Here is a 223,763-nt window from a genome sequence, read left to right on the forward strand (position 1 = left end):
CTTTTCGCGCGCAGAGTGATACTCGGCGTTTTCCGACAGGTCGCCGTGTTCCCGAGCCTCGGCGATGGCCCTGATGATAGCGGGACGCTCGACTGATTTGAGCTGTTTGAGCTCTACGTTAAGCGCCACGAACCCCTTGGGGGTCATTGGGAATTTTTCCATGAAACGTCTCCTACCCGGCCGACCTGACCAGGACTTCACGTTAACTGTATGATTGCGCCGTGCGCGTTGCAACGCCCGCTGGGGCGCAGCACGCATCAGTTGGTCGAAACGACCGTTTTTTCGCCACCGGAGGGCGGTTTGGGGGCGCCATCCACGCCGCAAGCGGCGAGGATGACCATGCATAGGATCAGTGCGGCGGGCTTCATGCGTAGATCCCCTGCCAGCGTTTGACCTGCGCGCGCACGTTGACGGGTGCGGTGCCGCCATAGGCCGTGCGGCTGGCCACAGAATTGTGGACACCCAAAACGGTGAACACATCCGTGGTGATTGCGCCGTGTACGGCCTGCATATCCTCAAGCGTAAGGTCGGGCAGATCGCAGCCTTTGTCCTCGGCCATCTTAACGAGTGTGCCTGTGACGTGGTGCGCCTCCCGGAAGGGCATGTCGAGGGCCCGCACCAGCCAATCCGCCAGATCGGTCGCGGTTGAAAACCCGCTGGACGCGGCGGCCTCAAGGCTGGGAACATTAGCCTGCATGTCCGACACCATGCCGGTCATTGCCGCAAGCGACAGCATCAGGTTATCGGCGGCGTCGAACACCTGCTCTTTGTCCTCTTGCATGTCCTTGGAATAGGTCAGCGGCAGTCCCTTCATCACCATAGTGAGGGCGACTTGAGCCCCGAAGATCCGCCCGATTTTGGCGCGCATCAGCTCTGCGGCATCGGGGTTTTTCTTTTGGGGCATGATGCTGGAACCCGTCGTCCACTTGTCCGACAGTTGCACAAAGCGGAATTGCGCTGAGGACCAGATGACCAGTTCCTCTGACAGGCGGCTCAGGTGCATCGCGGTAATTGACGCACAGCTCAGGAATTCGAGCGCGAAATCGCGGTCAGAGACCGCATCGAGCGAGTTGGCGGCAGGTCGATCAAAGCCCAGCTCATTGGCGGTCATTTCGCGGTCAATTGGGAATGATGTGCCCGCAAGAGCGGCAGCCCCCAAGGGGCATTCATTCATTCGCTCGCGGGCGTCCGCAAAACGGGTCAAATCGCGTGAGAACATCTCAACATAGGCCAGCATGTGATGGCCCCACGTCACAGGCTGTGCCGTTTGTAGGTGGGTAAAGCCGGGCATGACCCATTCGGCCCCCGCCTCGGCCTGCGCCACAAGTGCTTTACACAGCGCGCTTAGTGCGTCGATTGCGGCGTCGGCTTGGTCGCGGACCCACATGCGAAAATCGAGCGCGACCTGATCGTTGCGCGACCGTGCGGTGTGCAGCCGCCCCGCTGGTGCGCCGATCAATGCGGTCAGACGCGCCTCCACGTTCATGTGGATGTCTTCTAATTTGGTTGAGAATTCGAACGTCCCGGTCTCAATCTCTGACAAAACCGTGAGGAGGCCTTCCCGGATCGCTTCTGCATCGGTATCTGAGATGATGCCTTGGGCGGCTAGCATGGCAGCGTGTGCGCGGCTCCCGGTGATGTCCTGGCGCGCCATGCGCTTGTCAAACCCGATGGAGGCGTTGATGGCCTCCATGATTGCGTCGGGGCCTTCTGCAAAACGCCCGCCCCACATCGCGTTGGAGCTGGCGGCATCGTTGGATTGGGTCATGGAAGTGGTCCAGAAATGGGAGTGAAACATGCGGGCAATTTGCGCCGGACTGCTATACGGTGCCTTGGCCTTGGGTGCAAACAGCGCGCTGGCCGGCGGCTTCGAAAAGCTACAGGTCCATGCCGCGCCCAAAGCGCCCGCTGTGACGTCGTTCGTGACAATTGATGGGGTGCCAATGGACCTCAGCGTCTATGCGGGTGACGTGGTTGTCCTTAATTTCTGGGCGACTTGGTGCGCCCCGTGCAAGCGAGAAATGCCCGGCTTGGATCGTTTGCAGGCCATGATGGGCCATGAGGGCATTGAGGTCGTTACGATGGCCTTTGGGCGGCACAACCCGATGGCGATGGAGAAATTCTGGGACCGTGCCAACATTGAGAATCTGCCCCTGCACCGTGATCCCACCACTGAGTTGGCGCAGGCTTTCGGGGTGAAGGGGCTGCCACACACGGTGATTCTGGATGCCGAGGGCAACGAAATCGCCTCGCTTCCGGGTGAGGCTGAATGGGACAGTGCCGAGGCGATTGCGCTTTTGGAGGGGTTTCTTACGGATTAGGCCAGCGCGGGCCAGAGTGTCGCCATTAGCAGCGTGGCCATCGTCCAATTGAAGGCGCGCAACCGGCTTGGGTTGGTCAGGACGCGCTTCATTTGTTGGCCGAGCACCGTCCACGTCGAAACCGATGGCAGGTTCACCGCGCCAAACGCGAGGGCCACGGCCCCGATCGCCCAAACGGACCTATCTGGCGCATAGATCGTGATCGCTGTCAGGGCCATGGTCCACGCCTTTGGGTTGACCCACTGAAAAGCCGCCGCCTGCAAAAAGGTCAAGGGTTTAGGGCCCGCGCCTTGTTCCTTTGGGGTGCCGGAATGGGCGATTTTCCATGCGAGCCAGCATAGGTATGCTACGCTCGCGATCTTGAGGATGGTGTGCAGGACCGGAAACGCGTCAAACACCTGCGCCAAGCCCATCCCCACCAGAAATATCATCAGCGTAAAGCCGATCCCGATGCCCAGCATATGCGGCACCGTACGGCGAAACCCAAAGTTTGCGCCGGAGGCCATAAGCATCAGGTTATTGGGCCCCGGGGTGATGGAGCTGACAAAGGCAAACCCGGTCAGGGCGAGGAGGATTTCATAACTCATGGCGCAATAAAGAACGTAAACACTGTGCATGTGCTTGCGTTTTCACGGGTTTATCCGCTAATTTTGCAATAAATGATGAAGATTGATGCTATAAATACGCATATATTGCGCGTACTTTCCGATGATGGGCGCGTGTCCAACATTGATCTGGCCGAACGCGTAGGATTGTCGCCTTCCGCGTGCCTGCGCCGCGTTCAGGAATTGGAGCGGAGCGGTGTTATCACTGGCTACCGTGCGGTCGTAAATCCGCTCAAAATCGGGCGGGGATTTACGGCCTATATTACCGTCGGTTTGAACGATCACACAAAGGCCAGCCAAGAGGCTTTTGAGCGCGCGATTTCCCGAAGTCCCGAGGTGCGGGAGTGCCACAACATCACTGGCTCGGTTGAATATCTGCTACGTGTCGAGGTTGAGGATTTGGCGGCCTACAAAGTGTTCCACACCGAAATTTTGGGAACACTGCCACAGGTCCACGCCATTACCAGCTATGTTGTGATGGGCTCGCCCAAGGATGAGCGCGCCTAGGCTATGTCTATGAGGTCGGCTGCATGGCGGCGACCTCAGCATGGCGGGGACAGCCGACCAAATGATCGTTCACCATGCCGGTTGCTTGCATGAACGCATAAACAATCGTGGGGCCACAGAATCGAAATCCGGCCTTCTTGAGGTCCTTGCTGATCTGAGTCGAAAGCGGGGTATGGGCTGGAACATCGGCCAAACTCGCCCAAGAATTTTGTAACGGTTTGTTCTCCATATAGCCCCAAAGGAACGTATCGAACCCTTCGCGCTGCTCGATTTTCTGCCACGCGCGGGCGTTGCCGATGGCCGCTTCAATCTTGCCTCGATGCCGAATAATTCCTGCGTTCTGAACAAGAATTTCAACCTCTTTTTCACCCCAGGTTGCGATCTCATTGGGATCGAAGTTTGCAAAAGCAGATCTAAAATTATTCCGCTTTTTCAAGATGGTTATCCAGCTAAGGCCTGCTTGAAACCCATCTAAAATCAACTTCTCCCATAGGGCGCGACTATCCCATTCGGGAACGCCCCATTCAGTGTCGTGATAGTCCACGTAAACGGGGTCAACTCCGCACCATCCGCAGCGATCCATAGAGGTCTCCTTCATTTTAGGGAAAGGTGAAGTAAAAAGAACAAAAATAAAACATTTAATAATTCAGAAAGGGTTTCGGAGCCATGATTGCTGTGAATTTGGTGAGAGGGATAGCACATTATGGCACAAGAAATTATGAAACCCGATCAGGAACAATCCGCCAGTACGGACGCTGTTCAGAGAGATCAGGCCATATTGTCTATGGTGGCTTCCGCGCTCGAACGAGGCGATTGCATGTTGGCGTTCCAGCCTATCGTTCAGTCGCAGAAGCCCTATCACCCGGCGTTTTATGAGGGGTTAATTCGTGTTTTGGATAGTGCTGGCCGGATTATTCCGGCGGCTGAGTTCATGCCGCTGGTCGAGCATCATGATATCGGGCGCGACATCGACTGCGCCGCGCTTCGCTGTGGCATTGATGCGCTGCGCCGCAAGCCCGATTTGCGCTTGGCCATCAACATGTCCACCCGCTCAATTGGTCATCCGCAATGGACGCGCATACTGGAGCGTGCTTTGTGCAATGACCCTACTTTGGGTGAGCGTTTGATCCTTGAGATTACTGAGAGTTCAGCCATGCGAATGCCTGAGGCGGTGATGGCCTTCATGCAGCGGTTTCAGGCGCAGGGCGTGACCTTTGCATTGGATGATTTTGGGGCGGGTCATACCTCGTTTCGGTACCTCAAAGACTTCTATTTCGACATTCTCAAGATTGATGGGCAATTCACGCGCGGTGTTCATCATGATGCGAACAATCAGGTGCTGACCGAAGCCCTTATCAAGATCGGGCGACAGTTCGATATGTTCACCGTGGCCGAGGCCGTTGAGACGCAGGAAGAGGCTGATTTTTTGGCGAAGGCGGGCATCGATTGCATGCAGGGCTATTACTACGGCCGCCCGGAAACGAACCCTTTGTGGTTACAGCAACCTGTGCAAAAGCATAGCCAGATGTCAGCTTAGCTATGCGCTGGGCGCATGGGACCTATCGGCAGGTATGCGCCGGGTGAGACACCGTGTCCGCTTACTCCGTTCAAAGACTCGCGTTAACCAAACCCTAGGACATGCGCGAGGGCTTGGCCCACTAAGGGGTTGGGGTGGTCGCGCCCTCAGAAGGGTAAGATGAATGACGAATGTAGTGATTGCTTCAGCTGCGCGGACCGCGGTTGGCAGCTTTGGGGGGTCGTTTGCCAACACCCCCGCCCATGATCTTGGTGCTGCTGTTATCGAAGCTGTGGTTGAGCGGGCCGGCGTGGATAAAGCCGAAGTTTCCGAAACAATTCTGGGCCAAGTGCTCACCGCCGCCCAAGGCCAAAACCCTGCACGTCAGGCGCATATCAATGCAGGCCTCGCGCAGGAGGCTGCTGCTTGGAGCATTAACCAAGTATGTGGTTCCGGTCTGCGCGCAGTCGCGTTGGGCGCGCAGCACATTATGCTCGGCGATGCTGAAATGGTTGTCGCTGGCGGTCAGGAAAACATGACGCTTTCACCCCATGCCGCTGCAATGCGTGCCGGTCAAAAAATGGGTGACATGAAGTTCATCGACACGATGATCCGCGATGGCCTGTGGGATGCTTTCAACGGCTACCACATGGGGCAAACCGCCGAAAACGTCGCTGAGAAATGGCAGATTTCGCGTGATCAGCAGGACGAATTCGCGGTCGCTTCGCAGAACAAGGCAGAAGCGGCGCAAAAAGCTGGCAAATTTGATGATGAAATCGCGGCCTTTACCGTGAAAACCCGCAAGGGTGACATCATCGTTGATAAAGATGAGTATATCCGTCACGGTGCCACGCTGGAAGCGATGCAAAAAATGCGCCCCGCTTTCACCAAAGATGGCACAGTGACTGCGGCAAATGCTTCTGGCCTGAACGACGGTGCTGCCGCGACATTGCTGATGTCTGCCGATGCCGCCGAAAAGCGTGGCATTCAGCCGTTGGCGCGCATCGTATCCTACGCAACTGCTGGTCTTGACCCGTCGATCATGGGCGTCGGCCCGATCTACGCGTCGCGCAAGGCGCTCGATAAAGCCGGTTGGTCGGTTGGTGATCTTGATCTTGTCGAAGCCAATGAGGCCTTTGCGGCGCAAGCATGTGCTGTGAACAAAGACATGGGCTGGGACCCGGAGATCGTAAACGTTAATGGCGGCGCCATCGCGATTGGTCACCCCATTGGTGCCTCGGGTTGTCGTGTTCTCAATACCTTGCTGTTCGAAATGCAACGTCGTGATGCCAAAAAAGGCCTCGCCACGCTTTGCATCGGTGGCGGCATGGGCGTCGCTCTGTGTGTTGAGCGTCCCTAATCATCAAAAACGGGCGGGCTAAAACCCGCCCTTATTTCTAGACTTCTGAGGAGAAAATCCATGGCACGAGTTGCACTGGTCACCGGCGGATCGCGCGGTATTGGCGAAGCGATTTCCAAAAAACTAAAGGCTGACGGCTACGAAGTTGCGGCAACCTACGCTGGTAACGATGAAAAAGCGGCTGCCTTCACTGCCGCAACTGGCATCAAAACCTACAAGTGGGACGTGGCGGATTACGCAGCGTCTGAAGCTGGCATCGCGCAAGTCGAAGCCGACCTTGGCCCTGTTGATGTCGTGGTGGCAAACGCCGGCATCACTTGGGATGGCTTCTTTCACAAAATGAAGCCCGAGCAGTGGCAAAAAGTCATCGATACGAACCTGACAGGTGTGTTTAACACTGTGCGCCCCGTGTGGCCCGGCATGCGTGAGCGTGGCTTTGGACGTGTGATCGTGATCTCTTCGATCAATGGTCAAAAAGGCCAAGCCGGTCAGGTTAACTACGCCGCGACCAAGGCGGGCGATCTGGGTATCGTTAAATCGCTGGCTCAAGAGGGTGCCGCCAAAGGCATCACAGCCAACGCTGTTTGCCCCGGATACATCGGTACCGAAATGGTGCGCGCAATCCCTGAGGAAGTGTTGAACGCCAAGATTATCCCGCAAATCCCAGCGGGCCGTCTGGGTGAGCCAGAAGAGATCGCACGTTGTGTAGCGTTCCTTGCGTCGGATGATGCGGGCTTCATCAACGGTTCGACGATTTCTGCCAACGGTGGCCAGTTCTTCGTCTAAGGGTTGCGAGGATAAGAAATTCAAAAGGACCGGCCATGTAGTGCCGGTCCTTTTTGCGTTAAAGCTGTGCTTAAGTCGCTTGCATAACGGCTAGCGGGGCGAATGCTGCGCGAAGCCCGAACCAATTTTTCCAAAGTGAAGTAAAGGCAGCGGCCCGTTCTTTGTGGGCGTTTTCAATCGCTTGTTGCAGCGGTATTGTGTGCAATTGATGTTCCATGTCAGTGTTCCTTAGCATGTTGCAATTTCTATGGCTCAACATGCGCCTCCGCGTTCTTTTTCACAAACGAGACTTTCAAACGCGTCAGATAAGTTATACTTAACTGATATGATTGATCGTCTTCCTCCCCTTACCGCTTTGCGGGCCTTTGAAGCTGCTGCGCGGCACATGTCATTCGCACGGGCTGCGGATGAATTGAACGTCACCCCAGCGGCGCTGAGCTTTCAGATCAAATCACTGGAAGAACACTTCGGCGCGCCCTTGTTTCGGCGGCTCAACCGCGCGGTTGAGTTGACGGAGGCTGGCAAGGCTCTGGCACCGGGCACTACGGACGCCTTTCAGATGCTGCAAGCTGCGTGGCGGGCGGCGGGGAGAACGGTGGATACAGGCGTGCTTACGGTCACGGCTGGCCCAGCTTTTACGGCCAAATGGTTGGCACCGCGGCTTTTTGATTTCGCTCAGAGCCACCCAGAGATCGAATTGCGGTTCGCGGCCAGCCTCCGGCTGATGGATTTTGAGCGGGATGACATCGATATCGCCATCCGGTTTGGCTTCGGTGGGGATGATGGTCCGAATCTTTACAGTGAAAAAATCGTGGGTGAATGGCTCACCCCAATGATGCACCCTGACCTTGCTGCGCGCTTTCCGACGCCAGAATCCTTATTGAACGCACCGTTGCTACACCAAGATGATATCGCGTGGCTGCGTCCGGCCTGTGACTGGACCGCTTGGTTTCGGGCAAATGGCCTAGAGTTGGGCGAAATCCATGGCGCACGTTTCAGCCAAGCGGATCACGCCATCGATGCCGCCCAAGCCGGGGCAGGTGTTGTTTTGGGGCGGATTACTTTGACGGATCGGGCGTTGCGTGATCGACGCCTGGTTGCACCATTCAAGACAGCGATCTCAACGGATGCACATTTTCGGGTGCTGTGTCCAAAAGGGTCCGAGGAAAAGCCGCAATTCAAAGCGTTTCTCGAATGGTTGCGGGTTGAAACGTGCAAAATGCGGGACCACGGCCAAGGTCGGCACATGGTCCGCGCAGATGATATTGGGGGTTAGGCGGAGAGGCGCTCAATTTCTTGTTTGAGCTGTAGCTTCTGCTTTTTCAAAGAGACGACTTCAAGTCCGTCCGTTCCGGGACTTCGTTGGGCTTCTTCCACTTGTTTTGAGAGATGCTCGTGCTTTTTGCGTAGGCTCTGCAGATGCGACGTCAGCGACATGTATATCTCCTCTCTAGTGATGAATATTAAAAGCTCACCACAAGAACTGAGTCCTGTCACGTAATTTTGTTCGGCATCCGGGCGACGAATATAACAAGTTTTATCTATTTCAAGTGAATTGCCGCGCCGCCGCGTAAAACGTCTGAGGCGATTTTGGTAAAATCATCCCCATCTTCAAAATGTTGTGGCCCTTCATGCAACACCATCGGGGGGCACATTTGCAGGCCAGCGCGTCCGCCTTTGCGGCTGCAGAATATTACACGCTGCGCCGGTTTTTGGGCCCGAGATGTTAACGGAAGCACGATGTGACTGCCCATCCGTGCGTCGATGGCTTGGAAATAGCTATCCAACCGGTCCGCGCGTAGGATCATGGTTAACGTGCCCCTGGGTCGCAGGCGACGGGTCGCCACGTCGATCCATTTGGCCAGTGACACATCCTCACGCAATGCGGTTTCGCGCGACGCGTTGGTCGATGCGGTCCCGGCCTTGGGGGCGAAATAGGGCGGGTTACAGATGACATGATCAAAGTTGAGTGCGGACAATTCCGCAGGCGGGGCCGCCACGTCGCCTACAATGACTTCAAACGGCAGGCCTTGGGCGTTGCTTCTGGCCAAGGCCGCGTAGTCCGGTTGCAGTTCCAAGCCCGTTACCTGCGCTTGGGGTACCCGCGCCAAAAGGCACAAGCTGGCGACACCAACGCCGCAGCCAAGCTCCAACACGCTTTCGCCAGCGGCGGCGGGGCATGCGGCGGCCATCAACACCGGGTCCGTCCCGGCCCGGTAGCCGTCGCGCGGTTGATGCACCTGCACCTTGCCGCCCAAAAAACTATCAAATGTTGTCTCGATCACCCGGTTACCGTGATGCCGTTGTCGCGCAATGTCGCGCTTGCCATGAAATAATCGCGCTCCGCCACCAAAAGCCGCCGCGGCAATACGCCAATGCTTCCTTCTAGGACGCTCATATGGACGTCCATTTCAAACCACTCTATATCCTCCCCCTGTAAGAGGGCCTTGGCAAAGGCAATGGCGGTTGGTTCATTGGTGCGAAGGATTTCTTTCATACCCATCAGTTAGGCGCCGGTTAGGGCGCTGTCGAGCCAAAGGTCGCAAAGATGAGTTTGGATACCGCTGTCCAAAAGCCCCACGAACTTCTGGCGACTACGCTCGCCGCTGATCTGGAGGCTGTTAACCACCTGATCCGTGCGCGTATGGCGTCTGAACATGCCCCGCGCATTCCGGAGGTCACGGCCCATCTGGTCGAGGCTGGCGGCAAACGTGTGCGCCCTATGCTAACGCTCGCCTGCGCGCGGATGTTCGGCTATGAGGGTGAGCATCACCAAAAGCTCGCTGCAACCGTTGAATTTATTCACACTGCGACCCTGCTGCACGATGATGTGGTGGACGAAAGCGGTCAGCGTCGGGGCCGTCCAACGGCGAACCTGTTGTGGGACAACAAATCCTCAATCCTAGTTGGTGACTATCTGTTCGCGCGTGCGTTCCAGTTGATGGTCGAAACCGATAGTCTGCGCGTGCTGGATATCCTGGCCAACGCATCTGCAACTATTGCTGAGGGCGAGGTACTGCAACTGACGGCTGCCTCCAATCTGGCGACGACTGAGGCGATCTATCTGCAAGTGATCCGCGGCAAAACAGCGGCTTTGTTCCAAGCCGCGTCCGAGGTTGGCGGTGTGATCGCAGGCCAAGACGACGCGACCGTTGCCGCCCTGCGCATCTTTGGTGACGCGCTCGGCGTGAGCTTTCAGATTGTGGATGACTATCTGGACTATGGCGGCGCGGGCACGACCCTCGACAAAAATGTTGGCGATGATTTCCGGGAGCGTAAACTGACCCTGCCGGTCATCCGCGCCGTGGCGCAGGCCACCGATGAAGAACGCGCGTTCTGGGTCAAGACGATCGAAAAAGGGCGTCAGGATGAAGGCGATCTTGAACACGCCATGGCGCTGATCGAGAAATACGGCACGCTTGAGCAGACCCGCCAAGAGGCGCTGCGTTGGGCCGAGGTTGCGAAATCCGCGATGGCGTCCATGCCAGAGCATCCCTTGCGCGACATGTTGATTGATCTTGCGGACTACGTGGTCGCGCGCGTCCGCTAAAGCACCTTTGCGGCACGGGTCCACCAGTTGGACCTGCTCAATTGCGCGGCGGCTGTGTTTGCAGCAGCCTCTGATGTGTATAGCCCAAAGCAAGTAGCGCCTGAGCCGGACATCCGCGCAAGCCCCGCATCAGTGGCTGTGATCGCAGCAAGAACCTCAGCTATTTCTGGGCACAACGTTCGGGCCGGGGGTTCTAGGTCGTTACGCTGTTCTCTGAGCCAAGCCAGTTGATCGTGCAGCGATGCAAAGTGGGGTACCGGCCCCATGGGCGGATTGTTTTTGGTCGGTAGGGCGTTGAAAATTGGCCCCGTCGGCGTGGGAACGCCGGGATTAACCAGCACCACCCACATGGGATGCAAAGCCTCGACTGGGGCGACGTCTTCACCAATCGAAGTCATTCGTTGCGGCCGCGGTGATAGGCACACGGGCATATCCGCACCCAATGGCAACAGCGCCTGTGGTGGGGGCAGGGATTGGCCCGTTAGGTGACATAAGGCGCGTACTGCGGCTGCGGCATCTGCGGACCCACCTCCGATCCCGGCAGGGTGGGGCAGGTTTTTTGTCAAGTGAAACTGACCGTCGACCCCAAGCAGTGCTGCGGCCTTAAGTATTGAGTTTTCTGGCCCCGTCGGCACGCCCTGCGCAAACGGCCCCGTTACAGAAAGGGATAGGCCACCCAACTGAGCCGCCAGCCCATCGCCCACATCCGCAAAAACCACGAGGCTGTCGAGCAGATGGTATCCATCGCTTCGCTGTCCCGTGACATGGAGCGTGAGGTTAATCTTCGCAGGCGCGAACTCTTGGGTCGTGGCTGTCACGAAAAAGGCTCAGTCCTGCGCGGCTTTGCGCGTCGCTTCCGCCGCCGCGGCCTTTTCGGCCAATGACGGCGCACCTTCTTCCTTCAGGACGCGGTCTAGGCCGATCTCTAACTTCCGGCGCATTCGATCCGGATCAGCCTCGCTGTCTGTGTCGTCGGGGTCCACGTTGGACAAGGCACGACGCCATTGAAACTCCGCCTCGCGCTTGCGCCCAACAGCCCAGAATACATCGCCGAGGTGATCGTTGATAACCGGATCAAGCGGCTCTAGGGCGACGGCACGTTCCATGGGGGCAACGGCCTCATCGAACCGCCCAAGGCGGTAAAACACCCAGCCAAGACTGTCGGTGATGTAGCCATCATCGGGGCGCGCAGCCACGGCCTTTTCGATCATATCAAGCGCTTCGACCAGATCGCCCTGCTTTTCGATCATCGAATACCCAAGATAGTTCAGCACATGCGGCTGCTCTGGGTTCAATTCGAGTGCTTTGCGGAAATCCGCCTCGGCCAGTGGCCAACGGTCTGTGCGTTCATAGGCGATGCCGCGCACATAATAGAGGAACCAATCGCGGGGTGTCGGCTCTTGGACCAAGGCAACAGCGGCCTCATAAGCGTCTGCGGCCTCACGGTGACGTTCCAGCCGGCGCAGAGTGTCGCCAAGGGCGGTGTGAACCTGTTGGATATCGCCATGCGTCCGCGCGAGCGACTTGAGAACCTCAGCCGCCGTATCTCCCCGGTCGTCACTGTATAGCAGGCCCGCGCGTGAAATCTCGGCGAGGTAGAATGACGGATGATCAATCGGAACGGCGTCCAAAACCGCCCCGGCAAGGGCGTATTGTTCCTGTTCCTCTAGCAGATCCGCGGTCAAAAGGATCGCATCCACATTGGTGGGGTTCAGCACAAGCGCCGCACGGCTGTGCAGCAGCGTATACGTGTGCGAGGCCTCACCGTTGACGACGGCCGCGAGTGTGGCAAACGCCTCAGACATGCCCTCAAGCGGGGTGCGAATAATGTCGTAGCTGACCGCGTCACCGTTTTCGATCTGGGTGAGCAGCGCCTCTAGCTCCGGGGAGGAGCCGCGTTGTAACGTTTGGGCCAGAAAGGCGGCCGCATCGTCTGGACGGTCCAGCTGCACAAGGATTTGCGCATAGGCCTCAAAGGCTGTGATGTTCAGGCTCAACTCGCCGTAGGTTTCACCGCTCAGGATGGCTTCCGCGCTTTCGAAATCACCGACCATCGCGAGGGCGAGGGCCTTGTGAATATAGGCAAATGAGCGGAACGCGCGGTTTTCCGAAAGGGCCTCAAACGCGGTGACGGCTTCGGACATATTGCCCTCGGCCAGTTCCACCCAGCCCAGCAGCAGCCCGTCTAGGAGGGGGCCGCCGACCACACCCTGCATCAGGGCATCCTTTGCCGCAGCCGTGTTGCCCTGCGATACGTCGCGCACCAAGCGCACCATCTGCGCGATCTGCATGTCCGGCTCAAGGCTAATGACCCGCGCTGCGGCATCGCCCGCGCGCTCAAAATCACCGAGCATGGCAAAGCTGATCATGGCCGCATCAAGGATTTCAACTTGGCCAGGATCGCGCTGCAACAATTGGCCGTAATATTCTGCGGCGGCGGCGTAATCGCTGGCAAAGCCCGCAAGCCGCGCGGCCAAATAGGGGCCTGCAATACCGTCTTGGGCAAAGCTCGGGGCGGGCGTCGCAAATGCAAAGGTGCTGGCAAGTAGGGCGCTTTTGAGGATGTGCAGGCGCATTGGCTCTCCGGTCTGGTTTCGTCAAAGGTAGTTTGCCCCAGCCCCAAGAGCAATGGGGCGCCCCGCAGGACGCCCCATCAAGTTGATCACATGTTCGGGTAGTTCGGCCCGTCACCGCCCTGCGGTGTGACCCAAGTGATGTTCTGGCTTGGGTCTTTGATATCGCATGTTTTGCAGTGCACGCAGTTTTGGAAGTTGATCACAAAGCGCGGGTCTTTGTCCGGCTCGCTCACCACTTCGTAGACGCCTGCGGGGCAGTATCGCTGCGCGGGTTCCGCGTATTTGGGCAGGTTGACGCCCACCGGGATCGACGGGTCGGTCAGGCGCAGGTGTGCGGGCTGGCTTTCTTCGTGGTTTGTCATCGAAAAGCTGACATTGGTCAGGCGATCAAACGACAGCACACCATCGGGTTTGGGGTAATCGATGGGTGCAAACTTGGCGGCCTCACCAGTGGCCTCGGCGTCGTTTTTACCATGACCCAAAGTGCCCAGAATGTTGAAGCCGGTCAGGTTGGCCGCCCACATATCGGCGCCACCGCCCATGAGTGAGGCAACAAGCCCATACTTCGACCACAGCGGTTTGACGTTGCGCACGCGCTTGAGGTCTTTGGCGATGGGGCCGGACCGAACGTCGGCCTCGTATGTGGCCAGTTCATCGCCTGCGCGGCCTGCACCGATCGCCTCAAACGCGGCCTCAGCGGCGGCTTTGCCGGACAGCATCGCGTTGTGATTGCCCTTAATGCGCGGCACGTTGACCATCCCTGCGGAACAACCAAGCAGCGCCACGCCGGGGGCCACAAGTTTCGGCATGGATTGCCAGCCGCCCTCAGTGATGGCCCGCGCGCCATAGGCCACGCGTTTGCCGCCCTTCAACAGGTCCGCAACCATTGGGTGATGCTTGAACCGCTGAAATTCCATGTAAGGGAACATGTGCGGGTTTTCGTAGTTTAGATGGACCACAAAGCCCACGTAGACCTGATTGTTATCAAGGTGGTAAATGAACGAGCCACCGCCCGCGTTCTTGCCCAAGGGCCAGCCCATCGTGTGGGTCACGGTGCCTTCTTTGTGCTTTTCTGGGTCAATCTCCCAGATTTCCTTCATGCCAAGACCGTATTTCTGCGGCTCGGCATCCTTGGCGAGGTCGTATTTCGCGATCACCTCCTTCGAGAGGCTGCCCCGCACACCTTCGCTCAGGAACACATATTTGCCGTGCAGTTCCATGCCGACTTCGGTGTTTTCACCGATAGAGCCGTCTTGTTCTAACCCGAACACACCGGCCACAACGCCCTTCACTTCGCCGCTATCGCCGAACACTAGCTCGGAACACGCCATGCCGGGGAAAATTTCAACGCCCAGCTCTTCGGCTTGTTCGGCCATCCAGCGGCATACGTTGCCCATCGACACGATGTAGGTGCCGTGGTTGCTCATCAATGGGGGCATGATCGACGTGGGGATGCGCAGCGAACCGGCCTCACCCAACATGTAAAAGTTATCCGACGTCACGGGCACATTGATCGGCGCGCCCTTTTCTTTCCAATCGGGGATCAGAGCATCCAGACCGGTCGGGTCCAAAACGGCGCCAGACAGAATGTGCGCACCGACTTCGGACCCTTTTTCCAGAACGACCACGTTCAGATCTGCGTCCAACTGCTTGAGCCGGATCGCAGCCGACAGGCCCGCAGGACCCGCCCCGACGATTACGACATCGTATTCCATGGCTTCGCGTTCTATTGCAGACATATCGGTCACCCCGTTGGCTTTGCTCGATTCCAAACTCAAAAAGGTTATGGGGACAGAAGCCGGAGGCGTCAATTCCGACGCCACATCATTTCGCCGCACTGCCGCAATTCCGTAATATTATGTCGCGGCGGGCACATTTTTCATTCAATCAGCCGCAATAACGGCACACGGTTGGCCTTTGGGCTTTTCCCACTACGTCTCGGCCAAAGGAGATTTCCATGATGACCTTCGTCTATATCGCCCTCGTGATCCTCGGCACGATCCTGCCGTGGCGCCATTTCTATGCGTGGTTCCAAGAACATGGGTGGGAACTCGGCCCCCTGATCGATGCTTGGTACGTCAACGAAAGCACGACGGGCCTGACCTGGGACCTGACGATTGCCGCTGTGACGCTGACGCTCTGGATTCTCCATGAGACGATCTCACGCCGCAATTGGCTGGGACTTCTGGCGATCCCTGCGACCTATGGCATCGGCATCTCTGCGGGCTTGCCTCTTTACCTTTTGCTCCGGGCGCGGCAAAGCCGCTGACATGGACCATTTTCTCTACAAAGACGGCGCGCTGCACGCCGAAGATGTCTCCCTTGCGCAGATCGCAGCGCAGGTGGGCACGCCCTTCTATGTCTACTCCAGCGCCACGCTGACGCGACATTTCAAGCTGTTCAACGAAGCCCTTGAGGGGCTGCCGCATCTTGTGTGCTTTGCGATGAAGTCGAATTCTAACCAAGCGGTGATCAAGCTGCTGGGGGATTTGGGCGCAGGCATGGATGTTGTGTCGGGCGGTGAATACGCGCGCGCCAAGGCGGCGGGCATTCCTGGTGAGCGGATCGTGTTTTCGGGCGTGGGCAAAACCCGGGCTGAGATGCGGATGGTTCTTGAGGGCGGTGTGCGGCAGTTCAACGTCGAAAGCGAACCAGAGATGGAGGCGCTGAGCGCCGTGGCCAGCGAACTGGGTGTTGAGGCGCCGATCACGATCCGGATTAACCCGGACGTAGACGCCAAAACCCATGAGAAAATTTCCACCGGCAAATACGACGATAAATTCGGCATCCCGATTTCGCGGGCGCGCGAAGTTTATGCGATGGCGGCTAAGCTGCCGGGCCTCAAGGTCATTGGCATTGATGTGCACATCGGCTCTCAGCTGACCGAGCTTGCGCCATTTGAGTTGGCCTACAACAAGGTGGTCGAACTGACCCATCAGTTGCGCGCTGATGGTCACACGATTGAGCGGCTCGATCTGGGGGGCGGTCTTGGCATCCCCTATGAGCGTTCCAATACCGCGCCGCCTTTGCCCATGGAATACGGCGCGCTGATCAAGAAGTGTGTCGGTGATCTGGATGTTGAGGTCGAGATTGAGCCGGGTCGTCTGATTTCTGGCAACGCAGGTCTGCTCGTGACCGAGGTAATCTACCTCAAGAACGGAGAAAACCGCGATTTCCTAATCGTCGACGCGGCGATGAATGACCTTATCCGCCCGGCAATGTACGGGGCACATCACGATATTGTGCCCGTCGTCGAGCCCGCGCCCGGTGTCGAAACATCCACCTATGATATCGTTGGCCCCGTTTGCGAAAGCGGCGACACCTTTGCCAAACAACGCACGCTGCCGCCCTTTAAATCAGGCGATCTCATGGCGTTCCGTAGTGCGGGTGCCTACGGCGCGGTTATGTCGAGCGAGTATAATTCGCGCCCCCTCATCCCAGAAGTTTTGGTGCAGGGCGATCAATACGCGGTGATCCGTGCACGTCCCACCTTTGACGAGATGATAAATCGAGATACCATTCCAGAGTGGCTCTAAGCGGAAACCCCGCGGAAGGGCGCATCCATTGTGAACCTTCCGGGGGTTGAATGACCTTACCAAAAACCCTGCGCTGGCCCTATTCGCTCACGTATTTGGGGCTTGTGGCTGAGCGGATCACCCAAGCGGCTTGGCCGCTTTGGAGCGTTCTGTTCGCGGCCTTGGCGCTGTGGGGTTTGGGCGTTTTGGCGGCTTTGCCGACGCAGGCTCTGTGGCTTGCGGTTGTAGTGCTGCTTGCGGGGGGCGCATATGGCGTCTGGTACGCGCGACGGTTGCGTTGGCCCACCCGGGCCGAAGCGTTAGAGCGTCTTGATGCGGCCTTGCCGGGACGCCCTATTCAAGCCCTATCAGACACGCAAACGATCGGCGGCACGGACGCGGCATCTGTTGCGGTGTGGCGTGCACACCTTGCCCGGATGGAGCAGAAATTGCGCGCCGCCAAAGCGGTTGAGCCTGACCTGCGTGTCGCAGGTGCCGACCCTTATGCTCTGCGGTACATGGCTGTTCTTGGGCTTGCGCTGGCGCTTTTGTTTGGGGGCGCGTGGCGCGGTTCTGACCTCGCGGCGGGCTTGGGCGCTGGGGCCGCTGATGCGCTGCCCGCAGGTCCCGCGTGGGAAGCATGGCTTGAGCCGCCGCGCTACACCGGCAAGCCAACTCTTTATTTGCCCGACATCGCGCCGGGCACTTTGGAAATCCCTCAAGGGTCGCGCGTGACATTGCGGCTTTATGGGCAAGTTGGCGCATTGGCCGTCACCCAAACCCTATCGGCGACGCCCCTGCCGGACCCATCCGCCGTCGCACAGGATTTTGAGGTCACGCGCTCAGGCAGTTTGACCATCGCGGGTGGGGAGGATGACCAAACATGGGACATCGTGATGTTGGCCGATACCGTGCCCAGCATCACCATTGATGAGGCTCCCACCGCACAGCCTCCATCACAAATGGAGATGGCGTTCACCGTGGTCGATGACTACGGCATGGAGATCGGCCGCGCCGTCATTACCCGCGATCTGGCCAGCACGGACCGTCGTCATGGCCTCGCTGTTGATCCCGATCCGCGGGCCCCCCTTTCGCTGACACTGCCCTTGCCGATTTCGGGTGATCGCGCCGATTTTTCCGAAGTTCTGATTGAGGACGTCTCAAAGCACCCCTTCGCGGAGTTGCCCGTCGCCCTGACGCTAGAGGCGGAGGATGCGCTGGGCCAAATCGGGCGCTCGGATACGATGCAGGTGGTATTGCCGGGGCAGGGCTTTTTCGACCCGCTGGCTCATGCGCTGATCGAACAGCGGCGCGATCTGTTGTGGGCCCGTGCAAATGGCCCGCGGGTGGCACAAATTCTGCGTACGCTGACTCATCGCGCCGATGATACCTTTGCCGATCCGTCTGCCTTTATCCTTGTGCGAATGGCCATTCGTCGGCTTGAGGCCAACGCCGATCTGACGTCTGAGGTCCAAGAAGACGTTGCCGAAATTCTGTGGCAAGCGGCTCTCAAGATTGAGGAAGGGACACTTGAAAACGCCCTTGAGGAACTGCGCCGCGCCCAAGAGCGTTTGTCGGAGGCGATCCGCCAAGGCGCGGATCAGGCTGAGATTGATCAGCTGATGCAAGAGCTGCGCGAAGCGATGAACAACTACATGCAGCAACTGGCCCAAGAGGCCATGCGCAACCCCGATAGCCAGCAAAGCCAGAACCAACAGGGCCAGCAGGGTGAGAGCGAGCAGGTCACCCAAGACCAGCTTGATCAGCTGCTCGAACGGATTGAGGAGTTGATGCGCGAGGGCCGCACGGCGGAGGCCCAGCAATTGTTGCAAGAGCTCCAGCAGATGATGGAGAACATGCAGGTCACCCAAGGTGAGGGCGGCCAGGGCCAGCAAGGCGAAGGTCAGCAAGCTATGGAAGACCTGCGCGAAACCCTCCGCGAACAGCAAGGTCTGAGCGATGAGGCTTTCCGCGATTTGCAGGAGCAATTCAATCAGCCCGGACAGCAGGGTCAACAAGGCCAACAGGGCCAGCAGCCGGGCCAACAACCCGGACAGCAGCCGGGACAAGGACAAGGACAGGGTCAAGGTCAGGCAGAGGGTCAACAACCCGGCCAAGGCCAACAACCCGGAGAGGGGCAAGGTCAAGCACAGGGCGGCCAGCAGCCCGGCGGCGCGCCCACTGCCGAAAGCCTCGCACAACGCCAAGAGGCCCTGCGCGACCAGCTTGGCCGATTGGAACGCAACCTCCCCGGTCAGGGTACCGAAGCGGGCGACGCCGCGCGTGACGCATTGGGCCGCGCAGGCCGCGCGATGGACAACGCCGCCGACGCGCTCGAACAAGGTGATCTGCCCGGTGCGATTGACGATCAGGCGCAGGCAATGGATGCCTTGCGTGAGGGGATGCAAAACCTAGGCGAGGCGCTCGCGCAGGAACAGCAAAACGGACAGGGGCAGCAAGGCTCCGAGTTCGGGCAAAACGGTCAGCCGCAACAGCAAGACCCGCTTGGTCGTAGTCAAGGCACCACGGGCAGGCTTGGTACGGATGAGAACATGCTTGGGGCAAACGATCCGCGCCAACGCTCCCGCGAGTTGCTGGATGAAATCCGCCGCCGCTCCGCTGAGCAGGAACGTCCCGAGCAAGAACGCGACTACCTTAACCGCCTGCTGGATCGTTTCTAAACCGCGCGGTTACGCGCTGTGCCCGACGGTTAACGCCAGCACACCTACCAAAACGAGGCTCAGCGCCCAGGCGACATCAAGGTTAAACCAGCCCTTGGATAAAAACCGCAGCCCGAGCCAGCGGTATACTCCAATGGCGATCAAACCACCCGACAGCATCATCGCGCCCGTGTGCACGAACGCCACGATCAGCGCGATCTCTACGTCGCCCGTGATCAACCGCGCCGCGGCGGCGTGGCCCGCATTTGTGTCGATTGTTTTGCAGATGCCCAGATAGATCGGCACCAACATCAACCCTGCGCCATGGGCCATCGCCGCCAAAAAAGACCACAACGCCAACCGCGTCGGCGGTACGCGGGCCAAAAAACGGGGGTGACGTCGGTTGATCAACAAATAGACCCCCAACGCGATCACCAAGACGGCCGCGGCCACTTGAATCTCATGCTGCCATTGCACCAGCACCAACAGCGCGGAAAACGGCAGCAAGATCGTGATCATTGCCAGCAAATGCCCCACCGCTAGCGCCACAAGCGCGCGCAACAATGACCCGCCCGTTTTCGTCATCAACGCCGAAGATACCGCCAAGGGCCAGCCCATGCCGGGGTTCACACCGTGATAAATGCCTGATGCAACGACAGCCCACCAAAGGGCCGTCGTCGTGTCAAAATCCAGCACCGATCAGGTGTTCGGATAGCAGAAGCTATCGGTCGAGCAATCGCCGCCCTCTAGCCGGATTTGGTGGCTGCGGTAGCCTTTGGGGAACTCCACATAGAAATCAGGGTCTAGCGTGAGCCCGCCATTTTCGCCCACATGAGCCATGACCATCTGGCCACCGTCTTCGCCCGGATAGAATTGATCATCCCACGTGGAATAGAGCGAGTTGGTCCAATAGACGCGCTTTCCGTCGCGGCTGATCTCAACCATCTGCGGGCCATAGACAAAGGGCTTGCCGTTGGGATGTGCTGCACCGCGTGCAATGCCGCCCAACTCAACCTTGCCCGCCAACGCCGGTTTCATCGGGTCCGTCACATCGTATTGATGCATCTCGCCCAAGCCCCAGCAGGCCACATACAGGTATTTGTCATCAAGGCTGAGGTCGATGTCTGTGACCAATGGGGGCACGGCGCCAAAACCCTGCAAAAGGGGCGGCAGGTTGGCAGGGTCCTCGGGGCGCGGATCAATGGTCAGGACCTTCTTGGCGTCAAATGTGCCATCCTCCTTCTGCCACCAAGTGAAAATCGCGCCCTGAAGGTTGGTGGTGTCTACGACCACCCCGCAAAACCCATAATCCTTGGCCGGGTCATGTGCAGGGCGGATTTCCAACGCCATCTGATGGTTCGCGCCCAGATCAATGGTTTGGACATTCTTGCGCGCCCGCAGGTTCCAGAAATGGATCGAATGGCCGTATTTGTTGGCCAGAAGGTCCTCAGCCACGATCCCGTTTTCGAATTGCGGCGGCAGGCCCCATTCTGAACTGACCATGTAGTCACGCGGCAGGTTCCACCAAAAATCGTAATGCTTGTCTTGCGCCCCGCGGTCCATTTCGTAGCGGCCCAAGATTTCAAAGGTCTCACAATCCATGATGAAGATGCCGGGGGGGCCGTCGGTGCCATCCTCGCCGCCGCCACCAAGGGTCGAGACATAAATCCCCTCCGGGCCGCAATGGATGGTGTGAGGGCGCGAATAACCGGTTTTGTCAAAGACCTCCTCGGGCTCAATGATTTTGTGGATCTTGGCCTTGAGCGGTTCTTTGACGTCGATGACATAAATCCGTGAGGACCGGATGCCGGGAATGATCAGATAGCGGCGTTCAAGAAACGCATGACCTGATAGGGGCGACAAAGAGGACGAACATGCATTCCAGCCAAAGTGGTGAAATTCATCGCCTGTATTGGGCATGATCACTTGATGGACGATCTGACCAAAGGTCGGGGACTTTGGGTCCACATCAACCACCGCAAGCCCGTCAGGCTGGGCGCCATCGGGACTGAGCATCAGGGTAAAGGCAAGGGTTTCGGCAGGGGCCTCCATCGCCATGCGAGGAGATGGGTAAAACGTTGGATCAGGTCTTAAATTCATGAATGGGTCCTCCCTTGGAAAAAGAGGTGCCGGTCAGTTGCTGATCTCTGACACCCCGAAGGGAAGCCTCGCACGACTCATGACGCTGCGTAAACTTATTTGATTTACCGGCTGTTTCTTGGGCGCTCCGGCGATTTTTTCGGGTTCTATTCACGCTGTTTACGCCGGAATGATCTGCCGCAGTCTTTGCTTTGAACGGCTGAGTAAGGTTCAATGAACCTGCCTGGACCCCACACATGAGTACACTCCCATGCCCGCACAATCCGAAACACCGCCCATCCAAACCGCCCATGACGACCCGCATTTGATCCACCGTCAGGGGTGGCTCAGGGCGTCGATGATGGGGGCGAATGACGGAATACTATCGACGGCTGCGTTGATCATTGGTGTCGGCACTGGAGGGCTGGGTGCGGACGGCGTTGTGATCGCCGGCATCGCGTCAGCCGTGGCAGGGGCCATGTCTATGGCGGCGGGGGAATACGTTTCAGTGGCCAGCCAGTCCGATCTGGAAAAAGCTGATATCGACCGAGAGCGAGAGGCCTTACGCACCAATCCCAAAGGCGAATTGGTCGAGTTACAAAGCATCTATGAGGCCCGTGGGCTAGAGCCTGATCTGGCACATGAAGTGGCGCAGGCCCTGACCAAGAAGGACGCCCTTGGCAGCCATATCCGGGATGAGTTGGGACTGGATGAGACACTGCGCGCCCACCCAGTTCAGGCGGCGGGGGCCTCGGCAAGCGCGTTCGCTCTGGGCTCATTGCCGCCGATATTGGTGGCGGCTTTCGTGCCTTATGACTACTTGCTGCTGGCGGTTGGGTTGGTCACGATTATCGCGCTGGCCACGCTCGGGGCGCTGGGCGCGCACGCGGGCCGGGCCGCGCGGGGCAAAGCAGCGGGCCGTGTCGTGCTGTGGGGTGTGCTGGCCATGGGCGTGTCGGCGGCGGTTGGGGCCTTAGTGGGGGCGGTTCTTTAGCGGATTGCGCCCACCTGATCCCACTTGATCCCTGTTGGCACCTTCGGTAACAGAGCGCGTTGCTGCCCGTTCTGGGGCGACCATGTCTCCGACTACCATGTGAAAAACGGATCATATCTATGACAAGACTTCTTCCTGGCGTTCTCGCCATGGCGGCTATCGTCGTCGCCTCAAACATCGGCGTTCAGTACATCATCGCGGATGGTTGGCTGACCTATGGTGCCTTTACCTATCCGCTCGCGTTCCTCGTCAATGACGTGATGAACCGCGTCTACGGGACCGATGCGGCCCGCAAAGTCGTGTTTGCAGGCTTTGTGACCGGCGTGATTTGTTCGCTGATCGGCAGCCAAATCATGGGTGAGTTTGGCCCGCTTGTGACATTGCGCATCGCGATTGCGTCGGGTTCGGCGTTCTTGATCGCGCACTTGATCGATCTGGTGATCTTTAACCGCCTGAGGGATCAGGCATGGTGGCGGGCGCCACTGGCCTCAACCCTTGTGGGTTCGACCATCGATACGGCGATCTTCTTTTCGCTCGCGTTTGCAGCGGCGTTTACGTTCATTGAACCAGCCAATGATGTGAGCTGGGCGAATGAGGCGTTGCCCCTGTTCGGGTTCGGACCTGAACTGCCCTATTGGGTCGGTCTCGCGATTGCTGATTATGGCGTCAAACTGATGATTGGATTGGCAGCTTTGGTGCCATTCCGGGTGCTCGTTCACAAAACGATTACCAAATCGGCCTAAAAAGTTTTTGACTTCCACAAAATATATGGCACGGTCACCATATCGGCAATTTATCGAAAGGAGGTGATCCAGTGTCTAAGAAGGTGTTGGAGAATGCGGTCGGGACAACTTTGGAGGGTCTCATCTAAGGCAGTCCTTGGATGACTGAAACTCCGAGGTGGAGCCTGCTCTAACCGGCCCCCTCCTGAACTTCACGGAAACGCCGCACCCATTGCCGGGGGCGGCGTTTCTTATTTCTAAATGTGCGCCGTGCGCGTTACATGTTTTAGGGGGCGCTGCCCCCGTCCTTCGGACTCCCCCGGAGGTATTTGGGGAACAAAGGAATGCTGCGGGTCTCAGAGGATGTCAGTCTTGAAGAGTGGGAGTTGACGGAGAGTTTTACCCGCGCCTCGGGGCCGGGGGGGCAGAACGTCAACAAAGTCGCTACGGCTGTGGAGTTGCGGTTTGAGGCGGCGCGGTCGCCTAATTTGGCCGGGTCGGTTAAGGCGCGGTTGAAGCGCTTGGCAGGCCGGCGCTGGACTGCGGATGGGGCGATTGTGTTGCGTGTTGAGGATACGCGGCATCAGGCGCGCAACCGTGAAATCGCCCGCGATCGGTTGGTAGATTTGATCGCCAAGGCGTTGGTCGTACCCAAGCGCAGGGTCGCAACAAAGCCGACAAAGGGGTCCGTCCGGCGAAGGTTGGCCGGAAAGGCGCAGCGCGGTGCATTGAAAGCCTCGCGTGGGCGGGTTACCGATGATGAATGACGTCTGATTTGCTTTCTCGACGTGCGGCGGCCCTTGGGGGGCATGTGCCGACGTTTTACCGCCAGCCGCTAGAGATTGTGCGCGGTGCGGGTGTGCATGTGTGGGATGCGCAGCGGCGGCAATATCTGGATTGTTACAACAACGTACCGCACGTTGGGCATTGTCATCCGCGTGTGGTGGAGGCGATTGCCCAGCAGGCCGCGACGTTGAACACGCACACACGGTATTTGCATCCGATGGTCGTGGAATACGTTGAGCGGCTATGCGCCAAGTTTGATCACGGTTTGACGCAGGCCATCATGGTGTGCACGGGATCTGAGGCCAACGACGTCGCGTTGCGCATGGCGCAGGCGGTAACGGGTGCGCGGGGCGTGATTGCGACCGATGCGACCTATCACGGCAACACGTCAGCGGTTTCCGCTCTGAGTACTCGGCGGCCGCCAATTGGGGGGTATCCGCCCCATGTGCGGTTGGTGCCCGCCCCCGAGGCAGGCATGACCGACGCAGAATTTGCAGCCAACGTGGCCGACGCCATCGCAGAGCTTGAAGCCGCTGGTGAAGGGTTTTCGGGGCTAATGCTGTGCCCTTTCTTTGCCAATGAAGCGTTTCCGACCGTTGCGCCGGGGTTTCTATGCGCGACGGAACAGGTTGTGCGGGATGCGGGCGGCTTAATCATGGCTGATGAGGTGCAGCCGGGCTTTGGCCGGTTGGGCAGTCATTGGTGGGGGCATGATTGGATCGGGTTGGTGCCGGACATTGTCACGCTCGGCAAGCCCATGGCCAACGGACATCCGGTGGCGGCCGTTGTGACGCGGCCTGATATTATGGAGGCGTTCCGCAGTGCTTTTGGGTATTTCAACACCTTTGGCGGCAACCCCGTGAGCAGTGCCGCCGCCCTTGCGACCCTTGATGTGATTGAGGAGGAGGCGCTGGTCCAAAACGCCGCCACCGTCGGCCCGCACGTGACAGAGATGTTGCGCGGGTTGGATCATCCATTCCTGCATGAGGTGCGCGGCGCGGGTCTTTTCTTTGGCATGGAGTTCCGCAAAGACGGGGCCCCCGCCACGGATTTTGTCGCCGAACTGGTCGAGCAAGTCGTGGCGCGGGGGGTCTTGCTCAACAAGATTGGGCGGCATGGAGAGGTGCTCAAGATGCGGCCACCCATGCCGTTTTCACACCAGAACGCCGAGCATTTGGTGCAGGTGCTGGACGATGCGCTAAAGGCGACACCGCTCGATGCATGATGTGATGACCCCCGAATCCGCAGCCGCCGATTGGGGCGCACATTCGCCGGTTCTGCTGAGCCATCGCGAGAATGCCGTTTATGCGGTTGAACGTGGCGGGCAACGCGCGGCGCTGCGGCTTCACCGACCGGGGTATATGTCCCGCCGGGCGATTTCGTCGGAACTGTGGTGGATGCAGTCGCTGGTTTCCCAGGGTTTTCCGTGTCCTGCGCCCGTGCCGCTGCCCGATGGGTCATTGGTGCGCAAAGTCGGGGACCGGATGGCCACGATGGTCACATGGGTCGAGGGCACCGCCATCGGTGAGGGTGGGGCGCCGTTGCCGGGCACTCTGGCCGATCAATCCAAACTGATGACGCAGATCGGCGGGCTGATGGCACAGATGCACAGCCTGAGCGATGGCATGGTGCTGCCCGAAGGGTTTGAGCGGCCCGCGTGGGACATGGACGGGTTTTTGAGCCACCATCCAACTTGGGGTCGGTTTTGGGAAAACCCCTGCCTGACGGATCGGGATCGCGCCCTTGTGAACGAAGGGCGCATCATTGCGCGCCATGCGCTGAGCCGTGATGTGCCAGACATCGGGCTGATCCACGCGGACCTTTTGCGGGAGAATGTCTTTACCGGGCCGCAAGGCCTGACATTCATCGATTTTGATGACGCAGGCATTGGCTACCGGCTGTATGATATCACGACGACCCTCACCCAAAGCCTTGAGGATCCCGAGCTGCCGGACCTCGCGCAGGCGTTGCTGCGGGGCTACGATGATGTGCGGCGGTTGTCGGATCTAGATCTATCGCTGATGCCTGTTGCGTCGCTTTTGCGATCTATGGCTGCGCTGGGGTGGGTAATGTCGCGGTACCCGGCCAACCATCCCAAAATGCCGATTTACATCGCGCGGGCCACGCGCTCGGTTGAGGCGCTGCAACAGGGGCGGAACTTCTTTCTTGAGGGGTTTGGGTGACCGCCTAAACGATCACGTCCATTGGCTCTTGGGCGTCTAGGTCGAACACGCGCTTGTAGCGTTCCACCTCGGCCTTGGGACCCATCGCTTTGTTGGGGTTGTCCGACAGCTTGACCGTAGGCTGCCCATTGGCGGCCACCGCTTTGCACACCAGAGAAAACGGCGCGAGACCCTCGTTCGGCACCAATCCGCGAAAATCGTTTGTCAGTAATGTGCCCCAACCGAACGACACGCGCACGCGGCCTTGGAACTGTCTTTGCAGCTCTAGGATTTTGTCCACATCCAACCCGTCCGAGAAAATCACCAGCTTTTGAGTGGGGTCCTCGCCACGCGCCTTCCACCATGCAATCGCGCGCTCTGCGCCGGTGGCGGGGTCACCGCTGTCGATGCGCATGCCAGTCCAGCCAGCCAGCCAATCGGGCGCGCCTTGCAGGAACCCTTGGGTGCCGTAGGTGTCGGGCAGGATGATCCGCAGATTGCCTTCGTGTTCGTCCTGCCAATCGGCCAGCACTTTGTAGGGGGCGTCGCGCAGGGCTGCGTCATCCTCTGCCAGTGCGCTATAGACCATCGGCAGTTCGTGCGCGTTGGTGCCGATGGCCTCCATCTCACGGCGCATGGCGATCAAACAGTTGGAGGTGCCGACAAAATGCTCGCCCAATCCCTCGCGCATGGCCTGCACGCACCAGTCTTGCCACAGAAAGCTGTGGCGCCGCCGGGTGCCAAAATCCGCCAACCTCAGGGTGGGCAGATCGCGCAGTGTTTCGACCTTTTCCCAAACCTTTGTCATCGCGCGCGCATACAACACTTGCAGCTCGAACCGGCCCATATCGCTCAGCACAGCGCGGGACCTGAGCTCCATCAAAATCGCGAGCGCGGGGATTTCCCAGAGCATAACCTCATGCCACTTGCCCTCGAACGTCAGCTCATATTGCCCGTCCCGTTTTTCGAGATGATAGGGGGGCAGGCGCATGCCTTCGAACCATTCCATGAAATCGGAGCGGAACATCTGGCGCTTGCCGTAAAAGGTGTTGCCGCGCAGCCAAGTGCTTTCACCTCGGCTTAGGGAGAGGGACCGCATGTGATCAAGTTGTTCGCGTAGCGCACCCTCATCAATGATATCGGCAAGCCGGATCGATTTGCTCCGGTTGATCAGCGAAAAAGTCACGTTTGTGTCGGGTTTATTGCGAAAAACCGATTGGCACATCAGGAGCTTATAGAAGTCCGTATCGATCAACGATCGCACGATCGGATCGATCTTCCACTTGTGATTGTAGACCCGCGTGGCGATATCAACCATGGTGCGCTCCTTTGGTTAATGGCTTTAGACCAAACGCCACGCGGGAAAGCAATCAGGCCGGGCGCAGGTGTGGCTCTCACACCATTGTGTCTGGCAATTCGGGCCTATGCCCCTTTTCATAAGGCCTCAAAATCGGCACATCAGAAACATCGCCCAAGGAGAGACCCGTGACCAAACCTGTTTTTTCCCGTCGCTCGCTGCTGTTGACCGCTGGTGCCAGTGTTCTGGCCGCTCCTGCCATCGCGCAGGACCTCGATTTTGAGGTGCAGGACCGGTCCATCACGGCCGTGACGCGCCGCAACACATCCAGCTTCCGGCAGCAGTCTTGGCAGGATCACTTCGACACACTGGGTGTCGCGACGATCGTGTGTGATACCGGGTCCCGGGCGCTGCATTACTGGAACGCGGACGACACGGATTACCGGATTTATCCGACGTCCGTCCCCATGAGCGAAGAACTTACCCGCCGCGGCTACACCACGATTGTACGCAAGAAAGAGGGCCCAACATGGACGCCCACGGCCAATATGCGCCGCCGCGACCCATCCCTGCCTGAGTTCATGGAGGCAGGCCCCGGCAACCCGCTGGGCACGCATGCCATGTACCTCGGCTGGCCCGCCTACCTGATCCACGGGACCCACGACACGCGCAAAATCGGGCGTCAGTCGTCATCGGGCTGCATTGGCCTGTATAACGAAAAGATCGAAGAGCTGTTCGCGCTCGCCCCAATTGGGACGCAAGTGCGCGTCATCTGATCATGGCCGCTTAGCCCGCCAGAACAACACCCGCCGCCGCCATCCCGTCCCGCGCGGCGGCCAATGAACCGTCGAAATCAATCGCGCGGCATAGGTCCATGCGGACTGCGACCTCAAATCCCAACTTAGCTGCATCCACGGCTGAATAATTGACGCAAAAATCTGTGGCCAACCCCACAAGCGTCACTTGGGTGATCCCGCGCGTGCGCAAATACCCCTCCAGCCCCGTGGGCGTTGTGTGGTCATTCTCAAAAAACGCAGAATAGCTGTCGATAGCGGGGTTAAACCCTTTGCGGATGATCATATCGGCACGATCTGTGCGCAGATCAGAGTGAAAATTCGCGCCACGACTGCCTTGGATACAATGATCGGGCCACAAAACCTGGGGGCCGTAGGGCATCTGGGTCAGGCTCATGGGGGCCGCGTCATGGCTGCTGGCAAAGCTGGAATGCCCGGCGGGGTGCCAATCTTGGGTCAGGATCACGGCGTCGAAATCAGCCATCAATGCGTTGATGCCGGGAACAATCGCATCGCCGTCCGGTACCGCAAGCGCACCACCGGGGCAGAAATCGTTCTGGACGTCGATCACAAGCAGGGCGTGGGTCATGGGGGCCTCCGGGCATGGGTCTGCGACCAGCTTACGCCTTGAGCGGTGCCGCGCAACCGCGTATGCGATAGCCCATGTATACAGTAGCTGCACTCTATCACTTTACCCCGTTTGCGGATGTCGCCGCCCTTCAGGATCCGCTGCGGGACGCCTGTGAGGCGGGCGGCGTTGTCGGTACGCTCTTGCTCGCGCCCGAGGGGATCAACGGGACCATCGCCGGTCCACGCGCCGGGATTGACGCTGCCTTGGCCCATATCCGCGCCCTTCCGGGGTGCAGCGACTTGGAGTGGAAAGAAAGCACCGCCGCCGAGCGTCCCTTCAAAAAGCTCAAGGTGCGCCTCAAGCGAGAGATCGTCACCATGGGCCAGCCCCATGTGGACCCCCGCGCAAGCGTGGGTCACTATGTGACGCCCGCCGACTGGAATGACCTGATCTCTCAACCCGATGTCGCCGTGATCGACACGCGCAACGATTACGAGGTGGCCATCGGCACGTTTGAAGGCGCCGTTGACCCCGAAACCAAAAGCTTTGGTGAGTTCCCCGCATGGTGGGAGGCCAACAAGGCCCGCTTTCACAACAAGCGGATTGCGATGTTCTGTACGGGGGGGATTCGCTGCGAAAAGTCTACGAATTACCTGCTGGGCGAAGGCGTCGAGGAGGTGTTCCACCTCAAGGGTGGCATCCTGAAATACCTCGAAGAAGTTCCCGAGACGGACAGCAAATGGGACGGATCGTGCTTTGTTTTTGATCGGCGCGTCAGCGTGGAACACGGCCTGCGCGAAGGGCCCCATGTTCTGTGCCACGCCTGCCGCCGCCCCCTAGACCCCGCCGATACTCAGCGTCCTGAGTATGAGGCCGGGGTACAGTGCCACCAATGCGTGGACGACTATTCCGAGGCCGACCGCGTCCGTTTCCGCGAACGCCAGCGCCAGTTAGAACAGGCCAAGTCATGACCCAAGATGAACGCGGCGAACTGCTTTTGCGGACCATGGCCATGCCCGCCGACACCAACGCCTCGGGCGATATTTTTGGTGGCTGGCTACTGAGCCAAATGGATATCGCGGCGGGTATCATTGCCAGCCAGAGGGCACAGGGCAGGGTGGCAACCATCGCGATTGAGGCGATGAAATTCATTCGTCCCGTCCACGTGGGCGATGTGCTGTGCATCTACGGTCAGGTCACACGCGAAGGCCGCAGTTCCATGGGGATCACCCTAGAGGCATGGGTCCTACGGGACCGCATCGGCGCGCGTGAAAAGGTAACCGAGGGCCTGTTTACCTTTGTGGCCATTGATGACGAAGGCCGCAAACGGGCGTTGCCCTAACACGCCCCATGGCTAGTGTGGTCCCCAAAGGGGAGGGGCCTCATGCAGCTTGAATTTCATCACATCAACGTTGTGGGCGACGATATCGATCGCTTGCACAATTTCTACACCAACGTCCTTGGGCTGGCGGATATGCCGGTCGAAATGTTTCCCCGTACCGAGGCGCGGGCGGGGGCCGGCTACGATGGCGATATCAAATTCGCAACGGACGGCGGCATGCAAATGCATCTGGCCCAACGCGACCTAACCGTCGCCTTTCGCAACGGCCAATCACTTAATCCCGTCGCTCGCGGGCACATCGCGTTTCGCACGGATGATTTGGCGCAGGTTTTGGCGGAGCTAGACGCGGCGGGTGTGCCCTACGCCGACTACGGCACCGCGTTCTCGGCAGAGTGGCACCAAGTCTTTTTCCAAGACCCCGAGGGCAATGTCATTGAGGTCCATCAGCAGGTCGCGAAGGCATAACCTGCGTGGGTAGTCGTAGGGCGCGCCGCGGCGCACCCTACGGTTTTGTATCTGTCTAGCGCGTGAATTTCTTGTATTTCACGCGTGTCGGTTCCAGTGCATCTGGGCCGAGGCGACGCTCTTTGTCTTCCTCATAGGCTTGGAAGTTGCCCTCAAACCACTCCACATGCGCCTCACCTTCAAACGCAAGGATGTGCGTGCACAGCCGATCGAGGAAGAACCGATCGTGCGAGATGATGACCGCGCAACCCGCGAAATCGTCCAGCGCATCTTCGAGCGCGCGCAGCGTTTCAACATCCAAGTCGTTGGTCGGCTCATCGAGCAGCAGCACGTTGCCACCGGATTTGAGCAGCTTGGCCATGTGCACGCGGTTACGTTCACCACCCGACAACAGGCCGACCTTTTTCTGCTGATCGCCGCCCTTAAAGTTGAACGAGGAACAATAGGCCCGGGAATTCACCTCCGCGTCGCCGAGTTTGATCAACTCCGCCCCGCCCGAAATTTCTTCCCACACGGTGGCATCGGGGCTGAGCGTATCGCGCGACTGATCCACGAAGGACAACTTGACCGTATCACCAAATTCAACCGTGCCCTCATCGGGCTTTTCGACGCCCGTCAGCATATTGAACAGCGTCGATTTACCCGCGCCGTTAGGCCCGATCACGCCGACAATCCCACCCGGAGGCAGCGAGAACGACAGGTCTTCAATCAACAAGCGGTCGCCAAAACCCTTCTTCAGGTTTTCGACCTCAATCACCTTGTTGCCCAGACGCGGGCCGTTGGGGATGACGATCTGGGCGCGGCTGATTTTCTCACGCTCGGACTGGCCTGCCATTTCTTCGTAGGCGGCAATCCGGGCCTTGGATTTGGCTTGGCGGGCCTTGGCACCGGCGCGAATCCACTCCAGCTCCTTCTCCAAGGCTTTGGTCTTGGATTTGTCGTCCTTGGCCTCACGCTCCAGCCGTTTGGCTTTTTGCTCCAGCCAAGCAGAGTAGTTGCCTTCGTAGGGAATGCCCCGGCCCCGGTCCAACTCAAGGATCCAGCCGGTGATGTCATCAAGAAAATAGCGGTCGTGGGTCACGATCAGGATCGTGCCTTTGTAGTCGATTAGGTGGCGTTGCAGCCACGCGATAGTTTCCGCGTCCAAGTGGTTGGTCGGTTCATCGAGCAGCAGCATGTCAGGCGCTTCGAGCAGCAGTTTGCACAGCGCCACACGGCGCCGCTCGCCGCCCGACAGGTTTGCGGGCATCGCGTCATCGGGGGGGCAGCGCAGCGCCTCCAGCGAGACGTCGATCTGCGCGTCCAGATCCCAAAGGTTCTGCGCGTCGATCTCGTCTTGGAGCTGCGCCATCTCATCGGCGGTCTCATCCGAGTAGTTCATCGCCAACTCGTTGTAGCGATCCAGAATGTCTTTCTTGGCCTTCACACCCAGCATCACGTTTTCACGCACGTTGAGGGATTCGTCCAAGTGGGGTTCCTGCGGCAGGTAGCCAACTTTGGCGCCCTCGGCGGACCACGCCTCACCGGTGAAATCCTTGTCCATCCCGGCCATGATTTTCATCAGGGTGGATTTACCTGCGCCGTTTACGCCAACGACGCCAATCTTCACGCCGGGCAAAAAGCTCAGGCGGATGTTCTCAAAGCACTTCTTGCCACCGGGATAGGTCTTGGACACGCCGTCCATGTGGTAGACATATTGATAAGCCGCCATTGGGGTCCTCCAAACGTTTCACAGGGATGTAGCCGGGGCGCGCCCAGAGGGCAACAGCCGCCGCATGCGCCTTTGCCATTGCATGCGCCCCCCGGTCCGGGGCAAAAGGCGCATAGCGGTCCCTTAGCTCAACTGGATAGAGCAGCTGACTTCTAATCAGCAGGTTTGGGGTTCGAGTCCTCAAGGGATCGCCACATCACATCCAATTCACGCGGGCGGCTCGGCGCTTTGTGGCCAAGTATCGGCGGCAGACCGCGCGCCATAAGCGGTGGGCCGCGCAGGATTATTCCCGTGGGCGTAGCCCTTGCAACGTAACGGCCGCCGGGCGACGACACCCTCAGAAGGGTGTGTTTTCCAACGGGGGACGGACGATGGATACGACCAAACGCCCAACGCTCAAGACCATTGCCGGGATCACCGGATTGGCTGTGCCAACAGTCTCTAGGGCACTGAAAGGGGCGCGGGATATCAGTCAGGCGACCAAGGATCGGGTGCGCCAAGTGGCCGATGAAATCGGCTATGTGCCCAATCACGCGGGTATTCGACTGCGCACGGGGCGTAGCCATGTCGTCACGATGCTGATGTCCACGGAACCTGAACTGATGACCCAAACCGCCCTCTTTGTGCGGGCGGCGGCGGCGGGCTTGCGGGCCTCTGACTATGCTTTGTCCATTGCCCCTAGTCTGCCCGACGGTGATCCGCTGGCGCAGCTGAAATACGTCGTGTCCACGCAGATGGCAGACGCGCTGATCCTTGATCGCGTAACTCTTGATGACCCGCGTGTGCGGCACCTGATGGATATTGGCCACCCGTTCGTGACCCACGGGCGCAGTCGCTGGTCCGCGGACCACGCCTTTTTCGATGTGGATTACGCGCAACTGGGGGCCGAAGCAGTCGCGCGGCTGGTGTGGAAAGGCCGTCAATCGCTTCGGCTGGTGGCCCCATCCGCTGATCAATACGCCGCCGCCCATCTGTTAGAGGGCGCCCGCCTTGCCGCTGACACCTATGATGTCGAACTTGAGCTCGTCTCAGGCTTCGACGCAGACAGCCCCGGAGGTCACATTCGGGCCCTTGTTCAAGAAATCGCAGTTGGCGGCGGCGCAGGGGATGGGTGGATTTTCGCGTCAGCGGCGTCGTGCTTGGCCGCGCTCAGCGGGTTCGCGGCCGCAGGCATAGAAGCGGGTTCCGATTTCGACGTGGTTGTCCATGATGCGCCGTCCTTCGTGGGTTGGGCGCAGCCAATGGTGCACACCGTTCCCAGCCGGGCCGAGGCGGCGGGCGCATTCTTGGCCCGCGCAGCCATCGCCCGGATTACGAACCCAACTGCTGCGCCGCTGCAACACATCGACCGTCTGCCCAACCTTGATGACCCTTTCACACAAACGTGAGCCACGGATTCCGCTTCGAAGCCCTAAAATCACACCCACATGCGGTGGGGCGCGTGATCGGAGGGATAGATGGACCGCAGAACTTTTTTGATGTCAGCCGCAGGACTTGGTGGCGCATTCGCCACTGGCCAAGCAGCGGCATATGAACCCGCCGCGAACTTGCGCCCAACGCTGGTGCAGGTCCGCGCGGATTTTGCCCCCGGCAGCATCGTTGTCGTGCCCAAGGCGCACTACCTGTACTGGATCCAAGAAGGCGGCACCGCCATGCGCTACGGCGTAGGGGTGGGGCGCGCGGGCCTCGAATTTCAGGGCGACGCGGTGATCGCGCGCAAAGCCAAATGGCCCAACTGGCGCCCCACGGATGAGATGATCGAACGCGATCCCCAAACCTATGCCCGCTTTGCAGAGGGTGTGCCCGGCGGACCCGAAAATCCCCTCGGGTCGCGCGCGCTGTATCTGTATCAGGGCGGGGTCGATACGTATTATCGCATTCATGGTACGACGCAGCCGCGTTCCATCGGGCAGTCGGTGTCGAACGGCTGTATTCGGATGATCAACGCACATGTTGAGGACCTGTATGACCGGGTGCCGGTGGGTACGCGTGTCACGGTCCTTTAGGGGCGGGTCTAAGCCCTACTTACCCTTGCCCTTAAACGGCGCCATGCCAGCGCGCGCCAGTTCATCGGCGCGTTCATTCTCGGGGTGCCCCGCGTGGCCCTTGACCCATTCCCACGTCACGTCATGACGGGCCTGCGCGGTATCTAGACGCTGCCACAGGTCCACGTTTTTGACGGGCTTTTTGGTCGACGTCTTCCAGCCATTCCTTTTCCAACCGAACAGCCACGCGGTGATCCCGCCCTTCACATAGGCGCTGTCGGTCACGACCGTGATCACGCTGGGCCGCTCTAGGGCTTCTAGGGCATTGATCGCAGCCAAAAGCTCCATCCGGTTGTTGGTCGTGTCGGCCTCACCGCCCTGCAAGGACCGCTCCTTGACGACATCTGCGCCGTCCTTGGCCTGCAACAATGCACCCCAACCGCCGGGCCCGGGGTTCCCGCTGCACGCGCCATCGGTATAGGCATAGAGCTTATTCATGGATGGCCACCATCATCGCAACGGGGTCTATCGTTCCGGCAAAGCCGCGCTCTCGTCCGGTTTCTTGCCAGATCACTTTCATGCCCACGTCTCCCAAGGCTTTGTGCAGTTCCTCAACCGTGTGAAAGCCATAAAGCCGACCCATCGCGTCGCGGAAATCCTCTGTGCCCAGCTTCATGCTTATATACAAGCGGCCATCGGGGCGCAGGGCGCGGACGGCGCGGGCCAAGACATCGGGAAATTCTGCACGCGAGGCGTGTAGCAATGAAAACGAGGCCCAAACCCCATCATAAGCGGCATAATCATCCAGCTCGAAAAAACTGCCCAAACGCGCGCTCAGGCCCCGCTCGGTCGCGGCGGTGACAAAGGCAACCGAGGCATCCAGCCCGGAAACCTCAAACCCTTGGCTCAGGAACGCGGCCCCATGCAGGCCCGGCCCACAGCCCAAATCAAGGATATGCGCGCCTGAGGGCAGCCCCTCGACAAACGCCGCCATAGAGCGGATTTCACTGTCCGGCAGCTCAAGCGCGGTATATTCGGCCGCGCGCGCATTATAGCAGTCGATTGTTTCACGGTCGCTCATAGAAACACCCCAACGCTTAGGCAGATCACAACGATAGCGGTTAGCAATACGCGCAAGTGCATCCACCACGGCGGCGCTAACTCTTGTTTCCAAAATAGCCAATCAATGCCCAACAGCCCGATGAACCCCGCCATCAGGGCCATGCCCGCACTAACCGGGCCGCCCCCCGTCATGAAAAACGCCCACAGCGCAGGCAGCACCGATAACGCGTAGCCGGTTGTGGCCACGGGGCCGGTGGTTTTGGTGGCAAAGCCCCATAATACGCCGGACATGAACGACAAAATGACCGAGCCATAGAACAATTGTATATAAGGCCCCACAAATCGCGGCCCCAAGGCATGCACGCCCCACAGTTGTAGGTCGGTGTTCAACGTGGTCATGGCGCCCCACACAAAAGGGATCAGCCCGGCAAGGCCGAGCAAAAGGGCACTGCGGGGTATCTGTGTCATGCGCGCTCCGTCGCGAGGCGGGCGGCGAGCAGGGCAAACACCCCCGCAAACCCGCGGTTCAACCAGCGCATGACCCGCGCGCTAGACAGCAGCCACACCCGGGCGGCCGCTGCGAACACGCCGTAGGCCACAAAGACCGCGAATGTCATCGCCATGAAAATCGCGCCCATACCCACCATTTCCGCTGTGGCGGTTGCGGGGTTTCCACTTAGGAACGGTGGCAAAAGCGCGAGGAAAAAGATCGACAGCTTCGGGTTCAGGATGTTGATCAACGCACCGCGTTGGGCGATCCGCAGGCCCGGCTCTGCGGTGCGCGTGGCCGATACCGCCAGCGCGCCGTCACTGCGCAGCGCGCCCCACGCAAGCCACAACAAATACGCAACGCCTGCGAACTTGACGATGTTGAACAAAACGGCCGAGGTGTGCAGCACAGCCGCTACGCCCAGCGTTGCGGCCAATAGGTGCGGTACGATCCCAAAGGTGCATCCCAACGCGGCCCAAATCGCTGCGCGCCACCCCTGACCCAAGCCAATAGCCAGCGTGTAAATCACCCCGGTTCCGGGGGCGACAACAACCACCAAAGCGGTGACAAGGAATTGGACTGAGATCATGGCGTCCTCATGTTAACCTTAGTTTACGGCCATTGCCCGAATGCGAAAAGCCTCTTTTGGAGCCGATTTAGGGCCGCGGTGCCCCCGTGGTAGGCACATCGGAGACCGCATAAATCGTGTCGATCGGGCGGATGCATTTGGGCACGCGCCCAAAAGGTTCGGGGCTGGGCCTAGGCGGGTTCGCGCAACACGCGGGGGACTTTGAATTCGACGTTCTCAACGGCCGTTTCCACCATTTCGACGGTCACGTCATAGCGGTCCTTGAAGGCGTCAACGACTTCATTGATCAACACCTCAGGCGCGGAGGCACCCGCCGTGATCCCCATTGATGAAATCCCCTCTAGCGCGCGCCAATCAATGTCTGTCGCACGTTGCACCAATTGCGCATATTTGCAGCCAGCGCGCGCGCCAACCTCGACCAAGCGCTTGGAGTTGCTTGAGTTTGGCGCACCAACCACCAACATCGCATCGGCCAAAGGTGCCATGGCCTTGACCGCCTCTTGGCGGTTCGTCGTCGCGTAACAGATGTCTTCCTTGTGGGGGCCAACGATAGCGGGGAAGCGCGCGTTCAAGGCCGCGACAACCTCGGCGGTGTCATCCACGCTCAGCGTTGTTTGCGTGATATAGGCCAGTTTTTCTGGGTCGCGCACGTCTAGGCCCGCTACATCGTCTGGCGTTTCTACCAGCAAAACCTCACCCTCGGGCAATTGCCCCATCGTGCCCACAGTTTCGGGGTGACCCGCGTGCCCGATCATCACCATCTGAAGCCCGGCATCCGCATGACGCGCGGCCTCAATATGGACCTTGCTGACCAGCGGGCAGGTGGCATCCACATAGACCATTTCGCGGGCCTTTGCCGCGGCGGGCACGGATTTCGGCACACCATGGGCCGAAAAAATAACGGGTCGGTCGTCGGGGCATTGGTCCAATTCCTCAACAAAAACAGCACCCTTGGCCTTTAGGTCATCAACGACGTATTTGTTGTGCACGATCTCGTGGCGGACATAGACGGGCGCGCCCCATTTCGCCAAAGCCATCTCAACAATCTTGATCGCGCGGTCGACACCGGCGCAAAATCCGCGCGGCGCGGCCATATACAGCGTAAGAGGGGGCTTGGTCATGTGGGGTCTCCTTCTTCCAAAGGGGTAAACCGCCCCTCGCGCGGGGTCAAACACTAGCCGTCAGCCGCGCCAACGAAAAAGACCCGCCACTGGGGGCGGGTCCTTCGCAAGCATGACGTATGATTTAGGCGGTTTGACGCCGCCGCGCCGCATATCCCAACCCACCAAGGCCCAGCAGAACCAAGGGCAGGCTCGCAGGCAGGGGCACGGCGGCCAGCGTGATGTTGATGTCGCCACCATAGCTGGGCTGACAATTGCCGGTACAAGCCAGATCGGTAAAGTTGATCCACGTCGACAGACCAAGCAGATCCCAGTTCTTGTCGTTGGCTCCCACCCCGACTTGAACCGCTTTGGTCATGTCCATTTCCGTCAGCTTAAAGCTCGCCAAACTGCCCGCGCCCAAATAGGTCAGCGTGCTGTCGATGGATGTGCTGATGGAATAAAACGTCCACGCGCTGGTATCGATGCTCTGACCGGCGGGAACAGGCGGCAGCTTCAGGCTCGCGGGGGTGCCGGTGGCCTCCATAAACAGGCTCAGCGCATATTCATCGCCACCTGCGTTTTTGACATTGCCCGTCAGCGTCGCGGTCCCGTCGTCAAACTGCGTGAACACACCGTTACCGGGCATCGCGTTCTCAAACAGGAAGTGGTTGTTTTTCGGCCCGCTAGAGCCCGCCGGATTGTGCCCACCCGCAAAATACACCGAATGCTCGGGCGTCGCCTGCGCCCCAACGGTATGGCTAAAGGCTTTGTATTGTTGCGTAATTGTGGCCGCATGGGCGGCGCCAGCAATGCACGTTGCGGCCAACATGGCCGCCGCAAACCGAATTGCTTTCATGACTGTCCCCTAAGTAAATAGATATATAAAATCTCTTTAGTTGATGCTTAATATCTATCGTATTGTTAACACATTTGCAATCCATCCTAAAAAATCGACCTAAATCGATAAAAATTATTAAAAATGGCTGGTTTAGAGGCGAATGGCCAATCGGCCCGATGTCAAAGAGAGATCAATATCCCCCGCGCATCCCTACTTTCGCCACCGTGTCGGCACAATTGCAAGCGCCCCGATTGAGCTGGCGATGGCGTTAAATCCGGGCTGGCGAAAGCCGATGCCGAACATGATCTGTACAAAGTAAAAACACAGCGCCCCACCAACACAAATGATGACCGAAGGGATGATACCGTTGGTCGTAAATCCCGTGCGCTCGCTTGCGTAGCTGATGATGCCCGCGATGATGATGGTGCCGATCATTGTGGGAAACATTAGCCTAATCCCCCAGTCGCGCGCCGGATTTCAGGCCTGCGCCATTGACCCAAGATGCCGCATCCATCCGGCCTTTGCCGGCGGGCTGGACCTCTAGCAATTCAATCGCTCCGGTGCTGCAGGCCACGGTCGTCCCTTGCAGCAGGGTGCCGGGTTCGGCCGCACCTGCATCGTCCAACGCGCGCGCCCGCAACAGCTTGAGCCGCGTTTCACCCCGCATCACGAATGCACCCGGAAACGGTGACAACCCATTGATATGGCGTGCAACCTCCGCCGCAGGCCGGGTCCAATCCACTGCGGCTTCGGCCTTGTCGATTTTGTGGGCATAGGTCACGCCCGCGTCGGGCTGAACCTGCGGTTCTAGCTCTGGCAGTCGCTCCAAGGCCTCGATGATCAGCCGCGCGCCCATCGCGCTCAGCCTGTCGTGCAGCGCGCCGGTGGTTTCCCTGTCACCAATGTCTAATGCCTCACGCAGCAGGACCGGCCCAGTATCCAGCCCGGCCTCCATCTGCATGATGCAAACGCCGGTTTGCGCATCCCCCGCCATAATGCTGCGATGGATCGGCGCCGCCCCCCGCCACCGCGGCAAAAGCGAGGCGTGGATGTTCAAACACCCCCGCGCAGGCGCATCCAAAACGGCCTGTGGCAGGATCAAACCATAGGCCACAACGACCGCCACATCCGCGTTTAACGCCGCAAAAGCCGCCTGTTCTTCGCTTGATTTCAACGACGTAGGGTGGCGAACCTCAATCCCCAAGGCCTCTGCCCGCGCCTGTACCGGCGATGGGCGCAGCTTTTTGCCCCGGCCCGCTGGGCGCGGCGGCTGGGAATAGGCACACACGACCTCATGCTCAGCCGCCAAGGCTTCAAGCACCGGAACCGAAAACTCCGGCGTGCCCATGAAAACGACCCTCATTTGCGGGCCTTCTTGATCAGCATATCCCGCTTCAACTTGGACAGGTGATCGAAATACATCTTACCGTTCAGGTGGTCGATCTGGTGCTGCACGCTGGTCGCCCAAAGCCCGACAAAGTCTTGCTCCTTGCGCGCACCCGTTTCGTCCAAAAAGGCAACGGTCACGGCGCGGGGCCGCGTGATCCAAGCAAACGCACCGGGCAAATTGGGTGACGCTTCTTGGTGATCGTTGGTCTTGATGCTGGCGTGCAGAACCTCGGGGTTGGCCATGCGTATGGGGGCCGTTTGGTCGCCCGCATCCACCACCGCTAGCCGCAGCGAGATACCCAGTTGCGGTGCCGCAAGGCCCACACCAGGCATCGCATACATCGCCTCAAGCATTTCGTCCCAGATCGCGCGCGTCTCGTCGGTCACGGCCTCAACAGGGGCCGCAGGCGTGCGCAAAACCTTCGCAGGCCAAGGGACAAAGGGGCGATGCGCCATGGGGTGTTCTCCAAATAGTCCAGTCTGATCAGCCGCCGCTCGGGGCCGCAATACACGCGCCTAAGGCCGCGCCAATTCCCGTTTCAGCTTTTGCATCTTGCGGGTGATCATCTGACGCTTGAGCGGTTTGAGGTAATCGATGAACAGCTTGCCGTCCAAATGGTCGATCTCATGCTGCACACAGGTCGCCCAAAGCCCGGTAAACACCTCGCTCTTGGCGGAACCATCCACGTCCATCCACGCGACTTCCACCTCGGCAGGGCGCGTGACATCCGCATATTGATCCGGGATCGAAAGGCAGCCTTCCTCGTAAACGCTCGTCTCATCGGAGGCGGCAATCACCCGTGGGTTCAGCATCGCCAAAGGTCGGGGCGCCTCGCCCTCTTCCTTCACGCAATCCATCACGATCAGCCGCTGGCCAATCCCGATCTGCGGCGCAGCCAGGCCAATGCCTGGCGCATGATACATCGTCTCCAGCATGTCCTCGGCCAACGCGCGCAGGTCATCACCAGAATCCTCAACAGCCGCAGCAATCGCCTTCAATCGCGGGTCCGGATGGATAAGAATGGTCCGTTTTGTCATACCCTTCACGTAATCCAGACGCCCGCAAATCGCAATGCGCCGCCCCCTCCTTTGTTCCCAAAATACTCCCGCCGGAGGCGTCCCAGCGCCGCACCCCTTGCGTCCGCCCCGCATTTCTCTAGCTTCCCCGCCAAAGGAGACCTGCCCATGACCGCCCATTCCGATCTCGATCCAAGGTTCGATCCCATCATCAATCGCGTGGGCACAAGCTGCTCTAAGTGGGATGCGATGGAGAGCCTTTATGGCGTCTCCCCGCAGGATGGTCTGGCGATGTGGGTCGCGGATATGGACTTCAAACCACCCGCATGCGTCGCGGACGCGCTGGCGGCGATGCATGACCACGGCGTCTACGGCTACTACGGCGATCAAACCGCCTACAAAGAGGCGATCTGCTGGTGGATGCAAACCCGCCACAACTGGCACGTTGATCCGGCCTCCATTTTTACCACCCATGGCCTCGTGAATGGGACGGGCCTGTGCGTGGATGCTTTCACCAAACCCGGTGACGGCGTTGTCCTGATGACCCCAGTCTACCACGCCTTCGCCCGCGTGATTGAGGCCGCGGACCGCCGCGTTGTCGAATGCGAACTGGCCAATACCGATGGGCACTACAGCCTCGATATCGCCGCGTGGGATGCCCAACTCGATGGGTCCGAGACGATGCTCGTCTTCTGCTCGCCCCACAATCCTAATGGTCGCGTCTGGTCCCGGGCCGAACTGCAAGAGGTCGCCGATTTCGCCAAGCGTCACGACCTGATCCTTGTATCCGATGAAATCCATCACGACCTGATCTATCCCGGCTTCACCCACACGCCGATGTCCGCGCTGGACGGGATCTCGGACCGGTTGGTGATGATGACCGCAAGCACCAAAACCTTTAACATTGCGGGCGCGCATATTGGCAACGTCATCATCGCCGATGAAGGTCTGCGCGCACGGTTTGCAAAGCGGATGGGGGCACTGGGCCTTTCGCCAAACTCCTTCGGGATCGTCATGGCGCAGGCGGCCTACAGCCCTACAGGTGCGGCTTGGGTGGACGATCTGATGGTCTATCTTGATGGCAACCGCCAGATTTTCGATGCCGGGATCAACGCGATCCCGGGCCTGAAATCCTCCCGGCTGGAGGCGACGTACCTTTCATGGGTCGATTTCGCGGACACAGGCATGGACCGTGATGAATTCACCCGCCGCGTGCAACAGGACGCGAAAATCGCGGCCAACCACGGGCCGACATTTGGCAAGGGCGGAGAGAGTTTCTTGCGCTTCAACATCGCAACGTCCCGCGCCGTGATTGAAGACGCGGTTGAGCGGATGCAAAAGGCCTTTGCCGACCTTCAGTAGTAGGCCTTAGCGCGCGTTAAGGGTGTTCACCAGCGTCGTAAGCTGCGTGAACACCTCATTAAGCTGCACGCGCAAATCATTTACCCACGAGACATACACGGTCAGAACCGGGGCTGCATCTGGCACGGCTTGGGCCAATGATCCGGCGGTCACGTATGCGATGGCCGCGATCACGACTGCCGCCATCACAAACCCAAACCCGAACCGACGCCCGGCGCGCTGTGGCGATGCGGGCCGCCGCGTTTCGACGACAGCTGCGATGTCCTGCTCGCGTGCAACGTCATCGGGACGCAGGGTTGAGTTGATCTCTTCGATATCCGGCAACAAATCGCGCCGCTGAGCGGTGGGGTCAGCCTCTGCTTCGGCGGGCTTGCCCGGTGCAATCGTGGGGGGCTGTGGGGCCGGTGCTAAATCGGGTGCCGCATCCACTTCTGGTTCCGGCGCCCCCTCTGGGGCCAGATCAGCCTCAACCTTGGCCATGGGGGTCTCAGCCTCGGGGCGGGTCAGCCCGGCAATCTGCGCGCGTGCTTGACGACCCCGCTCAGCGGTGTCGGCGGGCATGTCCAGCGGCATTTCTTCTTGGGTCTCAAGCGCCTCAGCGGCGCGCATCCGCGCTTCGCGGGCGGCCTCTTGGCGGATGATCTCAAGCGCGCCAGCCGATGTGCCCTGACGGCGCGGTTGTGGCGGCTCGGTTGGGGCAGGGATGGGCGCAGGCACGTCCTCGGGCACTGCATCAACGGGCACCCGCGCTGCCGCAGGGGCCTGATCAACGTCATGTTTTCCGGGCTGAAACCACGTGGTCACACAGTTCGAACACTGCACGTCCCTGCCGTCCGCCGGGATCATGGCAGCGTCTACTTCGTACTGCGCCCCACAATTCGGGCAGATCAAACGCATGTGCCACTGCTCTCCAGGCGAAATGTCCTTGAACCTTATGTCTATCAACGCCTTGTCGCTTTTCCAAGCGCCTTGTCCACAGGTCCCTGCATCGCCCAAAATTCGGGAACCGGCCAAACCCGGCCCCGCGCGGGACAGGCGCATTGCGCCGCTGGCGACCCTAGGGCAGAAAGACCCCAACACGGGCGGGAGCATATCGTGATTGAGTTGCACAAGGCGGGCTATTCCTACGGTCAGGACGCGATCTTGCGGGACGTGTCGTTGCAGCTTGCGCCCGGGTCGTTCCACTTTTTGACGGGGCCAAGCGGGGCGGGCAAATCCACCCTGCTCAAGCTGTGCTACGGCGATCTTTTGGCCAATACGGGCACGGTTAAATTGCTGGGCCAAGACGCCCGCGATCTGAGCCGTGATGCGCTGGCCAAAGTGCGCCAACGCATTGGTGTGGTGCACCAAGATTGCCAGTTTTTGGATCACCTCAGCATCACGCAGAACGTGGCGCTGCCGCTTGCGGTCTCGGGCCGCGATGTTGAGGCTGAGGCCGAGAACCTTGCGCAACTTCTGGCGTGGGTCGGGCTAAGCCCGCGCGCCCATGCCCTGCCGCCCGAACTCTCGGGAGGGGAACGTCAGCGTGCCGCCTTGGCCCGCGCGATCATCATGGGGCCTGATGTGATCTTGGCGGATGAACCCACCGGCAACGTCGATTGGGAGATGTCGCAGCGCCTTCTGTCGCTATTGGTTGAGCTGAATAAGATGGGCAAAACGGTTCTCATCGCGACCCATGATTTGGGCCTGATCCGCGCGGCCAAGGCGCAAGTGTCGGCCCGGGTGTTGCGGCTTGCGGGTGGGTCGGTTCAACTGGCGGGGGCGGATCTGTGAAACAAATCTGGGCCATTTTGTCCGGTGCGCCGGATGCGGACCGTGTTGTCCCGCCCACCGGATTTACCGTTTGGTTGACGGTGTTTAGCGCGGCTGCGATGGCGTTTTTGGCGGTGTTCGCCTTGGCCTTGTCGCTGGCAGCAGAACGGCTAAGCGTGCGGTGGGGCCAAGAGTTGGCACGCACCTCAACGGTGCGCATTTCCGCCCCCTCCGCGCAGGAGGCGCTGCAAACCGCGGCCGCCCTCACCGTGCTGGAAACAACCCCCGGCGTGGCCCGCGCCCGCGCCCTGAGCGATGCCGAGCAAGAAGCGCTTTTGGCCCCATGGTTTGGGGCTGACCTGCCGCTGGATGCCCTCCCGATCCCGCGTCTGATTGAGGTGGTTGAGGCCGGCGCTGGCTATGACGCCGAAGGCTTGCGCGCGCGCCTCGCGGCAGAGGCCCCAGGCGCAATCTTGGATGATCACACCCGCTGGCGTCGCCCCTTGATCGAGGCGGCCAATCGGTTGCGCACAATCGGCTGGGTCTCGCTGCTCCTGATTATGCTGAGCATGGCGGCGATGATCACGCTTGCAGCGCAATCGGCGTTGGCAGCGAATGCGGGGGTGATCCGAACGCTGCGCCTGGTCGGGGCGCGTGACAGCTATATCGCGCGGGCATTTGTGCACCGATTCACGATGCGCGCGGCCTTGGGCGCAGGCCTCGGGACCGTGTTGGCCATGGGGGCCGTCGCGGCCTTACCAACGGCGGATGTGGCGGGCGGGTTTCTGACTGGGTTGGGGTTTTGGGGGGCAAGTTGGCTGTTGCCGCTGCTGATCCCGCCGCTCGCGGGGGGCGTAGGCTTTGCCGCCACTCGCGCCGCCGCCTTGCGCGCCCTGCGCAAAATGCCATAAGGGACGCCATGCAATTCCTTCGTTCCCTCTTGTTTAACATCCAAATGTATCTGGCGATGCCGGTCGTTGGGATCCTGTTTTTGCCATGGGCGCTGGTGTCGCGCCGGGGCGCGCACGCGGGCTGTCACGCCTATGCGGGCTACGTGATCTGGTCGGCGCGCTGGATGGTTGGCCTGCGGTGCGAGGTGCGGGGCACCCCGCCGACCCAAGGCCCCGTGATCGTGGCAGCCAAGCACCAAAGCTTTCTCGATATTCTCATGATTTATCACGCCATTCCGCGCGGTATTTTCATCATGAAGAACATCCTGAAATACGCCCCCGTCATTGGCCAGTATGGGCTACGGCTGGGCTGTATTCCGGTGAAGCGTGGGCAGCGTGGCGTGGCGATCAAAAAGATGCTGGATGACGTGGCGAGTGGCCGTCAGAGGGGCGGTCAGTTGATTATCTACCCACAAGGCACGCGGGTCGCACCGGGTGTAGTCAAGCCGTACAAAATCGGCACTGCCGCGATTTATGACCAAATGGCTCAGCCGGTGTATCCGGTTGCGGCGAATGTCGGGGTGTTCTGGCCCAAGCGCGGCGTGACCCGCAAACCGGGTGTAGCGGTCATCGACTTCCTGCCGCCGATTGAGCCGGGGCTGAGCAAACAAGATTTCATAAAACGCCTTGAGCATGATATTGAAACCGCATCGGATGCTCTTTTGGACGAGGCGGGATTTCAGCGTGACACGGGTCAACTCGATCGCAGCGCTTGAGGCGCTATACAGCCAACCGCCGGGGGCCGCATCCTTGGCAAAGGTCGCGCGGCGGCTGACACCTCTCTATCGCAAATGGATCATGGCATCGCGCTTTTGCGTGCTGACGACCGTTGGTGCGGAGGGCACGGACGGAAGCCCCCGTGGCGACGACGGCCCCGTGGTCGCCGAGCTGGACCCCGGGACGCTGTTGATGCCCGATTGGCGCGGCAACAACCGGTTGGACAGCCTGCGCAACATTGTCAGTGATGGGCGGGTGTCCTTGATGTTCATGGTGCCGGGATCGGCGACTGTTGTGCGCGTCAATGGGCGTGCGCACCTCAGCACGGATGCCGCTTTGCGCGAACGGTTTATGCAAAAAGAGCGGCAGCCCACGACGGTTATCGTGTTTGAAATAGCTGAGATTTATACCCAATGCGCTCGGGCGATTATGCGGGCGGGATTGTGGACGCAGGGCGATCAAAGTGCGGGGTTGCCGTCAGCGGGTGAGGTCCTGCATGAGATGACCGAGGGTGAGATTGACGGCGCCGCTTATGACGCGGCTTGGCCCGCGCGCGCCAAGGCGAGCATGTGGTAGACGGCCGGTTATTAGGTCAGCCTTACTGCTGTTTTGTTGCGCGTGCGCAACAATGGGTCAGTCTACGTGACTGATAATAAAGATTAATCCTGCTAATTGGCGCTTGCGCGATGGGGCCGCTCTGTGATCGATTCGTGCGCTTTTGGGTTGGGGTGGCCTAAGCGGCCAGCCCCTTGGACCCGATATCGAGGAACTTCTGCCGCCGCATCGCCACCAGTTTTTTGGGTGAAAAGCCGGAAAGCTCATCGATCATGGTGTCGATGTTTTTACCAACGGTTTCCATCATTTGCGTCCGGTTGCGTTGCGCGCCGCCTTGCAGTTCGGGGATAATCCGGTCGATGACGCCCAGCTTGTGCAGGTCTTGGGCCGTGAGGCGCAGGGCCTCGGCGGCGTCGCGCATTTTCTCGGCGTCTTTCCATAGGATCGATGCGCAGCCCTCAGGCGAGATCACGGAATAGACCGAGTGTTCCAGCATTGCGACGCGGTTGGCCGTAGCAAAGGCCACCGCTCCGCCGGAGCCGCCTTCGCCGATGACGACGGACACCAAAGGCACGCCGATTTGCAGGCATTTCTCGGTCGAGCGGGCGATGGCCTCGGACTGGCCGCGCTCCTCTGCGCCCTTGCCGGGGTATGCGCCGGGGGTGTCGATCAGGGTCACGACCGGCAGGCCAAAGCGGTCGGCCATGTCCATGAGGCGGATCGCTTTGCGGTAGCCTTCGGGGCGGGCCATGCCAAAGTTGTGGTGCAGGCGGGATTTGGTGTCAGCGCCTTTTTCGTGGCCGATCACGACGACTGCGCGATCTCCGAGCCGGGCGAGGCCGCCCATGACAGCGTCGTCTTCGGCAAAGTTCCGGTCACCTGCAAGCGGCGTGTATTCGGAGAACAGCGCCTCGATGTAGTCTTTGCAGTGGGGGCGGTTTGGGTGCCGGGCCACCTGACATTTGCGCCACGGTGTGAGGTCCTTGTAGAGGTCCTGCAACATCTGGGCTGCTTTTTTGTCGAGGGCGACGGCCTCTTTTTCGAGATCGACGTCCTCATTGGTGCGTGCCATGGCGCGCAGCTCTTCGGCTTTGCCTTCGATCTCGGCGAGAGGTTTTTCAAACTCGAGGTAGTGGTTCATGCGGCTGCCCTTTTGCTTCGCCCACATATGGGACAAGGCCGCGCGGGATGCAACGGGGGGCTGTGCTGGGAACCTGGGTGCGTGGTTGGACGCGAGGGGTCACCGGAGCGCGGGCCAGAGCCCTGTGGGCTCCGGTCCGCGCTCCGGTGCTGTGGCGGGTTAGCCCGCAATCATTTCGGATTGCTTGACGATCACTTCGGCCTGTTTGATCGAGGCGATGTCCACGAGGCGACCTTTGTAGACGGTTGCGCCTTCGCCGTTCGCCTTGGCCTGTTCCATGGCCGCGAGGATTTCACGAGCTTCGGTCACAGCGGCCTCGGAGGGGGTGAAGACCTCATTCGCGAGGGCGATTTGTTTGGGGTGGATCGCCCATTTGCCCACCATGCCCAGCGTCGCCGAGCGGCGCGCCTGTGCGCGGTAGCCATCGTCGTCTGAGAAATCGCCAAACGGGCCGTCTACGGGCAACACGCCGTTGGTGCGGCAGGCCGCGACGATGGCCGCCTGTGCCCAGTGCCATGGGTCTGACCAGTGCTGTGCACCATCCCGCAGCATGTAGTAGTTTTCTTGCGTGCCGCCGATACCGGTGGTTTGCATCCCCATGGAGGCCGCGAAATCGGCGGCGCCAAGGCTCATGGCTTGGAGGCGGGGCGAGGCGGCTGCGATGGCGTCAACGTTTGCGATGCCTGCGGCGGATTCGATAATGACCTCAAGCGCGACTTTCTTGGTGCGGCCCATCGCGGCTTCGATCGCGGTGATCAGGGCGTCGACGGCATAGATGTCTTCGGCGCAGCCCACTTTGGGGATCATGATCATGTCCAAACGCTCGGACGCCTGTTCCAGCAGGTCCACCACGTCGCGGTACCAATAGGGAGTGTCGAGCGAGTTGATCCGGACCGACACGGTTTTGGTGCCCCAATCGATTGTGTTGATCGCCTCGATGATGTTGGCGCGGGCCGTGGCCTTGTCGGAGGGTGCGACGCTGTCCTCAAGGTCCATGTTGATGACGTCTGCCGCCGATGCCGCCATTTTCGCGAACAGTTTGGTGTTGGAGCCGGGTCCGAACAGCTGGCAGCGGTTTGGACGGGCGGCGGGCGTGGGTTGCAGGCGGAAGCTCATGGCGATTCTCTTTGGGTTAGAAAGTTTCGTCTTGTTCGGTTTGAGTGTTAGGATATTGCGCGAGCGGGCGCAAGCGCTGCATTGCAGCGAAAGTGGCGCGGCGGCTAGAGCGGTTTTGAAAACACAATCTTGTCGTCGCCCTTGGCCCAATAGTCCGGAATACAAGCGACTTGGTTGTAGCCGATATGGCAATAAAACCCTCGCGTTTGGGCAAAGTCATCCGTGCCGGAGGTGTCCACGATGATCAGGCGTTGGCCCTCAGCGCGGAGCTGATCCTCCAGTGCGCGGGTGAGCGCGGCGCCGAGGCCTTGGCCCTGATACTGCGGGTGCAGCGCGAGGGCGCGCATGTTCCATGTGCCGTCCGTCAGCTCCTCAGGTTCTGCAAAGCACAGGCCGATGGCCTCGCCGTCCCGCTGACATGTCAGCCACCGCGCGGGGCTGTCGCCTGCAAGCATCGGGGCGAGCATGTCGGGCAGGATCTCACTGGGGAACAGGTGTGTTTCGTCCAGCACGCGTTGGAGCGCGGGAATATCGGCGGGCGTGGTCATTTCAAAGGTTACGGTGGTCATGGGGTTTGCCTTGAATATCCAATGAAAAACCCGCCCGGCGGTGTGCCGAGCGGGTCGCAATGTGTAGGCATAAGCGGGCGGTGCGCGCCGCAAAGCGCCCCTAGACCCCCGCCGCGATGATCGCGTCCGCAAGGATTGGCACGGTCTGGGCGTTGAGGCCCGCGATGTTCAGGCGGCTGTCGCCGACCATGTAGATCGCGTTATGCTCCCGCATGGCTTCGACCTGTTCGGGGCTCGCGCCGAGGCGTGAGAACATGCCGCGGTGCTCGGCGATAAAGCCAAACCGGTCCGAGCCAGAGCGCTCACGCAGGGCATCTGCCAGTTGTTGGCGCAGGTCCAGCATGCCAAGGCGCACGTCTTCGAGTTCCTGCATCCAGTCCGTCTTGAGCGCGTCATCGTTCAGGATGATCGACACCAGCCGCGCGCCGTGATCGGGCGGGAAGCTGAAGTTCTGACGGTTCAGGAATTGCAGGTTGGTCTGGGTGAGGCTTTGCTCGGCCGAGGACGGCGAAAGCGCCATCAGAACGCCCGTCCGCTCGCGGTAGATGCCGAAGTTCTTGGAGCAAGACGCCGCGATCAGCATTTCGGGCACTTTGGAGGCGATGAGGCGCACGCCAGCTGCATCCTGTTCCAGCCCGTCGCCAAAGCCTTGATAGGCGATGTCGATGAAGGGGATCGCGCCGCGCGCGTTCAGGAAATCGGCCACTTCGCCCCACTGCGTGAGGTTCAGGTTTGCGCCTGTTGGGTTGTGGCAGCAGCCGTGCAGCAGGACCAGATCGCCTGCCTTTACGCCCTCAAGATCAGCCATCATGCCCGCGAAATCGACTGCGCGCGTGGCGTTGTCGAAGTAGCGGTATTCGCCCATCGGCACGCCGAGGTATTTCATGATCGAGGGGTGGTTTGGCCACGTAGGGTTGGACAGCCAGACGGTCGCATCGGGCGAGGCCATTTGGATCAGCTCAAGCGCCTGACGGATCGCGCCGGTCCCGCCGGGGGTGGCGACGGCGGCGAACCGCTCGCGCGGGTAGTCCGTGCCGAGGATCAGGCCGGCCATCGCCTCAGAGAATGCGGGATCACCGGCAAGCCCGGTGTAGGCTTTGGTCTGTTCTTCATCGACGATACGCTGTTCGGCCACCTTGATGGCGCGCATCACGGGTGTCAGGCCTTGGGCGTTTTTGTAAACGCCAACGCCCAGATCCACCTTGGTGTCGCGCGGGTCGGCGCGATAGGCGGCGGCGAGGCCGAGGATCTTGTCGACGGGTTGGGCCTTTAGGTTGCTCAGCATGGGCTATTCTCCCGTTTCGATTTTCAGGTCAGGGTACATGCCCCACTCGGCCCAAGAGCCATCGTAGAGCGCATGTGCGTCATGGCCGATCTGGGCCAGCGCGAGGTTAATGACAGCCGCCGTTACGCCGGAGCCGCATGTGGTGATCACGGGTTTGGACAGGTCCACGGAAGCATCGGTAAACACCTGACGCAGGGCGGGTGTGGGCAGCATTGTGCCGTCCTCAGCCAGGAGCGAGGTGTAGGGGATGTTGCGCGATCCGGGGATGTGGCCTGCGCGCAGACCGGCGCGCGGCTCAGGCGCTTCGCCCCGGAAACGTGCGGGCGCGCGGGCGTCCAGAATTTCGTGTGTGCCCAGTTTGGAGGCTTGGGCGACTTGGGTGACATCCTTCAACAGATGCGCCTGACGGGACACGGTCATGTGTCGGTCGCGCATCATGGGGGGCATGTCCTCGGTGGGGCGGCCCTCGGCCTGCCATTTGGCAAAGCCACCGTCCAGCACGGCCACGTCCTGCTTGCCCATCAGTTTGAACAGCCACCACAGGCGTGCGGCGGAAAACAGGCCCGCGCCGTCATAAACGACGACTTGGTGTCCATCTCCCACGCCCCATTTGCGCATGCGAGACATGAACTTTTCAACCGGTGGGGCGGTGTGTGGGATTGCGCTGCGCAGGTCCGAGACTTCGTCAATCGGGACAAACCGTGCGCCGGGAATGTGGGCGGCGTCGTATTCCGCCTTTGGGTCGCGGCCTGCGTCGGGCAGGTACCAGCTCATGTCCAGAACACGCAGGTCCGGGTCGTTGAGATGGGCCTCAAGCCAGTCGGTGGATACGAGGATGCGGGGATCGTCAGCCATTGCCATCGCCTCTTTACGTCGGGGACCTTCCTACGCCGGGCTTGGCCCCCGTGCAAGGGCTCTGCAAGGGCCGTTCAAAAGCGGTGCGGACTAGCCGCGTTCGCGCAACAGGCGGGCTTTTTGACGGTTCCAATCGCGCTTGGCAGAGGTCTCACGCTTGTCGTGATTTTTCTTACCCTTTGCGATGCCGATTTTGAGTTTCACCCGACCCGTGTGGTTGAAATACATAACCAGCGGCACGAGGGTATAGCCCTCTCGCTGGGTGGCGTTCCACAGTTTGGCCAGTTCCTTGCGCGACACCAGAAGTTTGCGGCGGCGGCGTTCTTCGTGGGGGAACATGCGGGCCTGCGGGTAGGGTGCGATATAGCTGTTCACAAGCCACAACTCGCCCTCATCCACCGAGGCATAGCTTTCGGCGACATTTGCCCCGCCTTCGCGTAGCGATTTGACCTCAGACCCCTGAAGGACGATGCCGCATTCGATGTCGTCCTCGATGGCATAGTCGTAGCGCGCGCGCCGGTTCTCGGCGACGACTTTGTAGTTCTTTTCCTCGGGGGTCTTGGGTTTGGCCATAACGGGGATGTATGCGCGCGGCTCTGGGATGTCTAGCCAGAGAGCCTGCGTGACAGCGTGATATGTGCGATTGCCAGTGTCGCCGCGAGGCCGCTGGCCAGCCCCAGCGCCTCAATCCCGAAGCGAGCGATGACCACGCCGCCCATGCCCGAGCCGATGGCGGCACCAGCATAGACTGCGGCGGCATTGAGCGACAAAAGCACCGGGGCCGTTTCAGGGGATAGCGTCACAAGGCGGGTTTGTTGCGGCGCCATAAAGGACCAGCCACAGACCGACCAAAGTGCGACCAGCACCACAAACACCGGAAGCGGCAGGGGCAGCAGGCTGAACGGGACCATCAGCGCGGCCTGCGCACAGGACAAGACCAGCAAGGTGCGGGCGGGTCCAAGCCGCATGCTCATCCGGCCGCCCATCCAGTTGCCAACAACAGCGCCGACGCCAAAGACGATCAACGATGCGGTTACCATGTTCCGCTCAAAGCCCATTTTGGCCTCTAGGAGGGGGGTGAAATAGGTATAAAGCGTATAGATCGCGCCAAGGAACGTCGCCGTGAATAGCACCGCAATCATAGCACGGGTGTCGCGCAGGGTTCGGCCCAGATCGCCAAGGCGCACGGGTTGGAACGACAGGCCAGCGGGGACGCGGAGCCACAAAAGCGCGAGCATCGGCAGGCCTAATGCCGTGACTGTCCAGAACGCCGCGCGCCAGCCGAACGTATAGGCGATGAAGCTGCCTGCCGGTACGCCGATGACCTGCGCCATGGTCATGCCAAAGAACACGCCGGCCAAGGCTTTGGCGCGGGCTTGGGGCGGGGCAAGGGCCGCCACGACTGCCGCTGTGATGGGCGTTGTGATGCCTGCCCCAGCTGCGGCCATCACACGGCTGGCCAGCAACAGTGTTTCATTTGGGGCGAGGGCGGCGATCAGGTTCGACAGTGTGAACAGGGCAAGCCCCGCAACCAATACGCGCCGCCGCCCGATCCCGCCTGTTAACGTCACCAACAGGGGCGACAGAACCGCATAAGATATCGCGTAGACGGTCAGCAGGAGGCCCGCCTCACCGGGGGTGAGGCCTAGGTCACTGGCCAATGGCATCAGCCCGCCGATCACGACAAAGGCGCCCATGCCGATGATGAAATTGGTGGCTGACAACAGCGGGATCAGCCCCTTGGGAATACCCGCTGCTGTGCCTGTCATGGAGGGCTGGCTCAGTTCAGCAGTCCCGCGTGACGCAGGCCCGCGCGCAGTTTTTCGCGGGTGGGTTCGGTCACGGGCAGAAGGGGCAGGCGCAGTTCGCCGTCGATCAGGCCCAACTCTTCGAGCGCGGCCTTGGCACCGGCCAGACCCGGCTCGGTGAAGATCGCGTCATGCAGGGGCATCAGCCGGTCCTGAAGCGTGAGCGCGGTTGCGTAATCACCCTTGAGGCAGGCCTCTTGCAGTTGGCTGCACAGTTTGGGTGCGACGTTCGCGGTGACCGAGATACAGCCCGTGCCGCCTTGGGCGTTAAAGCCGTGTGCGGTTGCGTCCTCGCCCGACAGCTGGATGAAATCCGGGCCGCAGGTCTGGCGCTGGGCGCAAACACGGGCCAGATCGCCGGTCGCGTCCTTGACCCCGATGATGTTGGGGTTCTTGGCCAAGTGGCCCATGGTTTCGGGCGTCATATCCACGACGGAACGGCCGGGGATGTTGTAGATGATGATCGGAATGCCGATTGCGGCCAGCGCCTCGAAGTGGGCGATCAGACCGGCTTGGGTCGGCTTGTTGTAGTAGGGTGTCACCACAAGGGCGGCGGTCGCGCCGACGTCATGGGCGTGGCGGACCATCTCATAGGCTTCGGCCGTGTTGTTGGAACCTGCGCCCGCGACAACTGGAATGCGCCCTGCGGCGGCGGTGACCACAGCCTCTACCACTGCGTAGTGCTCTTCGTGGCTGAGCGTAGGGCTTTCGCCAGTGGTGCCAACGGGGACGAGCCCGTGCGAGCCTTCGGCGATGTGCCATTCGACCAGCTTCTTGAGCGTATCGAAGTCCACTGCGCCGTCTTTAAACGGCGTGATCAGGGCAGGCATGGAACCTTTGAGCATGATACGCTTCCTTTGATGAGGTGTGGTCGTGTGTGAATCGCGCGGAAACTAGCCGCGATGTGGGTCTTTAACAAGTTCGCTATTTGGCTTCCGGTGCGCGGGGCCTTAGCTATGTCGAAACAAGCGCGAATGCGGAGTGGTACAGGCGATGATTTTACGGGCTTTTCTGGGCGCAGTGATGGTTTGCGCGTCTGTTGCCGGGGCTGCGGCGGACGCAAATTTGCGCGTGGCGATGGATGCGGTGCGCGCACAGGATTGGGATGCGGCGCGGGCGGCACAGTCGCGGATCACTGACCCCGCGGGGCGTGACGTCGTGAGCTGGTCGCTTCTGCGGGCGCGGCAGGGCAGCTTTGCGCAGGCGCAGGATTTTTTGGCGCGCAACGGTGATTGGCCGGGCCTGCCGTTGCTGCGCGCGCGGGTCGAGGCCGCGATTGCCCCCGACGCAAACCCTGATCGGGTGTTGCGATATTTTGCGCCCCGACCGCCCAGCACCGCCCAAGGTGCGCTGCGGTTTTCCGAGGCTTTGACGCGGCTCGGGGAGCGTGACGCCGCGCGGGCCGTGTTGATCCGGTATTGGCGCAATGAACCCATGGGGCCAGAGGACCACGCCCTGTTCATCATGGAGCACGGCGCAACGCTGGCCGCCCACCATCAGGTGCGGTTGGACAATCTGGCATGGGCCGGTGCGCAAGAGGCAGGCGCGTTGATGCTGCCGCTGGTGCCGGACGCGCAGGCCGCGTTGGCGCGCGCGCGGTTGGCTTTGCGCGCGGATCAAAACGGTGTGGATGCGTTGATCAATGCGGTGCCTGCGTCGCTGCGTGATGATCCCGGGCTTGCCTATGAACGGTTCCGTTGGCGTCTACGCAAGGGCCGTTTGGATGCCGCGATGGACCTGTTGTTTGGGGCCAGCCGTAGCGCAAAAACCTTGGGGCGCCCTGAGGTATGGGCCCAGCACCGAGAGCGCCTTGCGCGGCGATTGATGCAGGACGGGCGTGACCGCGATGCCTACCGCGTGGCGTCCGAGCATCGGATGACGGATGTGTCTGAGGTGGCGATGGCCGAATGGCTTGCGGGCTATATCGCCCTGCGCAAGCTGAACGACGCCCCCCGCGCCGTGCAACATTTTGAGCGGTTCACGGCCGCCGTGGGCACCCCCATCAGTTTTGGCCGCGGTGGCTATTGGCTGGGTCGCGCGCAGGAGGCTGCGGGCAACCCAGAAGCCGCAGCGCAGGCCTATGCCTTTGGTGCACGGTTCCAAACCAGTTTCTATGGCCAGTTGGCGGCGGAACGCGCGGGGCTGGCCCCCGACCCGCTGCTAACGGGGCAAGAGGCGTTTGAGGATTACCGCACCGCGTCTTTTGCTGACAGCTCCGTCCTGCGCGCGGCACTGGTGTTGCGCGATGCGGGTCAAGATGTCCTTGCAGAGCGGTTTTTCACCCACCTCACCGAAAGCCTGCCGCGCCGCGAAGTGGGCCAGTTGATTGAGCTGGTCCTAGAGCTGGAGGAGCCGCATATCGCGATCATGATCGGCAAACGCGCGGCCCAAGCAGGTGTGGAATTGCACCGGGGCTACTATGCCGTGTTGCCAAAGTTGGTGGCCATGGATGGCCCTGTTGCGCCCGAATTGTCCCTGTCGATTGCGCGCCGCGAAAGCGAATTTGACCCCGTCGTGGTGTCGCCCGCAGGGGCACGTGGGTTGATGCAATTGATGCCCGGCACCGCAAAAGAAATGGCGCAAGACTTGGGAGAGGCCCATTCGCTGAGCCGTTTGCTGAGCGATCCAGTCTATAACGCGCGCCTCGGCACCGCCTATCTGGCGGAGCTTCAGCGCGAGTTTGGCGCGAATGTTGTGCTGGTGTCCGCGGCGTATAACGCAGGGCCCACACGGGCGCGCCGCTGGGTCAAGGAGTTGGGGCACCCCGGTGATCCTTCGGTTGATGTGGTCGATTGGATCGAGCACGTGCCGTTTACCGAGACGCGTAACTACATCATGCGCGTCTCCGAAAGCCTTGCGATTTATCGCGCGCGGCTGTCGGGGCAAACCGCGCCGCTGGGGTTGGGGGCTGCGCTTACGGCGCGCTGACCCGTTCGCGCCACAGGGTGAACAGGCCCGCGCCAATCACCACTGCGGCACCGATGACCAGCGGCCACGATAGGCTTTCGCCAAAGATCGTAAGTGCGATTGCTGAGGCAAAAACCAGTTGCAGATAGGCAAAGGGTTGCACGGCGCTTGCCTCGGCAAAGGCGTAGGTTTTGATCAGCGTGTAGTGGCCTATGGCGGCGGTGACGCACAGGATGCACATCCAGACCCAGTCCGAGCTGCTTATCGGTTCCCAGAACCAGATGCCGATGGTGGTGGTAAAGACCGCGCCCACCGTGCCGGTCCAAAAGAACGAGGTGGCCGCACTGTCTTTGCGGGCGGCCAACCGGGTCAGCAGGTTATAGAGCGCGAACATCAGGGCTGCGAGCAGTGGGATCAGAGCGAGTGGTGAGAACACTTTTACCCCCGGTTGCAAGATGATGACCACGCCGACAAAGCCGATCCCGATCGCGGCCCAGCGGCGCCAGCCGACGGCCTCGCCCAAGACGGGGCCAGAAAGGGCCGCAACCAGCAGCGGATAGGCCGTGAAAATCACGTGGCTTTCCACAAGGCCCAAAAGGGTGAACGCGGTAATCATCACACAAATCTCAGAAGCGAGCAAAAAGCCCCGCACGGTTTGTAGCACCGGCTGTTGGGTGGCTGCGGCGGCGCGGATGCTGCCTGCCTGACGCTTGGCGATAGAGATCACAAAGGCCGCAAAGAACCAGTAGCGGATCATCACAATCATCAGAACGTTGTATTCGCCCGCAAGGTACCGGGAAATCCCGTCTTGAGCGGCAAAGATGATGGTCGTGATGACCATCAGTCCGATGCCTTTTTGGGTGTCGGTCATGGTTTGGTTCCGCGGGTCATGTGGCGTTTGCGGCCAAAGCCCTCGGTGCGGGTGATGTCAAAGCCTGCCGCCTCTAGGGATTGGCGCACGTGACCTGCGGCGGTGTAGGTCGCACATGTGCCTTGTGGCGCGGTATGTGCGCCGACTTGGGCCATGAGGTCCGGTTCCCACAGCTCGGGATTTTTGGCGGGGGAAAACCCATCCAAAAACCATGCGTCCGCCGCGCCTGACCATAGGGGCAGCATGGTGCGCGCGTCGCCCTTCCACAGGGTCAGGGTGATGGGGCCGAAATTGGCGCGGCTCAGGGGCCACGCTTTGACCAATTGCTCGGCCAAGGGGGCCAGTTCTGGAAACGCCAAAAGCGCTTGGGCCATGTCGCGGGTATCCAGCGGAAAGGCCTCAAAGCTGGTGAAATGGATCTGCCCGCCGTTGGTTTTGTAGTTGTCTGAGGTGATCCAAGCCTGCCACAGCGTTAGAAACGATAACCCGGTGCCAAAGCCCAGCTCGGCCACTTGGAACCCGTCGCGCAGGCGCGCGGGCAGACCGTTGCCGTCCAAGAACACATGCCGGGTCTCGGCCAAGCCCCCTTCGAGCGAAAAGTAAGGGTCATCAAAGCGATCGGACACTGGGGTTCCGTTTTCGCGCCAGCTGAGGGGGTTTTCGTTGGTCATATCGTCCTGTAGGCCCATCTGAACAATGCGGCAAGAGGTGTGGCGATGGTCGATGTAACAGTGCGTGGCGCAGGAATTTTTGGGCTGTCGGTGGCATGGGCCTGCGCGCGGCGGGGTGCGCGGGTGCAGGTGGTTGATCCTCATGGCGTGGGGGCAGGGTCCTCGGGTGGGATCGTCGGGGCATTGGCGCCGCATACGCCCGAAAACTGGAACCCGAAAAAGGCGTTTCAATTCGACAGTCTGATGATGGCGCAGGCGTGGTGGGATGAGATCGCAGATGTCAGCGGCCTGCCCACCGGTTACGCGCGCAGCGGCCGCGTTCAGCCTGTGTTGGATGCGCGCGGGCTGGAACTGGCGCAGGCCCGGGCTGAAGGCGCCAAGACGCTGTGGCAGGGTAAGGCGGTGTGGTCCGTTGAGGCCGCCTCGGGTGAATGGTGCCCGCAATCGCCCACGGGCATGGTTATCCGCGATACGCTGTCGGGGCGGTTGCATCCGCGTATGGCGTCGCGGGCGTTGGCGGGGTGTTTGCCGCCCGTCGTGGCCGAGGCTCCGGACCAAGGTGCGGTCGTTTGGGCCACGGGGTGGCGCGGGTTGTTGGACCTGTCAGACCGGTTTGGTCGGATGATGGGTGCAGGCGTCAAAGGGCAATCCGCGCTCTTGCGTTATGATGCCCGCGATGCGCCGCAGTTGTTTGCCGATGCGCTGCACATTGTGCCGCATGCGGATGGCACGGTGGCGATTGGCTCAACATCCGAGCGAGAGTTCGACGCGCCCGATACCTGTGACGATCAGCTGGATGATGTGATTGCGCGCGCGCTGTCCGCGTTTCCGGTGCTGGAGGGGGCTGAGGTGATTGAGCGATGGGCTGGTGTACGCCCGCGTGCCCGCAGCCGCGCCCCGATGTTGGGCGCATGGCCCGACCGGCCCGGGCACTTTATCGCCAACGGTGGTTTCAAAATCGGCTTTGGCATGGCCCCCAAGGTGGCAGAGGTCATGGCCGATTTGGTGCTTGAGGGTCGCGATACGATCCCCCAAGGCTTTCGGGTTGAGGATAATTTGCCCGCTTAGGTGGCTGCTGCCTTAAGCGCGTCCATCAACCGCTTGAGCCCGTCCAGCCCGCGCCCTTCTTTGAGGCGTCCATCCTCGGTGAACTCATTGAAGTTGCTGCCGATCAAGACCTCGGGCCCCGGCAGAACATGCGCCTGAAAAGGCATCAGGCACAGGCGCGTGGCGTATTGCGCGCGTTCTCCGCCGGAGCGGCCCGCCGTCGCCGACAGGATCGCGACGGGCTTGCCTGCCCAAGGGGCATCTTTGGTCCGGCTCACCCAGTCGAGCGCGTTTTTGAGCACGCCAGACAGGGACTTGTTGTATTCTGGGGTCACGACCAGCACCGCGCTGGCGGTTTTGATCTGGTCGGCAAGGGTCTGGACATCCGCCGGGATGCCCTCGGCCTCTTCTAGGTCGCCGTCATACAGCGGCAGGCGCAAATTGCCCTCAACAAAGGGGCCGCCGTACTGCAACGCGGCCTCGCGCATCAGTTTGAGGTTAAAGCTGTCGCGGCGCAGTGATCCGCAAAGTCCCAGAAGATGTGACATGGTGTTTTCCTTACCCGTTGGCTGTGTCACAGATAAGCCAAATGACGGGGAGACAAGGTTCATGCGCCACGGTGGAAAAATCCTAAGCGATCAATTGGCGATACAGGGCGTCACGCGCGTGTTTTCTGTGCCGGGTGAGAGTTTCTTAGCCGCTTTGGACGGTTTGTATGACAGCGGCATTGCCAACGTTGTGTGCCGCCAAGAGGGCGGGGCCGCTATGATGGCCGAGGCCCATGGCAAGCTGACGGGTCAGCCCGGCGTGCTGTTTGTGACGCGCGGACCGGGGGCGACCAACGCCAGTGCGGGTCTGCACGTGGCGATGCAAGATAGCACCCCGATGGTGGTGTTTGTGGGTCAAATCGCCCGTGATCACCGCGACCGAGAGGCCTTTCAGGAGGTTGATTACCGGGGGCTCTTTGGCGGCTTGGTGAAATGGGTGGCTGAGGTCGATCAGGTTGAACGCCTGCCCGAATACATCGCGCGGGCGTTTTCGGTGGCGCAAGCGGGGCGACCGGGGCCGGTGGTTTTGGCCCTGCCGGAGGACATGTTGTCCAGCGCGGCTGAGGTTGCGGACCGCGCGCGCGTTGTGGTGCCGCGCGCCGCGACACCCGATGTTGCCCCGATCCTTGAGGCTTTGCGCGGGGCGTCGCGCCCGATGATCATCGCGGGTGGCCCGGGGTGGAGCGCGCAGGCCGCGCGGGACCTTGAGACCTTTGCGCAGGCCGCGCAAATCCCCGTGGCAGTGGCCTTCCGGCGGCAGGATTACATGGACAACCGCGCGCCGACCTATGCCGGGGACCTGAACGTGGGGCCGAACCCTGCGTTGATGGCGCGGTTGCGCGCGGCGGATGCGTTGTTGGTGTTGGGTTGTCGTCTGGGTGATATCGCAACGCAGGGCTACACTGCGCTAGACCCTGCGGACCCGGGCAAAACGATCGTGCATGTCCACCCCGATCCCGACCAGATCAATACGACATATCAGGCTGAGGTGCCTGTGGTCGCAGACGCAGGCGCGGTGGTGGCCGCCTTGGCCCCGCGCGGTGGCGAATTGCCCGGCTGGCCCGCTGAGGTCGCAGGCGCGCGCGCCTCCTATGAGGCGTGGATCACGCCCAAGCCCACCCCCGGTGCCGTCCGCCTAGAAGAGGTCATCGCGCACCTTGATGCGGTGTTGCCCGAGGATGCCATTCTGACCAACGGAGCCGGAAATTATGCCGCCTTCCTGCACCGCTATTACCGCTGGCGGCAGTATGGCACGCAGTTGGCGCCCACCTCTGGGTCGATGGGCTATGGCTTTCCGGCGGCGGTGTCGGCGGCCTTGCATGCGCCGGACCGTACCGTGGTTTGTCTTGCGGGGGACGGGTGTTTTCAGATGACCCTCAATGAGATGTCCACCGCGATCCAACATGGTGCCGCACCCATCGTGATCGTGGCCAACAATGGCCGCTACGGGACGATCCGCATGCATCAGGAGAAAACATATCCCGGGCGTGTGTCTGGCACCGCTCTGGCCAATCCTGACTTTGCCGCGTTGGCCCAAGCCTATGGCGGCAAGGGATGGGTCGTGACGGAACAGGCGCAGTTTGCACCCGCCTTCGATGCTGCGCGCGCCTGTGGAACCCTTGCGGTGATTGAGCTGAAGCTGGACCCAGATATGCTGAGCACCGGCCAATCGCTCAGCGATTTGGCGGGGTCCTGAGGACCGGGGTGAAGGCCCTCAGGGGCGTTGAAACTAGGCCTGTTTAGGCCTGTTTCGGCAAGAACGCCTCAACCGCGGCGGTGGCGATGGTTGTGACATTGCCGCTGTCGGGGTTGGTGATCGACAGCCCGCCTTGCACGGCGGTCACAGTGGCGCGGCCACGTGGCAGGTTGGCCTTTAGTGCCTCTGTGTCGGTGGCCGCTGGATCCGGCACGCCCACGGTGACCTGAACACGCATCTCATCGTGTGAGATATTGAGCGCCTCGAACATCGGGATTGAGGAATGGCGGATCGCATCCTCAATCGCGCTGGCGGCGGCCTTGGTCATGTCTTGGCCATAGAGGTCGTTGCCCATGCCCATCTCAATGATAAAACGTTGATCTGTCATGGCTTATACCTCTAGTGCGACGGAAATTGCAGCGTTCGCGATGACGGTCGGGTTGCCATCGGGCCGGGGCACATCCAACCCGCCAAGAACGACGCGCACGGTCACATCGCCATAGGGAAAGACGGCCTTACACGCCTCGGCATCGACAGCATCGGGTTGCTGCACACCAATTTCGGCGGTGATCTGCATGGCGGATTTCGGCTTGTCGAACAGCTCCGCTAGGTTGATCGAATTGTGCCACAGCGCGTCCTTTAGAGCGCGGGTCGCGGCCTCGGTGTAGTCTTGGCGGCGCAGGGACGTGCCCATGCCGAATTCTGTCAAAAGACGTGGCATCAGATGCCCTTTCTATAGCCATTTATGATAGCGGAAAAATACGAAGAGTGCTGCGGCAATGGCCACGCAGGCGGCGCATAGCGCGGCAAAGGCCCAAGGTGCGGTCAGCCCCGGCATGCCCGCGATATTGACCCCAAACAGCCCCGAGAGGAACCCTAGCGGCAGGAACACAGCCGCGACCACGGACAGGATATAGCCGTGTCGTGACACGATGGCGCTTTGCTGGGCGTCCAACTGGTTTTGCAGCACCGCAAGGCGGTCGCGGTTGGCCTCTAGCTCCTCGACGGAGCGGGCAGCAGCGTTGGCCCATTCGCGCAAGGCCGCGCGGGCGGAGGCATCCAGCCATGGGGTGTCGGCTTGTGCCAGCCGGGCCAGTGCTTCTCGCTGGGGGCCAACGTATCGGCGCAATTTGATGATGCGGCGTTGCAATTGGGCAAGGTTTGCAGCCGTTGAGCCACCGTCGAGCGAGACGTCCTCTAGGGTGTCCACCTGATCCTCGAGCGCGAGCGAGACAGTCTCAATCCGGGTGATCAGGCCTGCGATGATCATCGTCAACGCAGCGGCGGGTGTGGCGGGTACGGGGGCGGCAGGATCGGCAAGCGCATCTTGCAATTCCTGCACGGCCATCAGTCGCCGCAACCGGACCGTGACCAACCCGTCGGGGCTCAGCCAGCACCGCAGCGACACCATATCATCGACCTGCGCGCCGGGGTTCATGTTGACCCCGCGCAGCACAATGATGGACCCTTCGGCCATATGATCAGCCCTTGGACGCGTTTCCTCAGCCATCAGGGCCTTGGCCGCGATGGCAGGCAAATGCGCCGCCACCCAGTCGCGAGTGCCCGGTGCGTTCAGGTCTAGATGCAGCCACCGGTAGCCCTGCGGTGATTGGGGGGCGGGCCATGGGTCATCCACGGGCCGCGCCGCCCCGTCCACCACGTCAAAGGCAGCCAGCGGCATGAGCGCCTGCGCCATGACTTAGTATTCCACGCCGATCTGCGCCTTGATGCCCGCGCGGAAGGGGTGTTTGACCAGCTCCATTTCGGTGACCAGATCGGCCAGTTCGATCAGCTCATCCTTGGCGTTGCGCCCGGTCAAAACCACATGGGTCATCTCGGGCTTTTCATCGCGGAGGAACGCCACGACTTCGTTCACGTCGATGTAATCATACCGCATGGCGATGTTGATCTCATCCAGCAGGACCATTTTGTGGCTGGGGTCGCGGATCAGGTCCTTGGCCTTGGACCACGCGGCCTGCGCCATTTCGATGTCGCGGTCTTTGTCCTGGGTTTCCCATGTAAAGCCCTCACCCATGGTGTGGAATTCACAGATATCGCCAAACTTAGCGAGGATCAGGTCGCGTTCGCCGGTGGACATGCCGCCCTTGATGAACTGCACCACGGCGCATTTCATGTCATGCGCGATACAGCGGAAAATCATCCCAAACGCGGCAGAGCTTTTGCCCTTCCCCTTGCCGGTGTGCACGATCACCAAGCCCTTTTTGTCGGTCTTGGTGGCCATGATCTTATCGCGGGCGGCCTTTTTCTTGGCCATCTTGGCATTGTGGCGCTCTGTGTCTGCTGCGTCGGTCATCGCGGGCTCCCTTTTCATTTGGTGCCCAGAGTGCCTGCGAGAGCGGCAGATGAAAAGGGGGTGTAGTTGTTAACCAAGGCTTAACTAAGTTTGGTGCAAACTAGGACATGAAGGCCGTAATTCTTATCCCCCTTGCGGCTTTGGCCGCCTGCGCTTCACCGCATCCTCTATCCGGGCTGCGAGATCAGGTCACCGTGGAGGCAGGCGGCTACTCCTTCGCAATAAACTACTCACAAGATCGAGCCGAGGTGACCCGGCTCACCCGCGTGTGGCGTCCTGATTATGCGGACGTACAGGCCGCAGCGGTGGCCGCCGTGATCAAGGGGACCGGTTGCGCGCCGGACCTTGGGTCGGTGTCCGGCGACGTGGCTTTGTTGCGGATGAAGATCGACTGCACCGAGGGCGCAGAGCTGAAATTGCCCCCGCCTCGGAATGGTCCCAAAACATCCTGCGTGGGTAATTTGATCCCGTTTGACCTGTCGACCGGGGTGTTCGATCTGGCCATCGACTGCGACTAGGCGTTGTTCGCGGGTTGACCCCTGCCCAATTGCTCCAGCAATGCGCGGGCTGAGTTGGACCGTGGCGTCCATAGCCCGCGGTCAATCGCCTCTTGTAGGCGGTCCGCGATGTCGGCGAGGGCTGGCGCGTTGTGTTCGGCGATAAAGTCGCGGGTGTCGGTATCCTCCAGCATCGCGGCGTGGACCATGTCAAAATGGTGGTCCCGCACGGCGCCTGTCGTGGCGGCAAACGCAAACAAGTAGTCCACCGTGGCCGCGATCTCAAACGCGCCCTTGTAGCCGTGGCGTTTGACGCCCTCGATCCATTTTGGGTTCACCACGCGGGATCGTACGACGCGCCCAATCTCATCCTCTAGTGTGCGAATAACAGGCCGTTCGGGCCGAGAGTGGTCGTTGTGATAGACAGGACGGTCGCGCCCTTGCAGGGTGCTGATCGCGGCGGCGGCACCGCCTTCGAATTGGTAATAATCATCGCTGTCGAGCAGGTCGTGTTCGCGATTGTCTTGGTTTTGCACCACGGCCTCAGCTTGGCTTAGCCGTTGTTCCAACCCGGCGCGGTCGCGCGTGCCTTCGGCGTCAGCACCATAGGCGTAGCCACCCCATTCGAGGTAGGCCTCCGCGAGGTCTGATTTGTCGGCCCAAAGGCGTTCGTCGATCATGGCCTGAAGGCCTGCGCCATAGGCCCCCGGCTTTGATCCATAAACACGGGCCGTGCTTTCGCCTGCGCGGGCGCGGGCGGCGGCGGGGTTGTCCGCGTCCGGTTCATCAAGCGCTTGGATCGCGCGGGCGGCTGAATCGATCAGTGCGATTTGCTGCGGGAAGGCGTCGCGGAAAAAGCCCGAAACCCGCAGCGTGACGTCTACGCGCGGGCGGCCCAAGACGCCTTGGGGCAGGATTTCAAACCCCGTGACCCGGCGGTTTGCGGCGTCCCACTTTGGCTTGACGCCCATCAGCGCGAGGGCCTGCGCGATGTCATCGCCGCCCGTGCGCATGTTGGCCGTGCCCCATGCCGTTAACAGCAGGGCACGGGGCCAGTCGCCGTGGTCCTGCAGGTGCCGCTCGATCAACAGGTTGGCGGATTTCCAGCCCAGCTTCCATGCGGTGGGGGTGGGAACAGCGCGGCTATCGACCGAAAAGAAATTGCGCCCTGTGGGCAGGACGTCCAGCCGTCCGCGCGTTGGTGCGCCTGATGCACCCGGGGCGACGAAGTGCCCTGACAGGGCGGTGAGAAGACCCGCCCGTTCCGCCGGTCCGCAGGCGCGCACGGTGGGGGTGATATGATCGCGGATTGCGTCCAGCACAGGGGCGGATGCGGTGAAGTCTGCCGGTGCTTCGGTCCAGCCGAGGGCGGTTTGCGCCAATAGTTCCAACCGCTCCACGGTGTCGCCATTGCTCCGCCACGTATCCGCGCTTACATCCGCGAGGATCGCGGGACGTTGGCCTGCGTATGTCGCCGCCATGTCGCAATCCAGCGGATCAAACCCAGCACCGCAGTCCTGTGCCAACGCGCGCAAAAGGGATGCGTCCGCGTCTTTGCCCTCACCACGTGGAATGCGGGCCAATGCGATGACCAGATCTCGCTCTAGCGTGCCCTCGGGCGAGGCCCCAAAGATATGCAGGCCGTCGCGAATTTGGGCTTCTTTCAACTCGCACAAGTATGCGTCCAGTTTGGCCAGATCGCCGGCCTCATCGCCGTCAAAACCTGCGTCTTGGTCCAACCCGGTTGCTGCCGTCAGGCTCAGGATTTCGCGGCGCAGATGTTCGATCCGGCGCGGGTCAACGCCCGCAGCTTCATAGTATTCATCGACCAACGCCTCTAGGTCGCGCAGCGGCCCGTAGGTTTCGGCGCGGGTCAACGGTGGCGTCAGGTGGTCAAGGATCACCGCCTGCGCGCGGCGCTTGGCTTGGGTCCCTTCGCCGGGGTCGTTCACGATGAACGGATAGATGTGGGGCGTTGTGCCCATCACGATCTCGGGCCAGCAGGTATCCGACAGTGCGACGGCCTTGCCGGGCAGCCATTCGAGGTTGCCGTGCTTGCCCATATGCACGATTGCGTCTGTGTCCCAGTGGTGGCGCAGCCAAAAGTAGAACGCTAGGTAGTTGTGCGGCGGAACCAGATCGGGGGAGTGATAGGTCTCGGTCGGGTCAATGTTGTAGCCGCGCGCGGGCTGTAGGCCGACGACGACATTGCCAAAGGTGTGGATGCCAAGCGCAAAGCCGTCCGCGTCGCAAAACGGGTCCGTTTCGGGTGTGCCCCAGCGGTCCTCCATCTGGCGGCGGACCTCCCACGGGAGGGCGTCGTAGTGGCGGCGATAGTCGGCCATGGTCAAACGCTCACCGCCCGTCCGCTCAACCCGGTCCGTCAACCAGTTAGTGGGGCCTGCCATAAGCCGCTGCATCAGGGCATCGCTGTCTGCGGGAGTGTTTTCAACGGAATACCCGTCGGCGTCCAAAGTCTGGAGGGCAGCTACAGTGGCCGCAGGCGTGTCAAGGCCCACACCATTGGCGAGCCGTCCGTCGCGGTTGGGGTAATTCGCCAGAACCAGTGCGACCTTGCGATCCGCCGTCTTGGCCCGACGCAGGCGTGCCCATGCGAGGGCCAGTTCCGCCACATAGGCGATCCGGTCGCCGCGCGCCTTGTAGGTGGCGATGGCGCATTCGGTTGCTTCATCGAAATAGGCCTCGCCCTTGAAGCTGATGGCGCGGGTCAGGACACGGCCATCCACCTCTGGCAGGGCCACGTTCATGGCGATGTCTCGCGCGCTTAGGCCGGTGAGGCCTTCTTCCCACGCTTGTTCGCCTGAGCCTGCGAGGACGACCTGAAACACTGGGGCTGCGTTGCACCATTCGGCGGCCAGCGGGTTTTCGGCCCCGTCCCCATGGGGGCTGCCGACGGCAAAGGAGGTCGCGTTGAGGATGACCTCGGGCGGCGCTTGGGTGAATAGCGTCTGAAGCGTTGCGACCGAGACCGGATCTTTGAGCGAGGCAACAAAGACCGGCAGTGGGTTCATGCCCGCGCGCAGGAGCGCTTTGACCATGCGGTTGATCGGATTCAGGCCCGCGCCTTGGACCAGTGCGCGGTAAAAGATCAGCGGCACGACGGGCGCACCTTGGGTCCAGTTGGCTGTCGCCGCACTTAGGTCCGCGATACCCGCACCGGGCCAGTAGACGCCCGCGCGCAAAAGGGGTGTCGCGGCTTGGGGGCGCTCAGATTTATCAAGAAAGGCACGGGTGTAGGCAAGGAAGTTGGCGGCATTCTGGGGCCCGCCTTCGACTAGATAGGTCCAGAGGGCGTCGTAATCCTCAGCCGGGATCGTCGAAAGCTCCCGCAGTTCGGGGTCGGGTTTGTCATCACCGGGCAGGAAGGCCACGGGGATGTTTGCGGCACCCAACCGGGCCGCGTATTGTTCCACGCCGTAGCGCCAATAGCCCATGCCCCCAAGAACGCGCGCAATGACCAGCCGGGATTTAGTAGCGCAGGCTTCTAGGTGGAGGTCCACCGACATTGGGTGGCGCAGATGCATCATGTTGGCCAGCCGCAGTGTGCCGTGAGGCGCGTCGGCATGGGCCGCAGACAGGGCGGCGAGTTCCGTATCAGCGGCGGAAATGATGACCACGTCGGCGGGCGTTTGGCCGAGGTCAACGGGTTCTTGGCCGTCGTCGATTTGTCCGGGTGTTGCTGCGAGCAGATGCATGGGCGCTCCTGTTACGGTTTTTCTGGCGAAAAACCGGGCCTCCGGCGGGAGTATTGGGGGAACAAAGGACTAGAGCCGTTTTTCCATGAAAGTTGACGTGGGTACATCGGGGTAGTCTGCGAAGGGGCCGCGACGGCGGTATCCCATACGTTCATACAGGGTGCAGGCTGCGACAAGAAGATCACCTGTTTCGAGCCGCATGAGAGTATGACCGGCCGCGCGCGCGTCGTTTTCTAGGTGGGCCATTAGGGCGCGTCCCAGTCCGGTGCCTTGGGCGGGTGGCGTGACGAACAGGCGTTTGATTTCGACGTAGTCGCCCATATCAACAGAGGCAACGCAGCCTAGTGGGGTGTCTTGGGCATCGCGTGCGATGTAGAAAATGACGCCCGGCGCCGTGAGTTCCTCTGGCGAATAGGCAAAGCTTTCTTCGGCCGTGTAGAATTCACGCAACGCCTGTTCAGACCCTTCGATCAGGGCGAGGCCCTCGGGGCTGAGCGGATCGCCGGGCGCGATGATCATGCGACGAGGGCGGCCGTGATGGCGGCGCGGTCGAGCCCTGCCTCACCGATGACAACCAAGCGTGTTTCGCGTGGGTCACTGCCCAAGGGGCGATCGAAGTAGGTGTCGACGCGCGGGCCAACGGCTTGGAGCGTGAGCCGCATGGGTTTGTTCGCGACGGCGGCAAAGCCCTTGAGCCGAAGGATACCATGGGCGCGGATCACATCGGCGACCTGTTCGGCGAAGGCTGCGGGGTCAGCGATTTCGGAGCGCGTGACGATGAAGCTCTCGAATTCGTCGTGGCCGTGTTCATGGGCGTGATGGTGGTGGTGATCGTGATCATGATGATGGTCGTCATCGTGGTGATCGCCCTCATGATGGGCATGGTCATCGTCGTGGTGGTGGTGATGCACTTCATGGCGGGCGTCTAGATCGGCTTCGGCGCCGACGCCTTGGCCCAGAAGGACCGAAACGGGGAGCGCGCCCATGGATGCTTTGACCACCTGCACGCCGCCCCGCGCCTCATCCTTGAGGCGGGCAACAAGGCCGTCGGCCTCGGCGGTGTCGAGGAGGTCTGCTTTGTTCACGACAATCATGTCAGCGCAGGCCACTTGGTCTTCAAACAGCTCGGACAGGGGTGTTTCGTGATCAAGGTTTTCGTCCAGCTTGCGCTGTGCGTCCACGGCTGCGACGGAATGCGCGAACTGCCCATCGGTCACGGCGCGGCCATCCACGACCGTGACAACGCCGTCCACGGTGACACGGGTCGAAATGCCGGGCCAGTTAAAGGCGCGCACAAGGGGTTGGGGCAGGGCAAGGCCAGACGTTTCGATCACAATGTGATCAGGGGGCGTGTCACGATCCAGCAGTTTTTCCATCGTTGGGATGAAGTCATCTGCCACGGTGCAACAAATGCAGCCGTTCGACAGTTCCATTACGTCGTCCTCGGTGCAGGTCTCGATGCCGCAGCCCTTGAGGATATCGCCATCGACGCCCAGATCACCAAACTCATTGATGATCAGCGCGATGCGTTTGCCCTCGGCGTTTTGCAACATGTGACGGATGAGCGTGGTTTTGCCCGCGCCCAAAAATCCAGTGACAACGGTTGCTGGAACTTTGCCTGCCATACTCGTCTTTCCTTTTTGCGTCTGAACGCGGTGCGCCAAGCCTGCCTGGTGGCGAAAGGGGCGCGCCGAATGATCAAGGGCCAGCGCCGATTGAGCGCTGACCCAAATGGTTGGTTTAGGCGGCCTCACGCGTATAGAAATACGCCGCAAAGAACCCGAGGGCAGCCCATCCGGCGGCCGCATATCCCAGCGACATCGCTGAGAATTGTGCCGCAAGTTCCGCCGGTGTCACCCCAAAGTAGGTGTCGAGCGTTGGCGCACCTACAAGCTGGGGAGCCAGCAAAAGAGGCACTGCCAACAGGGGCAGCAAGCCACGGCCAAACGCCAGGAGCCACATGGCCAACCCTGCGGTGAGCAGCGTTGCCATCCACCATGCTTGACGCGGACCAATGTCGGCGCCAATGGAGCCGGGCAGGACCGGTGGTTGCCCGATCGCGGGGGCCAGTTGGATCGCGATGAACCCGGCAATGCCCCAGATCAACCCTTGGCGTGGGGTGATTTTGGTCAGGCCGCGTGCCTCAGCCAGCGCCATCAGCGCCACCAAAAGGAACCCGAACCCTACGTAGGTCACCACGTTGAACGCCATGGTCATGACGTAGCGCATCGGCTCTGCGGCAAAGTCGATCTCTGCGCCGCCACGAGGGCTTTGTGGCGAGCCATCGACGGCGAAGTGAACCTTGGCACCGGCTTCGTAAAGCTCGCCCTCAAGCAATGAGGACGTGACAAATGTAAATTGCAGCAAAGCGGCAATCAGCCCTGCAGCAACACCAGCGAACACCGCGCTGGTCAGCAATTTCATCGGCATGGAGCTAAGCGCTGCCTAGTGGCAGGGGAATGCCATAGCGTGACGCTGATCGTGGGCGGCGTCATGCAGGATTGTGGCTTGTGCGTAGCCCGAGAAGAACAGCAGCATCATGCCAGCGGCTGCGGCAAAAACGATGGAAGCTGTGGAAGTGTTGGTCGTTGCGACTGTTTGGGTCGTCATGGGTCTTTCTCCTATGTCCGTCCACCCGACGGCAGGGGTTATCAAAATCGCTTGGCCGGTCTCCTGGCTTGCGGGTCGATGCGCGGACCGCCTTCCCGGGGGAACCCCAGTGGCATGTGGCCTTTGCTCACCGCTTACAGTCGCGGGGGCGGCTGTGGCATCTGGCCCCGACTTGGGTCACCGTCACCACATTCCCGTTTCAGACCCCGTCGCGCTTTGCGCATGGGGCCACCAAACTGCACCTGTTGTGCGTGTTCGGTGCGGGTGGGTCAACAATGAAAGCGTCATCTGGGGGCGGCATAACGGCATCTGTTCTCCGCGAGGGCCTATATATTGTGGATAACCTGACCCGAGTCGCGAAATATGCGATGCCTCGCCTTGACACAAGGCGCGCGCCTTTCCGAGACTGCCATTGGTATTGCGTTATTTCTTGAAGTGAGTCGCCCTTGCGTTTCGCCCGTCTTCGTCTGAATGGCTTTAAAAGCTTTGTTGATCCCACCGATTTGGTCATTGCGGATGGGCTGACGGGGGTGGTGGGCCCCAACGGATGTGGCAAGTCAAACCTGCTTGAGGCTCTGCGCTGGGTAATGGGCGAAAACCGCCCCACGGCGATGCGTGGCGGCGGCATGGAGGACGTGATCTTTGCGGGGGCCGCCACACGTTCGGCCCGCAATTTCGCCGAAGTAACGCTGGGCATGGACAACAGTGAGCGCCTTGCGCCGGCTGCGTTTAATGGTGAGGAAAGCCTCGACATTATCCGCCGGGTCACGCGGGATGTTGGCTCCGCCTATAAGGTGAACGGCAAGGATGTGCGCGCGCGCGATGTGCAGATGCTCTTTGCCGATGCCTCGACCGGGGCGCATTCGCCCGCGTTGGTCCGGCAGGGGCAGATCAGTGAGTTGATCAACGCCAAACCCCAGAAACGTCGCCGCGTGCTAGAGGAAGCGGCTGGCATCTCGGGCCTGTACCAGCGGCGTCATGAGGCTGAGCTAAAGCTGAAGGGTGCTGAGACGAACCTGACGCGGGTGGACGACGTGTTAGAGCAATTGGCCGCACAGTTGCAGACCCTTGCGCGGCAGGCCCGTCAGGCTGCGCGCTATCGCGAAATTGGGACCAGCCTGCGGTTGGCCGAGGGGCAATTGTTATACCGTCGCTGGCGCGAAGCAGAAGAGGCCCGCGCAAATGCGGAGGCGCAGGTGCGTACTTTGTTGACCGAGGCCGCGCAGGCAGAGGGGGCTGTGACACGCGCCGCCAGCGCCCGCACGCAGGCCGAGGACAAGCTGCCCCCTCTGCGCGAAGAAGAGGCCGTGTCAGCGGCTGTTCTACAGCGCGTCTTGGTGGCCCGCGACACGCTTGAGGCAGAAGAGACCCGCGCGCTGGAGCGGATCGAAACGCTGACCGGGCGGATTGAGCAACTGGCCCATGACCAAGCCCGCGAAGAGACGCTTAACACCGATGCGGGCCAGACGATTGAGCGTTTGGATTGGGAAAAGACGGAGCTGGAAAAGGCGGACGCTGGCCACGCCGAGGCGCTGGCCACTGCGCAAGCCGCCGCCCATGAGGCTGCCGAAGTCCTTGCGGAACGTGAAAGCGACTTATCGCGGCTGACCGAGGATATGGCGCGGCTGGCGGCGCGACACCAATCGGCAACACGCCTGATCAGTGACAGCCAGTCGCGGGTCGAACGTCTGGAGGCTGAAGCCGCGAAGGCACAGGTAGCCGTGACCGAGGCGCAAGCCACTTTGGACGGCGCGCAGGCGGCCTTGGCGCAGGCGCAAACCGCACAACAGGCCGCGACCCTCTTGGCGCAACAGGCGGATGAAGCGCTCTCGGCTGCGGAGGCTGCACGCGCCGAAACGCAGGAGCGCGAAAGCCGCGCCCGCGCTGCACGATCCGAAGCTGAGGGGGAAGCCACGACCTTGCGCGCTGAGGTCACTGCCCTGACCAAGCTGATTGCGCGCGACAGTTCTGAGGATGAGCCACTTCTGGATCGGTTGACCGTTGAGCCGGGGTTTGAGGCCGCATTGGGAGCGGCCCTTGCGGATGATCTGCGCAGTTCGGAGACGGAAGGCGACACCGGCTGGGCGCGGTTGCCGGATTACGACGCCCCGCAAAAACTGCCTGCGCAAATCCGCTCTATCGCGGAGCATGTAAAGGCGCCGGCGGTTCTGACGCGGCGGCTGGAACAGATCGGTGTCGTGGATGCGGATGAGGCGCCCAAGCTGCAACACATGCTGTTGCCCGGGCAGCGGCTGGTCAGCCAAGACGGGGATCTGTGGCGCTGGGACGGGTTCCGGGCCGCATCTGAAACCGCGCCGTCCTCGGCCGCGTTGCGTTTGCAACAGATCAACCGACTTCAGGCGCTCAAGCGTGACCTTGAGGAGGTCGAGGCCCGTGCTGATGGCACCCGTGCCGCGCATGAGGCGCTGACGGAGCGGCTTAAGGAATTGACGACGGCTGACATAGCGGCCCGGGATGCCCGCCGTGCTGCGGACCGGGCTGTGGCCGATGCATCCCGCGATGTGTCCCGCGCCGAAAGCGCGCAAAGCATCGCAGAGAGCAAGCTGGAAACCGGGCGTTTGGGTGTTGCACGGTTCGCCGATGAAGGGGCCGAGGCGCGGATCGCTTTGACTGAGGCGCAGGCCGCACAAACCGCCCTGGAGCCGTTGGACGCGGCGCGCGGCGCGGTTGAGGACATTAAACTGACGGTTGAGGCTGCGCGTCTGACCATGTTGCAACGGCGCGCTGCCTCTGACGAATTGAAGCGCGAAGGCGATGCGCGCACCCGGCGTCGGCAAGAGGTTACCAAAGAGCTGAGCGGTTGGCGCCACCGCTTGGAAACCGCCACGACCCGCATCACGGACCTGACGGAGCGGCGCCACAAGGCTGAGGCGGAGTTGGGTGAGGCGCAGGCCGTGCCGGAGGCATTGGCGGCGCAACGCGCAGAGCTGTCGACACAGATCACCGCCGCGGAAACCCGCAAAGTTGCATCCGCCGAAGCGCTTTCGTTGGGAGAGGCCGGACTTCGCACAGCCGCCGAAGCTGAGCGCACCGCAGAGCGCGCCGCTTCAGAGGCCCGAGAGGCCCGCGCCGCAGGGCAAGCCCGCCTTGAGGCTGCCGCTGAGGCCGTTGAGGCCGCCGCGAACCGGATCAACGAGGACCTCGAAACCACGCCTAAAGCGCTTTTGGCGCAACTGGAGGTGGACCCCGTGAACATGCCAACTGCGGCGGCCCTAGAGGCGGATGTGAACCGCCTGCGCCGTCAGCGCGATGCGCTGGGCGCGGTCAATCTGCGTGCCGAAGAAGACGCCCGTGAGGTCCAGACCGAGCATGACGAGTTGCTTGCCGAAAAGACCGACCTTGAGGAGGCGATCAAGGCCCTGCGTGCCGGGATCGCGGGTCTGAACAAAGAGGGCCGCGAGCGGCTTTTGACCGCGTTTGAAACGGTGAACAGTAATTTCTCGATGCTGTTTACGCACCTGTTTGGTGGGGGTGAGGCCCGACTGGCCCTCGTCGAAAGCGATGACCCGTTGGAGGCAGGCCTTGAGATCATGTGCCAGCCGCCGGGCAAGAAACTGTCCACGCTGTCGCTGTTGTCGGGGGGCGAGCAGACGCTGACCGCGCTGGCTTTGATTTTTGCGGTGTTCCTTGCGAACCCCGCGCCGATCTGTGTGTTGGATGAGGTCGATGCGCCCTTGGATGATGCAAACGTCACACGGTTCTGCGACATGCTCGATGAAATGACCCGCCGCACAAACACGCGGTTCCTCATCATCACGCACCACGCGGTGACGATGGCGCGGATGGACCGCTTGTTCGGGGTGACGATGGCCGAACAGGGCGTCAGCCAGCTGGTGTCCGTTGACCTGAAAAAAGCCGAAAGTCTGGTGGCTTAGAGGCCTTCAGAGCGCGTCCAATAAATCTGTCGTGGGCCAAGCGTCCGCCGGAAGGCCAAGGCGCTGCTGCTCAGACTGCACAGCGGCGCGGGTGCGCGCGCCCAAGATGCCGTCGATTTTGCCAACATCATACCCGCGTGCGGCCAGCTTTTGTTGCAGGTGTTTCATCTGGTTGTCCTCCAATCCAGGCTCAGCCGCGCGGGCATCAAATACGGGCGCCCCGCTGAGCCGCGTGGCAAAGTAAGCAGCGGTCGTCACATAGGTAAAACTCTGGTTCCAATCGAAAAATACGCGGTAGTTGTCAAAAGCCAAAAACGCAGGCCCTTTGTGGCCTTGGGGCAATAGCAGCGAGGCTTGCAGCCTCCGCGGCAGGTCTGTGCCCCGCGGTATGACGCCCAATCGTGCCCATTCCGCGACGCTCTTTTGGGTTTCAAGCCCAGAGACGCTCCAATCCATTTCGGCGGGCGCGACAACCTCTGCCAGCCACGGTTCATCGCGCTGCCAGCCGAAATCGGCCAACATACGCGCGCCTGACAACAACGCATCCGCGACAGATGTTTTGAGGGTGACGTGGCCATCGCCGTCGCCATCTACGCCGCGCTCTAGGATATCGCCGGGCAGCATTTGGACCATGCCGATTTCGCCAGCCCATGCGCCGGTCGTGCGGGCCGGATCGAAATCGCCCGCCTCAAACAGTTCCAGCGCGGCGAATACCTGCGGACGGAACAATTCCGGGCGGCGGCAATCGTGGCTCAGTGTCACGAGGGAGTTGAGCGTGTTGAAGTCGCCCTGCACCGCGCCAAAGTCAGTCTCAAGCGCCCAAAATGCCAACAGGACCCCGCGCGGGACGCCGTACTCGGCCTCAGCCCGGTCAAAGATTGCATCGTAGCGATCTGCGTTGCGTCGCCCGTTGGTCAGGCGGCTTTGGCTGATGACCCGGCGGGTGAAGTCGGTGAAGGGGATGCGGAACACCCCTTGGGATCGATCGGCGCGCAGGGTGCGGTCGTCTTGGGTGACGGAGGCAAAGAATTCTGACACCGAGGCACGGCTGTGGCCGCGGGTGATGGCTTCGGCCTTTAGGTCTTCGACAAAGCCCGAAAAGCTGCCCCCGCATGTGGCGAAGGCCGCGCTGGGCAGGTACAGTGCCATGCTGATGGCGAATGAAAGTCGGCGCATGGTGCTGTTCCTAGCTATCCCCTTGCGGCCACCTCACATCATCAGCGCGCCAATGGCAACCGCGCCGAACAGGCCTGCCCAGACGCGCCAAAGCACATTGCACGCAGCGTCGATGTCGCTTGGGCCGATGTCGCGGCGCCCTGCGGGGTGGACGAAGGGGAAGTCCTCCATCCGACCATCATAGCTGCGCGGCCCAGCAAGCGCGACGTCTAGCACCGGCGCAATTGCGGCTTCTGGCCAACCGGCATTGGGGGAGCGGTGTAGCCGCGCCTCAGCCATCACGCGGCCCCACGCGGCGCGATCCAGTGCGCGGCCCGAGACCACCATAATTGCAAGTGCGGTCAGGCGCGCGGGCACCCAGTTCATGACATCGTCTAGCCGCGCGGCAGCCCAGCCAAAGTCGCGGTATCGCTCCGTGCGGTAGCCTATCATGCTGTCGGCTGTGTTCACGATTTTGTAGATCAGGATGCCCGGCAGCCCGCCCACAAAGAACCAAAACGCAGGGGCCATGACGCCGTCGCTAAAGTTTTCGGCCGCGCTTTCGATGGCGGCGCGGGTGACGGCGGGTGCGTCCATCGCGGTTACATCGCGCCCGACGATCATGGCGACAGCGCTGCGCCCCTCGGCCAGCCCCGTGCGGAGCCCGTCTGCCACTGCGCGCACATGCTCGATGAGCGAGCGATGGGCCAGCAGGATCGCGGCGCCGATGATTTCGAACACCCAGCCGAGGGGAAGGGCGGCCAGCGCCATCCCCAAAGCGCCCGCGCCAATCACAAGGATTGCCACGGCCAACACACCGGCGCGGCGTTGCGTGGGGGGATGGTTGAGCCGTTGATCAAGCGCGCCGACCGCGCGGCCCATCACGACAGCGGGATGCGGGGCGCGGTTCCACAGCCACCTGGGTTCGCCCAATGCAGCGTCCAGTGCAAGGGCTAGGGCGAGCAGTCCGCTCATGCGTGGGCGTCCGATCCGGGGGCGGCTAGGGCGCGTTCCAAGTGATCCCATTGGGCGGACGTGCCGGGCAGGCCGAGGCGCACCCAACGGCTGGAATAGGGAAAGATCCGGCTCCAGACATGATGCATGGCCAGTCGGTCCTGCCATGCCTTTGCATCGCCCACATCGTACAGGCGAAACAGGGACGTGCCGCCGACAACGGGCGCGTCAATTAGCGCGTCCAGCCGTGCGGCGTCTTGGGCGAGCCTGTCCCGGGTGGCTGCGGCCCAATCGTGATCCTCAAGCGCGACGGCCCCGATGCGCAGGGCTGGCCCCGATACAGCCCACGGTCCGATCATGTCGCGCAGGCGTGCGATGGTCGCGGGCTGTGCAATCGCAAAGCCCAGCCGCATCCCTGCGAGGCCCCAAAATTTGCCAAAACTCTTGAGGACGACAACCCCATCGCGCGTGGCAAGCCCAATCATCGATGCCTCGGGCGTGACGTCGCAAAAGCTTTCATCGATGATGGTGAGCGGGGCGGTGATATCCTCAGCGGACCAGAGCCGCCCGTCGGGATTATTGGGATGCACCAACACGCGGGCCGACGGGGCCTGATCCGTGATCTGCCAGCCATGAGCGCGGAAGGCTGCCGCATGTTCGTTGTAGGTGGGGGCAGGGATGTCGACACGTCCAACCGGGGCCAAGACCGGCATTTGGGCAATAAGCGCAGAGGCGCCGGGGGCTGCCAAAACCTCGGCTGAGGCTGGGACATTCCAGAATGTCCGCGCGGCTTGCGTGAGCCTGTCTTGTGCCGCTGCATCGGGCAGGCAGGCCCAGTCAGCGTATGTTAACTTTTGTATCGGAAACGTTACCGGGTTTATGCCGGTAGAAAGATCCAGCCATGCGTCGCGTGCCCCGCCCCAGCGGGCAACAGCGGCATCAAGACCACCGCCATGATCGCGGGGCGCTTTTGGGCAAGCCGAGGGGGCAGGCGCGAGAGTCATTTTGCGCTCAGGCGTTGGGCAGTGGTGGGATGCGGGTGATGAAGTGGCCCTTTATCGCTTGGGGCCACTGCTTGAACGGGACTTGTCCGCTTTGGCTTTCGGCGTGCAGGGCGGCGTAGGCAACAATCCCCTCGGCAGCTTCCGCCGTGGTTTCGAATTTTCCCAACGTATAGGTCAGCTTACCCGCGGCTTGGAGCGATACGTTGCACCCGTGGCTGCACCCCATAAGGCAGGAATGACGCCGTGTTTCGACACCAGCAACGCCTTCGGCGGCGGCTTCGACAAGTGTGGCCAAAGCCTCACCATCGGTCAGTTCAACCCCATCATTGGCCGCGCGTTCGGCCCAGTCATCGCGTTTGCAAGTGTCGCAAATGGTGATCACGCTCGTCATCAGGCGCTCCCCTTTTCGTGCAGATGTGTGCGTCAATATAGGGCACGCAAGCTGGCGCATGCCCCTTTTGCGACCCTTCAACAGCAATTCGGAACGCTCTGCAAGAAACCGCGCATCGGGGGCTGCGACGTGGCGTTGTTAATCCTCTGTTAGGGTTCGTGGACTAGCCATAAGGCACAGTCACTCAGAACGAGTTCATTAGGTCGATACACCGCAGAAGGGGTAAACGGGCATGCAGGTTCTTATTGTCGAGAGTAACGCGAATTTGGCCGCACTTTGGCAAAGACCGCTGTCGGCTTGGGGGCATGGCGTGACCATCGCGACGGGGCAGTTGGATGCCGTGCGGCACCTGTCCACCCACGATTTTGACGCGATCATTCTAGACCTAAAATTGACCGAAGGCAGCGCCATGGCGGTGGCGGATTTTGCAAATTACCGCCAGCCACAGGCCCATATTATCGCGGTCACCTCGGACCGGTGTTTTTCCGATGGGTCAATCTTTGCCCACCTTGGCAACGCGCGTGTGTTGTTGCCAAGGGCCACCTCGCCCGATGATCTGAGCAAGATGGTCGAATATTACGCGGCCTGAAGCCCGTCACGCCCATGGGGTTCCATCCAGTCGATCTGTGCATTGATCGGAAGGATGCGGTTTGGGTTAATCGTGTCGTGACTATAGTGGTAGTGGCGTACGATATGCTCCATTCCGACGGTCTCTGCGACGCCGGGCACTTGGTACAATTCCCGCGTATAGGCCCACAGGTTGGGGTAATCGACCAGCCGCTTGTGATTGCATTTGAAATGCAGGTGATAGACCGGATCAAACCGTACAAGGGTGGTGAACAGGCGCCAGTCTGCCTCAGTGATTTGATCGCCCGCAAGATAGCGGCGGGTGCCGAGCAGGGCCTCCATCTCATCGAGAGCGGCGAACAAGGTCGTGACGGCATTGTCGTAGGCCCCTTGGGTCGTGGCAAAACCTGATTTGTAGACGCCGTTGTTGATCGGCTCATAGACGCGCTCATTGATCTGATCGATCTCGGAGCGCAGGGCCATCGGATAGAAATCGAGCGTGTTACCCGTGATTTCGTTAAACGCCGTGTTGAACATGCGAATGATCTCAGAGGATTCGTTGCTCACGATGGTTTGGCGCTGTTTGTCCCATAGGATCGGTACGGTTACGCGGCCCGACACGCCGGGGTCCGCGCGGGTATAGATGTCACGCGCAAAGGGCAGCCCATACAGCGTGTCGCCGGTTGCACCATCATCGTCAGTTTCAAACGTCCAACCGTCGGACAACATGTCGGGATGCACCACTGAAATGTCGATGAGATCAGTCAAACCCTTGAGTTTGCGAAAGATCAGCGTGCGGTGCGCCCATGGGCACGCAAGGGAGACATAGAGGTGATAGCGGCCCGCTTCGGCTTTAAATCCGCCTTCACCCGTCGGGCCCGCGCTGCCATCTGCGGTGATCCAATTGCGGAACCCGGCCGTTGAGCGGACGAACTTTCCGCCCGTGGATTTCGTGTCGTACCAAGTGTCATGCCAGACGCCGTCAACCAATTGGCCCATCGTTCATCTCCTTTTGTTGTGTTCCGAATAGACCGCTTGCATTCGCGCATCTAGGTCGCGTTCAGCGCAGGGCCTGCGCGCATACGCACAAACTGGGGGAAAATGAGGCCAAAACCGGCTTTGAATCCCCTTGCGCCCTTGTCACCCGCAGGCTAGGCAGTGGCAGACGACGCCTCGTTTCGGGGCCGGACAGGTGGATCACGGGCCCCGCCGACCCAGACAGGGGGCGGACCGCGACATCGTCATCCCGGCCACGGCAGCGGGGCATGCGAATGATGGAGCGTGCCTTGAGACCTGTTCTTTTCCTTATCCTCTCTGCTTTTGCGGGACCGGCTGCGGCGCACCCTGGTCATATCGCGGACCTTGCTGGCCATGACCATTGGGTTGCGGGTGCTGCGATTGGTGCGGCGATCGGTGCTGCGATCTGGGGGCACCTAAAGGGCAAAAAGGCCGAGGCCAAAGACGAAGAGCCCGAAGATACCGCCGAGGAGGCCACCGCATGAGCACCACTTCTCCCCAGAAAACCGGCGTCATGATTTGTGGGCACGGTTCGCGCTCGCAGTCGGCGGTGGATGAATTCGCGACACTGGCCGAAAAGCTGCCCGCCCACCTGCCCGCTGAGTGGGAGGTTGACTATGGCTATCTTGAGTTCGCCAACCCCGTCATTCGTGACGGTCTTGATGCTCTGCGGGCCAAAGGCTGCACGCGGATTTTGGCGGTGCCGGGTATGTTGTTCGCAGCGATGCATGCCAAAAATGACATCCCCACTGTTCTGAACACATATGCCCAGAAAAACGGGCTACAGGTCAGCTATGGCCGTGAGCTGGGCGTAGACCCCAAGATGGTGTCCGCGGCGGCCGCCCGCATTCGCGAAGTCGCGGGTGATGGTCCTTATCATGACACCTGTCTGGTGGTTATTGGCCGCGGCGCAAGCGATCCTGACGCCAATGGCAACGTCGCCAAAATCGCCCGGCTTTTGCACGAAGGCCTTGGCTTTGGCTGGTGTGAGGTTGGCTATTCCGGCGTGACGTTCCCGCTGGTGGAACCTTGCCTGCAACACGCGGCCAAGCTGGGTTACAAGCGGATCGTCGTGTTCCCGTACTTCCTGTTCTCGGGCATTTTGATCGACCGGATCTATGGCTTCACCGATCAAGTCGCGGCACAGCACCCCGAGATTGAATTCCTCAAGGCCGGTTATTTGGGCGATCACGTGGACGTTCTGCGCACCTTTGCTGAGCGTGTGATTGAACAAGATAGCGCGACCCCACCCCCTAACTGTGGGCTTTGCGCCTACCGTGAGCAGGTGCTTGCGTTGGAGGATGGCCGCCACCACCACATCAAGGCCGAAGACCGCCAGCACCCCGCGTTTGGTGCGGTCCCGCCGTCCACTTGTGTGATGTGCAAATACCGCACCGCCGTGCTGGGTTTTGAGGCTGAGGTGGGGGCTGTCCAAGAAAGCCATCACCACCATGTTGAAGGTCAGGGGGCCAATGCGCCCGGTTCAAACGTGGCGGATTGCAAGCTGTGCGATACGTTCTGCACGGGCATGTGCCGGTTGGAAATGCAGGATGCGCACGCGCATCACCACCATCATGACCACGGACATGGACATGCTCATAACCATGACCACGGGCATCACCATCACGCGGAATACCCGCACGCCAAGCACCCTCATGGGCCCGAAAGCGCGCGCAAACGGGTTAAGTCCTAACTCCGAACACGCGCCTGATTATCTGCGTCCCGTCCGGCTCAACCGCTCCGAGAGGATTTCGCCCTGCGTCCCTACGAAAAAGACCCGAAGGCCATCTATGCGGCCAGCTTTGCCACCGTTCAGGCCGAGGCCAATCTGGACCGGTTCGATAGTGGTATGCAGGCGCTGGTCACGCGGCTGATCCATGCGTGTGGCATGGTTGAGGTTGCCGACCGCATCGCGCATTCCCCAGGTGCCTATTTGGCCGGGCACCGTGCTTTGGCGAATGGCGCGCCGGTTCTGTGCGATTGTGAAATGGTCGGTGCAGGCATTATCCGCCGGTATCTGCCCGCGCAGAATGAGGTCATCGTGACGCTGAATGATCCTAGCGTGCCGGACCGAGCGGCCGCGATCGGCAACACGCGATCTGCTGCCGCGGTTGAGTTGTGGGCCGACCATCTGGAGGGCGCTGTTGTCGCAATCGGCAATGCGCCCACGGCTCTGTTTCACTTGCTTGAACTGTTGGATCAAGGCGCGCCCAAGCCTGCCGTGATCCTCGGGTTTCCGGTGGGGTTTGTCGGCGCGGCGGAATCCAAGGCCGAATTGGCGGAACGGCCCCGGGGCTGTGACTTTGTGGCTCTGCGTGGGCGGCGGGGTGGTTCGGCGACTGCCAGCGCGGCCGTGAATGCCTTGGCCGCTGGGCTGCCGGAACTCAACGCATGAGCGGGCACGTCGAAACGTCCGCACCTTGGTTGCATATCGTTGGCATCGGTGAGGACGGTCTGGACGGGCTGACCCCCGCCACACGCGCCGTGGTTGAGGCCGCAGAAATCCTGATCGGCGGGGATCGTCACCACGCCCTCGCACAGACGACTACGGCCAAGCGCTATGCATGGCCCAGCCCGTTTGATGCCCTGATTGATCTGTTAAAACAGCACGCAAACCAGCGTGTTGTTGTTCTTGCGACAGGAGATCCGCTGTGGTTTTCGGTCGGGGCGCGGATTGGCCGCTCAATCCCTGCAGAGCAGATCACGTACCACCCGCAACTGTCCGCGTTTCAGCTAGCAAGTGCGCGCATGGGCTGGTCGATGGCCGATGTAGAGACGTTGACCGTTCATGGCCGCCCTGTTGAGCAGATGATCGCGTTTATTCAACCCGATCAGCGGCTGATCATTCTGACCACCGGGGCCGCGACGCCGGGCCAGATCGCGCAGTTCCTGACGGAACGCGGATTTGGCGACAGCCCGATGACTGTTTTGGCCAATATGGGCGGCGAAAAAGAGCAGCGTTTTGACGGGATTGCGCGGGAATGGTCCCATGAAGTGCCGCCGTTCAACACCCTCTGTGTCGATTGCCGCGCGGCCCCTGATGCTGCCCTTTTGCCGCGTGTGCCGGGCCTGTCGGACGACATGTTCCAGCACGACGGCACCATGACAAAACAAGAAGTGCGCGCCATTACACTGGCTAAGCTGATGCCGATGCGCGGCGCGCTGTTGTGGGATGTCGGGACGGGCTGCGGGTCCGTCGCGGTGGAATGGATGCGGGCGGCGCGCTACGCCCGCGCTATCGGGATTGAGCCACGTGCGGACCGCCGCGCCATGGCTGCTGCGAATGCATTATCGCTTGGGGTGCCCAAGTTGGAGCTGATTGATGGACAGGTTCCCGAGGCGCTGAATGGGTTGGAAAAACCTGATGCCGTGTTCATCGGTGGGGGCCTGTCGCCCGAGACATTCGCTGCTGCCTTCGCCGCGCTGCGGCCCTTGGGTCGGTTGGTCGCGAACGCCGTGACGCTGGAATCTGAGGCGACGCTGGTCGATCTGCACAAAACCCACGGGGGGCAATTGGTTAAGCTCTCCGTTAACCGCGCTGAACCCGTGGGCCGCCTGACAGGCTGGCGCCCACTGATGCCGGTCACGCAATGGAGCTTGGTAAAGAGATGACGGGACGATTTATTGGTGTGGGCCTGGGTCCGGGTGACCCCGGGCTCATCACGCGCAAGGCTGCGCAATTGATTGAATCGGCTCACGTGATTGCCTACCCAACGCTCGCAGGGGGCGACAGTTTTGCGCGCAGCATTGCTGCCGATTTTATCCGTGCAGAGGCCCGCGAAATCCGTATGGATGTGCCGATGACCCCGGCCCGTGCCCCGGCTCAAGCAGCCTATGACCAAGGAGCCGCCGAAATCGCGGCCGCCCTTGATGCGGGTCAGGATGTCGTATGCCTGTGTGAGGGGGATCCGTTCTTTTACGGTTCTTTCATGTATCTGTATGCGCGGCTCAGTATTAAGTATGACACCGAAATTGTCCCCGGTGTGACCTCGGTCACGGCCTGTGCAGCCCGCGCGGCGATGCCGCTGGTGGCGCGCAACGAAGTGATGACTGTCCTGCCCGGCCCCCTGCCAGAGGCAGAGTTGCGCGCCCATCTTGAGGCCGCAGACACGCTGGTCATCATGAAGGTCGGCCGCCACCTGCCCAAGCTACGCGCGCTGCTGGACGAGGCGGGCCTGACGGACAACGCCACCTATGTGGAACGCGCGACGCTTGGGGCTGAGGTTATCCTGCCCCTTGCGCAAGCGCCGGAAACTGCACCCTATTTCTCCATGATCCTGATCGCGAAAGGCGCCGACCCATGGCTCTAGATCCCATTGTCCTGTGCCTGAACCGGGCCGGCGAACCCACGGCACATCTTATTGCGCAGGCGCTTGGCGCGCCAGTGCATGGCCGCGAAACCCGCGTCGATCAAGCCGACGTGTTTTTTGCGAACGCGTTGGATCATATCCGCACGTTGTTTGCAGCAGGCACGCCCGTGATTGGCGTATGTGCCAGCGGCATTTTGATCCGCGCTGTGGCGCCCTTGTTGGTCGATAAATCTATTGATCCGCCGCTCCTGAGCGTATCGGACGATGGGGCAATCGTGATCCCTCTGCTTGGGGGGCACCGGGGTGCGAACCGCCTTGCCGCAACCATTGGGGATGCCATAGGCGCCACCGCAGCCGTCACAACAGCTGGTGATGTCGCCCTTGGGGTGGCTCTTGATGCGCCGCCCGTGGGCTATTGCCTCGCCAACCCCGAGGACGCCAAAACCGCCATGGCCGCGTTGTTGTCTGGTGATGGAGCAACCTGCCTTGGCGCGCCGTTGTTCGATTTGCCAAAGGGCACTGCGGCCACCATCGAAGTCACCGAAAAGCCCGCCGAAACTGGGCCAGAGCGGTTGGTTTACCACCCGCAGACTTTTGCATTGGGTGTGGGCTGTGCCCGTGATGCGGACCCAGCCGAATTGTGGGACAACGTTCAAGCCGCGATGGCCGAGGCGGACATTGCGCCGGGTGCAATCGCTTCGGTCAACACACTTGACCTAAAGGCTGATGAGCCGGCAATGAACCAGCTTGCCGAGCGTTTGGGTGTCCCGCTTCGGGTTTATTCTGCCGCTGAGTTGGAGGCTGAGGCCCCCCGTCTGGCCAACCCTTCGGACGTCGTATTCGCCGAAGTGGGCTGCCACGGCGTGTCCGAGGGCGCGGCCCTCGCAGCGGCCCCCGATGGCGCGCTTGCGGTTGCCAAGCGCAAGACCGCCAACACGACCTGCGCACTGGTCCGTAACCCTGTGCCCATCACTGAACACGCAGGCCGCTCGCGTGGGCGGCTGTCGATCGTAGGGATCGGTCCGGGGCAAGCCACATGGCGCACGCCCGAGGTATCAAAACTAGTGGCCGACGCCGAAGAACTGGTGGGCTACGGCCTTTATATCGATCTTCTGGGTCCGCTCGGCTATGGCAAGGCTCGCAGTGATTTCCCGCTCGGCGGTGAAGAAGCGCGTTGCCGTTATGCTCTGGAAAAGGCCGCCGAGGGGCGCAACGTGGCACTGGTGTGTTCGGGGGATGCGGGCATCTATGCCATGGGCGCGCTGGTGTTTGAATTGCTCGACCGGGGTGCAGATGAACTGGGCGTAAGCGACGCGGCCAAGCGGGTGGATATCGTCTGCTCACCCGGTGTGTCGGCCCTGCAAGGGGCTGCGGCCCGTGCCGGTGCCCCGCTGGGGCATGATTTCTGCGCGATTTCGCTCAGCGATCTGCTGACCCCGCGTGAAGACATTATCAAACGTCTGCACGCAGCGGCTGAGGGCGATTTTGTCATCGCCTTTTACAACCCCGTGTCGCAACGCCGTCGGACTCTGTTGGCCGAGGCGCGCGATATCCTGTTGCAGCACCGCCCACCGGAAACGCCCGTTATGCTGGCCAGTTCACTTGGTCGTCCCGAGGAATACATCCGCTACCGCCGCCTTGATGCCCTTGAGGTAGACGAGGTCGATATGTTGACTGTTGTTCTCATCGGCTCCAGCCACTCAAAGCTGGCGCATTTGGGCGAGGGGCCGCGCATGTACACGCCACGTGGCTATGCGCGTAAAATCGATGGCGATTTGGCGCAGGCGGCCAAAGAGGGTCAGGGGTGAGCGCGCGCGCTCTCCCATACCGGTACGAAACTGTTTGGGCCGCGCTTTGTCGTGCCGCCTTTCCTTCGCAAGGAACACTACTATGACTGTCTATTTCATTGGCGCAGGCCCTGGCGACCCCGAGCTGCTAACGCTCAAGGCGCAACGTTTGATCCGGGCCTGTCCGGTCTGCCTCTACGCGGGTTCACTTGTGCCTGAGCAGGTCGTGGCAGAGGCGCCAGAGGGCGCGCGGGTGTTGGACACCGCCTCGATGACGCTGGACGAAACCCACGCAGAGATTGTTGCGGCCCATGGCCAAGGCCAAGACGTGGCGCGTGTGCACTCCGGTGATCCATCGCTTTATGGTGCGATCGCAGAGCAAATTCGTCGCCTAAAGGCTGATGGCATTGACTACCAAGTGGTGCCCGGTGTGCCCGCCTACGCCGCGGCCGCGGCCGCCTTGGGACAAGAGCTGACAATCCCTGAGGTTGCTCAGTCGATCATCCTGACGCGGGTGAGCATGAAGTCCACCTCTATGCCGCCCAACGAGACGTTGGAAAACTTTGCGCGCACGGGGGCGACGCTGGCGATCCATCTAGGCATCCGGAACCTGCGGGAGATTGAGCGCGTTTTGACCCCGCATTACGGCGCAGATTGTCCCGTGGTTGTGGCATACCGTGTTGGCTGGCCAGATCAGATGTTTGTAAAGGGCACGATCTCGGACATTCAGCCCAAGATACGCGCCGCCAAGATAACGCGCACCGCACTGATTCTGGTCGGTCCAGCCCTGCGGGAGGTCCAAGATTTCCGCGATAGCGCGCTTTATGACCCGGCGATGCCCCATGTTCTCAGGCCAAAAGCGCGCGCCTGAGGTTTTTCTGCGGGTATTAAACCCGCCCTTAACGAATGGCGTGCCACGGTGGTGTTCATAAGAGAGGACCAACCATGAGCACGCTTATTCAAGACCATTCAAATGTTCACGTCCGTGTGGGGGATGCGTCCCTGCCGGTTTATGCGCTTACTGAAAACGGTCTGGATATGGATATAAAGGACGCCCCGCTTTTGCGGGGTTTTGTTTTGGTTTTCGACGGTGAGCAGTTGTTGTCAGAGGCCTATATCGATGCGGTCGATGAAGCGCGCGGCTTTCTGAGATACGTTTTTGGGCGTGATACCGCCCGCACCTAAATCGGCGCTGGCCCGTAATAGGCGGCCTCCGCACCGGTAATGCGGGCCCACATTTGATCACCCAGAGAAAAGTGCCACCACTCCGTCGGGTTGTTGGCAAAACCCGCCGCATCCATCACCCAAAAGAGCATGCGCCGGTTGTCTCGCGCCTCAATCGCCGAGAAAGACATGACGTCTGAGGCGGTTTCCAAATGTGCGGTGTTCGATATTTCTGTCACATCGTCAAAGACTGAGCCCATGAACAACGCGTCCCCTCCGATCCTGCGCAGCGTCAGGTCCACGGCGGCCCCTGTGGCGTGGGGCGGCGGTGAGGTTGGATCAATCATGCCGCCGGGCGCGCCGCGCGCCCAGTATTTCTCCACTTCCGCCTGAAGGGCGGCACCCTCAAGGCTTGGATCGTGGCGGCGCAGATGGGTAGGCATCCAGTGGTCATGAAAATAGTTTTGCACGGCGATGGGTCGCCACGCATCAAACACCCACAGCTCTAGCCCGTATGGGGCGAGGACCGTGTTGACGGTTTGTAGGCGTTCCGCGAGCGGGGCACGCAGCAACAGATCAGGCACCGAGCCGTCGATTTTGGTGTGATACGGCGGGTTGTGCAGACTGTGGTAGTAGTTCTCGCCCGCGATCCCTGATGCGCGCAAATCCACCATAGCGTCGCGTTGCGCCGGGGCGCTGACGTCCATCGGATGGTCGCGGTAGCCGGGGCGGAGCGCTTCGGCGCGGGCCACGCGCTCCGCAATGGATTGAGTGCGATAGGTGCCAAGAACACCTTGGGTAACAGATTGGATCATGGCGCCTTTTTGCGGCCTTATGACCCTTTCGGCAAGGCTGGACTTGACGGTCTGACGCGGGCGGGCACATAACCGTGCGACCCAATCAGGAGGCTTCCCCATGTCCAGAACCGTCTATGTGAACGGGGCCTATGTGCCCGAAGAAGACGCCAAAATTTCCGTGTTCGACCGGGGGTTTTTGTTCGCGGACGGGGTGTATGAGGTCACGAGTGTACTGGGCGGCAAGCTGATCGACTTTGAGGGGCACGCCAAACGGCTCGAGCGCTCATTGTCTGAGTTGGATATGCCCGCACCCTGCACGATGGACGAATTGTTGGAAATTCACCGCGAATTGGTGCGGGCGAATGGGATCGATGAAGGCTTGGTTTATTTGCAGGTCACGCGCGGGGCAGCAGATCGTGATTTTGCCTATCCGGTAGATGCCGCGCCGTCGTTGGTTTTGTTTACACAGTCCAAGCCCGGATTGGCGGCGAACCCTGTGGCGGAAAAGGGGATCTCGGTCATTTCGATCGAAGATCAACGCTGGGGTCGGCGGGACATTAAGACCGTGCAGCTATTGTACCCGTCGATGGGCAAGATGATGGCCAAGGCTGCGGGTGCAGACGATGCGTGGATGGTCGAGGATGGCGCCGTCACAGAGGGCACGTCTAACAATGCATACATTGTTAAGGGCAACACGATCGTGACCCGCCATTTGGGCAACGAAATTTTGCACGGGATTACCCGCGCCGCTGTACTGCGCATGGCGCAAGAGGCGCAGATGCAGGTAGAGGAGCGGTCCTTTACACTCGAAGAAGCGGCGACTGCGGATGAGGCGTTTGTGACCTCGGCCTCGACGTTTGTGATGCCGGTGGTGTCATTGGATGGGGCGCAAATCGGAACCGGGAAGCCTGGGCCTGTGGCTGCGCGTTTGCGTGAGATCTATCTTGAGGAGAGCCTTGCAAAGGCCATCTAGTGCTGCGCTGGAGGAAGCCTCCGGCGGGAGTATTTTGTGAACAAAGGAGGGGGGCGTCGCGGCCCCCCTTCTTGTTTGCTCAGCCGTCTTTGTTGGTGACGTTTTCTTTGAAGGATGTGTCGAACGCGGCTTGCTGTTCGGCGGTGGCCTCGGTCTGGTGCTTGGCCTTCCATTCGGACATGGGCATGCCGTAGTAGGTTTCGCGCGCGGCGTCTTTGGTCATCTCGATCCCATGTTCTGCGGCGGCCTCTTGGTACCAGCGCGACAGGCAGTTGCGGCAAAAACCTGCGAGGTTCATCATGTCGATGTTTTGTGCGTCTGGACGATCTTCGATCAGGTGCTTGCGGAGCCGGCGGAAGGCGGCGGCTTCGATTTCGATGCGGGTTTGGTCATCCATGGATAGGCTCCTTTAGGGTGGCGCGCGCGTGTTCGAGTAGCGGGGCGAGCCGTATGGCCCATGCCTTTTGTTGCGCGGCTGTTTCGATCAGATCGTTGCGGATTTCGATGAGTGTATGCAGGCGCCCGGTACGCAAACCATGCCGGTGCAATGCATCCTCGGGTAGGTGCCCATGATAGGGTTCATTCACGCCGACGCAAAGGTTTTCCTCGGCGTTTAGGGCAGTGATCAGCGCGCGAGACAGCCTGTCGTCTGTATCGGAAAACAGGACGCTGATTTCCCATGGTCGGGGCGCGCGGCCTTTGAGCTGAGGCGTGAAGGAGTGAATGGCAACGATCGCCGCGTCGGGCGTGGCGTTGATCGTTTGTGCCAGCGTGTCGTGATAGGGGCGGTGATAGAGGGCGAGCCTCCGCTCACGTTCTGCTTCGGTGGCGTGGCGGTTGGCGGGTATGATCGAGCCGTCGTAGAGGCGCATCATAAGCGTTGGGTCGTCCTCCCCTCGGTTGGGATCAATCACCAAGCGCGAATAGGTCGACAACACGGCAGGCGCGTTTAGATGCACAGCCAAGTGGCGGGTAACACCGGCGGCCCCCACATCGTAGGCGATATGCCGCCCCATGTCTGTTTCGGGCAGGCCGAGGCAGCCGATTTCTTCGGGGATACGGTTGCTTGCATGGTCACACGTGATAACCCACCGGGCAGTCGCCGGACCGGGAAGCGTTTCGTAAGGCGGGGAGAGGGCTCTTGTCATAGGGCTGATATAAAGGTCTTCTATGGCGGTGACCAGTTGTGCCTGACCCAGACTTCGGGCATTAAAGCGGTAATGTTTGCGCTAACATTTTGATGTGTTGGCCGTGGATGAGACGAAATTAGAAGGAACGAGCAGAATGCGCCGGCATCGGAATGTGAAAATCGTGGCTACTTTGGGGCCCGCATCCAACGACTATCAGACGATTAAGGCGTTGTTTGAGGCGGGCGCGGATGTGTTCCGCCTGAACATGAGCCATGGTGATCATTCTGAGATCCGGGCGCGCCACGCGATGATCCGAGATCTGGAGCGTGATACCGGCCGGCCCATCGCGATCCTTGCGGATTTGCAGGGGCCAAAGCTGCGGTGCGGTGTGTTTGCAGGCGATAGCGCCGAGATTGAAGCCGGTGCGCCGTTTCGATTTGATCTGAGCGATGCGCCCGGCGATGCGACCCGTGTTCAGCTGCCCCACCCCGAGATTTTTGAAGCCCTTCGTCCTGGTGCCACGTTGCTGGTGAACGACGGCAAACTGCGGCTTACGGTTGATGATTGCGGGCCCGATTTCGCACAATGCACTGTTGTGATCGGCGGTACGATTTCGAACCGCAAGGGTGTGAACGTGCCTGATGTGGTACTGCCCTTGGCTGCGTTGTCCGAAAAAGACCGCAGCGATCTTGAGTTCGTATGTGAGTTGGGCGTCGATTGGTTGGCGCTGTCGTTCGTGCAACGCGCGGCCGACGTGGATGAAGCGCGCGACTTGGCGAAAGGCCGGGCCGCACTGCTGTCGAAGATCGAAAAGCCCGCCGCCGTAGAAGCATTTGAAGAAATCCTTGCCGCGTCTGACGGCATCATGGTGGCGCGCGGTGATCTTGGCGTTGAACTGCCGGTGCAGGCCGTGCCCCCGATTCAAAAACGCCTTGTGCGTCGCTGTCGGAGCGCGGCAAAGCCCGTGATCGTTGCGACCCAGATGCTGGAGAGTATGATCGACAGCCCCATGCCCACGCGGGCCGAGGTGTCGGATGTGGCGCAGGCCATCTATGAGGGCGCGGACGCCATTATGCTGAGCGCGGAATCTGCCGCAGGATCGTACCCGCTAGAGGCAGTCAGCACGATGAACAACGTGGCTGTTGAGGTTGAAAGCGACCCAACCTACCGCGAGATTATTGAGGCGAGCCGCACCGCCACGCGCACCACAACGGCCGACGGGATCGTGGCCGCGGCGCGTGAAATCGCGGAAACCACCGACATCAAGGCGATCTGTTGCTTCACGCACTCGGGTACGACGGCGGTTAAGGTGGCTCGTGAACGGCCGCGCGTGCCGATCATCGCGTTGACCCCATTCGCCAACAGCGCCCGGCGCATTTGCCTGACGTGGGGCGTGCACACCGTCATCAGCCATGAGGTCGAGCGGTTCAAGCTGGCGGTTGTATCAGCGGTGCGGGCCGCAAAAACGGCGGGCTTTGCAGAGGAGCAGGATCAGGTCGTCGTGACCGCCGGGATCCCGTTCAACCAAGTCGGTTCGACCAACATTCTGCGCGTCGCGCCTTGTGACGAAAAGCTGATCTACGCAGGCGAGGGTGACTGAGCTACCGCCCATCGGTGACCCGGGACTGTTCATCGTTTTGATGACGGTGCTGATGGCGCTGGGGGCATCAAGCGTCATGTCCGGCTGGGCCGAGCGTCGGTTTCCGTGGCTTGGCGTGTTGGTCACGATCGTCGCCTCATGCGGGTTTGCATGGGTCGGATCGCAAGAGGGAATCGCGCTGGACACGATCCCGGTGGCCTTTGTGGAAATCCTTGCGCGATTGATCCGGTAGGATCGTGCGCATTGGGCTTGCCAAACCTTCTGTGTCTCCGTAAAGGAGGCGTTCTAATCCGCGAGACCGGCGCAAGTGGCATGCCGAGTCGCGCGGCAACACGTATCCGATAGGAGACCGAAATGCCCAAGATGAAGACGAAATCGAGCGCCAAAAAGCGCTTCAAGATGACCGCCTCCGGGAAGGTCAAAGCTGGTCAGGCAGGCAAACGCCACGGCATGATCAAGCGCACCACCAAATTCATCCGTGACGCCCGTGGCACCACGACCCTGTCCGCTCCTGACGCACGTATCGTCAAGAGCTACATGCCCTACGACCGCTAAGCAGGAGTTCGAGATATGAGCCGCGTTACATCTGGTAAAGTCACCCACGCCCGTCACAAGAAGGTCATCAAGGCCGCCAAAGGTTATTACGGTCGCCGTAAGAACGCCTTTCGGACTGCTACGCAGGCGGTCGACAAAGCGAACCAATACGCCACACGCGACCGTAAGAATCGCAAGCGCAATTTCCGCGCGCTGTGGATCCAGCGGATCAACGCCGCTGTTCGTTCGCACGACGAGAGCCTGACATACTCCAAGTTCATCAACGGTCTGGCGAAAGCTGGCATCGAAGTTGACCGGAAAGTACTGGCCGACCTCGCCGTTCACGAGCCCGACGCGTTCGGTGCGGTTGTGGACCAAGCGAAAGCTGCATTGGCCTAAGCCGATCTAGTAATAGTTTTTAAAAGGCCCCCGCGGAAACGTGGGGGCCTTTTTGTTTTGTCCAGTTTGAGCAAGACATACGGACAGGACGAGCGTAGGTGTGATACACGGGGCGTCGATCATAACTGATACTCAGTTCTAGGTTCGGGACGCGCCGATCTGAAAGGAGTGACGATCATCACCGATCTCTCTCAAATAATTTATGTATCTCAGCCCTTCGGATATGATGCAGCCATTCTCAGCAATATTCTGCTCGATGCCCGCCGCTGTAACGAACGCGATGGTGTCACGGGCGCTTTGGTCTGCCGTCATGATATTTTCTTACAGCTGCTTGAAGGTCCCACCGCAGAGGTTGAGGCAACCTATGCCCGCATCCTCCGTGATGATCGGCATGTGAGCCCCCGCAAACTGGTCTCTCGGTCGATTTCACGCAGGATGTTTGCGGATTGGGCGATGCTGCATGATCCGGCCAAATCCCTCATTTGGTCCCGACAAGAGATAGCTGATGGAGCGCTGGATAGGGCGACGCCATCCGATGTCATCAAAGTGTTCGAAGCTTTGGCGGAGAATGTGGAGCGGGCAGCAGACACTTAGAAAGCCCTTCAAGCTCTTGTTTCAGGCGACTTTGGCTGGGGCATACGGAATCCACATTCGACTAGCTTCAAAAAAAGCTCCCGCACGGATGCAGGCGCTTTCTCGGTGATCAAGCGCGCTGATGCGGTGACTAAAAGTCGAAAATCTCGCTCAAGAAGCTGTCGCGTTTTTTCTTTCTGGGGCGCTCTTCATAGCCTTGGTTGTAGCCACGTGGTGGCCGAGGGCTGGCGGTGGCTGCGGCGGGGATGCTGCGTTCGATGATTTTGTCTAACTCGCCGCCATCAAGCCACACGCCACGACACTGCGGGCAATAGTCAATTTCGACCCCATTGCGATCTGACATCATGAGTCGAGTACCGTCTACTGGGCATTGCATAGCGTCTAAGTCTTTTCCAGATTTAGGGTTTGGAGTGGCCTGCAGAATGGCATCAGCGAAACCAATATGCGTGCGATAGGGTGGCTAAATCCCTGTGAGTGTTAGGTGCATGTGCAGCTCAGTGGTGGGAGCATTCTGAACGCGGCGCGTCCCCGACCCTTGCGCCTAACCTTCATCCCCGGTAGCACGCTCATCAGCCAATCCGGAGACGTCTGATGCAAGAGTTGCGCGACACATACCTGACCCAAATCGCGGCCGCCGCCGATGAAGCCGCGCTGGAGGCCATCCGCCTCGCCGCTGTCGGCAAAAAGGGCGAGATCGCTCTGAAAATGCGCGAACTGGGTAAGATGACAGCTGAGGAACGGCAAGTTGCCGGGCCCGCGCTCAACGCTCTCAAGAATGAGGTCAACTCGGCCATCGCTGCCAAGAAGGCCGCTTTGGCGGATGCCGCGCTCGATGAGCGTTTGCGCAGCGAATGGCTGGATGTGACGTTGCCGGCGCGCCACGCACGTCAGGGTTCGATCCACCCGATCAGCCAAGTGACCGAAGAGGTCACCGCGATTTTTGCTGACATGGGGTTCTCTGTGGCCGAAGGGCCGCAGGTCGAGACCGATTGGTATAACTTTGACGCCCTGAATATTCCCGGCCACCACCCTGCGCGCGCCGAGATGGACACGTTCTACATGGCGCGTGCGGAGGGTGATGACCGCCCACCCCATGTGCTGCGCACCCACACCAGCCCCGTACAAATCCGCTCGATGGAGAAACAGGGCGCGCCCATTCGGGTGATTTGCCCCGGTCGCGTGTATCGCGCCGACTACGACCAAACCCACACGCCGATGTTCCATCAGGTTGAGGGTTTGGCGATTGATACCGACATCTCGATGGCGAACCTAAAATGGTGCCTTGAAGAGTTCGTGAAGGCCTTCTTTGAGGTGGATGATGTTGAGCTGCGCTTCCGCGCCTCGCATTTCCCCTTCACCGAACCGTCGGCTGAGGTGGATATCCGGTGTTCATGGGAAGGTGGCCAGTTGAAGGTGGGTGAGGGCGATGATTGGCTCGAAATCCTCGGCTCTGGCATGGTCCACCCCAAGGTGCTGCAGGCCGGTGGGATCGACCCGAGCGTCTATCAGGGTTTTGCATTTGGTGTCGGCATTGACCGGATTGCGATGTTGAAATACGGCATTCCCGACCTGCGCGCGTTCTTTGATAGCGACCTGCGGTGGTTGCGGAACTATGGGTTTGCATCGCTGGATGCGCCCAGTCTGCACGCGGGCCTTAGCCGCTAAGGTGACACGCGCCGCCTGACGCCTATGTCTATGGGCATCAGGACAAGGGGTGGGAAATGAAGCTGCGCGGATGGTTGGTCACTGGGTTGGTCGTTTGCATCGTGTTAGCGCACGTGGCTTTGTGGCGCTCTGGGATGGACACCTCGACCAAGCTGGCCTTCACCGTTTTGAACACCATCGGTTGGACCATCGTCCTTGCGCCTATCTTGCTGGTGGACAAATGGCTCGATGCCAAGCGTGGACATAACCAAGACCGTGATTGATGGCCAGCAAGGGGCGGTCAATCAGACAATTTCCACCGCCCAAGCGGCGCGTTTGTGCAGCAGGTCTTTCCCCTGTGCGGCCAATGGGCTAAGCACGCCGCGACTTGGCTTAAATTCATAAGGCACGCCCCATGAAATTCACGCTCTCGTGGCTTAAAAGCCACCTCGACACCAATGCCACTCTGGATGAGATCGTTTACGCGCTCACGGACCTTGGGCTTGAAGTGGAGGGCGTTGAGGATCGCGGCGCCAAGCTGGCTGATTTTACCATCGGCAAAGTGATTTCAGCCGAAAAGCATCCCGATGCGGATCGCCTGCGCGTGTGTCAGGTCGAAACGGACGAAGGTCTAAAGCAGATCATCTGCGGCGCGCCCAACGCGCGTGAGGGCATCACGGTCGTGGTCGCCAAGCCCGGGGTTTATGTGCCCGGCATTGATATCACGATCGGCGTGGGCAAAATCCGCGGGATCGAGAGCTTTGGCATGATGGCCTCCGAGCGGGAGATGGAGCTGAGCGATGAGCACGATGGCATCATCGAGCTGCCCTCCGGTGACGTGGGTGATCGGTTTGTTGATTGGCTCGCAGCGAATGATCCGGCCAAAGTTGATCCCGTCATTGAGATTGCAATCACGCCGAACCGCCCAGATGCACTGGGTGTGCGCGGGATTGCCCGTGACCTTGCGGCCCGTGGTCTTGGTACGATGATCGCACGCGATGTGACGCCTGTGGCTGCGACGTTTGCTGCTGACATGGCCGTTAGCATTGATGACGATACGCTCGATGGCTGTCCGCTGTTTACGGGCCGTCTGATCCGGGGCGTGAAAAATGGCCCTTCGCCGGAGTGGTTGCAGGATATGCTGCGCGCCATCGGCCTACGCCCGATTAACTTCCTCGTCGATGTGACGAACTTTTTCACCTACGATCTGAACCGCCCACTGCACGTGTTCGATGCAGATAAAGTCGCGGGCAACCTGCGGGTGCATCGCGCTGCGGGCGGCGAAGAGATCGTTGCGCTGGACGACAAAACCTACACGCTGCAATCTGGCCAAATGGTCATCTCGGATGACAACGCGGCCGAAAGCATTGCCGGCGTTATGGGCGGCGCAGCCACCGGTTGCTCGGACGAAACGGTTAACGTGTTCGTCGAAAGCGCCTATTGGGATCCGGTGCAAATCGCCTACACGGGGCGCGCGCTCAAGATCAATTCGGATGCACGCTATCGGTTTGAGCGTGGGATTGACCCGGCCTTTACGGCTGAGGGTCTTGAGCATGCGGTGCGGATGATTGTGGATCACGCGGGTGGTGAAGTGTCTGAGGTGATCAGCGCGGGCGCGGTGCCGGATGTGGCGCGCGCCTACAAGCTGGATACCGATCGTGTGCAAAGCCTCGTGGGGATGGAAATCCCCGCTGAAACGCAGCGCGCGACATTGGAAGCCCTTGGCTTTGTGCTGGAAGGTGACATGGCCCATGTCCCATCGTGGCGGCCTGATGTTCGGGGCGAAGCGGACCTTGTGGAAGAGGTGGCGCGGATCGCGTCGCTTACGAAACTTGTGGGCAAGCCGATGTCGCGGGTGGCGGGTGTGCCCAAGCCGGTCCTGACGCCAATGCAGCTGCGCGAGCGCGCGGCGCGGCGGACGATCGCGGCGCTTGGGTATAACGAATGTGTCACCTACAGCTTTATCGACGCGGATGCGGCCAAGGTGTTTGAGGGCGGCACAGACGCGACGAAGCTAGAAAATCCGATCAGTTCTGAGATGAGCCATCTACGCCCTGCGCTGTTGCCCGGGCTGTTGCAGGCTGCGGCGCGCAACCAAGCACGCGGCTATATGGATTTGGCTTTGTTCGAAGTGGGCGCTGCGTTCCAAGGTGGTGAGCCCGGTGAGCAGCACGTATTGGCAACCGGGCTTTTGGTTGGCCATTCCGGCCCCAAAGACCTGCGTGGAGAGCGGCGCGGCGTTGATGTGTTTGACGCGAAAGCGGACGCCGAAGCTGTTCTAAGTGCGATTGGTGCCCCTGCCAAAGTGCAAATCCTGCGCGGTGCGCCCTCGTGGTGGCATCCGGGACGCTCGGGTAAGATGTGTCTTGGCCCGAAAAAGGTCATGGCGGAGTTCGGTGAAATCCACCCCAAAGTGCTAGATGCGCTGGATGTGAAGGGGCCTGCGGTCGGCTTTACCGTATACCTCGCAGAGCCGCCTTTCCCTAAAGCGAAATCCACGACGCGTCCTGCGTTGAAGCTGCGTGACTTGCAGGCGGTGGAGCGTGATTTCGCGTTCGTGGTAGATGCTGAGGTTGAGGCGCTGACGCTCGTGAATGCGGCTGCTGGTGCTGATAAGGCTCTGATCGAAGACGTTCGCGTGTTCGATGAATTCATCGGTGGCGCGTTGGGTGAGGGTAAGAAATCCCTTGCAGTAACTGTGCGCTTGCAGCCCACAGATGCGACCTTGACGGAAAAAGATATCGAGGCCGTGTCGGAGAGGGTGATCGCAAAGGTATCCAAGGCGACTGGAGGCGTGCTGCGCGGCTGATGTCTGGTTCTGGCTGATGGGGGAGGTGCCTCCGGCGGGGATATTTGTGAACCAAAGAAGCGGAGGAAGTTTAAGATGACGTTGAAGGTTTATTTGTCGGGCGAAATTCATACCGATTGGCGCGAGCAGATCACGGAAGGGGCTGCTGCGTTGGATGTGACGTTTGAGAGCCCGGTGACGGATCACGATGCAAGCGACGATTGCGGTGTCGCGGTTTTGGGTGCGGAGCCGAACAAGTATTGGCACGATCATAAGGGCGCGATGGTTAATGCGATCCGGACCCGCAAGGGTATTTCGGATGCCGATGTCGTCGTTGTGCGGTTTGGTGAGAAATACAAGCAGTGGAACGCCGCGTTTGATGCAGGGTATGCCGCAGCGTTGGGGAAATCACTGATCATTCTGCACGGGGCGGAACATCAGCACCCTCTGAAAGAGGTGGATGCCGCGGCGCTTGCGGTGTGTGAAGAGCCGCGGCAAGTGGTCGAAATCTTGAACTACGTGTTAACTGGAAAGTTGCCCGGTTAACGTGGCTTAGCCGTCGCGGTCGGGCACGTTGAGCCCGACTTGCACGGCGGGACGGGCAAGAAATCGCTCAAGATATGCGATAAGGGCTGGGTGGTTCTCCCACCCGAGAGTGTCCTTTACGCCATAGAAATCGAGCGCGCGTAGCCAAGGCGCGATTGCCATATCAGCGATGGAATACTCCCCTGCAATCCAGTCGCGTGTGCTTAGCTCAGCCTCTAACACTGCTAAAAGCCGCTTACCTTCGTCGACGTAGCGCTGCCGGGGGCGGGGGTCTTCTATCTGCGCGCCTGCGAATTTGCTGAAGTAACCAAGCTGACCAAACATGGGACCAAGACCACCCATCTGGAACATGAGCCACTGTGTGATGAGGGCCTTTTCAGGAGGTGTGTTTCCGCCGAACTTTTCCGACTTTTCAGAAAGGTACAGGAGGATTGCGCCGCTTTCGAATAGTGCGGTTTCGGTTTCGGGATCAATGATCGCTGGGATTTTGTTGTTGGGATTGAGCGCGAGGAACTCGGGGCTTTTGACATCGCTGTCGGAAAGAGTGACGAGATGCGGTTCGTAAGGGATGCCCATTTCTTCGAGTGCGATGGATACTTTGACCCCGTTGGGTGTGGGAAAAGAATAGAGTTGCAATTTAGACGGATCAGATGCGGGCCAGCGTTTGTTAATGGGGTGGTTTGTAATGAACGACATGAGTGTCTCCTTGGGTTGGAACTACACCTAGCCTCTTTTTCTTGGGACAAAAGGCGTGACACCTGTGCGTTTTTGGACAGAGTAGTATGCGGTGGTGTTTGGGGAACACGAACAGCGCCGTTGCATTGTGAGCAAAAGGGATAGGGAAAAGATGCTTAACGAATTCAAAGAATTCATTGCCAAAGGCAACGTCATGGACATGGCGGTGGGGATTATCATTGGTGCCGCGTTTACTGCGATTGTGACCTCATTGGTCGGGGATTTGATTAATCCTCTGATTGCGCTCTTTACTGGGGGGATCGATTTCTCGGGTTGGTTCTACTCGCTCGATGGGGAGACATATGCATCCTTGAGCACCGCGCAGGAAGCAGGCGCACCGGTCTTTGCTATCGGGAATTTCATCATGGCGGTGATCAATTTCCTGATCGTGGCTTTTGTTGTGTTCATGTTGGTTAAGACTGTGAACCGCGTGAAAGCTGCTGCGGAAAAAGAGCCTGAGGTCAAAGAAGAGGCGCCTAAGGGGCCTTCTGAAATCGATGTTCTTTTGGAAATTCGGGACGCCTTGGCTAAACAAAAGGCCAGTTGAGCCAAAAGCCAATTAAGCAAAAGGCCCGCCAATCCGGCGGGCCTTTTCTATTTCAACTATGATGTTTTGCAATTAAGCGGCCAAGATCGAGCTTGGATCGACGCTTGCGAGGTTCAGCGCCTCGCCCACTGCGGCATAGGTTAGTTTGCCGGCATGTACGTTCAGTCCGTTGCGCAGGTGCGGATCTGCGAGGCAGGCCTCGCGCCAGCCTTTGTTGGCCAAGGCGATCATGAACGGCATCGTGGCATTGCCGAGAGCGATGGTCGATGTACGGGCAACCGCGCCAGGCATGTTGGCCACGCAGTAGTGCATGATCCCGTCCACGTCATAGATTGGGTCGGCGTGGGTCGTCGCGCGGGATGTTTCAAAGCAACCGCCTTGGTCGATTGCGACGTCCACGATGGCCGCACCCGGCTTCATGGTGGATAGTTGTGCCCGCGATACCAGTTTGGGGGCCGCAGCGCCGGGCACGAGAACCGCTCCGATAACCAGGTCAGCCTCTGCGACCAGCTCGGCGGTGTTCCCGGAGGATGCGTAGCGCGTGCGGAACACAGAGCCGAACGCATCATCAAGATACCGCATCCGGTCAAGCGACATGTCCAGCACGGTCACATCCGCGCCCATACCGGCCGCGATGCGGGCCGCGTGGGTGCCCACAACGCCGCCACCGATCACGGCTACCTTTGCAGGGCCCACGCCGGGTACGCCGCCTAGCAGAACGCCGCGGCCACCGTTGGCCTTTTGCAGTGTGTAGGCGCCGACTTGTGGGGCCAAACGTCCCGCCACTTCGGACATGGGCGCCAGCAGGGGCAGGCCGCCGCGTGCGTCGGTGACGGTTTCATAGGCGATGCAGGTCGCGCCGGATTTCAGCAGGTCGTGGGTCTGCTCGGGGTCGGGTGCGAGGTGCAGGTAGGTGAACAGAAGTTGGTCCTCGCGCAACATCGCGCGCTCAACCGCTTGGGGTTCTTTGACCTTTACGATCATGTCGGCTGTCGAAAAGATTTCTTCTGCGGTGTCAGCCATGCGTGCGCCAGCGGCCACATAGTCGGCATCTGCAAAACCTGCGCCTGTACCGGCACCGGTTTGGATCACGACTTCGTGCCCATGACGGACGGCTTCCATGGCCGCAGCGGGCGTCATGCCGACGCGGAATTCTTGGGGTTTGATCTCTGTGGGGCAGCCGATGAGCATTGTGATGTTCTCCCTAAACGCATCGTTGGATCTCGTTGCTCGCACAATAGGAGAGGCCGAAGGCAATTGCTTTGAATTGATCGGCGTGTCAGGATAGTTAAACGCAATATTTTTGCGTTATACGTTATTTAATCGGGATCAAATGTTGTGAATGAAGAAATGGACGCAATTGATCGTCGTCTGCTGACATGTTTGCAGCGGGATGGACGAATCTCCATGCAGGCATTGTCCGAGATCGTGCATTTATCCCCCTCCGCGTGCCATCGGCGTATTCAGCGGTTGGAAAAGGCGGGGGTAATCCGAGACTATGTTGCTCTCACGAATGCGCGAAGACTTGGGCGCTCAACCACGGTGTTTGTAGAGATCAGCCTTAGCGGGCAGGCGGATGAGTTGTTGGATCGGTTCGAGAAAGAGGTCGCGTTGATCCCCGATGTGCTGGAATGCCACCTGATGACCGGGCGCTATGATTACTTGCTCAAGGTCGTCGCCAAAGACACCGAGGATTTCGCGCGCATTCACCGGCAATCGCTTGCGCGGCTGCCCGGGGTTGCGCAGTTGCAGTCCAGCTTTGCCCTCAAGACGGTATTCAAAACCACCGCCATCCCTGTGGATTGAGCCCTCAGTCCTAGACCTCCTCAACCATCGACACACCGGGCAGCGATTTTAGCGCGCCTTTGATTTGGGGCGACACGGGGAAGGGTTCAGGCAGGATCACCTCAACCTCGCCGGGCAGATCAGGAGCCATCAGGCACAGGTGCACTGGCGCACGCCCTTTGGTTTTGCTCTCAGTTTTCATCCGCTCCAACAGGTTCGCGACAGAGCTAACCGCCTCAGTCTGATCGACGAATACACGCAGCCCCATGGGGCCTTGGCCCATTTCGACCACGTCATCCACGGGTGTCACACCGCGCGCGAGCAGCTTGAGCTGGTCGGCCTCCAACGTGGCCTCAACCTGTACGGTGATACGATTGCCCGTCTCAAGGTGGTCGCGTGATGCCTCAAGTGTGTCTGAGAACATCGTCGCCTCAAACTGACCGGTCAGGTCGCTGAGTTGGATAAACGCAAAGCGGTTGCCCTTGGCGGATTTGCGTTCCTGCCGTCCGGCCACAACACCGGCCATTCGTGCCACCAACGGGCCGCCACGGGTCAAATCCATGATCTCGGCCAAGGTTTTGACGTCCTTGCGGCGCAGCGCGGGCATGTAGTCATCCAGAGGGTGCCCGGACAGATAGAAGCCGATAGCTTTGAATTCCTCTGCCAAACGCTCTGCGGGCAGCCAATCGTTCAGCTCACGCATACGCGGTTCGGGCAGGTCGTCGCCCGCTTCCCCAAAGAGCGAGACTTGGTTCGACGCGCGCTGCTCATGGATCGCGGCGGAATACCCGACCAACCCGTCCAGATTGGCCAGTACGCGGGCGCGGTTGGCATCGATTTCATCAAACGCCCCAGCCCGCGCGAGCATTTCAAGCGGGCGTTTGCCGACCCGCTTGAGGTCCACACGGCGGGAAAAGTCGTACAGTGTGGCAAAGGGTTTGCCATCGCGCCCCTTAACGACAAGCTCCATCGCATCCACGCCGACGTTCTTCAGCGCGCCCAGCCCATAGATCAGGTGCCCCTCCCGGGAGGAAAACCGCGCATCCGAGCGGTTCACGCATGGCGGCACAATCGTCAGGCCAAGCCCGCCCCGTTCGCTGGGCTTGCGGACCTCTTCGGCATAAACCGACAGCTTATCCGTCAGGTGGATATCGCAGTTCATCACACCGGCCATGAACTCAACCGGGTGGTTCGCCTTAAGCCATGCCGTCTGATAGCTGACCACCGCGTAGGCGGCGGCGTGCGATTTGTTAAAGCCGTAGTTGGCGAACTTATCGAGCAGGTGCCACACCTCAAGGGCCTTGGCCTTGTCGACGCCATTCTTGGCCGAGCCTTCGAGGAACTTGGGGCGCTCGGCGTCCATCGCCTCTTGGATCTTTTTACCCATAGCGCGGCGCAACAGGTCGGCGCCGCCAAGGCTGTAGCCGGCCATTTCCTGCGCGATCTGCATCACCTGTTCCTGATAAACGATGATGCCCTGCGTCTCATCTAGGATGTGGTCGATTGACGGGTGTAGCTTGTCGCGTTCGCTCTTGCCGTTCTTGACCTCACAGAACTTGGGGATGTTCTCCATCGGGCCGGGCCGGTACAGCGCAACAAGCGCGATGATATCCTCGATGCAGTCGGGTTTCATGCGCCGCAGCGCGTCCATCATGCCGCTCGATTCCACCTGAAACACGGCAACAGTGCGCGCGTCGGAATACAGCTTGTAGCTGGCTTCATCATCCAAGGGGATCGCGTTGATGTCGCCCTCAGTGCCGGGCGCGGGCACGTATAGCTCGGTCCCATCCGCGCCAAGGTGGATCTCGCGTCCCTGCGCATGGATGATCTCAATCGCGTTTTCGATAACGGTCAGGGTCTTTAGACCCAGAAAGTCGAACTTCACCAACCCGGCCTGCTCAACCCATTTCATGTTGAACTGGGTGGCGGGCATGTCCGAGCGGGGGTCTTTATAGAGCGGTACAAGCGCGTCCAGCGGACGGTCCCCGATCACAACACCGGCGGCGTGGGTCGACGCGTTCCGCAACAGCCCCTCAACCTGCTGGCCGTAGTTCAGCAAGCGTGCCACGACTTCCTCGTCACGGGCGGCCTCGCGCAGGCGCGGCTCATCGGCCAGCGCCTTTTCGATGGACACAGGCTTCACGCCCTCCACCGGGATCATCTTGGACAGACGATCCACCTGACCATAAGGCATCTGAAGCACCCGGCCCACATCACGCACCGCAGCCTTGGACAGAAGCGCACCAAAGGTGATGATCTGGCCCACTTTGTCCCGGCCATATTTCTCCTGCACGTATTGGATCACCTCCTCGCGGCGATCCATGCAAAAGTCGATGTCGAAGTCGGGCATCGATACCCGCTCAGGGTTCAGGAACCGCTCAAACAGTAGCGAATACCGCAGCGGATCAAGGTCAGTAATCGTTAGCGCATAAGCCACGAGCGACCCCGCGCCCGACCCCCGGCCCGGCCCCACGGCGATGCCCTGATCTTTGCCCCACTGGATAAAGTCGGCAACGATCAGGAAATAGCCCGGAAAGCCCATGCCCTCGATGATGCCCAACTCAAAGTCGAGCCGCGCTTGGTATTCCTCAAGCGTGGCGGCATGGGGGATCACCGCGAGCCGCTTTTGCAGGCCCTCATTGGCCATCCGGCGCAGTTCGGCGACCTCATCATCGGCAAATTTGGGCAGGATCGGGTCACGCTTGTAGGATTTGAAGGCACACCGCTTGGCGATCTCCAGAGTGTTTTCGATCGCCTCAGGCAGGTCCGCAAACAGGGTGACCATCTCGGACTGCGATTTGAAGTAATGCTCCGCGGTTAGCCTGCGGCGGTTAGCCTGCTGATCGACATATGCCCCCTCCGAGATACAGATCAGCGCGTCATGCGCCTCGTACATCTCGGTTTTGGGGAAATAGACATCGTTGGTCGCGACCAGCGGCAGGTCGTGGGCATAGGCCAGCTCGACCGTCTCTGCCTCGGTCGGGTGAACACCACCGTGGCGTTGCAATTCAACATACAAACGGGTGCCAAAAGCGGCCTTGAGGCGTGTCAGCAGCGCCTCGGCCTTGGGCATTTGCCCCCCGTCAATCAGCCGTCCCAAGGCCCCATCCGGCCCACCGGTTAGGCAAATCACCCCAGCGGCGTATTTTTCCAACTCATCCACCGTCACCTGCGGCAGCATCTCGGGCCGCTCAAGGTACAGGCATGAGTTCAGCTTCATCAGGTTTTCATAGCCCAGCTCGGATTGGGCCAGCAAAACCATCGGCGCAGGGTTACGCGGCTTCTGGCCGGGCTCGGCGGGATCATACATCACATCGAACTGACAGCCGATAATCGGCTGCACGCCCGCCTTGCTCAAGCCCTCTGAGGCCTCAAGTGCAGCGAACATGTTGTTCGTATCGGTGATCGCCACGGCAGGCATCTCAGCCATCTCACACAGACCCGGCAGCTTCTTTAGCCGCACAGCTCCTTCCAAAAGTGAGTATTCCGTGTGCAAACGTAGGTGAATGAATCGCGGTTTTTGTGCCATGCCGCCACCATATGTAGGGTGCGCCCCTTGGAAAAGCGTGAAAGCACTTGCAAGAAGCCCAAACGCCCGCTTTCCTGTGGGCAGTTCCTCCCGCGCTCTCTACGCCGCATCGACAGCGCACAACCGGAGGTCATTAACCGAGTAACGCGGCGGGCATATAATATGGAGATCACGTTTCTTCTGAACGGAGAAACCACCCGGGTTTCGGTAAGCGACCCGACGGTTACACTGCTTGATTGGCTCCGCGAGGACCGCGGCCTGACCGGCACCAAAGAGGGTTGCAACGAAGGCGATTGCGGCGCCTGTACGGTCATGGTGGCAGACCCCCAAGGCGCACGCGCATTAAACGCCTGCATCCTGTTTTTACCACAGATCGATGGCAAAGCCGTCACAACAGTCGAGGGCCTCGCCGCCCCAGATGGCACACCCCACCCGGCTCAAAACGCTCTCGTCACCCATCACGGCAGTCAATGCGGCTTTTGCACACCCGGTTTTGCGGTCTCGATGGCCACAACTCATGCCAACGGCGCGACGGATCACGACGACCAACTCGCTGGTAACCTCTGCCGCTGTACCGGGTACGTGCCGATCCTGCGCGCCGCCAAATCCATCGAAAACGCCCCCGTTCCCCCCCACATCAAACCTCTCTTTGGTTCCGAAATATCCCGGGGGGAGGCGGATAGCCGGGGGGCAGAGCCCCCATATGCTCACCCCGAAACAATCGATGCGTTGGCCGAGTGGTACGCCGCTCACCCCAAAGGCACTCTGATCGCGGGTGCCACCGACGTCGGGCTGTGGGTGACCAAACAACATCGCTCATTAGGGCCTGTGGCCTTTTTGAACCGCTGCGCAGACCTCCAAGAAATCTCCATTAATGATAGCGAAATCCGGATCGGTGCGGGCGTAACCCTGCGCGATTTACGGCCCGTGATGGCGCGCTACCATCCCGCCTTCGCGGAGATGATCCGCCGCTACGGCTCTGAGCAAGTGCGGGGTGCTGCAACCATCGGCGGCAATATCGCGAACGGCTCGCCTATCGGCGATAGCCCGCCCGCGCTTATCGCGCTTGGGGCCACGTTGCATTTGCGGCACGAAAACACCCGCCGCAGCCTCCCGCTTGAGGATTTCTTCATCGAATACGGTAAACAAGACCGCGCACCCGGTGAATTCGTTGAGGCTGTCAGCATTCCGCGCCAACCCGATACCCTGCATGTCTACAAACTGTCTAAGCGGTTTGACCAAGACATTTCAGCAGTGTGCGGTGCGTTCAATTTGGTGATCGAAAATGGCCGTGTTGCCTCTGCACGGATCGCGTTTGGGGGCATGGCAGGTACTCCAAAACGGGCCTCGCAGGTGGAGGCTGCTCTCACGGGACAGCCTTGGACCGAGGCAACTGTTGATGCCGCGATCGATGCCTTCGCGCGTGACTTTGATCCGCTATCGGATATGCGAGCCAGTGCGCAGTACAGGCTGAAATCCGCACAAAACATGCTTCGGCGGATCATGGCGGAACATTTAGGTCACCGAACCAACGTGTTGGAGGTCCGACCATGAGCGTTGCCAAACCTCTCCCTCACGATGCAGCCGCGCTTCATGTAACGGGTGCTGCGCGCTACGTAGATGACATCCCCACACCCAAGGGCACGTTGCACATCGCTTTTGCCTTGTCGGACGTGGCTCACGGCAGGTTAAACGGCCTGGACCTAACAGCTGCACGCGCCGCGCAGGGTGTTCACGGCGTTTGGTCAGGCGATGATATTTCGCCCATGCCAGACTGCTCGCCTTCCGTCCATGATGAGCCGCTTTTGTGTACGGGCGAAGTCCAGTTCTTAGGAATGCCGCTGTGTATGATTGTGGCCGATAGCCACCTGAATGCGCGCAGAGCGGCGGCCTTGGTCCGCGCGGATATCACTCCCGCCCAGGCGATCCTCAGTATTGAGGACGCAATGGCTGCCAAAAGCTGGTTTGACGGCGGTCCACGCGTTTATGCCCGGGGTGATCCGGATCCGGCCCTTAAGGCCGCCCCCCACCGGCTGACCGGCGCGATTGAGATGGGCGCGCAGGAGCATTTTTACCTTGAGGGCCAAGCCGCCCTCGCGTTGCCGCAAGAGGGCGGCGATATGGTTGTACACAGTTCAACCCAGCACCCTACGGAAGTGCAGCACAAAGTGGCCCATGCTTTGGGCGTGCCTATGCATGCTGTCCGGGTCGAGGTTCGCCGCATGGGTGGTGGATTTGGCGGTAAAGAGAGCCAAGCTAATGCGCTGGCCATTGCCTGTGCTATTGCCGCGGCCCGCACGGGGCGCCCCTGCAAAATGCGTTATGATCGCGATGACGACTTCATGGTCACGGGCAAACGGCACGATGCGCGGGTCGCTTACGAGGTGGGGTTTGACGATGACGGCCGGTTGCTGGGCGTGCGGTTCACGCATTTCGTCCGCTGCGGCTGGGCCCAGGACCTGAGCCTGCCGGTTGCGGACCGGGCCATGTTGCATGCTGACAATGCCTATTTTCTGCCTGCGGTCGAGATCACGAGTTACCGTCTGCGCACGCATACCCAGAGCGCGACCGCCTTTCGCGGGTTCGGTGGCCCTCAGGGGATGCTTGGGATTGAGCGCGTGATCGAGCATGTCGCCCATCATTTGGCACGCGATCCCTTAGCCGTACGGCGCGTTAATTTTTATGACGAGGCCGGAGGGGCCAGCCCCCCCGGACCCCCCCGGGATATTTCGGAACCAAAGAGAAATACCACGCATTATGGGCAGGAGGTGTCTGATTTCTGTCTAGGTGGGTTGGTTGCTGACCTTGAGGACCGAGCTGGATACGGAGCGCGCCGCGAGGCGGTGGATGCGTGGAATGCGCGTGAGCCGATCTTGAAGCGTGGTCTTGGTTTGACGCCGGTGAAGTTTGGAATTTCGTTTACTTTGACGCATCTCAATCAGGCGGGTGCCTTGGTGCATGTGTATCAAGATGGTTCGGTGCATTTGAACCATGGTGGAACGGAGATGGGGCAGGGATTGTTCCAAAAGGTGGCTCAGGTCGCTGCGCATCGATTTGGTGTTGGTCTAGAGGCAATCAAGATTACCGCCACCGATACCGGCAAGGTGCCAAATACTTCGGCAACTGCGGCCTCTAGCGGGTCTGACCTGAATGGGATGGCGGTGCAGGTGGCGTGTGACAAGATCAAGGCTGCGATTGTAGATTGGTTGGGTGATCCGCAGGCGCGGTTTGTGGATGGTATGGTTATCGCTAAGGGCGAGGCGCGGCCTTTTGCGGAAGTGGTGAATGCGGCCTATCAAGCGCGTGTGCCGCTGTCGGCGACTGGGTTTTACAAGACGCCTGATATCGCCTGGGACCGGGACAAGGGGCAGGGGCGGCCGTTCTATTACTTTGCCTATGGGGCGGCTTTGACGGAGGTCGTTGTTGATACGCTGACCGGTGAGAACCGCATTTTGCGCACGGATATTGTGCATGATGTCGGGGCGTCTTTGAACCCTGCGCTGGATGTGGGGCAGATTGAGGGTGGGTTTGTGCAAGGCGCAGGTTGGCTCACGATGGAAGAGTTGGTCTGGGATGATGCGGGGCGGCTGCGCACCCATGCGCCCTCAACCTACAAAATCCCTGCTGCCAGCGACCGGCCCGCTGAGTTTAACGTGCATCTGTGGGATGGGGCCAACCGTGAGGACACGGTGTATCGATCAAAGGCCGTGGGGGAGCCGCCTTTTATGCTTGGCATGTCCGCGTTGATGGCGCTGTCGGATGCGGTGGCCGCCTGTGGCGATCGTTTTCCTGCGTTGGACGCGCCTGCCACGCCGGAGCGGTTGTTGGCCGCGATTGAGGCTGTCCGGGCATGAGTTTCGACCTTGAGGCGTTGCAAGCCGCACTAGCCCATGCGGGCCGGGTCGTGCGGGTGGTTGTTGCGGATGTGCGCGGCTCGGCGCCGCGTGAGGTAGGGGCGTCGATGCTGATCTGGTCGGATGGGCAGTCCGGCACGATTGGCGGTGGGCAGTTGGAATGGGACGCGACAGAGATTGCGGTGCAAACCCTGCGCGATGGGGCGCCTCGGGTGCGGCGCTTTGCGCTGGGTCCGGAGCTAGGACAATGTTGTGGTGGGGCGGTTCAGATCGCTGCGGTGCTTTATACGCCCGAGAGTGTGCCTGCCCCGGGGATTGTTGCCCAGCCGCTGGAGACAGGCGTTGTGCGTCCGGCCGCGCCACTTGCTCTGCCCGGCATCAAAGGGGGCTGGTTTTTCGAGAGCACGGATGCCCCCGTGACGCCTGTTTGGATTTATGGCGCGGGTCACGTGGGGCGGGCGATTGTTGATGTGCTGAGCCTACAGCCGGGATTCGGTGTGACGTGGGTTGATACTGGGGTTGATCGCTTTCCCGAGGCGCCCAAGGTTCGCTGTTTGCCAGCGCAGGACCCGGCGCGAGCGTTGGGGTTGGCGCCCAAAAACGCCCATCACCTGATCTTGACGTATAGTCATGCGATGGACCTCGCACTGTGTCATGCGGCGCTGGGCCACGGGTTTGCGAGTGCGGGGCTTATCGGATCGCAAACAAAATGGGCGCGCTTTCGCAAACGTTTGCGCGAATTGGGGCATGCTGAGGATGCGATTGCTCGAATTACTTGCCCGATTGGGGATCCAAAGCTTGGACGGCACCCGGAGGCCATTGCGCTTGGCGTTGTCGCTGGCCTAATCTATGCCGCGGCGGCGCACCCGGTCGCAGCAGAGGAATTCACATGAGCCAAACGCCCCTTCTTGACCTGAGCGGTCTGCGCAAGGCCTATCCCGGCGTTGTGGCCAACGACGACGTGACCTTTGCGATCCAGCCCGGTGAGGTCCACGCGCTTTTGGGCGAAAACGGTGCGGGCAAGTCCACGCTGGTCAAGATGATATACGGACTTGTGCGCCCTGACGCGGGCACGATGATGCTGAACGGCACGCCCTTTGCCCCGCCCGAACCGCGTGCCGCACGGGCGGCTGGTGTGGCGATGGTGTTCCAGCATTTTTCGCTGTTTGAGGCGCTGAGCGTGGCGGAGAACGTAGCGCTCGGGATGGAGAACCCGCCCAAGCCAAGCGCACTTGCGGCGCGGATCACGGAAGTGTCGAACACCTATGGTCTGCCACTGGATCCGAACCGTCGGGTTGGTGACCTGAGCGCGGGGGAGCGTCAGCGGGTCGAGATCATCCGTTGCCTTCTGCAAGACCCGCGTCTGTTGATTATGGATGAGCCTACCTCGGTTTTGACCCCGCAGGAGGTAGATATCCTGTTCGCGACCTTGCGCAAGCTGCGTGCGGAGGGGACGGCGATCCTGTATATTTCTCACAAGTTGGAGGAAATCCGCAGCCTGTGTGATGCGGCGACGATCCTGCGGTTGGGCAAGGTCGTGGCCCGGTGCAATCCACGCGAAAAGACGGCCTCGGAGCTGGCTGAGTTGATGGTGGGCACCTCGCTTAAGCCGCCCAAGAGCGGTGGCGCTGCGCCCGGGGATATCATCCTGAAGGCCCAAGACCTGTCGATGCCAAGTGCAAGTGCGTTTGGAACACCGCTGCGCAACATCTCATTTGAGTTGCGGCGCGGAGAGGTGCTGGGCATTGGCGGTGTGGCGGGCAACGGGCAGGATGAATTGCTGATGGCCCTATCGGGGGAGCGGAAGCTGCCCCAAGGGTCGCTCTATTTCGAGGGCGAAGACATCGGGACGCGGCCCGCTGATATGCGCCGCCGGATCGGCGTGCTGAGCGCGCCGGAGGAACGGCTGGGCCACGCGGCAGCCCCGAACATGAGCCTTACGGAAAACGCAGCCCTAACGGCGGCGCGGCGGCAGGGCATGCTGTCACGCGGGTTTGTGAACTGGGGCGCTGCAAAGGGATTTGCCGAAAAGGTTATTGGTGCCTTTGACGTGCGCACGCCGGGGCCAGGTGTGGCTGCACGTGCCCTTTCGGGCGGAAATTTGCAGAAATTCGTGATTGGCCGCGAGGTTATGCAAGCGCCTGAGGTTTTGATCGTGAACCAGCCCACTTGGGGCGTGGATGCTGCGGCTGCGGCCTTTATCCGGCAATCAATGCTCGACTTGGCTGCGAAGGGAACGGGTGTGGTGGTGATCAGTCAGGACCTTGATGAATTGATGGAAATATCCGACCGGTTCGCCGCCCTCAATGAAGGCCGCCTGAGCGCGGAGGTGCCCACGGGTGACCTGACCATGGAGAAGATCGGATTGATGCTAGGTGGCGCGCAGACCACCGCGATGGAACAGGCGTGAGGCTGGGAATTTGAGTATTTTTGGAACAAAGGAGCGGCCGGGTCGTTTTGTGTTGGAGTGCTGGGCTTGATTTGGCTTGAGAAGCGCCCCGCGCCGAGCCGCACTTGGTCGGCGGCCAGCCCGATCGTGGCCGTTTTCCTGACGCTGATTGCGGGCGGCATCATGTTCGCCATTTTGGGCAAGAACCCGTTTGAGGCGCTGCGCACGATCTTTTGGGACCCGCTGTTTCATGAGCAATTCGCGTCGTTTTCGCGGCCGCAATTGTTGGTGAAAGCGGGGCCGTTGATCTTGATCGCGATCGGGCTTTCGTTCGGATTTCGTGCTGGAATTTGGAACATCGGCGCCGAGGGTCAGTACATCATGGGTGCCATCGTAGGCGCGGCCGTTGGGCTGGCGCTGTACCCTTCGGAATCGGTCCTGATCTTTCCGTTGATGGTGGTGGCTGGCGCGCTGGGAGGCTGGGCTTGGGCGATGATCCCGGGGCTTTTGAAGGTGCGCTTTGGGACCAATGAAATCCTTGTGTCGTTGATGTTGGTCTATGTGGCCGAGAACATCCTAGCCTCCGCCGCAGTTGGTTGGTTGAAAAACCCCGATGGTGCGGGATTTCCCGGCTCTCGGAACCTGAGCCAGTGGGAGGCCTCTGCCAACCCTGAGTTGATCGCAGGCACAGGCGCGCATTGGGGTGTCATGGCGGCGGTAATCGCGGTGGTTTTCGCCTATGTCGTTTTTACCAAGCACATCCTTGGGTTCCATATCCGGCTGTCAGGCGAGGCGCCGCGCGCGGCCCGGTTCGCGGGCGTAAACCCGAACTTGTTAGTTCTGGTGTGCCTTGGGTTATCGGGGGCGCTTGCGGGGCTTGCGGGGTTGTTTGAGGTCACGGGGCCTGCGGGGCAGATCGGCATCGATTTTAACGTGGGCTACGGGTTTACCGCGATTATTGTTGCGTTCCTTGGGCGACTTCACCCGATTGGGATTTTGCTTGCGGGGCTGTTGATGGCGCTCACGTACATCGGTGGCGAGCTTGCATCCTTTATGCTGTCGATCCCGGGGGCGGCTATTCAGGCGTTTCAGGGGATGTTGTTGTTCTTCCTTTTGGGGGTGGATGTGGCCACGCATTACCGTGTGCGGTTTGGCCGGAAAGGTGTCGCGTAATGGACCTGTCTTCCATCAATTGGCTTCTTTTGCTGGCCTCTCTCATGGTGGCGGCGACGCCAATTTTGTTGGCGGCCATTGGGGAACTGGTCGTCGAAAAGGCTGGTGTGCTGAACCTTGGGGTTGAGGGCATGATGATCATGGGCGCGGTCTGCGGCTTTATCATCGCGGTCGAAACCGGCTCTGCGCCGCTGGGCTTTGTGGCGGCGGCTGCGGGGGGCGCGCTTTTGTCGATGCTGTTTGGGGTGCTGACACAGTTCTTGATGTCGAACCAAGTGGCGACGGGCCTTGCCCTGACGTTGTTTGGTCTGGGGCTGTCGGCGTTGATGGGCCAAGGCTACATCGGGATCAAGGCGCCGGGCATTGGCAAGCTGGACCTTGGGCCGCTGTCGGACCTGCCGGTGCTGGGCACCATCCTGTTCCGCCACGACGCGATGGTCTATGTGTCCATCGCTATCGTCATCGCGGTGTGGGCGTTTTTGAAATTCACGCGCGGAGGCCTGATCCTGCGCGCGGTCGGCGAGAGCCATGATGCGGCACACGCACTGGGTTACAACGTGATCCGCGTACGGCTGATGGCGATTGCCTTTGGCGGCGGCTGTGCGGGTCTTGGCGGCGCTTACCTGAGCCTTGTGCGCGTGCCCTCATGGACCGAAGGCATGACAGCGGGTGCGGGGTGGATCGCGCTGGCAATTGTGGTATTTGCCAGCTGGAAGGCGGGTCGGATTATCGTGGGTGCCTATCTTTTTGGCGGAATCACGGTTTTGCAGCTCAACCTTCAGGCCGCAGGGGCCAAGATTCCTGTAGAGGTCTTGTCCATGTCGCCTTACCTCATAACTATCATCGTGCTGGTCGTGATCTCGGCGGACCGAAAACGCGCGGCGCACAACGCACCAGCCGATCTTGGCAAATCATTCCATGCCTCTCACTAGGGGCACATCCAACAGGGGGATACCCATGAAACTCACGAAACTTTTGGCCTCGGCCGCACTGGCGGTTGGCCTTGCAACGACCGCATTCGCGGACGGCCACGAGAAAACCAAAGTCGGCTTTGTGTACGTCGGACCCATCGGTGACGGCGGCTGGACCTATCAGCACGATCAGGGCCGTCTTGCTGTCGAAGCTGAGTTCGGCGATGCGGTTGAAACCGTGTTCCAAGAAAGCGTCCCCGAAGGCCCCGACGCCGAGCGTGTGATGACGCAAATGGCGCTGTCTGGTGCGGACATCATCTTTACGACGTCTTTCGGTTACATGGACGCCACCAACAACGTGGCCGCCAAATTCCCAGACATCAAGTTTGAGCACGCGACAGGCTACAAGCGCCTGCACGACAACGTTTCGACCTATGATGCGCGCTTCTACGAAGGCCGCGCCGTTCTGGGCCACATCGCAGGTAACATGACCGAAACCAACAAAATCGGTTACATCGCGTCGTTCCCCATTCCCGAAGTGATCCAAGGCATCAACTCGGCCTATCTGCACGCGTCCAAGGTAAATCCTGACGTCGAGATGGTCGTGATCTGGGCCTACACATGGTTCGATCCCGCCAAAGAAGCCGACGCCGCAAAAGCGATGATCGAGCAAGGCGTTGACGTGATCATGCAGCACACCGATTCCACTGCACCACAGGCCGCCGCACAGGAAGCCAACGCAAACGGTGGCCGCGTGTTCACCTTTGGTCAGGCCTCTGACATGGCTGCATTCGGTCCCAAGCCGCGCATCGCGTCGATCATCGACGATTGGTCGCCCTACTACATCAAGCGCGTTGGCCAGCTGATGGACGGCACGTATGAGCAGACCGCAAGCTGGGGCGGCATGCCCGAAGGCGAAGTGGTCATCGGTGAGATCACAGATGAAGTCCCCGCCTCGGTCAAAGCCGAAGCACTGGCGATGGTTGAGGCCATTTCCAACGGCACATACCACCCCTTCACGGGCCCTATCACCAAGCAAGACGGCACAGTGTTCCTTGCAGAAGGTGAAGTCGCCACGGACGTGCAGCTTGTGACGATGGATTTCTACGTCGAAGGCATCACAGGTGACATCCCGAACTGAGTCGGGTCATGATCTAGCCGCTGAAAATGCGGCGCAATGGGGCGTGTCAGTGAAAACTGGCGCGCCCTTTTGTTTTCGCCAAGCATACAAAAGTATCTAAATCTTCATGTTGTTTCGCGAAACCGGCCCCAACTGAGATATAACTTTTGGATAGGTTGGATCACCTCTTGTTTTGTGTACTGTCCTGGGCGGAATGGATATCGATTTTTTGATTATAGGCGGCGGCATTGCCGGAACCTCCGCAGGCGCCGCGCTGTCTGCGCTCGGCTCCGTTCATCTGTGGGAGGGTGAGACCGCGCTTGGCTATCACGCCTCGGGTCGGTCTGCCGCGCTGTTTGAGGAATCCTATGGCCGTGCGGAGGTGATCGCGCTCAACAAAGCCAGCGGCCCGATCCATCATGCCAATGGCTATACCGCGCCGCGGGGCTTGCTGTTTTTGGGGACGCCCGCGCAATCGGATGATCTGGCGCGGGATATTGCTGCTTATGGTTTGACCCCGCTTAGTCCGTCTGAGGCGACGGATATGATCCCGATCCTTAGTGCGGACGCGCTGGCGGGGGCAGGGTACCATGCAGAGGCCTATGATCTGGACACCGACCGTATGGTCCAAGACGGCGCGCGTGCTATCCGCGCCGCTGGCGGGGCGACGGAGACAGGCCGAACCGTTACGGCGATTGAGAAGCTCAAGGGCGGATGGCGTGTTAGTGCCGGTGCCATCACAGTGACCGCGCGGCATGTGGTTAACGCGGCGGGCGCATGGGCGGACGGTGTTGCGGGAATGGTCGGTGTGGCCCCCGTGGGCCTGACGCCGATGCGGCGGTCTATGGCGCGGCTTGCGGCCCCGGGTGGGCTGCCCACGGCGGATTATCCCATGATGATCGGCGCAAATGAAACGTGGTACGCCAAGCCCGACGCTGGCGCGCTGCTGGTGTCTCCGGCTGAAGAAGAACCAAGCGCCCCCATGGACGCTTTCGCCGATGACATGGTGCTGGCCGAAGGGCTGGCCCGCTACCAAGAGGCCGTCACCCCCGAGGTCACGCGCCCGATGTCCACATGGGCCGGGTTGCGGACCTTTGCCCCAGACCGCCGTCTTGTGCTGGGCCGGGACCCCGCTGAGCCTTCGTTCATATGGTGCGCGGGGCAGGGCGGCTACGGCTTCCAAACGGCTCCTGCGGCGTCTCGCCTTTTGGCGGATATAGTCGGTGCCCGTCCGTCGGAATTAGATGCCACCACAGTTAACGCCTTTGCTCCGGAGCGATTTGCATGACACCAAAACCCTCCGACCGGGCGCCAAACACGGCCGCTGACCCAGACGACATCATCGCTCAGAAGTTTTCTGTCGCAGCGGAACGGAACATCAAACCAATCCAAGACGTGCTGGCCAAATACCTGCCTACCAGTGGCCGGGTGCTGGAAATCGCGTCAGGCACGGGGCAGCACATCGTAGCGCACGGCGCGGCTTTCCCCGAGCTGATGTGGCAGCCCACGGACATCAGCGCCATGCGTCGTGCGTCCATTGAGGCGTATCGCAAGGTTATGGGCCTCGAAAACGTCCTGCCGTCTGTGCATATGGATGCCTGTGCCCAAGGGTGGGCGCAGCAGCGCGGCCCGGTGGATGTGGTGATCGTGGTCAACCTTTTGCACTTGATCACAGATGCCGACATGGCCGTTTTGCTGGATGAGGCAAGCCAGAGCCTGTCGTCCAGCGGAATGCTTGCGATTTATGGGCCGTTCCTGCGTGAAGGAATGACGACGTCGCAGGGCGATGCCGATTTTCACTCTGAACTTCTCGCGCGGCATGAGGGGCTTGAGTACAAAGACCTTGGCGCCGTGGCGTCGGTGCTAGAGGCACTGCAACTGCGCGTCTCAACCTATCCGATGCCGGCCAACAATGTGATGCTGATTGCCCGTAAGGCCGACTAATCGACGAGGGCGTCCGGGGACGGCATCGCCGCCCCACGGGTCTTTGTGTCAGATGCCGCCCTAGCCGTCCTTACGGATGGTGGCGTTCGTCGGGTCATAGGGGCTGTCGACGGTCACCTCGACAGGCCACAGCTTGTCTTGGATTTTGACCATCAGCTTGGTGCCCGGCTCTGCCAGATCAGGCCGCACATAGCCCATCCCGATGGAACGCCCAAACGCCGGTGAATACCCGCCTGAGGTCAAGCGCCCGACCTTGGTATCCCCTGCATACAGCGCCTCACGGCCCCACGGGTCAGCATCCGCAGGCCCATCCACCAAAAGCGTGACGCACTTGGACCGGATGCCAATGGCCTCCATCGCGGCTTTGCCGTGGAAGTCCTTGTTCAGGTCGACAAAGCGGTCCAGCCCGGCCTCTAGCGGCGTCGCATCCCGGCCCAATTCGGTGCCAAACGCGCGATAGGATTTCTCCTGCCGGAGCCAGTTTTGCGCCCGTGCGCCCACCAGTTTCAGCCCATGGGGTTCACCGGCCTGCATCAGTTGGTCGAACAGGTAGTTCTGCATTTCAATCGGGTGGTGCAGTTCCCATCCCAGCTCACCGGTGTAGGCCACGCGGATCGCCATCGTGGGGCACATCTTCAACTCGATGTCCTGCGATGAGAGCCACGGGAACCGCTTGTTGGACAACGCGGTCTCGGGGTTGGCATCACTGATCAAGGCACCCAACACATCACGGGATTTTGGCCCCGCAATCGCAAAAACCCCGTATTGCGATGTCACGTCCTGCAAGGTCATCGCGCCGAATTCAGCGGTCTTGTCCGCAATCGCGGCCCGCAGGAAATCAGCGTCATAGGACTGCCACGCACCAGCGGACACAAGGTAATAGCTGTCCTCGCCCCGGCGCACGATGGTGTATTCCGTGCGCGTGGTGCCAGCTGCCGTCAAGGCATAGGTCAGGTTGATACGGCCCACGCGGGGCAGCTTGTTCGTCGTGAACCAATCCAGGAATTGCGTGGCACCCGGGCCGGAGAGAACGTGCTTGGTAAAGGCAGTCGCATCGATCAGGCCAACGCCCTCGCGGATCGCGTGGGCCTCGTCCTTGGCATAGTCCCACCACGCTCCGCGCCGAAAGGACCGCGCGTCGTGGTCAAAGCTATCGGGCGCATCAAGCGGGCCAAAATAGTTGGGCCGTTCCCAACCGTTGACGCAGCCAAACTGTGCCCCCAGCGCCTTTTGCCGATCATAGGCGGGCGCAGTTTTTAGCGGACGACAGGCGGGGCGTTCTTCATCCGGATGGTGCAGGATGAAAACGTGGTCGTATGATTCCTCGTTCTTGCGCGCGGCATATTCCGTCGTCACCCAAGAGCCAAAGCGTTTCGGGTCGAGCGACGCCATGTCGATCTCAGCCTCACCCTCAACCATCATCTGCGCGAGGTAATAGCCCGTGCCACCCGCAGCCGTGATCCCAAAGCTAAAGCCCTCAGCCAGCCACATGTTGCGCAGTCCCGGCGCGGGGCCAACCAACGGGTTGCCATCGGGGGTATAGCAGATCGGGCCGTTGAAATCGTCCTTGAGGCCGACTTCCTCAGACGAGGGGATGCGGTGGATGAAGGACATGTATTCTTCTTCGATCCGCTCCAGATCCAGCGGGAACAGGTCCGCGCGGAAACTGTCCGGCACGCCGTATTCAAAACACGCGGGGGCGTTTTTCTCATAGGGGCCAAGGATCCAGCCGCCGCGTTCTTCACGCACGTACCACTTGGCGTCCGCATCGCGCAGCACAGGGTGCTCACCGTGGGTTTTACGGTATTCTTGCAGCATCGGGTCGGGTTCGGTCACGATGAACTGGTGTTCCACCGGGATCGCAGGGGATTTGATGCCCAAGAGCTTCGCGGTGCGCTGGGCGTGATTGCCCGTGGCGGTGACCACATGCTCTGCCTTGACGACCACCTGTTCCTCGGTCGCGACCAAGTTGCCGCCCTTGTCGGCCATCTTGGTGCAGGTGACCTCCCAGTGATCACCCTTCCATTCATAGCCATCGACCTGCCACTTACGCTCAATCGTGACGCCGCGCTGGCGGGCGCCCTTGGCCATGGCCATCGTCACATCGGCGGGGTTGATATAACCGTCGGTGGGGTGGAAAATCGCGCCCTCAAGGTCCTCGGTGCGCACCAATGGCCACCGCTCCTTGATCTGCGCGGGCGTCATCCACTCGTAGGGTACGCCCACGGTTTCTGCCGTGGATGCGTACAGCATATATTCATCCATACGCGCTTGGGTCTGCGCCATGCGCAAGTTGCCCACCACGGAAAAGCCCGCGTTTAGGCCGGTCTCTTCTTCCAGCGATTTGTAGAACTTCACGGAATAGTCGTGAATATGGCTTGTGGCATAGCTCATGTTGAACAGGGGCAGCAGGCCGGCGGCGTGCCAAGTCGAGCCCGAGGTCAGCTCATCGCGCTCCAGCAACATCACGTCGGACCAGCCGGCTTTTGCCAAATGATAGGCTATGCCGTTGCCCACGGCGCCACCGCCAACAACGAGGGCTTTTACTTCCGTTTTCATTGCAACACTCCCGGAGATCTAGTTGCGCCTACATTGTCCAAAAAAGCGCGCCGCCCACAATCCCACCCGACGCAAACCCATCCGAAAACGACCTGTTGTCAAAGTTGCGCCCTTCATGCCGCATTGATGCAGGCAACCGGGCCGGATAAGCGACGCGCATGAAAGTCGTTCACACCAAATCCGACCTGCGCGCCGCCCGCGCATTACTGCCCGCCAACACCGGGTTTGTGCCCACGATGGGTGCTCTTCATGCGGGCCATATGGCTTTGGTGCAGGCCGCGCGCGCCGCATCCGATGCCGTGGTCGTATCGATCTTTGTAAACCCCACACAGTTCGGCAATCCCGAAGATCTGGCCAAATACCCCGACACTCTCGCAGAGGATCTCGCCCAGCTAGAGGCCGCAGGCGTCGACCTCGTGTTCTGCCCCACAGCCGCGCAGATGTATCCCGAAGGCGCGGATACAATTGTTGAGACCCCCAAACTTGCAGGTATGCTAATGGGCGCACTTCGTCCTGGCCACTTCCGAGGGGTCGCAACCGTGGTCACCAAATTGTTCAACCTGGTTCAACCTGCCCGCGCGTGGTTTGGGCAAAAGGACTACCAACAGGTGCTCGTGATCCGGCAGATGGTTCGCGATCTCGAAATTCCGGTCGAAATCGTGGCTCACGCAACCGTCCGTGAACCCGACGGCCTCGCGATGTCCTCGCGCAACCTGCGCCTCACCGCAGAGGATCGCGCCGCCAGTACGATCCTGTCACAGGCGCTCAATGCTGCACAATCCATGGCCACACAAGGGGCCACACCCGATCAAATCGTCGAAAAAGTCTCCGCTCAAATCACGGCAGAACCCCGCGCCACCCTACAGTCCGTAGATATCCGCGGCGCCGCAGATCTCTGCGAACTGCCTGACGCCCCACTCGCGTCTCATGCGGTCTTGTTGCTCGCGGCAGATTTCGGGCCGGTCCTGCTGATCGACAACGCGATCCTCACCCCCTGATCCCCAACTCTTTGGTTTCCAAATATCCCGGGGGAAGGCCGCAGGCCGGGGGCAGAGCCCCCTACAGCATGTTCCCTACAACATACTGGGCACAACCAAATCTGGGGGACGGTGTCCATCATCAAACGTCTTGATATTGATCAAGACCTTCTCACCCATTTCAACGCGCCCCTCGTGGGTCGCCGATCCCATATGCGGCAACAGCACGACGTTGTTCAGCTCACGCAGACGTGGGTTCACGGTGCGGCCATGTTCATACACATCCAGCCCCGCACCCGCGATTTCATTGGCGCGCAGCATCCGGGTCAGCGCATTTTCATCCACGACTTCTCCGCGCGATGTGTTCACAATCACGGCTGTGGGTTTCATCAACTTCAGCCGCCGGGCGTTCATCAAGTGAAACGTCGAAGGCGTGTGGGGGCAGTTGATCGACAACACATCCATACGCGCAATCATCTGGTCAAGGCTCTCCCAGTAGGTGGCCTCCAAGGGCTCCTCTAGGCCCGCGTGTAGGCGGCGGCGGTTGTGATAATGCACCTGCATCCCAAAGGCCGCGGCGCGTCGCGCGACTGCCTGCCCAATTCGTCCCATTCCCAAAATACCAAGGCGCCGCCCGGCCAAGCGGCCGCCCAGCAGGGCCGTGGGGGACCATCCGTCCCAATTGTCTTTCTGCATGACGGCCATGCCCTCAGGAATGCGCCGTGTGACAGACAGCATCAGGGCCATGGTCATGTCAGCCGTGTCTTCGGTCAGAACGCCGGGCGTGTTGCTGACCAAAATACCCCGCTGCCGCGCAGTGGACACATCAATGTTGTCGACACCCGCACCGTAGTTCGCGATCAGCTTCAGCCTGTCGCCTGCTTGGCCCAAAAGGCCCGCGTCAATTGTATCGGTGATCGTCGGGACCAAAACATCGGCGCGCCCCATCGCGGCGACCAGTTCCGCGCGGGACATCGGCGTGTCATCTTCGCGCAGCTCGACGTCAAAAAGCTCCATCATGCGGGTCTCGACCGCCTCAGGCAGTCTCCGGGTGACCACAACTGTCAGCTTTTTGCCTGCCATTTGACCGCTCTCCGTTGGATTTGTCACGCCACTGGCGCGCTGGGCTCTAGATTTATACCCCCCATAGTGACAAACTGACAGCCACGCGCAAGGCGTGAAACGCAGCCCGAAACGGGCGCAGATCAGACGATACAGGACCTCTCACATGATGCGCAGGCTTGCGTTCGCACTACTGATCGGGCTGATGGCTTACGCGCCCGCGGCGCAGGCCACCGAAGAGCCGGCCCAGCCCGCAGCCGAACGCGGCCCCGTGACCAATCTGCCCTTGCCGCGCTTCGTCTCGCTCAAGGCGGCCGAGGGCAATGTGCGGCGCGGCCCTTCGCGCACACACCGGGTGGATTGGGTGTTCAAACGGCGCAATATGCCCCTGCAAGTCGTCAGCGAATATGGCCATTGGCGGCGCGTGGTGGACCGCGATGGCGCGGGCGGCTGGATGCATTATTCGCTGCTGTCCGGGGCCCGCACCGCGCTTGTTACGCTTGATAAACTGCCCCTACACGCACGTCCCGACGCCAGTACGCGCGTCATAGCCTATGCCCAAGAGGGCGTAGTGGCGCGCTTGGGCGAATGCGCCGATGGCTGGTGTGAGGTCCGCATCAGCGGCATTGAGGGCTGGTCGCCCATGGCGCATTTGTGGGGGGCAGGCGCACCCGCCCCCTAACGCATCAAGCGGTCAATAATCCGCGTCCCTTGAGCAAAGCCTCAACCCCCGGCATCCGGCCTCGGAACTTGGTATACAGCACATCCGCCTCTTCCGAGCCGCCTGCCGACAGGATGAATTCTTCCAACTTTGCCGCGATTTCGGGGTCAAACGGACCGCCTGCTTCGCCAAAAGCGTCGAACGCGTCGGCGTCCATCACTTCGGACCACATATAGCTGTAGTACCCGGCGGAATATCCGTCGCCCGCGAATACATGGGCGAAGTGCGGCGTTGCATGGCGCATCGGGATCGCGCGGGGCATGCCGATCGCCTCTAGGACTTCGGCCTGTTTTTGCATCGGGTCGGCAGGGGCGTCCGCGGCTTCGTGGAACGCCAGATCGACCAGCGCCGAGGCGACATATTCCACCGTCGAAAAGCCCATGTCATAGGTCGCCGCACCCAACAGGCGGTCCAACAGGTCGCGCGGCATTGGCGCGCCGGTGTCGGCGTGGGTGGCGAATTCTTCCAGCACTTCGGGCACCTCTAGCCAGTGCTCATAAAGCTGGCTGGGCAGTTCTACGAAATCGCGCGCCACGGATGTGCCTGAGATCAGCCCATAGGTGACGTTCGACAGCATCTGGTGCAACGCGTGGCCAAATTCGTGGAACAGGGTGCGCGCATCGTCGTAGGACAACAGGGCGGGCTCTGATTTGGCAAAGTTGCACACGTTCACGACGATGGGTGTCACGGCCCCGTCTAGCTTGGATTGTGACCGCATGGCCGAACACCACGCCCCCGACCGTTTGGACCCACGGGCAAAGTAATCGCCGATAAAAATGGCCACAGGCGCGCCATTGCGGGTGACCTCCCAGGCGCGGGCATCGGGATGATACAGCGGGACGTCCAGTGGCGCAAACTCCAGCCCAAACAACCGGTTGGCGCAGGCGAATGAAGCTTCAATCATCCGGTCCAGCTGCAAATATGGCTTCAGCTCGGCCTCATCCAAATCATGCTCGGCCTTGCGCCGGATGGCCGCGTAATAACGCCAATCCCAGGGTTCTAGCGGACCTTCGTAGCCGTCCTTGTGCAGCATCGCTTCTAGGATTTGCGCGTCCTTGTCGGCGGCGGCTTTCGCGGGCTCCCAGACTTGCATCAACAAGCCGCGCACGGCGTCCGGCGTGCGGGCCATTTCGGTCTCAAGCTTATAGTCGGCAAAATTGGCATAGCCGAGCAGCTTGGCCCGCTCCGCGCGCAAGGCCAAAATCTCGGTGCAGATGGCGCGGTTGTCTGTGTCGCCGCCGTTCGCGCCCCGCGCGATCCATGCGGCAAAGGCCTTGGCCCGCAGGTCGCGCCGCGGCGAGAATTGCAAGAACGGTGTGATCAACGACCGCGACAGCGTCACAATCGGACCACCTGCATCCTTTTCCTCACCCGCCGCGCGGGCCGAGGCCACCACAAAATCCGGCAGGCCTTCTAGGTCGTCCTCGGACAAGGGCATGAACCATGACCGTTCATCGGCCAGCAGGTTTTGGGTGAAGGTCGTGCCCAAGGTTGCGAGCCGTGATTTGACCTCTGTCAGTCGATCCCGCGCCGCGCCTTCTAGGGCCGCGCCCGAGCGGACAAAGCTGCGGTGATACAGCATCAAAACCCGTTCCTGTTCCGGGCTCAGATCTAGGTCATCACGCGCATCCCACAGCGTTTGGATGCGGGCAAACAGGGCTGCGTTGTTGGTGATTTCGCTGGCATAGGCCGACATGCGGGGCGCCAAGTCACGCATCAGCGCCTCGCGCTCGGGGTTACTGTCCGAACCCGCGATGTTGTAGAATACGCCTGCCACCCGGTCGAGCAGCTTGTCCGCACGCTCCAACGCTTCGATCGTGTTGGCGAACGTCGGCGGCTCGGTGGCCTCGGCGATCGCGGCAATCGCCGCGCGCCCTTCGGCTTCGGCGGCGTCAAACGCGGGGCCGAAATGCGCGTCCATCAGCGCGTCAAACGGGGGCAGGGCGTGCGGGGCGGTCCACTCGGCAAGCAACGGGTTGGTCATGGGAAATCTCCTTTGACCTCAAGCTAGGGGCGCGGCCCGTCCTCCGCCAGCCCTATGGCGCAAAAAGGTCCCGACCGGAGCCGTGCGAATGGGGACTGGATTATAGCCGGCAGACGGCGCACTCTGCGCGCAACAACAGGCAAAACAGGGGGCGCGCGCCATGGCTTGGTCCATTCATCACGTCAATCTAGAGGCACGCAACGTGGCTCAAACCGCTCGGTTCTATACCGAAATTCTGGGCATGACGCTGGGCGCATGGGCCTTTCCCGAAACGCGCGGCTACCTTCCGGGTGATCCAGAAAAGTTGGCGCTTTTGGGTGATGGGCGTGAGAGTCACACCGGCCTGCACCTCATCGCACCGGACCCTGAGTTCGCGGCCAAAAACAACATGGCCCACAACCCCAGCATTGGCGGTCACGTGGCGCTTCAGGTTGATGATCTGGACGGCGTGATTGCGCGGCTAACAGCGGCAGGCGTGCCCCATTCCGTCACCGGAGAGTTCGCAATTCCCGGCCTGCGCCACGTCTATGTCGAGGACCCAGAGGGCAACCTGCTAGAGATCAATGGCCGTCTGCGCCCAGTCCCGGCGCCTGTGCGCCACATCGTACTTTGCCAGATCAAACCGACCATTTCGCAGGCTGATATTGACGCACTTTGGGCAAAGCTAGAGGCGCTGCGCAGCGCCGTGCCGGGCATGGGCCCGGTGCGTGCAGGCCCCAACACCAGCCCCGAGGGGGCCGCGCGCGGCTATACCCACGCCGTCACCATCGATTTCGAGGCCTCGGCGGCCCGTGACGCATACCTATCCCATCCCGATCATATTGCCGCTGGCGCGGAATTGGTCGCGATATGTGCGGGCGGCGCGGATGGGATCTGCGTGTTGGATATCTAACAGCACCCTTTCGCCGACCTAGCCCAGGGCGCTGGTCGCGCCCGTTTGGATATGGTTAATACGTATGAAGACCAAAGGAGAACGCGGCATGACCCGTATTTGTGTGATGGTGGCAATGTTGGTGGCGCTGACCGCCTGCGGAACAATCCAAGGCGTGGGCCGTGACATCACGAGTGCCGGACAGGCCATCGAACGCGCGGTCCAATAGCGACCCGTCCCCGTGTTACCGCGCGCAGTTTCGACACAGCGACGCGGTGGGCACGGCCTGCAGACGCGCGACTGAAATAGCCTCACCGCACTTTTGACAGATGCCGTAGTCCCCGGTCTCGATCCGCGCGAGGGCGGCATCAATCGCGCGAACCTCTTGGGCGTCGTGGACGCCAAGCGCCTCCATCACCTCATCCCCCTGCCGCTCAGTGGCGGCATCCTCCACGTCTCGGGGGGCGGGTTTGTCTAGGTCCCGCTCAATGATCTGCATCTGACGGGTCAGCTGAGCGCGCCGGTCCAGCAGGCGAGCTTTTATTTCGGCATAGGTTGGGCTTGCGGCCATGGGTTCATCCTCCGTTATGCGGATGAACTATGCGCCCGGCCTCAGACGCTCGCGTTGATATGGGTCAACTGGATCGGTGGCTGCGCGTCCCACAGGGCCCGCACAGCCGCCAAAACGGACAGCCTTAGCTGTCCATTTTCAGTGCATTAATAAACGCCTGCTGCGGGATTTCGACCTTGCCGAACTGACGCATCTTTTTCTTACCGGCTTTCTGCTTTTCAAGCAGCTTCTTCTTCCGGGTGGCGTCACCGCCATAACACTTGGCGGTCACGTCCTTGCGCATGGCCGACAGGGTTTCGCGCGCGATCACCTTGCCGCCGATGGCCGCTTGGATCGGAATTTTGAACATGTGGCGCGGGATCAGCTCCTTGAGCTTTTCGACCATCGCACGGCCACGTGTTTCGGCACGTTCGCGGTGCACCATCATCGACAACGCGTCCACTGGCTCATCGTTTACCAGCACCGACATCTTAACCAAATTGTCTTCGCGGTAACCAATCATTTGGTAGTCGAACGAGGCATAGCCCTTCGTTACCGACTTCAGGCGGTCGTAGAAATCAAACACCACCTCGTTCAGCGGCAGGTCATAAACCACCATCGCCCGGGAACCCGCGTAGGTCAGGTCCAGCTGCAGGCCGCGCCGATCTTGGCACAGTTTCAGAACGTCGCCCAAATACTCATCAGGTACGAGGATCGTGGCCTTAATCCGCGGCTCTTCGATGTGATCCACAAGGGTCAGGTCGGGCATGTCCGCAGGGTTATGCAGCTGCTCAACCGTGCCATCCTTCATGTGAATATCATAAATCACGCTTGGCGCGGTGGTGATCAGGTCGATGTCATATTCGCGCTCAATCCGGTCACGGATGACCTCAAGATGCAGCAACCCTAGGAAACCACAGCGAAAACCGAACCCAAGAGCCGCGGATGTTTCCATCTCAAAGCTGAAAGACGCATCGTTCAGCGCAAGCTTATCGATGCTGTCGCGCATGTCCTCAAACTGGGCGGCGTCCACGGGGAACAGCCCACAAAACACAACCGGTTGCGCGGGCTTAAAGCCGGGCAGTGCCTCAACTTCGGACTTTTGGTGCGTGATCGTATCACCCACACGCGTATCGCGAACCTGCTTGATCGAGGCCGTTAGGAACCCGATTTCACCGGGGCCGAGGCTGTCGATTTCGGCCATCGCAGGCCGGAACACGCCGATCCGATCCACATGGTGAACGGTCCCGTTCGACAAAAACTTAACGCGTTCACCCTTTTTCAGGCGACCATCGATAACGCGAACCAAAACGATCACGCCCAGATACGAATCGTACCAGCTGTCCACCAGCATCGCCTTTAGCGGCGCATCCGGGTCGCCCTTGGGCGCGGGCAGATGTTTGACAATGGACTCAAGTGTTTCGCGGATGCCAACACCGGTCTTGGCCGAAACCTGAATGGCCTCCGAGGCATCAATCCCGATCACATCTTCAATCTGTTCCGCCACGCGTTCACAATCGGACGCAGGCAGGTCGATTTTGTTCAAAACCGGCACGATTTCGTGGTCCGCGTCTAGCGCGTGGTACACGTTGGCCAGCGTCTGCGCCTCAACCCCTTGCGTGCTGTCGACCACCAGCAATGATCCCTCAACCGCACGCATCGAGCGGGAGACCTCATAGGCAAAGTCGACGTGGCCGGGGGTGTCGATCAGGTTCAGCACATAGTCCTGACCATCATCGGCGGTGTAGTCGATCCGCACGGTGTTGGCCTTGATCGTGATGCCGCGCTCACGCTCAATGTCCATGGAATCAAGCAGTTGCTCTTTCATGTCCCGAACGGCGACGGTGTTCGTCTCCTGGATCAGGCGATCAGCGAGCGTGGATTTCCCGTGGTCGATGTGCGCGACGATGGAAAAATTGCGGATTTTATCGAGGTCGGTCATGATGGGGATATGATGCGGTTTTCGGGCTTGGTCAATGGTGGAGATGCGGGACGGTAAAGGCGTCTGCTAACGGCTGTGAAAATAGGGGTCTGGTGGTCTGGTTCGCGCAGGGCCTAAGCGCCCGCTGATCAGCCATTTAATACACATTAACGCAATGACCAGATGGGTGTTGCAGCAAGACACCCGTGTGCCGCCAAATAAAGGGATGCCCCTCTACATTTTGTGGTTAACGCGATATAGTACGAAATTAATTTTAGTTAATTATCAGTAAGATACCCTGACCCTTTGTTGCGCGCGCACAACAATAGGGCATAAGGCGTGACCTATCGGGTCAGAGGCCCAGAATACCCTCAAGCCGCTTCAACTCGGCTCGGTCTTCGGTTGTCCAATCTGCGCTACGCGCGCGGAAAAGCGTCGCTTGGCTTTGGTGGATCGGCTCGCCACCCAATACCTTCAGGTGGTTCGCGCGCAGCGTTTCCCCGGTCGATGTGATGTCCGCGATCGCCTCTGCCGTCTCATTCTTGACGGTGCCCTCCGTCGCGCCTTGGCTGTCGACCAGCTGATAGTCGGCCACGCCCGCGTCGCGCAGATAGTCGCGCACCAGACGGTGGTATTTCGTGGCAATCCGCAGGCGGTGACCATGCTGCGCGCGAAACGCGGCGGCAACCGCGTCCAGATCATCCAGCGTGTCCACATCCGCCCAAGCGACTGGCACCGCAAGGATCAGGTCCGCATGACCAAAACCCATCAACGCAAGCTCTTCGACGCGCTGGTCCCATAGGCTCAACTTTTCGCGCACAAGGTCCGATCCCGTGACGCCCAAATGAATGCGCCCAGCGGACAATTCGCGCGGAATTTCACCGGCCGAGAGCAACACCAACTCTATGTCCGCGCCCTCAACCGCGCCGGCATATTCCCGCTCGGACCCGGTGCGCGACAGCGTCAGTCCACGTTTGCCAAACCATTGAAATGTCTTTTCCATCAGCCGCCCCTTGGACGGCACCCCCAGCTTCAGCGTCATGTGAGGTTCTCCCGCATTTGGCGGACAAGGGCGGGGCGGATGACGCCGCCCACAGCAGGGATTGCGCGGCCTTGGCCCAGCACCGAGGTCAGCGCGTCATAGCGCCCGCCAGTGGCGACAGGCGGCAGGTGCGGCGCGCCGGTAAAGCCGAACACGAAGCCGTCGTAATACTCCATCGAGGTGCGCCCATAGGTGGCCTCAAACGGGATGTCGGCGATGGTGATACCTGCCGCATCCAGTGCTTCGAGCCGGGCCTCAAACATGTCGGTTGCATCCGAAATGGCGGGCAGGTCGATGGCGATATCGCGCAGAATTTGCAGTGCGCCGGACAGTGGCGCTTTTAGGTCCAAAACCGCGTCAATCACATCTGCCTCGGCCTCACCGATGGGCGGGGTGGCGGCGTCGATCCGCAGGGCCTCGATCCGGTCCGCGACCTCCTGCGGGCCGCGCTTGCCGACCTGTACGGCATCGCTCGCCACGGCCAAGGCCGCGCGCGGGTCCGCGATCAGGGCGGCGCGGTGCGCGGGCACGGACGTGCGGCCCGTAAAGCGGTCCAGCAGCGTGCGGAACCGGCGCGGACGCCAGATGTGGCGGCGCAGTGCGGCGCGGCGACGTTCCGATGTGGACAGCCCATTTACGACCGCGATCAGGATACCAATGTCCCCGGTCACAGCTCGCAGGTTGAGCGGCGAAAGCACCTCTGAAAACAGAGAAAACACCTCAGCGTCGGCGCGAGCGGGATCGGTGCGATCAAACAGCTCAAAGCCAACCTGAAGGTATTCACGCGCGCGGGTTGCGTCGCTTTCTTGCTTGCGAAACACCTCACCCATATAGGCGTAGCGCGCGGGTTCGGGGCCTCCGGCCTCGATGTTGTCCATGTGCATCTGCACGACTGGCACTGTAAAATCCGGTCGCAGCATCATCTCACCCTGATCGGGGTCTTGGGTGATAAAGGCGCGGCCGCGAATGTCTTCGCCGTAGAGGTCCAACAGCGTTTCGGCAGGTTGTAAAAGGTCCGTTTCCACCGGCGTGGCACCGGCGTGTTTGAACGCCTCTAGCACCCGTGCGGCTTCGGCCCGGTCTGCGGTTTTGTCTATTGCTCCAGGCACTTGCGAACCTCTTCCACCAGATCGTCGCGCGAAATCTCGCGTTGGGCGGGCTGGGCTTTCCATTCCTCAAGGCTCGCGCTTTGGGCGATTTTGGCCCCAAGGATCAGGTCCTTGATTTGCACGACGCCGCGCTCGGCCTCGTCCGAGCCTTGGATGATCGCCACAGGGCTGAGCCGCTTGTCCGCATATTTCAGCTGGTTGCCAAAGTTCTTGGGGTTGCCCAAGTACACCTCGGCGCGGATGCCGGCGGCGCGCAGCTCAGACACCATCTGTTGGTAGTCCGACATGCGGGCCTTATCCATGACCGTCACGACCACGGGGCCGGGCGGAGTTGCGGCGGTGCGACCCTTCATGCGCAGGGCGGCCAGCAAGCGATCAACGCCGATGGAGACGCCAGTTGCGGGAACCTCTTGGCCAGTGAACCGTTGCACGAGGCCGTTGTAGCGACCGCCCCCTGCGACCGAGCCGAACTGCCGCGGACGGCCCTTTTCGTCTTTGATCTCAAAGGTGAGTTCGGCTTCATAGACCGGACCTGTGTAGTAGCCGAGGCCGCGCACGACGGAGGGGTCGATCACGATTCTGTCGGCGGCGTAGCCTTGGGCTTCGAGCAGGGTCGCGATTGTTTGCAGCTCTTCTACGCCCTCGGTGCCCACGGCGCTGTCGCCGATGGCGGCGCGTAGGTTGGCGAGTGTGTCGGCCGAGGTCGCGCCCTTGGATGTCAGGAACGCGAGGACCGGTTCGGCCTGTGCGTCGGTCAAACCAACGCCGTCGATGTAGGCACCGGAAGCGTCCAAGCGCCCTTTGCCCAGCAGTTCGCGCACGCCGGCCTCACCGACTTTGTCGAACTTGTCGATGGTACGCAAAACGTCGGCCTGTTGGGCGTCATCCGTGACGCCTGTGGCCTCGAGCACGCCGTTGAGGACTTTGCGGTTGTTGATCCGGATCAGATAGTCGCCGCGCGGGATGCCCACGGCCTCTAGCGTGTCCGAGAGCATCGCGCAGATTTCGGCGTCTGCGGCGACCGAAGGCGCGCCGACGGTATCGGCATCGCACTGATAAAACTGACGGAACCGACCGGGACCGGGTTTTTCGTTGCGCCAAACGGGACCCATCGCAAAGCGACGGTAGGGCATCGGCAGATCATTGCGGTGTTGCGCATAGACGCGGGCCAGAGGCGCGGTCAGGTCATAGCGCAGGGCCATCCAGTCACCCTTGTCGTTCTCATCGGCTTCTTGCCACGCAAAGACGCCCTCATTCGGGCGATCCACATCGGGGAGGAATTTGCCCAAGGCTTCGACCGTTTCCACGGCAGAAGATTCGAGCGCCTCAAACCCATACAGGTGGTAGACAGCGGCGATCTGATCCAACATAGCCTTGCGCTCGGACACCTCGGTGCCGAAATAGTCGCGAAAGCCCTTGGGCGGTTCGGCCTTGGGGCGCGGGGATTTCTTGGGTTTGGCCATGGGTCGGTCCGATGTTTGATCAGGTGCCCCGCCTTTACCCGCCCCGGTACGTGGGGGCAAGCAATGGGACAATTGGACGAGGTGAGAGATGAGTGATGTAGAAATGATTGCGTTGCAGGAAAAGGTGGCGCACCTGACCCGCGTGGTCGAGGATTTGTCAGATGTTGTGGCCGGGCACGCCAAAACATTGGACATCGCCGAGCGTCGGATTGAGGCGTTGATGCGCCGCGCCGCCGAGAGCGAATTGGATGCGGGGGGCACCGTGCCCCTAGCTGATCAACGCCCACCGCATTGGTAGGTCGCCCGGTTATTGCGGGCTGAGCGTGTCGGGATCTGGGGCGAGGCCCCAGATGGCCGCTGGCGCGGCGTTTGAGTATTTTTGGAACAAAGGAAGCGAGGCGGCGTTAGAGCAGCCCGATGTCTGCCAGCTCGCGGGCGAGTGTGTCGGGGAGGGGGTCGTCAGCCTCACGGCCTTCGCGCAGGTCTAGGGGGGCGTCGGCAGCTTGGAGGTAGCGCCAGCCTTGGAACGGGCGTTTGGGAGCGGGCGTGACGCGGGTGATCGTGGGGTCCAGCACGATGCCGCAGCGGCGGATACCGTCGTGGCCGATTACCTCATCGAAGCGAACGATAGGTTGGCGGCAGAGCACCAAGCCTTTGAATACCCAGTAGAGTGAGCCTTGGCCCACGATCTCGGCTTCGCGTTTGGGCCACATGCGCGTGACATGGCGCGGCTGGCCATCGGGGCCTTTGGCGCGGGGGTGGTTTTGCCACGCCAGAAGGTCCTCAACCGCTTCTGCTCCAACGCAGAGTTTGATAAGATGCACAGGCTTATCCACAGAGTCGTCCCCATAATTCACAACATATGGTAGTGGATTTTGAGGGGTCTTCAAGCTATTGTGTATACCCGCTGTTATTGAAAACAAGGATCACTGCCATGACCCGTTTTACCGCTCCGATTGCTGAACAGATTTGGGATATGAAGTATCGGTTCAAGGAGGCGGATGGGACGCCGCTGGATCATTCGGTGGAGGACACGTGGCGGCGGATTGCCCGGGCTTTGGCAGCGGTTGAGGCGGAGCCGGAGGTTTGGGAGCCTCGGTTTTATGCCGCGTTGGAGGATTTCAAGTATTTGCCCGCGGGCCGCATTACGGCGGGGGCAGGGACTGCGCGGTCGGTGACGTTGTTCAATTGTTTCGTCATGGGCACGGTTCCCGACAGCATGGGCGGAATTTTCGATATGCTGAAGGAGGCCGCGCTGACGATGCAGCAGGGTGGCGGGATCGGCTACGATTTTTCGACCATCCGGCCCAAGGGCGCGAGCGTGACGGGTGTGGCGGCGGATGCCAGTGGGCCTTTGTCGTTTATGGATGTGTGGGATTCGATGTGCCGCACGATTATGTCGGCGGGGTCCCGGCGGGGGGCGATGATGGCCACGATGCGGTGCGACCACCCCGACATTATTGATTTTATCGAAGCCAAGTCGGACCCGGCGCGGCTGCGCATGTTCAACGTGAGCGTGTTGGTCACGGACGCCTTTATGGAGGCGGTGAAGGCCGATGCTCCGTGGGATTTGGTGTTTGACGGGCGGGTGTACCGCACGTTGGACGCGCGTGATCTGTGGAACCGGATCATGCAGGCGACGTTCGAATACGCCGAGCCGGGGGTGATTTTCATTGACCGGATCAACGCGGCCAACAACCTGAATTATTGCGAGACGATTGCGGCAACGAACCCCTGTGGGGAGCAGCCCTTGCCGCCCTATGGGGCCTGTTTGCTGGGTTCGGTGAATATGGCGCGGCTGGTGGATCGGCCGTTTGAGGACGGGGCGGATTTGGATGAGGAGGCTTTGGTTTCCTTGGTCGGGACCGCCGTGCGGATGATGGACAACGTGGTTGATGCCTCACGCTTTCCGCTAGAGGCGCAGGCCGCTGAGGCGCGGGCCAAGCGGCGTATTGGACTGGGCGTGACCGGGTTGGCGGATGCGTTGTTGATGGTCGGTGCGCGCTATGGCTCGGAGGAGGCGGCGCGTCTGACGGACCGCTGGTTGCACCGGATCGCGCGCGCCGCATACCTTGCGTCGGTGCAATTGGCGCAGGAAAAGGGGCCGTTTCCGTTGTTTGACGCGGAGGCCTATTTGGCCAGCGGCACGATGGAGGCGATGGATGACGACGTGCGCGATGCCATCCGCATCCATGGGATTCGCAACGCGCTGCTGACCTCGATCGCGCCGACGGGGACCATTTCGCTCTATGCGGGGAATGTGAGTTCGGGCATCGAGCCGGTGTTCGCCTATGCTTATACGCGCAAAGTGTTGCAAAAGGACGGGTCGCGGACCGAAGAAGAGGTCGTGGATTACGCCGTCCAGATGTGGCGCGAAAAGTTTGGCGACCGGGAGCTGCCCGATTACTTCGTGAATGCCCAAACGCTTGCGCCACAAGACCACGTGCGGATGCAGGCGGCGGCGCAAAAATGGATCGATTCGAGTATCTCAAAGACGATCAACTGCCCCGAAGACATCAGCTTTGAGGATTTTAAGGACGTCTACATGGCTGCTTGGGATCAGGGCTGTAAGGGCTGCACGACCTATCGGCCCAATGCGGTGACCGGGTCGGTGTTGAGCGTGTCGGAGGATAAGCAGGACCTGAGCGCGGCGCCTGAGGCTCGTAGTGACACGTCTGAGGGCGCAGAAGTTGTTCACCTCTCGGAGCCGTTGCGGCGGCCCGCATCGTTGGAGGGGCAGACCTATAAGGTGAAGTGGCCCAACACCGAGCATGCTATTTACATCACGATCAATGACGTGATCCTGAACGGGCATCGGCGTCCGTTTGAGGTGTTCATCAACTCCAAGAACATGGAGCATTTTGCGTGGACGGTTGCGTTGACGCGGATGATCTCGGCCGTGTTCCGGCGAGGCGGTGATGTGTCGTTCGTGGTTGAGGAATTGAAGGCGGTGTTTGATCCGCGCGGGGGCGCTTGGGTTGAGGGCAAGTATATCCCGTCGATCCTTGCGGCGATTGGCGGGGTGATTGAGCAGCATCTGATCTCAATCGGATTTATTGAGGGTGAGGGTATGGGCCTAAAGGCTGATCCTAAGGCCGAGGTCGTTAACCTGCCCGGACAAGGCGCGGGGCCTGCCTGTCCGAGTTGTGGGCAATACGGGATGCAGATGATCGAAGGCTGCATGACGTGCCGGGATTGCGGCCATTCAAAGTGCGGCTGAGGGCGTGGTGCGCGGCCCCGATGGGCCAAAAGAAGGGTGCCGCAAACTGGCCTTTTGGTGTCTGAAATAGGCTGACCTCAAAATGGTTGCTCGCTAGGCTGCTCCCAAAACAGGGGGTGACCATGCACTTTGGGTTGAGCGATGAGCAGCAGATGATCGTGGATACGGTCCGGTCGTTTGTAGAGGCCGAGATCTATCCGCATGAGGCGGAGGTCGAGCGGACCGGCGAAGTGCCGCCCGCCGTCGCCGAAGCGATCAAGGCCAAGACGCTTGAGTTGGGCTTTTACGCCTGTAATTTCCCGCAAGAGGTTGGCGGCGCTGGGCTAAACCACGTGGATTTCGCGCTTGTGGAGCGTGAGTTGGGCCGTGGGTCCATGGCGTTGACGCATTTCTTTGGGCGGCCGCAAAACATCCTGATGGCCTGCGAGGGTGAACAGCGTGAGCGGTACCTGCTGCCAGCGGTGCGTGGGGAGCGGATGGACGCGCTTGCGATGACAGAACCCGGCGCGGGTTCGGACGTGCGGGGCATGACTTGCGCCGCGGTGCGCGACGGTGGCGACTGGGTCTTGAACGGGACCAAGCATTTTATCTCGGGCGCGGAACACGCGGATTTCGTGATTGTGTTTGTCGCGACCGGTGAGGATCAAACCCCCAAGGGCCCCAAAAAGCGGATCACGACGTTTTTGGTGGATCGGGGCACGCCGGGGTTCACGATCCGGGATGGATACAAGAGCGTCAGCCATCGCGGCTATAAGAACATGATCCTAGAGTTCGACAATTGCCGCCTGCCGGATGCCCAAGTCTTGGGCGAGGTGGATGGCGGTTTTGCGGTGATGAACGAGTGGCTTTATGCGACGCGGATCACGGTGGCCGCGATGGCGGTGGGCCGGGCGCGGCGTTGTTTTGATCTGGGGCTGAATTATGCGGCTGAGCGTCGGCAGTTCGGGCAGGCGATTGGCAAGTTTCAGGGGGTGAGTTTTCAGCTAGCGGACATGGTCACGGAGATTGACGCCGCCGATTACCTGACGCTTGCGAGCGCGTGGCGATTGGATGAGGGGCTGCCCGCGAACCGTGAAATTGCGAGTGCGAAGCTCTATGCCTCGGAGATGCTGGCGCGGGTTACGGATGCTGTGTTGCAGATCCATGGGGGGATGGGATTGATGGATGATTACCCCATTGAGCGGTTCTGGCGCGATGCGCGGGTGGAGCGTATTTGGGATGGGACGAGCGAAATTCAGCGCCACATTATCTCGCGCGAGTTGTTGCGGCCCTTGGAGGACTGAGGGCGTGGGAGCCTCCGGCGGGAGTATTTTGGGAACAAAGGATGGGTTGGGGCGGCTTTTGCGGCCTCGGTCCATCGCGGTGGTGGGCGGCGGCGCGTGGTGTGCGTCGGTCCTTGCGAATTGTCGGGACTTTGACGGGCCTGTGTGGTGGGTGCATCCCATTCGCGGGGATGTCGCACGGGTCGAGGATTTGCCGGGCGTGCCGGATGCGGTGTTTTTGGGCGTGAACCGTGAGGCGACCGTCGAAGCGGTGAATGTGTTGTCTGCGATGGGGGCTGGGGGGGCTGTGTGCTTTGCCTCCGGCTTTTCGGAGGCGGTGGCGGAGTTAGCGGACGGCGGCGATATGCAGGCCGCGCTTTTGGCCGCAGCCGGAGAGATGCCGATATTGGGGCCTAATTGCTATGGTCTTTTGAACTATCTTGATGGGGTTGGATTGTGGCCCGATCAGCATGGTGGTGTGCCTGTGGAGCGAGGGGTTGCGATTGTGGCGCAAAGTTCCAACATCGCGCTGAACATCACGATGCAGGCGCGGGGATTGCCGATTGCCTATGTCGTGACGCTTGGAAATCAGGCGAGCCGGGGTGTGAGTGATGTGATTGCGGAACTGGCGGCGGACCCTCGGGTGAGTGCGATTGGGCTGTACCTTGAGGGGATCGATGATCTGGAGCGGTTCGTGTCGGTTGCGCGAGCCGTTGAGGTGCCGATCGTTGCGTTGAAGGTGGGGCGGTCGGCGCAGGCGCAGGCCGGGGCGGTATCGCACACGGCCTCTTTGGTTGGGTCAAGCGCCGGGGCGTCCGCGTTGTTTGCCCGCCTTGGGATCGGAGAGGTTGAGAGCCTGCCGGTTCTGTTAGAAACGTTGAAACTGTTGCATTGCACGGGCGGTTTGGCGGGCTCGCGGGTTGTGTCGGCGTCATGCTCGGGCGGTGAGGCGAGCCTGATGGCGGATTTGGGCGCGCGATTGGGCGTGACGTTTCCGGCGCTGGAACAAGGGCAATCGGATGGGCTGCGCGCGGCGCTCGGCCCCAAGGTCGCGCTGGCCAACCCGTTGGATTACCACACCTATATCTGGGCCGATGTGCAGGCGATGACTGCGACTTATTCGGCCATGATGGCGGGTGACGTGGATATGGGGCTGTTGGTGTTGGATTTTCCGCGGGGAGATCGGTGCGACGTGGAGGCGTGGACGCCTGCGATTGAGGCGCTTGAGGCGGCGGTAGTGGCAAGTGATGCGCCCATGGGGTTGGTGTCGAGTTTGCCAGAGGCCTTGCCAGAGGACGTGGCGCATCGGTTGATTGCGCAGGGCATTGTGCCGTTTTCGGGTATGGCGGAGGCCTTGGCCGCGATTGCAGTGGTCGGCACGATGGCGCGGGATGACAGTGCGCGGCCCTTGGTGCCCGGCTCGTATAGTGGTGTGCCCGTTGTGTGGGGCGAGGGGCGATCCAAGGCGGCCTTGGCGGCCTATGGTGTGGCTGTTCCGCCTGGGGATGGAGCCGGGCCGTTTGTGGTGAAGGCCACGGGGCTTGCTCACAAGACCGAGGCCGGGGGTGTGATGTTGAACGTCGCCGCGTGTGATTTGGCGCAGGCCAAGGTGGCGCTGGGCGGCGCGGTTTTGGTGGAGGAAATGATCACCGACGCCGTGGTTGAAGTTTTGGTCGCTGTCGTGCGGGACCCCGCCCACGGGTTTGTCCTGACGCTCGGCGCTGGCGGAGTTGATACGGAGTTGTGGCGTGACACGGTGCAGCTGTTGGTGCCCAGCACTGCCGCCGAGATTGACGCGGCCCTCAGCCGCTTAGCTATTGCGCCGAAATTGGTGGGCTGGCGCGGGGCGCCGGGTGTGAACCGGGAGGGTCTTGTGGCTTTGGTGCAATCCGTGCAGGACTTCGCGCAGGCCCATGCGGATGCGTTGTGGGAAGTTGAGATTAACCCGGTGCTGTGTACGCCCACCCGCGCGGTGGCAGTGGACGCATTGGTGCGCATGGCGGAGGACTAAATGGACACCCCTTTTCACATCGAGCGTCGCGGTGGCGTGTTTGAATTCACGCTTAACCGGCCCAAAGCCAATGCGATTGATCTGGAAACCAGCCGGGCCATGGGCGAGGCATTTACCGCGTTTCGGGACGACCCGGAGATGCGGGTGGCCTTGGTCACCGGTGCGGGCGAGAAGTTTTTCTGCCCCGGCTGGGATTTGAAAGCTGCGGCCGATGGTGATGCCGTAGATGGGGATTACGGCAAGGGCGGTTTTGGTGGTTTGCAGGAGCTACGCGGGCTCAACAAGCCGGTGATCATGGCGGTGAACGGGATTTGCTGTGGTGGCGGGTTGGAGCTGGCCTTGTCGGGCGACATTATCTTGGCCTCTGAGGGCGCGTCATTTGCATTGCCCGAGATACGCTCGGGCACTGTTGCGGATGCGGCGTCTATCAAGTTGCCCAAGCGTATTCCGTATCACATCGCGATGGAGATGTTGTTGACGGGACGTTGGCTAGAAGCGGAAGAAGCCGCGCGTTGGGGGTTGGTGAACCGAGTTGTGTCCGCTGAGAATTTGATGGCCGAGGCGCGGGCTTTGGCGGATAGTCTTGCGAGCGGGCCGCCGTTGGTGTTTGCCGCGATCAAAGAGGTTGTGCGCGAGGCGGAAGATATGAAATTCCAAGACGCGTTGCTGCGGATTAAATCCAGCCAGTTTGAGAGTGTGGAGCGATTGTATCGATCCGAGGATCAGTTGGAAGGTGCGCGCGCTTTTGCTGAAAAGCGCGATCCCGTATGGACGGGGCGCTAGGGTGGCCACAGATTTTTCGGGAAAAAATCTGGCCTCCGGCGGGGATATTTTGAAACCAAAGATGACGAGGAAGTAAGACATGCCACTGACGATGAACCGGGAGGTGTTTGTCACCTGTGCTGTCACAGGGTCCGGCGGAACGCAGGATCGCAGTCCCCATGTGCCGCGCTCGCCTACGCAGATTGCCGAAAGTGCGATTGACGCGGCGAAGGCCGGTGCAGCCGTTGTGCATTGCCATGTGCGGGACCCTGAGACTGGTGCGCCTTCGCGGGATTTGGGTTTGTACCGCGAAGTGACCGACCGGATCAGGGATGCGGATGTTGATGTGGTGTTGAACCTGACCGCCGGTATGGGGGGTGACATTGTGTTTGGCGGCGTTGAGGCGCCTTTGCCCGTGGTCGCCGGGACCGACATGGTGGGTGCGACCGAGCGAGTTGCGCATATCGCCGAGTGCCTGCCGGAAATTTGTACCCTGGATTGCGGCACGATGAACTTTGCCGAAGCTGACTACGTGATGACCAACACGCCCGGGATGTTGCGGGCGATGGGGCAGGCGATGACGGATTTGGGTGTGAAGCCCGAGATTGAGGCGTTTGACACCGGGCATCTTTGGTTTGCCAAGCAGTTGGTGGCGGAGGGTATTTTGACCTCTGACGCGTTGGTTCAATTGTGTATGGGCGTGCCTTGGGGCGCGCCGGATGACCTGAACACCTTTATGGCGATGGTGAATAACGTGCCATCGGATTGGACGTTCAGTGCATTTGGGTTGGGGCGCAATCAGATGGCCTATGTTGCGGCAAGTGTTCTTGCGGGCGGCAACGTGCGGGTCGGTCTTGAGGACAACCTATGGCTTGAGAAGGGTGTTTTGGCCACGAATGCGCAGCTTGTTGAGCGTGCGGTTGGTGTCATTGAGGGTATGGGCGCGCGGGTGATTGGCCCCGCTGAGGTGCGTGAAAAGCTGGGGCTTGTGAAGCGCGCGCCGCGTGATGACCTGCGTGATGCGCGCAGTCTCGCGGCACCTGTGCCTGCGGCGGATGCGTCGGGGCGCAAGACCTGTCCCGAGTGTGGTCATCTGTTCCGTGGCAAGGGCTGGGATGGCATCGATACGCATTGGCATCTGAAGCACGAGGGCATCATGCCATTTGATCAGGCTTGGCCTGCGATTGAGGCTGGCACGTATAAGTCGTCCTCATGACGCACGAAGGCGCGCGGGTTGTTATCACCGCTGGAGGCGCCGGGATCGGGGCCTGCTTGGCACGGCGATTTGCTGAGCAGGGGGCGCAGGTCGCCTATTGTGACGTTGATCCCGGTGAGGTGCCTGAGGGCATGTTGGGTGTCGCTGCTGACGTCACGGATGAAGCGCAGATGGCTGCGTTTTTTGCCCGCGTCGAGGAGACGATGGGCGGTGTCGACGTGCTGTGCGCCAACGCGGGCATTGGTGGCCCTGCGGCGGGCATTGCGGACATGAGCCTTGGGGATTGGCGCGCCACTTTGTCTGCCAATCTGGACGGCGCGTTTCTGGCTACGCGCTGGGCTGCGCCGTTGATGGCCGCGCAGGGGGCGGGATCGATCATGCTGACGTCCTCGACATCTGGGCTATGGGGTGTGCCGACGCGCGCGCCCTATGTCGTTGCGAAATGGGGCGTGATTGGCTTGATGAAGACCCTCGCGATGGAGCTTGGCCCCTCTGGCGTGCGCGTCAATGCGGTGGCACCGGGTGCGGTTGAAGGCCCTCGCATGGAGCGGGTTCTTGCCAAGGAAGCCGCTGCAAAGGGCTGCTCCGTTGAGGACATGCGCGCGCTTTATGCTGAGGGCACCTCCCTGCGGACATGGGTCACCGCAGAGGACATCGCGGATATGGTTTTGTTCGTCACATCAGATGCGGGCAAGCGGATTTCAGGACAAACACTGGCCGTGGACGGCCATACGGAGCGGATGACATGAAGGCAGCGATTATTGGCGGCGGCGTAATTGGCGGCGGTTGGGCGGCACGGTTCTTGTTGAACGGATGGGATGTGGCTGTGGCCGATCCCGACCCAGAAGCAGAGCGCAAGATCAACGAAGTGTTGGCGGGCGCGCGGCGGTCCTTGCCTGCGGTATATGACCGGGCGTTGCCAGCCGAGGGCACGCTAAGCTTTTGCGCGTTGGAGGACGCCTGTGCGGGCGCCGATTGGGTGCAGGAAAGCGTGCCAGAGCGGTTGGATATCAAACACACCGTGCTGGACCGCGTGAATGCAGCGGCCCCGGATAGTGCCGTGATCGCGTCCTCGACCAGCGGGTTCAAGCCCTCTGAGCTGACGGCGCAGGGTGCGCGCTGCATCGTGGCGCATCCGTTTAACCCTGTGTATCTGCTGCCGCTGATTGAGCTGGTGGGCGACGTGCCTGCGGGTGCAGCCGATATGCTGCGCAGTGTCGGCTTTTCACCCCTGCATGTGCGCAAAGAGATCGACGCGCATATTGCGGACCGTTTCCTTGAGGCCGTTTGGCGTGAGGCGCTTTGGCTGGTTAAGGACGGTATCGCGACCACGGAAGAGATTGATGAAGCGATCCGCATGGGCTTTGGCTTGCGGTGGGCGCAAATGGGGCTGTTTGAAACCTACCGCGTGGCGGGCGGTGAGGCCGGGATGAAGCACTTTATGGCGCAGTTCGGTCCCGCGTTGCAGTGGCCGTGGACCAAGCTGATGGATGTGCCCGAGTTTACGGATGAGCTGGTTGATCTAATCGCGGGGCAATCCGACGCGCAATCTGGGCATTTGAGCATTCGTGAGTTGGAACGTTTGCGCGACGACAACCTTGTGGGCATTCTGCGCAGCCTCAAGCGGACGAATGCTGCGGCGGGTGGTGTGATCGCCGCCCATGAGGCCAGCCTTCCGCAGCCAAGCGCATCCCCTGAGGCTTTGCCCATCACCCAAGACCGCGTGATCCCGCAGACATGGACCGATTACAACGGGCACATGAATGAGGCGCACTACCTTGAGCTGGGCGCGGCGGCGACCGACCGCTTCATGGAGATGATCGGTGCTGATGCGGCCTACATCGCCGAAGGGCTGAGCTATTTTACCACAGAAAACCACTTGCAGTATCTGGATGAGATGCACGCTGGTGATCGCGTCCGGGTGAGCACTCAAGTGCTAGAGGGTGGCCCGAAAAAGATGCATTTGTTCCACCGGATGATGAACCCTGCGGGTGAGGTTGCGGCGACCATGGAGACGTTCCTTTTGCATGTTGATCTGGGCACGCGGCGTAGTGCGCCTGCGCGTGCGGATGTGGCCGAGGCGTTGGCCGCGTTTGGACAAGCGCATGCAGGGATGCCCCGGCCCGAGGGCGCAGGGCGCTACGTGGGGCAGCGGGGCTAACCAGCCCCTTTGATCACGCAAAATAGGGACGCGCGTGTTGCCCAAGAGCTGGGCTGCACGGGCGTTGGTCTGCGGTTTTCGCTAAAGCGGAACGAGCGTTCTGTTTTGGTAGCGGGTATGGAATTTATTCCCGCGCAAATGCTTTGTATTCTGCTTTGTGAGAACGCATATGGGGCAGACGCAAAGAAATAGGTGCGCCCATGCTGCTGGATTACATCCCCTCTGACCTGAATGTTCAACTTCTGTTTGGATTGGCGCTTGGCGTGCTGTTCGGCATTGCGGCGCAGATCACTCGGTTTTGTTTGCGGCGCTCGGTCGCTGGCGAAGAGGGCGTGGATCGGGCGGGCCTGTCCGTTTGGCTGCTCGCACTTGCGGCGGCGATCGCGGCGGTGCAGTTCGCGGTGGGCGCGGGCTACGCCGTTTTGGACGAAAGCCGCTACCTTAACCCTGATATTCCGGCACTTGCGATTGTGCTGGGTGGGCTCGCTTTTGGGGTAGGGATGGTGCTGACGCGCGGTTGCGTGACGCGCCTGACGGTGTTGTCGGCGACCGGCAACATGCGTGCGCTTACGGTTTTGGTGGTGTTTGCCATCACGGCCCACGCGATGATGAAGGGCATTCTTGCGCCGCTGCGCACGACCCTTGGCGAAATCTCATTTGAGCTGCCGTTTGCTACAATCGCTGCGGTCCCGGGCATCAGTGTTGTGCTGCCGATTGGTCTGATCGCGGGCAGCGTATGGCTGGCAAAACGGGGCGGCGCATCCGTGACGCATTTAGGCTTGGGGGTGTTTATCGGCCTTCTGGTGGCTGCGGGCTGGATCGGGACATCAACCCTGTTGATGGATGAGTTCGATCCGTCCCCTGTGCAATCCATCGCGTTTACCCTGCCTTGGACGGATAGTTTGTTTTGGGTCATCGCCTCAACGGCCATTCCCGCCGGGTTCGGCACGGGTCTGATCGGCGGCGTGATGGTTGGGGCGTTCTTAAGCGCACTTGTGCGGTCTGAGTTGGCCTTGGTCAGCTTCGCTGAGCCTCAGCAGACCGTGCGCTACGGCGCAGGCGGTGTGTTGATGGGTATTGGTGGGGTCTTGGCGGGCGGCTGCACGATTGGTGCGGGCCTGAGCGGCGTCGCCACCCTTAGCCTGTCGGCCATGCTGGCGCTGGTCGCGATTGTTACGGGCGCAGTTGTTGCACGCTATGTGCTGGGTGCGCGATCCGCGGGCGCGGTGCTGGCATAGCGCGATCTGGGCAGTTATCCACAATCTGCCCACAAAAAATCAACATATTTATCCACAGTAACGAATCACCCCCTTCCCAGGGTGATTCGGCTGTGTTAGCCTTATGGGAAGTTCTTTGAGCAGCCAGAAATAAGAACAAATACCGTAGGCAGGTGATAACAGGCCATGAGCATTCGCGGCGCAAGCCCGATGCTCAACACATTAGCGAACTCCCGGGGAGATGGTGGAACACCGCACCCGGGACGGACCTGTGAGAGACGCACCAATACGGTGTTGACCGGGCGCTTTGGGTTCCATGAGGGGAACCGGGCGCCTTTTGCTTTTCCCCCTATATACTGTGCAGTTGTCGGCTTTGTGGCGCCCGCGCCAAGGGTTAAAGCCTGTGCCAAGGCTATCGCGCTTGACTCCCCCCACATGGCCCCGTAAAGCCCGCCCATTCATTGGTGTTGGTGGCCCCTGCAAGGGGATGCCTGTCGGGGTTCGCCCAAAGGACAACGCCCTTCTTGATGGTTCTGATGCGCCTCACCGCGTGCCCTAACCATCCTACATAACGAAGGAGAACAGCCGTGACCAAACGCACGTCTGCCAAGTACAAAATTGACCGCCGCATGGGCGAAAACATCTGGGGCCGCGCTAAATCCCCAGTGAACCGCCGCGAATACGGTCCCGGCCAGCACGGTCAGCGCCGCAAGGGCAAACTGTCCGACTTTGGTCTGCAGTTGCGCGCCAAGCAAAAACTGAAGGGTTACTACGGCGACCTGACAGAGAAACAATTCAAGCGCATCTTTGGTGAAGCTGCTCGTGTCAAAGGCGACACCGGTGAGAACCTGATCGGTCTGCTGGAGCGTCGTCTGGACGCTGTTGTGTACCGCGCCAAGTTCGTTGCAACCATCTTTGCTGCACGCCAATTCGTGAACCACGGCCACGTGACCGTGAACGGTAAGAAAGTGAACATCGCTTCCTACCGTGTGAACGAAGGCGACGTGATCGAAGTTCGTGAGAAGTCCAAGCAGATCGCAGTCGTGATCGAGGCTACTCAGCTGGCTGAGCGCGATGTTCCTGACTACATCGAAGCCGACCACAACAAAATGAAGGCGACGTTCGTGCGCACTCCCGGCTTGGGCGACGTGCCCTACGCGGTGCAAATGGAACCAAACCTCGTCATCGAATACTACGCTCAGAACTAATCTGACGCTGGTTGATGGATTTAAAGGCCGCTCCTTTGGGGGCGGCCTTTTGCGTTGGGGCTGTGTATGCGGTGCCTGCTGGGCGATATTTCGGCAAATACGTCGCGTTCCATGGCTATCCTCTGTGGTTGGTTTCAGCCTATGAAGCCCGCACTGGCTGGCGCGTCCGTCTGTGACATTGCCCTAAGCCATTTTCTTTCGGCCAAGCGCGGTTTATCTCGAACCGCACCAAGCAAGGAGCAGCGCGATGTCTCACCCAGTTTATGCCCGTATTGATGGCCCCATTGTGATGATCGGTTTTGGGTCGATTGGTCGGGGGACGTTGCCCTTGATTGAGCGCCACTTTGACTATGACCACGCGGCGTTTTCGGTGATTGAGCCGGGTGAGGCGGGGCAAAAGGAATTGGCGGCGCGGGGCATTACCTGTCATCCCGTGGCGCTGACGCCTGAGAATTACCGTGAGGTGCTGGGCAAGGTTTTGGAACCGGGCAAAGGGTTTTGCGTGAACCTAAGCGTCGATACCTCTTCGCTTGATTTGATGAAGTTCTGCCGCGAAATCGGCGTGCCCTATATCGACACCGTGGTTGAGCCATGGGCGGGCTTCTATTTTGACACCGAAGACAACGCCGCCCGCACCAATTACGCGCTGCGCCAAGCGGTGCGCGATGAGAAGGCCGCAAACCCCGGCGGAAGCACCGCCGTGTCGTGCTGTGGCGCGAACCCCGGGATGGTGTCGTGGTTTGTGAAAGCCGGCTTGATGACCTTGGCCCGGGATACGGGCCGCGAGATCACCGCACCTACGGACCGCGCTGGCTGGGCCGGGTTGATGCAGTCGCTTGGCGTTAAGGGCGTGCACATAGCAGAGCGTGACACTCAGGCCCGCGAAACGCCGCGCCCCCGCGGTGTTTTTGTGAACACTTGGTCGGTCGAGGGTTTTATCGCCGAAGGGTTCCAGCCCGCTGAGTTGGGGTGGGGCACGCATGAGACATGGTTCCCGGAAAACGGCTATCGCCACAGTGAGGGATGTCAGTCGTCTATCTGGCTGGACCGGCCGGGTGCGATTACGCGGGTGCACACCTGGTGCCCCACGCCGGGGCCTCAGTTTGGGTTTTTGGTGACGCACAATGAGGCGATCTCGATCTCGGATTACTACACTGTAGGTGCTGCGGATGCGCCGGAGTTTCGGCCAACGTGCCACTATGCCTATCACCCGGCAGATGATGCTGTTTTGTCCCTGCATGAGATGTTTGGATCGGGACGTCAGCAGACCGAGCATGTGATCTTGGAGGTCGATGAGATCGTCGAGGGGATCGATGAGTTGGGTGTGCTGCTTTATGGGCATGAGAAGAATGCCCTGTGGTACGGATCGCGGCTGTCGAACGAAGAGACCAAAGCGTTGGCGCCCGATCAGAATGCGACCGGGTTGCAGGTGACCTCTGCGGTTTTGGCCGGGATGGTCTGGGCGTTGGAAAACCCCAATGCGGGTATCGTTGAGACCGACGAAATGGATCACGCTCGCTGTTTGGAGGTGCAAGTGCCCTACCTCGGCCCGGTCGAGGCGCATTATACCGATTGGACGCCATTGCAGGATCGCTGGCAGCATTTTCCCGAGGATATTGACGAAGCCGATCCTTGGTTGTTCCGCAACGTGCTTGCCAGTTAGATTTTTTGCCTCCGGCGGGGATATTTCGAAACCAAAGAAACGCAGGGGCAGGTGTGCGCGGGCGCGGGATTGCTCTGAGCGGGGCAGTGGTGTAGCGCGAGTGGGTGAAAACTGTACACCTCTCTGAGACGCGCGACTGGCCTTTGTGGCGGCGCCCTGTGGCTTTGCTGGCTTTGATGGCCGCGGCTATGCCGATTGCTTTTGCGACTTGGTCGGCGCTGTTGAACAACTTTGTCATTGAGATGGCCGGCTTTGATGGTGCCGACATCGGGTGGCTGCATACGGTGCGTGAAATCCCAGGCTTTTTGGCCATTGGGGTGATTTTCATTATCATCTTTATGCGCGAGCAAGTGTTGGCGTTGGTGTCGCTGGTTTTGTTGGGGTTTGCGACGGTGATTACTGCGCAGTTTCCATCGTTGGGTGGGTTGTTGTTTGTGACGCTCTTGTCGTCCATCGGGTTTCATTACTACGAGACCGCCAACCAATCGTTGCAGTTGCAATGGATCGAAAAGGCGCGCGCGCCGCAAGTGTTGGGCATTTTGATGGCTGTGGGGTCGGGTGCGACGTTGCTGGCGTATGGCGCGATTGTGCTGACGTGGCGGGCGTTCGATCTGAGCTATGATCTGGTGTATTGGGTTGCGGGGTCGATCACTGTGGCCATGGCGCTGTTTGCGTTTTGGGCGTTTCCGCAGTTTGAGAGCCCCAACCCGCAGACCAAGAAGATGGTCCTGCGTAAGCGCTATTGGCTGTATTACCTGTTGCAGTTCATGTCCGGTGCGCGGCGGCAGATTTTCGTAGTCTTTGCGGGCTTTATGATGGTCGAGAAGTTCGGCTTTTCGGTGAGCGATATTACGTCCCTGTTCATGGCCACGCTCGTGGTGAACATGATCGTGGCGCCCCAGTTGGGCCGGGCTGTCGCGTATTTTGGCGAACGAGCCGCTTTGATCGTCGAATATGCCGGGTTGTTCGGGATTTTTGCTTTCTACATTGGGCTATATTTGTTCGATTGGTCGGCCACGGTAGCGGCGGCCCTGTACATCTTGAACAACATCTTTTTCAGCCTCGCGCTGGCGATTAAGACATACTTTCAAAAGATCGCCGACCCCGGGGACATCGCGCCCACGGCGGCAGTGGCCTTTACGATCAACCATATTGCGGCGGTGTTTTTGCCTGCATCGCTTGGCTACCTTTGGTTGGTGTCGCCGATTTCGGTATTTGTCGCGGCGGCGTGTATGGCGTTGGTGTCGCTTGGGCTGTCGTGTTTGATCCCGCGCCACCCTGAACCTGGGAATGAGACCGTGATCACGCGGCCTGTCCCTAGTCCTGCGGAGTAAAGCGCCCTATATCAAGCGAAAGCCAGATGGAGGTGCTGCATGTTTCTGTTCCAACGTAAGAAAGCCGAGATGGTTGCGCGCAGTGCAGCCTTACCCGGTCGTCAGACCGCCATTCCTACGGCGCAGACTCACTTTGTGAACGGTAATCCGCTGTTGGGCCCTGTGCCTGATGGCATGGAAGAGGCCATGTTTGGCATGGGCTGCTTCTGGGGCGTTGAGCGGATGTTTTGGCAGCTGGATGGCGTCTATGTCACGCTGGTGGGTTATGCGGGTGGCTACACCCCGAATGCCACATACGATGAGGTGTGTTCGGGCCAGACGGGCCACAATGAGGTGGTGCGCGTGATCTATGACCCTGCGGTCATCAGCTATGAAGATCTGCTGCGCGTCTTTTGGGAAGGGCATGACCCGACGCAGGGGATGCGGCAGGGCAACGATATGGGCACGCAGTACCGCAGCGGTATCTATGCTTATTCCGAGGTGCAAAAGACAGCGGCTGAGGCATCAAAGCTCGCGTTCGCGCCACGGCTTTTGTCTGCGGGCTATGGTGCCATCACCACTGAGATCATCGATGCGCCTGCGTTCTACCACGCTGAGGACTATCACCAGCAGTACCTTGCCAAGAACCCGGACGGCTATTGCGGGATTGGCGGGACGGGCGTGACCTGTCCCATTGGTGTGGGCGTCTAGACAGCCGCCGCTGGGCCGGGTAGGCGGGGTGCAAAGGAGCCCCCGCTATGACCGAAACGACCTTTACTGCCTTTACGACACTTTCTGGCAAAGCGCCCGCCGAAGCTTTGGGTGAAGCGTTGGAGGATATCGATCCGACGCCCTACGGCGTGGGCGTGTTTGAGGTCGAGGACGGCTCGGGCACGTGGGAGGTCGGGTCCTATTTCCTTGAGCGTCCGGATGCGGTGGCCTTGGCGCTATTGGCTGCAGCGCATGGCGCGGCGGATTTCGTAGTGTCTGAGTTGCCGGATACGGATTGGGTCGCGCATGTACGCCGCGAATTGCACCCAGTTGAGGCGGGTCGATTTTTTGTACACGGCGGACATGACACCGAGGCATTGCCTGAGGATCGCATTGGCTTGCTGATTGAGGCCGCGATGGCCTTTGGCACCGGACACCATGGCACAACGCACGGCTGTCTTCTGGCGTTTGAGCGTCTGTTGCAAGCGGGCTTTGGCCCTGGAAAAGTAGCGGACATTGGGTGCGGTACAGCGGTTCTGGCGATGGCTGCGGCCAAGGTTTGGTCCGCCGATGAGGCCGGCACGGTCTATGCTAGCGATATGGACCCAACGGCCGTGGATGTGGCGCGTGTGAATGCGGACGTCAACGGGTTGGGCGACCGGATCGAATGCCTAGAGGCTGCGGGCTTTGATCACCCGACGCTGGCCGAGGTGGGTCCCTTTGATCTGGTCTTTGCCAATATCCTGATGGGACCCCTGCTGGAATTAGCCCCTGATATGGCAACAAACGTCTCTTTTGGTGGCTACGCTCTTTTGTCTGGTATCCTGAACGAACAGGCCGCAGACGTAATTAAAGCTTATGAAACAGTGGGTTTCACGCTTGAGCATCATCACAAGACGCCCGAGTGGTCGACCCTATCGTTGAAGAGAAGCTAAAAATCGCGCCTTATTGGTGCCCCATTTCGGCTGTATTTTATCAGTGTTGGGGGTGCCAATTCATTTTGAGGTGCCGATGTATAGTCAAAATAAATCGTTTCAGCACCGTATGGCGGAGGTGGAAACGCGCAAGCGCGAAGCCGCGTCGAAACACGCTAAGGTGCTTTATAAAAAGCGGCCCGATGGGTTGCTGGTTCCTGTTGTTCTAAAAGAAGCCCGCCGTATTCCGTGGCTGCATTTGGCTTTTGTGATTGTGTGCTTGATCGGCTTGAAGGGGTTTATTTATGCCTACTTCGGGACCGATGTTTTAAATGTTCGGGTCACGGGATTGTCTCAGGGCAATTGGTCGGATCAGGTATTCGCTTTTGTGCTACAACCGGATGCCATCTCGCTGCGGGTCGCGGAATGGATGTCGGCGGTTTTGCCTTCTGGGGCTGCCGCCTCGGTCGCTGGATAAACAGCGTTCTAAAAATGCAGAACGCCGCACGAGGGTGCGGCGTTTACACGTTACAAAGGTGGGTAAACGCCTTTGCTATAGCCTTAGATCAAGGCTTCGATGTCGGCGCGTTTAAGCCCGATATCATTCAGCTCCCGGTCCGACAGACGCTCAAGAGCATCACGCGTTACGCGGCGATCATTCCAAGCCGCAATGGCCGCAATGAGAGAGATAAAGAACGTCCGAGGGCCATTTTCGGTGGCGATCGGACGGATGGTGTCGAGGGTTGCCATAAGTGCGTCCTTTCCGATCTTTCAAGTTTTTAGGTTTAAGCGAAAGCGCAGCAATTGCTTTCCATGAGCGGCAGGTATTCCGGAATTCTGATCTCAACAATTAGCAAGAATGCATGTCTCATATGCGATTTGTGCATAGGATCGTGGGGTGGTTAACGGATTTAATTGACTGCGATTTTTGGCCCAAAAAGCGTCGTTTGCGAATTGTGTTGCGTCGGTTTTGGTTCGCAATGTCGCGTTTGGCGTGGCGCGGGATTAACCTTTGTTTTTCTGGCTGCCGTCCGATCTTCGTGATAGTCCTGTAACAAACACAAAAGGCGAGAGCAGAATGCGCGTTCTAGGGGTCGATCCCGGGCTGAGGAACATGGGGTGGGGCGTGATTGAGTCGCGCGGCAGCCACTTGCGCCACATCGCCAATGGGACATGCAAAACGGATGCAAAGGATACGTTGGCCGCACGGTTGCTGAGCCTGCATGCGCAGCTGACCGATGTGATCGCGGCCTATGAGCCCGACACCGCCGCCGTGGAACAGACATTTGTGAACAAAGACGGGGCAGCGACGCTCAAGCTGGGGCAGGCGCGCGGCGTTGCGTTGTTGGTGCCGGCGCAGGCGGGCTTGGCGATTGGGGAATACTCGCCCAACGCGATCAAAAAGACGGTCGTGGGCGTGGGACACGCGGACAAAGGGCAGGTGCAGGCAATGGTGCGCGTGCAATTGCCGGGTGTGACGTTCGACAGCCCCGACGCGGCAGACGCGTTGGCCATTGCGATTTGCCACTCGTTTCACGCGCAATCCTCAGGTCGACTGGAGGCCGCAATGCGGGCAGCACAATGATTGGCAAACTTACGGGTCGGGTGGACTACAAAGGCACGGATCACGTCCTGCTGGATGTGTCGGGCGTTGGATATACCGTTCATTGCTCGGATCGGACGCTGGCGAACCTGCCAGCGAAGGGCGAGGCCGCTGCACTCTATACTGAGCTGTTGGTCCGCGAAGATCTGCTGCAATTGTTCGGCTTTACGACTGTGTATGAGCGAGAGTGGCACCGGCTGTTGATCTCGGTCCAAGGGATTGGGGCCAAGGCGTCGATGGCGATACTGGGCACGCTTGGGGCCGATGGTGTGGCCCGCGCGATTGCCTTGGGTGACGCAGGCGCGATCAAGGCTGCGCCTGGCGTGGGCCCCAAGATTGCTGCGCGCGTTGTGAATGAGCTTAAGGATAAGGCCCCCGGCCTGATGGCGACCGGGGCGGATACGCTAGTTGAGGCGGTGGGCGATGTCCCCGCGGCGGCGTCTGTGGCTAAGCCGCAAGCCGCACCGTCCGCCCCCGGTGGTCAGGCCGAGGCATTGTCCGCGCTGACCAACCTTGGCTATGCGCCCGTTGATGCCGCCCGCGCCGTGGCGGAAGCCGCCGATGCAGGCGACACCGGCGCAATCATCAAGGCCGCGCTGCAACTGCTCGCGCCGAAGGGCTAAGCCATGACTGACCCGCTTTTGGATCCAAACCCCGCCCCCGAGGACAACGACCGCGCCTTGCGTCCGCAAGCGCTTGAGGAATTCATCGGTCAGGCCGAGGCACGCAGCAATCTGCGTATTTTCATCGAAAGCGCGCGGCGGCGTGGTGAGGCGATGGACCATGTGCTGTTCCACGGCCCTCCCGGCTTGGGCAAGACGACGCTGGCGCAGATTATGGCCCGTGAGCTGGGGGTGAACTTTCGCATGACCTCTGGCCCGGTACTGGCCAAGGCGGGCGATCTGGCCGCCATCCTGACCAACCTTGAGGCGCGCGATGTGCTGTTCATCGACGAAATTCATCGTCTGAACCCGGTGGTCGAAGAAGTGCTGTACCCCGCGATGGAGGATCATGCGCTGGACCTTGTGATCGGGGAAGGGCCGTCGGCCCGAACCGTGCGCATCGATCTGCAACCTTTCACGCTTGTCGGCGCGACGACGCGGCTTGGCTTGCTGCAAACCCCGCTGCGGGACCGGTTCGGAATCCCGACGCGGTTGCAGTTCTATACCGAGGATGAATTGCATCAGATCGTTCTGCGCGGGGCACGCCTTTTGGGCTGCCCTGCTGATGATGCTGGTGCGCGCGAAATCGCAAAACGCGCTCGCGGCACCCCGCGCGTTGCGGGCCGATTGCTGCGCCGGGTCGTGGATTTTGCGGTTGTTGAGGGAGATGGCCGCGTTACCCAAGCGCTTGCGGACAACGCGTTGACCCGCTTGGGCGTGGACAACGTGGGGCTGGACGGGGCGGACCGTCGGTACCTAACCCTGATTGCAGAGCATTACATGGGCGGTCCTGTGGGCGTGGAGACAATCGCCGCTGCCCTGTCAGAAAGCCGCGACGCCCTAGAAGAGGTGGTTGAGCCATATTTGCTGCAACAAGGCATGTTGCAGCGCACCCCGCGCGGCCGGATGCTTGGCCCCCGTGCCTGGACCCATCTGGGCCTGACACCACCACGCCCCGAACCCCAAGGGGACTTGTTCTAGGGGCGAAAAATCTTCATGTAGACCCCTCGAACGGGAGGACGCAGAGGCGTCTTTCCCCCTATGCTCAAGGGGCCGAGATGACACCAGACGAGACAACCGCCTATTTCACCCGTGCCGATGGCAGCTATTTGTTTGCCCGCTGGGGCCGGCCCATTGTGCCGATCACATTCGGCGTTTTGGATGAAACGATCGCAGTCCTAAAGGGCGCGATTGAGGCTCTGTGCGTTCTGACCGGCCACAAAATGGCCGAGACCGACCCAGAGCTGGGCGCCAATCTGATGGTGTTCTTTATCCAAAGCTGGGACGAACTGACCGAGACCCCCAATATGGACCGGCTGTTACCGGACCTAGAGCCGCTGGTCGCGCGGCTTAAGGCAGCTGACGCAAACCAATACCGCGCCTTTCGGTTTGACGAGGACGGGGGCATCAAGGCCTGTTTTTCGTTCATCTGCATGGATGATGCGTTGCGCGATGTGCCCGCCGAAACGCTCGCGCTTAACCAAATGGTGCAGGCCATGGTGTTGTGGTCCGACACGGCGTTTCTGGGGGCCTCGCCTATTGGGTTGGTCGACGGTACGGCGGTTCTGCGGCCTGATGTGTCCAGCTTGTTGCGCGCGGCCTATGACCCGGTGATGCCAGTGATGGCGCAGGATCCGTCCCACGCGCTGCGCCTTAGTGCGCGGATGGCGGCGGAGAAAGTCCAGTGAGCCTGCCGGGCCCGCATCGCTGGCCCATTCGTGTCTATTACGAGGACACCGATCTGGCCGGGATCGTGTACTACGCCAACTATCTCAAGTTCATCGAGCGCGCCCGGTCCGAGATGGTGCGCGCAGCGGGTATCGACCAAACTGCGATGAAGGCTGCGGGCCAAGTGTTCGCGGTCGCTCGGCTTGAGGCCGACTACCGCGCCCCGGCCAAATTCGATGATGAGTTGATCGTTGAAACATCTGTCACAAAGACGACCCCGGCGCGGCTCACCTTGCAGCAGGTCGTAACCCGCAAAAGCACCCTGATTTTCGAGGCAAAAGTCGTGCTTGTCTGTCTGGGCCCGGACGGACGTCCCACCCGCCTGCCGCCCCAGATCACAAAACTGGCAACCGCTCGCTGATTTGTGCCAAAACCTTGGCCTTTGCGCTGAAATTCTGTTACCTAATTTCTATATAAGCCGATAACGGCATCACTAGACAGGACCGAGCAGTCCATGGAAACCGAAGTTCTCGCAGCCGCGCAGGAGATTGATTTCTCTATGTGGGCGCTGTTTCTCCGCGCCACGTTTATCGTGAAGGTCGTCATGATCATGCTGATCGTGGCCTCCGTCTGGGTTTGGGCGGTTTATATTCAAAAGCTTATGCAGTTCCGCCAAGCGCGGGCTGAGACCTCCGTCTTTGATGAGGCGTTTTGGTCCGGCGAGCCGCTGGATGAGTTGTATGCCAAGATCAACGGCGCACCAAAAACCGCGAATGAGCGGATTTTCGTCTCGGCCATGACCGAGTGGGAACGCAGTCACCGCAACGATGGCGGATTGATCGCAGGCGCGCAGGCGCGGATTGACCGGGCCATGGACGTGGCCATCGCCAAGGAACGCGGCGCGCTGACCTCGGGGTTGACGTTCCTTGCGACAACCGGATCCACGGGGCCGTTCATCGGCCTGTTCGGTACGGTCTGGGGCATCAAACACGCATTTGAAGAAATCGCCATTCAGCAAAACACCAACCTTGCTGTTGTGGCACCGGGCATCGCTGAGGCGTTGTTGGCCACGGGGCTGGGCCTATTGGCCGCGATCCCCGCGGTGGTGTTCTTTAACCAGCTTACCCGCGATGCGGACAAGATCACGGGCGAGTATGAGGCTTTTGCCGATGAGTTCGCCACGATCCTGTCGCGCCAGTTGGACGCGGCCTAGGTCATGGGCGGCGGGGTCATGCAATCGGGTGGCGGCGGGCGGCGCGGACGGCGTCGGCGCGGCGGTGGCAGTCAGCCGATGTCCGAAATCAACGTCACACCCTTTGTGGATGTGATGTTGGTGCTGCTGATCATCTTTATGGTCGCGGCACCTTTGTTGACCGCTGGTGTGCCCATCGAATTGCCCGAAACGGCGGCAGGGCCGCTGCCGGATGAACAAGAAGAACCGCTGGCCGTGACAATCGCCGCTGACGGCACCGTATTGATCCAATCCACTGAAGTGGCACGCGAAGAACTGGTCACCCGGTTACAGGCCATTGCCGCAGAGCGCACCACCGACAAAGTGTTTCTGCGCGCCGACGGCATCGTGCCATATGCGCAGGTGATGGAGGTCATGGGCGCGCTCAACGCGGGCGGTTTCCGCAATTTGGGGCTGGTGACGGACGCGGGCGGGCCAACGCTCGACGCGGACGGACAGTGATCGCCCATGCAGATGCGCGAGGGCCTCATTGTCTCCGGGACGGTCCATGGGTTGATTTTCCTTTGGGCGCTGTTGGGAGCGTGGTTGCAACCGACCCCGCCGGAAGAGCCGTTTGCCGTGACCGAAGTGAGCGTGATGACTAACGCGGAGTTTGACGCCTTGGTGTCCGACGCCCCTGCGGCCGAGGTGCCGATGCCCTCCGCCCCGATTGCGCCCCCGCCTGAGACATCTGACATCGCGACACCACAGGTTGAAACCACCCCCCGGCCCGAGGCTCCGACGCCGCAACCTGCGCCCGAGGCACCTTCTCCGCCTCAGGTCGCGATCCTGACACCGCCGCCGCGCACCGAAGTGCAGCCAGAGGCGCCCCAAGCGCCCGAGCCACCCGTACCTCCGCCGTCGGATCCGGATGCGCCGATTTCTGATGCGCCGCCAACGCCGCGGGCGGCCCCGCGTGTGGCACCCACACCTGCGCCACCCTCGCTGGCGGAAACCGCCCCTGTGGTTGAAGCTGCCCCCACACCATCAGAGGCCGCCGATGCCCCCGCGGAGGAGGCCGCGCCAGACCCCGTCGCCCCACCAGAGGCCACCACACGGATTGTCACCGAAGCGGATATTCCATCGCGCGCACCGGAGGTTTCCTTGCGCCCGCAGCGCAAACCAAGCCGACCCGTCGCTGTGGCCGAGGCCCCAGTTGTGGAGGAGCCCGTGGTTGAGCCGACCCCTGATCCCGCGCCAGAGTCTGAGGCCGACACGTCCTCTGGGATCGCGGGCGCGATTTCTGAGTTGCAACAAACGGTGGCTGCCGCACCATCTGGCCCGCCGCTTAGCAGTGGCGAACGGGATGGTTTCCGCGTCGCTGTGCAGTCATGCTGGAACGTCGACCCCGGCGCTGTTTGGGCGCAAACGGCTGTGACGATTGCCTTTGCCCTCAACCCCGATGGCACGCCTGTTGCAAGTTCTTTGCGCATGGCTGGGTTCCAGGGTGGCTCGGAAGCGACCGCCCGACAGGCCTATGAGGCAGGTCGCCGCGCAATCCTACGCTGTGGCGCGCGGGGGTTTGACCTGCCCCAAGAGAAATATGACCATTGGCAAGAGGTCGAGATGACCTTTGACCCTTCATCGATGAGGATCCGTTAATATGCTGTCCCTTCTGAGCCGTATCCTTCTAGCGCTGGCGATTTTGACTGGCCCCGCCGTGGCGCAAAGCCCCGGGCCGCTGCGGATCACCATTACCGAAGGCGTGATTGAGCCGATCCCTGTCGCGATCCCGGATTTTGTGCCGCAAAACCGGGCGTCGAACGATATGGCCCAAGATATCAGCCGAGTTATTGCGGCCAACCTGACGAACACGGGCCTATTTCGGGAAATCCCGGCTTCGGCGCATATTTCTCGGGTGACCAGTTTTGACAGCACGGTCCCCTATAGCGACTGGAAAGCGATCAATGCACAGGCGCTGATCACGGGGGCTGTGACCGTTCAGGGTAATCGTTTGACCGTACAGTTCCGCTTGTTTGATGTGTTTTCAGATGCCCCCCTTGGGGATGGGTTGCAGTTCGTGGGCACCACAGACGGGTGGCGGCGGATGGCGCACAAAGTCTCGGATGCGGTCTATGCCCGGATCACCGGTGAGGCGGGCTATTTCGATAGCCGCGTTGTTTTCGTGTCCGAGACCGGGCCAAAGAATGACCGCCGCAAGCGTCTTGGAATTATGGATTACGACGGGGCGAATGTTTCGTTTCTGACCAGCTCAGACACTATCGTTCTGGCCCCCCGCTTTTCGCCTGACGGCGAGCAGATCCTTTACACCAGCTATGAGACCGGCTTTCCGCAGGTCTATGTGATGGATGTAGCCACCCTGCGCCGTCGTGTGATCGGTGACCAAGGCGGCGACATGAGCTTTGCGCCCCGCTTTTCACCTGATGGTCGGACGGTGGTCTACAGCCTTTCGGCGCGTGGGAACTCGGATATCTATACGCTTGATCTGCGCTCGGGGCAGTCGCGGCGGCTGACCTCTGGCCCGTCGATTGAGACGGCGCCTAGCTTCTCTCCCGATGGTCGTCAGATCGTGTTTGAGAGCGACCGCTCTGGCAGCCCGCAAATCTATATCATGTCCGCCACTGGCGGCAGCGCGCAGCGGGTCAGCCAAGGTCGTGGGCGCTATGGCACGCCCGTGTGGTCCCCGCGCGGTGACTTGATCGCCTTTACCAAGCAAAATGCTGGCCGGTTCCATATTGGAGTGATGCGAACCAATGGGACTGAGGAACGGCTTCTCACGGGGGCGTTCCTTGACGAAGGCCCCACGTGGTCGCCCAATGGGCGCGTCATCATGTTCACCCGCGAAAGCAGTGGCGCGCAGGGGGCGCCTGCTTTGTACTCCGTCGATATTTCGGGGCGTAACCTGCAACGCGTCCCGACCCCCAATGCTGCAAGCGACCCCGCATGGGGTCCGCTTTTGCCCTAAGCCATGTTATACTCATCACTGCGGGGACGAGCTGCCCGCATGTGCCCACAAGAAGGACGTTTGAAATGACCCTCCGCACTCCCATTATGTTGCTGGCCGCCCTCGCGCTGTCGGCGTGTACCAGCAATCCGTTCCTTGGTGACGGCGGCGGCTTTGGCGGCTCCGGCAGCGATGGCGCGCTGGGCAGCAATGGCCAAATTGTGCCCGGCTCGGTGGATGATCCGACCTCGCCTGCGTATTTTCAACAAGCTATCGGTGACCGTGTGCTGTTTGCCGTGGATCAAAGCGCCATTGATGAGGCTGCCCGCGCCACGCTGACCGGCCAAGCTGATTTCTTGGCCCGCAACCCGGAATACACTGCCCTGATCGAAGGCCACGCCGATGAACAGGGAACGCGGGAATACAACCTTGCGCTGGGCGCGCGCCGGGCTGCATCGGTACGTGATTATCTGGTGAGCCAAGGCATCGCGGATGCCCGCCTGCGCACCGTTACTTATGGTAAGGAACGCCCGATTGAGCTGTGCTCAACCGAAGCCTGCTATAGCCAAAACCGCCGGTCGGTCACGGTCTTGGGTGCCGCCGGTCTGGGGAGCTAACTTATGAAACTGCCTGCACTTTTACTGTGGTCGCCAGTGGCCTTTGTTCTCGCCTTTGCCGCGCCGCTGTCTGCGCAGCAAACGCAGGAGCAGACCCTGGCGGATATCCGGCAGGAACTGACGGTTCTGTTCGTAGAAGTGCAGCGGTTGCGCACACAGCTTTCGACCACAAGTGCGCCGGGGGCGGTTGTCTCTGGCGACACGGTTCTTGAGCGGCTCGATGCGATTGAACAGGAAATGCGCCGCCTGACGGCCATTACCGAAAACCTTGAGCTGCGCGTGCAGCGGGTGGTTGCAGATGGCACAAACAAGGTCGGTGATCTTGAGTTCCGCCTGTGTGAGCTGGAAGCGGCCTGCGATATCGGCTCACTCGGTGAAACGCCGAAACTGGGTGGTGATCTGACAGATGCGGTGGCGACAGGCCCCGCGATCAATCCGGCACCTGCACCTGGCCCCGAGGTTGATGGTGAGCAATTTGCCGTGGGTGAGCAAGGCGATTTCGCCCGTGCGCGTGATGCATTTGAGGCGGGGGACTATGCTTCCGCCGCGGACCAGCTACAGGCGTTTTCTCAGACGTATCCCGGTGGCCCGCTGACGTTGGATGCGTTCTTGTTGCGCGGCGACGCGCTGAGCCAAATGGGAGAGTGGCAGCCCGCCGCCCGCGCCTATTTGGACAGTTTTAACCTAGAGCCTAACGGCCCCGAAGCGCCTGGTGCTTTGCTGAAACTTGGTCGCGCGTTGGATATGATCGGCCAACCGGGTGAGGCGTGCTTGATGTTGGCCGAGGTCGGTATCCGCTTTCCGGGGGCGGCCGAGGTGGCTGAGGCTGAGGCCGCACTGGCGACGCTTGGCTGCTCGTGACGCTAGAGGCCCGCGCCGCTGAGGCGATCAGAACGCTTTGCCCCGAGGATGCGGTCGCCGTGGCGTGTTCCGGCGGGGGGGATTCGATTGCAACGCTGCATTTGGCCGTGCGTGCCTTGGGGGCCGCGCGCGTCACAGCGTTAAGTGTTAACCATAATTTGCGCCCCGAAGCGGCTGATGAAATTACGCTGGTCGCTCGGCATTGCGCGGCTCTCGGGGTCGAACATCAGGTGTTGGAGTGGCATTGGTCGGGTGTTGGCAATGTCCAAGCCGCTGCGCGTGGGGGGCGCCACAGCGTCCTGCTGGCGGCCACCTCGGGCACGATCCTGATGGGGCACACTGCGGATGATCAGGCCGAAACGGTGCTGCTGCGGCTTGCGCGCGGCTCTGGCGTGGATGGCTTGGCGGGGATTAGGCCTGTGTCTGGCCGCGTGATCCGACCGCTGCTTGGTGAAACTCGGGCGGATTTGCGCGATTGGTTGCGTGCTGAGGGCTTGGATTGGGTGGATGATCCATCGAATGAGGACCCCCGGTTTGATCGCATTCGCGCGCGCAAAATGGCAGATGCGCTGGCGGACTTGGGCCTTAGCCGGGCGCGGCTTTTGCAAACTGCCGAACTGATGCAAGATGAGGCTGACGTTTTGGCCTATGCGGCGCTCAACTGGGCCAAGACCCACGTGCGGGCCGAGGCGGGCGACCTGTTGATCGATGCATCGGCTGTGCGCGCGGCCCCCTCCGCGCTGGTCTCACGCATTTTGGCGGCTGCGGTGCAATGGATGTCAGCGAGCCCCTATAAACCCCGCAGGCAGGCCACGCAAAACTGGTTGGATCAGGCCACGTCGCAGGGCAGCGCACCGTTGGGGGGCGTTGCGATGACCGTCCAAGGCGAAACGTTGCGGTTAAGCCGAGAGCTGCACGCGGCAAATAGGTGTGAGAAGTCATCTTTGAGCGGATTGTGGGACCACCGCTGGCAAATCATCGGTCCCGCCGAGGCAGGCGCGCTGCGGATTGTGGCCTTGGGGGATTATCTGCGCGATTGCCCAGCGTGGCGCACAACCGGATTGCCACGCCGATCCCTCGTGTCCACGCCTGCAATTTTCGTCGATGACGCCCTCGTGGCGGCGCCTTTGGCAGGACTGACAGGCGATTGGGACGCTTTTATCCCCATCTCATTCATCACATTCCTCGAATCCCGTTGAAGTTCGCCCCATCACGTTTATCTTTAGGGCAACTGGTGTGATCCTCCCGTCGCGCCACACTTGAAGGAGTATCCCCTTGGGTAACGCGAGAAATATCGCCTTTTGGGTCGTTCTGTTCGTCCTGATCCTGTCTTTGTTCAACCTGTTCTCGGGTGGTCAGTCGTCGTCCAATGCCCGCGCAGCAGCCTATTCGGACTTTATCGCGCAGGTCGAAGGCGGCGGAGTGAACTCCGTGACGTTGGACGGCGAGCGTATTTTGTTCCGCGGCGCGGATGGCCAACAGCAAGTGACCATCAAGCCCGCTGATGTGGACGTGACCCAAACGCTTTTGGATAACGAAGTCATCATCCGCGCAGAGCCGCAGGAACAGTCCGGATTTATGTCCGCGATCTCCCTCTGGTTGCCGTTCCTCGTGCTGATCGGCATCTGGATTTTCTTCATGAACCGGATGCAGGGCGGCGGCAAAGGTGGGGCAATGGGCTTTGGTAAGTCCAAGGCCAAACTGCTCACCGAAAAACAGGGACGTGTGACGTTTGACGATGTGGCGGGCATTGATGAGGCCAAAGATGATCTCGAAGAGATCGTTGAATTCCTCAGAAATCCTCAGAAATTCAGCCGCTTGGGTGGTAAGATCCCGAAGGGTGCGCTGCTTGTGGGCCCTCCCGGTACGGGTAAGACGCTACTCGCACGGGCCGTGGCCGGTGAGGCGGGTGTGCCGTTCTTCACCATCTCGGGTTCCGACTTTGTTGAGATGTTTGTGGGTGTGGGTGCCTCCCGTGTGCGCGACATGTTTGAGCAGGCGAAGAAGAACGCGCCTTGCATCGTGTTCATCGATGAGATTGACGCCGTGGGCCGGTCCCGTGGCGCAGGCTACGGCGGTGGCAACGATGAGCGGGAGCAAACGCTGAACCAGCTTCTGGTTGAGATGGACGGTTTTGAGGCCAACGAAGGCATCATTATCGTGGCCGCGACCAACCGCCCCGACGTTCTGGACCCCGCGCTGTTGCGGCCGGGTCGGTTTGACCGTCAGGTGCAAGTGCCCAATCCCGACATCAAAGGCCGTGAGAAAATTCTTGGTGTCCACGCGCGCAAAGTGCCGCTTGGCCCCGACGTTGACCTGCGCATCATTGCACGCGGCACGCCCGGGTTTTCGGGTGCTGATCTGGCCAACCTCGTGAACGAATCAGCTCTGATGGCCGCACGTGTTGGTCGTCGCTTTGTAACAATGGAGGATTTCGAATCCGCCAAGGACAAAGTGATGATGGGTGCAGAGCGGCGCTCGATGGTCATGACCGAGGATGAAAAGGCGCTGACCGCGTACCACGAAGCGGGCCACGCGGTGGTTGGCCTTTATGTGCCCGATCACGACCCGATCCACAAAGCGACGATCATCCCGCGCGGTCGTGCGCTGGGTCTGGTGCTGTCATTGCCTGAGCGTGATCAGCTGTCGGTGAGCAAGCAAAAGTATACCTCCAAGATTGCGATGGCGATGGGGGGTAAGGTTGCAGAAGAACTGAAGTTCGGCCCCGAGAATGTGACCTCGGGTGCGACCTCGGACATTCAGCAATCGTCCAAAATTGCCCGCGCGATGGTCACCCAGTTCGGTTTTGCCGAAGAGTTGGGCCATGTGGATTATGCGAATGAGCAGCAGTCCTATCTGGGTAACTACGGCGGTGGCACGAACCACAGCCAAGCGACCCAACAGATCATCGACAAGAAGGTCAAAGAGATCATCGACACCGGCTATGAGACCGCCAAGCGCATCCTCACGGAAAAGCGGGATGAGTGGGAAAACCTCGCTCAGGGCTTGCTGGAGTATGAAACGCTGACGGGGCCTGAGATCAAAAAGGTCATGCGCGGCGAGCCTCTGAACCGGGGCGACGATGATGAGGATCATAACACGGGCGGGACCAGCGTTACGGCGATCCCCAAGACAAAGCCTAAGTCCAAGCCTTCGGGCGGCGACATGGAGCCTGAGCCCTCGGCCTAAAACGGTCCACTCCGTTTCTTGCACAAAACCCCCTGCGCGTTGGCGTGGGGGGTTTTTCTTTGTCTGCACGCAGGGCTAGATGGGCCGCAGCAACAGGAGACGACGATGCCCGCACTGAAACCGCTGAACCTAACCGGCCAGATTGTATGGCTTGGCCACGTCCCGGACCGGGAGGCTGCCTTGGCTTCAACTGCGCAGGGCGAAATGGCCCTGTCTTTTGCTGGCCCCGCGGGAGAGGACCATGGTGGGCTGACGCGTCCTTCGTGCAGTCGGGTGATCTCTCAGTATCCCAGAGGCACCGAGATCAAGAATACGCGGCAGCTGTCTGTCGTCTCAGCCGAGGAATTGGCGCAAATCGCAGAGGCAATGGGCGTAGATACCTTGGACCCTTGGTTGGTTGGGGCGACAATGGTCGTATCTGGTATCCCGGATTTTAGTCACCTGCCGCCATCAAGCCGCTTGCAAATCGCCAACGGCGCGACCCTGACTGTGGACATGCAAAACCGTCCCTGCCACCTACCAGCGGCTGAGATCGACGTGCCCCACCCAGACAAGGGCCGCGCGTTCAAGGCGGCCGCGCGGGGCCTGCGCGGCGTAACCGCGTGGGTCGAGCGTGAGGGCACGGCCCGTGTCGGCGATAGTGTGACTGTCCACGTGCCTGATCAGCGTGCATGGGCCTATACGGGCGAATAGCCTTAGGCGGTTGATGTCATAAGGCTAATCATGACGCTACACGCCAATAGCAAAAATCCGGAATGCAGATAGAGGGTTTCAATGTTCATGGGGGGCTCTCCGCTTAATGAGCCTGAAAATTCCTCTGAGCGGTTAACAAAGCGTTTATCGCGATACACCGTGCGCTGGGTTTCCGATCTGAAACGTCTGTTTCCTCGGTGGACGATTCCGATGCGCGTTTTGTCGGAAATGCACCACGGTGGGCACTGACGCGTCTCTATATGCCAAAGTATACATGAAGACTGTGGCGGATTTTCACGTCCACGGGTGCATGCAGGGAGAGCAGCATGAGCTATAAGACCGATATCGAGATTGCCCGCGAGGCGTCGAAGCAGCCCATCCAAGAGATCGGCGCGAAGCTGGGCATCGACACGGCGGATTTGCTGCCCTACGGCCACGACAAAGCCAAAGTGAGCCAAGCCTTCATCGAAAGCGTCAAGGACAAGCCCAACGGCAAACTGATCCTCGTGACCGCGATCAACCCCACCCCCGCGGGTGAGGGCAAGACGACCACAACCGTGGGTCTGGGCGATGGTCTGAACCGCATCGGCAAAAAAGCCGCTGTTTGTATCCGCGAAGCCTCGCTTGGGCCAAACTTTGGGATGAAGGGCGGCGCTGCTGGCGGTGGTTATGCGCAGATCGTCCCGATGGAGGACATGAACCTCCACTTCACGGGTGATTTCCACGCGATCACCTCGGCGCACTCGCTGCTAAGCGCGATGATCGACAACCACATCTACTGGGGTAATGAGCTCGAAATCGACATCCGCCGCGTTGTTTGGAAGCGCGTTGTGGACATGAACGACCGTGCGCTGCGTCAAATCACGGCGTCGCTGGGTGGTGTGGCCAACGGTTTCCCCCGCGAAGCTGGCTTTGATATCACTGTGGCCTCTGAGGTTATGGCGATCCTGTGCCTTGCAACCGATCTTGCGGATCTCGAGAAGCGCTTGGGTGATATGATCGTGGCTTACCGCCGTGACCGTACGCCCGTGTTCTGTCGCGATATCAAAGCGCAAGGCGCGATGAGCGTGCTGTTGAAGGACGCGATGCAGCCCAACTTGGTGCAAACGCTCGAAAATAACCCGGCTTTTGTGCACGGCGGCCCATTCGCCAATATCGCTCATGGCTGTAACTCGGTGATTGCAACGACCACGGCGCTCAAGACGGCGGATTACGTTGTGACTGAGGCAGGCTTTGGGGCCGACCTTGGTGCTGAGAAGTTCATGAACATTAAGTGCCGCAAAGCGGGTCTCGCGCCCGATTGTGTGGTCCTCGTTGCGACAGTGCGCGCGATGAAAATGAACGGCGGTGTGGCCAAGGCTGATCTGGGCGCCGAAAACGTCGATGCCGTGAAAGCCGGTTGTGCCAACCTTGGGCGCCACATCGGCAACCTCAAAAGCTTTGGCGTACCGGTAGTTGTCGCGATCAACCACTTTGTCACGGACACGGACGCCGAAGTGCAGGCCGTCAAAGATTATGTGGTCAGCCAAGGGTCTGAGGCGATCTTGTCGCGTCACTGGGAATTGGGCTCGGAAGGGTCCGCTGAACTGGCGACACGCGTGGCGGAAATCGCGGACAGCGGCGTTAGCCAATTCGCGCCGCTGTATGCGGACGAGTTGAGCCTGTTTGAAAAGATCGAGCGTATCGCTAAAGGCATCTACCGCGCGGACGATGTGATTGCGGACAAGAAAATCCGTGACCAACTGCGTCTTTGGGAAGAGCAGGGCTATGGCCATCTGCCGATCTGTATGGCCAAAACGCAATACAGCTTCTCAACCGATCCGACCCAACGCGGCGCGCCTACAGGCCACTCTGTGCCCGTGCGCGAAGTCCGTCTGAGCGCGGGTGCCGGGTTCGTGGTTGTTGTCTGCGGTGAGATCATGACCATGCCGGGTCTGCCCCGTGTGCCCTCCGCTGAGGCCATTCACCTGAACGACGCAGGCCAAATCGAAGGCCTGTTCTAGGGTCATAGACCATCCAAAGACCAACACCGGGCGGGTAACAAGATTACTCAGTACTCAACACATCCGCCCGGTTTCTTGGTCCATGGCGTCATATGACACATGGCTGCGATGCGCAGCGCGCCCTATGGGTTTCCACAAAATCCGCCGCACCCCAGTGTTGGCCAACAATATGTTAAGGAGGCGTTAACATGGCGCAGATCATCGACGGAAAAGCGTTTGCCGCCAAAGTGCGCGGGCAAGTGGCCGATCACGTGGCGCAATTGCGTGCAGATCACGGGATCAAGCCGGGCCTTGCCGTAGTTTTGGTGGGCGAAGATCCCGCAAGCCAAGTTTACGTCAAGTCCAAGGGCAAGATGACGGTTGAGGTCGGCATGACCTCGGTTGAGCATCGCCTGCCCGCAGACACCCCCGAAGACACATTGCTTAGCCTCATTGCTGAGCTGAACGCCGATGCCGACATTCATGGCATCCTCGTGCAATTACCGCTGCCGGATCACCTCGATTCTGATCTGGTGATCAATTCGATCGACCCTGCCAAGGATGTCGATGGGTTCCATATCTCCAATGTCGGTTTGCTGGGCACAGGTCAGGACGCGATGGTGCCCTGCACGCCGCTAGGATGCCTGATGATGCTGCGTGACTATCACGGCTCGCTTAGCGGGATGGACGCCGTCGTGGTGGGCCGCTCCAACATCGTGGGCAAGCCGATGGCGCAGCTGCTGCTGGGCGATAGCTGCACAGTGACGATCGCGCACTCGCGGACCAAGGATTTGGCGGCGGTGGTCAAGCGCGCCGATATCGTGGTCGCGGCCGTTGGCCGTGCCGAAATGGTCCCCGGCGATTGGATCAAGCCCGGCGCGACGGTCATCGACGTGGGCATCAACCGTATCCCGGCCCCCGAAAAGGGCGAAGGCAAAACGCGCCTTGTGGGGGACGTGCATTACGAAAGCTGCGCCGAAGTGGCCGGCGCGATCACGCCTGTTCCCGGCGGTGTAGGTCCGATGACCATCGCATGCCTGCTGGCCAACACGTTGACGGCGTGCTGCCGTGCCAACGGCCTGCCAGCGCCCGAAGGCTTAACCGCCTAGCGCGGTTGCGCCAAGGAGGGTCGCTGAGGCGCTGTAGGTGCTGCGCCCCGCGGCATCGGGATTTCGACCATCGGCGTGCCGGTCAGGATGGCGGTGGCTCGTGGTTCCATCATCGTAGTCAACGCAGCATCGCTGGACCGGAGCCCGCCCGTGTACGTGCCATAAGCCGGCAGTATCAGGCGCATTTCATCCCTTAGAAAGCATGGCCGCGATAAGCTGCGACCTTGTAGGGCCACGCGCGCCTTGGGGTGGTAATGCCCCGACACTTCGCCCCGCGCGCTGCCCGTCGCAATATGGCGAAAGATCAGGGGCGGCTCATAAAAGGCATCTAGATGCGTGCCGCCAAGCTCAAGCGGGGCAGGATCGTGGTTGCCCGCGATCCAGACCCAGCGCCGCCCGGCCATCAGCCGCTCAATCCAGGTGCGATGTTCCTCGGACAGGGCCTGCTCTGAGTCCATGTCGTCAAAGGTATCACCCAGACACACCACAATGCGTGCGCCGGTGGTCATGATGTCATGATCGAGCCGGGTAAGGGTGTCTGTTGTTTCATAGGGCGGCAACAAGCTGCCGCCGCGCCGTGCAATACGTTCGGACTTGCCCAAATGCAGATCCGAGACAATTAAACATTGGCGACCGTGCCACCAAAGTGCGCCTGACGGCAGGGCCGTCAGCTGCGCCTGTGCAAATTCAAAAGCGTAACCTTCCATAACGTCAACAGATACCACTTCTTGCGGAAATGGAAGAGCCGACCGCTACTACTTGTTGTTATCGCTTTCCAAAGCCTCAAGGCGCGCCAAGAGTGCGGCGTTCTCTTCGCGGGCTTTCTGCGCCATTGTGCGCACGGCATCGAATTCTTCGCGTGTGACGAAATCGCGGTCGGCCAGCCAGCGGTCCATCAAGGATTTCATTGCCGTTTCGGCCTCATCCTTGGCGCCCTGAGCCACGCCCATGGCGTTCGTCATCAATTGGCCTAGGTCGTCAAAGATTTTGTTGCGCGTCTGCATGGTGGCCCCTTTTGGCTATGTGCTGGCCCTTATATGGGCCGCGCGAGGCTGGCTCGCAACCTTGTTGCTGTCGCACCCGTTGACATCCGGCGGCGGGCGGCTGATCCATCGACTATGTTAGCTGCTATTCCCTTCCCGAACCTTTCGCCCGAGATTTTCACGCTGTCGCTGGGGTCATTCGAATTTTCGCTGCGGTGGTATGCGTTGGCCTATATCGCGGGGCTGGGCTTTGCGTGGGCATTTGCGCGGTGGCTGGTGCAGCGGCCCGGGCTGTGGCCTGCGGGTCAAGCGCCTATGACTGCCGCCCAGGTTGAGGATTTCATGACGTGGGCAGTTTTGGGCGTCGTTCTTGGGGGGCGGCTCGGATTTGTGCTGTTCTATCAACCGGCCTACTACCTCGCGCATCCGGCGGAAATCCTGATGGTTTGGCAAGGGGGCATGGCGTTTCATGGCGGCTTCCTTGGGGTGGTTGTGGCGGCTGTCATTTTCGTGCGCCGCAATGGTTTGCCGTGGCTCAGCACAGGTGATCTGATCGCGATTTCCGTGCCGATCGGGCTGATGCTGGGGCGGCTTGCGAACTTCATCAACGCAGAACTTTGGGGCCGACCGACAGACGTGCCATGGGGTGTGATTTTTCCCGGCGCTGCGGCCCAAGCCTGTGGCGATCCATGTGTGCGCCACCCGTCGCAATTGTACCAAGCGGGGCTTGAGGGGTTCGCCCTGTTCGCCGTGCTGGTCTTTGTTGCGCTCAGGCTGCGAGGTTTTCTCAAACCCGGCCTGATTATGGGACTGTTCGTTGCTGGATACGGTGCCGCTCGGGTTATTGTCGAAGGGTTCCGCCAGCCTGATGCGCAGTTCATCACGCCGGATAATCCACTCGGGCAGGTGTTTTTGGGGCTGACGATGGGGCAGCTGCTGTCGGTTCCGATGCTATTGATCGGGGTGTCCCTTGCGAAGTGGGCAGCGCGGCGATGACCACGCCCTTGACCGATATCCTTGTCGCTCGCATCCGCGCAGACGGCCCGATTTCGATGTCGAGCTACATGGCTGAATGCCTGCTGCACCCGACCCACGGCTACTACACAACGCGCGACCCCTTTGGCGCAGCAGGTGATTTTACAACCGCGCCCGAAATCAGCCAGATGTTTGGCGAAATGCTGGGCCTGTGCATGGCGCAAGCTTGGATGGAACAGGGGCGACCGTCTCGGTTCATCCTTGCGGAGCTTGGCCCCGGACGTGGCACCTTGATGGCCGATGTGTTGCGCGTGGGCCGAGCCGTGCCCGGCTTCGTTGAGGCCGCACGGGTTGTGTTTGTTGAGGCATCTGAGGTGCTGCGCCGTGCACAGGCGACCCGCGTGCCGGACGCAAAATGGGTCGACAGTGTTGATCAAATCCCTGCGGATGTGCCGCTGTTCTTATTGGCGAATGAATTCTTTGATGCGCTACCGATCCGCCAGTTCCAACGACAAAAGGTCGATTGGGCCGAGGTGTGTGTGGGGTTGGATGCAGATGGGACCTTGCAACTGACGCTGCGCCCCGCGCCCGGTGCCGTGCCGGGTCGCCACAGCGATACCCAGCCGGGAGACATCGTTGAAATGTGTCCTGCGTTGCCTAGCATCGTGGCAGAGGTTGCGGCCCGTGTGGCTGATGGTGGCTGTGCGATCATTGTGGATTATGGCGATTGGCGGTCGCTGGGTGATACGGTCCAAGCCCTGCGTGCCCACACGCCTGAACCGATCCTTGCGGCCCCCGGTGCCGCCGATCTGACGGCGCATGTAGATTTTGAAGCGATTGCGCAGGCAGCCAACGGGCAGGCTAGCGCGATGATCCCTCAGGGTGTTCTGTTAGAACGTCTGGGCATCACGACCCGCGCCCAAACGCTGGCCAAAGGCCTGACAGGGGCTGCACTGGACGCGCATATTGCGGCGCACCGGCGCTTGACCCATCCGGATGAAATGGGTCACCTGTTCAAAGCGATTGCCCTTGGACCAAAGGGCGGTCAGTTTCCTCCGGGGTTTGTATAGTGGGCGGGGTCGTTTGATGGGGCTCGAAATCCTCAAATCTGAAGTGCTGGGCACTGTTCCGCACGGGTTTTTCACGCGCAAGGGCGGGGCTTCGTCGGGCGTGTTTCAGGGGCTGAACTGCGGCAGCGGATCATCGGACATGTCTGACGCGGTCAAGCTGAACCGCGCGCGGGTTGCGGCGGCGATGGATGTGCCGGAATTGGCGAGTGTGTATCAGGTTCACTCCGGTGATGCGGTCGCGGTCACTGGATCAGGTCGCGCGGCGGGCGAGGCGGACGGGATCGTCACCGCGACACCGGGTGTTGCCCTGTCGATCCTAACGGCCGACTGCCAGCCCGTGTTGTTCCACGACCCAAAGGCCCGCGTGATCGGCGCAGCCCACGCCGGGTGGAAAGGCGCCATCGGCGGGGTGCTGGAGGCGACTGTGGCACAAATGGAGGCTCTGGGCGCGACGGTTGGCAATATCCGCGCGGCCATTGGCCCCTCAATCAGCCAGCCCGCCTATGAAGTCGGTCCCGAGTTTCTTGACCGCTTCATGGAACAGGCTCCTGAGGCTGCAACATTCTTTACCAAGGGCGTGGGGGAGAAGTACCTCTTTGACCTGCCGGGGTACGGGCTATCGCGGTTAAATGCGCTTGGTGTGGCGGCTGCGGAATGGACCCAGCATTGCACGTATTCGGATCCCTCGCGGTTCTTTTCCTATCGGCGCGCCACCCATGAGGGTGAGGCGGATTATGGGCGATTGATCTCAGTGATTCGGCTGTAGCGGCGCGATTTTTCTCCAGTATTGACACAAAACCGTCGTTAACGTTTGTTAATGCTGACGGCGAAACAGTGGACCGCTTATGCAGCGCATTCTCGGGAAAAGTGTTGCGAGACGGTCCAATGCGCATGATTTTAAAGCTACAAGGCCCTCCCCTGTAGGGAGAGCGTTTCGGGCGGTGGGGATCGCCCGGGGCACACCGAGGCCCAGACATGGAAGCGAAATCCAAGGGCTTGGGGGATTTAGCGAGGGGCGTCGTGCCGTTGCGCGGCTGCTCGTAAAAAGTAATTTTTATGAAGTAACACGGGCACGTCCTTTGCGGGGCGTGCCCTTTTTATTTTAGCCCAAAACGCGGTTCACATGGCCCATTTTGCGGCCGGGCTTGGCTTCTGCCTTGCCGTATAGGTGAACCTGCGTGCGTGTGGCGCGCATCTGCGTGTTTAGGTCGGCGACATCGTCCCCGATTAGGTTAAGCATCTCAACATCTGCGTGACGCTGACCATCGCCCAAGGGCAGGCCGACGACTGCACGAATGTGCTGCTCAAACTGATCTACGGCGCAACCCGCTTGGGTCCAGTGGCCTGAGTTGTGGACGCGTGGGGCGATCTCATTGACGATTAGGCCGCCGGGGGTCACGAACAGCTCAACCCCCATCACGCCAACATAATCGAGCGAGGTCAGAATCTTGCCCGCAAGAAGTGCAGCGTCCATTCGTTGGCTGCCACTGAGGCGGGCAGGCACGGTTGTTGTGTGCAAGATGCCATCCCGGTGGACGTTTTCGCCGGGATCATAACAAACGACCTCACCGGTGAGGCCTCGCGCCGCGATGACCGAAACCTCGTGGCTGAAATCAACAAACCCCTCAAGGATCGCGGGCGCACCTGCCATCGATGCCAGCGCCTCAGCCGCGTCATCGGCTGTTTTGAGGCGGGCTTGGCCCTTGCCATCATAGCCCAAGGTGCGGGTTTTGAGGATCGCGGGTGCCCCGATTGCAGCAATCGCGGCATCCAAGCTGGCAGCATCGCTGACGTCCGCAAACGGGGCGGTTTGCAGGCCCAATTCCTGAAGGAACGTCTTTTCTGTCAAACGGTCCTGAGACGCGGCAAGCGCGGCGCGGCCGGGCCGGATGGGTTTGAGCGTTTCCAGCAGGTCCAGCGCGGCCGTTGGGATATTCTCGAATTCATAGGTGATGACATCCACCGCGTCGGCAAATGCGCGCAGGGCGGCGTGGTCATCGTAGGAGGCGGTCGTGACCTGCTCAGCCACATGGCCCGCAGGGGGCTGCGCGCCGGGTTCAAAAATGTGGCACCGATAGCCCAGTCGTGACGCCGCAACCGACAGCATGCGCCCCAGCTGTCCACCGCCTAAAATACCAATCACGCTGCCTGCTGGGAGGGCATCACTCATCGGTCGGCTCCTGCGGGATAGAGGCGGAAAGGGCCGCGCGCCACGCATCCAAACGCTCTGCCAATGCAGGGTCTTGAAGCGCCAGAATTCCCGCCGCCATCAGGCCCGCGTTGGCGGCACCTGCCGCGCCAATGGCCATGGTCGCAACCGGATAGCCCTTGGGCATCTGTACGATGGAATAAAGACTATCCACCCCGGACAGTGCCTTGGTCTGGACCGGCACACCGATCACAGGGACCCGCGTCTTGGACGCCATCATGCCGGGCAAATGTGCAGCACCACCAGCCCCCGCGATAATCACCTGAAGGCCGCGGCTAACAGCCTCCCGGCCGTAGTCCCACAAACGATCCGGCGTGCGATGCGCCGACACAATGCGAGCCTCATAAGCGATGCCAAGATCATCCAAAACAGAAGCGGCTTCCTTCATCGTGGGCCAATCCGATTGGCTGCCCATGATGATACCGACAGGCGGTGTTGTCATTTTCGCCGTCCTTTTTATGCGATAATATCGGGGGTAAGCTCGTCCTCGACCCGTGCGATCTGGTCTTTTAGGTGAAGCTTTTGTTTCTTGAGCCGGCGCAGCGTCAGCTGGTCAGCGGTGGCCTGACCACCCAGCGCATCAATAGCCACATCAAGGTCGCGGTGCTCTCGGCGCAAAACTTCTAGTTTTACACGGAGGACCTCTTCGTGGGTCATCTTGTCAGGCTGTGGCGTCATGGGTGGCAGCTATCGGCATCAAGGTCACGTGACGTGAAAGCTTTTCTTAGCGTCATTTTAGGTCTCAAGCAAAGGGGCATTGCATCAAAGACGATGCAATCCCATATTATTTCCATGCGCAGGGTGCCGCGTGCCGGGCCTTTGTGTGCGTTAATCGCTTTTCGAAGGGTTACCTGATGACGAAACTTACCTTGGCTACCCATCCGTTTTTGCTCGGCTTTGATGAGCTGGAGCGGCTGGTTGAGCGGACTGCGAAATCCGGAAACGACGGATATCCGCCCTATAATATCGAACAAACGTCTGAGAATGCATTCCGGATCACGCTGGCTGTGGCTGGCTTTGCCGAAGAGGATCTGTCGATCACTCTTGAAGACAAGCAACTGGTGATCCGTGGGCGGTCTACGGACGACAGCGAGGGGCGCGTGTTTTTGCACCGTGGCATCGCCGCGCGGCAATTCCAGCGGTCATTTGTGTTGGCGGATGGCGTCGAAGTGGCGGGTGCCGCGATGGAGAACGGATTGCTGCACGTGGATATGAAACGCTCAGTGCCAGAGACCGTTGTTCAAACGATCAAGATCAAGAAAGGGTAAGCACATGACAGAGAATTTTGACATCAAAGCCCCTGAGGGCGACACGCCACTGGTCTACGTGCGCCCGGTTGAGGTGGCGGATTTACCCGAAGCCGTGCGCGCGGAAGCGGGCGACGTGGGAACCCTTTACGCCTTGCACCGGCCCAACGGTCAGCAGTTGGCGCTGGTCCGGGACCGCAAGCTGGCATTTGTGCTGGCCCGCCAGAATGACCTCACGCCGGTGAGCGTCCACTAAAACGACGTATGGCGGGGTCATCCCCGCCATAGCCTGTCATTTGGGCTTAGGGCCCGGAGCCTATTTGGCCTAAATCAGCCCCATGCTTTCAAGTTTAAGCAGAACCTGCTGGGCGCAATTGTCCACCTCATACCCTTCGGTATCGACCACCAGCTCGGCTGCGGTGGGGGCCTCATAGGGATCGGAAATCCCGGTGAATTCTTTGATCTTACCCTCGCGCGCCAGCTTATAGAGGCCCTTGCGATCCCGCCGTTCACATTCCTCTAGGGCAGTGGCGACGTGGACTTCAACAAAGGCACCAAACTGCTCAATGTCTTCGCGCACGGCTCGGCGGGTGGCGGTGTAGGGCGCGATGGGCGCACAGATCGCGATCCCGCCGTTTTTGGTGATCTCGCTGGCAACATAACCAATGCGGCGGATGTTCAGGTCACGGTGCTCTTTGCTGAAACCCAGCTCCGAGGACAGGTTTTTGCGTACGATATCCCCATCAAGCAGCGTCACAGGACGCCCACCCATTTCCATCAGCTTGACCATCATGGCGTTCGCGATGGTGGATTTGCCCGAGCCTGAAAGCCCGGTGAAGAACACGGTGAAACCCTGCTGAGACCGGGGCGGCGAGGTGCGGCGCAATTCATTCACGACCTCAGGGAATGAGAACCACTCAGGGATCTCTAGGCCTTCACGCAGGCGGCGGCGCAATTCCGTGCCCGAGATGTTGAGGATGGTCACATCATCCTTATCGGTGATCTCATCGCTGGGTTCGTACTGGGCGCGCTCCTGCACATAGACCATGTGCTTAAAGTCGACCATTTCGATGCCCATTTCTTCCTGATGGGTGCGGAATAGGTCTTGCGCGTCATAGGGGCCGTAGAAATCTTCGCCGGCTGAGTTCTTGCCGGGGCCCGCGTGATCGCGGCCGACGATAAAGTGCGTGCAGCCGTGGTTGGCACGGATCAGCCCGTGCCAAACCGCCTCGCGTGGGCCGGCCATGCGCATCGCAAGGTTCAAAAGGCTCATGGAGGTGGTCGCTTGGGGGTATTTGTCGAGCACCGCCTCATAGCAGCGTACGCGTGTGAAGTGATCCACGTCGCCGGGTTTGGTCATGCCCACAACCGGGTGCAATAGTAGGTTCGCTTGCGCCTCACGGGCCGCGCGGAACGTCAGTTCTTGGTGGGCACGGTGCAGCGGGTTGCGCGTTTGGAACGCAACGATGCGGCGCCAGCCCAGTTTGCGGAAGTATGCGCGCATTTCATTGGGCGTGTCGCGACGGGCACGGAAATCATAGTGAGTGGGGGGCTGGATGCCCGTGATCGCGCCGCCCAAATATACGGGTCCGGCCGTGTTGTGCAGATAGTTGACCGCTGGGTGCGCCAGATCGTCTGCGCCGAAGACCATCTCCGCCTCGCGGGCTTTGTTGGGGCGGTACGCGTCCGAAATCGAGAGGATCGCAAGGATCACGCCCTCTTGGTCGCGCAGCGCGATATCTTGGCCCGCCTCGATGCCCTCGGCAAATGCCTCTGATACATCCAGCGTGATGGGCATGGGCCAGAGCGTGCCGTCCGCAAGACGCATGTTTTCCACGACTGAGGTGTAATCCTCTTGGCCCAGAAATCCTTTGAGCGGGCTAAAGCCGCCGTTCATCAGGAGTTCAAGATCGCAAATCTGGCGTGGGGTCAGGTCCCAGCTGGGCAGGTCGCCAGCGTCAATCTTCAGCTTCTGAGCGCTGTCTTGGCTGACATAGAGTTCTTGAATTGGGGTCAGATTGGAATTCATCGGAAGCGTCCTATTGAGAGGAGGAAGAAAGCTGCTGCCAGAGCCGGAGAGTTCGGCATGCAGAGCGTGATACTCGGCGCGTTTGCGCGCTAGAAATTGATCCGCAAGGCGGGCCTTGGTCGCTGCGCCTTTGGTCGTGAGTGTGTAGTTGAACCGCGCCCGTTTGTCGGGGCCGGGCCGATCGGAAATGGCGATCAGGCCTTCCGCGCTTAGCGCGCGGAGCAAAGTGTTGAGCCGCCCAAGTGAGATGCCCAATGCCACTGCAGTCGCGCGCTGCGACTGGCCGGGTGCTACGTCGAGTTGCCGCAGAAGGCGAAATCGCAGGTCGTCGTTGGGTTCGGTGTCGTGGTTTGGGGTGGTCACGGGCGTACATTCACAATGTGTTCAGTGGTGAACACATTGCATGGATTTTTAGTCTTGAAAAGAAAAAACCTGCGAAACGGTGTGTTTCGCAGGTTTGATCCTGAAATGGAGCGGAATTTTGTCTGTCCGCCGAGGATAAGGAAACGGTCGAGGTTTGCGCTAGGTCAAAGCCCGCGGCCCTAGCTCTCATCCTCGGCCAAGAACTTCTCAGCCTCAAGTGCAGCCATGCAGCCCATGCCCGCGCTGGTGACGGCTTGGCGGTAAATGTGGTCGGTCAGATCGCCTGCCGCAAAAACCCCCGGGATCGAGGTTGCCGTGCTGTCGGGTTTTGTGACGACGTAGCCGCCCATGTGTGTCTCGAGTTGATCCTTGACCAGCTCAGATGCAGGCGCATGGCCGATGGCGACGAAAAAGCCTTTGCAGGGGACTTCGGTCACTTCACCAGTATCCACATGGCGGGCCTTTACGCCCTCAACGCCAAGCGGCGCCTCGGAGCCGACGACTTCATCAACCGAGTGGTTCCAAAGGATCTCGACCTTGGGGTTCTTGAACAGTCGGTCTTGCAAGATCTTCTCGGAACGGAGCGTGTCGCGGCGGTGGATAAGCGTGACCTTGGACGCAAAGTTCGTAAGAAACAGCGCCTCTTCCACAGCAGTGTTCCCGCCGCCGATAACGACAACCTCTTGGCCCCGATAGAAAAATCCATCGCACGTGGCGCAGGCGGAAACGCCAAAGCCCTTGAATTTCTCTTCGGAAGGTAGGCCCAGCCACTTGGCTTGCGCGCCCGTGCACAGGATCACAGCATCGGCCGTGTAGACCATGCCGCTGTCGGATTGGGCGGTAAAGGGCCGCTTGGACAGGTCGATGCTCGCGATATAATCAGCGATGATTTCGGTGCCGACAGCGCGGGCGTGCGCCTCCATGTTCACCATCAAATCGGGGCCTTGAATTTCGGTTTCACCAGGCCAATTTTCCACCTCGGTCGTGATGGTCAGCTGTCCGCCGGGCTGGATGCCTTGTATCAGCACAGGCTCTAGCATCGCGCGCGAGGCATAGACGGCCGCCGTGTAGCCTGCGGGGCCGGAGCCGATGATCAAAACGCGGGTGTGGCGGGTTTGGGGCGAGGTGTCGGACATCGGCGCGCGGCCTCCTGAAAATACGCTGGCAGCCCGATATAAGCGGCGCAGGCGAGGGATGGAAGGGCTCGATTAGAGCTTCGCATTTCTTGCGTTGGGGTGAAACATTGTTGCGCATGTTTGGTGTGCAGTGTAAGATATGAAAATTGAGGCGTGGAGGAAATCGGACCGTGGCGATATCAAAATTAGATCCAATCGATAGAATGATTCTAGCAGAGCTACAGGCCGATGGGCGCATGACCAACGTTGAGTTGGCCAAGCGGGTGGGCATCAGCGCACCGCCCTGTTTGCGCCGTGTCCGCAGCCTTGAAGAAGCCGGATATATCCGTGGATTTCATGCCGATGTAGACGCCCGCGCGCTGGGTTTTGAAGTGCAAGTGTTCGCTATGGTTGGTCTGCATTCGCAAGCCGAAACCGACCTTAGTGCGTTTGAAGCCAAATGTGCTGAGTGGCCATTGGTGCGTGAGTGTCACATGCTGAACGGCGAAATTGATTTCATTCTGAAATGTGTGGCGCCGGATTTGTCGAGCTTTCAAAGCTTTTTGACCGGGCAGCTTACATCTGCGGAAAACGTGGCGAGCGTCAAAACCTCATTGGTAATTCGCGGTGCCAAAGACGAGCCGGGCGTTCCATTTGACGTTCTGGAACAGCGGCTTGAGCAAATCGCCTAAGTGCGCGCCACGCTAGAATAGTCCAAGACTGCGGGTCTCTGACAAAGACAGATGTGCCACACGCTGCGGTCCAAACCCGTTGCGCGCACTGAGGTGTGGGAACAATCGTGCCAGTTCGCGCAGGCCGTCTTGGTTCAACAGGTGGTTCGCGTTTCGGCAGGGGTGAAAACTCTCAACTGGGAGGCCGTTTGCAATGATTGCCTCATGGTTTCGTAGGGCGATATTGTACACGGTCATCTCACCAGCGGGCAGGATGCGGGTGACGTTATAGCTGTCTTCAAAGGCAGTGATTGGCGCAAAGCCCATGTCCTGACCAATCAGCTTGCGACATGCGGGAGTGCGCAGCAGAACGGCTGCAGAATGGGCCAGAACCAAATCGTGGGCCGGTGCGTTATGGCCAAACGTCCCGGCGCAGACCCGGTACAGCGGCGCGCGCTTTTCGGTGCTCGGGGCGGTACCTTCGGGATAGCAGCGAGAGCCGATCCACTGCACCTGCGCCGGTGGGCCAATGGCCGTGTTAACCATCACGCCGGGGTTCAAATCTTCAACTGCGATCTGTCCGTCAGGCGTGCTGAGCAGGGTGCCCCGAGCAAGGCTAGAGACTGCCGCGTCTATCACATCTGATACAGGCAAAACCCGAGTGTCCCATTCCGGGTGCCCTTGTGTGTTGAGCCATGCCAGGTCGAATGAGCCGTGGGGCCGGAGTGCGGCTGTCTGTTGTGAAGGGCGCGTATGGGGGGGCGACCTGAAGGCGGAATTCATGGCAGACTTTCAGCATGACGGCCCCCACCGTGATGGCTCTAGTGTTGCCTGATGCCTGCCGTCAACTCAAGTTCTGTAAAAGAAACAATAGGTTTCGGCGACAGTGCATGCCTTGGGCGGCCACTGTAGCGCCGCCTGCGCCCAATCGGCCACCTGCCTGCAACAGTTTGAACGCATCCAAGGCGTAAGCGTGGAAACCGGGGCAGGTAGGCGGCGAATCTACGTCAGAGGTCTGTTCTGTCCACAACGTATAGGAACGGCTCGCCGCGCTCACATCGCGCGATATTGGCTGCGATCTGCTCGGAAGCAGTATCAGATCGAGTCTCGCTTGCGATGTGCGGGGTGACGGTTACGCGCGGATGGGACCAATATGCGTGCTCTGGCGGTAAAGGCTCGACCCGGAATGTATCAAGCGTGGCGTGCGCAATTGCGCCACTGTCCAGCGCTGCCAAAAGAGCCGCATCATCCACCAATCCCCCGCGCCCGGGGTTGAGCACAAAGGCCCCTTTGGGCATTCGGCTGAGCCGCTCGGCGTTTAACAGGTTTTCAGTCTTGGAGGTTAGAGGCGTCAGGAGAATGAGGATCTCAGCGTTGCTCAAGACTTCGTTCAAGCCGTCCTCACCGGTGTAGTTGGTGACGCCGGGCACGTTCTTGGGTGACCGGCTCCAGCCCATAACCTGAAAGCCGAGCCCGGCGAGGGCCGCGCCGCAGGCCCCGCCCAATTCGCCCAAGCCCAAAATGCCGACCTTGCGCCGAGACATAAGGGGGGTCATCGCCCGCCCAGATCGCCACTCACCGTCTTGGCCGTGGATATGGGTGTCGATGTCCATGTGGTGCCGCAGCGTGTGTGCCAGCACCCATTGCACCATGCCATCGGTTAACCCCGGATCGACCATGCGCATTAAAGGCGCGGTCAGTGTCTCATTCCCGATGACATCCTCGACGCCGGCCCAGAGGTTCATAACCCCTTTTAGCCGCGCATAGGGCCGGAAATCTTGGACAAAGCTGGAGGGAGCGTAAACGATATAGTCCACGTCCTGCGGCTCCATCTCGGGTGCGATGACCGCATGTGTCAGGCCCTCAGCATCGAGTGCACGGCGCAAATGGGGGGCGTAGTCCGACCACATTTCGGGGCGGTCGGCAAAAAGGATATTAACCATTACGGGTCCTTGGTCGGTGGATATGTGCGGATTGGACGACCCCAAAGCCGACCATGAGAACCAACATGGCAGAGCCGCCATAACTGACAAGGGGCAAGGGCACGCCGACAACCGGGGCCAAGCCCATTACCATCGACATGTTCACGGCAAAGAACAAAAAGAACGTTACCGCGATGCCCAGTGTGACGAGGGATGAAAAACGGTCCCGGTTGCGCAACGCCGAGATGACGCAAAACACGATGATCAGCGTGTAAAGCGTCAGCAATGACAGCGCGCCGATAAACCCAAATTCCTCAGCCAGCGTGGTAAAGATGAAATCCGTGTGCTTTTCCGGCAAAAAGTTCAGCCGCGATTGCGTGCCCTGCATATAGCCGCGCCCGGTCCAACCACCTGATCCAAGCGCGATCTTGGATTGGGTAATGTGGTAGCCCGCGCCCAAGGGGTCGGTTTCGGGGTCAAGAAAGGTGTCGATGCGGCGGTATTGGTAGTCTTTCAGGATCTGCCAACTGGTGCCCTTGGATTGCAAAACCGCTGTCACCAGCCCCACACCTGCCGCGATCACGGTCGCAAAATAGGCCCAGTGGACGCCCGCGAAAAACATCATCGCGCCGCCGCCCGTCAGTAACAAAATCGCGGTGCCAAGGTCGGGCTGCATGAGCGTCAACATCACCGGCAGCAGGATCAGAGCCACGGGGATGATCACCCAAATCGGCCGCGAAGCTTTCTCAGCCGGGAGCCAGTCGTAATAGGCCGCCAGCATCATAACCAACGTGATTTTTGTAAGCTCGGAGGGTTGCAAGCGCATGAAACCAAGGTCGATCCACCGCTGTGCGCCCATGCCGACAACGCCCACGAACTCCACTGCCAAAAGCAGCGCAATAGAGATGGCGAATAGCAATGCGGATAGGTTGCGCCAAAGCCAGATGGGGATCATCGCGACCACAAACATCGCGGCCAACCCGAGGCCAAACCGCTTCAACTGTGGCTCAGCCCATGGTCTCCAGGAGCCACCTGCAACTGAGTACAACTGCATGACACCTATGGCGACAACAGCCGCGATTAGAACGATCAGCGCCCAGTTCAGGTGCAGCACTTTGCGCAGACCCGATGGGACCTGCGCAACATTGTACTCCAGATAACTCATGCCCGGGTTCGCCCCGATGAACTTGGGCCTGGCGGACGTAGCGGCAGGGCGTTTTGCATTTCTTCAATCTCGCGCCGCTGATCCGATGGATAGGCATCCAAGGGCGGCAGCCCGCCGTGCAGCGCCTGCAACATGATGTCCCGCGCGACGGGCGCTGCCGCAGATGACCCGCCGCCGCCATGCTCAACCACCACCGAAATCGCGTATTTTGGGGCGTCAAAGGGGGCAAAGCCCACGTACAAGGCGTGGTCGCGCCGGTTCCATGGCAGATCGGCGTTGCGAAACACCCCGCGCGCGCGTTCGGCAGGGGTAATGTTGCGCACTTGGCTGGTACCTGTTTTGCCGGCCCACTTGTGTTCCTCGGTCATGATGCGGCTGGCCCGCGCGGTCCCGCGTCGCCCGTTATTGACGTCATACATCGCCTCACGGACCCATTGCAGGTGGAGCGGGTTCAGCCCCATGTCCGGGCCGTTTTCAATCGGTTGCTCAACCCCATCAACGGATTTCACCATGCGGGGCATGATCGTGCGCCCCGTGGCCAGCCGCGCGGTCATAACGGCCAGTTGCAGCGGGGATGACAGCACAAAACCCTGCCCGATTGAGGCGTTGACCGTGTCGCCGATCACCCATTCCTCACCGCGGTTTGCAAATTTCCAATCCTTGTTCGGGATCAGCCCGCTGGAGATTGAGGTCATGTCCACGTCATGGGCCACGCCTAGGCCCAGCTTGTGGGCCATTTCGGCGATTTTCTCAATCCCGACCCGCATGGAGATGTCGTAGTAATAGACGTCACAACTCTCCACGAGGGATTTTTTCAGGTCCACGGGCCCATGTCCGGCACGTTTCCAACAGTGTGCGCGCCGGCCGCCCACGCGCAGGACGCCGTTGCATTGGATACGTTCCTCGGGCGTGATCAAACCGGCCTCAAGAGCTGCCAAAAGCGTGACCATTTTGAAGGTCGAACCCGGGGGATAGAGGCCTTGTGCGATCTTATTGTGCAGGGGGCGATGATCGTTGTCGCGCAACAGATCAAAATCGCTTTGGCTGATGCCATCGACGAATTTGTTGGGGTCATAACTGGGCGAGGATACGGCCGCGACCAGATCGCCGGTTTCGACATCCATCACCACGGCGCTGGCGCTTTCGTCGCCAAGTCGGGCTTGGACGTAGTTTTGTAGGTTGGCGTCCATGGTCATCTGCACGCTCGCGCCGCGCTGGCCTTCTTCACGGCCCAGCTCGCGCATCACGCGCCCCAACGCGTTAACCTCAATGCGGCGCGACCCGGCTTTGCCGCGCAAAATATCCTCCAGCTTGGCCTCTGCCCCGAACTTACCGATCTTGAACTGGGGCATTTGCAGCAGCGGGTCGCGGTCTTCTTGGTTGGCCAAATCCCGTTCCGTCACACGGCCCACGTAGCCGATGGTATGGGCAAAATCCGCACCCAGCGGATAGCGGCGCAGCAGCCCCACTTCAGGGTAAAGGCCCGGCAACGCAGGGGCATTCACAGCAACGATTGAGAATTCTTTCCACGTCAGGCCATCCGCCAGCGTCACGGGCACAAAGGGCGACCGGCGCCGCATCTCTCGCAACGCCCGCTGTAATTGCGCCTCATCTAGTGGGATTAGGGCGCGCAATTGCTCAATCGTGGCCTCAACATCATCGGTGTCTTCGCGCACAATTGTCACGGAATAGTTCTGCGCATTGTCCGCCAAAAGGGTGCCGTTGCGATCAAACATCAGCCCTCGAGCGGGCGCCAGCAGGCGCACGTTGATGCGGTTTTCCTCGGCTAGAAGGCGGTATTGATCCGCGTCCTCCACCTGTAGCTGGCGCATGCGCCCCGCGAGCAAACCAATAAACGCCAGCTTCAACCCACCCACGATTGCAGCGCGGCGAGTGATGCGCCGCAGGCTGTCTTCGCTGTCTTTGATATTGCGCTTCATGCGCGCCCTCCCAAAGTGTCAACTTCGCCGGGTTGCAGGCGTCGCACGCCTAGCACGCTGTGGGTGAACAGAACGATAATCGGGTAAAACACGAGTGTCATCCCAACGTGGATGACTTGGCTGAAAAAAACGGGCGGCTCGGCCAGTAGGGCCAATAGTATAAGGCGTTCGGCGATAAAGCACGCTAGCATGACCGGCAGGATTTGGCCGAATTCCTCTGCGGGGGTGAGGGCTTCTGTCTGGACCACGCTGCGGCGCAGGAATTCTGTCGCGACCAGCATGATCAGGGTCCATAGCCCAAGGGGGCGCATCAATAACGCGTCCGCCGCGAACACCATCACCAAGACCAGCCCAAGGGGCACATAATCGGGGCGGCGCAGCACAAACGCGAACAACAAACACATGGCCAAGTCCGGGCCTGGAATGCCGCCGAACATCGGGCCAAGCGGCAGAAGGCTGGTAAAAATGATCAGGCTCAGAAGGCCCGCAAGCAAAGCGCGTTGTTTCCAGACGGCATAGGGGGCCATGCTCAGCCCTCCGGGTCCGGGGGCAATTGCGGCCCTTGGATTGGGGGGCGCACGGGTGCGATCAACCCGCCCATCGTATCAAGCGCAGGCACCGGCCGCGCGCGCAAGACCCGCAAAAACTCCAGTCGCTCCGCATCCGCAGACAACTGAACGCGCCAGCGTTGGTCCGGGCCTTGGGCCATTTGACCAACCAACAAATCGGCGGGAAATACGCCGCCATCCCCCGATGTCACGACCCTATCACCGGGGCGCACCTCGGTCGTGCGTTCCAAAAACTCGATCAGTGGTGCGGCGGTGGTGTCACCTGTCAAAATCGCTTGCTTGCCAGAGGGTTGGATCGTCACGGGAATGCGGCTGACCGGGTCGGTCACAAGGATCACACGCGCGGTGCTGTCACCCACGCCTGCGATCCGGCCTACTACGCCCAGCCCGTCCACGGCCGCCCATCCATCGCGAATACCGTCATTCGCCCCGATGTTCAGCAGCACGGACCGGCGAAAGGGGCTGCCGCTGTCGGTCAAAACGACCCCAGTGACAAACGTCAATTCCGGCGACAACCTCACCTTGTTGAGGTCCAAAAGCCGCGCATTTTCCTGCTCCAGCTGAAGGGCAGCCTCACGCCAGGCCTTCATCTGTTGTAACTCACGGCGCAGGTCTTGGTTCTGCTCATAGACGCGGGTGTAGCCCTCAAAATCCTGCACCAAACGGCCCAGCTTGGTCACAGGCACCATGGCCCATTCAACGTTCGGAACTATGGCATCCACAAGCATGGAGCGAATACGCTCCGCGCGTGGATTATCGATCCGCCACAGCAGGACAATCGCCACCAACACAAAGATCATCAGCCCCAGAATGAGGCGACGCACAGGGCGCTGGTAAAACTCTGTGTCAGAGTTGCGGGCCATCGGGTCTCCGCTTGGGCGAGGTTAACGTTGCAGCCGGGTTTAGCTGTCGTAGTCGATAACGTGGCGCAGGAGCTTTTCGTATTCAAGCGCCTTGCCGGTGCCCAAAGCCACACAATTGAGCGACTCGTCGGCCACCGAAATGGCCAGCCCGGTCTGCTCACGCAGTGCCAAATCCAGATCACCCAAGAGCGCGCCGCCACCCGTCAACATTACACCGCGGTCCACAATGTCCGCAGCCAAATCGGGCGGTGTGCTCTCAAGCGCTTGCATCACCGCTTCGCAGATTTGCTGCACGGGTTCGGCCAGCGCCTCACACACTTGTGCTTGCGTGATCTCTGTTTCCTTGGGGACACCATTCAAAAGGTCCCGACCACGGATGGTCATGGATGCGCCGCGCCCGTCGTCAGGCATCCGTGCGGTCCCGATGGATGTTTTGATCCGCTCAGCGGTGGCCTCACCAACCAAAAGGTTCTGGTGACGCCGCAAATACGCAATCACCGCTTCGTCCATCCGGTCACCGCCCACGCGTACGGAGCGCGCATAAACGATATCGCCCAGCGACAGGACCGCGACCTCGGTCGTCCCGCCACCGATGTCCACAACCATGGATCCGGTGGGGTCTGTGATGGGCATGCCCGCACCAATCGCGGCGGCAATGGGTTCGGCGATCAAGCCAGCTTTGCGCGCGCCAGCCCCCAGAACGGACTGACGAATGGCGCGTTTTTCAACCGGGGTGGCCCCATGGGGCACACAGACGATGATCTTGGGCTTGGTAAAGGTCGTGCGTTTGTGAACTTTGCGGATGAAATGCTTGATCATTTCCTCGGCGGTATCGAAGTCCGCGATGACACCGTCGCGCATGGGGCGGATCGCCTCAACCGAGCCGGGCGTTCGGCCCAGCATCAGCTTGGCGTCTTCGCCCACTGCCAGCACCTCTTTGCGGCCACCTTTGGTATGGTAGGCGACGACCGAAGGCTCGCTCAACACCACGCCCTTACCCTTGACGTAGACCAACGTGTTGGCCGTCCCAAGGTCGATTGCCATGTCTGAGGAGAACAAACCCCCGAACCCGAATGCCATTTTTTGTTATCCTCGGTGAAATCGCCAACGCAGACAGACATGCCCGCCTCTGGTTACAGTTAATGGCTTCGCGCGAAGAAAGGGTAAAGGCCGATCCTTAAATTGTCGGCCATATTTCGCTGTTGTGATGCCTTCATGCGGCGTTGGGCGGTGAATTTGGCCAATTGGCGGCAATCTTGGGGCAGGGGCGCGCGTGATTGGCGGGTCAGCCCCGACCATCAATTCAAGGCGACATTAATCCCTGCGCATGAAAGCACCCTGCCGCGAGGGTGTCTCGCGACAGGGTGCATATCTTGGGCAGCGCAACGCGGGGACCGCATTGCTATGGGCTCAGCCTACCTAGCCAGCGGCGTCCGTATAGCGGATTTCCCGCGCATCAGAGCCGGACTTTTCGCGGCGCACCATCAGTCGGTTGAGCGCGTTGACGTAGGCCCGGACCGAAGCCACGACCGTGTCCGTATCCGCCGATTGGCCCGAAACGATCCGGCCGTCTTCTTCCATCCGCACGGTCACGGTGGCCTGCGCATCGGTCCCTTCGGTCACGGCGGACACTTGATACAATTGCAGGCGGGCCGAGTGCGCGACCAAGGCTTTGACCGCGTTGAATGCCGCATCCACGGGGCCGTCGCCGGTCGCGTCTGCGGAAACGCTTTCGCCGTCGATGGCCAGACGCAAGGTCGCCTCTTGCGGACCTTCGGTGCCGCACACCACACGCAGGTATTCCACCTTGATGCGGTCCTCGCCAGAGCGTTCCTCATCCTGCATCAGCGCGATCAGGTCGTCGTCATAGATTTCCTTCTTGCGGTCCGCCAGCGCCTTGAACCGCACAAACACGTCGGCCAGTTGGTTGTCGGCCAGCTCATAGCCCAACTCACCCAACTTGGATCGCAGCGCGGCCCGGCCGGAGTGTTTGCCCATCACAAGGTTCGTCTCGGACAGGCCCACGTCCTCGGGGCGCATAATCTCAAACGTCTCTGCATTCTTGAGCATCCCGTCTTGGTGGATACCGCTTTCGTGCGCAAAGGCGTTCTTGCCGACGATCGCTTTGTTGAACTGCACCGGGAACCCCGAAACAGAGGCCACGCGACGCGAAATCGCCATCAGCTTGGTCGTCTCAATCCCGGTGGTGTAGGGCATGATATCGCCGCGCACCTTCAGGGCCATCACAACCTCTTCGAGGGCGGTGTTGCCCGCGCGCTCACCCAAGCCGTTGATCGTACACTCAATCTGTCGCGCGCCGCCCTCAACTGCGGCCAGCGCGTTTGCGGTCGCCATGCCAAGGTCGTTATGACAATGCGTAGCGAAAATCACAGCATCAGCCCCGGGCACTTCGGCGATCAGACGCCGGATCAGGTCCGCACTTTCGCGCGGCGCGGTGTAGCCCACGGTGTCGGGGATGTTGATCGTGGTTGCGCCGGCCTTAATCGCAATCTCAACAACGCGCGCCAGATAATCCCACTCGGTCCGGGTCGCATCCATCGGCGACCACTGCACGTTGTCACACAGGTTGCGGGCATGTGTGACCGTTTCGTGGATCTTGTCGGCCATCTCATCCATGGTGAGGTTCGGGATGGCGCGGTGCAGCGGCGAGGTGCCGATAAACGTGTGAATGCGTGGCTTGGCGGCGTGTTTCACGGCCTCAAAGCAACGGTCGATGTCTTTGAAGTTGGCGCGTGCCAGCCCGCAGATCACCGAATTCTTCGACCGGCGCGCAATCTCGGAAACGGCTTCAAAATCACCGTCCGAAGCGATCGGAAAGCCCGCTTCGATAATATCCACACCCATTTCGTCGAGCATCTCGGCGATTTCGACCTTTTCGTCGTGGGTCATAGTGGCGCCGGGGCTTTGCTCACCGTCGCGCAATGTGGTGTCGAAAATTACGACTTTGTCTTTGTTTGCCTCTGGCGAAACGCGGTTCTGTGTCATGGTATTTGTCTCTATGCTTCTGTGCGTTTTTTGGTGACTGGCGCTGATCCTCCCCTGAGCGGTCGCGCCAAAAGGCACGCTCAGAGGCGGCTAAGAAGCAGGCTTGCGTCTAGGAGAGCGTAGGCTCTGCCGGTGGGGATATGTGGACGCTGTGTCATTGCGCAACATCATACGTCTGCGTCGCGGTTTGAAAAGAGGTTAAATCAAATTGTCTTGATAAACCCCCGCGCTAGGTGCGGGTCATGGAAAAAGCACTGGTGATAGGAGCGTCCGGCGGGATCGGACAGGCGTTAGTGGCCGAATTGGCACAGCGCTATGATGTAACGGCCCTTTCGCGCCGCGCCGACGGGCTGGACGTGACCGATGAGGCCAGCGTCGCGGCCACTTTGGGCGCGCTAGAAGAGCCGTTTGCCCGGATTATCGTGGCCACCGGTGCGCTGGAAATTGACGGCCATCAACCAGAGCGGACGATCAAGGCGCTGGAGCCGGAGGCGATGATGGCCCAGTTTCGCCTCAACACGCTGGGGCCTGCCCTCGTGCTCAAACATGTGTGGCGGTTGATCCCGCGCAAATCCCCCAGCGTGGTCGCGGTTTTGTCGGCGCGGGTGGGCAGCATCGGTGACAATAAAATCGGCGGCTGGGTCAGTTACCGCACGGCCAAGGCGGGGGTGAACCAAGTCGTCCATACCGCCGCGATTGAGCTTGCGCGCACCCACAAACAGGCCTGCCTGATTGCGCTGCACCCCGGCACTGTCGCCACGCCGTTCACCCAAAAATATCTGGGCCGCTACCCCTCCGTCCCGCCCCAAGAGGCAGCAGCCAATCTGGCGGGCGTGCTGGATGCGCGCCGCCCCGAAGACACAGGCCAATTCTATGATTGGGCCAACACACAGGTGCCATGGTGAAACTTGTCTTAGTACTGGGCGACCAGCTTTCCCCCGAACTCAGCGCCCTGCGCGAGGCTGACAAAACCCGCGATGTGGTGGTCATGGCAGAGGTCATGGAAGAGGCCTCTTACGTTCCGCATCACCCCAAAAAGATCGCGTTCCTGTTCGCCGCCATGCGCAAATTCGCCGCTGAACTGCGGGCTGATGGCTGGGATGTGCGCTATTTCACGCTGGATGAGGGCCACACCAGCATCGTGTCGGCCCTGTTGGCGGTCGCAGGGGACACCGGTGCCGCTGAGGTGTTGGCCACGGAACCCGGTGAATGGCGCGTGATCTCCGCGCTCGAGGACAGCCCCGTACCGGTTCACCAGTTCCCTGATGACCGTTTCTTGTGCAGCCATACCGAATTCGACGCATGGGCCGAGGGGCGCAAACAGCTTCGGATGGAGTATTTCTACCGTGATATGCGGCGCAAAACCGGGCTGTTGATGGATGGCGACCAGCCCGAGGGCGGCAAGTGGAATTACGACCACGACAACCGCAAACCCGCCCCCGATGAGGTCACGCACGAAGGCCCGCTTCAGTTTCAAGCCGATGAGACCACCGGAGAGGTCCTAGATCTGGTTGAGGCGCGGTTTGCCGACAACTTCGGCACCCTGCGGCCATTTTCCTTTGCCACGGACCGGGCGGGCGCTCGCGCGGCGCTCACGCATTTCATCGACCAGGCCTTGCCCAAGTACGGTGATTTTCAGGATGCGATGCTCACGGACAATCGCTTTCTCTATCACTCGGTCATTTCGATGTACATCAACGCGGGCCTTCTGCCTTGGCGCGAAGCCTGCGATGCAGCCGAGGCAGCCTATAGGGCGGGCCATGCACCCTTGAACGCGGTTGAGGGGTTTATCCGTCAAATCATCGGGTGGCGCGAATACATGCTTGGCATCTATTTCCGCGAAGGACCCGACTATATGCACCGCAACGTGCTGGGCCACACTCGCAAGCTGCCCGCCCTCTACTGGGGCGCGGACACCCGGATGAAGTGCATGTCCACCGCTGTCGCCGCCACCCGCGACGAGGCCTATGCACACCATATCCAGCGGCTCATGGTGACGGGGAACTTTGCGCTCTTGGCGGGGATCGACCCGTTTGAGGTGCACGAATGGTACCTTGCGGTCTATGCGGACGCTTACGAATGGGTCGAAGCCCCGAATGTCATCGGCATGAGCCAGTTCGCCGATGGCGGGATCGTGGGGTCCAAGCCTTATGTGTCGGGCGGCAACTACATCAACAAGATGTCAGACCACTGCAAAACCTGCGCCTATAAGGTAAAGGAAAAGGCCGGGGACGACGCCTGTCCGTTCAACGCGCTCTATTGGGCGTTTCTCAATCGTCACCGGGAACGGTTTGCCAAAAACCCTCGCATGGCGCAGATGTACCGGACGTGGGACCGAATGGACGATACCCATTGCGCAGAGGTGTTGGAACGCGCGGATCGGTTCCTTGCGAAGATGGAGCAAGGCGAAAGCGTTTAGACTTTTCCGCACAAAGCCCGCAGGAGCGCCCATATTTCGCCACCCTTGCCTGTCACCTTTGCATCATCGAGAACATAAAAACGGGCAGAACTCTCATGTTTGCAAAACTGATCCGCAGCGTCACAGGCGACGCAGACAAACGCGCCCAAGATGCGCAAACCGTTGCTGCCGCTGCCCTGCGCAAACTAGAGGCCGCAGCAGAGGCTGAGGCGCATGCGCTGCGCGGATCCGGCTCGTGGGATACGGATTACACGCCCGCGCAGGAAATGCAGCCATTGCCCCGGGCCGCACCTGCGGCACCCAAGCCGCCCGCCCGTGTTGCGATCCACGCCATGCGCCTGATGACGCCCGGCCATCTGGCGGTGTTCAACATGATTACCGACCGGCTTGAGGTTGAGGCCCCCGATATGACCCTCCACGCACAAGTGTCGCTCGATGCGTTCTTGCATGTGGATCGTCGTGCGGCACAAACCGACCAAGATGCCGCCCGCGCGGGTTTCGTGGCGCAGCGGGTGGATATCTTGATCCTTGATGATGCGGGCCTGCCGGTCGCGGCGCTGGACTTTGTTGGCAACGCGCGGGATGCGGGGCCACTGGCTGATGCAAAAGCCGCGGCCCTAGAGGAAGCCGGCATCGGCTATGTCACCGCCAATGAACTGACCGCGCCCGACGATATCTGGACGCAGGTGTTCGCACACCTCTACCTAGAGGACGACGATATGCCCCAAGCGAACCCTTCGGGCGTCGCGGTCTAGCCGTCGTTGCCGCTGTCGGGTGTGGCCTCATCTGCTGGGGCCTGATCCGAAGCGGCCTCACCCGACGGGGCCTCAGATGCGGTGCCTACCTCTGGTGTCGGGTCAGTTTCCTGCGCCGGAGCCTCAGCTTCGGCCGCCAAGGCAGACAGCCGCCCCTGATCCCACTCACCGCTTTCGACCTCGCCCGTGGCATAGCGCATGGTGCCGGGACCCTGTCTCTTGCCCTTGGCAAAGCTGCCCTCATAGACGTCGCCGTTTGAATAGGTCGCGGTACCTTGGCCGTGGATTTCACCGGCCTGCCAACCACCCTGATAGACAAAGCCGTCAGCCATCGTGATCTTGCCCTCACCGTCGCGCTGGCCCTGCACAAACGTCCCGACATAGATCGTACCATCCGCATAGGTCGCGGTGCCCATGCCGTGGCGCAGCCCGTCTTCCCACGCGCCATCATAGCGGTAGCCATCGGCAAAGGTCATCACGCCTTGGCCATGGTTCTTGGCGTTCAGAAACTCCCCAACATACAGCAAACCGTTGGGATATTGCGCGCGGCCCGTGCCCTCAATCACGCCGTCCACCCAATCACCCTCATAGGTGGCGCCATCGGGATAGGTGATCTTGCCGGAGCCATGCGCCAGATCGTTGCGGAACCCGCCAACGTAGACCGAGCCGTCGGGATAGGTGACCTCACCCTCGCCCTCAATCCGGCCATCGACCCAAGAACCGACGTATTGGTACCCGTCTGTGCCCTTGAAAATGCCTTGGCCTTGGCGCTTGTCCTCAAAGAACTCGCCCTCATAGACGTCGCCATTGGCATAGGTGACCGCACCCGTGCCGTGGCGCTGGCCGTTGACCAAAAGGCCCTCATAGATGTCACCGTTGGGCTGGGTTAGACGGCCCAAGCCATTGATCTGACCGGCCTTCCAATTGCCGATATAGACCAAGCCGTCTGGCATTGTCAGGGTGCCTTGTCCCTCACGCGCGCCTTTGACCATTTGGCCTTCGTAGGTGGCACCATCGGGATAGGTGATCAGCCCGGTGCCGTCCTTCATCCCGTCCACCCATGATCCCTCATAGCGGTAGCCGGTGGTGCTTTCCATGATGCCATCGCCATCATGCAGGGCGTTTACGAAACTGCCGGTATAGCGCACGCCATTGGCATAATTGGCCACCCCGCGTCCGGTGATTTTACCGTCCAGCCAGTCGCCCTCATAGGTGCCGCCATCGGCAAAGATTATGCTGCCCGTGCCCTCGGGCTTTCCGCGCGCAAGCGTCCCGGTATAGACCGAGCCATCCGGAAACTCAGCCGTGCCCATGCCGCGGATTTCGCCCGCAGCCCATTCGCCGGTGTAGACATAGCCATTGGGCAGCCGATAGGTGCCGGTGCCGTGCTGTTTGCCGTCCAGAAAGGTGCCCTCATATATCCCGCCACCGTCATATTGCTTGGTGACGATCTCACCCTCCTGCGCCAAGGCGGTGCCGGGCGCGGAAAAAGCTAGGATAGTGGCCAGAATTAGGGCTGTCGATTTATGCGTCACGGTCTGCTCCCCACGAATGCGGTGACATCGCTCGCCCCAAAGCTAAATGACCGATAGGGCGGGGGCAACGGTTTTCCCCGCTCTGCGCGGGGGATAGCCGGGATCGGCGCTTTCCCTCCGTGCGCGATGTCGGTAGAGGGAAACTGCCGCAAGAGCACCAACCTGGGACGACACGGGGAGACGAGGCATATGTCGAGCACATTCCGCCTGACAATCGCGCAGCTAAATCCAGTGATGGGGGACCTTGAGGGCAATGCCGACAAGGCCCGCGCCGCATGGGCTGCGGGCAAAGCCGCAGGCGCCGACATGGTCGCGCTGCCCGAGATGTTCTTGACGGGCTATCAGCCCCAAGACCTTGTACGTAAACCTGCCTTTGTTGCCGATTGCGCCCGCCACCTAGAGGCGCTGGCCAAGGATTGCGCCGATGGCCCCGCGCTGGGCATTGGTGCGCCGTGGTGGAATGAGGGCGACGACAAACCCCACAACGCGTGGTTCGTGTTTGAGGCGGGTCGCACAGTTGCCCGTGTCCTGAAACACCACCTGCCCAACTACAAAGTCTTTGACGAAAAGCGCTACTTTCAATCCGGCGATGTGTCTGGCCCCTACCGGATTAAGGGCGTCGGGATTGGCACGCCGATCTGTGAGGACGCGTGGTTTGAGGATGTCGCAGAAACCCTCGCGGAGACAGGGGCAGAGATCCTCGTGATCCCCAACGGCTCCCCCTACTTTACGGGCAAGCAGGACGTGCGGTTTGCGCATATCGTGTCGCGCACCGTCGAGACAGGTTTGCCGGCCGTGTACCTGAATCTTGTGGGCGGGCAGGACGATCAGGTGTTTGATGGCGCAAGTTTTGTCCTGAACCCCCACGGCAAACTGACCCACCAACTGCCCGCATTTGAAGAACATATCGATCACATCGATTTCGAACTGGGCGAAGATGGCTGGGTCGCGGTCGAGGGCGAAAAAGCCCACGCGCCAGAAGGGATCGAGGCGGATTACCACGCCACGGTTTTGGCCCTGCGGGACTATATGGGCAAAGCGGGTTTCAAAAAGGCGCTGCTGGGGATGTCGGGGGGCGTTGATAGCGCGCTTGTGGCATGTATTGCCGCCGACGCGCTTGGCCCCGAGAATGTGCGCTGTGTGATGCTGCCGTCAGAATATACTTCGCAAGGATCGCTGGATGACGCGGCCACGGCGGCCCGCGCGCTGGGCTGCCCGTTGGACAACGTGCCGATCTCTGGGCCACGCGCCGCCGTGAGCGAGGCGCTTGGGCCGTTTTTCGCAGGCACCGAGCCGGGCATTGCTGAGGAAAACATCCAAAGCCGCCTGCGCGGGCTGCTATTGATGGCGCTGAGCAATAAGAACGGTGAAATGCTGCTGACGACAGGGAATAAATCCGAGGTCGCGGTGGGTTATGCCACGATCTATGGGGATATGTCCGGCGGGTATAACCCCATCAAAGACATGTACAAAACGCGGGTGTTTGATGTGTGCCGCTGGCGTAACGCCAACCACCGCCCTTGGATGCAGGCGCCTGCGGGTGAAATGATCCCGGTGAGCATCATCGACAAGCCGCCCTCGGCGGAACTGCGCCCGGATCAAAAAGATGAGGACAGCCTGCCGCCCTATGAGGTGCTGGACGCGATCCTTGAGCGCTTGATCGACCGGGAGCTTTCGGTGGCGGAGGTCGTGGCGGATGGCTACGACCGTGAAACGGTCAAGCGGGTCGAGTGGCTGATTTACATCAGCGAATACAAACGCTTTCAGTCGGCGCCGGGGGCGCGGCTGTCACAGCGCGCATTCTGGTTGGATCGTCGCTATCCGATTGTGAACCGCTGGCGCGATCCGAGCTGAGGTGTTGCGCCGCCCTTTGGGGCGTCGCGACGGCGAGGGACGCTGTCCCTCGCGCTCCCTGGGATATTTGAAAACCAAAGAGTTAGCGCAGTTTTGGCGGCTGATCCGGGTTCATGCCTGGGTTTGCGCCGGGTGTTTGAGTTTGGCTGAGTTGGGGGAGGTCAAACCGCAGCCCATGTTTGGCCAGAAGGGGTGTGATTGGATCGGCGGCGCGGAAGAAGCCCACGTCGAGTGCGCCGGCCTCAATGCCTGAGAAGGTGAGGGCCTCAGAGACGGCGCGGGCGAGGCTTGGTTCCGCCTCGGGGATGGCACCGACGAAGCCCAAAAGGTGGGTTTTTTGTGCGTTCTCATAGGTGACGGAGACCAAATAGGCGCTGCGGGCGAGGCCTTCGGCCATTGCCAGTTTGGTGTCCAACGCTGTGATCAGGGCTTCGGGCAGGCCTGCGGGCGGGGCGATTGTGTCGGGGGTTGCTTGGGTCTCGGACGGGGCGTTGGTGAGGGTTTCGGCGAGCCATGCGATGGCTTGGGGTTCTAGCAACTGGGACGAGGGGGCGACTTCGAGGTTTAGGCCGAGGCCGAGGCCTTCGGCGGCCAGCATTTGTGCCAATAGCCGGCCCGAGAGGGCGGCGTAGGGGGCGGGACCATCGGCAAAGTCGCTGAGCCGTTCGGGCAGGTCGAATGCGAGGACGAAGGTTTGGCCTTCGACCGGAAACAGCCGAGGCGCGATTTGGTCACCCTCGGCTTCTTGCTCCAGCAGGACAAAGAGTTCGGCGTCTGCGATCCGTTCATAGAACCTGAGGCGGGCGGCATCGGTGCCTTCGGTCTCGAGGGAGAGGGCGGCGGTGTCGAGTGGTGTGTTCATGCGAGGACCTCAGCGAGATGGCGGCGCAGGTGTGGAACGAGGTCGGCCTCGAACCAAGGGTGGCGTTTGAGCCATGCGGTATTGCGCCAAGACGGGTGAGGCAAGGGGTAAACCGAGGGTGCGTGGGTGCGCCACGCCGCGACAGTATCCGTGACGGAGCCGGATTTCAGGTGCCATTTCTGGGCATAGCCGCCAACCAGTAGGGTGAGTTGGATATTGGGCAGCGTGTCCAGCACTTGGGCCCTCCATGTGCGGGCGCAGAGGGGTGGCGGTGGCAAATCGGCGCCTTTGGCCGTGGTGCCGGGAAAGCAAAACGCCATTGGCACAATCGCGATGCGGCTTGCATCATAGAACTGATCGCGGGTGAGGCCCATCCAGTTGCGCAAGCGATCCCCGGAGGGATCATCAAAGGGCAGGCCCGAGGCGTGTACTCGCGCACCCGGGGCCTGGCCTGCGATCAAAATCCGAGCAGAAGCCTCGGCGCGGACCACGGGGCGCGGTTGGTGGCCAGTGTGCGTTGCCTCAAAACGCGCGGTGCAAAGGCGGCAGCTTGCGATGTCATCCAAAAGGTCCATGCCCGCAGGCTATAGGCCAGCAGCTCGCTTTGAAATCCTGGCTGTGGGTCTTTGGCGTGTTTTCCGCCCGGCAGCAGTCCGATCATGGCCGGGCATCATGCAATCCCACTAGGGCCACCCGAAATACGGCGCTTTTTGGCCCCCGCTCCATTGCGAATGCCACAAGTTCGGCCAATAGGGCGGACAAACAGACATAATACCGCCTATTTCCACCGCTACCGTAAACATATCTGTCCAGAATGGACGGGTCCGATATGGTGCGGGCGAAGGGCCGGTATATGCTTGAATTTGACTCTGTCTCCAAGTCCTTTTGGACCGGCACGCAACGCAAGGTGATCTTGGATCGCGCTTCGTTTCGCGTGGACGTGGGGCAGTCGTTGGGCATCCTCGCGCCCAATGGTGCGGGCAAAACCACCCTGATCAATATGATGGCTGGCCTCGAAAAACCGGACGAAGGCACCGTGACCAAAACCTGCCGGGTGTCCTTTCCGCTGGGGTTCATGGGCGGGGTCGTGAACAAACACTCCGGCACCGAAAACGCCCGATATATCGCGCGGCTCTACGGGCTGGACCCCGATTATGTCGAAGCATTTTGCCGCTATCTGTGCGGGATCGATGAATATTTCGACATGCCCATTGGCACCTACAGCCAAGGCATGCGGGCGCGATTCACCTTTGCGCTGATGCTGGCGCTGGAATTTGACATTTACCTGATCGACGAGGGGATGCCCTCAACCACGGACGTGGAATTCAACCGCAAAGCGGGGTCCATCCTGCGCGAACGGCTGCAATCCGCCACTGTGGTGATCGTTTCGCACCAGCCCAAGACGCTGGCGCGCTTTGCAGATAAGGCGGCCGTTCTAAGCAACGGCAAGCTCCATCAATTTGAGACGTTAGAAGAGGCCAGAAGGCTCTATGACTATGAAACCCAAACCTAAGAAATTCCGCGTGCGCCGCGCCGCGACGGGCCAGACCGAGGGCCAACTCACGAGTGGGACATCCGGGGATAAGGTGTTTGAGACCACGGATGACGGTTTTGGCGACGCTGATTTCCGCGCAGCCCCCCCGCGGGAGGGGGCCTCGCCCAAACAAGCCGCGATTGACCGTGAGCTTGCGGCCATTCGGGCCGAGGGGCTGACGGGCCGCCAGTTGCGCATGGCCCGCAGGGTCGCTCAGATGCGCGGCGTCACACCGTCCTCGGACTTTGATGCCGTGCGCCAATTGCGCGCTATGGGGGTCGATCCCTTCGCCAAGGCCAACATGCTGGAACTGGTCGCGGGCGCGAATGTGCCCGCCGTGACCCCCGCTCCGCAGACACCACCACAAACGCCACAACCGGCCCCCGCGGGCATTGATGCGGCGACCCGCGCGGCGGACATCATCGCCATTCAGCGCGACATCGCCGGTCGGCGTCGGCGCAAAGTCGCGCTGCTTACGGCGCGGCTGTTGTTCTTTGTGATGCTGCCGACGTTCATTGCGGCGTTCTACTTCTACATGCTCGCCACGCCGATGTTCGCCACCAAATCGGAGTTCGTGATCCAACAAGCCGACGGCGGTGGCGGCGGGGCCGGGGGCTTGGGGGGGCTGTTTTCGGGCACCTCAATGGCGACACAGCAGGATTCGATCTCGGTCCAAAGCTATCTTCTTTCGCGCGATGCGCTGGCCCGGCTGGACGATGATCTGGGCTTTCGCGCGCATTTTGAGGGCGACAATATTGATGAATTGCAACGCCTCACCCCCGAAAGCAGCAATGAAGACACCTATAAATTGTACCAGCGTATGGTTCGCATCGGCTATGACCCCACGGAAGGCGTCATCAAGATGGAGGTCATCGCCGCCGACCCCGCCACCAGCGAAGCCTTTGCCAATGCGCTGATCGGATACGCTGAGGAGCAGGTGGATCAACTGACCGCGCGCCTGCGCTCGGACCAGATGCAGGGCGCGATGGGCAGTTTTGAGGCCGCAGAGGTGCGCATGCTTGAGGCGCAACAAAGCGTCGTGCGGCTTCAGGAACAGCTGGGCGTCGTTTCGGCGGATGTTGAGCTGTCCTCACGGATGGAACAAATCGGCGTTGTCGAAACCGAACTGCGCGATGCGCGTTTCCGGCTTGATACGATGATGTCGAACGCCCGCCCCAATGCGGCACAGGTCGAAAATCTTGAACGGATCATTCGTCTCCGCGAAGCTGAGATTTCTGAACTGCGCGGCAGCCTGACCGAAGGGGCCGAGGGCACGGCATCGCTTGCGCGGATATCGGCAGAGTTGGGCGTGGCCCAGATGGATCTGACCACCCGGCAGGCCCTGTTGCAGCAAGCTGCCCAACAGCTCGAAACCGCCCGGATTGAGGCGAACCGACAGGTCCGCTACCTTTCCACCTCTGTCCCGCCCCGCGCCCCGGATGAGGCGACCTACCCCCGCAAATTTGAAAACACGCTGCTGGCATTCATCATTTTCGCAGGCATTTACCTGATGATTTCGCTCACGGCCTCGATCTTACGCGAACAAGTTTCGGCCTGATCTCGCGTCACACAACTGCAACGCCGCGCGGTCTATATTGGCACCGGCGTTGCATCTTAACCCCCGCTCCGCCATCCAAGGCCAAAGACTTCAAGAGGGACGATTTGATGAAACCTATTGCCGACGTGACGCCCAACACATGGGAATTTCTGCGCGATCCGATGATCAAACCCACCGGTTTTCGTGAATATGACGCGCGCTGGCGGTTTCCCGAAGAAATCAACCTGCCTGGTATGCAGGCGCTGGGGCGCGGTCTGGGCACCCAGATGCATGAGGCAGGTATCCCCCCGGTGATTGCTGTCGGTAATGATTACCGCGACTATTCCGTGGCGATCAAATACGCCCTGATGACCGGCCTGATGGAGGCCGGCATCCACGTGCGCGATATCGGCCCAGCTCTGTCACCAATGGCATATTTCGCGCAGTTCCACCTTGATGCGCCCGCCGTTGCGATGGTCACGGCCTCACACAATCCGAACGGTTGGACGGGCGTCAAAATGGGGTTTGAGCGTCCGCTTACCCACGGCCCTGATGAAATGTCCCGCCTGCGCGAAATCGTATTGAATGGCGAAAGCATCGCGCGCGATGGCGGCAAGTACGAACGTGTCGATGGTGTCCTTGAGGCGTATATTGATGACCTCGTGGGGGATTTCAAAATGTCCCGCCCGCTCAAGGTTGTGTGCGCGGCGGGCAACGGCACGGCGGCGGCCTTTGGCCCCGAGGTCCTGCGCCGCATGGGCGTCGATGTCGTCGAGAGCCACTGCGAGTTGGACTATACCTTCCCCAACTACAACCCAAACCCCGAAGCGATGGAAATGCTGCACGACATGTCCGCAAGCGTCAAAGCCAGCGGCGCGGACTTTGCGCTCGGCTTCGATGGTGACGGTGACCGCTGCGGGGTGGTGGACAATGAGGGCGAAGAGATTTTCGCCGATAAGGTCGGCGTGATTATGGCCCGTGACCTGTCACGCCTTCACCCCAACGCGACCTTTGTGGCGGACGTGAAATCCACGGGCATCTATGCCAGCGACCCGGTCCTCAAGGAAAACGGCGCAACCACGGATTACTGGAAAACCGGGCACAGCCACATGAAACGTCGCGTCCACGCTTTGGGCGCGCTCGCGGGGTTTGAGAAATCCGGCCACTACTTCCTCGCGGAGCCTGTGGGCCGGGGCTACGACTGCGGCATGCGTGTCGCGGTTGAGATCTGCAAACTGATGGACCGGAACCCCGATAAATCCATGGCTGACCTGCGCCGTGAGCTGCAAACCACCTACACCACGCCCACGCTGTCCCCCTATTGCTCGGACACCGAAAAGTACGACACGCTGGACCGGATCGTGGCCAAACTGATCGCTCATCAGCCGGGCGGCACCCTCGCGGGGCTCAAGATCACCGACATCGTCACCGTGAACGGCGCGCGGGTTATGCTGGAAAACGGGGGCTGGGCGCTGGTTCGGGCCTCATCCAACACGCCGAACCTTGTCGTCGTCTGCGAAAGCCCCGAAAGCCCGGAACAGCTGCGCGCCATTTTCAACGACCTCGACGCGATCATCCGCACGGAGCCGAACGTCGGCGACTACGACCAAGGGTTCTAGCAGGCCTGCCCACAGGCCCAGCCCGAAGACCATGCCCATTGGAAGTTGTAGCCGCCCAACCATCCGGTCACGTCCACGACTTCGCCGATGAAATGCAGGCCCGGTACGGTGCGCGCGGCAAACGTGCGCCCGTCGAGGGCCGCGGTATCCACACCGCCCAGCGTGACCTCCGCCGTGCGGTAGCCTTCGGTGCCCGCTGGCGTGACGTCCCAACTGTGAACCGCCGCGTCCAATGCATCGAGGGCCGCGTTGCTTTGATCGGCCAGCGTGCCCGACACCTGCGCACGCGCCACGACCTGCACGGCCAGCTTTTCAGGCAAATGCCGCGCCAGCGCATTTTTGATCGAGATTTTGCCCGCCTCTTGCCGCGCGGCCTTTAGCGGCTCTGCGATGGGGGTGTTGGCCGCCAAATCCACCGTGATCGGCGCGCCTTCGGTCCAGTAGCTTGAAATTTGCAGGATCGACGGCCCCGACAACCCACGGTGCGTGAACAAAAGCCCCTCATCGAATGAGGTGCCGCCCGCCGCGACCGTCGCTTGCACGGATGTGCCGGACAACGTGGCCATATCGGCCTTTAGCTGCCCTTCAAACGTTAACGGCACCAGCGCGGGGCGCGTGGGCACGATGCGCAAGCCAAAATGCTCGGCGATGTGATACCCGATGCCAGATGCGCCGATTTTGGGAATGCTCTTGCCGCCCGTCGCAACCACAACGGCCTCCGCCGCCAAGGGGCCAGAGGTCGTGTCCACCACAAAGCCCGCCGCGCTGCGCGTCACATTGGATACCCCGCAGCCCAGCCGCAACGTGGCCCCGGCCTCTGCCAATTCCCGCGTCAGCATGGCGATGATATCCTTGGCGGAGCTGTCGCAAAACAACTGCCCCAGCGTCTTTTCGTGCCACGGAATGCCCGCCGCATCGACACGCTCGATAAAATCCCATTGGGTGTAACGGTTTAGCGCCGACAGCGCGAAGCGCGGGTTCTCACCAAGGAACTTGTGCGGCTCAATATACATGTTGGTGAAATTGCACCGCCCCCCGCCCGAGATACGGATTTTCTCGCCCGGGGCCTTCGCATGATCCACCACTAAAACACGCCGCCCACGCCGTGCAGCCTCGATGCCGCAAAACAGCCCCGCGGCGCCTGCGCCCAATATGATGACGTCCCAACTTTCCATGTCGCCGCCTTACGCAGGGCTTCGGTTCATAACAAGTAATTTCCGCTGATTTTTTGCTTGCAGAGCCTCAACACACGCCCTAGATAACGCGGCACGGTTGGGATGTAGCCAAGTGGTAAGGCAACTGTTTTTGGTACAGTGTACCGTAGGTTCGAATCCTACCATCCCAGCCAAATTCTCCAGACTTCTGTGAAATAGCCGTCGCGCCAGGCCGCAGGTCGTTTCCCATCCGCGCAGGTCACCTGCCTCGGGCTTGGGCATTGTCAAACCCTCATATTTCACGCCGTGTCGCTTACGCTGCCCAGTAACAATCTCGAATTGGAACCAATTGCTTGCACTGCTAAACCAGCTAAATTGCAGATTTATCTTTTATTTTTAGTATATTTTCGATCTTTGTTCCCGTTCTGCTAGTTAAATCTTATAGTCTGTGGTATCTGTGTGAGAATATGACAGATACATTTGAAAATTTCCTTAACGATATTACCCGTTGCTTTCTTGAGCCCAATTTTGATTTGTGGCGCAGTCGGCTGATATTACCTTTTTCGATTGTCATGAAAGACGGGACTATGGTCCTGAGTGATGTCGATGAAGTGAAACGCAATTTTGATCTTTACCTAAAGGCGGTTGAGATCATGAAACCGGATGTCATCGACCGAAGCATCGTAAGCTTTGAGCATTGCGATGACGGATCGATTCTTGGGACTTTTCGAACCCGTGTTGTCCGTGATGGCATTTTGGTCATCGAACCCTACGCGGGCACCGCGCTGTTGCGGCGGATCGATGGCCGTTTGCAGATGTCGTCCCTGTTGAATGCGCGTGGCCACCATGAATGGACCGGAATCAGGGGCCATTAGGCACGCCAAATTGGGCTGCAATTCGCGTTTCTGGGCGGTGTTGCCCCCATAGTACACGGGCTTGGCGAATGCCCGCCCAACGGGGTGTGGCAATAGGGCGACTTTACGCACGCTAGGGGCGAGTGCCACACTCTTCATACGATCTTTATGAATTCATGTAAAAGTAGTCTGTATGCTTTTACATAAATTTTTTATTAAAATTCAAATGAATGGCCCGGGTGCGCGGATACTTATCGTGTGCGCCGGACTGGTAAGGATAGGCGCCCGTGCGGTCCGAACAAGATGATGCTGTGCGCATCTATCAAACGCATCTGGATGAGGTAGGACACGCCATTGAGCATGGGGATTTCGACGGCTACGCCCAACATTTTGCTTTAGCTCATGAATTTGAAACAGTTGTCGGAAATGTTCGTATCTCGAACCCCGTCTCTTTGCGCCTGCTTTTCGATACGCTTTGCGGCCAGTTAGAGCTGCACAATCTGCCGACGCTGCACCGCGTGTGCAAAGAGGCCAGTTTCACAGGCCCCACCACCATCCTTGGGACACACCAAACCCGTCTTGTTCGCCAAGATGCGATCGTGGCTGAGTCGTTCACGGCGCGTTGCGTGCTAAAGCTGCGGGGCAACCAATGGCGGCTGTCTCGGATGCAGGTGAACGACGGTGCCAAAGCGCTGCCTGCGGTTGTGATGTCTCATGTGCTAAGCCGTCAAAAGCGCCGGGGCTAAATCCGGTTCACAGGGATTTTTAGCACCATATTGCCCGCATCATCCTCGGGCACGTCGCCTGCGCGCATATTGACCTGAAGCGCGGGCAGGATCAGCTTTGGCATGGCCAATTGCGCATCGCGCGCCTCACGCATCGCAACAAACGCCTCCCGCGAGGCGCCGGCGCCGACGTGAATATTCGCCGCCCGTTGCTCGGCGATTGTGGTTTCCCATGCGATGGCGCGGCCGCCGGGACCGTAATCGTGGCACACAAACAGCCGCATCTCATCGGGGAGCGCCAGAACTCTTTGGATCGAATCGTATAGCTGCCCCGCGTCACCGCCGGGAAAATCCGCACGGGCAGAGCCGCCGTCAGGCATGAATAGCGTGTCACCGGCAAAAACTGCGTCGCCCATGATATGCACCATACACGCGGGCGTGTGGCCGGGGGTGTGCAGGGCAGTGCAGGGCATCGCGCCGACATGATAGGTATCGCCATCGGTAAACAGCGCGTCAAATTGCGACCCATCCCGCTGAAACTCGGTGCCTTCGTTGAACACTTTGCCAAAGGTTTCTTGCACGGTTGTGATCTGCGCGCCGATCCCGATTTTGCCGCCCAAACGCTCTTGCAGGTACGGCGCGCCGCTCAGGTGGTCGGCGTGGACATGGGTCTCAATGATCCACTCCAGTTGCAGGTTCGCGCCCTCGATATGGGCGATCATCGCGTCGGCGCATTCAGAGGTCAGCCGCCCGGCGGCGGCATCGAAATTCATTACCGCATCAATCGCCACACAGGCGGGGCCGTCCGGTTCCTGCACGACGTAAGCGATGGTGTTGGATTGTGCATCAAAGAAAGGCGTGACCTTGGGGTGAAGGTCCATCTGGATGTCTGCGGGCAAGGGCATCGTTGTCTCCTCTCTCCGGGGCCTGAGTGTTCAAAAATAATGTATACATTAATGTGTACATTAAGGCGCTGTCATTTGACCGCCTCAATAGGGCCTCCGTCAGCCTCCCAGCCTGAAAAGCCGGTGCGCAAATGTGCGGCTTCAAATCCCATGTCCTGAAGCGTGGCCACGGTTAGGGCAGATCTCCAGCCAGAGGCGCAGTGAAAGACGTATCGCTTTCCCTCTTGGGAAAAGACGGGCTTGTGATAGGGGCTGTCGGGATCGACCCAGAATTCGACCATGCCGCGGGGGGCGTGGACTGCACCGGGGATCGCGCCTGTGCGGGTGCGCTCGCGGGGGTCACGGATATCGACGATGACTACATTCGGGTCATCTACCTGTGCGATCAGGTCTGCGGTCTCAACCTCGGTGATGCGCGCCCGTGCGGCGGCAACCATATCCGCCGATGACATCTTTAGCTTGGTCATATTTGCCTCCCGTTTTGGGGAAGGGTGACAGCTTTGGGCGGGTCGATCAACACGTCTGGACAATCACGCGCCCGGGCGCGACCTTGGCGGCAGATTTGGACAGGAGGCCACCATGGCACAGACGAAATATGCACTCATCACTGGCGGCGCTCAGGGTATCGGATTGGCCTGCGCCGAGGCGTTGGCAGAGGACGGCTACACCGTTCTTCTGGCGGATATCAAAGACACCGTACACACCGAGGCTGCGCGTTTGGGCGGGCATGGATATGTCTGTGATATGGGCGATGCAGAAGCGGTTTTGGCCTTGTTTGATACGATTGAGGCTGATCATGGCCCTGTGGCGGCTTTGGTGAACAACGCCGGTATCGCGGCGCCGGGGGATTTCTTGGACTATGACCTGGCCACATTTGATGCGGTGCTGGGCGTCAACCTGCGCGGCGTGTTCGTGGCGACGCAGCGCGCGGCGAAGGCGATGGTTGCGGGCGGAATACAAGGGGCGATTGTTAACATGTCGTCGATCAATGCGCAGGTCGCGATCCCTGCGATCCCGGCGTATTGCGCGTCTAAGGGCGGTGTGATGCAACTGACGAAGGTTGCGGCCCTTGCGCTGGCGCCATCGGGCATTCGCGTGAACGCGGTTGGGCCGGGTTCTATCGACACGGAGATGATGGCGGGCGTGAATGCCAACCCTGATGCGTTCAAGACCGCCATGTCGCGTACGCCGCTGGGTCGTCCGGGCACGGCTAAGGAAATCGGGGATGTCGTGGCATTCCTATGCTCGGACAAGGCGAGCTATGTCACCGGTGAGACGATCTATGTTGATGGTGGGCGGCTGGGCCTGAACTACACGATGTGATCCGCAAGGGCGCGCGCGGGACGGGCCGTCGAGGCCCGCCCCACGCCACACACCGCCAAGCGGGTGTGCGCCCAAGTCCCACCGGATCGAATCAGGACATTCCGCCGCGCGCCCTCGTTGCGTCTTGAACGGCGCGGCCTGTGCCGTTAAGCGGGCGGTATACGATTGTATGCCGCCCTGCAGGAGGAACCGACCTATGGCTCAAACACCCGGAACGATTATCTACACCAAGGTCGATGAGGCCCCCCAACTGGCCTCTGCTTCGCTGCTGCCGATCATCGAGAGCTTTCTTGGCAAAGCCAGCCTGAACGTGGAAACCCGCGATATTTCGCTGGCGGGCCGGGTTATTGCGACCTTCCCCGAAAACCTGACGGCTGAGCAGCGCATTGCGGATGATCTTGCGGGTTTGGGTGAGCTGGTCAAAACGGCCGATGCGAACGTGATCAAGCTGCCCAACGTCTCGGCCTCGGTGCCGCAGTTGGAAGCCTGCATCAAAGAGCTTCAGTCGCAGGGCTATGACATCCCCGACTATCCCGAGGACCCGCAGACTGACGCGGAAAAAGACGCCCGCGCCCGCTATGACGCCATCAAAGGCTCGGCTGTGAATCCGGTTCTGCGCGAAGGCAACTCGGACCGCCGCGCCCCTGCTGCGGTTAAGGCATTCGCCCAAGCCAACCCCCATTCCATGGGCGAATGGTCCGCCGAGAGCAAAACGCGCGTGGCCACGATGGGCGCGAACGATTTCCGCAGCAACGAAACCTCGGTCACGCTGAGTGCCGCGCAGGCCGCTGGCACCGCCAAGATCGTACACACCGCAGCGGACGGCACGCAGACGGTCCTGAAGGACGGTCTGAGCTTTCCTGAAGGCACCATCGTTGATGCGACATTCATGTCGGTCAAAGCGCTGAAGGCGTTTTACGACGCTCAAATCGCGTCCGTTGCAGAAGAAGGCACGCTGTTTTCGCTGCACATGAAAGCCACGATGATGAAGGTCTCGGACCCGATCATTTTTGGCCACTGTGTGCGCCAATACCTTGCGCCCGTGTTCGACCAGTACGGTGCGGATTTTGACGCGGCTGGCGTGTCGCCGAACGGCGGGCTGGGTGCGATGCTCGACAAAATCGCCGAGATGTCCAATGGGGCTGAGATCAAGGCGGCGATTGACGCCTGCCTCGCCTCGCGTCCGCCGATGTATATGGTGAACTCCGATAAGGGCATCACCAACCTGCACGTCCCGTCGGACGTGATTATCGACGCCTCGATGCCTGCGGTGATCCGCGCGGGCGGCAAGGGCTGGGGGCCCGATGGCAACGAGGGCGATACAACCTGTGTCATCCCCGACAGCTCCTACGCAGGTGTCTATGCCGAGACGATTGATTACTTCAAAGAGACCGGCAAGCTGGACGTAACCACCGCAGGCACCGTGCAAAACGTGGGCCTGATGGCGCAAAAAGCTGAGGAATACGGCTCACACCCGACGACGTTTGAACTGGCTGCCGGTGGCACAGTTGAGATGATCGCGGGCAACGGCGACGTATTGCACAGCCACAGCGTTGAGGCGGGCGACATCTGGCGTCTGGCGTCTGCGCGCAAGGACCCAATCCTGAACTGGATCGAGTTGGCGATTGAGCGTCAGGCCGCAGAAGATTGCCGCGCGATTTTCTGGCTGGACGCGGACCGCGCCCACGATGCCGAGCTGATCAAATACGTCACCCCCGTGCTTGAAGCGCGCGGTCTGTCGGACAAGTTTGAGATCATGGCGCCCACGCCTGCCACCCGCGCCTCGTGCGAGACGATCCGTGAGGGCAAGACCTGCATCGCGATCACCGGGAACGTGCTGCGCGATTACCTGACCGATCTGTTCCCGATCCTTGAGGTTGGCACATCGGCCAAGATGCTGTCGGTTGTGAAGCTGATGCAAGGCGGCGGTCTGTTTGAAACGGGTGCTGGTGGCTCTGCGCCCAAGCACGTGCAGCAGTTGGTCGAGCAAAACCACCTGCGCTGGGACAGCTTGGGTGAGTTCTGTGCCCTGGGTGAAAGCCTGCGGTTCGCGGGCACGCCTGCGGCCAAGTTGATGGGCAAAGCCGTTGATGACGCCACCGAAAAGCTGTTGTCTGAAGGTAAGTCGCCGGGTCGTAAAGTGGGTCAAGACGACAACCGCACTAGCCACTATTACTTTGCTCGCTACTGGGCGGAGGCGATGGCGGCACAGACTGATGATGCGGACCTTGCGGCGGCGTTTGCGCCCATCGCACAGGCGTTGGCCAGCGGCGAAGACGCGATTGTGTCTGAGTTGAAGGCCGGTGGCGGCACAGCCGTTGATCTGGGCGGCTACTATCACACCGACCCCGCCAAGGCGGCAGCGGTGATGCGCCCCTCAGCCACGCTGAACGCGATTATCGGCTAAGCGATACAAAGCTAAGCGACACAAACGAACAAACGCCGCGCCCCGAATGTGGGTGCGGCGTTTTTTGTTATGCGTATTGCGTAATCATATTGCGCGCCGGATGCTCATAAATTAGGCTTTCCTCCGCAGGGCATGGGGGGCGGCCGCTTTGCGACAGTCGTCTGCTTTTCTCTGTGCGCGGGTGCCTTAAGAGTGCACGCGGTGTTCCACAGGGAAGGACAAATCCATGACATTTCACAAGACCGTTTTGGCCGCTGCCGCGTCGCTGATTGCGGCGCCGGTTATCGCTCAAACTGACGTACCTTTCGCGCTCGATTGGAAATTTGAGGGCCCCGCTGCCCCGTATTTCCACGCACTCGACGCAGGCTATTTTGAGGCCGAGGGCCTGAACGTGACCATCGCCGAGGGCCGCGGCTCGCTCGACGCTATTCCAAAGGTTGCGACCGGCGCGTTTCCGGTGGGCTTTGCCGACATCAACTCGTTGATGCGGTTCCTCGACCAAAACCCCGGCGCGCCCGTGACGGCCGTGATGATGGTGTATGACAAGCCACCTTTCGCCGTTGTTGGCCGCAAGTCGCTGGGCGTTTCGGCACCTGCCGACCTGATGGATAAAGTGCTGGGCGCACCGCCCCCCGATGGCGCATGGGCGCAGTTCCCGATCTTTGCTGCTGAAACCGGCATCGACGCGGATAAAATCACGGTTGAGCCCGTAGGCTTCCCCACGCGTGAGCCGATGTTGGCAGAGGGCAACGTGGCCGCGATTACTGGTTTCTCGTTCTCGTCCACGCTGAACCTCAAGCGTTTGGGCGTGCCTGCGGATGATATCTCGGTGCTGCTGATGGCGGATTACGGCGTGGACCTTTATGGCAACGCGATCATCGTCAACACTGAGTTCGCGGCGGAAAACCCCGAAATCGTGACCGGCTTTTTGCGCGCTGTTGCAAAGGGTTGGAAAGACGCGATTGCCACGCCTGGCGCCGCTGTTGACGCCCTGATCAAGCGCAACCCTGCCGCCGACCCCGCGCTGGAAACGGAGCGTCTGCAAATGGCGATTGATGCCAACGTGCTGACCGATTTCGTGAAAGCAAACGGCATGGGTACGGTTGATGCAGACCGCATGACCAGCGCGATTGAGCAGACCAAGCAGGTCTATGAGTTTCAGGCCGCACCCGACGCGAGCCTGTACTTTGACGCGAGCTTCCTGCCCGCTGACGGCAGCCTTGCGCTGCAATAAACGACGTAAGGGTCGCGCGAATGTCGCGCGGCCCTTTTTTGCTGTTGAATGAGGGCAGGGCAATCGAAAACCTGATTGAGATCAAGGGCGTAAAGCACGCCTATAGCACCAAGGCCGGGCCATTGCCCGTGCTGGATGGGCTAGAAGTTGCGGTGCCTGAGGGCACTTTTTGCGCGGTTGTTGGGCCGTCCGGGTGTGGTAAGTCCACGCTTACGCGTCTTGTTGCGGGCCTGATGAAGCCCGACGAGGGTGAGGTTTGGTTGCACGGCGAACGTGTGCGTGGCCCGCGCAAAACCGTTGGTATGGCCTTCCAAAATCCGGTCCTGTTGGAATGGCGGACGATCTTGGAAAACGTCATCCTGCCGCTTGAAATCGTGGCGCCTACGATGTCCCGCGCCAAGCGGGTTGAGCGCGCGATGGAGCTGTTGGAGATGGTCGGTCTGAAGGGGTTTGAGAACAAACGTCCCTCGGAGCTGTCGGGTGGGATGCGCCAGCGCGCCTCGCTGTGCCGCTCGATCGTGCACAAACCCGAAGTCCTGATTATGGACGAACCGTTCGGCGCGCTGGACGCGTTCACCCGTGAGGACCTGTGGCAAACCATGCGCGAGCTGCGCGCCGCAGAGCCCTTTACCGCCGTGTTGATCACCCACGATCTGCGCGAAAGCGTGTTTTTGGGCGATCAGGTCATCGTTTTGTCCGGGCGTCCTGCGCGGACGCAATACGTGATGAACGTGGACCTGCCCGCCGACCGCACGCTGGACGTGCTGTATGAAAAACCAGTGGCCGATATGCTGAGCGTTCTGCGCCAGCAGATCAAGATCGCGCAAGGCCGCGATGAGGAGGTGCACTGATGCTCCGGCAAATCACAGTTCCGATCATTGCGATCCTCGTCTTTCTTGGGTTTTGGGAATGGCTTGTGTGGGTCAACGGTTGGCCCAACTTCAAAATGGCCTCGCCCTCGGACCTTCCACCCGCCTACAGCCGCTATTGGGAATTGTTCCTTACGATGGGCTGGCAAACCCTGTGGCGCACAGTTGTGGGGCTTTTGCTGGCGGTTGTCGTGGGCACGTTGATCGGCATGATCATCGGCTTTTCACGGCTTATGCGCGACGCGCTCTACCCGCTGTTGGTTGGCTTTAACGCCATTCCAAAGGCGACCTTGGTGCCGGTCATCTCATTGATCTTTATTGGGCAGCACGATTTTAACACGGTGTTGATGGCCTTCATGATTTCGTTCTTTCCGATTGCGGTGTCGGTGGGCATTGGCCTGTCCACGCTAGAGCCGGAATACCGCGACATCCTGCGGTCGCTTGGGGCGTCAAAATACACGATCTTTACCAAGATCGCGCTGCCCAAGACCCTGCCGGAATTCTTTGGCGCGCTGAAGGTGTCCGTGACGCTGGCGTTCATCGGGACCAACTTGGTGGAAATCGTTAGTCCCCACGGGCGGGGCCTTGGGGCGCTGTTCAAATCGGGTGAGACGAACGGCGATTACCCCTTGATGTTTGCGGTGCTGATCGCGCTCGCGGTGTTGGGCATCGTCCTTTATTATGCTGTGGTTTTCCTAGAGAAAATCTTTGCGGGCTGGGCCGAGCGCGAGGGATCGTAGGCCTATTCCGGTTGCCAATTGGCGCGGGTGAAGCTGATAAAGGTCTCACCCGCGCCGCCCGCAACATTGCGGTCCACCACGTCCCGCAGGCGGCTAGTTGAACGGATCGCATCCCATCCGACATCCGAGAATGTGGTGGGTTTGAACACCTCACGCGATAGCAACGGATTGGTCAGCGCCTGACTGAACGCATCCAGCGCCACGAACGACAGGATCAGGCCCGGTAAAGGGCTGTTGGGCACGCGGTCTTCGCAAAACAGCCCCACGTGAAAATCCACGTCGCGGGGGTGGTCGTAAAAACCGCGCAAAAGGGCCGCGACCTCCGGGTCCGAGGATATCGCGTCCATCGAATAGGGGCGGTTGATGCCCAGATAATCGCAATAGTCTGAATAGCTGGCGAGGGCGCAGAGGCGGTCCTGTTTGATCGAGTCGATTTCGATGTGCAAAAGCGGTGAGGCCGTGTTGCGCGGGCCCAGTTCCGCAGCCTGTTGCGTGCTCATCTGAGCAAAGCTGGCCAGCAGCCCCTGATCGGTCAGCAGCTTGTTATCCATGAACGTTTTGCCCACCGGGATGGCTGTCTCGTTCCATGTGATTTGATCCGGGATCAAGGCGTGCCAGCGGTACAGCAGGCTAAATTCTGTCGTGATCCAGTTGGATTTGTTCCACGGTGCATCCCACGCGACCGAAGGGTCGGCGCGGAGGGTAAACGGCAGGGGCGAGATGTGGTTGATGTAGTCCTCAACCACGATCTTGATGAATACAACGATCACTGTGTTGCGCGCCGTTTGAAAGACACGCTCATCGTTCCAATCGGGATGCGCGGTCTCGATCAACCCGGCCAAGCGATTGTGTTCGCGCAGAAATACGGTGTTCATCATGGCGACCTGCGGGACGGAATTGGCGCGGTCCCCACCAAAGGCAAACAGCCGCGACAGTCGGTCCGGGTCCAGGTTGCTTTGGCCAAGGGGCGGGTCCAGCACGGCGAACTGCGGGTCCACCGCGCCGTTTTGGTGGTAGTAGAGCGCGTATTCCTCATCGTTGATGTGCTGGCTCTTAAGGCGGCCTTTTTCGCCCATTTCTTCGGAGTTCAGCCGCAGCGCGCGGGTCTGGGCGCGGGTCCGTCCGTACAAGGGGCATAGGTCAATTTCATGGTTGGAGGAGTTGCGTTTGAGCCGCGTTTGATCGTCCGGATCACCAGTGGCCACGTCATCGCAAGCGTCGCGCACAAAGCCCGCGCTTTCGGTGCGAATGAACCCATCGGTCAGGTATTGCGCGAACGCGGGAAAGAGGCAGGTGGATTTGGGGCAGAGCCGCTGCGTGCCGTCTTTGCGCGCGAACAGCACGCTGAGTGTGGCGGGATCGGGCGGACTGGGGCGTGGGCGCGGGGGCAGGTGTCGTCCGCTCCAGCGTTTATCGGTCAGCCCGTCCCATGATGTGTAATCGTGCAAAGTGCTCAGCGGATGTGGCCGGCTGCGGGCGCGTTTCACCACCCGATTGATCGCCCATGAGTTGGCAAAATCACGTACAGGCGGGATCGCTTCGACCGCTGCGAGGACGGTTTTTAAGAGCATGTAGCGTGTAGAAGGCATGGCAATGAACCGAAACTGGGAAAGCAAACAACCCCGGCAGTATGGCAGAAGCTTACGTTGCGTAATAGTGTTCAGCGGGTCGGGTTTTCCTGCCCCCGCTAAGGCGATGACGGGTGCAAGGGACGGGTCCGCGTGATAGGTGTTGGGCAACATGCGACAGACGCGAAGGTGGGTTAGACAGGTGCCAAGATCGTTCTTGAGGCTATGCGCTGCTGGTATCACTGCGCTTTGGATGCCTTTGGTCGCGGGGGCTGTTGAAGTTTCTGTTCGTGGGGCATCGGAGGGTGCGCTTTCGCAGGGCCAAGCGGACAGCCTGCGGGCGGCGTCCTTGACGGCCACGCTGGATGCGGCGGCCACACCCGGCGATATTTTGGCTGCGGCACAGGCGGATTACGGCCGCTTGGTCGCTGCGTTATATGCGGAAGGGTACTACGGCGCAGTCGTGCGCATCGCGCTGGATGGCCGAGAGGCGGGCGCGATTGATCCGGTTCGCCCCCCTAGCCGGGTGCAGTCCGTGGTGATCACCGTAGCCCCCGGTCCGCAGTTCCGATTTGGCACCACGCGCATCGCGCCCTTGGCTGAGGGCACCGTGGTGCCGCCCGCCTTTGCCAGCGATGAGATCGCGCGCGTGACTGTCCTACGGGAGGCCGCGAGCGCGGGTGTTGATGGCTGGCGTACCTTGGGGCACGCAAAGGCCGCGATTGGTGGGCAAACCCTGCGCGCGGTGCATCGCGCGGGGCGGTTGGATGCCGACATCACGCTGGCCCCCGGCCCGCAGCTGCGCTTTGGCCAATTGGGGGTTGAGGCTCCATCCGCCGTCCGCACCGAGCGTATCCTTGCGATTGCGGGTCTGCCCGTCGGCGCGGTCTACTCCCCCGAGGACGTGCGTCGCGCCAGCACCCGGCTGCGGCGGACCGGTGCGTTTTCCAGTGTTGTTCTGCGCGAGGCCGAGGTGGCCAACCCAGACGGGACCCTCGATTTTAGCGCGGCTCTTGTGGATCAGCCCGCCCGACGGTTTGGTGCGGGGGGCGAAGTTGCCTCGCTTGATGGGGTCACGCTGTCTGGCTATTGGCTGCATCGCAATTTCACCGGGGCGGCGGACAGGCTGCGGTTTGACGCCGAAATCGCGGGTATCGGCGGGACCCGTGGCGGCATCGATTACAGCGTGGCCACCCGCTACACTCGCCCCGCGACCCGCAACGCCGACACTGACCTGTTTGTTGAGGCCGAGATCGCGCGCGAAGACGAGGAGGCCTTTACCCAAGACGTCCTGACATTCGGCATCGGCTACACGCGCTATGTCTCGGAGGCGGTTGAGATTTCTGTCGCCATTGGCCTTGAGGCGGCCGAGACCACGGACGCCTTTGGCACGCGGGACTATGTCATTTTGGCCCTGCCGCTAGAGGGCACCGCCGATTACCGCGATGACGCGCGTGATCCGTTGCGCGGTCTCTATGTGGGGGCCAGCGTCATGCCGTTTACGGGCGTCGGCTCGGTGGATGGGGGGCTGCATGTGACGGGTGATGTGCGCGGGTATGTGACCCGCGATTTGGCGCGGCCGGTGACCTTTGCCGCCCGCGCGCAGGTCGGTGCGTTGATGGGGGCGTCGCTGGATCGCGCGCCCAGCGGGCTTTTGTTTTTCTCGGGTGGGGGCGGCACCGTGCGTGGGCATAGCTATCAATCCCTCGCCGTCGATCTGGGCGGGGGGCAGTCAGCCGGCGGGCGCAGTTTTCTGGGCCTCTCGGCAGAGGCACGGGTCCGCTGGAATGAGACGATTGGCGTCGTGGGTTTTGCCGATGCGGGCTACATCGGGCGCGAAAGCGTTCCGAACGCGAGTGACGGCGAATGGCATAGCGGTGCGGGTTTGGGCCTGCGCTATGCCACCGGAATTGGGCCGATCCGGGTGGATCTGGCACTGCCGGTGACGGGCCCTGAAGATGAAACAGGCCTGCAATTTTACATCGGTATTGGGCAGGCATTTTGATGCGGTTTCTCTTGGCATGTGTGGTGGTTTGGGGCCTTGGTCTGCCTGCGTTCGCGCAACAGGACGAGGACGGCCCGGGGTACTTGGCGGGGCTGCTGCAAAACGCCCTCAGCGGCGCGGGCCGTGAGGTGCGGATCACCGGTTTTGAAGGCGCGCTCAGCTCAACTGCGCGGATGGAGCAGATGACCATCGCGGATGATGCGGGCGTTTGGTTAACCCTTACGGATGTGACGCTGGACTGGGCGCGTAGCGCGCTTTTGCGCGGGCGGGTCGAGGTCAACACGTTGACGGCGGCCAGCCTAAATGTTTCGCGCCCTCCGCAATCGGACCCCGACCTGCCCAGCCCAGAGGCCACGCCATTTCGGCTGCCGGACCTGCCTGTTTCGATTGAAATTGGCACGCTTGAGATTGAGGACATCACGCTGGGCCAAGAGGTTTTGGGCCAACCGATTGCCTTGCGCCTTGAGGGGGCGGCCAGTTTGGCAGGCGGTGCGGGGGCCGTGCGGATTGAGGCTGCGCGCATCGACGACATCGCGGGCCGATTTGCTATTGAGGGCAGCTTGGACGCAGACGGCACCGCACTGGTCCTGAGCCTACGGGCTGAGGAAGCGGCGGGCGGTTTGGTGCCCACTTTGACGGGCCTGCCGGGTGCGCCCTCGGTCGCGTTGGGTGTGGAGGGCACAGGCTCGCTGGATGATTTTGCCGCGGATTTGACGCTGGCCACGGACGGACAATCGCGGCTGAGTGGGCGCGTTGGTCTGCGCACCCAAGGGCCGGTTGAGGCGCAGGAGCGTGTCATTTCCGCCGACATTGGGGGTGATCTTGCGCCGCTGTTTGCGCCCGATTATGCGGCGTTCTTTGGGGATGCGGTGGCCCTAAAAGTCAGCGCTACGCAGATGCCCGATGGCGCGCTGGACCTGTCGGATCTTTCGCTACAGGCTCAACGCCTAGACCTGCGCGGTACCGCCGCGATTGGCGCGAACGGGTGGCCCGAGGCGATTGATATCACCGGCCAGATTGCGGATGCGGAGGGCGGTGATGTGCTGCTGCCGCTGGCTGGAACGCCCACCCGTGTAGGGCGCGTGGACCTATCGGTGCAGTTTGACGCAGCGCGCGGCGATGCCGTCACGGGCCGCTTTGCGGTGACCGGTTTGGACCGGCTGGACGTGCGCGTGGCGGATATGAGTGTGGCGCTTGATGGCACGCTGTCCGCCTCAGCTGAGGGTGTGGGCGCGTTCGCAGCAGGTGTTGTTGCGCAAGCCGCTGGCATCGCGGGGTTGGACCCCGAAATCGCGCAGGCGCTGGGGGCTGATGTGGTTCTGAGCACGGACGTTCGATATGCGTCTGACGCGCCGTTGGAGTTGCGCGATTTGGTCCTAACGGCGGGGTCCTCGCGGTTGGCGGGCTTTGTGCAGGCAGATAATTTGGGCGCGAACCTGCGTGCTGATCTGGATCTAAGGCTCACCTCCGGTGAGTTGGCGCGGTTTGCCGCGCTGACGGGCCAGCCCTTGGGCGGCGCGGGAGAGGTCCGCTTGGCGGGTACGGTCATGCCGGTGTCCGGTGCGTTCGATTTAGCAGTTGGGGCCGTGACGCAGGACCTTTCGGTCGGCGTGCCGCAGGCCGACGCGCTGTTGGTGGGGCGGACCGATTTGGCGATTGCGGCTGTCCGGGACGCCGCAGGGCTGCGGCTCGACGCATTCAGCTTAAGCAACCCGGAAATCTCGGCTGAGGCCGCCGGGACCTTGGGCTCGCAAGCCGCAGAGCTAAGCTATGAGATTTCCCTGCGCGACGTGGCCAAGGTCGCACCGGGCGTAACGGGCGTGGCCCGGTCCGCAGGTCAGGCGCGCTTGGCGGGGGGCGTGTGGCAGGTGGATGCAACGGCCACTGGCCCCTTCGATACCGCGCTGACGATCGCGGGTCCGGTGACCGGCCCCATGACCGACATTGTGCTGAGTGCGCGGGTGCCGAATGTGGCGGCCCTCGTGCCGGAATTGTCTGGACCTTTGAACATCGACGCGCGTGTTCAGCGCCCCGACACTGCGTGGATTATTGCGGCGTCGGCTGACGGCCTTGCGGGGCTGCAGGCGCAGATTGAGGGTTTCGTGGACGCCGCTGGCGCGCCCGACTTTAGCATCACCGGCAGCCTACCGCTCGCCCTTGCGCGGCCCTTTATTGCGCCCCGTGCTGTGGGGGGGACGGCGCAGTTCGACCTTGGGGTGCGGGGGGGCTTTGGGTTGGGTGATCTGGCGGGGCAAGTGAGCATCCGGGATGCGCGCATTAGCGATCCGGGCCTGCGCCTTGTGCTAGAGGATGTGCGGACTGATATCGCCCTGCAATCAGGGCAGGCACGGGTGGACATGGCTGCGCGCAATCGCGCGGGCGGGTCGGTTGCTGTGGCGGGCGGCGTGGGGCTGTTGGGCGCGCGGACCTTGGGCTTGGACGTGCGGCTGAATGGCTTCACGATTGCGGACCCGCAGCTTTATGAAACCTCCGTGGACGGCGCGGTGGCTGTGAGCGGGCCCCTTGAGACGCCGCAAATCTCAGGTGATCTGACACTGGGAGAGACGAACATTATTGTGCCCTCAACAGGCATTTCGGGTTTGGCTGAAATACCTGAAATCACACATTTGGGTGCGCCAGAGGCTGTGCAAACCACCCGCCGCCGGGCGGGGTTGATCCAAGACGCGGGCGAGACCGGGGCCGGGGGCGCGAGCCTTGGGTTGGATGTGTCGATCACCGCACCGGGGCGGCTGTTTGTGCGCGGCCGGGGCCTAGACGCAGAGCTGGGCGGCGCGCTGCGCGTGACCGGAACCACCGGGGCCCCTGTCTCCGCCGGGGCGTTTGAGTTGATCCGTGGGCGGCTGGATATCCTGCAAAAACGCTATGTGCTGGAGGAAGGGCTGATCCAAATGCAGGGCACGCTTGAACCCTATCTGCGGTTTGTTGCGGCCACGCGGACCTCAGCGGGGGGTGCGCGGGTGATTGTGGAGGGCGATGCTTCTGCGCCCGAGGTGTCCTTTGTTTCGGACCCCGAAGCCCCCGAGGAAGAAGTGTTAGCGCAACTGCTTTTTGACCGGAATCTGAGCGAGATGTCGGCCTTTCAGGCGGTGCAACTGGCCAGTGCTGTGGCGACGTTGGCGGGACGCGGGGGTGTCGGGATCATCGGCAACTTGCGCGAGGGTCTTGGGCTGGATGATTTCGACGTTACCACGACCGCGCAGGGCAACACGGCTCTGAGTGCGGGCAAATACATCTCGGACAACGCCTATACGGACGTGACGGTCGATAGTACGGGCAATTCGGAGGTCAGCCTGAATATTGATCTAACGCCTAATTTTAAGGCGCGGGGTTCTGTTGCTGCTGATGGAAACAGCGCCCTCGGCCTATTTTTTGAGAGAGACTACTGAAACGAAACGGTTTTACGCCCCGGGCTTGTAACACTGAGTGCAGGGCATAGCATGAATGTGTGGTAAAAGGGGTCGGGGATGTATTTTTGTGAGATGACGGCCGGTGACGGCGTACGTGGCCCCTACGCCGATTACGACGCATGGTTCGCCCAGCAAGACAACGCGCGCCTGGCCCAAAAATCTCGCGAGGCGGAGGCTTTTTTCCGCCAAACCGGCATCACTTTTAACGTTTATGGCGACAAGGACGCAGAGGAGCGTTTGATCCCATTCGATCTGGTACCGCGCATTCTGTCCGGGCGTGAATGGGACAAGCTATCGCGCGGGGTTGATCAGCGGGTGCGCGCGCTGAACGCATTTCTGCATGACATCTACAACCGCCAAGAGATCTTGCGCGCGGGCATCGTGCCGATCGACCTGATCGCGCAGAACGACGCCTATCTGCCCCAGATGATGGATTTTGTCCCGCCCGGCGGCGTCTATACTCACATCGTGGGCACCGACCTTGTGCGCACCGGTGAGGATGACTTCTTTGTTCTAGAGGACAATGCGCGCACGCCCTCGGGGGTGAGCTATATGCTCGAAAATCGGGAAACGATGCTGCAAATGTTTCCTGAGCTGTTCAGCAAGCAAAAGGTCAAGCGGGTCAGCGATTATCCCAAGAATTTGCGCGCCTCGCTTGAGGCTTCTGCGCCGCCCAATTGCAAGGGTCGGCCCTGTGTGGCGGTCCTGACGCCGGGCATCCACAACTCCGCGTATTTTGAGCATAGCTTTCTGGCTGATCAGATGGGGGTGCAACTGGTCGAGGGGCATGACCTGCGCATTGTGGACGGGCATATCGCGATGCGCACGACCCGCGGGTTTAAGGTGATTGATGTGCTGTATCGCCGGGTCGATGATGATTTTCTGGACCCGCTGACCTTTCACCCGGACAGCATGTTGGGGGTTCCGGGCATTATGGATGTCTACCGCGCGGGCAATATCACCATCGCCAACGCGCCGGGGACAGGGGTGGCCGATGACAAGGCGATCTATAGCTATATGCCCGATATTGTTGAGTTCTATACGGGCGAAAAAGCGATCCTCAAAAATGTTGAGACGTTCCGATGCTCAGAGCCGGATAGCCTGAAGTACACGCTCGATAACCTCAAGGATTTGGTGGTCAAAGAGGTGCACGGCTCTGGCGGGTACGGCATGTTGGTGGGGCCTGCCGCCAGCAAGGCCGAGCTTGCGGCCTTTGCCGATAAACTGCGTGCCAACCCCGCCAATTATATCGCACAGCCGACACTCTCGCTGTCTACGGTGCCGATTTTCACCGAAGCGGGTCTTGCGCCGCGGCACGTGGATTTGCGCCCCTTTGCGTTGGTCTCGCCCGAGCAGGTCAACATCGTGCCCGGCGGGCTGACGCGCGTTGCCATGACCGAGGGCAGTCTTGTTGTGAATTCCTCCCAAGGGGGCGGGACCAAGGACACTTGGGTGCTGGAGGATTGAGCGATGCTGGGTAAAACCGCCGGTGGCCTGTATTGGATGTTTCGCAACTTAGAGCGGGCGGAAAACACCGCGCGCTTGATTGAGGCGGGCTTTCGCATTGCCCTGACCCGGTCGACCGATCCGGCATCAGATTGGCGGTCGGTCATCGTGACCTCGGCGCAGCAGGCCGCCTATGAAGCCAAGTGCCAGACCTATCAAAGCACGCAAGTGACCGAGTTTTTGCTGCGTGATCCCAGCAACCCCAGTTCTGTTATGAGCCTGATCAAGAACGCGCGTGATAATGCGCGCCTGACGCGCACGGCCATCACCTCAGAGGTGTGGGGCGCGGTGAATGAGACGTGGATGCGGCTGTGCGATCAGCTGTCCGCGCCGGTGCCCGACACCGAGCTGCCCAAGGTGCTGGCCAGTATCCGGCGGCAATCCGCACTGGTGCGTGGTGCGCTGCACGGCACGATGCTGCGCAATGATGTGTACGATTTCTGCCGTCTTGGGACGTTTCTGGAGCGGGCGGATAACACCGCGCGGATCGTGGACGTAAAGTACCACGCGCTATTGCCGTCGCCGTCGTTTGTCGGCTCCAAAATGGACAATGTGCAGTGGGAGACCTTGCTGCGCTCTGTCTCGGGCCACCGGGCGTTTCGGTGGGGCAGTGATGGCGAATACAACGCGGCCAACATTGCGAACTTTCTGATTTTGGATCGTCGGATGCCGCGGTCTTTGGGGTATTGTGCGGATAATCTGGTCGATAACCTGACCTATATTTGTGACCAATACGGGCAGGAAACCGAAAGCCTAGAGCGGGCCCATGCCATCGACAGCCGCCTGCGGGGGCGTGATATCCACGAAATTTTCGATGAGGGCCTGCACGAGTTTCTCAGCACGACTTTGATCCATTTGGGGGAACTAGGGCTTCAGATCGAAAAAGATTACAGGTTCTTTCAATAATGCAGCTCTTTGTCACTCATGCCACGCACTACACCTATGACACGCCCGTTGTGTATGCCCTGCAAAAGGCGCGGTTGCGGCCGTCGGGATCCAAGCTGCAAGAGATCGAAGCATGGGATCTGACTGTTGAGGGTGGCAAGATAGAGGCCGGGTACCGGGACCATTACGGCAACAACGTGGATCTGATCAGCGCGGAGCCGGGGACGCAATCGTTGGTGATCACGGCGCAGGGCACGATCAACACCCATGATTTGGCGGGTGTTTTGGGGCCTGTGTATGGCCGCGCGCCGCTGTGGCATTTTCAGCAGATCACGCCCGTGACCCGCCTGACGGACGAGGTCGCGGCCCCCTTCCTTGGGGTGTTTCGCGCGGCCCCAAACCCGATCGAGGGCGGACATGCGTTATGCCATGAAATCCTAAGCAAGGTGGCCTATGACACCGACAAAACCCATGCTGCCACCACCGCCCAAGAGGCCATCGCCATTGGCCATGGGGTGTGTCAGGATCATAGCCATATTTTTATCGCGGTGGCGCGCCAAGCGGGATTTGCCGCACGCTACGTCAGCGGGTATCTGAGGATTGATGGGCGGGTGCATCAGGATGCAAACCACGCCTGGGCCGAGATACATGTGCCTGACCTTGGGTGGGTTGGGTTCGATGTGTCCAACGGGATTAGCCCCGATGACCGCTACGTGCGGTTGGCGGTTGGGCGCGATGCCCGGGATGCAGCGCCCATTTCGGGGCTGCGGATGGGAAATGGTGGTGAAGAGTTAATGGTTTCTTTGCAGGTGCAGCAGTAGAAGGCCTATCAGGCATCAAAACAGGACACGTCGCATGACATATTGCGTAGGCATGAAGCTCGATAAGGGGCTGGTTTTCATGTCGGACACCCGCACGAATGCGGGGGTGGATAATATCTCTTCTAGCCGGAAAATGTTCAATTGGACCGTCCCGGGGGAGCGAAGCATCACCATCATGACCGCGGGCAATCTGGCCACAACGCAGGCGATGATCTCGCTGTTGCAGGAACGCTCTGAGGCGGTCGAAAACCGCGCGCCGGGTATTTTGCAGCAGCCCACCATGTTTCAGATCGCGCGACTTGTGGGCAGCACGCTTAAGGAAGTGATCCTAGGCAGCGCGGCTGAGGGTCCAGAAAGTGCGGATACCTTTGCTGCGTCCGTGATTGTGGGTGGCCAAATACGCGGCGGGCAGCCGACCATTTTTCTGGTGTATCCAGAGGGGAACTTTATCGAAGTGACCGCCGATGCGCCGTTTTTTCAGATCGGAGAAACCAAGTATGGCAAGCCGATTCTCGTGCGCGCCTATGAGCCTACGCTCGATTTCCCGGAGGCGTTGAAGCTGTTGTTGGTGTCGTTTGATTCAACCGTGAAGGCCAACATATCCGTCGCGCCGCCGTTTGATGTGACAATCTACAAGTCCGACAGTTTTGAGGCGGGCCAAGAGATGCGGATCAACTACGAAGATCCAATTTATCAGTCGATTTCGCAGGGGTGGGGCGATGCGCTGCGTTCCGCTTTGGATCAGCTACCGAACTATCCGGTTGAGGAATAGAGGCACCCCCCCGAACTGGTGATCCAGCTCGGGGGTGGTGTGTGATTACTCCGCTGGAGCGGCCTTTGAGATTGGGTCCACAGTATCGCGGGCTGGTGCCGACAGCACCAAGCGCAACAGTGGTGGTACCGTCAAAAGCGTCAGGAACGCGGACATGGACAGGCCGCCCACAACCACAGCCCCGAGGCCGCGATAAAGCTCGGACCCTGCGCCGGGGAACACGACCAGTGGCATCATCCCGCAGATTGACGTCAGCGTAGACATAAAGATCGGTCGGATACGATTGCGCGTCGCTTCCTCGATGGCGTCGATGGGGGGCATCCCGTCTTCTCGGAGGTGGTACAGGGATTGGTGCACGATCAGGATTGCATTGTTCACCACAATACCGACCAAAATGATGAAGCCCAAAAGCGTCAACATATCCAACGGCTGCGTGCCTACGAGGTTCAACAGCGCAAGGCCACCAACACCCCCGGCCGCCGCCACAGGGACCGAGATCATCACGACCAGTGGCAGAACAAAGCTTTCGAACAGAATCGCCATGACAAGGAACACGATCACCAGCGCGATGGCGAGGTTGATCTGGATCGCGTTCCAGGTCTCGGACAGGGCGTCAGCGCTGCCAGAAACGCCTAAGCGGACGCCGGGTGGCAGGCCGCGCGCCTCAAGGGCGGCGATGACTTCGGTCTCTAGCAGCTCTACCGCCGCCTCTAGGGGCAATGCGTCTGAGGGGCGGATTTCGAGTGTCACGGTGCGCAGGCGGTCAAGGTGACGGATCTCGGTCGGGCCGGCGGTCACGCGGACCTCGGCCAGTTCGGACACGGGCACGATTTGCCCCGAGGGCGTGACGACCGGAAAATCGCCCACGTCCTGTGTGCGCAGCCCCGATAGGGCGGCTTCATCCCCCTTGAGCGTCAGGTCGAGGCGTCTGTTGCCAACGCTGATCTCGGCCACGCGCAACCCATCGTTATAGGCGTCAACCGTTGCGGCAAGGTCCTGCGTGGTCAGTCCCGCATCCGCAAGGCGGACCCGGTCGGGCAACAGGCGAACCTCAGGCGCGCCAAGTTCTAGGCCGGGAATGGGCCGGAATTGGTGCCCGTCGGAGCGGGGCAAAAGCCCCGAAACCAGCCCTGCAGCTTGGCCTGCAACGCTCAAGATATCCTCCAACTCATCGCCGGAGATGTTCAGCTCGATCGTCCGGCCACCGCCCACGCCGCGCCCGAAGAGGGAGGGTTGGGTCATGAACCCAAATGTGCCCGGCTCTGCGAAGATGGGCCGCGACAGGACAGGGATGACCTCAGCCACGCGGGTGCCATCCACGGCGGCGGCACCGACAAAACTGTTGCCGGGGGTGGCCACGAAGAAGAACGATTGCAGGGCAGGGGTGCCGTCCTCCAACTCAGTTTCGGGGCGGGCCTGCCACATGGGTTCGGCCACGGCCTCAATGCGCTGGGCGATGGTTTCGGTCGTGTCCAAATTGTACCCGGGGGGCGGGATGATCAGGCCGAACACGAGGTTCCGATTGCCCTCTGGCAGGTATTCGAGCTTGGGCAGGAAGGTGATCGCGGCCAGTGTTGCACCGGTTGCGATGGCGCCGACCATGATCAAACCAGCCACACGGAACCGCACGGTCAATCGCACATAGGCCATGATCATCCAAGAAAACGCGCGGCCAAAGTGGTCAATCCCGGGCAGGGGCATTGGCTTGGTGCTGCTTCCCGAAAGAAGCCGGCTCGACAGCGCGGGGATGACCGTCACTGCCACCACGAGCGACAGCAGAACCGACACCGAAATCGCTACGGCAATGTCGCGGAACAATTGCCCGGCCTCTAGCTGCATCACGAGGATTGGGATGAACACCATCACCGTCGTCAGGGCCGACACGAGGATCGCGCCCCAGACCTGTCGCGCGCCCTCATAGGCTGCTTCGAACCGGGATTTGCCCTGTTCCCGCAGACGGTAAATGTTTTCGAGCACGACAATTGCGGCGTCCACGATCATGCCAACTGCAAAGGCGATCCCGGCCAGTGAAATGACGTTCAGCGTGCGCCCGGTGGCCGCCATTGCGACAAAAGTCGCCACGATGGATACCGGAATCGCGAGGCTGATGACCAACGTTGCCCGTGGGGATCGGAGGAATAGCAGCAGCACCATGGCCGCCAACAATCCGCCGACCCAGATGTTCTGCGTCACCAGATCAATGGCGCCTTCGATGTAGATCGTCTCGTCGTAGACTTGTTCCATCAGGAGATTGTTGTCCGCGACGGGGCCTGCCTCCAGATCGGCCAAGACCTCTTTGACGGCCTCCATCGTTGCGATCACGTTGGCGCCTTGTTCGCGCACAATGTTGAACGCTAGGGCGGGCTCACCCCGGAACCGCAAGCGCGCTGTCGGCTCCTTGTAGGAAAACCCGACATCGGCGACTTCGCTGACCGTGACGCGGCCCAAGGCCCCCGTCGTGCCAAGGCTGGCACTGCGCAACACGACGCTCTCAATCGCGGCGATGGTGTTGAGGTTGCCGTCGGCGCGCACGACATAGCGGCGCTTGCCTTCATCCACGTCGCCCGCAGAGAGTGAGATGTTTTCCGCCCGCAGCCGGTTCACCACGGCGGGAATGGTCAGGCCAAAGCGGGCCAGTTCCTCGGGCCGGATCACGATCTGCAATTCACGCGAAACGCCGCCAAAGACGTTCACCGTGGATACTCCATCGACACGTTCGACACGCTCCTTCAGGACGTCCTCGACGAAGTCGCCATAGGTCGACATGAGGCGTGTGTTGCCCTCGGCTGCGCGCAGGATCACCCACGCGATTGGGCTGTCGTCCGAGCCGGAGGTGTTGAGCGTCGGTTCCCCAGCTTCTGCGGGATAGCCGCCCACGCGGTCGAGCCGGTTTGACACCAACAAAAGGATGTCGCCCATATCCGAGCCGACCGCGAATTCCAGAGTGACCTCTGCCTGCCCGGTGCGGGACCTGCTGGTCATCGTCTCAAGGCCTTCGAGCCCGCGGAAAGCATCTTCCTGAAGGTTAACGATTTCGCGCTCAACCTCAGCGGGGGCAGCGCCGGGCCAACTGGTTTCGACCACGACTACGGGTTTGCGGACATCGGGGGCCAATTGGACCGGAATGCGGCTTAGGGCGAGCGCCCCGAACAGCACGGCCATGATGACAACGGCAACGACCGCGATGGGGCGTTGAATTGACGCGCGGATCAGATCCATGGGTTCTTATCCTTGATTGTCTGTTGTTTCGGCGTCTGCCGCAGGAGGGGGCGCGTTGGTGGACATGATGCTTTGTCCCGGGCGCAGTCGTTCGTTGCCGCGCACGACGACCTGATCACCGGGGGCGAGGCCCGATAATACCTCAAAACCGCCGGCCATTGCGGCGCCAATATCCACGGGGCGCGGTTGGGCGGTGCCATCGGCGTTTACGAAGACCATCCAGCCGCCCGCGCCTTGGACCAGCGCATCTTTGGGGACCGACACGACCTCACGCGGGGCGCTGACGGGAATGTCGAGCGTGACCGTCTGACCCACGGCGATGGTCACATCGGGTTGCGTGACCTCAAACCGGACGGGCCGGGTGCGGGTGGCCGCGAATTCCGTGGGCAGGATGGCGCGTAGGGTGACTTCGAGCGTGCCGCCCACATCCGTGCTGGCGGCGACGGGTTGGTCAGATTGCAGCGCGCTGATGAAGCGTGCGGGCACGTTGGCCTCAACCTCCATTGCGCCGATATCAAGCAGAGTGACCACTTGGCTGCCCACCGAAATGAACTGTCCCACCTCGGTGTTGACCTCAAGCACGACGGCGTCAAAGGGCGCGCGGATGATCGCATTGTCAAAGGCGTATTGGGCTTGGCTGCGGGCAACCTCAGCGGCGCGCAGGCGGGCCTGTGCCTCGGCGCGGGTCGCAACGGCTTCGTCAAAATCGCTCAGCCGGTCTTCGAGCTGTGCCTGCGAAATGTTGGCGTTCTCGCGCAAGGTTTCGGCCCGGCGCAAGGCGCGTTCGGCCCGGTCGACCCGTGCCTCTGCAACACCGACACCCGCGGCTGCAATGCCGGCTTCCGCCTCGGCTTGGCCGATCTGAAGGCTTAGCAATTCGGTGTCCAACTGTGCGAGGATCTGACCTGCGGTGACCTGTGCGCCGACCCGTGGCGGGACACTTTCGACCACGCCAGCGACGCGCGCGGCGACCGCGCTTTCGCGGCCTGATACGATTTGGCCAAACACGGCAATTGTGTCCGAACTGGTCTGTAGCGCGACATCTGCGGTTTCGACCATGGCGGGCCGCCCCTGCGCCAGCGTGACCGCAGGCAGGGTGCTGATGAAGGCCAAAGTGGCCAATAGTTTGAATGCGCGCATGTCTAAGTCCTTGTTTGCGGGCGGTTCACCCCGTCCGGCTCGCCATCACATAGCGCGATCTAGTACCAAACCCAACGCACAAGGATGAACAGGTGTCTGCGCGTGGCTGCGGAGTGTCTGGTGGCGGTGTTTGCCGGAAAAAGGGGCAGTCTGCCCGTAGTATGTTCGATCCTAAGGCGCGCAAAAGGGGCCGAATTTGAGCGGTTAATAAAGTCGAGTATTTTAGTATGAAATGCTTGACAGGTCGGCGGGATTGAGTAATTGACTGTATTAGTCGGAATAAGGAAAGACCCATGACATTCAAATCCACCGTCTCTGTTTTCACGCTTGCGATGGTCGCAATGACCAGCACGCCGAGCGTTGGTTTCGCCGAGGGCGAATTGAACCTTTACTCCTCACGCCACTACGACACCGATGAGCGTCTGTATTCTGATTTCACCGACGCCACAGGCATTGAGATTAACCGGATTGAGGGCAAGGCTGATGAGTTGATCACCCGGATGCAGGCCGAGGGTGCGAATTCGCCAGCCGATATCCTGCTGACCGTCGATACCTCACGGTTGGAGCGGGCTAAGGCCGCAGGTGTTTTGCAATCCATCGAAAGCGCGTCGCTAGAGGATCGCTTGCCTGATTATTTGCAGGACAGCGACAACCAGTGGTTCGGGTTTTCACAGCGTGCGCGGATCATTTTCTATGACAAAGCGGATGTGCAAAACCCGCCCAAATCGTACCTAGAGTTGGCCGACCCCGCATATGAGGGCATGGTGTGCCACCGCTCGTCCACCAACGTGTATTCCCAGACCTTGATGGGGGCGATCATTGCCAACCACGGCGAAGAAGCGGCGCAGGAATGGGCGGCTGGCTTTGTGAACAACTTTGCCCGTGATCCGCAGGGCGGTGACACCGATCAGCTGCGCGGGCTTGTCTCGGGGGAATGTGATATCTCAATCTCGAACACCTATTATTTCTCCCGCGCGTTGCGCCGCGATGTGGACGGGCTGAATGCGGAGGCGCTGGCCAGTATCGGTTGGGTCTTCCCTGCGCAGGACGCGGAAGGCGCGCATATGAACCTGTCGGGGGGGGGTGTTGCTGCCCATGCGCCGAACAAGGAAAATGCGATCAAGTTTCTTGAATACCTCGCCAGTGATCAGGCGCAGCAGTATTTCTCGGCCGGGAATGATGAATACCCCGCAGTGCCGGGTGTGGGGCTAAGCAGCTCTGTGGCCGCACTTGGGATCTTTAAGCCCGATGATCTGCAAGCCTCTGAGATCGCGGCGAATGTGCCCAAGGCACAGGCTATTTTTAACGCGGTGGGCTGGGAATAGATCCAGCCAAATCACAACGCAAAGGGCGTGCCGCTGGGCGCGCCCTTTTTTGGTTTAGGCCGGGATGACTTTATGCATTATCGCGGGCCACACGCCGACACAGCAACACCACCGGGACAAGGCCCAGAAGGGCGATCATCAGGCTGGGCACTGCCGCCCCTTGGAGGCGTTCATCCGAGGCGAGGCGATAAGCCTGCACCGCGAGTGTGTCATAGTTGAAGGGCCGCATGATCAGTGTTGCAGGCAGTTCCTTGATCACGTCCACGAATACGATCAGGGCGGCTGTGAAAAGGCTAGGGGCGATAATCGGCGCGTGTACGCGGCGCACAAGCCCGCCGACCCCTTGGCCAAGCACCCGCGCGGCGGCGTCCATATTAGGGCTGACTGCGGAAATCCCGCCCTCGTATGAGCCAAGGGCAGCGGCCATAAAGCGGATCAGGTAGGCAAGGATCAGCACCCAGATAGAGCCGGTGAACAACAGCCCCGTGGAGACATCAAACGTCGCCCGCATCCATGCGTCCAACGTGTTGTCAAAGGCCGCAAACGGGACCAGCAGGCCCACAGCGATCACCCCTCCGGGCACGGCATAGCCCAAGCGTGCGATGTAAAGGGCCGCACCTGTCAGGCGCGTGGCCTTGACCCGGTGGACAGAGCCCAAAACAATCGCACCGGCCACTGTCAGCAGGGCTGCGATGGTCGCCAGCGTCAGCGTGTTTTGGATGAAGCCGATGTAGCGGCGGCTAAAGATGTCCTGCTCAGACCCGATGGCCATGGTGGTTAGCGTGATGACCGGGATCACGACGCCCAGCACGACGGGCAGCAGGCAAAGCGTCATTGCCCCCCATTTCCGCGCGCCGGTTAGTTGCAGCCGGACCATCGTCTCTTGGCGGCGGCCGTTGTTGTAGCGTACGTTGCCGCGGCTGTAGCGTTCCAGCATCGCGAGCAGGAGGGCAAAGGCCAGCAACCCCAGCGCGAGTTGCGCGGCGGCGGCGCGGTCAGCCAGCGTGAACCAGCTTGTGTAGATGCCCGTGGCAAATGTTTGGACGCCGAAATAGGCAACGGTGCCAAAGTCCGCGATGGTTTCCATCGTGGCGAGCATGACGCCCGCTGCAATGGCAGGGCGGGCAAGCGGTAAACAGACGGAGAAGAACGCCCCCGTAGGTGTGCGTCCCAGCGCGCGGGCCGCGT

The 223,763-nt window shown here is 60.6% G+C and carries 216 protein-coding genes, 2 tRNA genes, 1 pseudogene and 1 riboswitch (2 of these 220 running past the window's edge); of the genes and pseudogenes, 125 read left to right on the forward strand and 94 right to left on the reverse strand.

Translation table 11 applies throughout. From position 1 onward, the window contains the following. Together greA and argH are read right to left on the reverse strand one after the other, a co-directional pair. On the reverse strand, positions 1 to 162 hold the 5' portion of the coding sequence (gene greA, locus THS5294_RS15055) for a transcription elongation factor GreA (RefSeq protein WP_038004190.1). 309 nt of this gene lie to the left of the window's left edge; 162 of the gene's 471 nt are visible here — the first part of the coding sequence; the start codon lies at positions 160 to 162; the stop codon falls past the left edge of the window. Between the two features lie 202 nt (positions 163 to 364). Further along, the gene (gene argH, locus THS5294_RS15060; RefSeq protein ID WP_058124775.1) at positions 365 to 1,768 is read right to left on the reverse strand and encodes an argininosuccinate lyase; all 1,404 of its coding nucleotides are present in this window, start codon (positions 1,766 to 1,768) and stop codon (positions 365 to 367) included. Positions 1,769 to 1,796: 28 nt separating this feature from the next. Between argH and THS5294_RS15065 the strand changes: the two genes are divergently transcribed. Further along, entirely contained in the window at positions 1,797 to 2,321 is a 525-nt protein-coding gene (locus tag THS5294_RS15065) for a TlpA family protein disulfide reductase (RefSeq protein ID WP_058124394.1), read from the forward strand. Here the strand turns inward: THS5294_RS15065 and THS5294_RS15070 are convergent. Further along, positions 2,318 to 2,908, reverse strand: a complete 591-nt coding sequence (locus THS5294_RS15070) for a LysE family translocator (protein WP_058124776.1) — start codon at positions 2,906 to 2,908, stop codon at positions 2,318 to 2,320. The genes THS5294_RS15065 and THS5294_RS15070 overlap by 4 nt on opposite strands. Positions 2,909 to 2,980: 72 nt before the next feature. Between THS5294_RS15070 and THS5294_RS15075 the strand changes: the two genes are divergently transcribed. Beyond that, the gene (locus THS5294_RS15075; RefSeq protein WP_058124395.1) at positions 2,981 to 3,433 is read left to right on the forward strand and encodes an Lrp/AsnC family transcriptional regulator; all 453 of its coding nucleotides are present in this window, start codon (positions 2,981 to 2,983) and stop codon (positions 3,431 to 3,433) included. 7 nt (positions 3,434 to 3,440) lie between these two features. Here THS5294_RS15075 and THS5294_RS15080 read toward each other — a convergent pair whose 3' ends face one another. Continuing rightward, positions 3,441 to 4,016: a DNA-3-methyladenine glycosylase I gene (locus tag THS5294_RS15080; protein WP_058124396.1), complete on the reverse strand. Its 576-nt coding sequence runs from the start codon at positions 4,014 to 4,016 to the stop codon at positions 3,441 to 3,443. Between the two features lie 120 nt (positions 4,017 to 4,136). Here THS5294_RS15080 and THS5294_RS15085 point away from each other — a divergent pair, with 120 nt between their 5' ends. The 3 genes from THS5294_RS15085 to phbB all read left to right on the forward strand — a co-directional run bounded on the left by THS5294_RS15085 (position 4,137) and on the right by phbB (position 7,095). Further along, positions 4,137 to 4,970 (forward strand): EAL domain-containing protein, encoded by an 834-nt coding sequence (locus tag THS5294_RS15085; protein ID WP_058124397.1) that lies wholly within the window; start codon positions 4,137 to 4,139, stop codon positions 4,968 to 4,970. 163 nt (positions 4,971 to 5,133) lie between these two features. Beyond that, positions 5,134 to 6,309, forward strand: a complete 1,176-nt coding sequence (locus THS5294_RS15090; RefSeq protein WP_038004200.1) for an acetyl-CoA C-acetyltransferase — start codon at positions 5,134 to 5,136, stop codon at positions 6,307 to 6,309. Between the two features lie 60 nt (positions 6,310 to 6,369). Next, positions 6,370 to 7,095, forward strand: coding sequence for an acetoacetyl-CoA reductase (gene phbB / locus THS5294_RS15095; RefSeq protein ID WP_038004202.1), 726 nt, complete (start codon positions 6,370 to 6,372; stop codon positions 7,093 to 7,095). A 70-nt stretch (positions 7,096 to 7,165) separates the two neighbouring features. Here phbB and THS5294_RS18405 read toward each other — a convergent pair whose 3' ends face one another. Further along, the gene (locus THS5294_RS18405) at positions 7,166 to 7,312 is read right to left on the reverse strand and encodes a hypothetical protein (protein ID WP_158508606.1); all 147 of its coding nucleotides are present in this window, start codon (positions 7,310 to 7,312) and stop codon (positions 7,166 to 7,168) included. A gap of 108 nt (positions 7,313 to 7,420) precedes the next feature. Between THS5294_RS18405 and THS5294_RS15100 the strand changes: the two genes are divergently transcribed. Further along, positions 7,421 to 8,371: a transcriptional regulator GcvA gene (locus THS5294_RS15100; RefSeq protein ID WP_058124398.1), complete on the forward strand. Its 951-nt coding sequence runs from the start codon at positions 7,421 to 7,423 to the stop codon at positions 8,369 to 8,371. Here the strand turns inward: THS5294_RS15100 and THS5294_RS18150 are convergent. The 3 genes from THS5294_RS18150 to THS5294_RS15110 form a co-directional block, all read right to left on the reverse strand. Then, positions 8,368 to 8,532 carry a YdcH family protein gene (locus THS5294_RS18150; protein ID WP_072936598.1) on the reverse strand — a complete coding sequence of 55 codons (165 nt, stop codon included), beginning with the start codon at positions 8,530 to 8,532 and terminating at the stop codon, positions 8,368 to 8,370. The genes THS5294_RS15100 and THS5294_RS18150 overlap by 4 nt on opposite strands. Positions 8,533 to 8,636: 104 nt before the next feature. Then, positions 8,637 to 9,380 (reverse strand): tRNA1(Val) (adenine(37)-N6)-methyltransferase, encoded by a 744-nt coding sequence (locus THS5294_RS15105; protein WP_058124399.1) that lies wholly within the window; start codon positions 9,378 to 9,380, stop codon positions 8,637 to 8,639. Further along, positions 9,377 to 9,592 (reverse strand): putative signal transducing protein, encoded by a 216-nt coding sequence (locus THS5294_RS15110; protein ID WP_058124400.1) that lies wholly within the window; start codon positions 9,590 to 9,592, stop codon positions 9,377 to 9,379. The genes THS5294_RS15105 and THS5294_RS15110 overlap by 4 nt, the downstream gene beginning before the upstream one ends. Before the next feature lie 51 nt (positions 9,593 to 9,643). Here THS5294_RS15110 and THS5294_RS15115 point away from each other — a divergent pair, with 51 nt between their 5' ends. Further along, on the forward strand, positions 9,644 to 10,645 hold the full coding sequence (locus THS5294_RS15115) for a polyprenyl synthetase family protein (protein ID WP_058124401.1): 1,002 nt from the start codon (positions 9,644 to 9,646) through the stop codon (positions 10,643 to 10,645). On the opposite strand, the gene THS5294_RS15120 is transcribed toward THS5294_RS15115, so the two are convergent. From THS5294_RS15120 to THS5294_RS15130, 3 genes are all read right to left on the reverse strand, one after another. Beyond that, positions 10,642 to 11,463 (reverse strand): 4-(cytidine 5'-diphospho)-2-C-methyl-D-erythritol kinase, encoded by an 822-nt coding sequence (locus THS5294_RS15120; protein ID WP_058124402.1) that lies wholly within the window; start codon positions 11,461 to 11,463, stop codon positions 10,642 to 10,644. The two genes, THS5294_RS15115 and THS5294_RS15120, sit on opposite strands and share 4 nt — an antisense overlap. Before the next feature lie 9 nt (positions 11,464 to 11,472). Next, a complete protein-coding gene (locus THS5294_RS15125) occupies positions 11,473 to 13,221 on the reverse strand; it encodes a tetratricopeptide repeat protein (protein WP_072936597.1) in 1,749 nt (582 codons plus the stop codon). 86 nt (positions 13,222 to 13,307) lie between these two features. Further along, a complete protein-coding gene (locus THS5294_RS15130; RefSeq protein ID WP_058124778.1) occupies positions 13,308 to 14,960 on the reverse strand; it encodes an electron transfer flavoprotein-ubiquinone oxidoreductase in 1,653 nt (550 codons plus the stop codon). 221 nt (positions 14,961 to 15,181) lie between these two features. Here THS5294_RS15130 and THS5294_RS15135 point away from each other — a divergent pair, with 221 nt between their 5' ends. The 3 genes from THS5294_RS15135 to THS5294_RS15145 are packed head-to-tail and all read left to right on the forward strand — an operon-like array spanning position 15,182 to position 19,417. Beyond that, positions 15,182 to 15,490, forward strand: a complete 309-nt coding sequence (locus THS5294_RS15135; RefSeq protein ID WP_038005082.1) for a DUF2834 domain-containing protein — start codon at positions 15,182 to 15,184, stop codon at positions 15,488 to 15,490. A gap of 1 nt (position 15,491) precedes the next feature. Continuing rightward, a complete protein-coding gene (gene lysA / locus THS5294_RS15140; RefSeq protein WP_058124403.1) occupies positions 15,492 to 16,757 on the forward strand; it encodes a diaminopimelate decarboxylase in 1,266 nt (421 codons plus the stop codon). A gap of 50 nt (positions 16,758 to 16,807) precedes the next feature. Continuing rightward, the gene (locus THS5294_RS15145) at positions 16,808 to 19,417 is read left to right on the forward strand and encodes a TIGR02302 family protein (RefSeq protein WP_058124404.1); all 2,610 of its coding nucleotides are present in this window, start codon (positions 16,808 to 16,810) and stop codon (positions 19,415 to 19,417) included. Between the two features lie 9 nt (positions 19,418 to 19,426). On the opposite strand, the gene THS5294_RS15150 is transcribed toward THS5294_RS15145, so the two are convergent. Together THS5294_RS15150 and THS5294_RS15155 are read right to left on the reverse strand one after the other, a co-directional pair. After that, complete coding sequence (locus tag THS5294_RS15150) at positions 19,427 to 20,089, reverse strand: hypothetical protein (protein WP_370736594.1); 663 nt, start codon at positions 20,087 to 20,089, stop codon at positions 19,427 to 19,429. A 6-nt stretch (positions 20,090 to 20,095) separates the two neighbouring features. Beyond that, the gene (locus THS5294_RS15155) at positions 20,096 to 21,496 is read right to left on the reverse strand and encodes a selenium-binding protein SBP56-related protein (protein ID WP_058124406.1); all 1,401 of its coding nucleotides are present in this window, start codon (positions 21,494 to 21,496) and stop codon (positions 20,096 to 20,098) included. A 250-nt stretch (positions 21,497 to 21,746) separates the two neighbouring features. Here THS5294_RS15155 and THS5294_RS15160 point away from each other — a divergent pair, with 250 nt between their 5' ends. The 5 genes from THS5294_RS15160 to THS5294_RS15180 all read left to right on the forward strand — a co-directional run bounded on the left by THS5294_RS15160 (position 21,747) and on the right by THS5294_RS15180 (position 26,160). After that, positions 21,747 to 22,469, forward strand: a complete 723-nt coding sequence (locus THS5294_RS15160) for a VIT1/CCC1 transporter family protein (protein WP_058124407.1) — start codon at positions 21,747 to 21,749, stop codon at positions 22,467 to 22,469. Between the two features lie 119 nt (positions 22,470 to 22,588). Next, on the forward strand, positions 22,589 to 23,212 hold the full coding sequence (locus THS5294_RS15165) for a queuosine precursor transporter (RefSeq protein WP_058124408.1): 624 nt from the start codon (positions 22,589 to 22,591) through the stop codon (positions 23,210 to 23,212). Positions 23,213 to 23,535: 323 nt separating this feature from the next. Beyond that, positions 23,536 to 23,958, forward strand: a complete 423-nt coding sequence (gene arfB / locus THS5294_RS15170) for an alternative ribosome rescue aminoacyl-tRNA hydrolase ArfB (RefSeq protein ID WP_058124409.1) — start codon at positions 23,536 to 23,538, stop codon at positions 23,956 to 23,958. Beyond that, positions 23,955 to 25,202, forward strand: a complete 1,248-nt coding sequence (locus THS5294_RS15175; protein ID WP_058124410.1) for an aspartate aminotransferase family protein — start codon at positions 23,955 to 23,957, stop codon at positions 25,200 to 25,202. The genes arfB and THS5294_RS15175 overlap by 4 nt, the downstream gene beginning before the upstream one ends. A gap of 4 nt (positions 25,203 to 25,206) precedes the next feature. Then, positions 25,207 to 26,160 (forward strand): phosphotransferase enzyme family protein, encoded by a 954-nt coding sequence (locus THS5294_RS15180; RefSeq protein ID WP_158508607.1) that lies wholly within the window; start codon positions 25,207 to 25,209, stop codon positions 26,158 to 26,160. 4 nt (positions 26,161 to 26,164) lie between these two features. On the opposite strand, the gene pncB is transcribed toward THS5294_RS15180, so the two are convergent. After that, positions 26,165 to 27,457 (reverse strand): nicotinate phosphoribosyltransferase, encoded by a 1,293-nt coding sequence (pncB, locus tag THS5294_RS15185; RefSeq protein ID WP_058124412.1) that lies wholly within the window; start codon positions 27,455 to 27,457, stop codon positions 26,165 to 26,167. Positions 27,458 to 27,624: 167 nt separating this feature from the next. On the opposite strand from pncB, the gene THS5294_RS15190 reads away from it, so the two are divergent. Further along, positions 27,625 to 28,212, forward strand: a complete 588-nt coding sequence (locus THS5294_RS15190) for a L,D-transpeptidase (RefSeq protein ID WP_038004219.1) — start codon at positions 27,625 to 27,627, stop codon at positions 28,210 to 28,212. A 10-nt stretch (positions 28,213 to 28,222) separates the two neighbouring features. Here the strand turns inward: THS5294_RS15190 and pncA are convergent, their stop codons facing one another. Next, positions 28,223 to 28,819: a bifunctional nicotinamidase/pyrazinamidase gene (pncA, locus tag THS5294_RS15195; RefSeq protein WP_082645053.1), complete on the reverse strand. Its 597-nt coding sequence runs from the start codon at positions 28,817 to 28,819 to the stop codon at positions 28,223 to 28,225. 74 nt (positions 28,820 to 28,893) lie between these two features. Between pncA and trhO the strand changes: the two genes are divergently transcribed. Genes trhO through THS5294_RS15210 form a run of 3 tightly spaced genes read left to right on the forward strand, consistent with a single transcriptional unit; the run spans position 28,894 to position 30,608 of the window. Beyond that, positions 28,894 to 29,772 carry an oxygen-dependent tRNA uridine(34) hydroxylase TrhO gene (trhO, locus tag THS5294_RS15200; RefSeq protein WP_058124413.1) on the forward strand — a complete coding sequence of 293 codons (879 nt, stop codon included), beginning with the start codon at positions 28,894 to 28,896 and terminating at the stop codon, positions 29,770 to 29,772. Then, on the forward strand, positions 29,769 to 30,143 hold the full coding sequence (locus THS5294_RS15205; protein ID WP_058124414.1) for an acyl-CoA thioesterase: 375 nt from the start codon (positions 29,769 to 29,771) through the stop codon (positions 30,141 to 30,143). The genes trhO and THS5294_RS15205 overlap by 4 nt, the downstream gene beginning before the upstream one ends. Positions 30,144 to 30,185: 42 nt before the next feature. Continuing rightward, entirely contained in the window at positions 30,186 to 30,608 is a 423-nt protein-coding gene (locus tag THS5294_RS15210) for a VOC family protein (protein ID WP_058124415.1), read from the forward strand. A gap of 55 nt (positions 30,609 to 30,663) precedes the next feature. On the opposite strand, the gene ettA is transcribed toward THS5294_RS15210, so the two are convergent. Then, the gene (ettA, locus tag THS5294_RS15215; protein WP_058124416.1) at positions 30,664 to 32,319 is read right to left on the reverse strand and encodes an energy-dependent translational throttle protein EttA; all 1,656 of its coding nucleotides are present in this window, start codon (positions 32,317 to 32,319) and stop codon (positions 30,664 to 30,666) included. A 117-nt stretch (positions 32,320 to 32,436) separates the two neighbouring features. Between ettA and THS5294_RS15220 the strand changes: the two genes are divergently transcribed. From THS5294_RS15220 to THS5294_RS15230, 3 genes are all read left to right on the forward strand, one after another. Beyond that, positions 32,437 to 32,513 (forward strand) — tRNA-Arg (locus THS5294_RS15220). A gap of 177 nt (positions 32,514 to 32,690) precedes the next feature. Then, a complete protein-coding gene (locus THS5294_RS15225; protein ID WP_058124417.1) occupies positions 32,691 to 33,707 on the forward strand; it encodes a LacI family DNA-binding transcriptional regulator in 1,017 nt (338 codons plus the stop codon). A 69-nt stretch (positions 33,708 to 33,776) separates the two neighbouring features. Beyond that, a complete protein-coding gene (locus tag THS5294_RS15230; protein WP_038004233.1) occupies positions 33,777 to 34,325 on the forward strand; it encodes a L,D-transpeptidase in 549 nt (182 codons plus the stop codon). 15 nt (positions 34,326 to 34,340) lie between these two features. Here the strand turns inward: THS5294_RS15230 and rnhA are convergent, their stop codons facing one another. From rnhA to def (THS5294_RS15280), 10 genes are all read right to left on the reverse strand, one after another. Continuing rightward, positions 34,341 to 34,802: a ribonuclease HI gene (gene rnhA / locus THS5294_RS15235; protein WP_058124418.1), complete on the reverse strand. Its 462-nt coding sequence runs from the start codon at positions 34,800 to 34,802 to the stop codon at positions 34,341 to 34,343. Next, positions 34,795 to 35,385, reverse strand: coding sequence for a class I SAM-dependent DNA methyltransferase (locus tag THS5294_RS15240; RefSeq protein ID WP_038004238.1), 591 nt, complete (start codon positions 35,383 to 35,385; stop codon positions 34,795 to 34,797). Before THS5294_RS15240 ends, rnhA begins: the two co-directional genes overlap by 8 nt. Then, positions 35,382 to 35,834, reverse strand: a complete 453-nt coding sequence (locus THS5294_RS15245) for a DUF3429 domain-containing protein (protein ID WP_058124419.1) — start codon at positions 35,832 to 35,834, stop codon at positions 35,382 to 35,384. Before THS5294_RS15245 ends, THS5294_RS15240 begins: the two co-directional genes overlap by 4 nt. Further along, a complete protein-coding gene (locus THS5294_RS15250) occupies positions 35,831 to 36,445 on the reverse strand; it encodes a LysE family translocator (RefSeq protein WP_058124420.1) in 615 nt (204 codons plus the stop codon). Before THS5294_RS15250 ends, THS5294_RS15245 begins: the two co-directional genes overlap by 4 nt. Positions 36,446 to 36,615: 170 nt before the next feature. After that, positions 36,616 to 37,566: a 4-hydroxy-3-methylbut-2-enyl diphosphate reductase gene (gene ispH, locus THS5294_RS15255; RefSeq protein WP_058124421.1), complete on the reverse strand. Its 951-nt coding sequence runs from the start codon at positions 37,564 to 37,566 to the stop codon at positions 36,616 to 36,618. A gap of 124 nt (positions 37,567 to 37,690) precedes the next feature. Next, positions 37,691 to 38,404 carry an SP85-like N-terminal domain-containing protein gene (locus tag THS5294_RS15260; RefSeq protein ID WP_038004246.1) on the reverse strand — a complete coding sequence of 238 codons (714 nt, stop codon included), beginning with the start codon at positions 38,402 to 38,404 and terminating at the stop codon, positions 37,691 to 37,693. A gap of 192 nt (positions 38,405 to 38,596) precedes the next feature. Continuing rightward, on the reverse strand, positions 38,597 to 38,833 hold the full coding sequence (locus tag THS5294_RS15265; protein WP_058124422.1) for a hypothetical protein: 237 nt from the start codon (positions 38,831 to 38,833) through the stop codon (positions 38,597 to 38,599). A 4-nt stretch (positions 38,834 to 38,837) separates the two neighbouring features. After that, complete coding sequence (gene fmt / locus THS5294_RS15270; protein ID WP_058124423.1) at positions 38,838 to 39,749, reverse strand: methionyl-tRNA formyltransferase; 912 nt, start codon at positions 39,747 to 39,749, stop codon at positions 38,838 to 38,840. Further along, positions 39,746 to 40,231: a peptide deformylase gene (def, locus tag THS5294_RS15275; RefSeq protein WP_058124424.1), complete on the reverse strand. Its 486-nt coding sequence runs from the start codon at positions 40,229 to 40,231 to the stop codon at positions 39,746 to 39,748. Before def (THS5294_RS15275) ends, fmt begins: the two co-directional genes overlap by 4 nt. Positions 40,232 to 40,291: 60 nt before the next feature. Further along, on the reverse strand, positions 40,292 to 40,813 hold the full coding sequence (gene def, locus THS5294_RS15280) for a peptide deformylase (RefSeq protein ID WP_170863213.1): 522 nt from the start codon (positions 40,811 to 40,813) through the stop codon (positions 40,292 to 40,294). 147 nt (positions 40,814 to 40,960) lie between these two features. Between def (THS5294_RS15280) and THS5294_RS15285 the strand changes: the two genes are divergently transcribed. Next, positions 40,961 to 42,154, forward strand: coding sequence for a MalY/PatB family protein (locus THS5294_RS15285; protein WP_058124425.1), 1,194 nt, complete (start codon positions 40,961 to 40,963; stop codon positions 42,152 to 42,154). Between the two features lie 6 nt (positions 42,155 to 42,160). On the opposite strand, the gene THS5294_RS15290 is transcribed toward THS5294_RS15285, so the two are convergent. Continuing rightward, positions 42,161 to 43,051 carry a zinc-ribbon domain-containing protein gene (locus THS5294_RS15290; RefSeq protein ID WP_058124426.1) on the reverse strand — a complete coding sequence of 297 codons (891 nt, stop codon included), beginning with the start codon at positions 43,049 to 43,051 and terminating at the stop codon, positions 42,161 to 42,163. A gap of 198 nt (positions 43,052 to 43,249) precedes the next feature. Between THS5294_RS15290 and THS5294_RS15295 the strand changes: the two genes are divergently transcribed. From THS5294_RS15295 to THS5294_RS15310, 4 genes are read left to right on the forward strand one after another with little or no spacing between them, the layout of a single operon-like run. Next, positions 43,250 to 43,927 carry a cell division ATP-binding protein FtsE gene (locus THS5294_RS15295; protein WP_058124427.1) on the forward strand — a complete coding sequence of 226 codons (678 nt, stop codon included), beginning with the start codon at positions 43,250 to 43,252 and terminating at the stop codon, positions 43,925 to 43,927. Continuing rightward, on the forward strand, positions 43,924 to 44,817 hold the full coding sequence (locus THS5294_RS15300) for a cell division protein FtsX (RefSeq protein ID WP_058124428.1): 894 nt from the start codon (positions 43,924 to 43,926) through the stop codon (positions 44,815 to 44,817). Before THS5294_RS15295 ends, THS5294_RS15300 begins: the two co-directional genes overlap by 4 nt. Before the next feature lie 8 nt (positions 44,818 to 44,825). Further along, positions 44,826 to 45,572, forward strand: a complete 747-nt coding sequence (locus tag THS5294_RS15305; RefSeq protein ID WP_058124429.1) for a lysophospholipid acyltransferase family protein — start codon at positions 44,826 to 44,828, stop codon at positions 45,570 to 45,572. Beyond that, a complete protein-coding gene (locus THS5294_RS15310; protein WP_233486500.1) occupies positions 45,541 to 46,149 on the forward strand; it encodes a pyridoxamine 5'-phosphate oxidase family protein in 609 nt (202 codons plus the stop codon). Before THS5294_RS15305 ends, THS5294_RS15310 begins: the two co-directional genes overlap by 32 nt. A gap of 157 nt (positions 46,150 to 46,306) precedes the next feature. Here the strand turns inward: THS5294_RS15310 and THS5294_RS15315 are convergent, their stop codons facing one another. The 8 genes from THS5294_RS15315 to dapA form a co-directional block, all read right to left on the reverse strand. After that, positions 46,307 to 47,269 carry an acetyl-CoA carboxylase carboxyltransferase subunit alpha gene (locus THS5294_RS15315; protein ID WP_038004265.1) on the reverse strand — a complete coding sequence of 321 codons (963 nt, stop codon included), beginning with the start codon at positions 47,267 to 47,269 and terminating at the stop codon, positions 46,307 to 46,309. A 159-nt stretch (positions 47,270 to 47,428) separates the two neighbouring features. Then, complete coding sequence (locus tag THS5294_RS15320; protein ID WP_038004269.1) at positions 47,429 to 48,385, reverse strand: L-malyl-CoA/beta-methylmalyl-CoA lyase; 957 nt, start codon at positions 48,383 to 48,385, stop codon at positions 47,429 to 47,431. A 104-nt stretch (positions 48,386 to 48,489) separates the two neighbouring features. Continuing rightward, a complete protein-coding gene (locus THS5294_RS15325; RefSeq protein WP_058124431.1) occupies positions 48,490 to 48,954 on the reverse strand; it encodes a GNAT family N-acetyltransferase in 465 nt (154 codons plus the stop codon). 100 nt (positions 48,955 to 49,054) lie between these two features. Beyond that, on the reverse strand, positions 49,055 to 50,239 hold the full coding sequence (locus THS5294_RS15330) for an amino acid aminotransferase (protein ID WP_058124432.1): 1,185 nt from the start codon (positions 50,237 to 50,239) through the stop codon (positions 49,055 to 49,057). 3 nt (positions 50,240 to 50,242) lie between these two features. Further along, positions 50,243 to 51,094, reverse strand: coding sequence for a 3-mercaptopyruvate sulfurtransferase (gene sseA, locus THS5294_RS15335; protein WP_058124780.1), 852 nt, complete (start codon positions 51,092 to 51,094; stop codon positions 50,243 to 50,245). A gap of 90 nt (positions 51,095 to 51,184) precedes the next feature. Next, entirely contained in the window at positions 51,185 to 51,667 is a 483-nt protein-coding gene (gene smpB, locus THS5294_RS15340; RefSeq protein ID WP_038004274.1) for an SsrA-binding protein SmpB, read from the reverse strand. 32 nt (positions 51,668 to 51,699) lie between these two features. Beyond that, positions 51,700 to 52,863 carry an MFS transporter gene (locus tag THS5294_RS15345; RefSeq protein ID WP_058124433.1) on the reverse strand — a complete coding sequence of 388 codons (1,164 nt, stop codon included), beginning with the start codon at positions 52,861 to 52,863 and terminating at the stop codon, positions 51,700 to 51,702. Positions 52,864 to 52,874: 11 nt separating this feature from the next. After that, entirely contained in the window at positions 52,875 to 53,747 is an 873-nt protein-coding gene (gene dapA, locus THS5294_RS15350; RefSeq protein ID WP_038004277.1) for a 4-hydroxy-tetrahydrodipicolinate synthase, read from the reverse strand. 148 nt (positions 53,748 to 53,895) lie between these two features. On the opposite strand from dapA, the gene THS5294_RS15355 reads away from it, so the two are divergent. Beyond that, the gene (locus tag THS5294_RS15355) at positions 53,896 to 55,830 is read left to right on the forward strand and encodes a lytic transglycosylase domain-containing protein (RefSeq protein ID WP_058124434.1); all 1,935 of its coding nucleotides are present in this window, start codon (positions 53,896 to 53,898) and stop codon (positions 55,828 to 55,830) included. Here THS5294_RS15355 and THS5294_RS15360 read toward each other — a convergent pair. Together THS5294_RS15360 and mnmC2 are read right to left on the reverse strand one after the other, a co-directional pair. Beyond that, entirely contained in the window at positions 55,817 to 56,680 is an 864-nt protein-coding gene (locus THS5294_RS15360; RefSeq protein WP_058124435.1) for a DMT family transporter, read from the reverse strand. The genes THS5294_RS15355 and THS5294_RS15360 overlap by 14 nt on opposite strands. Continuing rightward, a complete protein-coding gene (mnmC2, locus tag THS5294_RS15365; RefSeq protein WP_058124436.1) occupies positions 56,677 to 57,351 on the reverse strand; it encodes a tRNA (5-methylaminomethyl-2-thiouridine)(34)-methyltransferase MnmC2 in 675 nt (224 codons plus the stop codon). The genes THS5294_RS15360 and mnmC2 overlap by 4 nt, the downstream gene beginning before the upstream one ends. Positions 57,352 to 57,390: 39 nt before the next feature. Between mnmC2 and THS5294_RS15370 the strand changes: the two genes are divergently transcribed. Next, positions 57,391 to 58,419 carry an NAD(P)/FAD-dependent oxidoreductase gene (locus THS5294_RS15370; protein WP_058124437.1) on the forward strand — a complete coding sequence of 343 codons (1,029 nt, stop codon included), beginning with the start codon at positions 57,391 to 57,393 and terminating at the stop codon, positions 58,417 to 58,419. Here THS5294_RS15370 and THS5294_RS15375 read toward each other — a convergent pair. Beyond that, positions 58,416 to 58,946 (reverse strand): NADPH-dependent FMN reductase, encoded by a 531-nt coding sequence (locus tag THS5294_RS15375; protein WP_038004287.1) that lies wholly within the window; start codon positions 58,944 to 58,946, stop codon positions 58,416 to 58,418. The two genes, THS5294_RS15370 and THS5294_RS15375, sit on opposite strands and share 4 nt — an antisense overlap. 61 nt (positions 58,947 to 59,007) lie before the next feature. Between THS5294_RS15375 and THS5294_RS15380 the strand changes: the two genes are divergently transcribed. After that, positions 59,008 to 60,642 carry a thiamine pyrophosphate-binding protein gene (locus THS5294_RS15380; protein WP_058124781.1) on the forward strand — a complete coding sequence of 545 codons (1,635 nt, stop codon included), beginning with the start codon at positions 59,008 to 59,010 and terminating at the stop codon, positions 60,640 to 60,642. A 43-nt stretch (positions 60,643 to 60,685) separates the two neighbouring features. Here THS5294_RS15380 and THS5294_RS15385 read toward each other — a convergent pair whose 3' ends face one another. From THS5294_RS15385 to cobO, 4 genes are read right to left on the reverse strand one after another with little or no spacing between them, the layout of a single operon-like run. Then, a complete protein-coding gene (locus THS5294_RS15385; RefSeq protein ID WP_058124438.1) occupies positions 60,686 to 61,030 on the reverse strand; it encodes a Lin0512 family protein in 345 nt (114 codons plus the stop codon). 3 nt (positions 61,031 to 61,033) lie between these two features. Beyond that, on the reverse strand, positions 61,034 to 61,363 hold the full coding sequence (locus tag THS5294_RS15390) for a Lin0512 family protein (protein ID WP_038004292.1): 330 nt from the start codon (positions 61,361 to 61,363) through the stop codon (positions 61,034 to 61,036). Positions 61,364 to 61,375: 12 nt separating this feature from the next. Beyond that, complete coding sequence (locus THS5294_RS15395; protein WP_058124439.1) at positions 61,376 to 62,338, reverse strand: CorA family divalent cation transporter; 963 nt, start codon at positions 62,336 to 62,338, stop codon at positions 61,376 to 61,378. A gap of 3 nt (positions 62,339 to 62,341) precedes the next feature. Then, entirely contained in the window at positions 62,342 to 62,956 is a 615-nt protein-coding gene (cobO, locus tag THS5294_RS15400; protein WP_038004294.1) for a cob(I)yrinic acid a,c-diamide adenosyltransferase, read from the reverse strand. A gap of 107 nt (positions 62,957 to 63,063) precedes the next feature. Here cobO and THS5294_RS15405 point away from each other — a divergent pair, with 107 nt between their 5' ends. Continuing rightward, positions 63,064 to 63,474 (forward strand): hypothetical protein, encoded by a 411-nt coding sequence (locus tag THS5294_RS15405; protein WP_058124440.1) that lies wholly within the window; start codon positions 63,064 to 63,066, stop codon positions 63,472 to 63,474. Here THS5294_RS15405 and cobN read toward each other — a convergent pair. The 5 genes from cobN to THS5294_RS15430 form a co-directional block, all read right to left on the reverse strand. Then, positions 63,471 to 67,169 (reverse strand): cobaltochelatase subunit CobN, encoded by a 3,699-nt coding sequence (gene cobN / locus THS5294_RS15410; RefSeq protein WP_058124441.1) that lies wholly within the window; start codon positions 67,167 to 67,169, stop codon positions 63,471 to 63,473. The genes THS5294_RS15405 and cobN overlap by 4 nt on opposite strands. A 69-nt stretch (positions 67,170 to 67,238) precedes the next feature. Further along, on the reverse strand, positions 67,239 to 67,688 hold the full coding sequence (locus tag THS5294_RS15415) for a GNAT family N-acetyltransferase (protein ID WP_058124442.1): 450 nt from the start codon (positions 67,686 to 67,688) through the stop codon (positions 67,239 to 67,241). After that, positions 67,685 to 68,794 (reverse strand): cobalamin biosynthesis protein CobW, encoded by a 1,110-nt coding sequence (cobW, locus tag THS5294_RS15420; RefSeq protein ID WP_058124443.1) that lies wholly within the window; start codon positions 68,792 to 68,794, stop codon positions 67,685 to 67,687. Before cobW ends, THS5294_RS15415 begins: the two co-directional genes overlap by 4 nt. Before the next feature lie 115 nt (positions 68,795 to 68,909). Then, entirely contained in the window at positions 68,910 to 69,599 is a 690-nt protein-coding gene (locus tag THS5294_RS15425) for a CbtA family protein (protein ID WP_038004302.1), read from the reverse strand. Positions 69,600 to 69,614: 15 nt separating this feature from the next. After that, complete coding sequence (locus THS5294_RS15430; protein WP_038004304.1) at positions 69,615 to 69,779, reverse strand: CbtB domain-containing protein; 165 nt, start codon at positions 69,777 to 69,779, stop codon at positions 69,615 to 69,617. Positions 69,780 to 69,815: 36 nt separating this feature from the next. Beyond that, a riboswitch (cobalamin riboswitch) is annotated at positions 69,816 to 70,030 on the reverse strand. A 195-nt stretch (positions 70,031 to 70,225) separates the two neighbouring features. Here THS5294_RS15430 and smc point away from each other — a divergent pair. Beyond that, the gene (gene smc / locus THS5294_RS15435; protein WP_058124444.1) at positions 70,226 to 73,675 is read left to right on the forward strand and encodes a chromosome segregation protein SMC; all 3,450 of its coding nucleotides are present in this window, start codon (positions 70,226 to 70,228) and stop codon (positions 73,673 to 73,675) included. Between the two features lie 6 nt (positions 73,676 to 73,681). Here smc and THS5294_RS15440 read toward each other — a convergent pair whose 3' ends face one another. Genes THS5294_RS15440 through THS5294_RS15455 form a run of 4 tightly spaced genes read right to left on the reverse strand, consistent with a single transcriptional unit; the run spans position 73,682 to position 77,179 of the window. Then, positions 73,682 to 74,851, reverse strand: a complete 1,170-nt coding sequence (locus THS5294_RS15440; RefSeq protein WP_058124445.1) for a lytic murein transglycosylase — start codon at positions 74,849 to 74,851, stop codon at positions 73,682 to 73,684. A gap of 33 nt (positions 74,852 to 74,884) precedes the next feature. After that, positions 74,885 to 75,805: an adenosylcobinamide-phosphate synthase CbiB gene (cbiB, locus tag THS5294_RS15445; protein ID WP_058124446.1), complete on the reverse strand. Its 921-nt coding sequence runs from the start codon at positions 75,803 to 75,805 to the stop codon at positions 74,885 to 74,887. After that, positions 75,802 to 76,788, reverse strand: a complete 987-nt coding sequence (locus tag THS5294_RS15450; protein ID WP_058124447.1) for a threonine-phosphate decarboxylase — start codon at positions 76,786 to 76,788, stop codon at positions 75,802 to 75,804. The genes cbiB and THS5294_RS15450 overlap by 4 nt, the downstream gene beginning before the upstream one ends. 7 nt (positions 76,789 to 76,795) lie before the next feature. Next, positions 76,796 to 77,179, reverse strand: coding sequence for a DUF1636 family protein (locus THS5294_RS15455; RefSeq protein ID WP_058124448.1), 384 nt, complete (start codon positions 77,177 to 77,179; stop codon positions 76,796 to 76,798). A 232-nt stretch (positions 77,180 to 77,411) separates the two neighbouring features. On the opposite strand from THS5294_RS15455, the gene THS5294_RS15460 reads away from it, so the two are divergent. Beyond that, on the forward strand, positions 77,412 to 77,768 hold the full coding sequence (locus THS5294_RS15460) for a response regulator (RefSeq protein WP_058124449.1): 357 nt from the start codon (positions 77,412 to 77,414) through the stop codon (positions 77,766 to 77,768). On the opposite strand, the gene THS5294_RS15465 is transcribed toward THS5294_RS15460, so the two are convergent. Continuing rightward, positions 77,756 to 78,745: a glutathione S-transferase family protein gene (locus THS5294_RS15465; protein WP_058124450.1), complete on the reverse strand. Its 990-nt coding sequence runs from the start codon at positions 78,743 to 78,745 to the stop codon at positions 77,756 to 77,758. The genes THS5294_RS15460 and THS5294_RS15465 overlap by 13 nt on opposite strands. 287 nt (positions 78,746 to 79,032) lie before the next feature. On the opposite strand from THS5294_RS15465, the gene THS5294_RS15470 reads away from it, so the two are divergent. From THS5294_RS15470 to THS5294_RS15505, 8 genes are all read left to right on the forward strand, one after another. Then, positions 79,033 to 79,248 (forward strand): DUF6732 family protein, encoded by a 216-nt coding sequence (locus THS5294_RS15470; protein ID WP_233486501.1) that lies wholly within the window; start codon positions 79,033 to 79,035, stop codon positions 79,246 to 79,248. After that, complete coding sequence (locus THS5294_RS15475) at positions 79,245 to 80,456, forward strand: sirohydrochlorin chelatase (protein ID WP_058124451.1); 1,212 nt, start codon at positions 79,245 to 79,247, stop codon at positions 80,454 to 80,456. The genes THS5294_RS15470 and THS5294_RS15475 overlap by 4 nt, the downstream gene beginning before the upstream one ends. A gap of 63 nt (positions 80,457 to 80,519) precedes the next feature. After that, positions 80,520 to 81,158 carry a precorrin-8X methylmutase gene (locus tag THS5294_RS15480; protein WP_058124452.1) on the forward strand — a complete coding sequence of 213 codons (639 nt, stop codon included), beginning with the start codon at positions 80,520 to 80,522 and terminating at the stop codon, positions 81,156 to 81,158. Continuing rightward, complete coding sequence (locus tag THS5294_RS15485) at positions 81,155 to 82,375, forward strand: bifunctional cobalt-precorrin-7 (C(5))-methyltransferase/cobalt-precorrin-6B (C(15))-methyltransferase (RefSeq protein WP_058124453.1); 1,221 nt, start codon at positions 81,155 to 81,157, stop codon at positions 82,373 to 82,375. Before THS5294_RS15480 ends, THS5294_RS15485 begins: the two co-directional genes overlap by 4 nt. Beyond that, positions 82,372 to 83,073 (forward strand): precorrin-2 C(20)-methyltransferase, encoded by a 702-nt coding sequence (gene cobI / locus THS5294_RS15490; protein ID WP_058124454.1) that lies wholly within the window; start codon positions 82,372 to 82,374, stop codon positions 83,071 to 83,073. The genes THS5294_RS15485 and cobI overlap by 4 nt, the downstream gene beginning before the upstream one ends. Beyond that, positions 83,064 to 84,881: a precorrin-3B C(17)-methyltransferase gene (gene cobJ / locus THS5294_RS15495; protein WP_058124455.1), complete on the forward strand. Its 1,818-nt coding sequence runs from the start codon at positions 83,064 to 83,066 to the stop codon at positions 84,879 to 84,881. Before cobI ends, cobJ begins: the two co-directional genes overlap by 10 nt. An 82-nt stretch (positions 84,882 to 84,963) precedes the next feature. Further along, complete coding sequence (gene cobM / locus THS5294_RS15500; protein ID WP_038004328.1) at positions 84,964 to 85,731, forward strand: precorrin-4 C(11)-methyltransferase; 768 nt, start codon at positions 84,964 to 84,966, stop codon at positions 85,729 to 85,731. Between the two features lie 74 nt (positions 85,732 to 85,805). Beyond that, positions 85,806 to 86,045, forward strand: coding sequence for a hypothetical protein (locus THS5294_RS15505; protein WP_038004329.1), 240 nt, complete (start codon positions 85,806 to 85,808; stop codon positions 86,043 to 86,045). Here the strand turns inward: THS5294_RS15505 and THS5294_RS15510 are convergent. Then, complete coding sequence (locus THS5294_RS15510; RefSeq protein WP_058124456.1) at positions 86,042 to 86,839, reverse strand: M15 family metallopeptidase; 798 nt, start codon at positions 86,837 to 86,839, stop codon at positions 86,042 to 86,044. The two genes, THS5294_RS15505 and THS5294_RS15510, sit on opposite strands and share 4 nt — an antisense overlap. A gap of 100 nt (positions 86,840 to 86,939) precedes the next feature. On the opposite strand from THS5294_RS15510, the gene THS5294_RS15515 reads away from it, so the two are divergent. Beyond that, complete coding sequence (locus THS5294_RS15515) at positions 86,940 to 87,794, forward strand: D-amino-acid transaminase (RefSeq protein WP_058124457.1); 855 nt, start codon at positions 86,940 to 86,942, stop codon at positions 87,792 to 87,794. A 79-nt stretch (positions 87,795 to 87,873) separates the two neighbouring features. Here THS5294_RS15515 and THS5294_RS15520 read toward each other — a convergent pair whose 3' ends face one another. Together THS5294_RS15520 and THS5294_RS15525 are read right to left on the reverse strand one after the other, a co-directional pair. Then, the gene (locus THS5294_RS15520; RefSeq protein ID WP_058124458.1) at positions 87,874 to 88,191 is read right to left on the reverse strand and encodes a DUF1244 domain-containing protein; all 318 of its coding nucleotides are present in this window, start codon (positions 88,189 to 88,191) and stop codon (positions 87,874 to 87,876) included. Beyond that, on the reverse strand, positions 88,184 to 88,942 hold the full coding sequence (locus THS5294_RS15525; RefSeq protein WP_058124459.1) for an N-formylglutamate amidohydrolase: 759 nt from the start codon (positions 88,940 to 88,942) through the stop codon (positions 88,184 to 88,186). Before THS5294_RS15525 ends, THS5294_RS15520 begins: the two co-directional genes overlap by 8 nt. A 136-nt stretch (positions 88,943 to 89,078) precedes the next feature. Between THS5294_RS15525 and pyk the strand changes: the two genes are divergently transcribed. From pyk to THS5294_RS15550, 5 genes are all read left to right on the forward strand, one after another. After that, the gene (pyk, locus tag THS5294_RS15530) at positions 89,079 to 90,524 is read left to right on the forward strand and encodes a pyruvate kinase (RefSeq protein ID WP_038004335.1); all 1,446 of its coding nucleotides are present in this window, start codon (positions 89,079 to 89,081) and stop codon (positions 90,522 to 90,524) included. Further along, entirely contained in the window at positions 90,517 to 90,756 is a 240-nt protein-coding gene (locus THS5294_RS15535; protein WP_058124460.1) for a hypothetical protein, read from the forward strand. Before pyk ends, THS5294_RS15535 begins: the two co-directional genes overlap by 8 nt. A gap of 122 nt (positions 90,757 to 90,878) precedes the next feature. Continuing rightward, positions 90,879 to 91,079, forward strand: coding sequence for a 50S ribosomal protein L35 (gene rpmI / locus THS5294_RS15540; protein WP_038004338.1), 201 nt, complete (start codon positions 90,879 to 90,881; stop codon positions 91,077 to 91,079). A 15-nt stretch (positions 91,080 to 91,094) separates the two neighbouring features. Continuing rightward, positions 91,095 to 91,457, forward strand: coding sequence for a 50S ribosomal protein L20 (gene rplT, locus THS5294_RS15545; RefSeq protein ID WP_038004340.1), 363 nt, complete (start codon positions 91,095 to 91,097; stop codon positions 91,455 to 91,457). Positions 91,458 to 91,625: 168 nt separating this feature from the next. Then, the gene (locus THS5294_RS15550; protein WP_233486502.1) at positions 91,626 to 92,051 is read left to right on the forward strand and encodes a BLUF domain-containing protein; all 426 of its coding nucleotides are present in this window, start codon (positions 91,626 to 91,628) and stop codon (positions 92,049 to 92,051) included. A 130-nt stretch (positions 92,052 to 92,181) separates the two neighbouring features. Here THS5294_RS15550 and THS5294_RS15555 read toward each other — a convergent pair whose 3' ends face one another. After that, positions 92,182 to 92,427: a TFIIB-type zinc ribbon-containing protein gene (locus tag THS5294_RS15555; RefSeq protein WP_058124461.1), complete on the reverse strand. Its 246-nt coding sequence runs from the start codon at positions 92,425 to 92,427 to the stop codon at positions 92,182 to 92,184. A 215-nt stretch (positions 92,428 to 92,642) separates the two neighbouring features. On the opposite strand from THS5294_RS15555, the gene pheS reads away from it, so the two are divergent. The 4 genes from pheS (at position 92,643) to THS5294_RS15575 (ending at position 97,029) form a co-directional block, all read left to right on the forward strand. After that, positions 92,643 to 93,716: a phenylalanine--tRNA ligase subunit alpha gene (gene pheS, locus THS5294_RS15560; RefSeq protein WP_038004344.1), complete on the forward strand. Its 1,074-nt coding sequence runs from the start codon at positions 92,643 to 92,645 to the stop codon at positions 93,714 to 93,716. Between the two features lie 56 nt (positions 93,717 to 93,772). Next, on the forward strand, positions 93,773 to 93,979 hold the full coding sequence (locus tag THS5294_RS15565) for a hypothetical protein (RefSeq protein WP_058124462.1): 207 nt from the start codon (positions 93,773 to 93,775) through the stop codon (positions 93,977 to 93,979). A gap of 131 nt (positions 93,980 to 94,110) precedes the next feature. Next, positions 94,111 to 96,504, forward strand: a complete 2,394-nt coding sequence (gene pheT / locus THS5294_RS15570; RefSeq protein ID WP_058124463.1) for a phenylalanine--tRNA ligase subunit beta — start codon at positions 94,111 to 94,113, stop codon at positions 96,502 to 96,504. Positions 96,505 to 96,579: 75 nt separating this feature from the next. Continuing rightward, a complete protein-coding gene (locus THS5294_RS15575) occupies positions 96,580 to 97,029 on the forward strand; it encodes a YtoQ family protein (protein WP_058124464.1) in 450 nt (149 codons plus the stop codon). Positions 97,030 to 97,035: 6 nt separating this feature from the next. On the opposite strand, the gene THS5294_RS15580 is transcribed toward THS5294_RS15575, so the two are convergent. After that, positions 97,036 to 97,725, reverse strand: a complete 690-nt coding sequence (locus THS5294_RS15580) for a glutathione S-transferase family protein (RefSeq protein WP_058124465.1) — start codon at positions 97,723 to 97,725, stop codon at positions 97,036 to 97,038. 151 nt (positions 97,726 to 97,876) lie between these two features. Here THS5294_RS15580 and mscL point away from each other — a divergent pair, with 151 nt between their 5' ends. Next, positions 97,877 to 98,311, forward strand: coding sequence for a large conductance mechanosensitive channel protein MscL (gene mscL, locus THS5294_RS15585; protein ID WP_058124466.1), 435 nt, complete (start codon positions 97,877 to 97,879; stop codon positions 98,309 to 98,311). 72 nt (positions 98,312 to 98,383) lie between these two features. Here the strand turns inward: mscL and ald are convergent, their stop codons facing one another. Next, positions 98,384 to 99,502 carry an alanine dehydrogenase gene (gene ald, locus THS5294_RS15590; protein ID WP_058124467.1) on the reverse strand — a complete coding sequence of 373 codons (1,119 nt, stop codon included), beginning with the start codon at positions 99,500 to 99,502 and terminating at the stop codon, positions 98,384 to 98,386. 159 nt (positions 99,503 to 99,661) lie between these two features. On the opposite strand from ald, the gene THS5294_RS15595 reads away from it, so the two are divergent. Next, positions 99,662 to 100,117 carry an Lrp/AsnC family transcriptional regulator gene (locus tag THS5294_RS15595; protein WP_058124468.1) on the forward strand — a complete coding sequence of 152 codons (456 nt, stop codon included), beginning with the start codon at positions 99,662 to 99,664 and terminating at the stop codon, positions 100,115 to 100,117. A 10-nt stretch (positions 100,118 to 100,127) separates the two neighbouring features. Here the strand turns inward: THS5294_RS15595 and dnaE are convergent, their stop codons facing one another. Continuing rightward, entirely contained in the window at positions 100,128 to 103,625 is a 3,498-nt protein-coding gene (gene dnaE, locus THS5294_RS15600) for a DNA polymerase III subunit alpha (RefSeq protein WP_058124469.1), read from the reverse strand. Positions 103,626 to 103,787: 162 nt separating this feature from the next. On the opposite strand from dnaE, the gene xdhA reads away from it, so the two are divergent. The 9 genes from xdhA to THS5294_RS15645 all read left to right on the forward strand — a co-directional run bounded on the left by xdhA (position 103,788) and on the right by THS5294_RS15645 (position 115,016). Next, positions 103,788 to 105,179: a xanthine dehydrogenase small subunit gene (gene xdhA / locus THS5294_RS15605; protein WP_058124470.1), complete on the forward strand. Its 1,392-nt coding sequence runs from the start codon at positions 103,788 to 103,790 to the stop codon at positions 105,177 to 105,179. Beyond that, on the forward strand, positions 105,176 to 107,479 hold the full coding sequence (xdhB, locus tag THS5294_RS15610) for a xanthine dehydrogenase molybdopterin binding subunit (protein WP_058124471.1): 2,304 nt from the start codon (positions 105,176 to 105,178) through the stop codon (positions 107,477 to 107,479). The genes xdhA and xdhB overlap by 4 nt, the downstream gene beginning before the upstream one ends. Next, the gene (gene xdhC / locus THS5294_RS15615; protein WP_058124472.1) at positions 107,476 to 108,372 is read left to right on the forward strand and encodes a xanthine dehydrogenase accessory protein XdhC; all 897 of its coding nucleotides are present in this window, start codon (positions 107,476 to 107,478) and stop codon (positions 108,370 to 108,372) included. The genes xdhB and xdhC overlap by 4 nt, the downstream gene beginning before the upstream one ends. Next, positions 108,369 to 109,889, forward strand: coding sequence for an ABC transporter ATP-binding protein (locus tag THS5294_RS15620; protein ID WP_058124473.1), 1,521 nt, complete (start codon positions 108,369 to 108,371; stop codon positions 109,887 to 109,889). Before xdhC ends, THS5294_RS15620 begins: the two co-directional genes overlap by 4 nt. Before the next feature lie 66 nt (positions 109,890 to 109,955). Beyond that, positions 109,956 to 111,041 carry an ABC transporter permease gene (locus tag THS5294_RS15625; protein ID WP_058124783.1) on the forward strand — a complete coding sequence of 362 codons (1,086 nt, stop codon included), beginning with the start codon at positions 109,956 to 109,958 and terminating at the stop codon, positions 111,039 to 111,041. Next, entirely contained in the window at positions 111,041 to 111,973 is a 933-nt protein-coding gene (locus THS5294_RS15630; RefSeq protein WP_058124474.1) for an ABC transporter permease, read from the forward strand. Before THS5294_RS15625 ends, THS5294_RS15630 begins: the two co-directional genes overlap by 1 nt. Positions 111,974 to 111,998: 25 nt before the next feature. Then, on the forward strand, positions 111,999 to 113,093 hold the full coding sequence (locus THS5294_RS15635; RefSeq protein ID WP_058124475.1) for a BMP family ABC transporter substrate-binding protein: 1,095 nt from the start codon (positions 111,999 to 112,001) through the stop codon (positions 113,091 to 113,093). Positions 113,094 to 113,286: 193 nt separating this feature from the next. Next, on the forward strand, positions 113,287 to 114,360 hold the full coding sequence (locus THS5294_RS15640; RefSeq protein WP_058124476.1) for an NAD(P)/FAD-dependent oxidoreductase: 1,074 nt from the start codon (positions 113,287 to 113,289) through the stop codon (positions 114,358 to 114,360). Beyond that, complete coding sequence (locus THS5294_RS15645) at positions 114,357 to 115,016, forward strand: DUF938 domain-containing protein (RefSeq protein ID WP_058124477.1); 660 nt, start codon at positions 114,357 to 114,359, stop codon at positions 115,014 to 115,016. Before THS5294_RS15640 ends, THS5294_RS15645 begins: the two co-directional genes overlap by 4 nt. 60 nt (positions 115,017 to 115,076) lie before the next feature. On the opposite strand, the gene THS5294_RS15650 is transcribed toward THS5294_RS15645, so the two are convergent. Next, positions 115,077 to 117,575, reverse strand: coding sequence for a GcvT family protein (locus tag THS5294_RS15650; protein ID WP_058124478.1), 2,499 nt, complete (start codon positions 117,573 to 117,575; stop codon positions 115,077 to 115,079). Between the two features lie 158 nt (positions 117,576 to 117,733). On the opposite strand from THS5294_RS15650, the gene panC reads away from it, so the two are divergent. Next, a complete protein-coding gene (gene panC, locus THS5294_RS15655) occupies positions 117,734 to 118,573 on the forward strand; it encodes a pantoate--beta-alanine ligase (protein WP_058124479.1) in 840 nt (279 codons plus the stop codon). A gap of 75 nt (positions 118,574 to 118,648) precedes the next feature. On the opposite strand, the gene THS5294_RS15660 is transcribed toward panC, so the two are convergent. Next, positions 118,649 to 119,635: a 2-hydroxyacid dehydrogenase gene (locus tag THS5294_RS15660; protein WP_058124480.1), complete on the reverse strand. Its 987-nt coding sequence runs from the start codon at positions 119,633 to 119,635 to the stop codon at positions 118,649 to 118,651. A 148-nt stretch (positions 119,636 to 119,783) separates the two neighbouring features. Here THS5294_RS15660 and THS5294_RS15665 point away from each other — a divergent pair, with 148 nt between their 5' ends. Beyond that, positions 119,784 to 120,296: an SH3 domain-containing protein gene (locus THS5294_RS15665; RefSeq protein WP_058124784.1), complete on the forward strand. Its 513-nt coding sequence runs from the start codon at positions 119,784 to 119,786 to the stop codon at positions 120,294 to 120,296. A gap of 4 nt (positions 120,297 to 120,300) precedes the next feature. Here the strand turns inward: THS5294_RS15665 and THS5294_RS15670 are convergent, their stop codons facing one another. Beyond that, on the reverse strand, positions 120,301 to 122,319 hold the full coding sequence (locus THS5294_RS15670) for a M3 family metallopeptidase (protein WP_058124481.1): 2,019 nt from the start codon (positions 122,317 to 122,319) through the stop codon (positions 120,301 to 120,303). A 160-nt stretch (positions 122,320 to 122,479) separates the two neighbouring features. Here THS5294_RS15670 and THS5294_RS18155 point away from each other — a divergent pair, with 160 nt between their 5' ends. After that, positions 122,480 to 123,211: a Dabb family protein gene (locus THS5294_RS18155; protein WP_082645056.1), complete on the forward strand. Its 732-nt coding sequence runs from the start codon at positions 122,480 to 122,482 to the stop codon at positions 123,209 to 123,211. 88 nt (positions 123,212 to 123,299) lie between these two features. Next, positions 123,300 to 123,419 carry an entericidin A/B family lipoprotein gene (locus tag THS5294_RS18160; RefSeq protein WP_072936595.1) on the forward strand — a complete coding sequence of 40 codons (120 nt, stop codon included), beginning with the start codon at positions 123,300 to 123,302 and terminating at the stop codon, positions 123,417 to 123,419. 15 nt (positions 123,420 to 123,434) lie between these two features. Here THS5294_RS18160 and THS5294_RS15680 read toward each other — a convergent pair whose 3' ends face one another. The 5 genes from THS5294_RS15680 to hisS form a co-directional block, all read right to left on the reverse strand. After that, positions 123,435 to 123,761: a TraR/DksA family transcriptional regulator gene (locus THS5294_RS15680; RefSeq protein WP_058124482.1), complete on the reverse strand. Its 327-nt coding sequence runs from the start codon at positions 123,759 to 123,761 to the stop codon at positions 123,435 to 123,437. A gap of 124 nt (positions 123,762 to 123,885) precedes the next feature. Further along, positions 123,886 to 125,682 (reverse strand): translation elongation factor 4, encoded by a 1,797-nt coding sequence (gene lepA, locus THS5294_RS15685; RefSeq protein ID WP_038004379.1) that lies wholly within the window; start codon positions 125,680 to 125,682, stop codon positions 123,886 to 123,888. 331 nt (positions 125,683 to 126,013) lie between these two features. Then, positions 126,014 to 126,703: an ATP phosphoribosyltransferase gene (hisG, locus tag THS5294_RS15690; protein WP_058124483.1), complete on the reverse strand. Its 690-nt coding sequence runs from the start codon at positions 126,701 to 126,703 to the stop codon at positions 126,014 to 126,016. Beyond that, entirely contained in the window at positions 126,700 to 127,812 is a 1,113-nt protein-coding gene (locus THS5294_RS15695; protein ID WP_038004384.1) for an ATP phosphoribosyltransferase regulatory subunit, read from the reverse strand. Before THS5294_RS15695 ends, hisG begins: the two co-directional genes overlap by 4 nt. Then, a complete protein-coding gene (hisS, locus tag THS5294_RS15700; protein ID WP_058124484.1) occupies positions 127,797 to 129,275 on the reverse strand; it encodes a histidine--tRNA ligase in 1,479 nt (492 codons plus the stop codon). The genes THS5294_RS15695 and hisS overlap by 16 nt, the downstream gene beginning before the upstream one ends. An 88-nt stretch (positions 129,276 to 129,363) precedes the next feature. Here hisS and THS5294_RS15705 point away from each other — a divergent pair, with 88 nt between their 5' ends. Beyond that, positions 129,364 to 129,573 (forward strand): SlyX family protein, encoded by a 210-nt coding sequence (locus THS5294_RS15705; protein WP_038004389.1) that lies wholly within the window; start codon positions 129,364 to 129,366, stop codon positions 129,571 to 129,573. A gap of 106 nt (positions 129,574 to 129,679) precedes the next feature. On the opposite strand, the gene THS5294_RS15710 is transcribed toward THS5294_RS15705, so the two are convergent. After that, the gene (locus tag THS5294_RS15710) at positions 129,680 to 130,111 is read right to left on the reverse strand and encodes a DUF1489 family protein (protein WP_038004391.1); all 432 of its coding nucleotides are present in this window, start codon (positions 130,109 to 130,111) and stop codon (positions 129,680 to 129,682) included. Between the two features lie 98 nt (positions 130,112 to 130,209). Between THS5294_RS15710 and THS5294_RS15715 the strand changes: the two genes are divergently transcribed. From THS5294_RS15715 to THS5294_RS15785, 14 genes and pseudogenes are all read left to right on the forward strand, one after another. Then, a complete protein-coding gene (locus THS5294_RS15715) occupies positions 130,210 to 132,495 on the forward strand; it encodes an adenosylcobalamin-dependent ribonucleoside-diphosphate reductase (RefSeq protein WP_058124485.1) in 2,286 nt (761 codons plus the stop codon). Positions 132,496 to 132,617: 122 nt separating this feature from the next. Then, positions 132,618 to 133,778, forward strand: coding sequence for an acyl-CoA dehydrogenase family protein (locus THS5294_RS15720; RefSeq protein WP_058124486.1), 1,161 nt, complete (start codon positions 132,618 to 132,620; stop codon positions 133,776 to 133,778). 4 nt (positions 133,779 to 133,782) lie between these two features. After that, positions 133,783 to 135,768: an acetate--CoA ligase family protein gene (locus tag THS5294_RS15725; RefSeq protein ID WP_233486503.1), complete on the forward strand. Its 1,986-nt coding sequence runs from the start codon at positions 133,783 to 133,785 to the stop codon at positions 135,766 to 135,768. Then, on the forward strand, positions 135,769 to 136,551 hold the full coding sequence (locus tag THS5294_RS15730) for a carnitinyl-CoA dehydratase (protein WP_058124487.1): 783 nt from the start codon (positions 135,769 to 135,771) through the stop codon (positions 136,549 to 136,551). 79 nt (positions 136,552 to 136,630) lie between these two features. Then, positions 136,631 to 137,533: pseudogene (locus THS5294_RS15735) on the forward strand (beta-keto acid cleavage family enzyme); the annotation flags it as partial. Between the two features lie 209 nt (positions 137,534 to 137,742). Further along, on the forward strand, positions 137,743 to 138,495 hold the full coding sequence (locus tag THS5294_RS15740; protein WP_058124489.1) for an SDR family oxidoreductase: 753 nt from the start codon (positions 137,743 to 137,745) through the stop codon (positions 138,493 to 138,495). Then, a complete protein-coding gene (locus tag THS5294_RS15745; protein ID WP_058124490.1) occupies positions 138,492 to 139,907 on the forward strand; it encodes a carnitine 3-dehydrogenase in 1,416 nt (471 codons plus the stop codon). The genes THS5294_RS15740 and THS5294_RS15745 overlap by 4 nt, the downstream gene beginning before the upstream one ends. A gap of 200 nt (positions 139,908 to 140,107) precedes the next feature. Next, positions 140,108 to 141,145, forward strand: coding sequence for a YeeE/YedE family protein (locus THS5294_RS15755; protein ID WP_058124492.1), 1,038 nt, complete (start codon positions 140,108 to 140,110; stop codon positions 141,143 to 141,145). Between the two features lie 566 nt (positions 141,146 to 141,711). Continuing rightward, positions 141,712 to 142,332 (forward strand): 30S ribosomal protein S4, encoded by a 621-nt coding sequence (rpsD, locus tag THS5294_RS15760; protein WP_038004408.1) that lies wholly within the window; start codon positions 141,712 to 141,714, stop codon positions 142,330 to 142,332. 247 nt (positions 142,333 to 142,579) lie between these two features. Beyond that, complete coding sequence (locus THS5294_RS15765) at positions 142,580 to 143,995, forward strand: homospermidine synthase (RefSeq protein WP_058124493.1); 1,416 nt, start codon at positions 142,580 to 142,582, stop codon at positions 143,993 to 143,995. Between the two features lie 104 nt (positions 143,996 to 144,099). Beyond that, positions 144,100 to 145,329 carry an MFS transporter gene (locus THS5294_RS15770; protein ID WP_058124494.1) on the forward strand — a complete coding sequence of 410 codons (1,230 nt, stop codon included), beginning with the start codon at positions 144,100 to 144,102 and terminating at the stop codon, positions 145,327 to 145,329. Between the two features lie 39 nt (positions 145,330 to 145,368). Continuing rightward, entirely contained in the window at positions 145,369 to 146,019 is a 651-nt protein-coding gene (msrA, locus tag THS5294_RS15775) for a peptide-methionine (S)-S-oxide reductase MsrA (protein ID WP_058124495.1), read from the forward strand. A gap of 47 nt (positions 146,020 to 146,066) precedes the next feature. Then, positions 146,067 to 146,954 carry a 50S ribosomal protein L11 methyltransferase gene (locus tag THS5294_RS15780; RefSeq protein ID WP_058124496.1) on the forward strand — a complete coding sequence of 296 codons (888 nt, stop codon included), beginning with the start codon at positions 146,067 to 146,069 and terminating at the stop codon, positions 146,952 to 146,954. A gap of 76 nt (positions 146,955 to 147,030) precedes the next feature. Beyond that, the gene (locus THS5294_RS15785; protein ID WP_058124497.1) at positions 147,031 to 147,411 is read left to right on the forward strand and encodes a hypothetical protein; all 381 of its coding nucleotides are present in this window, start codon (positions 147,031 to 147,033) and stop codon (positions 147,409 to 147,411) included. Positions 147,412 to 147,494: 83 nt separating this feature from the next. On the opposite strand, the gene THS5294_RS15790 is transcribed toward THS5294_RS15785, so the two are convergent. Beyond that, positions 147,495 to 147,683 (reverse strand): DUF1127 domain-containing protein, encoded by a 189-nt coding sequence (locus THS5294_RS15790; protein ID WP_038004419.1) that lies wholly within the window; start codon positions 147,681 to 147,683, stop codon positions 147,495 to 147,497. Between the two features lie 328 nt (positions 147,684 to 148,011). Between THS5294_RS15790 and ruvC the strand changes: the two genes are divergently transcribed. The 16 genes from ruvC to folD all read left to right on the forward strand — a co-directional run bounded on the left by ruvC (position 148,012) and on the right by folD (position 163,453). Further along, the gene (gene ruvC / locus THS5294_RS15795) at positions 148,012 to 148,518 is read left to right on the forward strand and encodes a crossover junction endodeoxyribonuclease RuvC (protein ID WP_038004420.1); all 507 of its coding nucleotides are present in this window, start codon (positions 148,012 to 148,014) and stop codon (positions 148,516 to 148,518) included. Further along, entirely contained in the window at positions 148,515 to 149,159 is a 645-nt protein-coding gene (ruvA, locus tag THS5294_RS15800; RefSeq protein ID WP_038004421.1) for a Holliday junction branch migration protein RuvA, read from the forward strand. The genes ruvC and ruvA overlap by 4 nt, the downstream gene beginning before the upstream one ends. Positions 149,160 to 149,162: 3 nt before the next feature. Then, positions 149,163 to 150,179, forward strand: a complete 1,017-nt coding sequence (gene ruvB, locus THS5294_RS15805) for a Holliday junction branch migration DNA helicase RuvB (protein ID WP_058124498.1) — start codon at positions 149,163 to 149,165, stop codon at positions 150,177 to 150,179. Between the two features lie 77 nt (positions 150,180 to 150,256). After that, positions 150,257 to 150,886 carry a hypothetical protein gene (locus tag THS5294_RS15810; RefSeq protein ID WP_058124499.1) on the forward strand — a complete coding sequence of 210 codons (630 nt, stop codon included), beginning with the start codon at positions 150,257 to 150,259 and terminating at the stop codon, positions 150,884 to 150,886. After that, entirely contained in the window at positions 150,883 to 151,287 is a 405-nt protein-coding gene (gene ybgC, locus THS5294_RS15815; protein ID WP_233486504.1) for a tol-pal system-associated acyl-CoA thioesterase, read from the forward strand. The genes THS5294_RS15810 and ybgC overlap by 4 nt, the downstream gene beginning before the upstream one ends. A gap of 93 nt (positions 151,288 to 151,380) precedes the next feature. Continuing rightward, positions 151,381 to 152,079: a protein TolQ gene (gene tolQ / locus THS5294_RS15820; protein ID WP_058124500.1), complete on the forward strand. Its 699-nt coding sequence runs from the start codon at positions 151,381 to 151,383 to the stop codon at positions 152,077 to 152,079. Positions 152,080 to 152,082: 3 nt separating this feature from the next. After that, positions 152,083 to 152,559, forward strand: a complete 477-nt coding sequence (gene tolR / locus THS5294_RS15825; RefSeq protein ID WP_038004428.1) for a protein TolR — start codon at positions 152,083 to 152,085, stop codon at positions 152,557 to 152,559. Positions 152,560 to 152,565: 6 nt separating this feature from the next. Beyond that, positions 152,566 to 153,699: a cell envelope integrity protein TolA gene (gene tolA, locus THS5294_RS15830; protein WP_058124501.1), complete on the forward strand. Its 1,134-nt coding sequence runs from the start codon at positions 152,566 to 152,568 to the stop codon at positions 153,697 to 153,699. Between the two features lies 1 nt (position 153,700). Then, positions 153,701 to 155,023 carry a Tol-Pal system beta propeller repeat protein TolB gene (gene tolB, locus THS5294_RS15835; protein ID WP_058124502.1) on the forward strand — a complete coding sequence of 441 codons (1,323 nt, stop codon included), beginning with the start codon at positions 153,701 to 153,703 and terminating at the stop codon, positions 155,021 to 155,023. A gap of 65 nt (positions 155,024 to 155,088) precedes the next feature. Continuing rightward, on the forward strand, positions 155,089 to 155,619 hold the full coding sequence (gene pal, locus THS5294_RS15840) for a peptidoglycan-associated lipoprotein Pal (RefSeq protein WP_058124503.1): 531 nt from the start codon (positions 155,089 to 155,091) through the stop codon (positions 155,617 to 155,619). 3 nt (positions 155,620 to 155,622) lie between these two features. Next, the gene (locus THS5294_RS15845; RefSeq protein ID WP_058124504.1) at positions 155,623 to 156,480 is read left to right on the forward strand and encodes a tetratricopeptide repeat protein; all 858 of its coding nucleotides are present in this window, start codon (positions 155,623 to 155,625) and stop codon (positions 156,478 to 156,480) included. Further along, on the forward strand, positions 156,477 to 157,679 hold the full coding sequence (tilS, locus tag THS5294_RS15850) for a tRNA lysidine(34) synthetase TilS (RefSeq protein ID WP_058124505.1): 1,203 nt from the start codon (positions 156,477 to 156,479) through the stop codon (positions 157,677 to 157,679). The genes THS5294_RS15845 and tilS overlap by 4 nt, the downstream gene beginning before the upstream one ends. A 76-nt stretch (positions 157,680 to 157,755) precedes the next feature. Further along, positions 157,756 to 159,669, forward strand: coding sequence for an ATP-dependent zinc metalloprotease FtsH (gene ftsH / locus THS5294_RS15855; protein ID WP_038004435.1), 1,914 nt, complete (start codon positions 157,756 to 157,758; stop codon positions 159,667 to 159,669). A 105-nt stretch (positions 159,670 to 159,774) separates the two neighbouring features. Further along, positions 159,775 to 160,362 carry an MOSC domain-containing protein gene (locus THS5294_RS15860; RefSeq protein WP_058124506.1) on the forward strand — a complete coding sequence of 196 codons (588 nt, stop codon included), beginning with the start codon at positions 159,775 to 159,777 and terminating at the stop codon, positions 160,360 to 160,362. A 326-nt stretch (positions 160,363 to 160,688) separates the two neighbouring features. Further along, positions 160,689 to 162,365 (forward strand): formate--tetrahydrofolate ligase, encoded by a 1,677-nt coding sequence (locus THS5294_RS15865; RefSeq protein WP_038004441.1) that lies wholly within the window; start codon positions 160,689 to 160,691, stop codon positions 162,363 to 162,365. A gap of 188 nt (positions 162,366 to 162,553) precedes the next feature. After that, a complete protein-coding gene (folD, locus tag THS5294_RS15870; RefSeq protein WP_058124507.1) occupies positions 162,554 to 163,453 on the forward strand; it encodes a bifunctional methylenetetrahydrofolate dehydrogenase/methenyltetrahydrofolate cyclohydrolase FolD in 900 nt (299 codons plus the stop codon). Here folD and pdeM read toward each other — a convergent pair. Both pdeM and THS5294_RS15880 read right to left on the reverse strand, forming a co-directional pair. Further along, on the reverse strand, positions 163,450 to 164,160 hold the full coding sequence (pdeM, locus tag THS5294_RS15875; RefSeq protein WP_038004445.1) for a ligase-associated DNA damage response endonuclease PdeM: 711 nt from the start codon (positions 164,158 to 164,160) through the stop codon (positions 163,450 to 163,452). The two genes, folD and pdeM, sit on opposite strands and share 4 nt — an antisense overlap. Before the next feature lie 48 nt (positions 164,161 to 164,208). Then, positions 164,209 to 164,457, reverse strand: coding sequence for an accessory factor UbiK family protein (locus THS5294_RS15880; RefSeq protein WP_038004448.1), 249 nt, complete (start codon positions 164,455 to 164,457; stop codon positions 164,209 to 164,211). A gap of 114 nt (positions 164,458 to 164,571) precedes the next feature. Between THS5294_RS15880 and lgt the strand changes: the two genes are divergently transcribed. The 3 genes from lgt to pgeF are packed head-to-tail and all read left to right on the forward strand — an operon-like array spanning position 164,572 to position 167,247. Next, on the forward strand, positions 164,572 to 165,432 hold the full coding sequence (lgt, locus tag THS5294_RS15885) for a prolipoprotein diacylglyceryl transferase (RefSeq protein WP_058124788.1): 861 nt from the start codon (positions 164,572 to 164,574) through the stop codon (positions 165,430 to 165,432). Further along, the gene (locus tag THS5294_RS15890; protein ID WP_058124789.1) at positions 165,429 to 166,481 is read left to right on the forward strand and encodes a class I SAM-dependent methyltransferase; all 1,053 of its coding nucleotides are present in this window, start codon (positions 165,429 to 165,431) and stop codon (positions 166,479 to 166,481) included. Before lgt ends, THS5294_RS15890 begins: the two co-directional genes overlap by 4 nt. Before the next feature lie 16 nt (positions 166,482 to 166,497). Then, positions 166,498 to 167,247 (forward strand): peptidoglycan editing factor PgeF, encoded by a 750-nt coding sequence (gene pgeF / locus THS5294_RS15895; RefSeq protein ID WP_058124508.1) that lies wholly within the window; start codon positions 166,498 to 166,500, stop codon positions 167,245 to 167,247. Between the two features lie 336 nt (positions 167,248 to 167,583). Here pgeF and THS5294_RS15900 read toward each other — a convergent pair whose 3' ends face one another. The 3 genes from THS5294_RS15900 to THS5294_RS15910 are packed head-to-tail and all read right to left on the reverse strand — an operon-like array spanning position 167,584 to position 169,368. Then, complete coding sequence (locus tag THS5294_RS15900; protein WP_058124509.1) at positions 167,584 to 168,651, reverse strand: 5-(carboxyamino)imidazole ribonucleotide synthase; 1,068 nt, start codon at positions 168,649 to 168,651, stop codon at positions 167,584 to 167,586. Beyond that, positions 168,644 to 169,132: a 5-(carboxyamino)imidazole ribonucleotide mutase gene (gene purE, locus THS5294_RS15905; RefSeq protein WP_058124510.1), complete on the reverse strand. Its 489-nt coding sequence runs from the start codon at positions 169,130 to 169,132 to the stop codon at positions 168,644 to 168,646. Before purE ends, THS5294_RS15900 begins: the two co-directional genes overlap by 8 nt. A gap of 14 nt (positions 169,133 to 169,146) precedes the next feature. Next, positions 169,147 to 169,368: a YdcH family protein gene (locus THS5294_RS15910; protein WP_038004456.1), complete on the reverse strand. Its 222-nt coding sequence runs from the start codon at positions 169,366 to 169,368 to the stop codon at positions 169,147 to 169,149. 176 nt (positions 169,369 to 169,544) lie between these two features. Between THS5294_RS15910 and THS5294_RS15915 the strand changes: the two genes are divergently transcribed. Together THS5294_RS15915 and THS5294_RS15920 are read left to right on the forward strand one after the other, a co-directional pair. Further along, on the forward strand, positions 169,545 to 169,958 hold the full coding sequence (locus THS5294_RS15915; protein ID WP_038004458.1) for an Hsp20 family protein: 414 nt from the start codon (positions 169,545 to 169,547) through the stop codon (positions 169,956 to 169,958). 4 nt (positions 169,959 to 169,962) lie between these two features. Next, the gene (locus THS5294_RS15920) at positions 169,963 to 170,193 is read left to right on the forward strand and encodes a DUF1150 family protein (RefSeq protein ID WP_038004460.1); all 231 of its coding nucleotides are present in this window, start codon (positions 169,963 to 169,965) and stop codon (positions 170,191 to 170,193) included. A 69-nt stretch (positions 170,194 to 170,262) separates the two neighbouring features. Here THS5294_RS15920 and THS5294_RS15925 read toward each other — a convergent pair whose 3' ends face one another. Then, positions 170,263 to 172,329 (reverse strand): bifunctional sulfate adenylyltransferase/adenylylsulfate kinase, encoded by a 2,067-nt coding sequence (locus tag THS5294_RS15925; RefSeq protein ID WP_058124511.1) that lies wholly within the window; start codon positions 172,327 to 172,329, stop codon positions 170,263 to 170,265. A 179-nt stretch (positions 172,330 to 172,508) separates the two neighbouring features. Continuing rightward, positions 172,509 to 173,465: a thioredoxin-disulfide reductase gene (trxB, locus tag THS5294_RS15930; protein WP_038004466.1), complete on the reverse strand. Its 957-nt coding sequence runs from the start codon at positions 173,463 to 173,465 to the stop codon at positions 172,509 to 172,511. Between the two features lie 170 nt (positions 173,466 to 173,635). On the opposite strand from trxB, the gene THS5294_RS15935 reads away from it, so the two are divergent. Continuing rightward, entirely contained in the window at positions 173,636 to 174,136 is a 501-nt protein-coding gene (locus tag THS5294_RS15935; RefSeq protein WP_038004469.1) for an Lrp/AsnC family transcriptional regulator, read from the forward strand. A 12-nt stretch (positions 174,137 to 174,148) separates the two neighbouring features. On the opposite strand, the gene THS5294_RS15940 is transcribed toward THS5294_RS15935, so the two are convergent. The 8 genes from THS5294_RS15940 to THS5294_RS15975 all read right to left on the reverse strand — a co-directional run bounded on the left by THS5294_RS15940 (position 174,149) and on the right by THS5294_RS15975 (position 183,580). Continuing rightward, positions 174,149 to 174,769 carry a Hint domain-containing protein gene (locus THS5294_RS15940; protein ID WP_058124512.1) on the reverse strand — a complete coding sequence of 207 codons (621 nt, stop codon included), beginning with the start codon at positions 174,767 to 174,769 and terminating at the stop codon, positions 174,149 to 174,151. A 353-nt stretch (positions 174,770 to 175,122) separates the two neighbouring features. Then, positions 175,123 to 176,058, reverse strand: coding sequence for an NAD(P)-dependent oxidoreductase (locus THS5294_RS15945; protein ID WP_058124513.1), 936 nt, complete (start codon positions 176,056 to 176,058; stop codon positions 175,123 to 175,125). Next, the gene (gene rodA, locus THS5294_RS15950; protein WP_058124514.1) at positions 176,051 to 177,202 is read right to left on the reverse strand and encodes a rod shape-determining protein RodA; all 1,152 of its coding nucleotides are present in this window, start codon (positions 177,200 to 177,202) and stop codon (positions 176,051 to 176,053) included. Before rodA ends, THS5294_RS15945 begins: the two co-directional genes overlap by 8 nt. After that, a complete protein-coding gene (gene mrdA / locus THS5294_RS15955) occupies positions 177,199 to 179,142 on the reverse strand; it encodes a penicillin-binding protein 2 (protein WP_058124515.1) in 1,944 nt (647 codons plus the stop codon). Before mrdA ends, rodA begins: the two co-directional genes overlap by 4 nt. Continuing rightward, positions 179,139 to 179,669, reverse strand: coding sequence for a hypothetical protein (locus tag THS5294_RS15960; protein WP_052068212.1), 531 nt, complete (start codon positions 179,667 to 179,669; stop codon positions 179,139 to 179,141). Before THS5294_RS15960 ends, mrdA begins: the two co-directional genes overlap by 4 nt. Positions 179,670 to 179,671: 2 nt before the next feature. Next, positions 179,672 to 180,574 (reverse strand): rod shape-determining protein MreC, encoded by a 903-nt coding sequence (gene mreC, locus THS5294_RS15965; RefSeq protein WP_058124516.1) that lies wholly within the window; start codon positions 180,572 to 180,574, stop codon positions 179,672 to 179,674. Positions 180,575 to 180,613: 39 nt separating this feature from the next. Next, positions 180,614 to 181,654 carry a rod shape-determining protein gene (locus THS5294_RS15970; RefSeq protein WP_038004479.1) on the reverse strand — a complete coding sequence of 347 codons (1,041 nt, stop codon included), beginning with the start codon at positions 181,652 to 181,654 and terminating at the stop codon, positions 180,614 to 180,616. Positions 181,655 to 181,993: 339 nt separating this feature from the next. Then, on the reverse strand, positions 181,994 to 183,580 hold the full coding sequence (locus THS5294_RS15975; RefSeq protein ID WP_038004481.1) for a 2-isopropylmalate synthase: 1,587 nt from the start codon (positions 183,578 to 183,580) through the stop codon (positions 181,994 to 181,996). A 242-nt stretch (positions 183,581 to 183,822) separates the two neighbouring features. Here THS5294_RS15975 and THS5294_RS15980 point away from each other — a divergent pair, with 242 nt between their 5' ends. From THS5294_RS15980 to THS5294_RS15990, 3 genes are all read left to right on the forward strand, one after another. Further along, complete coding sequence (locus THS5294_RS15980) at positions 183,823 to 184,485, forward strand: SDR family NAD(P)-dependent oxidoreductase (RefSeq protein WP_038004483.1); 663 nt, start codon at positions 183,823 to 183,825, stop codon at positions 184,483 to 184,485. Next, entirely contained in the window at positions 184,479 to 185,999 is a 1,521-nt protein-coding gene (locus tag THS5294_RS15985) for a cryptochrome/photolyase family protein (RefSeq protein WP_058124517.1), read from the forward strand. Before THS5294_RS15980 ends, THS5294_RS15985 begins: the two co-directional genes overlap by 7 nt. A 95-nt stretch (positions 186,000 to 186,094) precedes the next feature. Continuing rightward, the gene (locus tag THS5294_RS15990) at positions 186,095 to 186,754 is read left to right on the forward strand and encodes a DUF2726 domain-containing protein (protein WP_038004487.1); all 660 of its coding nucleotides are present in this window, start codon (positions 186,095 to 186,097) and stop codon (positions 186,752 to 186,754) included. On the opposite strand, the gene THS5294_RS15995 is transcribed toward THS5294_RS15990, so the two are convergent. Then, the gene (locus THS5294_RS15995; RefSeq protein WP_082645059.1) at positions 186,751 to 188,289 is read right to left on the reverse strand and encodes an MORN repeat-containing protein; all 1,539 of its coding nucleotides are present in this window, start codon (positions 188,287 to 188,289) and stop codon (positions 186,751 to 186,753) included. The genes THS5294_RS15990 and THS5294_RS15995 overlap by 4 nt on opposite strands. A gap of 189 nt (positions 188,290 to 188,478) precedes the next feature. Here THS5294_RS15995 and THS5294_RS16000 point away from each other — a divergent pair, with 189 nt between their 5' ends. Continuing rightward, positions 188,479 to 190,143, forward strand: coding sequence for an NAD+ synthase (locus tag THS5294_RS16000; RefSeq protein WP_058124518.1), 1,665 nt, complete (start codon positions 188,479 to 188,481; stop codon positions 190,141 to 190,143). Between the two features lie 82 nt (positions 190,144 to 190,225). On the opposite strand, the gene THS5294_RS16005 is transcribed toward THS5294_RS16000, so the two are convergent. Further along, a complete protein-coding gene (locus THS5294_RS16005) occupies positions 190,226 to 191,005 on the reverse strand; it encodes an SseB family protein (protein ID WP_058124519.1) in 780 nt (259 codons plus the stop codon). Continuing rightward, positions 191,002 to 191,580: a uracil-DNA glycosylase family protein gene (locus THS5294_RS16010; protein WP_058124520.1), complete on the reverse strand. Its 579-nt coding sequence runs from the start codon at positions 191,578 to 191,580 to the stop codon at positions 191,002 to 191,004. Before THS5294_RS16010 ends, THS5294_RS16005 begins: the two co-directional genes overlap by 4 nt. Positions 191,581 to 191,858: 278 nt before the next feature. On the opposite strand from THS5294_RS16010, the gene THS5294_RS16015 reads away from it, so the two are divergent. The 3 genes from THS5294_RS16015 (at position 191,859) to THS5294_RS16025 (ending at position 195,695) form a co-directional block, all read left to right on the forward strand. Continuing rightward, positions 191,859 to 192,518, forward strand: coding sequence for an ABC transporter ATP-binding protein (locus tag THS5294_RS16015; protein ID WP_058124521.1), 660 nt, complete (start codon positions 191,859 to 191,861; stop codon positions 192,516 to 192,518). After that, the gene (locus tag THS5294_RS16020; RefSeq protein WP_058124522.1) at positions 192,496 to 194,097 is read left to right on the forward strand and encodes a KpsE/RkpR family capsule polysaccharide export protein; all 1,602 of its coding nucleotides are present in this window, start codon (positions 192,496 to 192,498) and stop codon (positions 194,095 to 194,097) included. Before THS5294_RS16015 ends, THS5294_RS16020 begins: the two co-directional genes overlap by 23 nt. 107 nt (positions 194,098 to 194,204) lie before the next feature. After that, complete coding sequence (locus tag THS5294_RS16025) at positions 194,205 to 195,695, forward strand: phosphomannomutase/phosphoglucomutase (RefSeq protein WP_370736587.1); 1,491 nt, start codon at positions 194,205 to 194,207, stop codon at positions 195,693 to 195,695. Here THS5294_RS16025 and THS5294_RS16030 read toward each other — a convergent pair. Beyond that, positions 195,692 to 196,870: a BaiN/RdsA family NAD(P)/FAD-dependent oxidoreductase gene (locus THS5294_RS16030; RefSeq protein WP_058124524.1), complete on the reverse strand. Its 1,179-nt coding sequence runs from the start codon at positions 196,868 to 196,870 to the stop codon at positions 195,692 to 195,694. The two genes, THS5294_RS16025 and THS5294_RS16030, sit on opposite strands and share 4 nt — an antisense overlap. A 98-nt stretch (positions 196,871 to 196,968) precedes the next feature. On the opposite strand from THS5294_RS16030, the gene THS5294_RS16035 reads away from it, so the two are divergent. The 3 genes from THS5294_RS16035 to THS5294_RS16045 all read left to right on the forward strand — a co-directional run bounded on the left by THS5294_RS16035 (position 196,969) and on the right by THS5294_RS16045 (position 198,449). Continuing rightward, positions 196,969 to 197,043, forward strand: a tRNA-Gln gene (locus tag THS5294_RS16035). Positions 197,044 to 197,436: 393 nt separating this feature from the next. After that, positions 197,437 to 197,724 carry a hypothetical protein gene (locus THS5294_RS16040; RefSeq protein WP_139278617.1) on the forward strand — a complete coding sequence of 96 codons (288 nt, stop codon included), beginning with the start codon at positions 197,437 to 197,439 and terminating at the stop codon, positions 197,722 to 197,724. Between the two features lie 266 nt (positions 197,725 to 197,990). Beyond that, complete coding sequence (locus THS5294_RS16045) at positions 197,991 to 198,449, forward strand: hypothetical protein (protein ID WP_058124526.1); 459 nt, start codon at positions 197,991 to 197,993, stop codon at positions 198,447 to 198,449. On the opposite strand, the gene THS5294_RS16050 is transcribed toward THS5294_RS16045, so the two are convergent. Next, positions 198,446 to 199,333, reverse strand: a complete 888-nt coding sequence (locus THS5294_RS16050) for an MBL fold metallo-hydrolase (RefSeq protein ID WP_058124527.1) — start codon at positions 199,331 to 199,333, stop codon at positions 198,446 to 198,448. The genes THS5294_RS16045 and THS5294_RS16050 overlap by 4 nt on opposite strands. 71 nt (positions 199,334 to 199,404) lie before the next feature. Further along, positions 199,405 to 199,800, reverse strand: coding sequence for a rhodanese-like domain-containing protein (locus THS5294_RS16055; protein WP_058124528.1), 396 nt, complete (start codon positions 199,798 to 199,800; stop codon positions 199,405 to 199,407). Positions 199,801 to 199,912: 112 nt separating this feature from the next. On the opposite strand from THS5294_RS16055, the gene THS5294_RS16060 reads away from it, so the two are divergent. From THS5294_RS16060 to THS5294_RS16080, 5 genes are all read left to right on the forward strand, one after another. Continuing rightward, complete coding sequence (locus tag THS5294_RS16060; RefSeq protein WP_038004504.1) at positions 199,913 to 200,656, forward strand: SDR family NAD(P)-dependent oxidoreductase; 744 nt, start codon at positions 199,913 to 199,915, stop codon at positions 200,654 to 200,656. A 196-nt stretch (positions 200,657 to 200,852) separates the two neighbouring features. Then, the gene (locus THS5294_RS16065) at positions 200,853 to 203,063 is read left to right on the forward strand and encodes an NADP-dependent isocitrate dehydrogenase (protein ID WP_058124529.1); all 2,211 of its coding nucleotides are present in this window, start codon (positions 200,853 to 200,855) and stop codon (positions 203,061 to 203,063) included. Between the two features lie 226 nt (positions 203,064 to 203,289). Next, the gene (locus THS5294_RS16070) at positions 203,290 to 204,297 is read left to right on the forward strand and encodes an ABC transporter substrate-binding protein (protein ID WP_038004507.1); all 1,008 of its coding nucleotides are present in this window, start codon (positions 203,290 to 203,292) and stop codon (positions 204,295 to 204,297) included. A gap of 62 nt (positions 204,298 to 204,359) precedes the next feature. Continuing rightward, positions 204,360 to 205,148 (forward strand): ABC transporter ATP-binding protein, encoded by a 789-nt coding sequence (locus THS5294_RS16075; RefSeq protein WP_038005143.1) that lies wholly within the window; start codon positions 204,360 to 204,362, stop codon positions 205,146 to 205,148. Continuing rightward, positions 205,148 to 205,906 (forward strand): ABC transporter permease, encoded by a 759-nt coding sequence (locus THS5294_RS16080; RefSeq protein WP_038004508.1) that lies wholly within the window; start codon positions 205,148 to 205,150, stop codon positions 205,904 to 205,906. Before THS5294_RS16075 ends, THS5294_RS16080 begins: the two co-directional genes overlap by 1 nt. Before the next feature lie 2 nt (positions 205,907 to 205,908). Here THS5294_RS16080 and THS5294_RS16085 read toward each other — a convergent pair whose 3' ends face one another. Continuing rightward, positions 205,909 to 207,495, reverse strand: a complete 1,587-nt coding sequence (locus THS5294_RS16085) for a peroxidase family protein (RefSeq protein WP_058124530.1) — start codon at positions 207,493 to 207,495, stop codon at positions 205,909 to 205,911. Positions 207,496 to 207,727: 232 nt separating this feature from the next. Between THS5294_RS16085 and THS5294_RS16090 the strand changes: the two genes are divergently transcribed. From THS5294_RS16090 to THS5294_RS16115, 6 genes are all read left to right on the forward strand, one after another. Further along, positions 207,728 to 209,479 carry an autotransporter assembly complex protein TamA gene (locus THS5294_RS16090; protein WP_058124531.1) on the forward strand — a complete coding sequence of 584 codons (1,752 nt, stop codon included), beginning with the start codon at positions 207,728 to 207,730 and terminating at the stop codon, positions 209,477 to 209,479. Next, a complete protein-coding gene (locus tag THS5294_RS16095; protein WP_058124532.1) occupies positions 209,479 to 212,886 on the forward strand; it encodes a translocation/assembly module TamB domain-containing protein in 3,408 nt (1,135 codons plus the stop codon). The genes THS5294_RS16090 and THS5294_RS16095 overlap by 1 nt, the downstream gene beginning before the upstream one ends. 78 nt (positions 212,887 to 212,964) lie before the next feature. Further along, positions 212,965 to 214,374: a circularly permuted type 2 ATP-grasp protein gene (locus THS5294_RS16100; protein ID WP_058124533.1), complete on the forward strand. Its 1,410-nt coding sequence runs from the start codon at positions 212,965 to 212,967 to the stop codon at positions 214,372 to 214,374. Positions 214,375 to 214,377: 3 nt separating this feature from the next. After that, positions 214,378 to 215,319, forward strand: a complete 942-nt coding sequence (locus THS5294_RS16105) for an alpha-E domain-containing protein (RefSeq protein ID WP_058124534.1) — start codon at positions 214,378 to 214,380, stop codon at positions 215,317 to 215,319. Then, complete coding sequence (locus tag THS5294_RS16110; protein WP_058124535.1) at positions 215,319 to 216,119, forward strand: transglutaminase family protein; 801 nt, start codon at positions 215,319 to 215,321, stop codon at positions 216,117 to 216,119. The genes THS5294_RS16105 and THS5294_RS16110 overlap by 1 nt, the downstream gene beginning before the upstream one ends. Positions 216,120 to 216,153: 34 nt before the next feature. Beyond that, positions 216,154 to 216,891 (forward strand): proteasome-type protease, encoded by a 738-nt coding sequence (locus THS5294_RS16115; protein WP_058124536.1) that lies wholly within the window; start codon positions 216,154 to 216,156, stop codon positions 216,889 to 216,891. A 45-nt stretch (positions 216,892 to 216,936) separates the two neighbouring features. Here THS5294_RS16115 and THS5294_RS16120 read toward each other — a convergent pair whose 3' ends face one another. Both THS5294_RS16120 and THS5294_RS16125 read right to left on the reverse strand, forming a co-directional pair. Then, positions 216,937 to 220,110: an efflux RND transporter permease subunit gene (locus THS5294_RS16120; protein ID WP_058124537.1), complete on the reverse strand. Its 3,174-nt coding sequence runs from the start codon at positions 220,108 to 220,110 to the stop codon at positions 216,937 to 216,939. A 6-nt stretch (positions 220,111 to 220,116) separates the two neighbouring features. Next, a complete protein-coding gene (locus THS5294_RS16125) occupies positions 220,117 to 221,250 on the reverse strand; it encodes an efflux RND transporter periplasmic adaptor subunit (protein WP_058124538.1) in 1,134 nt (377 codons plus the stop codon). A 332-nt stretch (positions 221,251 to 221,582) separates the two neighbouring features. On the opposite strand from THS5294_RS16125, the gene THS5294_RS16130 reads away from it, so the two are divergent. Then, positions 221,583 to 222,575, forward strand: a complete 993-nt coding sequence (locus tag THS5294_RS16130) for an extracellular solute-binding protein (protein WP_233486513.1) — start codon at positions 221,583 to 221,585, stop codon at positions 222,573 to 222,575. A 70-nt stretch (positions 222,576 to 222,645) separates the two neighbouring features. Here THS5294_RS16130 and THS5294_RS16135 read toward each other — a convergent pair whose 3' ends face one another. Beyond that, positions 222,646 to 223,763, reverse strand: the 3' portion of a protein-coding gene (locus THS5294_RS16135) for an ABC transporter permease (RefSeq protein WP_058124540.1). The gene runs 514 nt beyond the window's last position; the window shows 1,118 of its 1,632 coding nt (coding positions 515-1,632); the start codon falls outside the window, past its right edge; it ends in the stop codon at positions 222,646 to 222,648.

It is taken from the genome of Thalassobacter stenotrophicus (assembly GCF_001458315.1).
Taxonomy (GTDB): domain Bacteria; phylum Pseudomonadota; class Alphaproteobacteria; order Rhodobacterales; family Rhodobacteraceae; genus Thalassobacter; species Thalassobacter stenotrophicus.

What these genes read in the sequence shown, in the direction of transcription:
- argH (WP_058124775.1), bottom strand. Translation starts at nt 1,768, where the DNA reads ATGACCCAATCCAACGATGCCGCCAGCTCCAACGCGATGTGGGGCGGG.
- THS5294_RS15065 (WP_058124394.1), top strand. Translation starts at nt 1,797, where the DNA reads ATGCGGGCAATTTGCGCCGGACTGCTATACGGTGCCTTGGCCTTGGGT.
- THS5294_RS15070 (WP_058124776.1), bottom strand. Translation starts at nt 2,908, where the DNA reads ATGAGTTATGAAATCCTCCTCGCCCTGACCGGGTTTGCCTTTGTCAGC.
- THS5294_RS15075 (WP_058124395.1), top strand. Translation starts at nt 2,981, where the DNA reads ATGATGAAGATTGATGCTATAAATACGCATATATTGCGCGTACTTTCC.
- THS5294_RS15080 (WP_058124396.1), bottom strand. Translation starts at nt 4,016, where the DNA reads ATGGATCGCTGCGGATGGTGCGGAGTTGACCCCGTTTACGTGGACTAT.
- THS5294_RS15085 (WP_058124397.1), top strand. Translation starts at nt 4,137, where the DNA reads ATGGCACAAGAAATTATGAAACCCGATCAGGAACAATCCGCCAGTACG.
- THS5294_RS15090 (WP_038004200.1), top strand. Translation starts at nt 5,134, where the DNA reads ATGACGAATGTAGTGATTGCTTCAGCTGCGCGGACCGCGGTTGGCAGC.
- phbB (WP_038004202.1), top strand. Translation starts at nt 6,370, where the DNA reads ATGGCACGAGTTGCACTGGTCACCGGCGGATCGCGCGGTATTGGCGAA.
- THS5294_RS18405 (WP_158508606.1), bottom strand. Translation starts at nt 7,312, where the DNA reads ATGGAACATCAATTGCACACAATACCGCTGCAACAAGCGATTGAAAAC.
- THS5294_RS15100 (WP_058124398.1), top strand. Translation starts at nt 7,421, where the DNA reads ATGATTGATCGTCTTCCTCCCCTTACCGCTTTGCGGGCCTTTGAAGCT.
- THS5294_RS18150 (WP_072936598.1), bottom strand. Translation starts at nt 8,532, where the DNA reads ATGTCGCTGACGTCGCATCTGCAGAGCCTACGCAAAAAGCACGAGCAT.
- THS5294_RS15110 (WP_058124400.1), bottom strand. Translation starts at nt 9,592, where the DNA reads ATGAAAGAAATCCTTCGCACCAATGAACCAACCGCCATTGCCTTTGCC.
- THS5294_RS15115 (WP_058124401.1), top strand. Translation starts at nt 9,644, where the DNA reads ATGAGTTTGGATACCGCTGTCCAAAAGCCCCACGAACTTCTGGCGACT.
- THS5294_RS15125 (WP_072936597.1), bottom strand. Translation starts at nt 13,221, where the DNA reads ATGCGCCTGCACATCCTCAAAAGCGCCCTACTTGCCAGCACCTTTGCA.
- THS5294_RS15130 (WP_058124778.1), bottom strand. Translation starts at nt 14,960, where the DNA reads ATGTCTGCAATAGAACGCGAAGCCATGGAATACGATGTCGTAATCGTC.
- THS5294_RS15135 (WP_038005082.1), top strand. Translation starts at nt 15,182, where the DNA reads ATGACCTTCGTCTATATCGCCCTCGTGATCCTCGGCACGATCCTGCCG.
- lysA (WP_058124403.1), top strand. Translation starts at nt 15,492, where the DNA reads ATGGACCATTTTCTCTACAAAGACGGCGCGCTGCACGCCGAAGATGTC.
- THS5294_RS15145 (WP_058124404.1), top strand. Translation starts at nt 16,808, where the DNA reads ATGACCTTACCAAAAACCCTGCGCTGGCCCTATTCGCTCACGTATTTG.
- THS5294_RS15155 (WP_058124406.1), bottom strand. Translation starts at nt 21,496, where the DNA reads ATGAATTTAAGACCTGATCCAACGTTTTACCCATCTCCTCGCATGGCG.
- THS5294_RS15160 (WP_058124407.1), top strand. Translation starts at nt 21,747, where the DNA reads ATGCCCGCACAATCCGAAACACCGCCCATCCAAACCGCCCATGACGAC.
- THS5294_RS15165 (WP_058124408.1), top strand. Translation starts at nt 22,589, where the DNA reads ATGACAAGACTTCTTCCTGGCGTTCTCGCCATGGCGGCTATCGTCGTC.
- arfB (WP_058124409.1), top strand. Translation starts at nt 23,536, where the DNA reads ATGCTGCGGGTCTCAGAGGATGTCAGTCTTGAAGAGTGGGAGTTGACG.
- THS5294_RS15175 (WP_058124410.1), top strand. Translation starts at nt 23,955, where the DNA reads ATGACGTCTGATTTGCTTTCTCGACGTGCGGCGGCCCTTGGGGGGCAT.
- THS5294_RS15180 (WP_158508607.1), top strand. Translation starts at nt 25,207, where the DNA reads ATGACCCCCGAATCCGCAGCCGCCGATTGGGGCGCACATTCGCCGGTT.
- pncB (WP_058124412.1), bottom strand. Translation starts at nt 27,457, where the DNA reads ATGGTTGATATCGCCACGCGGGTCTACAATCACAAGTGGAAGATCGAT.
- pncA (WP_082645053.1), bottom strand. Translation starts at nt 28,819, where the DNA reads ATGACCCACGCCCTGCTTGTGATCGACGTCCAGAACGATTTCTGCCCC.
- trhO (WP_058124413.1), top strand. Translation starts at nt 28,894, where the DNA reads ATGTATACAGTAGCTGCACTCTATCACTTTACCCCGTTTGCGGATGTC.
- THS5294_RS15205 (WP_058124414.1), top strand. Translation starts at nt 29,769, where the DNA reads ATGACCCAAGATGAACGCGGCGAACTGCTTTTGCGGACCATGGCCATG.
- THS5294_RS15210 (WP_058124415.1), top strand. Translation starts at nt 30,186, where the DNA reads ATGCAGCTTGAATTTCATCACATCAACGTTGTGGGCGACGATATCGAT.
- ettA (WP_058124416.1), bottom strand. Translation starts at nt 32,319, where the DNA reads ATGGCGGCTTATCAATATGTCTACCACATGGACGGCGTGTCCAAGACC.
- THS5294_RS15225 (WP_058124417.1), top strand. Translation starts at nt 32,691, where the DNA reads ATGGATACGACCAAACGCCCAACGCTCAAGACCATTGCCGGGATCACC.
- THS5294_RS15230 (WP_038004233.1), top strand. Translation starts at nt 33,777, where the DNA reads ATGGACCGCAGAACTTTTTTGATGTCAGCCGCAGGACTTGGTGGCGCA.
- rnhA (WP_058124418.1), bottom strand. Translation starts at nt 34,802, where the DNA reads ATGAATAAGCTCTATGCCTATACCGATGGCGCGTGCAGCGGGAACCCC.
- THS5294_RS15240 (WP_038004238.1), bottom strand. Translation starts at nt 35,385, where the DNA reads ATGAGCGACCGTGAAACAATCGACTGCTATAATGCGCGCGCGGCCGAA.
- THS5294_RS15245 (WP_058124419.1), bottom strand. Translation starts at nt 35,834, where the DNA reads ATGACACAGATACCCCGCAGTGCCCTTTTGCTCGGCCTTGCCGGGCTG.
- THS5294_RS15250 (WP_058124420.1), bottom strand. Translation starts at nt 36,445, where the DNA reads ATGATCTCAGTCCAATTCCTTGTCACCGCTTTGGTGGTTGTTGTCGCC.
- ispH (WP_058124421.1), bottom strand. Translation starts at nt 37,566, where the DNA reads ATGACCAAGCCCCCTCTTACGCTGTATATGGCCGCGCCGCGCGGATTT.
- THS5294_RS15260 (WP_038004246.1), bottom strand. Translation starts at nt 38,404, where the DNA reads ATGAAAGCAATTCGGTTTGCGGCGGCCATGTTGGCCGCAACGTGCATT.
- THS5294_RS15265 (WP_058124422.1), bottom strand. Translation starts at nt 38,833, where the DNA reads ATGTTTCCCACAATGATCGGCACCATCATCATCGCGGGCATCATCAGC.
- fmt (WP_058124423.1), bottom strand. Translation starts at nt 39,749, where the DNA reads ATGAGGGTCGTTTTCATGGGCACGCCGGAGTTTTCGGTTCCGGTGCTT.
- def (WP_058124424.1), bottom strand. Translation starts at nt 40,231, where the DNA reads ATGGCGCATCGCCCCTTTGTCCCTTGGCCTGCGAAGGTTTTGCGCACG.
- def (WP_170863213.1), bottom strand. Translation starts at nt 40,813, where the DNA reads ATGACAAAACGGACCATTCTTATCCATCCGGACCCGCGATTGAAGGCG.
- THS5294_RS15285 (WP_058124425.1), top strand. Translation starts at nt 40,961, where the DNA reads ATGACCGCCCATTCCGATCTCGATCCAAGGTTCGATCCCATCATCAAT.
- THS5294_RS15290 (WP_058124426.1), bottom strand. Translation starts at nt 43,051, where the DNA reads ATGCGTTTGATCTGCCCGAATTGTGGGGCGCAGTACGAAGTAGACGCT.
- THS5294_RS15305 (WP_058124429.1), top strand. Translation starts at nt 44,826, where the DNA reads ATGCAATTCCTTCGTTCCCTCTTGTTTAACATCCAAATGTATCTGGCG.
- THS5294_RS15315 (WP_038004265.1), bottom strand. Translation starts at nt 47,269, where the DNA reads ATGAACCACTACCTCGAGTTTGAAAAACCTCTCGCCGAGATCGAAGGC.
- THS5294_RS15320 (WP_038004269.1), bottom strand. Translation starts at nt 48,385, where the DNA reads ATGAGCTTCCGCCTGCAACCCACGCCCGCCGCCCGTCCAAACCGCTGC.
- THS5294_RS15325 (WP_058124431.1), bottom strand. Translation starts at nt 48,954, where the DNA reads ATGACCACCGTAACCTTTGAAATGACCACGCCCGCCGATATTCCCGCG.
- THS5294_RS15330 (WP_058124432.1), bottom strand. Translation starts at nt 50,239, where the DNA reads ATGCTGAGCAACCTAAAGGCCCAACCCGTCGACAAGATCCTCGGCCTC.
- sseA (WP_058124780.1), bottom strand. Translation starts at nt 51,094, where the DNA reads ATGGCTGACGATCCCCGCATCCTCGTATCCACCGACTGGCTTGAGGCC.
- smpB (WP_038004274.1), bottom strand. Translation starts at nt 51,667, where the DNA reads ATGGCCAAACCCAAGACCCCCGAGGAAAAGAACTACAAAGTCGTCGCC.
- THS5294_RS15345 (WP_058124433.1), bottom strand. Translation starts at nt 52,863, where the DNA reads ATGACAGGCACAGCAGCGGGTATTCCCAAGGGGCTGATCCCGCTGTTG.
- dapA (WP_038004277.1), bottom strand. Translation starts at nt 53,747, where the DNA reads ATGCTCAAAGGTTCCATGCCTGCCCTGATCACGCCGTTTAAAGACGGC.
- THS5294_RS15355 (WP_058124434.1), top strand. Translation starts at nt 53,896, where the DNA reads ATGATTTTACGGGCTTTTCTGGGCGCAGTGATGGTTTGCGCGTCTGTT.
- THS5294_RS15360 (WP_058124435.1), bottom strand. Translation starts at nt 56,680, where the DNA reads ATGACCGACACCCAAAAAGGCATCGGACTGATGGTCATCACGACCATC.
- mnmC2 (WP_058124436.1), bottom strand. Translation starts at nt 57,351, where the DNA reads ATGACCAACGAAAACCCCCTCAGCTGGCGCGAAAACGGAACCCCAGTG.
- THS5294_RS15375 (WP_038004287.1), bottom strand. Translation starts at nt 58,946, where the DNA reads ATGTCACATCTTCTGGGACTTTGCGGATCACTGCGCCGCGACAGCTTT.
- THS5294_RS15380 (WP_058124781.1), top strand. Translation starts at nt 59,008, where the DNA reads ATGCGCCACGGTGGAAAAATCCTAAGCGATCAATTGGCGATACAGGGC.
- THS5294_RS15385 (WP_058124438.1), bottom strand. Translation starts at nt 61,030, where the DNA reads ATGACAGATCAACGTTTTATCATTGAGATGGGCATGGGCAACGACCTC.
- THS5294_RS15390 (WP_038004292.1), bottom strand. Translation starts at nt 61,363, where the DNA reads ATGCCACGTCTTTTGACAGAATTCGGCATGGGCACGTCCCTGCGCCGC.
- THS5294_RS15395 (WP_058124439.1), bottom strand. Translation starts at nt 62,338, where the DNA reads ATGGCGCAGGCGCTCATGCCGCTGGCTGCCTTTGACGTGGTGGACGGG.
- cobO (WP_038004294.1), bottom strand. Translation starts at nt 62,956, where the DNA reads ATGACCGACGCAGCAGACACAGAGCGCCACAATGCCAAGATGGCCAAG.
- THS5294_RS15405 (WP_058124440.1), top strand. Translation starts at nt 63,064, where the DNA reads ATGAAGGCCGTAATTCTTATCCCCCTTGCGGCTTTGGCCGCCTGCGCT.
- cobN (WP_058124441.1), bottom strand. Translation starts at nt 67,169, where the DNA reads ATGCATCTGCTCGCAGCAACACCCGGACAAATCGACGACGGCCAAGAA.
- THS5294_RS15415 (WP_058124442.1), bottom strand. Translation starts at nt 67,688, where the DNA reads ATGATCATCGCGCCCGGCGATCCGCTCAGCCCCGAGGGCCTCGCCCTG.
- cobW (WP_058124443.1), bottom strand. Translation starts at nt 68,794, where the DNA reads ATGGCAGGCAAAGTTCCAGCAACCGTTGTCACTGGATTTTTGGGCGCG.
- THS5294_RS15425 (WP_038004302.1), bottom strand. Translation starts at nt 69,599, where the DNA reads ATGCCGATGAAATTGCTGACCAGCGCGGTGTTCGCTGGTGTTGCTGCA.
- THS5294_RS15430 (WP_038004304.1), bottom strand. Translation starts at nt 69,779, where the DNA reads ATGACGACCCAAACAGTCGCAACGACCAACACTTCCACAGCTTCCATC.
- THS5294_RS15440 (WP_058124445.1), bottom strand. Translation starts at nt 74,851, where the DNA reads ATGCGCCGACTTTCATTCGCCATCAGCATGGCACTGTACCTGCCCAGC.
- cbiB (WP_058124446.1), bottom strand. Translation starts at nt 75,805, where the DNA reads ATGAGCGGACTGCTCGCCCTAGCCCTTGCACTGGACGCTGCATTGGGC.
- THS5294_RS15450 (WP_058124447.1), bottom strand. Translation starts at nt 76,788, where the DNA reads ATGACTCTCGCGCCTGCCCCCTCGGCTTGCCCAAAAGCGCCCCGCGAT.
- THS5294_RS15455 (WP_058124448.1), bottom strand. Translation starts at nt 77,179, where the DNA reads ATGACGAGCGTGATCACCATTTGCGACACTTGCAAACGCGATGACTGG.
- THS5294_RS15460 (WP_058124449.1), top strand. Translation starts at nt 77,412, where the DNA reads ATGCAGGTTCTTATTGTCGAGAGTAACGCGAATTTGGCCGCACTTTGG.
- THS5294_RS15465 (WP_058124450.1), bottom strand. Translation starts at nt 78,745, where the DNA reads ATGGGCCAATTGGTTGACGGCGTCTGGCATGACACTTGGTACGACACG.
- THS5294_RS15475 (WP_058124451.1), top strand. Translation starts at nt 79,245, where the DNA reads ATGAGCACCACTTCTCCCCAGAAAACCGGCGTCATGATTTGTGGGCAC.
- THS5294_RS15485 (WP_058124453.1), top strand. Translation starts at nt 81,155, where the DNA reads ATGAGCGGGCACGTCGAAACGTCCGCACCTTGGTTGCATATCGTTGGC.
- cobI (WP_058124454.1), top strand. Translation starts at nt 82,372, where the DNA reads ATGACGGGACGATTTATTGGTGTGGGCCTGGGTCCGGGTGACCCCGGG.
- cobJ (WP_058124455.1), top strand. Translation starts at nt 83,064, where the DNA reads ATGGCTCTAGATCCCATTGTCCTGTGCCTGAACCGGGCCGGCGAACCC.
- cobM (WP_038004328.1), top strand. Translation starts at nt 84,964, where the DNA reads ATGACTGTCTATTTCATTGGCGCAGGCCCTGGCGACCCCGAGCTGCTA.
- THS5294_RS15505 (WP_038004329.1), top strand. Translation starts at nt 85,806, where the DNA reads ATGAGCACGCTTATTCAAGACCATTCAAATGTTCACGTCCGTGTGGGG.
- THS5294_RS15510 (WP_058124456.1), bottom strand. Translation starts at nt 86,839, where the DNA reads ATGATCCAATCTGTTACCCAAGGTGTTCTTGGCACCTATCGCACTCAA.
- THS5294_RS15515 (WP_058124457.1), top strand. Translation starts at nt 86,940, where the DNA reads ATGTCCAGAACCGTCTATGTGAACGGGGCCTATGTGCCCGAAGAAGAC.
- THS5294_RS15520 (WP_058124458.1), bottom strand. Translation starts at nt 88,191, where the DNA reads ATGGATGACCAAACCCGCATCGAAATCGAAGCCGCCGCCTTCCGCCGG.
- THS5294_RS15525 (WP_058124459.1), bottom strand. Translation starts at nt 88,942, where the DNA reads ATGACAAGAGCCCTCTCCCCGCCTTACGAAACGCTTCCCGGTCCGGCG.
- pyk (WP_038004335.1), top strand. Translation starts at nt 89,079, where the DNA reads ATGCGCCGGCATCGGAATGTGAAAATCGTGGCTACTTTGGGGCCCGCA.
- rpmI (WP_038004338.1), top strand. Translation starts at nt 90,879, where the DNA reads ATGCCCAAGATGAAGACGAAATCGAGCGCCAAAAAGCGCTTCAAGATG.
- rplT (WP_038004340.1), top strand. Translation starts at nt 91,095, where the DNA reads ATGAGCCGCGTTACATCTGGTAAAGTCACCCACGCCCGTCACAAGAAG.
- THS5294_RS15555 (WP_058124461.1), bottom strand. Translation starts at nt 92,427, where the DNA reads ATGCAATGCCCAGTAGACGGTACTCGACTCATGATGTCAGATCGCAAT.
- pheS (WP_038004344.1), top strand. Translation starts at nt 92,643, where the DNA reads ATGCAAGAGTTGCGCGACACATACCTGACCCAAATCGCGGCCGCCGCC.
- THS5294_RS15565 (WP_058124462.1), top strand. Translation starts at nt 93,773, where the DNA reads ATGAAGCTGCGCGGATGGTTGGTCACTGGGTTGGTCGTTTGCATCGTG.
- pheT (WP_058124463.1), top strand. Translation starts at nt 94,111, where the DNA reads ATGAAATTCACGCTCTCGTGGCTTAAAAGCCACCTCGACACCAATGCC.
- THS5294_RS15575 (WP_058124464.1), top strand. Translation starts at nt 96,580, where the DNA reads ATGACGTTGAAGGTTTATTTGTCGGGCGAAATTCATACCGATTGGCGC.
- THS5294_RS15580 (WP_058124465.1), bottom strand. Translation starts at nt 97,725, where the DNA reads ATGTCGTTCATTACAAACCACCCCATTAACAAACGCTGGCCCGCATCT.
- mscL (WP_058124466.1), top strand. Translation starts at nt 97,877, where the DNA reads ATGCTTAACGAATTCAAAGAATTCATTGCCAAAGGCAACGTCATGGAC.
- ald (WP_058124467.1), bottom strand. Translation starts at nt 99,502, where the DNA reads ATGCTCATCGGCTGCCCCACAGAGATCAAACCCCAAGAATTCCGCGTC.
- THS5294_RS15595 (WP_058124468.1), top strand. Translation starts at nt 99,662, where the DNA reads ATGGACGCAATTGATCGTCGTCTGCTGACATGTTTGCAGCGGGATGGA.
- dnaE (WP_058124469.1), bottom strand. Translation starts at nt 103,625, where the DNA reads ATGGCACAAAAACCGCGATTCATTCACCTACGTTTGCACACGGAATAC.
- xdhA (WP_058124470.1), top strand. Translation starts at nt 103,788, where the DNA reads ATGGAGATCACGTTTCTTCTGAACGGAGAAACCACCCGGGTTTCGGTA.
- xdhB (WP_058124471.1), top strand. Translation starts at nt 105,176, where the DNA reads ATGAGCGTTGCCAAACCTCTCCCTCACGATGCAGCCGCGCTTCATGTA.
- xdhC (WP_058124472.1), top strand. Translation starts at nt 107,476, where the DNA reads ATGAGTTTCGACCTTGAGGCGTTGCAAGCCGCACTAGCCCATGCGGGC.
- THS5294_RS15620 (WP_058124473.1), top strand. Translation starts at nt 108,369, where the DNA reads ATGAGCCAAACGCCCCTTCTTGACCTGAGCGGTCTGCGCAAGGCCTAT.
- THS5294_RS15630 (WP_058124474.1), top strand. Translation starts at nt 111,041, where the DNA reads ATGGACCTGTCTTCCATCAATTGGCTTCTTTTGCTGGCCTCTCTCATG.
- THS5294_RS15635 (WP_058124475.1), top strand. Translation starts at nt 111,999, where the DNA reads ATGAAACTCACGAAACTTTTGGCCTCGGCCGCACTGGCGGTTGGCCTT.
- THS5294_RS15640 (WP_058124476.1), top strand. Translation starts at nt 113,287, where the DNA reads ATGGATATCGATTTTTTGATTATAGGCGGCGGCATTGCCGGAACCTCC.
- THS5294_RS15645 (WP_058124477.1), top strand. Translation starts at nt 114,357, where the DNA reads ATGACACCAAAACCCTCCGACCGGGCGCCAAACACGGCCGCTGACCCA.
- THS5294_RS15650 (WP_058124478.1), bottom strand. Translation starts at nt 117,575, where the DNA reads ATGAAAACGGAAGTAAAAGCCCTCGTTGTTGGCGGTGGCGCCGTGGGC.
- panC (WP_058124479.1), top strand. Translation starts at nt 117,734, where the DNA reads ATGAAAGTCGTTCACACCAAATCCGACCTGCGCGCCGCCCGCGCATTA.
- THS5294_RS15660 (WP_058124480.1), bottom strand. Translation starts at nt 119,635, where the DNA reads ATGGCAGGCAAAAAGCTGACAGTTGTGGTCACCCGGAGACTGCCTGAG.
- THS5294_RS15665 (WP_058124784.1), top strand. Translation starts at nt 119,784, where the DNA reads ATGCGCAGGCTTGCGTTCGCACTACTGATCGGGCTGATGGCTTACGCG.
- THS5294_RS15670 (WP_058124481.1), bottom strand. Translation starts at nt 122,319, where the DNA reads ATGACCAACCCGTTGCTTGCCGAGTGGACCGCCCCGCACGCCCTGCCC.
- THS5294_RS18155 (WP_082645056.1), top strand. Translation starts at nt 122,480, where the DNA reads ATGGCTTGGTCCATTCATCACGTCAATCTAGAGGCACGCAACGTGGCT.
- THS5294_RS18160 (WP_072936595.1), top strand. Translation starts at nt 123,300, where the DNA reads ATGACCCGTATTTGTGTGATGGTGGCAATGTTGGTGGCGCTGACCGCC.
- THS5294_RS15680 (WP_058124482.1), bottom strand. Translation starts at nt 123,761, where the DNA reads ATGGCCGCAAGCCCAACCTATGCCGAAATAAAAGCTCGCCTGCTGGAC.
- lepA (WP_038004379.1), bottom strand. Translation starts at nt 125,682, where the DNA reads ATGACCGACCTCGATAAAATCCGCAATTTTTCCATCGTCGCGCACATC.
- hisG (WP_058124483.1), bottom strand. Translation starts at nt 126,703, where the DNA reads ATGACGCTGAAGCTGGGGGTGCCGTCCAAGGGGCGGCTGATGGAAAAG.
- hisS (WP_058124484.1), bottom strand. Translation starts at nt 129,275, where the DNA reads ATGGCCAAACCCAAGAAATCCCCGCGCCCCAAGGCCGAACCGCCCAAG.
- THS5294_RS15705 (WP_038004389.1), top strand. Translation starts at nt 129,364, where the DNA reads ATGAGTGATGTAGAAATGATTGCGTTGCAGGAAAAGGTGGCGCACCTG.
- THS5294_RS15715 (WP_058124485.1), top strand. Translation starts at nt 130,210, where the DNA reads ATGACCCGTTTTACCGCTCCGATTGCTGAACAGATTTGGGATATGAAG.
- THS5294_RS15720 (WP_058124486.1), top strand. Translation starts at nt 132,618, where the DNA reads ATGCACTTTGGGTTGAGCGATGAGCAGCAGATGATCGTGGATACGGTC.
- THS5294_RS15730 (WP_058124487.1), top strand. Translation starts at nt 135,769, where the DNA reads ATGGACACCCCTTTTCACATCGAGCGTCGCGGTGGCGTGTTTGAATTC.
- THS5294_RS15740 (WP_058124489.1), top strand. Translation starts at nt 137,743, where the DNA reads ATGACGCACGAAGGCGCGCGGGTTGTTATCACCGCTGGAGGCGCCGGG.
- THS5294_RS15745 (WP_058124490.1), top strand. Translation starts at nt 138,492, where the DNA reads ATGAAGGCAGCGATTATTGGCGGCGGCGTAATTGGCGGCGGTTGGGCG.
- THS5294_RS15755 (WP_058124492.1), top strand. Translation starts at nt 140,108, where the DNA reads ATGCTGCTGGATTACATCCCCTCTGACCTGAATGTTCAACTTCTGTTT.
- THS5294_RS15765 (WP_058124493.1), top strand. Translation starts at nt 142,580, where the DNA reads ATGTCTCACCCAGTTTATGCCCGTATTGATGGCCCCATTGTGATGATC.
- msrA (WP_058124495.1), top strand. Translation starts at nt 145,369, where the DNA reads ATGTTTCTGTTCCAACGTAAGAAAGCCGAGATGGTTGCGCGCAGTGCA.
- THS5294_RS15780 (WP_058124496.1), top strand. Translation starts at nt 146,067, where the DNA reads ATGACCGAAACGACCTTTACTGCCTTTACGACACTTTCTGGCAAAGCG.
- THS5294_RS15785 (WP_058124497.1), top strand. Translation starts at nt 147,031, where the DNA reads ATGTATAGTCAAAATAAATCGTTTCAGCACCGTATGGCGGAGGTGGAA.
- THS5294_RS15790 (WP_038004419.1), bottom strand. Translation starts at nt 147,683, where the DNA reads ATGGCAACCCTCGACACCATCCGTCCGATCGCCACCGAAAATGGCCCT.
- ruvC (WP_038004420.1), top strand. Translation starts at nt 148,012, where the DNA reads ATGCGCGTTCTAGGGGTCGATCCCGGGCTGAGGAACATGGGGTGGGGC.
- ruvA (WP_038004421.1), top strand. Translation starts at nt 148,515, where the DNA reads ATGATTGGCAAACTTACGGGTCGGGTGGACTACAAAGGCACGGATCAC.
- ruvB (WP_058124498.1), top strand. Translation starts at nt 149,163, where the DNA reads ATGACTGACCCGCTTTTGGATCCAAACCCCGCCCCCGAGGACAACGAC.
- THS5294_RS15810 (WP_058124499.1), top strand. Translation starts at nt 150,257, where the DNA reads ATGACACCAGACGAGACAACCGCCTATTTCACCCGTGCCGATGGCAGC.
- tolQ (WP_058124500.1), top strand. Translation starts at nt 151,381, where the DNA reads ATGGAAACCGAAGTTCTCGCAGCCGCGCAGGAGATTGATTTCTCTATG.
- tolR (WP_038004428.1), top strand. Translation starts at nt 152,083, where the DNA reads ATGGGCGGCGGGGTCATGCAATCGGGTGGCGGCGGGCGGCGCGGACGG.
- tolA (WP_058124501.1), top strand. Translation starts at nt 152,566, where the DNA reads ATGCAGATGCGCGAGGGCCTCATTGTCTCCGGGACGGTCCATGGGTTG.
- tolB (WP_058124502.1), top strand. Translation starts at nt 153,701, where the DNA reads ATGCTGTCCCTTCTGAGCCGTATCCTTCTAGCGCTGGCGATTTTGACT.
- pal (WP_058124503.1), top strand. Translation starts at nt 155,089, where the DNA reads ATGACCCTCCGCACTCCCATTATGTTGCTGGCCGCCCTCGCGCTGTCG.
- THS5294_RS15845 (WP_058124504.1), top strand. Translation starts at nt 155,623, where the DNA reads ATGAAACTGCCTGCACTTTTACTGTGGTCGCCAGTGGCCTTTGTTCTC.
- THS5294_RS15860 (WP_058124506.1), top strand. Translation starts at nt 159,775, where the DNA reads ATGCCCGCACTGAAACCGCTGAACCTAACCGGCCAGATTGTATGGCTT.
- THS5294_RS15865 (WP_038004441.1), top strand. Translation starts at nt 160,689, where the DNA reads ATGAGCTATAAGACCGATATCGAGATTGCCCGCGAGGCGTCGAAGCAG.
- folD (WP_058124507.1), top strand. Translation starts at nt 162,554, where the DNA reads ATGGCGCAGATCATCGACGGAAAAGCGTTTGCCGCCAAAGTGCGCGGG.
- pdeM (WP_038004445.1), bottom strand. Translation starts at nt 164,160, where the DNA reads ATGGAAGGTTACGCTTTTGAATTTGCACAGGCGCAGCTGACGGCCCTG.
- THS5294_RS15880 (WP_038004448.1), bottom strand. Translation starts at nt 164,457, where the DNA reads ATGCAGACGCGCAACAAAATCTTTGACGACCTAGGCCAATTGATGACG.
- lgt (WP_058124788.1), top strand. Translation starts at nt 164,572, where the DNA reads ATGTTAGCTGCTATTCCCTTCCCGAACCTTTCGCCCGAGATTTTCACG.
- THS5294_RS15890 (WP_058124789.1), top strand. Translation starts at nt 165,429, where the DNA reads ATGACCACGCCCTTGACCGATATCCTTGTCGCTCGCATCCGCGCAGAC.
- pgeF (WP_058124508.1), top strand. Translation starts at nt 166,498, where the DNA reads ATGGGGCTCGAAATCCTCAAATCTGAAGTGCTGGGCACTGTTCCGCAC.
- THS5294_RS15900 (WP_058124509.1), bottom strand. Translation starts at nt 168,651, where the DNA reads ATGAGTGATGCCCTCCCAGCAGGCAGCGTGATTGGTATTTTAGGCGGT.
- purE (WP_058124510.1), bottom strand. Translation starts at nt 169,132, where the DNA reads ATGACAACACCGCCTGTCGGTATCATCATGGGCAGCCAATCGGATTGG.
- THS5294_RS15910 (WP_038004456.1), bottom strand. Translation starts at nt 169,368, where the DNA reads ATGACGCCACAGCCTGACAAGATGACCCACGAAGAGGTCCTCCGTGTA.
- THS5294_RS15915 (WP_038004458.1), top strand. Translation starts at nt 169,545, where the DNA reads ATGACGAAACTTACCTTGGCTACCCATCCGTTTTTGCTCGGCTTTGAT.
- THS5294_RS15920 (WP_038004460.1), top strand. Translation starts at nt 169,963, where the DNA reads ATGACAGAGAATTTTGACATCAAAGCCCCTGAGGGCGACACGCCACTG.
- trxB (WP_038004466.1), bottom strand. Translation starts at nt 173,465, where the DNA reads ATGTCCGACACCTCGCCCCAAACCCGCCACACCCGCGTTTTGATCATC.
- THS5294_RS15945 (WP_058124513.1), bottom strand. Translation starts at nt 176,058, where the DNA reads ATGGTTAATATCCTTTTTGCCGACCGCCCCGAAATGTGGTCGGACTAC.
- rodA (WP_058124514.1), bottom strand. Translation starts at nt 177,202, where the DNA reads ATGAGTTATCTGGAGTACAATGTTGCGCAGGTCCCATCGGGTCTGCGC.
- mrdA (WP_058124515.1), bottom strand. Translation starts at nt 179,142, where the DNA reads ATGAAGCGCAATATCAAAGACAGCGAAGACAGCCTGCGGCGCATCACT.
- THS5294_RS15960 (WP_052068212.1), bottom strand. Translation starts at nt 179,669, where the DNA reads ATGGCCCCCTATGCCGTCTGGAAACAACGCGCTTTGCTTGCGGGCCTT.
- mreC (WP_058124516.1), bottom strand. Translation starts at nt 180,574, where the DNA reads ATGGCCCGCAACTCTGACACAGAGTTTTACCAGCGCCCTGTGCGTCGC.
- THS5294_RS15970 (WP_038004479.1), bottom strand. Translation starts at nt 181,654, where the DNA reads ATGGCATTCGGGTTCGGGGGTTTGTTCTCCTCAGACATGGCAATCGAC.
- THS5294_RS15975 (WP_038004481.1), bottom strand. Translation starts at nt 183,580, where the DNA reads ATGACACAGAACCGCGTTTCGCCAGAGGCAAACAAAGACAAAGTCGTA.
- THS5294_RS15980 (WP_038004483.1), top strand. Translation starts at nt 183,823, where the DNA reads ATGGAAAAAGCACTGGTGATAGGAGCGTCCGGCGGGATCGGACAGGCG.
- THS5294_RS15985 (WP_058124517.1), top strand. Translation starts at nt 184,479, where the DNA reads ATGGTGAAACTTGTCTTAGTACTGGGCGACCAGCTTTCCCCCGAACTC.
- THS5294_RS15990 (WP_038004487.1), top strand. Translation starts at nt 186,095, where the DNA reads ATGTTTGCAAAACTGATCCGCAGCGTCACAGGCGACGCAGACAAACGC.
- THS5294_RS16000 (WP_058124518.1), top strand. Translation starts at nt 188,479, where the DNA reads ATGTCGAGCACATTCCGCCTGACAATCGCGCAGCTAAATCCAGTGATG.
- THS5294_RS16005 (WP_058124519.1), bottom strand. Translation starts at nt 191,005, where the DNA reads ATGAACACACCACTCGACACCGCCGCCCTCTCCCTCGAGACCGAAGGC.
- THS5294_RS16010 (WP_058124520.1), bottom strand. Translation starts at nt 191,580, where the DNA reads ATGGACCTTTTGGATGACATCGCAAGCTGCCGCCTTTGCACCGCGCGT.
- THS5294_RS16015 (WP_058124521.1), top strand. Translation starts at nt 191,859, where the DNA reads ATGCTTGAATTTGACTCTGTCTCCAAGTCCTTTTGGACCGGCACGCAA.
- THS5294_RS16020 (WP_058124522.1), top strand. Translation starts at nt 192,496, where the DNA reads ATGACTATGAAACCCAAACCTAAGAAATTCCGCGTGCGCCGCGCCGCG.
- THS5294_RS16025 (WP_370736587.1), top strand. Translation starts at nt 194,205, where the DNA reads ATGAAACCTATTGCCGACGTGACGCCCAACACATGGGAATTTCTGCGC.
- THS5294_RS16030 (WP_058124524.1), bottom strand. Translation starts at nt 196,870, where the DNA reads ATGGAAAGTTGGGACGTCATCATATTGGGCGCAGGCGCCGCGGGGCTG.
- THS5294_RS16040 (WP_139278617.1), top strand. Translation starts at nt 197,437, where the DNA reads ATGGTCCTGAGTGATGTCGATGAAGTGAAACGCAATTTTGATCTTTAC.
- THS5294_RS16050 (WP_058124527.1), bottom strand. Translation starts at nt 199,333, where the DNA reads ATGCCCTTGCCCGCAGACATCCAGATGGACCTTCACCCCAAGGTCACG.
- THS5294_RS16055 (WP_058124528.1), bottom strand. Translation starts at nt 199,800, where the DNA reads ATGACCAAGCTAAAGATGTCATCGGCGGATATGGTTGCCGCCGCACGG.
- THS5294_RS16060 (WP_038004504.1), top strand. Translation starts at nt 199,913, where the DNA reads ATGGCACAGACGAAATATGCACTCATCACTGGCGGCGCTCAGGGTATC.
- THS5294_RS16065 (WP_058124529.1), top strand. Translation starts at nt 200,853, where the DNA reads ATGGCTCAAACACCCGGAACGATTATCTACACCAAGGTCGATGAGGCC.
- THS5294_RS16070 (WP_038004507.1), top strand. Translation starts at nt 203,290, where the DNA reads ATGACATTTCACAAGACCGTTTTGGCCGCTGCCGCGTCGCTGATTGCG.
- THS5294_RS16080 (WP_038004508.1), top strand. Translation starts at nt 205,148, where the DNA reads ATGCTCCGGCAAATCACAGTTCCGATCATTGCGATCCTCGTCTTTCTT.
- THS5294_RS16085 (WP_058124530.1), bottom strand. Translation starts at nt 207,495, where the DNA reads ATGCCTTCTACACGCTACATGCTCTTAAAAACCGTCCTCGCAGCGGTC.
- THS5294_RS16090 (WP_058124531.1), top strand. Translation starts at nt 207,728, where the DNA reads ATGCCTTTGGTCGCGGGGGCTGTTGAAGTTTCTGTTCGTGGGGCATCG.
- THS5294_RS16095 (WP_058124532.1), top strand. Translation starts at nt 209,479, where the DNA reads ATGCGGTTTCTCTTGGCATGTGTGGTGGTTTGGGGCCTTGGTCTGCCT.
- THS5294_RS16100 (WP_058124533.1), top strand. Translation starts at nt 212,965, where the DNA reads ATGTATTTTTGTGAGATGACGGCCGGTGACGGCGTACGTGGCCCCTAC.
- THS5294_RS16105 (WP_058124534.1), top strand. Translation starts at nt 214,378, where the DNA reads ATGCTGGGTAAAACCGCCGGTGGCCTGTATTGGATGTTTCGCAACTTA.
- THS5294_RS16110 (WP_058124535.1), top strand. Translation starts at nt 215,319, where the DNA reads ATGCAGCTCTTTGTCACTCATGCCACGCACTACACCTATGACACGCCC.
- THS5294_RS16115 (WP_058124536.1), top strand. Translation starts at nt 216,154, where the DNA reads ATGACATATTGCGTAGGCATGAAGCTCGATAAGGGGCTGGTTTTCATG.
- THS5294_RS16120 (WP_058124537.1), bottom strand. Translation starts at nt 220,110, where the DNA reads ATGGATCTGATCCGCGCGTCAATTCAACGCCCCATCGCGGTCGTTGCC.
- THS5294_RS16125 (WP_058124538.1), bottom strand. Translation starts at nt 221,250, where the DNA reads ATGCGCGCATTCAAACTATTGGCCACTTTGGCCTTCATCAGCACCCTG.
- THS5294_RS16130 (WP_233486513.1), top strand. Translation starts at nt 221,583, where the DNA reads ATGGTCGCAATGACCAGCACGCCGAGCGTTGGTTTCGCCGAGGGCGAA.